Raw genomic sequence first — 226,976 nt, forward strand, 5'->3', positions numbered from 1 at the left:
GGCGCGATCCCGCCTCGCTCGACGCCTCCCCGACGGCGAAGGGAGCGGTGGACAGGTCGCGCAGGATCGCGGCGGCGGCACGGCTCGCAGCCGCTCCGTCCCGCGACAGGACGTCGAGCGAAACGTCGCGGCCGCCGCGACTGTTCAGCATCTCGAAGCGGATGTCCGGGACCGTGCGCAGCCGATCGGCGACGCCATGTGCGATCAGCGCCGCCGTATCTTGCCGATTGTCCTTCGGGTGCAGTGTCACCAGCACGGCGGCTCGCCGGAGTTCCCGAACGCCAAGCGCGTTGACCCCACCCTCGATGAAGACATGCGCGACGTCCTCGATCGCGCCCACGGCTTGCGTGATCTCGGACGCGGCGGCGCGTGTCTCGGCCAGGGTCGAGCCGGGCGGAAGCTCGATCGAGAGCTGGAGCCGTCCGTTGTCCTCGGCAGGCAGGAACTCGGTCGGCAGGCCGGTTGCCGCGCCAACCGATAGGGCAAAGAGCGCGACCGCGAGCGTCACGGTCGCGAGCGGCGTGGCGACGGCCAGCCTTGCGAGATCGCCGTAGAGACGCATGGCGCGTCCGGGCGGACGAGGGGTCGCGTGCCGCAGCCGCATCAGCCGCGCGGCCAGGAGCGGCGTGACGAGACGCGCGACAAGGAGCGAGAAGAAGACCGCGATCGCGACCGTCAGGCCGAACTCGCGGAAATACTGCCCGACCACGCCGCCCATGAAGCCGACCGGCACGAAGACGGCGATGATCGTCGCCGAGATGGCGACGACCGCAAGCCCGATCTCGTCGGACGCGTCGATCGCCGCATCCCAGGCCGACTTGCCCATCGCGCCATGGCGCGCGACGTTCTCGATCTCGACGATGGCGTCGTCGACCAAGATGCCGGCGACCAGCGTTATGCCAAGCAGGCTGATGACGTTCAGTGAGAAGCCGAACAGCAACATGGCGAAGAAGGTCGGGATCGCGGCCAGCGGCAGCGCGACCGCCGCGATCAGCGTTGCACGCCAGTCGCGCAGGAACAGAAACACCACCGCCATGGCGAGAAGCGAGCCTTCCACAAGCGTGCTCATGGCCGCGTGGTAGTTTCCGAGCGTGTAGGTCACGCTGTCGTCGATGAGAGTGAAGGCGAGGCCGGCATGCTCGCTCTCCAGCTCTCCGGTCAGTGTCGCAACGGCCTCGGCGACCGCGTCGTCACTGGCTCCGGGCGCGCGGAACACCGTGAAGCCTATCACCTCGTGCCCGTCCAGGATGGCGAAGCCGGCAGGGTCGGCCTCAGCGTCACGAATGGTCCCGAGGTCCTCCAGCGCGACCGCGGAGCCATCGGCCAGCGTGATCCGGGTCGCCCTCAGCGATCCCAGCGAGTTGATTTCGCCCGATGCCGACAGGGCGCGATCAAGGCCGCCGGCTTCGGTCGTCCCGGCGGCTCGGTTCACGGCAAGCGCGCCGAGCTGCCGGTTGACCTCGGCAACGGTGACGCCGAGCGCGAGAAGACGGTCGGGATCGAGGCGCACCTCGATCTCGCGATCAACGCCGCCGACCCGATCGGTCCGCCCGACACCCGGGAGCGCGCGCAACCTGCGCAGGACCACATCGTCCACGAAGAAGGAGAGGTCCACCGCACTCATCGACCGGTCCGAGACGGCGTAGCGCACCACCGCGCCGTTTTCGACATCGACGCGCTGGATCACGGGTTGGTCGATGGTCGCGGGTAGATCGGGGACGATCGCGGCGACCGCATCGCGCACGTCCGTGACGGCGCGATCCACCGGGATGGCGAGGTCGAAATCGATCGTGGTCACGCTCTCGCCGTCCCGGATCGTCGAACTCAGCTTGTCTATGCCCAGAAGCCGGGCGACGCTGTCTTCGACGCGTCGCGTGATCGCCGCTTCGATCTGCTCCGGGGAGGCGCCGCTGTCGGTGATGGAGACGCTTACCCGCGGCACGTCGATCGTCGGGAAGTAGGATATGGGAAGGCGCAGGAATCCGACGATCCCAAGCCCGAGCAGAACCACGAAAAGGAGAACGGAAGGCAGGGGCCTACGGATCGCCCAGGCGGAGACGTTCACGCTCATCGCTCGCTCGCCATTCGCAGGGTCGCCGGTTCGAAGCCGGTCGGAGACGCAGGGTAGGGCGTCTCGATCGGCGTGACGCGGTCGCCGTCGGCAAGAACGCCTGCGGATTTCAGAACCACGCTGTCGCCGGCCTCGACGCCGCTGAGAACCTGCACGAGGTCGGCCGTCTCGATGCCGGTTCGCACTATCGTTCGGGTGACCGCGCCATTCCGGTAGGTCAGGACCGTACTGGCGCCGCCCTCCGTCTGCATGGCAGAGGTGGGTAGAACAACGCCATTCCCGGTCCCGACTTCGATCTCCCCGCTCGCGAAAGCGCCGATCGGGAGGTCCGTCCCTTGGGGAAGCGTCACGCGGAGGCGACCCAGCCGGCTTCGGGACCCGAGTTCGGGTTGGAGAAGGCGCAGACGTCCCATGATCGCATCCGGGGCGCCGACCGTCCTGACGCTGGCCGTCTGCCCCGCTTGCAGCTTGGCGAACCCGCGCTCCGACACTTCACCGTCGATCTCCAGGAGGCCGTTCTTGATGATCTGAAAGAGCGGTTCGCCGCCTCGTGCGGGAATAGCGCCGATCGATGCGGTGCGCCGCGCGATCTTTCCCCCTGTCGGCGCGCGGATTTTCGTGAAGCCGAGTTCGAGCGCGATACGCCGCGCCTCGGCCTGGGCTAGGCTTTGGTCGGCCTCTGCGCCCGCGAAGCCTTCGCGGGCGGTCGCCAGCGCGGCGTCGGCGCGGCGCAGCGCCGTTTCCTGCGCCTCGAGCGCCCCCTGCGAAAGCAGCCTCTTATCGTGCAACTGCGCGCTTCGACGAAGGTCGGATCGGATCTGGTCAAGCGCGATCTCGGCGTCCTCGACGGCCACTTTCGCCTGCCTGACCGCCGCCGCGGCTCGTGCGAGCTTTGCCGCCGCGCCCGCTTCCTCGACACGCAACATCGTGTCGTCGAGCTCGGCCAAGACATCGCCGGCCCGCACGACGTCGCCCACCTCGGCCCGCACCGTCAGGATACGAAAATCGTCAAGGCGCGAGGAGACGGACACGGTTTCGCCCGCCACCACGCTTCCGGTCAGGCGAACCGTTTCGCGCACCTCGCCTCGTTGCGCCGCCACGACACGTATGGCTGGAGGAGCTTCGCTTGGTTGAGCCAGAGCGGCACCTGACTGAACGACGCCGAGAAGAGCCAGCAGAACCGAGAGGCGGGCGACGCGGGACATGGGGCAGCAGCATCTCGGATCGTGAACGGTTCGGGCAAGCAAGGCGGGCATTGTCGATCTCCCAAGGCGGGGGCTCCCCCGCGGATAGGGGCGGAGAGCAGGTCGATACCGTTCTAGAAGGTCGCTACCGCGCCGCGGGTGTTGAACTGTTGCGTTATGTTAAGCTCGAAGGTTGGGATCGCTTCGCCCCAATCCCGCCCCGTTCGGCAATGAACCGCAACACAACGACACCCGCGCCGACGCGGCGTTGCGGCAGGAAAGTGATGCCGCCGCTTCCGCCCACCATCGGTTTCGCGCGGACGGCGACCCGTTCCTCCCGGAGTTCCCATGTCGCGTTTTGCTTCCAACATCCGTTCCCTGTCCTGTGCTGCCACGGTTCTCCTTCTCGGAAGCGCGCCCGTCGCGATGCCCGCTGCTGCGGCCGATGCGACACTTGCCGAGCGCCTGGCGGAGCCGCCCGTCGAGGACGCGGCGACCACGCCGGTCCGCAATTGGACACTGATCGTTGGCCTTGGCGGCGCGCTCAAGCCCGAGTACGAGGGCGGCAAGGATCTGGAGGTCAGCCCGCTGCCGATCTTCCTGTTCACCTACGGCGACTGGCTGAAGATCGATCCGACGGGCCTCGAACTCGAAGCGTTCGAGGCGAACGGCTTCTCGGTCTCCGCATTGGCAGGCTACGAGTCGGGGCGGGACGAGGACGACGACCCGATCCTGCGCGGTCTCGGCGACATCGACTTCGCCGCGACGCTCGGGGGCAAGGTGGCTTACGAGACCGGCCCGTTCGCAATCTACGCGACGTTGGAGAAGACGCTCGGCGGAAGCGGCGGATTGGTCGGCACCTCTGGCGTATCGCTTACCGCGCCGGTCAGCGAACGGATCATTCTTGGGGCGGACGCGAAGGCGGTGTTCGCCGACGATCGTCACATGCAATCCTATTTCGGCATCGATGCCACGCAATCGGCGCGCTCCGGCTTGCCGGCCTACCAAGCGGAGGCGGGACTCAAACGCATTGATGTGTCCGCCTCCGCCACATATCTGGTGAACGAGCACTGGCTCGTGCGGGGCGAGGCGGGTGCAAAGTTCCTGACGGGCGACGCCGCCGACAGCCCGATCGTCCGCGAGACCGTGCAGCCTAAAGCGTCGCTCATGCTCGGGTACAAATTCTAAGGAAAAGCCCAGCGCGTGCGAATCGACCGATAGCGATCGGCTACGGCTCCCGTATCGTTCTCAGCACGCGATTGCAGGCTGCAAGACGAGCCGGTCGCTCGTCCGGCGCCATCATGGTCGCCCTGGCGGCGTTTCTAGGGGCAAAGCAGGTTTATGGCCATCTAGCCGCCACGGCAGCGATGGGGGGGCGCTCACCGATGTCCGGTTTGGAGCGTATCCATATACCCTTCGATATGTCTTAGTCGGGTTGTTCGCAGAACGGCAGCTTTTCGCTCGATCTCTCTTAAAGCTGCCGGTCCGTTCTCGGCCCGTACGCGCCGTTCATTGAGGCTTTGGGATTACTCGGAAGCGGACATTCGGTCGTTCGATTTCGTACGCCCGCCGGACACGGTGGCGCCGTCCCACGTCGCGTCCTGCCCGTCCCGAACGAAGTCCACGAATGCCCGCAGCGTGGGTGCCATGTGACGTCGGTGCGCAAAGCAGAGGAGGAAGCCTGCGAAGGGCTCAAGGAAGGCGTCCAGAAGGGAGACGAGCTCGCCGCGCTCCACGTAAGCGCGGAACGTGTCCTCTGTGGCGAACGTGATGCCTCGCCTGCCAACGCCGTGCGCAGCATGAAGCGCGGATCGTTGGTGGAGATCCGCGGGTTCAACCGACATCGCCAAAGCCCAGTCTCCCGCACGTCACGCGACATCGTAGCGGATACGGTTGCCTTCGACCTCGTCGAGATGCTCGGCGGCCCATTCGCCGAGTTTGAGGACCGGTTCCGACAAGGAGCGGCCGAGCGGTGTCAACGCGTACTCGACCTGCGGCGGCAGTGTTGGGTGAACCGTTCGGCTGACCATGCCGTCGCGTTCCAGGGCCTTTAGCGTGCGCGTCAGCATCTGCTGCGAGATTCCGCCGATCGTCCTCTTCAACTCGTTGAAGCGACGGGGCTGGCGTCGCAGCACCATGACGATCATGACCGTCCACTTGTCGCCGACGATGCTGAGAATGCCCTTCATGCGTCGACATTGCGTCGAGACGCCGGGGGAGGAAGGCAGATCCATGTGACCAAGTCCTAAAGGTTTGCGTTCTTGGCGGCGCTCGTTAAGTCACATAACTGGCTCAGGTCACAAATCCAGACCTCAGGACGGCCCGATGAAGCTCCTGCACCTCGATTCCAGCATTCAGCGCGAGGCCTCCGCCAGCCGCGCCCTTTCCGCAGCGGTGGTGGAGCGGCTGCGCTCCGACGATGCCGGCCTCGACGTCACCTACCGCGACCTCGCCGGGGAGCCGCTCGCGCATCTCACGCTCGACGCTTTTGCCGGCGCCGAGGCGCAAGCGACGCTGACGGAGTTCCTGGCCTCCGATATCGTGGTGATCGGCGCCGGGCTCTACAACTTCACCATCCCGAGCCAGCTCAAAGCCTGGATCGACCGCATCCTCGTCGCCGGCCAGACCTTTCGCTACGGCGAGACCGGGCCCGAGGGGTTGGTCAAGGGCAAGCGCGTGATCGTCGCCCTGGCCCGCGGCGGCCTCTACGGCGAGGGCTCGCCCTTCGCGTCCTATGAGCATGCCGAGACGCTGCTGCGCGGTACGTTCGGCTTCATCGGCGTCGAACCCGAGTTCATCGTCGCCGAGGGACTGAACTACGGCGCGGACAGACGCAAGGCGGCCATCGAGGCCGCCATGACGAAGATCGGGCAGGTCCACCTGCAGCAACGCGCCGCCTGATCCGCTTCGAAGGAGTAGACCATGACCAAGCAACCGTTCCGCGTCGGCATCGTCGGCCTGCAACCCGGCCGAAGCTGGGCAGCGCGGGCCCATCTGCCCGCGCTACAAGCCCTGCCCGAGGATTTCGAGATCGCCGGCGTCGCCAACACGAGCCGGGCCAGCGCCGAGAGAGCGGTCGCCGAGACAGGACTGCCCCGCGCCTACGACGACGTCGCGGAACTGGTGGGCGACGCGTCGATCGATGTGGTGGCGGTCACCGTAAAGGTACCGCACCATCGCGCGATCGTCGGTGCGGCCTTGGCGGCGGGCAAACACGTCTACTGCGAGTGGCCGCTCGGCAATGGCTTGGCCGAGGCGGAGGAACTCGCCGCGCTCGCGCGGACGGCCGGTGTCGTGGCCGTCACGGGAATACAGGCGCGCCTTGCTCCAGAAGTCCGACAACTCGTGCGACTTGTGGCCGAGGGTTACGTCGGCAAGGTGCTTTCCACGACGATCGTCGCGCGGGGCGGCGGCTGGGGCGGCATGATCGCGAGCCGTTCGACCGACGCCTACCTTCTGGATCGTTCGACCGGTGCGAACATGCTGACGATACCCATAGGGCATACGTTGGCTGCGGTGCATGGCGTGCTGGGCGATGTCGCAGGCGTATCCGCCGTGCTGACGACGCGCCGCGCGACCGCGCTCGCCGCCGATACGGGCGAGACCCTGCCCGTGTCGGCGCCCGACCAAGTGCTGGTCAGCGGTTTGTTGGCCGATGGCAGCCCATTGTCGTTGCATTACAGAGGTGGAATGGCGCGAGACGGCCAGGGTTTTCTGTGGGAGATCAATGGCACCGACGGCGACCTGCGGCTGTCCGCACCCTTCGGTCACCCGCAACTCCTGCCGCTGACGCTGACCGGCGGCCGCGGCGACGACCGCTCGTTCCAACCGATCGACGTGCCCCCCGATCTTCTCGCCGATCTGCCAGCCGACCCGACCTACGGCAACGTCGCCCGCACCTACGCGCTGATGGCCGAGGATATTCGTCAAGGTACGCAGAAGGCGCCGAGCTTCGACGACGCGGTCACGATTCATCGCATCATCGACGCGATCGAACGGTCCTCGGCGGATGGCAGGGCGGTCGACGTTTCGCGGTAGGCGATCGGACGACACGGGCTGTCGAAAGCGTCGCACCGGGCGCCGGGCGACGCCGACCGCAGATCACGATGGCGCAGGAGAGGCATGCGCATCACGGAGACGACCCGATACTGGGCGTCGGAGGGGCAGGCGGACGCGGTGCTCGCGACACGCGTCGAGGTTTCGCGTACGCGTGTCCACCTGGGGCTGGAACCCGGGGGCATCCGCGAGCGCGTCGGGGGTGGGGACGGTCCAGACGTGACATGAGCCGCCACCGTCGCCAGCGAAGCGGATCACGCCGCCGACATGGCGGCGCGTGCGAGCAGCCCCGACCTACCCGCCCTTCAGGGATCAGATGGCAGGTCTCACCTCACGCTTCCAACGGCTTGTGGAACGGGAATTCCCGCACGACAGATTGGACCATTCGGAACGGGCTGACCGAACCTGACTGTTCCGGAGGGCGGACAGGGTGGCAGCCTTTCGGTCGATCCGTCACCAGGGAAATCGTCTGGTTTTCCCAGCACGTGTAGACCCCGGAGGGATCGGTCGGCCCGAACCTCGCGACCCGTACGACCTCGCTCGAACCTTTCTCGAGCGTCGCGGTGCCCAGTTGGTTGTTCAGCGCTGTGTTGGTGAACTCGGGCCAGACGAGGTTCACCTTGATGCCATCCTCCTCGTGCTCGATCATCGTCGACAGGGCGATGATGCCGAAAAGACCCGACCATCCCCCGCCCCCGAGTTTTTGTTAAGTGCTCTTCGCGCCACAGCCGATGGCGAGGGACGACTGTCGGCCCTCAGCCTGCCTTGCGGTCGGCCAGGAGCCCCGCGAACGTTCCCGCCACGATCATCGCCGCGCCGAGCACGGCGCCGCCGGTGACGGGCTCGGACAGGAGGGCGTGGGCCAGGGCGAAGCCGAACAACGGCTCGGTTCCCATCAGGAAGCCGACCCTCGTCGGGCTCGTGCGGCGCACCGCGGCGTTCTGGACGTAGAAGGCCGCGACCGTGCAGAACAGCGACAGGAACGCGACGCGGCCCCAGAAGCCGGCGTCGGCCCGGACCGCCAGGGCGCCGAGGTCCTGCATCACGACAAGGGCAACCAGTGCCATGGCGCCGACCGTGGCGGCTTGCACGGCGGTGAGTGCGACCGACGAGAGCGAACGTGCCGACATCAGCCGCTTGGTGGAGACGACCATGACCGCGCGAAGCGCGGCGGCGAGAAGAATGAGCCCATCCCCCAGCGTCCAGGCCGTCAGGCCGCCGACCAGCAAGCCCACGCCGGCGCAGGCGATCACCGCGCCGCAGACGACGATCGGGGGTGGCAGACGGCGCGAGAGCCCATGGTCCAGGAACGGGGTGAAGAGCGTGCAGAGCGAGATGATGAGGGCCGCGTTCGTCGCGCTCGTCAGCGCAAGGCCCGCGATCTCCGAGATGAAGATCGCCGCCAGGATCGCCCCGAGCACCGCAGCGCGCAGGATGTCGCCCCATCTGGCGGAAGCGAGTTCCCGGCGCGCCGCCAGCCCCATGATGCAGGCTGTGGCGAGGAACCTGTAGAAGATCAGGACGAGGACGGGGGCATAGGCCAGCGCGCTCTTGGTGACGGGGTAGCTCGCGCCCCACACGACCGCGATGGCGAGAACCGCCGCGTCGGCCGGGAGCGTCGACCGCTGCACGGTCCGCGCCATGGTGCCGGATGGATGGGTCATGCTTGCTTTCGCCCTGCGTGCCGCCGGACCCCCTTGATCCTGGCTTCCGATCGGCTTGATAGGGGGCGGTGCCGGAGCGTTATAGAACGAAAGTGCGGACCCGGTCGGGCTGCGCGTAAGCGATTCTAAAGCCGAAACCCTCCTGCGACTTCGATGCGCTGGCCATTGACCCATCGAAAGTCGTCTGACAACAGCGCTGCGATCACAGGACCGACCTCCTCGGGACCGCCGACGCGCCCGAGCGCGGTCTGCGAGGCGATTGCCTTATTTACGTCTGTATTGTCGCGCGTCACCCCACCGCTAAAATCGGTCGCGATGGCGCCGGGCGCGACGACATTCACGCAGATGCCGCGTGGTCCGAGTTCGAGTGCCATGTACCGGGTCAGGGTCTCAACCGCCGACTTGATCGGCCCGTAGATCGCGCGCCCCGGAAAGCTGAACCGGGTGAGACCGGAGGCGACGTTCACGATGCGACCCCCGTCATTCATCAACGGCAGCAACGTCTGAGTAAGAAGGAATGGACCCTTGAAGTGGATGGCGAAGATTTCGTCCAATTCCGCCTCGGTGCCGTTGGCGAGCGTCGCCGTCGAGGAGGTGCCGGCGTTGTTGACCAAATAATCGAACCGTTGAGCGCCCAGTGTCGCAAGAGCCTCACGGACGTCGGCGGCGAACCTGGCGAAGCTATTCGCCTGTCCCACGTCGAGTTGCAGCGCCACCGCCTTTGCGCCCGCTTGCCGAACCAACTCGACCACCTCATTGGCCACAGCGCGCCCGGAATGATAGGTTACGATCGAAGACACGCCGCGCTCGGCTAAGCGAAGCACGGCATCGCGGCCAATACCTCTGCTGCTGCCGGTTACGATGGCGATGGGAGGTGACGACGGCATGGCAATTCTCCGATTGTTCACCCGCAGAGCATAGAAACCCGCCCGAAACGGCGTTAGACAGCTATTTTTGACAACATAATTCTCTCTAGGCGAACAGTGAGCACGGATCGACTGGCCACCTTGGCTCTCTTCGTCCGCATCGTAGAGCGGGGAAGCTTTACTGGAGCGGCGGCGGAGCTCGGTATCTCCCGCCCCACCGCCACTGCCGCCATTCAGGAACTGGAACGGCGGCTCGGCGTGCGCCTACTCCATCGCACGACGCGTCAGGTTCGGCCGACCCGTGAAGGCGAGGCTTATTACCACCGCTGCGTCGCAATCCTGCGGGAGCTGGAGGAGGCCGATCGAACCGCTGCCGGCACGGTGTCAGGGCTGCTTCGCATCGACGTCGCAGGACTGATCGCCCGGACGATGCTGCTCCCGGCACTTCCCGAGTTCCTGTCGCGCCATCCAAATCTCAACATCCATCTGAGCGAGAGCGAGCGGTTCGTAGATCTGGTGCGCGAAGGCGTGGACTGCGTGGTGCGAGCAGGCGAGCTGGCCGACAGCGGCATGGTCGGCCGCACTTTGGGAGCCGTCGAGGAGATCACCTGCGCCAGCCCCGCCTATCTATCCGCGCGGGGCACCCCGGCTTCGCCGGACAATCTGGAAGGCCACCAGATGATCGGCTTCGTTTCCTCCCGGACGGGACAGCCGCTGCCGCTCCAGTTCACGGTGGGAGGTAAGATCGTGGAGATCGCGCTGCCGGCGCGCATCCTCGTCAGCGGTTCGGATACCAGTGCCGCCGCCGCCAGACTGGGCTTCGGGATCGTTCAAGCACCCCGCTACCGTTTTGCCGAGGATCTTGCATCGGGCGCACTGACGGAGATCATGTCGGAATACCCGCCAACGCCTACCCCCATATCCATCCTGTTCCCCGACAGTCGCCATCTCTCGCCGCGGGTGCGCGCTTTTGTGGATTGGGCTGCCGAGATCCTGGCACCTTACCTTTTACGATAGTCAATTATTGTGGGACTCGCTGGTATCGCGAACAGCAGCTTATCCCTAACCTGCATCAGAAGCGGATCGACTCGTTTCCACATAAGTCGGCTCCGATGTTGAAGTTGCGCTAACGTTGGCCGAAGGCAACGAGGTGCAGCGTTCGCTTCCTCCAGCGGGTGGGTGCGCAACGGCCGCCTTCCGGATCTGATGGCGTTCTTTCCGATAGCTGGAGGGGTGGGAAGCGGTCTTTCTGGTTTCACGGGACAACGCGGCGAGCGGCCGTCGCCTTCACGTTCGCAGTTCAGAGTTCCAAGCCCGAACTGCAAGAACCGCTTCGGCGAAGTCGCCGGGAGCTTCCCATGGCAGATTGTGCCCGCACTCGACGACGCGATGCTCGTAGCGTGCCGTGAACATCCCTGCATGGTCGGCAGTGCCACCCGGTTTCAGGGGGTCCTTTGTTCCGTCGATCGTGATGGCGGGAACTGTGATCGGTGGCTTTCGCGCCAGTCGTGCTTCCAACGCGGTCAGCGCGGGATCTCCAGCTGCAAGGCCAAAGTCGAAGCGGTAGGAATGAATGACCACGTCGACGAAATCCGGATTGTCGAACGAGGCGGCCGTTCGCTCGAACGTCGCGTCGTCGAAACTCCATGTGGGCGACCATTGCTTCCAAAGGGTGCGACACAGTTCGCGCCGATGGAGCGCGAGACACTCGCGGCCGCGCTCATGCTGGAACAGATGCTGATACCAGAGGGCCTGCTCCAAGGCGGGCGGGTAAGCGTGGCCGAGCCGTTCGACGTCGATGACGTCGTAGCCGGCATATGAGACGAGACCGGCCACGCGTTCCGGCCAAAGGGCCGACGCCACGCACGATGCGAGGCCGCCCCAATCGTAGCCGGCGAGAAGGGCGCGCTCGATCCCGAGCGCATCCAGGAGACCGACGAGGTCGCGGCCCAGCGCCGATTGCTGGCCACTGCGCATCGCCGCGGCCGACAGGAACCGCGTTGGTCCGAAACCGCGCAGGTATGGCACGATGACCCTTGCCCCGGCGTCTGCCAAGCGCGGCGCAACCTCGTCGTAGGCGTGAACGTCGTATGGAAAGCCGTGCGAGAGTACGACCGGCCAACCGTTGTCCGGACCAAATTCCAGATAGGCGATCCGCAACGTGTCCGTATCGACTTCGCGCATAAGACCTCGCTGGCAGCAGCGTATAAAGAGACGCTTCTGAACGTCAGTTTACGTCAAACTGCCATGATGCCAGAAAAAACCGCAACCGGTCGAAACCCTTCTTTCCGACTTCGGGCCTCAGTTCCCCGAGCACAAGTGGCGAGAATGGGGCGACACCCGTCCGACCGCTTCCGGGCGACCGCTTTCTCCGCGCCGGTCGGACCCACCGGGTGATTTGCTGACGGGCAGCTTTATGACGTGTGTGAGAGATCTAGCCCGTTGAAACGACCGGAGTATCGCGGGTGTCGCCACAAAGTCGCTTCGTTTGGAATACTACTCCGGCTGACCCCGGCATTTTGTGCTGTCAGCCAGATTCCGTATGATGCTCCTGGCGAACAGTCCAGGTGCCTCCAGCATCATCAGGTGTCCAGTGTCCGGAATGTCAGCGTTGGTTGTGGCTTCGCGTGTCAGCCACTCGGGCACGTTCCAACTGCTCCGAGCGCGAGCACCTGCGAGCAGATGAACCGGCAGACCGGAATTAACGAACTTCTTCAGACCATCGAGATAAGCATCTTCGCCTGTCGCCGAGACGACAGCGCGAGCCTGGCTACGCAATGTGGAGATGGGTTGGTTTTCGAGCCACTGGGTCGCTACTTCCAAGGCAAAGGGGGTCGGCTCCACGCCGGCACGGCCGATCCACGCGGCCACGTCAGCGCGAAAACCATCGACCTCTTCTGAGATCTCGAAGAGTTCCTGCGTTGCAATTTTTCGCGACCAAAAGGCGTCGCCCAGTGTGAGGTTGCCCTCAATACTCGTCAGGGATCTCGTCAATTTTGGATGGCGCCCCGCAAATAAGACCGCAATGGCGCCGCCGACCGAGTGACCAACGACATCAACGGGCTCGTCGGAGCGTTCGCGCAGCCAGCCTGCGACGTGGTCAGCTTGCTCAAACAGCTCCCATCCAACCGGGGCTCCGTTTCGGTAAGAGCCGTATCCTATCAAATCAGGTGCGAGAACCGTTGCGTCGCCGAAAGCGGAGAGGATGCCGGGAGCGCTCAGCGATCCGAACAAGCCGTGGATCAGTAGGAATCGGTGCCATCGCGTCCTGTACCGTATTGATCCCCGATGGCCACGAACCTTGTGTCCGCTTTCGGGGAAAGCGCTTCGTGCAGCGTATGGCGTTAATGGGTCGAAAGCGGAATGGCAGCTTTTCGCCCGATCAATCCGAAAGCTGCCGGTCCGTTCTCGACCCGATCAGGCAGACAAACTTGCAGCCGGGGTGGGTGGAAAGCTTACGGTCCGCAGTTGGGAGGGCTGGTGCAAAAGCTGGCGTTCGAGATAGTTGAGAAGACGAACAGCCGCCGCATGAACAGTCAGGTAGAAGAGATGGAAGACGGGCCGGGCCCGCTACCCCGATCGGAGCGGGTTTCGTTCCGGCGTCCGCTGGGTCATCGTGGCCTCGAGACGTTGGCGGCCCACTACGTGCGGCAGACGTTCAAGCCGCATTCCCATCCGCAATACCTGATCGGCGTCATCACCGGCGGCGTGCATTCGGTCTGGTGCCGTGGCGAGCGCCATACGGTCCTGCCGGGAACCCTGATGTCCATGCGGCCCGGCGACGTCCATCACGGCAACGCGGCCGTCGAGGCCGGCTGGGTGCAGCGGATGTTCTACGTCGACGAGGCCACGATGGCGGAGATTCTCGGGGATCGCCGGGGCGCATCGGCCTCCTCGCTCCCCGACTTCGAACGGTGCGACCGCCACGACCCTGTGCTTGCAGCGCGCCTCGAACGCATTCACGACAGCGTCCACGCCTCGCGGCTGACGCTGTCGCGCGACGCGGCGTGGGTCGCCTTCGCGGACGTTGTCGCCATCCTTGCCGGCGGCGCACCAGGCGACGGCGCCCGAAGCGCCTTGCCCGACAATCGCGTCCGGACGCTGGTCGACTTTCTCCATGCCCATGTCGGCGAGGACGTGAGCCTCGACACGCTCTCGCAGCTCGCGGGCCTTCGTCGCCGGCAGACGATCGACCTCTTCAAGCGACAGACCGGACTGCCCCCGCATGCCTACCACATCGGCTTGAAGGTGCGCTTGGTTCAGGACCGACTGCGCGATGGGCACGCGCCCGCCGCCGCCGCGATGGAGGCGGGCTTTTCCGACCAGAGCCATATGGCCCGTCACTTCACGGCTATCGTCGGCATGACGCCGGCGGCCTACGCGCAAGCTGACCGGGTCCGCACTTTCGTTCTATAACGCTCCAGCACCGCCCCCTATCAAGCCGATCGGAAGCCAGGATCAAGGGGGTCCGGCGGCACGCAGGGCGAAAGCAAGCATGACCCATCCATCCGGCACCATGGCGCGGACCGGGCAGCGGTCGACGCTCCCGGCCGACGCGGCGGTCCTCGCCATCGCGGTCGTGTGGGGCGCGAGCTACCCCGTCACCAAGGGCGCGCTGGCCTATGCCCCCGTCCTCGTCCTGATCTTCTACAGGTTCGTCGCCACAGGCTGCATCATGGGGCTGGCGGCGCGCCGGGAACTCGCCTCCGCCAGATGGGGCGACATCCTGCGCGCTGCGGTGCTCGGGACGATCCTGGCGGCGATCTTCATCTCGGAGATCGCGGGCCTTGCGCTGACGAGCGCGACGAACGCGGCCCTCATCATCTCGCTCTGCACGCTCTTCACCCCGTTCCTGGACCATGGGCTCTCGCGCCGTCTGCCACCCCCGATCGTCGTCTGCGGCGCGGTGATCGCCTGCGCCGGCGTGGGCTTGCTGGTCGGCGGCCTGACGGCCTGGACGCTGGGGGATGGGCTCATTCTTCTCGCCGCCGCGCTTCGCGCAGTCATGGTCGTCTCCACCAAGCGGCTGATGTCGGCACGTTCGCTCTGGTCGGTCGCACTCACCGCCGTGCAAGCCGCCACGCACTCGCTGCGACGAACGAAAGCGTCGATCATCTTTAAGGCGACCGGCAACCTGCGAGCGGTGCAAAATCGGATGGCATCCGCGCGCGTCACGGCCGTGATCGGTTTGTCGCCGATGACGTCGATCAGGTGCCGAACGGCGCGAGTGGGCGGCAGCCGCCATTTGTGGACCTGGGCTTCCGACATCTTCAACCGCTTATCCAGCGTTGCCTTTTCGTATTCCGAGACGAGGTCCGACAGCAGGATCAGCGGCTCCTCCGCCGTTCCCATCAGGGCTGAGAACAGCTGCTGATCGTCAGCCGTCCCCGTCTTCGTGGTCGGCTTGTCTTCCAGGCTGGAAGCGATCCTTTCCAGGCGAGCGAAGCGCTCTTCCCGTGATCGCTCCATAAGATCCTTAGCCGGGGCGTAGGCGAAGCCTTCCAGGCGCGCGCGGGCGACGATCGCGCGATAGCGCTCCTGAGCGTCGGGCCCGGCGCTGTGGACGAGGGAGCGCCAAACCGCCCCCTTGTTCAGCACTCTGCTTGATGTCTGGTTATCCCTGTATATTCCCTATGAACAGCGAACCCAGCTTTGGAGAAAGGTTCGCTTATGCCTCCTTTCTCCGCCATAACCGAACGAGAACTTGCTTCCCAACCGACTGCGTGGCAGGTATTTCCCCAGAAAATCGACGTTCCGCGCCAAGGAAAACCCATGATCCGGGGAACAAACCGGGGGACAGTCGCGCAAACATGGCCGCGAAACCAAAGCTCAAATGGCTGACCCTGCGCGAGGGCATCTGGTATTACGAGCGCCGCGTCCCCGACCGCTACAAAAATCTTGATCCCCGCTCGAAGGTGCGGCTCAGTTGCGAGACCTCTGATTTCGGCGAAGCCGTCGCCGCGCGCGAGCGTTTGAATCGCATCGTCGAGGACCATTCCGACTGCCAACGTTTCCAAGGCCCAGCGCTCAAATTCCCTAAGGCAGCGAACAGGGAAACCTAGGCGCTGTTGACATAGTGGGTTCACGGATTGGCTGAGGTCTGATTCAAGGCTGCCTTTTTGGAGGCAGCGTTGGCGCGAGGCGATCTGTCGGACGAGGAATGGGTTATTATAGGCGAGCTTTTGCCGAGCGAGCGAGGTCGCAAGGCTCGTCCCTCGCATGACAACCGCCGTTTCCTCGACGGCATGCTGTTTGTTCTGCGTGCCGGCTGCCCATGGCGCGACATGCACGAGCGCTACGGCAAGTGGAACTCGGTCTATGTCCGGTTCCGGCGTTGGGCCGAACAGGGCGTTTGGGATGCGCTCTTGGAGACGCTGGTCGAGCTCGGGCTGACCGACGACTGGCGGCACATGATCGACTCCACCACAGTTCGCGGCCATTCGCAGGCTGCGGGCGCAAAAGGGGGACCTGTGCGCAGGGCATTGGTCGAAGCCGCGGCGGCTTTACGTCGAAGATCCATGCCCGCGCTGACGGTCGGGGACGCCCTCTTGGCTTTGTGCTGACCGGCGGCGAGGTGTCCGACTACAAAACCGTTTCCGCCCTTCTCGCCATGCCAGTCGGCAAGCCGCGTCTCTTGCTGGCCGACAAAGGTTATGATGGTGACGACGTTCGTCAATCACTGCTGCTCAAGGGCGTCCTGCCGGTGATCCCATCCAAGGCCAACCGCCGGGCGCCCGCAGCTTGCGACTTCAAGCAATACCGGGACCGCAATCGCATCGAGCGCATGTTCAACCGACTGAAGCAGGCACGGCGCATCGCCACACGCTACGATAAAACCGCCAGTTCCTTCCTCGCCTTCCTCTCCCTCGCCGCCTCACGCATGTGGCTGAGCGACTATGTCAACAGGGCCTAGAAAAGGAGATGACACGGGAATCGCCAATTTGAAGACCGCGCCCCATGCTCAGCATTTCCGGCTTCGATCCCGCCGCCGTGACTTTTTAGAATCGTAGAGACGGTCGCAAGGCCGAGACCCGATCCGTTTGCCTTGGTGGTCACGAACGGGTCGAAGATGCGGTCCAGCAGTTCGGGCGCGATGCCGGGGCCGGTGTCGCGTAGCGTGAGGGAAATACACCCTTTGTCTGGTGGGAAGATCGTGATGGTGAGAAGACCATCCGGCTCGCCCATCGCTTCCATCGCGTTGAGAACGAGGTTGAGGAAGGCTTGCACCATCTGGTCGAGATCGACGGTCAGACAGGCGTTCTGAGAGAGGTCCTCGATTTCAAGCCTTATGCCGCGAAGCTCGATCTCGTCCCGACAGATCCCCAGCGCACGTTCCAGAAGTTCGCCGATCGTCACCGTGTGCAGTCGCTGAACGGGGTGGGCGAAGCCGAGAAAGTCCCGAACCAGACGATCAATGCGACGAACCTCGTCGGCGATGTAGCCGAGCCTGCGCTTGTCGGCCTCTGTCAGGTCCGGCTTGCGGCTGATGAGGTCAGCCGTGGTCTTGATGATGCCGAGCGGATTGCGAACCTCATGCGCGAAGCTTGCGGCCGCCACTTCCAGTTCAGCGTAGTGCTCCTGTCGCCGTCGATCCGCGCTGGCCTGGGGATCGCCCCGCATGTCGATCGAAGCGGCGTCGTGGGCAGGGCTTGGCGGGTCGCACGTCTTCTCGCCTAGCGCGGAACTTCGCTTCGGCCCCGTGCCAACGGCTGCAATCGTCATCTCCCTGCACAGTCGCTCGACATGTTGCGCTACCAGAATGGATGCGGAGATGCCAACGAAGATGGCCAAACCCGCGATGTGAAAGAGAAAGGATCGCTCGCTCCACGAATAGGCTGGCGGCTCGAACGACCCAGCAATCAGCGACGCGACCAGCACCGCCGCGAGTATGGCGACGACGCAGGCCGACACGATCGCCGCCGACATGGTCCAATGGAGCGGACCCCGCAGGGAGCCTGGGATCTTGTGGATCGATCTCATGCTCCGCCGCGCCGTAAGGCCCTGCCGCCCGATCAAAGACGGGGCCATGCGTCCGCATCGGGGCTCGCCCACCATTACTGGCGAACCCGGATGATGACCCGCTGGCCAATTCGGAAGGGCGCGTCCTGATCGATCGAAACGACCGACGCGGCCGTGCGAATGTCGTTGCGCTCGCCCCCTGTTGGGCCGCTCGCCTGCATCAGGACCGGCGAGATGCGTTCGATCCGGCCCGGAAAGGCGCGCGCCAGCCTGTCTTCCTCAAGCACCTCGACGGGATTTCCCGGCTCGACGCCTTTCAGGAACTGCTCCGGAATCTCTGCCAGGACAATTTTCCGCCCGTCCGGCAGCAGCACGAACAGGTCCGGCGCCAACTGAGGCGAGACGATCTCTCCGGCCTTCGCACGGCGGCGCACGACGAGACCATCGACCGGCGCGCGCAGGGTGCGAAGCTCGACCTCCCGCTCGGCGCCGTCCCGGCGTTCCTGGGCGATGGTCAGGGCGGAGGCGGCGATGTTCAACTCGATCGCCAGACTTTCTTTCGACGCCAGCACCTCGTCTAAGGCCTGATCCGACACCGCCTTTCCGGCCGCCGCGCGCCGCATTCGATCCACCTCCTTCGACAGGGCCTTCATCTTCAGCCGCAGGAGCGTCTGGTGCTCTTCGGCTTGTCGAACCTCCTGCTTGGCGATCTTGGCCGCCTGCTCCTCCTGCCGGGCGTCGAGAACCGCCAACACGTCCCCAGCTGCCACACGCTGGCCTTCCAGCGCCGGGACGGCGACAAGCAGGCCCTCGCGCGGGGCGCTGATCTTCAGGAGGCCGCCCTCGACATCGACCGTGCCTCGCGCCGCGGCAAGGATCGGGAGTTCGTCGGCCCACGCTCCGTCCTGGTCCTCCATAGCCTTGGGCGAAGCGATGCCGAACCAGAAGGCACACAGCGCCAGGGCGGCCGTTGCGAAGAGGGTGACGATATATCTGCGCAGCGAGATGGGTCTCATCAGTCTAGCCATTCCAGGATTCCATTCCGCATGACGGGGCGGCTGTCGAGACGAAGCCGGCCATCCTCCATCTGGAGAAGCCGGTCAGCCGCGGAGAGAAGGCGCATATCGTGCGAGACGCAGAGCACGGCGGTTCCGGTCTCCTTCGCGGTGCTGCGTAGGATTTCCGCGACGTTGCGACCGTTCTCGCTGTCGAGCGCGCTCGTGGGCTCGTCGGCAAACAGGACGAGCGGCCGCTTCACCACAGCGCGCGCGATCGCCACCCGCTGTTTCTCGCCGCCCGACATCTCGGCCGGGCGCAGGTGCCATCGCTTGGCCAGGCCCACACTTTCGAGCGCGCGCCTTGCCCGCTCCCGCGCCTCGTCTTCCGGGATGTTCATGTGGTCCAGCGGCACCTGCACCTGTTCGAGCGCGTTCAGCGCCGGGAAGAGATTGAAGCCCTGAAAGATGAAGCCGCAGCTCTTCAGTCGGAACGCATCCCGTTCCTCGTCGCTTGCAGACGCGAGATCCAGCGCACCCACATGGACCGATCCGTGATCGGGAAGGGTCATTCCGCTGAGGATCGAGAGCAGCGTGCTCTTCCCGCAGCCGGAGGGGCCGATCATCAGGGTGAACTCCGCTTGGTGGATATCGACGGACACGTCGGCGAGGGCCTGCGTTCGGATGTTCTGGATGCTGAAGGACTTGCCGACATTGCGAGCGCTGATGGCCAGGGTCATCTCGATCACCTCAGAAGACTCGCGGGATCGGCGCTTCGGAGCCGGTGGACAGCCAGAACGCAGGCGACCAGCGCGACCAGGAACACGACAGCGGATGCCGCCGCGATCACGCCGATCCGCAATTGAAACGGCACGCCGTAGACGGCGGCAACGCCGGACAGGGCAAGGCAGAACAGGACGCTCAGCACGAGGCCGAACACGCCGACCCAGACCGCCTGTTCCATGACGATGGCGCGCAACCCGGCAAAGGGAACGCCGAGGGCGCGCAAGGTGGCGTATTGGGGGATCGTCCCCGCCACCGCCGCCATGAGCGTCTGGCTGGTGATGACGGTCCCGATCAACAGGGCAATGGCCGTGGCGAAGACGAACGCGATGCCGGCCCCCGAGTCCATCAGCATGTAGAGAGTGGACATGTCGGCCAGTCGCTCCGCCGGCCATATCTCGAACCGCCGGGGCGAGCCCGCCTCCTGGTTCAACCGTGCCGCGACGGCGGCCGCTTGCCCCCCAGAGTTGAGGTCGAAGAGGAAGTAGGTGGCGCCCCCCTCCGCGGGCAATGTCTGGTCGAGCTGTCGCGCCGTTTCCAGCGAGGTGACCACGTTGACCCCGCCCAGGCCGCGCAGGCCCTCGACGAAGCCGACGACGCGGACGGACCGACCGTTGATCTCGGCAGTCTGGCCCGATCCCGCCGAGAGCTTGGCGCCGTCGGCGCGGTCGAGCAGCACCGTTCCCGGCTCGCTCAGACGGTTCCGCAGCGGTGCCGGTACGATCCTCGCCAGAGCCTCGCCGTCGGGCGCGGTGTCGATGCCTAGCAGCGTCACGCTCACGCCGCCGCCCTGCATCGCGCGCCAGTCGCCGGACCCGAGGAGAAACGGCTCCACATGGGAAATGTCGGCCTGCGCATAGAGCACCGTCGCGGTCTCGGACCGCACGGTTCGCCCGAGCTCGACGCTCTGCGTGCCGGGATAACCAGCCCAGAACCGGGCTTCGGACTGGGTGACATAAAGGGCGTTGGCTCCCACGATGCCGAGCAGAAGCGCGCCCTGCGCCGTCATGAGCACGCCGGAGAACGCCACGGCGACGGCTGCGGGAAGAAACCGGCGCCATTCGTGAAGAAGCGTCTTTCGCGCGATCGAGACCGCCATGGTCAGCCGCCGACCTTGGACATGGCGAGGGTCGGGGTCGGCTCCGGCGTGTCGAACGGGCTGCCGCCCGTGGCCTTGACCACGCGGATCAGCGCCTCTGCCTCGTCCGCGACGGCATCCACGAGTTGCCCGCGCAGATCGAGCCTTGCAAGGCCGCTGGCGACGACGCCCAAGGCGTCGGACAGACCGGCCCGAAGCAGGAGATCGGCCGAGCCCTGTGAGCGCGCGGCGAGCTTATCGGACGCGCGGAGCCGCCGCGTGTTCTCCCGCGCGGCGTCAAGGCCGCGCAGGGCGGACGAGGCCTCGTCGTAGGCGGCGAGCACGGCCTGCTTATAGGACGCGCGCGCTTCCTCGAGTTGGGCCGCGCGGGCTGCCACGACATCCCGGCGTCGTCCCGCGTCGAAAATGGGCAGTTGCACAGACGGGCCACCGAGCAGGCCGAATAGCGACCCGGCGACCGGCGTGCCGAGGCCGATCATGCCGGAAAGATGCAGCTTGGGATAAAGATCGGTGCGGGCCATTCCGAGGTCCGCCCCCGCCTGGAGGACCGCGAGTTCGGCTCGGCGAACGTCCGGTCGCCGGCGCAGGAGATCGGCCGGTCGGCTGCGGATGTCGAATGCCGACGCGACCGGCTGTGGGGCGGGGCGCCAGAGCACGGGGTCGGGAACGGACAGCCCTTGAAGCGTGGCGATCTGCTGGCCGGCGTCCGCGATCGCGGTTTCCAGCTGTTGCCGGGCCTGGCTGGCGGCTGCAACGCGCAGTCGCAGCGTGTCGCCTTCGGCGTGGGTCGCCAGGCCGCTGCGCATTTTCGTGTCGGCCAATGCCTGGCTTTTCGTCAGGAGCGCGATCATCTCGTCCGTGTCTCGCCGATGCCGTTGCAGCGCGCGCAGTCGCGTGTAGGTCGATGCGACTTGCGCCGCGATCGCCAGTCTGGCCGCCTCCAGGTCCGTTGCGGCCATTTCCACGCCGAGGTCCGCCGTCCGCCGCGCCTTCGCGTCCTGGCCGAAAAGGGCGATGTCCCAGCCCATTTCCAGATTGAGCTGCGCCGGGCGTCGAAAGAGGTCGTCCTGCGTGGCCTTGCCGGTTCCCGCGTTCGCCAGTCCCGAAAGACCGGCACTGGGGTCGAAGCCGGAGGCGGCGGAACGCGCGAGCGCGCGGGCGGCCTCCAGCCGGCGCGCCGCCTGTTCGAGCGTCGGATTGTCCCGCGCCGAACGCTCCAGCATCGCATCCAGCGTCGGGTCCGAGAAGGCGCGCCACCACGGCTTTCCGCTTCCGCGGTTGCCCGCGATCGGCGTGGAAGCTTCGCGGTAGGCGAGGGGGAGCGTCGGCGCCACGACCCCGAGATGCAGCCCTTCGGAATGGCAAGCGCCGAGAAACAGGGCGACCGCCAGCAAGACGACGAGTTTGATCCGGTTCCTCATGGCACTTCCTTGGTTTGACTGCGGGCTCGGGTGATTGGCGAGCTCATTTCGCGCGACGGCGCGCCCGAAATCCTTCTCGTTTGCATCGCCAGCAGGGAGGATCGGCCGGAGACAGGGTTCCGCCGATGTATCTGCCGTTTCAGACGGCCCCGATGCAGCCCGCGCCCCTTTCTACCCGACGCATCGGGGCGTCTGGACCGGCGCCCTGTCCAGCATCTCCTAGCAGTCAAGCGCAGCTGATCCGTGCATGTTTGATGGAGATTGCATTGAGGTTCGAGGAGGCAGGCTTCGAGCCATCGACTGACGCTCGATCAGATGGCACCGCAAGCCCAACAGTCTTTCAGCCCGCCCGCACATCCCGGAATCGCCGCCGCCGCGTGTGCTGGCTAGGGAGCCACCACCGACTGACGCAGAGTCTAAGAGGCGTCAGAGGCGATCCGTTGAGGCTCGCAATCGACCGCAGTTGCCTGAGCGGTGGATATGGGTTCTGCAGTTCCCGATCGCCCTGCGGCCCCGCTTTCTCCGCCAGCCAGTGCGATCGAACCGCTGCCGAACCAAAGGGCCGATACGGACATGGGCAAGGTCTGTGTCTATCGCCTTCTTCAGTTGAAGTATGGATCGCGTGCCATGCGACGATAGGCGTCCAGGGAGGGCTTGGAGCTGTCGATCCGCCAATGGCGCTCCTTGTCCGTATCAAACCAGATCATCGCTTTTACCGCCGGAAAGCGGGATCTTAGCGTGGGAACGATCTCGGCGATCCACTTCGCCTTGTCGCCGCCGCGCTCGTCGGAGGCGGTTTCGCCGATCATCACAGGTTTGCCGGTCGCGGCGAGCTTCGCATAGAGATCCTCGAAGACCTCGTAGAAGCTTTCCCATTCCTGATCGGGGTCGGAGGTTCCCCAGTTGTAACCATCGATGCCAACCCAATCGACGTAGCGGTTGCCCGGATAATAACGAAGCGCCTCCGGCTGACCCGGGGAATCGACATTGTTGGGACACCAGACCCATACGACGTTGGTCGCCCCGCGCTCGATGAAGATGTCGTGGATGTGCCGGAACACTTGGACATAGAGCTTTGGGTCGTGGCCACCCCAGCCCTCTTCCTCGTTCATCTCCGCGGCGAAATCGAGAAAGAAGCGGGTTCCGAGAGCCTTGGCCTCGTCCGCGCGTTTTGCGACCATGTCATCGTACATGCCATCGGCGATGTCCTTGAACTCGACGTCGAACGGCTCCCAGTTGATGAGGGGTATGCGCCCTTCCTTTAAATCTTGCCGTGTCGAAGGCGCCGTTGCCCAAGCATCTTCCCAGCTGAAATAGGTCAGGTGGATTTGAGGTCTGCGGCCGATGCGCTTGTCGGTCTGGGCGATCGTTCCGGCGCCGTAGTAATGACCGAGCAACGCGCCCTTGGCAGGCACCAGCGCGACATCGACCTGAGGCGAAGACGAAACCGCGATCGGCACGGCCGCCGGGTTCGCTTCGGCTGACGGGACGATGACACCCGAACCGATGCACGACCACAGGCCGGCCAGGAACAGCGTTCTGAGCATGGAATGGAAGTCCTTCGAGAATTCGAACGGGCGCGTCGTGTCATCTGCCTCGTACCCAACATGCGTGAGTTTCCTTGCGCTTTCGGGTCGTCCGGCCGGGTGGATGTGACCTAGCCGATGGCGAATGACGGAGGGATGAGGCCGTTGTCAGCAAATCTTCAGCTTGGGTCGGCTATGGAAGAACCGATGACGATGGTGCTTTCCAAAAGGGCTTTCGCGCGAGCGGCCCTGCTGTTCTTCGCTTTGACGCTGAGTGTGCATGCGCACGCGCAGGATGGCGGCGACGGCGACGGTGGAGGCGGGCCCAACTCGGAGAGTGACAGCAACGAGAGCGGCAAGGCAGACGAGGGCGCAGAAGACCCCGATGACGGCTCGCCTAGCGAGGAAGACGACGAGGATGCACCCTCACCGCCTGAATCGTCCGGTTTAGCTCGCACGGATGCATCGTCTCGAAAGCAACTGCAGGAATTTGGTCGGGGTGCGGACGGGGCGTTGAAAGCTGTTCAAGCCAACCGCGCTCTGCCGCTCAACGATATCGTGAACGCCGCACGGCATCTCACCCATGGCGACGTGATCGACGCACGGTTGAAACCCGTCACGGGCGGTCTCCAATACGAGCTGAAGGTTCTGGAGGAATCGGGTGCCGTTCGTCGCTACGTCTTCGATGCCCGTTCCGGGCGATTGCTTCAGGTCCATTAGACATGCGCGTGCTCGTTGCCGAGGATGATCGTCGCATCGCTGAGACGCTCGGTGTCGCGCTGTCTGCTGCCGGCTTCGTGGTCGAGCGTGCTGGGGATGGCGAGGACGCGTGGTTTCGCGGCGACAGCGAGACGTTCGATGCGGTGATCCTCGATCTCGGACTGCCGACACTGGACGGGCTGACGATCCTGAAGCGTTGGCGTCGAGGGGGTCGTACCATGCCGGTGCTGATCCTGACGGCGCGCGGACAATGGGACGAGCGGGTCGAGGGGATCGAGGCCGGAGCCGACGACTACGTGGTGAAGCCGTTCCGCATGGAGGAGGTCGTGGCGCGCGTGCGTGCCATCGTCCGCCGGGCAGGAGGTTACGCCTCGTCTCGGATGGAGATCGGCGCCCTCGTCCTGGACACCCGCCTGATGCAGGTGGCGCGTCACGGCGTGCCGGTGCCGCTCACCCCGCAGGAATATCGGTTGCTCGCCTTCATGGCGCATCGGCGCGGTCAGGTCGTCTCGCCTCTCGAGATCACCGAACATCTTTATGGGCAGGATTTCGAGCGTGACTCGAACGCGATCGAGGTTCTGGTCGGTCGGCTGCGAAAGCGTCTGGGCGCGGGCATCATCGTCACGCGTCGGGGCTTCGGCTATCTTCTGGGAAGCGACGAAGCTTGAAACTCAAATCGCTTCGGCTTCGCCTGATTCTGGGTGCCGCGGTCTGGATTGCGGCGGCCCTCCTCGTTGCCGGCGTCGCCATCGGCTTTCTGTTCGCGGCCAGTATCGAGCGCGGGGCACGATCGGACCTCGATGCAACGTTGTCGCGTCTCGTCGCCCTCATCGACCCCGAAGCGACAAGCCGGACGCCCAGACTCGCTGGATCCTTGCCGGATGCTCGCTACGACACGCCGATCAGCGGCGCCTACTGGCAGGTGACCGACACCGGGAACCGCCTGACGCTCCGTTCTCGCTCATTGTGGGATCATGTCCTTCAGCCCAATATGTCCGGTGAAGGTGAAAGCTTCTTCACGGCCACAGGCCCGGACGGACATGCTTTGCTTGCCCTGTCGCGACCGATCCGCTTCGAGACCAAAACTGGCGAGCGGCGATACTTGGCGACCGTCGCACAGGACCGCTCTTTTCTTGACGAGATGATCGCGCGCTTCGGCCGCGAGCTGGCCGTGGCTCTTCTAATTCTAGGCGGCGTTCTCGGTGTTGCCACCACGCTGCAAGTGCAACTCGGCCTTGCTCCGTTGAAACAGCTACGCATCGATGTCGAGAGTGTGCGCAAGGGGGCCGCCGTCTCGGTCGAAGCCGCCTATCCTTCCGAAGTCGTGCCGCTCGTCACGGAGGTGAACGAATTGCTGGCCTCCCAGGATCGGTCGCTGGACTTCGCACGATCGCGTGCAGCGGATCTCGCGCACGGCCTGAAGACGCCGCTCTCCGTGCTCGGCACGATCGCCTACGAGCTCGAAGTCGCCGGTGACCTTCAGCGGTCAGTGCAGGTGTTCGAGCTTGCCGAGGAGATGCGCGATCGGATCGATTATCAGATGCGGCTCGCGCGGCTGCGTCATCGCACCCGCATGCACACCTTCAACGCGTCCGTGAGCGAGGTCGCAGCGCGCACTGCCGCGGTGCTGCGGAAAACTCGTAAGGGCGAGGAGCTCCGCTGGGTCGTCGACGTGGCCGATGACCTGAACGCCGACATAGACAGCAACGATCTCGTTGAACTCGTCGGTGTCGTTCTAGAGAACGCAGTCGAGTGGGCACGTTCGGAGGTGTGCATCCGAGCCCAGGCGATCGGATCGGTGGCCGAGCTGCAGATCTCCGACGATGGCCCGGGCATCGAAGCCGCTGAGATCGCGACGATCGGCATACGCGGCAAGCGTCTTGACGAGACGAAGCCGGGCACCGGTCTCGGCCTTTCCATCGCCCGAGAAATTCTCGCCTTGAACGACGGAACGATCTCATTCGAGAGATCCGCGCAAGGGGGCCTCGCTGCGATTGTCCGTCTGCCCATTGCGCCTTCGAGCGGGTAGACCTGAGTGGTAACCCAAACCCTATAGAGCAGCCCGGACCCTGGCTGTTCGACGGAGCCATCGGGTTCGAGTCCCAATGTCCCGCACTTTTGCCTATGGGCGTCTTACCCATATCTCCGGGTATCTGACGGACATCGAACGATCTCAGCCCTCGAAGCCGGAACACGAAGGCCAAGAGCCGGAACGAACTCTCGTCGATCTTCTCACAAAGGCCCGTGAGTTGGCTGCGTCACTCGATTACGGCATGGTGGGTGCGCTGATCGATGCCACGCTTCTGGAAACCGGCTTCCAGATCGTCGCGCGCCTCTTGGAAGAGGAAAGCTGACACCGTTCGCCTAAGGGCAAACGCAAGACGCCTCCCACTGATCGGCTTCCCTTAAGACCAAAGTGTGCATCTTCAGTCATCTCGACCGACAATAACCGGGTCTACAACGAGACGATCGCCTCGCTACGAAAGGAAGGCCGTTTTGCGCCGACCTGGCAGCACCGACAGGGTGAAATCCCTGAACAATCGTCTCGGGTCAGACCATGGAGAACTGAACCACTTGGTCCGTCCTGGCCAAGCGTTCAAATTTCGCAAAACGGCCCACAATACGATCCGTGAGTTCGAGGTGATGCGGATGTTCTGAAAAGGGCAGTTCCGCTTAAACTTGGACGGCTTAGCCGGCGGATCAGAGGCTCTGTGCATTGGAAGGCTGTTTTAGGTCTGTATTGCCCGAAAGGGGAACAGAACAGGATCATGGCGTCCCAATTTTCTGACCGCAACAGAGCGCTCGCATCTCAACCATTATCTGTGACCAGAACCATTGATTGACATCGAAACTCTGCGAAGTTGTACTGGCCTCTTGGGGAGAGCGGCAATGATGAGGCCAGAGGGAGATGCAGAGGTTTGGCGCGAGGTCGCTCAGATGGAGCGGTCGCGGCTCAAAGCACTGCTGCAAATTTCGCAGGAGACCTGCCGCAACTTAGCATCAGCTCAACAACAACTATCAGAAGTGTTGAGCCGCACACGCGAGCTTGTAGCCATCAGCTGCCGGGAACGGATCTTAAGGCATCAGGTGCCTTGCCAGATCGCGGTGGAGCCGAATAACTTTCTGGATGTGATGGATTCTACGGGTCTATCCGAAGTCGAACTGCCTGCCGTCGTCGATACATTGATCGAACTGTACCAGAACGCTACAGCATTGGGAGATGAGGAGGCGGCAGCTCTGACCGCACGTGCCTTACGTTATATCGGGCATCATCTTGCAAAAGAACTGGGTCCTCGGGAGTCTGGCGTTCTTTTAAATTAACGGACTGGTTTTGGTCTCTCGGAGGTGCGGCATGCGCGATCTGGATCGCATCGAGCTTTTGCGTCGTATCTCTGATGCCCTGAGTATGCCCCCTGACCAGCTAATGCGCTCTTCAGAGGAGGCACACTCAGAACACCCGGCCTTAACTGACCTTCATCGGGTGATTGTCGCCGTCCTCTCTTTGAAAGATCCCCTTAGTCGCCGTCGCGTCATCGAGGAGTTCGAGACATCCGTGCGGGCGGTGGGGCAAGCAACGACATCACAGTGAGAGTGCCGCCGAGACGTCTGCAGGCCGACCGTTCCAGCTGACCTGCAAGAATTCATCGATAAACGCTTGGTCAGATCTTTATCCAAGGCAGAGCATCTTTGTCCTTGGAGCGCTCCATAACGATGCGCATAGTGCCGATCCACTCGATTACCTTGCCAGCGGGATCGCGGATCGGCACCGCACGCGACAGCGTCCCGCCAAGACCGCCATCAGGAAGCTGGATGCGGTGCTCTAGTTCAAACATTTCCCCCGTCTCGACTGCGCCGCGGATCGCCTCCAAGACGAGGATGCGATCTGGCCCTGCTACATAGGCATCAAGCCACCGCGACATAGGCTGATCGGTGCTGGAAACGAAGGCGTTGTCGTTCACGAAAAGAAGCTGGCTCCAGTCGGCGTTCGTCCGATACACCACATCGGCGCTTGCCATGATAAAGGCGCGCAGCCGGGCCTCGCTCTCACGCAGCGCCAGTTCGGTCCGTTTGCGCAAGGAGATGTCGTCGAAGGTGATCACCACTCCCTCCACACGATCGTCAAGCGTTCGATAGAGCCTGACACGTACCATCAACCAACGCCCGTCGCGGCTGCTGACCTCTTCCTCGATCGGCTTCAAATCGCGCAGGACGCACCGCACGTCGCGCTCGAGGCCATCGTAGGCGAGGTGGTGTGTGAAGTCGGTAATGACGCGCCCGACATCCCCTTGCGCGACGTTGAAGAGAGTTGCCACAGGCGGCGTGAACATGCGGATGCGCAGGTTCGTATCGAGAAACAGCGTCCCAATTTCGGAGGAAGCGGTCAGGTTCTGTAAATCGTTGTGGGAAGCAGAGATAACCGACAACTTGTCTTTCAGCTCGGCATTGACGGTCTGCAACTCCTCGTTGATCGAATGGAGCTCCTCCTTGGAGGTCTCCAGCTCCTCGGCGGTAGACCGGTACTCCTCGTTCAGGGACTGCAATTCTTCGTTTGCCGCGCGTAGATCCTGTACCACCGCCTCGTACTCGCGGCGCATTGCCTCGCCACGGTGCTGTGCTTCGCGAAGCTGGTCGAGCACCCGCTGCAGTTCGCCCGGGGGAGCATCGGCGCTCGCATCGTCCTCCGACGTCTCCCATCGATCGTGCTCCAGAAAGCTGACGATCGCGCGCGGTGCGCCGCCGGCAGCCGGAGGAACAGGCGCCACATGGAGTACGACGCCGCGACGAACAGTATCGAACTGGACCCCGATCGAACGTGTCAGCGTGGATTCGCCGTGGTCAAAGGCACGCTCCAATGCGACTTGCAGATCGAGGCTGAGCTCGTGCCTCACGATGTGAAGCAACTTGTTCGTGGACGGCCCACCCGGCATCGCGATGAAGCGTCCAGCTCTCGGCGATAGATGGAGGATCGTATGTTCGGCGTCCACGAGCGCGCTAGGGGGGGCTCTCGCCTCCAATGCTGCCGCGTGCATCGCGCCGAGAAGCTCGGCAGCATCGATCCGCTCCGCAATGGGTCGTGGTGCGGGAGCCGGCGACCGATAGGGTGCGAAGGCAGCCGAAAGCGGAAACGCGACCGAAGCGGCCTGCGGTTGTGAGAGGTAGAGGCGAGCCTCGCGATCCAGTGCGACGAAGAACCCCTGCGTGGTATCGGCGGCCTCGGCCGAGCCAAGAAAGAGGTAGCGGTTCGAGCGCAGGGCGTAGTGGAAGGTCGCGCAGACCTGCTGCTGCAGAGCTCGCTCCATGTAGATCATAACGTTTCGGCAAACCACGAGGTCGAGCCGCACGAAAGGGGGCTCGCGCACGACGCTGTGAAGCGAGAACAGAACAATGTCCCGGATTTCCGGCCCGACACGATAGTGCGTTCCCTCGTTCACAAAGAAGCGACGCAGCCGCTCGGGCGACACCTGAGCCTCGATCGTGTGCGGGTAGCGTCCCTCGCGTGCGGTGGCGAGGGCCCTCTCGTCCACATCGCTCGCAAATACCTGGATGGGTACGTGGACCTGGAGCCGGTCAGCTTCCTCCAGAAGCAGGATGGCAAGGCTGTAGGCCTCCTCGCCCGTAGCGCAGCCCACCACCCATGCCCGCACCTCGCCCGAGTCCCCGATCGCTTCAAGCAGTGGTCGGATGGCACGCCGGCGCAGTGCCTCGAATGCGGATGGGTCGCGAAAGAACATCGTGACCGAGATCAGTAGGTCGGCCAGAAGCTTGTTGGTCTCCTCTGGCGTCTGCTGCAGGAAACTGGCGTAATCCTCGATCTGCAGGATGCGGTGCATCTGCATGCGACGCGCGATGCGTCGTAGGACAGTCGCCCGCTTGTAGTTCGTGAAGTCGTGGCCGGTGCGCTGGCGCAGCAGGAGCAGGATGCGGCGTAGGTCGCCCGCGGCATCCTCACTTGGAATGGCGACCGTCGCCTTGCCGCGTGCGACCTCGGCGATGTGTCCGGCCAAGCGTGCGACCGGGGCAATGAAGTCGGCCGAGCCGGTCGTGATCGCGGCTAAAGGCATGCTGGGGAAGTCAGCCTCACTTGGTTCCTGCACCAGGATTGTGCCGCCAGCCTCCTTCGACGTTCGTACGCCCTGAGCTCCATCCGAACCGCCGCCCGATAGGATTACGGCGATCCCGTCTCCCCGTCCTCGTGCCACCGATCGCAAAAGAAGGTCGATCGGCGCGCGCTGTCCGCGCGGCTCCACGAACGGACGGGCCGCGACATCGTCACCGTCGATCACGAGTTCGCGATCGGGTGCAATGATGTAGACATGGTCGGGTTCGATCCGAAGGGTGTCCACCACCTGCTGCACCGGCATATTCGTGCAAGTGGCGAGGATCTCGGGTAGTGCGCTTGGGTGGTCCGGCGACAGGTGGATTACGACCACATAGGCCAGCCCCAGGTTGTCGGGCAGGTCCCGAAAGAGGTGTTGGAGAGCCACGATGCCGCCTGCGGACGCTCCAACCGCGCAGATCGGGGTCAGAACTATCGGAAGACTAGAAGACGGTTCGTGGTGGTCGTCCATGGCCATACGCACCCCTCAAGGCTTTAGGTTGTCTATGCTTCGCCGCCGCTACTTGCGGCAATGCGATGGATTTTGTGTCCGTCATCCGAGGCATGGATTATAGGCGAGAATGATCCCGTCGCGCAGTCCGGAGATCAATTGGTGGAGCTGACAATGGTCAGGGGCCGTCTCCGTCTCGAGGGTCGCCATGATGTCTTATCCTTGCTCCGGCTCTCGAATGCCCGAAAGCGCGATCCGCACCGGCATCGCCATGCCTGTTCACCTGAACGAAGATTGTCGGCTTTGGGGACGGAAGCATGTCGCATTCGTGCCATGGATGGGTCGTTTTCGGAACGGCAGCTTTCTACTCGAGCAACCCGAAAGCCGCCGGTCCGCTATCGGCCCGTATCTAAAACCGATCGGAAGGCAGCGGAGGGTGGTTTCCTGCCGGTCAGCTTTCGATCGCGAACACCGCGAAAGCCGACATTCGTCGTACGGCAGGAGCGACGTTTCCGACGCCTTGAACTGAAGCAATCGCTCGGGGCAAGCTACCGAGCCCGGAAGTTCAAAGGAAGCTGGACGTTGACGAATCGGCAGATAATCGACCGCACCGAATGGGCCGAGGATGAACGCCTTTGGCAAGGCGAATTCGAGGGCAGCGCCTTCGGCACCGGCCTCTCCGTCATGTTCTTCAGCACCGAAACGCCGGGACGGGGCCCCAAGCCTCGCTCGCACCCTTATGATGAGGTGTTCATCAGGGGGCTGTCCGGGTCGAGAAGCAGGGAGCTGATGTTCCTGAGGACCGCAGGGGTTCCGACAGGGATGATGGCATAGTCCGCGACAGTGCCGGCGTTTCCGTAGGAGGCCCCCGATCCGGGCTCATTCGGCTCGATCAGGACCACTTCATGCCCATCGGAGCGAAGCTGCAGGGCGGTCGTCAGTCCGATCACACCGCCGCCGATGATCGCGATTTCGGTCGATACGTTTTCCATCGAGTTGATCTTGCTCACCGGAGATCACCGCCTTGCCGGTGGCGTGACAAGCATGCGCCAGGTCGCCGGCAATGACCGACCGGAAGTGCATCAACAAGCGATCCAAATCGCGGTGAAAGCCGTTAGATCGGCTTTGCTCCCAAACCTGAACGTCCGCTCCTGAGGAAGGCGAATGCCATTCCAAAGGTCCGCTTGAGGTCGGAAGCGGATTGGCCACCTTCGCGAGTCCAATCGTCACGCCACGAATGGGCTCGGCTGGTTACGCGCCTCCGGTTTTCGGAGCGCCTAGCTTGGGAATTTTCGCGGAACGAGGCTCAGGCTGCCGGTCTGCCTTCGTGGCGAACCAGAGGACATGCTTTGTCCCGCGTCCGCGTCCGGCCTTCACGCGCATCTCCTCCACCTGGAAGCCGGCGCGGCCAAGGCGCGCGGTGAAGGCCGGGTCTGCCCCTTGTGACCAGATGCCAAGGATACCGCCCGGCGTCAGCGCCTGCAGGGAGACGGCAAGGCCCGCCGGCCCATAGAGCCGATCATTGCCGCTTCGCGTCAGGCCGCCCGGCCCGTTGTCGACGTCGAGGAGAATGGCGTCGTAGGCACCGCGTGCCCGGCCGATCGTCTCTGCCACATCTTCCACGGCAATGGCGACGCGGGGATCCGTCAGCGTTTCACCGAAGACATCGGCCATCGGCCCCCGCGCCCAGTCCACGACGCCCGGCACGAGTTCGGCGACGGTGACGCTGGCCTCCGGCGCGAGGTTCGCCAGCGCGGCACGCAGCGTGAAGCCCATGCCGAGGCCACCGATCAGGACGCGCGCAGCTTTGCGTGGGCCGATCCGCTCTGCCGCAATCGTGGCTAGGGCCTCCTCCGAGCCGCTGAGGCGGCTGTTCATCAGCTCGGTGCCGCCGATCATGATGGAATATTCCGAGCCGCGCCGCATGAGACGCAGTTCGCCGCCGCCCGGAACGGGTGCGATTCCGAGCGGCACCCAGGGGATCAACGGCCAGTCCTCTCGGCAAGGGCGCTCGGGCGCTCAGCTTCGGCGACGTGGAGAAGAGCGGTCATAGGCAGGCTCGCTGTGGCATCTCAAGCATTATCCCAGGCAAAACGTATCCGCTTTGCCTGGGATAATGAGGAAAAATCAGAAAACCGAGAAGCATGTCCGGTGAACCCTTCTTCACCGGACATGCTTCTCGGCGCCTCACTGGTAACGCGCCGGCGCAGAGCCCGCGAGGGATTTTGCGATCCTATGGCACGCCCATCGCCGTGGATGTCGGACACCTCAGTGTGCTGCTCGGCGCGACCCTTGCAGCTAGAGCGCTGACGGCGATCTTTCTGTGAAACGGCGACAGTCTCGGACGAGCTTTCAGCGTCGCTTGCCGCGGCCCCCGCCGACCGGACCGCCTGCCGCTCGGGTCTTGGTCCGGTCGTTCTGCGCGTTCTCGTTCTGGAGAAGACGCCAGCGTTCCAGGCGCTGAGGATCGACGGTGCCCTCCGTCACGGCCGCGCGCACCGCGCATCCGGGTTCATGCTCATGGGTGCAGTCGCGGAAGCGGCAGCGGGCCGCAAGTTCCGTGATCTCGGCGAACAGAACGTCCAGCCCGTCGGCGAGGTCGCTGACTTGCAAGGTGCGGATGCCGGGCGTGTCGATGACCCAGCCTCCTCCCAGGATGGGGTGGAGCGAGCGGGCTGTCGTGGTGTGACGCCCCTTGGCGTCCTGTTCGCGGATGGACCCGGTTTCTTGTGGCGGTTCCTCGGTCGCGCCGACCAGCGTGTTCACCAGCGTCGATTTGCCGACGCCCGACGAGCCGACCAGGGCGACCGTTCGCCCGCTCCCGCACCAGCGTGCGAGCGCGGCGACGGACTGTGCCGCCTTGGGGTGGACCACCACCACGTCGAGCCCGCGCTGCAGGGCACGGGCCCCGTCTTCGTAGGACGCGAGGTCCTCGGCCAAATCGGCTTTGGTCAACACGATCACCGGCTCGATGCCGGCTTGATTGGCCCAAGCGAGATACCGCTCGAGCCGCGCCGGACTAAAGTCCAGGTTGCACGATGTCACGATGAGGAGCGTGTCGATGTTCGCCCCGCCCAGCTGAGGGACGACGCTGCCCGAAACGCGACGCTCGATCACGGACCGGCGTTCGAGGCGACGGTGGAGACGCGCCGTAACGGGATCGACAAGAACGAAGTCCCCCACGGCGAAATGGCTGGTGTTGACGTCTGGTCCAAGCACCGGCTCGACTGGCCCATGCGCGGACAGGGCGGTCAGGCGCGAGCGGTGGACCCGAGCGATGCGAGCCGGCTCGAGCCCCGCATCGCCTGACGTGATCTGCTCAGCAAAGAATGCGCTCCAACCCAGCGCGATGAGGGGGTCATGCCCGGCGGATTGCGTCGGCGCGCTCAACGGCCAGCCCAATGCAATAGGACGGGCGCGTTCGAGTCCTGACTGGCGTGGTCACCCTTCGTTGCCATGATGTCTCGTTCCTGTTCGCTCAAGGCTTTTGGGTTCCAACGGGCTTTCCGTACCATCCCCTTCCATATCGTTGCGCGCGGGGTACGGGAACAGCAAACCTGTCCGGGCTTGGCTGTAGGCCCAATCCTGGTTCCGACTTGAACGCCTGTCCGAGACTCTCTGCGGGTTGGCTTGCGCGTGCTCACCGACCAGTTGGCGACCTACTCGGCCGGTACCGCCGGCGTCCAGTTCGGCTCGTTCGCGGAATGGCCGCTTATCGCGCCATGCGCCCGAAAGCTGCCTGTGTGCTTTCGGCCCGCATCTGAAACCGATTGGAAGGCAGGGGAGGGTGGATACCTGCCGTTAGACTTGATCAAGCGCGACGGACGAATGTCACGGACGTTTTGTACAACACGGTCAAAGGAGTGGGAGAGGGCGTGTCATTGTGACTGCGGCTTCTAGGGTTCAAAGTATTCGGAAGTGACATGACCGACCACGTCCATGGAGACCGAGACCGCGTTACGCGTGGAAGTTTCGGCGAGGTCTTCCGCGTCTTCCTGAAGCTTGGCCTAACCTCCTTCGGCGGACCCATCGCCCATCTCGGCTATTTTCGCGCAGAACTCGTTGAACGACGTCGCTGGATCGGCGAGAGCGGCTACGCCGACCTCGTCGCTTTGTGCCAATTCCTGCCCGGTCCCGCCTCGAGCCAAGTCGGCTTCGCGCTTGGGCTGCTGCGTGCGGGCTTCCTTGGAGCACTCGCCGCCTTCCTGGCCTTTACGCTGCCGTCGGCAATCCTGCTCGTCGCCTTTGCGTACGGGGCCGACGTGTTCGGCGGGCCGATCGGGCACGGCGTCATCTCAGGTCTCAAGATCGTCGCCGTCGCAATCGTCGCGCAAGCCGTGTGGGGCATGGCCCGCAGCCTTTGTCCGGACCGGGAACGGGCGACGATTGCGGTGGGCGCCGTCCTGGTGCTTGTGGTCTCGGGAGATGCGCTCGGGCAGATCGCCGCGATCGTCCTTGGCGCCCTCGCCGGTCTTGCCTGGTGCCGTGGAAGCGCGTTGGCGGCCTCCACTCAGCTATCGTTCGGCGTCTCGCGCAAGATCGGTATCGCCTGCCTGATCCTGTTCGCGACCCTGCTCGTAGGGCTACCTCTGTTGGCGTCGGGGGTAGGGTCGCAATCGCTGGTGGTGTTCAGCGCATTCTATCGATCCGGCTCGCTGGTGTTTGGGGGTGGCCACGTGATGCTGCCTCTGCTGGAAGCTGAGACCGTCCGAACGGGCTGGGTCTCCGCCGACGCGTTCCTTGCCGGCTACGGTGCAGCGCAGGCAATGCCGGGCCCGCTGTTCACCTTCGCCGCCTACCTCGGTGCGGTGCTCGGCCCCGCGCCCAACGCCGTCGTCGGCGCCACGATCGCGTTGGTGGCGATCTTCCTTCCCGGTTTTCTGCTGCTGCTCGCGGCGCTGCCGTTCTGGGATGTGCTGCGTGGACGGTCGAAGATGCAGGCGATCATGCGCGGGGTGAACGCCGCGGTCGTCGGAATCCTGGGGGCCGCGCTCTACGATCCGGTTTTCACAAGTGCTGTGGTCGACAGGCGCTCGTTCGCGCTTGCCCTGACCTGTTTCGCACTTCTGATGGTCTGGAATGCGCCGCCTTGGCTGGTCGTTCTGCTCGGTACGCTGGGGGGCATCCTCATCGGCGCACGATAAGACGGGATCAAGAGAACGACTGCTATCGAGCCCCGCGCTGCATCGTCCTGTGACTGTCTCGGGTCGAACGCGGACTGCCAGCTTTTGCTCGATCACACCGAAAGCGGACAGGCCGCTTTCGGCCCGAAACTGAAACCGATCAGAAGGCAGGGGAGGGTGGTTAGGGCCTTTTAGCGCCTGACCCAATCGAGGGCTGAGGGGGTGCAAAGGACGCCCAGGAAACTGGCAGCAGTCTTCTCGTGGCGTGTGGCGACGGCGCGCCATTCCTTCAGCCGAGCCCACAGCCGTTCAACCTTGTTGCGGTTGTTGGTGATCGAGTCTGGGCAGGCGACGGGCGCTTCGTGGCGGAGCGGCGGGATGGCGGGACGAGCGCCCATGTCCCAGATGTGATGGCGGAGGGCATGGCTGGTGGTGCCGCGGTCGGCCACGACCCATTTCGGGACGCCCGGCAGATGGTCCAAGAGCGGAACGGCGTGCGGCTGTTCGTGGGCCTGCACGGGTGCGAGGCTGAACAGGCCCTAGTTCATCCGAGCTCATTCAACGTAGCCAATGTCCCCGATCGAAAGGGCACACCACTTTCAGATGGTGCGTCCTCCATCCACCTCCAGCACCACGCCCGTCACAAACCGCGCGTCGTCCGAGGCGAGATAGAGGCAGGCGCCGGCGATGTCGTCGGGCTCCGAAAGGCGACCAAGCGGGATCGTGGCGATGAACTTCGCGCGGTTCTCCGGCGTGTCGGGCAGGCCCATGAAGCTTTCCAGAAGCGCCGTCGCGCCCATCACCGGCGCCACGGCGTTGACGCGGATGCCGCGCGGAGCGAGCTCGACCGCGAGCGAGCGGCTGAGCATGTTCACCGCGCCCTTGGAGCCGTTGTACCAGGTGAGGCCGGGCCGGGGGCGGATGCCCGCCGTGGACCCGATATTGAGAATGACGCCGCCGCCTTGGGCCGTGAAGGCCGACAGGCTGGCCTGGACCGAATGGTAGATCGACTTCACGTTGATCGCGAAGACGCGGTCGAATTCGTCCTCGCTCACCTCCTCCAGCGGCTTGTTGCGATGGGTCCAGCCGGCATTGTTGACGAGAATGTCGAGCCGGCCGCCATGGTCGACTGCCCTGGCGATGGCGCGGTCGAAATCGGCGCGGCGCGTCACGTCGCCCGCAAGGCTCGTGGCGGCCTCGCCGATCCGCTCGGCCACCCGTCGCCCGCCGGCTTCGTCGAGGTCGAAAATGGTGACGCGGGCCCCCTCGCGCGCGAAGCGCTCGGCAATGGCGGCGCCGAAGCCCGAGGCGGCACCCGTCACCAGCGCCGACTTGCCCTCGAGGCGCCCGCTCATATCGCGGACACGCCGAGCTGCTTGAGAAGGCCGAGATTGTCGAGCAGCGCCCAGTGCTCGACCAGCTTGCCGTCCTTAAACTCGAAAAGGTCGAGGACGCCGATATCGATGGGGCGGCCCGTGGCGGCAAGGCCCATCAGCTCGCCGCCATGCGTGCCCTTGACGCGCAGGCGCACCAGGACTTTCTCGCCCTCCGCGATCACGTCCTCGATCGGCAGTTCCATGTCGGGAATGCCGGGATGCAGCGCGTCGGCCAACTGCTTCACGCCGTCCGGCCCGCGCACCTCGAAAGGCAGTCCGGGGTCGTGGCGGCGGAAGGCGGGGTCGATATGGGTCTGCCACCAGGCCTCGTCCCGGCGCAGGAAGGCGGCGAAATAATCCCGCGCCAGCTGCTTGTTGGTCTCCTGTGTCGCCATGTCGTCCTCCCAGACTGTCGGCATTGCGGATCGTCAGACGTAAGGTTCGCTCGCCGCGAAGGCGGGCCGCGCGGCAACCTGGGCGCGCAGGGTGTCCAGCCGGGGCAGGGGCTCCAGCCAAGGCTCGCCGGCAAAGCGCAGGCGGAGATAGTCGAGCGCCACGATCGCGGTGATCACGGCGATGTCCGGCGTGCCGCCGCCATAGGCCGGCGGATCGGCCTCCAGGGCGCGGAAGCCCTCGACGATGGTGCGGCGGCGGCGCAGGCCGACCCGGTGCTCGCCGAAGTTCGGATCGACCTGCATCCGGTTGGTGACGATGTTGGCCATGGCGTCGATCACGCCCATGGCGCGGCCGGCGAGGCTGATCGTGCGGTCGAGCGGGCCGGCGAGGAGCGAGGGCTCCGGCCGCTTCCGCTCCAGCCACAGAAGGATCAGCAGGCTCTCGGTGATCGGCAGTCCCTCCTCGGTGGCAAGCGTCGGCACGCGCGCCGCCGAGTTGAGTTCCAGGAGTGCCGGCTCGTCGTTCCAAGGGTTGACGATCTCGGTCGCGGAAAGGTCGAAGCCCTTCTCGCCGAGCGCGATGCGGGCGACGCGCGCATAGGGCGAGGTCGTGTTGGTCAGAATGCGCATCAGGCCGCTGCCGCCGTCTTTTTGGTATCGGCCGCTTCCTCGCTGACGGCGCTGTAGCCGAAGCGCGGGAAGTGGACATGCACCGTGCCGCCGCGCTCGCTCTCGTGGCGGATCACCAGTTCGCGCGGATCGGCGGCCACCAGCACGCCGCGGATCGGATCATTGGCGTCGTCGGTGCGGATGGCGACCGTCTCGCCCGCCTCAAGCCCGCTCGGGTCGTCCACGGCCACGCCGCCCGTCGGCTCCGGGTCCGCTTCGCGGGCGATGCGAAGGGCGTCCTCGGCGCTCAAGGGGGAACGCTCGCCATGGCCGAGCGCGCTGACGCGCTCCATCCATTGGAGGATCGCCGGCGTGAAGGGCAGCAACCGGTCGGCCTCCGCGCCGGCGTGGGTGCGCACGAACCAGAGCGTGTGATAGGCGGAGAGATCGGCCGCCGAGGCGCCGGGGCCGAGCAGGAAGGCGCGACCGTCCCGCAGCATGTCGGCGAGATGGGACATCTGCGCGGAGACGCGCTGCCGGTTCACCGACAGATCGCGCACGGAGGCGTCCTTCGAGAAGTCGTGGCGCATGAAGGCGATGCGATCCTCGATGAATTCCGGCGGCACGCCGTCGCCGATGATCGAGGTCGCGATGGAGGCGGCGGGAAGGAAGGTGGTCGTGTCCGCCCACCAGGACAGGATCGCGGCCAGCCCCGCCTGCCCGCCGGGATAGAGCGTCGGCTCGGGAAAGCGGCGCTCCAGCTCGGCGAAGATCAGCGCCGTGTCGCAATAGATGTCGGCGCCGATCTGCAGGACCGGCGAGCGGCGATAGCCGGCGGTCAGCGGCACCGTGTCGGGCCGGGGCGGCCAGATCGGCGTTTCCACCGAGCGCCAGGCGAGGCCCTTGTGGCCGAAGGCAAGGCGCACCTTCTCGCCGAAGGGCGAGAGATCGTAGTGATGCAGGATGGGTTGGTCCATGGCACGTCCCTCCCAGAACGCGGCGACGGTTGACGGGGGCGGGCCGCCTCAGGCGAGGCAGCGCCGGAAGATCTCTTCGGCCTGGGCGACGGTCATCTTGCGCACCGAGGGGCAGGCGATGACCGTGTGGTCGTTGGCGGTCCTGGGGTCGAAGTCGCGCGCCGCGATGCCGGCATAGAGGCCCGGCACGGCGCGCTCGGCCATCTCGCGCACGCGCGCCTCGGGAAGCTGTGCGGGCGTGAAGCGCTGGGGGAAGCCGATGTCGCGGTAAAGGTCGCGGATGGCTTCGGCGCAGGCCTCGATCGTCTCGGTTCGTGTCAGCCCCGCCGTCTCCACCTCCAGCGCTTCGGCCAGCGGCTTTACCTTGTGCGGCAGGACCGCGAGGTTGAAGGCGGTGACATCGGGCAGGAGCACGCCGACGCCGTAGGGGTGGGGCAGGTCGAGATGGCCCTCCAGCGGCAGGGACAGGGCGTGGCCATGGCCGAGCCGGGCATTGCCGCAGGCGATGTTGGCCATGCAGGAGGCCATGAGATTGTCGCCGCGCGCCGCCTCGTCGTCGGAATTGATCGAAGCGCGCAACGAGCCGTATTGCAGGCGCACGGCGGCGATGGCGAGCGCATCGGTGATGGGCGAGCCGATGGCGCTGAAATAGGCCTCCACCGCATGGGTCAGCGCATCCACCGCCGGCAGCGCGGCGACGCGCATGGGCAGCGAGCGCAGCGTCACCGGGTCGAGGATCGCCGCATCGGGAAAGCTCAAGGGGCCGCCGCCGAGCAGCTTCAAGTGTCGCTCCTCGTCCTTGACGATGGTCCATTGCGAGACCTCGGAGCCCGAGCCCGCCGTGGTCGGCACCATGATCATCGGCAGGGCGCGCTTGTCGAACCGGCCGACGCCGGTGCATTCGGCCATGGGCTTATCGTTGGTCGCGACGATGGCGATGCCCTTGCCCGTGCACATCACCGAGCCGCCGCCGATGCAGACGACGCCGTCGATGCCCTCGCGGCGCACCCGCTGCCCCTGCGCGTCGATATGCGAGCAGCGCGCGTCGATGCCGCATTCGTCGAAGCGGGCGACGGCGAGCCCGGCCTCCTCGAGGGCGGCCAGAGCATCGGCATGGAATGGCTGCGTGGAGATGACGGGATCGGAGACGACGAGCACGCGGCGCATCTTCAGATCGCGCGCCAGCTGCCCTATCGTGGCGAGCGAGCCCGGTCCGGCGACGACGCGCGTCGGCATGTAGAACTGGCTGATCAACGACGGTTCCTCCCGAAACGCCGGAGCGACCTCGATCGCTGCTTGCTGGGCTGGCTGAAGAGTGACGCGGCCCGGGGCGGGGCCGCCAATAGGGCTTTTGTCCACCCGCCATCGCGCCCCGCTATGGCGCGGGGACGCTTGGGCGAGCGGCGCTGGCGCCCAACCGCGCGGCGTCAGCCGTGCTTGAGGATCGTGGTGCGCAGGGTCGAGACGTCGTGCAGCGCGGCGAAGCCCTTCTCGCGGCCATGGCCGGACTTCTTCATGCCGCCGAAGGGCAGCTCGATGCCGCCGCCGGCCCCGAAGGCGTTGATATAGACCTGGCCGGCCTTGATGCCGCGCGCCACGCGCATCGCGCGGTTGCCGTCATGCGACCAGACGGCGGCCATCAGGCCGTAATCCGTGCCGTTGGCCAGGCGCACCGCATCCGCCTCGTCCTCGAAGGGTAGGACCGACAGGACCGGGCCGAACACTTCCTTGGTCGCCAGCTCGTTGGCGCGCGGCACCGGCCCGTAGATGCGGGGCGCCACGAAGAAGCCGGCCTCCGGCACGCCCTCGGCCACCTGTCCCGAAGCCAGAACCGGCACGCCGCTTTCCTCGGCGCGGGCGAAGAAGCCCTCGATGCGCGCCTTCTGCGTGGCGTTGATGACGGGTCCGAGATCGCGGTCCATCTCGGGCGTTCCGGCGGTGAGCTTGCCGAAGCGGTCCGCCAGCGCCTCCACCACCTCGTCGTAGCGGCTGCGTTCGACCAGGACGCGCGAGCCCGCCGAGCAGGTCTGGCCGGCATTCTGCACCATGGTCGTGGCGATGGTGCTCGCCGCCGTTTCCAGGTCGGCGTCGCCAAAGAGGACGTGCGGGCTCTTGCCGCCGAGTTCGAGCGTGCAGCCGATGTGGTTTTTGGCCGCCGCGCTCTGGATCAGCGTGCCCACCTCGGGGGAGCCCGTGAAGGAGATGAAGTCGATGTCGCGATGGCCGGACAGCGCCGCGCCGGCCTCCTCGCCAAGGCCCGGCACGATGTTAAGCGCGCCTTCGGGGAAGCCGACCGAGGCCGCGAGTTCGGCAAGGCGCAGCGGCGTCAGGCAGGCGTCCTCGGCGGGTTTCACCACGCAGGCATTGCCCATGGCGAGCGCCGGGCCGACCGTGCGGCCGAACATCTGCGCGGGATAGTTCCAGGGAATGACATGGGCGGTGACGCCGTAGGGCACGCGCTCGGTGGTGACGAAATAGCCGGGCAGGAAGGGAATGGTTTCGCCATGCACCTTGTCGGCAGCGCCGCCGTAGAACTCGAAATAGCGGGCGGTCGCCACCATGTCGGCGCGCGCCTGTTTCATGGGCTTGCCGGTGTCGCGCGCTTCCAGAAGCGCCAGCTCCTCGGCATGGGACTCGATCGCCAGCGCCAGCTTGGACAGAAGCCGGCCGCGTTCGGTGGCCGAGAGCTTGCCCCAGGCGCCGCCTTCGACGGCCCGGCGCGCGGCCTTCACCGCGCGGTCGACATCCTCCGCCCCGCCGGCCGCGATCTCGGCGAAGACCAGCCCTTCCGCCGGCGCCACGACCTCGATCGTGCGACCGCTCGCGGCGGGGTGCCAGCGATTGTCGATGAAGACGCCCTGGGCGGCGCTGCGGGCGGGGGAATGGGCATTCATGGCAGGCGCTCCTCGAATCAAGGGCAGGGGGACACGGGCGCGCCGAACGGCGAGCTTGCCGCTCCAGACTTCTACTTTCGCCGCATCATCCGACGGCAAAGCGTGGCCGCTTTGCCTGGACATGCCTAGCCGTCCTCCACCGGCGCGCCCGCAATGCCGTTGGTATGGGAAGAGATATCCGCCTCGCCGGCCCGCCTCGCCAAGACAAGTTTGCGCTTTCCCGCATAGGCCGGACCTATGGCTCGCGCTTCGGCCCACGGGGAACGAAGAGGGAGAGGGAAGGCCGGCTCAGGCGCTGACGCGCATCTGCGCGCCGCTCCAGGCGCCCGAGCGCACGAGGTCGCGCAGCGTGCGCCGGCAGAGCTTCTCCACCGCTTGGACGGCATGGGAGAGCGGCCGGTCGATCGGCTCCACCAGATGCACCGTGCGCAGGAAGGCCGGCTCGAAGGGCCAGGCGCGCAGCGAGCCCTCCTCGGTCTCGCGCCGGATCGCATGGGCCGGCAGCACGGAATAGCCGAGCCCCTGCTCGACCAGCGACTTGATGGCGCCATAGGCGTCGATCTCGATGGCGGTGGCGAGTTGCACGCCATGGGCCGCCGCGCGCTCCTCCACGAGATCGCGTAACCCGTGGCCGGGGCTCGGCAGGATGAGGGGGAGGTCGGCCAGCCGGGCGACGGGCACGCTGCTGCCGGTCGCCGGCAGGGCGCCGGCATCGGGATCGGCGGCAGGGCCGAACAGATGCAGCGCTTCCGAGAGGAGGCCGATGGACCGCAGGCCGCGATCCTCGACGAAAGCGTAGAGCAAGCCGAGATCGACCCGCCCGAGGCGCAGCCAGTCCAGGACATAGCCGCTCATCGCCTCGGCGATCCGCAGCTTCACCTTGGGCAGTTCCGCCTGGGCGGCGAGGACGAGGGGCACGCCCAGAACCTGCGCGATCGAGGAGGGCAGGCCGAGGCGCACCTCGCCCGCCGGCTCGGCGCCGCTGCCCCGGATCTCGCGCTCGGCCTCCTCGAACTGCGCGACGATGGCGCGGGCGTTGCGCAGAAGAATTTCGCCCGCCTCGGTCGGCTGCACGCCCTGCGGCGTGCGAAACAGGAGCGGCACGCCGAGATCGGCTTCCATGTTGCGGATGTGGAGGCTGAGCGACGGCTGGGCGACGTTGAGCTTCCCGGCCGCGCGCGAGATCGACCCGCTCTCGACGATGGCGACGAAATATCTGAGCTGCCTGACATCCACACGCGATTCCTCCCGGCGCGGAGCCTAGAGGCGGACGGGAATCCTGGATAGGTCTCGTGTCCGATCGGTGAGGATCGGACGGGCGGCCGCCGGGGATGACGTCGCCCCTGCGGCGTCTTGGGCCATCCGCCCGAACGACCGGAGGGCATCGGCGGCTCGGCCGACGGCCCCGAAACGCCGGGCCGATCCGCAGCCGCAAGTGGCTTCGCAGACGCAATCCACCCGCTCTTCCAGGCCGGTCGGTGCGGGCGGCCTGAGAGATCGGCGAGGGGCCCTGGCAGGCCATCGCTGGCTCTCCAGACCGGACGGCCAAAGCCTTGCGACCAATCGATGCGGCGCGGCGTCAGGCCGCGCTATGGAGGGAGCCGGAGGGGGCGAACTCGGCGCGCAGCGCTTCGCTCTGCTGGCCGAGCGCGGGAACGGGGCGGAACGCCGGGGCCTCGCCGTCGAAGCGCGCGCCGGGCGCGAGATAGCGCACCGGGCCGGCGGGCGTCTCCACCGTGACGAAGCGGTTCTGCGGATGGTCGGCGAGGTCCTGCATGGAGCTGACACGGCCATAGGCGATGCGGGCGCGCTCCAGCCGCTCGATCATCTCGGGTCGGTCGGCTTTCGCAAAGGCGCCGGTGACGATGGCGTCGAGCCGCTCTCGGTTGGCGACGCGCCGGCTGTTGTCGGAGAATTGCGGATCGCTCGCCACCTCCGGCGCCAGCAGAACCTCGCGACAGAGATTGGCCCATTCGCGCTCGTTCTGGATGGAGAACAGAACGGCGGCGCCGTCGCGGCAGGCATAGGCCCCATAGGGCGCGATGGTCGGATGGTTCAGACCGGAGCGCGCCGGCTCCTTGCCGCCATAGACATATTGGAGATACGGCACGTTCATCCAGTCGGCGAGCGCATGGAAGAGCGAGACGTCGATATGGCGCCCTTGCCCCGTCCGTTCGCGGCCGAGCAGCGCCTGCAACACGGCCTGGAAGGCCGTCATCCCAGCCGCGATGTCGCAGACCGAGACGCCGACCCGCGCCATGCCCTGCTCGTTGCCGGTGATAGCGGAGAGGCCGCTCTCGGCCTGGACCAGGAGATCATAAGCCTTCAGGTCGCGGTACGGTCCCTCGTCGCCATAGCCGGAGATGGAGCAGGTGACGAGGCGCGGGTTTTGCCGTCGCAGCTCGGCCGGGGCGAAGCCCAGCTTGTCGATGACGCCGGGCGCGAGATTCTGGACGAAGACGTCGGCGCGCTCGATCATGGCGGCGAGGACCGCCTTATCGGCGGGCGCCTTCAAGTCGAGGCAGACGGATTCCTTGCCCCGGTTCAGCCAGACGAAGTAGGCGCTCTCGCCTTTCACCAGATGGTCGTAGCCGCGCGCGAAATCGCCCTCCGGCCGCTCCACTTTGATGACACGCGCGCCGGCATCGGCCAGACGGCTGGACAGATAGGGCGCCGCCACCGCCTGCTCGACCGAGACGACGAGAAGATCCTTGAGATCGGTGTTCACCGACGCCGCTCCCGCAAATGACTGGACAGGGTTCGCATGGCGCCCAGCCTAGCGTCGGCGTTTGTCGCTCCGCCAATAGCGATGTCCTTGCTCGCCCATAGCGCCCTTCTATGGCGCCGCCATAGGCGCGGCCTATGCCCGATAGCGCGAAAGCTTATTTCCATGTTGGAGCCGGTGGACGCACATCGGATGGAAGCATTCCAGACGAGGGGCCGTTCGGGAGGCCCTTGAGGGGAGGGGGAGAGCCATGCCGTCCGCCGTCGAGGCCGCCACCCTGTTTCTCTTCGTGCCGGCCGACCGGCCGGAGCGCTTCGCCAAGGCCTTCGCCGCCGGGGCAGACGCGGTGATCCTCGATCTGGAGGATGCCGTGGCAGCGGACAGGAAAGGGCTCGCCCGTGTGGCGCTGCGCGAGGCGACATCCGCTATCGGGGAGGCGTCCTGCCTGGTGCTCGTGCGCCTCAACGCCGTCGGCTCGCGCGAGCACGAGGCGGATCTGGCGCTCGCCGCAGCCCTGCCGCTTTCTGCCGTGATGCTGGCGAAAAGCGAACGGGTCGAGGAGGTGGCCACGGTCGCGACGGCGACCCGCCACCCCGTCGTCGCCCTGGTGGAAAGCGCGGCTGGCCTTGCCAATGCGCGGGCGCTGGCGCAGGTCAGCGCGCGCCTCGCCTTCGGCTCCTTCGACTTCGCCGCCGATCTCGGCTGTCGTCACACGCGCGAGGCTCTGCTCCTCGCCCGGCTCGAACTGGTGCTGGCCAGCCGGCTCGCCGGCCGCCCGGCGCCGATCGACGGGGTGACGGCCTCGACGCGCGACGAGGCCGAGATCGAGGCCGATGCGGCCCATGCCGCCGCGCTCGGCTTCGCCGGCAAGCTGCTGATCCATCCCGCCCAGATCGCCCCCGCCGCGCGGAGCTTCGCACCGGCGGAAGGCGAGATCGCCTGGGCCGAGCGCGCGATCGCGGCCGGGCAGGGCGGCGGCGCCGTCGCGCTGGACGGGGAGATGGTGGACGCGCCCGTGCTCCTGAGGGCGCAGGCGATCCTGCGCGCGGCGCGACGGATCACGGACAAGGCCACCACGGGAAAGATTTCGGCATGAGCACGAAGGCCCCGATCCGCGAGGCGGATTTCATCTCCTCCGTCGCCGACGCGCTGCAGTATATCGCGGTGTTCCATCCGCCGAGCTTCGTTCAAAGCCTTGCGGAAGCCTATGCGCGGGAAGAGAGCCCGGCGGCGCGCGACGCGATCGGCCAGATCCTGGTCAACTCGCGCATGGCCGCCTTCGGTCGGCGGCCGATCTGCCAGGACACAGGCACGGTGAACGTCTTCGTCAAGCTCGGCATCGGGGCGCGGATCGAGACGGCGCGCCCGCTCGCCGACCTCGTCAACGAAGGCGTCGCCAAGGCCTATACCGACGCCGACAATCCGCTGCGCGCCTCGATCGTCAAGGACCCGCTCTTCGGCCGCAAGAACACGGGCGACAACACGCCCGCCGTTGTGCATGTCGATGTCGTGGCCGGTGACGAGGTCCGCGTCACCGTCGCGGCCAAGGGCGGCGGTTCGGAGAACAAGGCCAAGTTCGCCAATCTCGCGCCGGCCGCCTCGGTCTCGGACTGGGTGGTCCAGACGGTGGAGACGCTGGGCGCCGGCTGGTGCCCGCCGGGGCTGCTCGGCATCGGCGTCGGCGGCACGGCCGAGAAAGCCATGCTCATGGCCAAGGAGTCGCTTCTCGAGCCGATCGACATGGCCGAACTGATCCGGCGCGGCCCAGCCTCATCGCTGGAGGAGATGCGGCTCGACATCTACGAGCGCGTCAACGCGCTCGGCATCGGCGCGCAGGGGCTGGGCGGGTTGACGACGGTGGTGGACGTGAAGATCCGCTCCTATCCCTGCCACGCCGCCTCGAAGCCCGTCGGCCTCATTCCCCAATGCGCCGCCGACCGGCATCTCACCTTCACGCTGGACGGCTCCGGCCCCGCGCGGCTCACCCCGCCCGATCTGTCTCTCTGGCCCGAGATCGACCGGGGCGAGCAGACGGCACAGGCGCGACGCGTCGATCTCGACCGTTTGACGCGCGAGGAGGTGGCCAGTTGGCGGGCCGGCGAGACGCTGCTCCTGTCGGGGCGGATGCTGACCGGCCGGGATGCCGCGCACAAGCGAATGGCCGACATGATCGGGCGCGGCGAGTCGCTGCCGGTCGATCTCAAGGATCGGGCGATCTACTATGTCGGCCCGGTGGACGCAGTGCGCGACGAGGTGGTGGGCCCCGCCGGCCCGACCACGGCCACCCGCATGGACGGCTTCACCGACCTCGTCCTGGACGCCACCGGGCTCCTCGTCATGATCGGCAAGGCCGAGCGCGGGCCAGCCGCGATCGAGTCCATCAAGCGCCACGGCGCGGCCTATCTGATCGCGGTCGGCGGCGCGGCGTATCTCGTCTCCAAAGCGGTCAAGCAGGCCCGCGTCCTCGCGTTTGCCGATCTCGGCATGGAGGCGATCCACGAATTCGTCGTGGAGGACATGCCCGTAACGGTCGCGGTGGACGCGCAGGGGCATTCGATCCACCAAACGGGTCCCTCGCAATGGCGCAAGCCCCGCCTCACTCTCGGCGGTGCCGCAGCTGAACGTGTGACCTGAGAGTTCATCGGCAACCGCCCCTGCGCACAGCTCGAGCTGGCTTCCGTGTTCCCGGAAACGGAAAACCCGCTCCCGTAGATGTCGGAGGTCATGGACCTCAGCAACGAGAAGAACTTCTTCGAAACCCGTGTCATCGAATACCAGAAGGGCGGCGCGATTGCCTGGGACCGACCGGCAGTGCCCGTACGAACGGGGTGAAGGATCGTGATCGCGGCTCTCGTACCCGTTTGTCACATGACGCTTCGCATGCGGACATAAAGATGTCCTTATGTCTTCATTGACAGCATGGTTGCGGACGTGCTGAATGTCGCCTGTCGAGGTTCCCCGTTCCAGACATGGCGATGGGGCTAAGACGGGAAGCCAGTGGTGTCCCTCCGGGGCAGAGTCTGGCGCTGCCCCCGCAACTGTAAGCGGCGAGCGGCGGATCCATCGTGTGTCACTGAGCCTCGCAAGAGGATCGGGAAGGCCGGAACCGTCGCAGCGACCCGTGAGCCAGGAGACCTGCCTCCGACGCGAAACGTTCCTCGGACGGGGGTTCCTCCGGTGGATCGCGCCTGGAGTTCGTGCCCTTGGCCGTTGGCGTCGGGGCGCTCGCCCTTGCGCGTTCTTCCTTCGGCCCTCGCCTGACCAAAGACGGTGGGTCATGACGAACAGCGCCTTCGCATTTACGATCAGCAGCGTTCCGTTCGACGAGGACTATCGTCCCGCCGACCGCACGCGCATCACCACGAACTTCGCCAACCTCGCACGAGGGGAGTGTCGTCGCGAGAACCTGCGAAACACCTTGGCGATGATCGACAACCGCTTCAACTCCCTCATGCATTGGGACAATCCGACGGGAGATCGATACGCGGTCGAGCTTCGGATCGTCACCGCCGACCTGACGGTCGGCCTGCGCGACGGGGCCGAGACCTTCCCGCTGATCGAGATCCTGGCAACCACCGTCGTCGACAGGCGCAGCGGTGAGCGCCACGACGGCATGATCGGCAACAACTTCTCCTCCTATGTCCGCGACTACGACTTCAGCATCCGTTTGGCCGGCCACATCCGCGAGAACCCCGATGGCGGCGCGCCGGACGGGTTCGGCGAGCTGCACGGCAACCTGTTCAAGCGATTCTTGGCCTCTGCCGCCTACCGGGACCGGTTCCCGAAGCCGCCGGTCATCTGCCTCAGCGTGTCCAGCCGAGAGACCTATCGCCGAACCGCAAACGTCCACCCCATCCTCGGGGTGGAATACGGGACTGACCGCCTTTCCAGAACCGACGACTACTTCGCAAGGATGGGGATGCGGGCACGCTATTTCCTGCCGCCGGGCGGCGTCGCGCCCTTGGCCTTCTACCATCTCGGCGACCTGACGGGTGACTATTCCAACGTCGAGCTGGCCAGCACGGTCGCCACGATGGAGACCTTCCAGAAAATCTATCGCCCGGAGATCTACAACGCCAACTCCCCGGCGGCGGAACACTACAGGCCGAGCCTGAGCCGCCAGGACTATTCCCTGACCCGAATTGTCTATGACCGCGACGAGCGCAGCCGGCTGGCCGTCGAGCAGGGCCGTTTTGCCGAACAGCATGTCATTCGGCCGCATGGCGCGCAGCTCGAGCGCTGGTCTGCGACTGCGGGCCTATGAACGGAACGGACACGAAAGGACCACGAGCATGACGATTCTGTTGCCGACGACCACCGCGGGGAGTCTGCCCAAGCCGTCCTGGCTCGCCGAGCCCCGCACCCTCTGGTCGCCCTGGCGGCTCGAAGGCGAGGATCTACTCGCCGGCAAGCGGGACGCCCTGCGTCTTGCCTTGGACGACCAGCGGCAGGCGGGCATCGACATCGTCGGTGACGGCGAACAAACGCGCCAGCATTTCGTCACCACCTTCGTCGAACATCTCGGCGGCGTCGACTTCGAGAAGCGCGAGGTCGTCCGGATTCGCGACCGATACGATGCCAGCGTGCCGACCGTGGTCGGCGCCGTCTCACGCACGAAGCCCGTCTTCGTCGAGGACGCGAAGTACCTGCGCGCGCAGACCGGGCAGCCGATCAAGTGGACGCTGCCCGGTCCGATGACGATGATCGATACGCTCCACGACGCCCACTACAGAAGCCGCGAGAAGCTCGCCTGGGAGTTCGCGCGGATTCTCAACGAGGAAGCGAGGGAGCTCGAGTCCGTCGGCGTCGACATCGTGCAGTTCGACGAGCCTGCGTTCAACGTCTTCTTCGACGAGGCGAACGACTGGGGGATCGCCGCCCTCGATCGGGCCGCCGAGGGCCTCAAGATTGAGACGGCCGTGCATATCTGCTATGGCTACGGCATCAAGGCCAATACCGACTGGAAGAAGACTCTCGGATCGGAGTGGCGGCAGTACGAGAAGACCTTCCCCAACCTCCGGAAGTCCAAGATCGACATCATCTCGCTCGAGTGCCGGAACTCCCGTGTGCCGATGGACCTGATCGAGCTCATTCGAGGAAAGAAGGTGATGGTGGGCGCGATCGATGTCGCGACCGACACGATCGAAACGCCGGACGAGGTCGCGGAAACCCTGCGCGAGGCGCTCCGGTTCGTTGATCCAGACAAGCTCTACCCCGCCACCAACTGCGGCATGGCACCATTGTCCCGCGACGTGGCGCGAGGCAAGTTGAAGGCCTTGGGCGCTGGCGCGGCGATCATCCGTAAAGACCTCGCATCAATGGACTTCGCAGATCGGGGGACTTTGCAGATCGGGCAGACCTATGTCCGCTTTTGAGCATGAGCGTAGAGGCCTGGAACGGCGGTGGTCGGGCGTTTGCGGAATGGCAGCATTCCGCGCGATTGACCCGAAAGCTGCCGGTCCGCTATCGACCCATCCACGGCACAAAAGCGACATGGCTTCTGTCCCCAAAGCGGTCGATCTTCGTTCAGGTGAACAGGCATGGCGATGCCGGTGCGGATCGAGCTTCCCGGCATTCGAGAGCTGGAGCAAGGATGAGATGTCATGGCGAACCCCAAGACGGAGACGGATCCCGACCGCCGCCAACTTCACCAGTTGATCTCGGGGCTACGTGACGGGGTCATCCTTTTGGGCTTGGACCAGCGTGTGCTTTGGGCCAACGACGCCGCCCTGACGATGCACGGCGCCGAGCGCATCGAGGATCTCGGTTGCGACGTCGATGATTATCGCAAGCGCTTCCGGCTGACCTATCGCAACAAGCATCCCGTGCGAGGGACAGGGCTGTCGATCGAGGGTGTTCTTGCTGGCGAGCAGTCGGAACCCATTGTCGTGGAAGTCCGGGTTGACGGAACGCCAGACCAGTCCCGCGTCCACGCCTTGCGCTTCCAGGTCATCACCAAGGATGACGGCGAACCCGACTTCGTCGTCCTGATCGTGGAAGACGAGACCGCGCGTTACGACGCGGAAGACCGGTTCGAGAGCGCCTTCAACGCCAATCCCGCGCCCGCCATGATCTGCCGTATCGCTGACCAGCGCCATGTCCGGGTCAACCGGGGCTTTCTCGACATGACGGGCTTCTCCAAGGACGACGTGATTGGACGCACCGCGACCGAGTTCGATGTCCTCGCGGGATCGCGGGGACGCGACGAGGGGCGACACCTCGATGTCGATCAGACCGTCTGGTGCAATGCGCCTATGAGCGCGTGATTTTGATTCAGGCGATCGACATTGCGGTTCTCGTCGTGGCCAGCGGTCCACAACCGCGCCCACAGGCCGGATATATGACTGCACCGTCCGACGGCGATTGACGCGGCGATCACCTTGCAAACCGAGCCGTCCACATATGCAACAGAGCCCGGCCATCTGCTGGCGGTCCGTTTCGGACCTCGCCAGCTTCTCAATGGGTGCTCCATTCGCAACGGACGCTCTTGAGAGGGAGAGGGTTTTCAGGCTCGTCCTGTCTCAACATTTTGCGAGAAACGCCGTGCGAGGCGATCCAAGTGGAGCAGAGCGACCGGGACGACCACAAGCGTAAGAAGCGTCGAGCTGATCAGTCCTCCGATGATGGCATGAGCCATCGGATCGCGTTGCGCCCCTCCCCCTGAGGACGCTATGGCCAGAGGAACCATTCCGAAGATCATGGCCAGTATCGTCATGATGATCGGCCGGAACCGGACGGTGCCGGCTTTCACCAGAGCGTCCGAGAAGGAAAGCCCGCGCCTGCGTTCGCGGTTGGCGAAGTCCACCAAGAGAATGCCGTTCTTAGTGACGAGCCCCATCAACATGACAAAGCCGATCATGGAGAACATGTTGATCGTGCTGCCGGATACGAGAAGCCCAAACAAGACGCCGACAAGCGACAATGGGAGGGCACACATAATCGCCAGCGGCTGAAGGAAACTCCCGAACTGGGAAGTCAGCACGACATAAATGAACACCACTGCCATGATCAACGCCTTCACAATGTTGACGACCACCTTGCCAAGCGCTTCGTCTTCGCCACCGGCGCGGATGCGATACCCCGGTGGCAAGTTCTGTTTAGCAATCAAGCTGTCGAGCTTCTCCATCGTGTCGTCAGGCGCACCTTCGGACGTATCGACGCTGAGCAGTATCTCTCGGGTCACACCAAGGTGCCGAATTTCGGATGGAGCGATTTGCGAAACAATGTCTGCGACCTGATCCAACCGAACCAGGCGTGACTTGCTCGCGCCGTCCGCTGAAGCGACCGTCATTTCCAAACCAAGCAGGGCGGTCAGACCACTCCGTTTAGCCTCGGGAAGGCGCAAAACGACGTCCGCGACTTTCCCGTCTGGATCGGTCCAACGCGAGACCTCGAAGCCCATGACGAAGGCTGACATCGTTCGAACGATACTCGCTTCGTTCACGCCCATATCGCTCGCCCGTTCCTTCTGTAGGCGGATCGACAAGACGGTTTTCGCGTCATCCATGCTGGAAACGACGTCGACCAAACCAGCGATCTGGCGCATGCCCTGGGTCAGATCCGATGCGATCCGCTGAAGCAGAACCTGATCGCTCCCCAAAATGCTGAGCTGGATCGGAGCAGCTCCTCCCCCGAGACCGGCCTGAATGATCGCGATGCGAACGCCGGAAATCGATGCGAGCCGTTGCCGAACGGGATCGGCGAGGTCGACAGGTGTTCGAGTGCGGCCGCGTCCCGTATCGCGGCTCGAGCCATGTCCCTCTGGGCTGCCGCGCTCTCGACGCGGGCTCCCGTCACGAAGACGTCGTTCTGTGCGGTTTCCAGCTGATCCTGCGTGGCGATGTTCTTGGTTGCGAGCTGCTCCAGCCGACGAAGCGTTTGAAGCGCGCGACGGTTCTCCGCCTGAGCTCCTTCCCATTCCGCTTCGCGTTGCCGGAACTCGGTCTCGAGATCGCTCGTCTCGAACCATACGAGCGTATCGCCGGCTCGGACTGTATCTCCCTCGCGAGCGGACAAGGTTACGATCCGACCCTCGGTCTTGGCGCGCAAGGTCGCCCTCTGGAACGGCTGGATATCACCTACCATGCGCAGCTGCTCCGTTCCCCGCACGGGCGCGATGCTCGTGACCTCGTGTGGGGTCAACTCGTAGATTCCCGCTGCGGTCGCGTTTGCGGCGATCAGCAGCGACCCGGCGACACGTCCATCCGGATGGGCTTGAGGGAACAGCGAATGCAGGCTGATAAGGAGAAGCGCGCCGCGCAGACCCAGTCGTTTCCATCCGATAGCCATGAAGACATCTCCCGCGTATCGCGCTGTCGCGTTCGAAAGCTGAGCGACATGCCGAGAACGAGAGGATGGCTAGGGCCCCTATATTGCGGTGGCATTACCGGTGGAACCGAGCCTGGCATAGTCATGCTGCCGCAATCCTTGCCGGCGACGAAGGGACTACGAAGCAAGGAGAGGAGCGACGATGAGACTGCTACTCGTGGAAGATGAAAGGGAACTGGCGAGCGCGATGTCGGCGGCTCTCTCCAAGCACGGCATCGTCACCGACCACACGACGCATCTGGCCGACGCGCTCGAATTGACTCTCCAGAACATCTACGATGCCATCCTGCTGGATCGCCGGCTTCCGGATGGGGAGGGCCTGTCCTTCATCGCCCGATTCCGGCAATCGGGCTCCGACACGCCCATCATCGTGCTGACGGCCCGCAACGAACCCTTGGAGCGCGTCGAAGGTCTGAACACGGGGGCCGACGACTATCTCGGCAAGCCATTCTTGATCGAGGAGCTCTTGGCACGCCTGCGTGCGGTGCTTCGGCGCCCGCAGGCCTTGGTGGAACCAAGTGTCGTGATCGGCCGGCTAACGATCGACCCATTGAATCTGACCGTCTTTCTGAACGGATCTCCGCTCGACCTTCCTCGCCGCGAGCTGAAGGTTCTCGTGACCCTGGCCAAGCGCCAGGGAAAGACCGTGCTCCGTTCGGCCCTGGAAAGCGCCGTCTACAACTACGAGGAGGAAATTCAGTCCAACGCTCTCGACGCCCATATTTCGCGCCTGCGCAAGCGCCTGGCCGACGCCGAGGCGCAAGCCAGCATTCATACGATCCGGGGCATAGGCTACATCCTGAAGGACGACGCATGAGCACGCGGCGGGATGCGAACGCCTCGCTTTGGTGGCGTTTGAGCTGGCATATCGGAACCTTGATCTTTGCCGTCGTCATGACGGTGATCGTCGGCCTTTGCCTTTATGCGACCTTGGTCCTCTCCCCAAACGAGGGCGTGGAAGACAGAGTAGCGGCCGCAATCTCCGAGGCGATGTACTATGACGGTGAGGGTAATCCTCGCGTAGGCGATGGCAAAGCCTTGCGTGAACTCAAGCAGAACAATGGCAAATTCTGGTATGTTGTCGCGACGACGGATCGGTCATTGGCTCGTTACGGCGCAGTCCCGCCAGTCTATCGCGAACTCGTGCCGCTCGCCCATCTGTTTCATGCCGCTGATATTCGTGGAGCGTCCGGTTCCGACGAGATTGCTTCGGTGAAGACCGTTTCAACTGATTATGGCGAGATCCGTGTCCTGTTCGGCGGCCTTTCGAACAAGGGCTGGCTGCTCCTTTCCATCCTGCAGAGAAGTTGGCCGATCTATGCCTCGCTTCTGGCACTCGCGCTTCCAGCGATCTTCATCGCTGTGCCGATGATCGTGAGGCAGGCGTTAGAGGGGGTTAATGCGGTTGCCTCGCAGGCCTCCAGGATCGATCCGCGACATCATGGAATAAGATTGTCGTCCTCCGATATTCCGGCAGAGATCAAACCCCTGGTGTCGGCGTTCAACCAGGCGCTGGACCGGATCGAAGAGAATGCGGAAAAGCGTCAGCGCTTCCTGATCGATGCTGCGCATGAACTCAGGACGCCGATCGCGATCATGCAGACCCGCATCGAAGGTTTAGCCGACGCGCAGGAGCGGCGCCGCCTGCTGAGCGATGTCGCTCGGCTGGGAGAGACCGCCGAACAGCTTCTCGACTTCGAGCGAAACGACCAGGCGCCCGACATCAACGAGGACGTCGATCTCGTCGAAATGACCAGAATGGTGGTTGCCGATCTGGCCCCGCTGGCGATCGCCGCTGGTTACGAGATCTCGTTCGAGAACGACTCCGCCAGCGTAACGCGCCAAGGCAGCCCGACGGCGCTTCCTCGAGCCATTGCCAACTTGGTCCGCAACGCAATCGACCATGGCGGCGGCTCGGGCATGATTTCCGTGTCCGTATCGAGCAACGGTTGCATCGCGGTGCATGACGAAGGGCCGGGCATTCCCCTCGAGCATCGCAGCCACGTGTTCGAACCCTTCTACCGAGCCGTTCCCAAAAGCCAAGGCGCTGGTCTCGGTCTGAGCCTCGTGAAGCAGATCGTCGAGAACCATAACGGTCGGATCGACCTGGACGGAAGCGGCCGGGGCACATCGGTTCTGTTGTATCTGTAAGATGTTGGAAGCCAAGGATCACCTCACCTCTCGGCGAGGGATCGATGCCGCCCTTTTCAGCCGCTCCAGCCTTCTCAGTCGAGAAGGTTCGGCCTCCAAGGCCGCCTCTCATCGCCCAAGTCTCGACGTTTCCCGTAATGCTCTTGCAATGGAGCCGCCACAGGGTGCCCTCGGAAACACCCCTGGGGACAACTGAAGATGACCACCATCCCGTTCAGCGGCCGGAAAGATTCGCCCTCGAGACATTTCAGGTCTCTTTGTTTAAAGCCGCCGATCATTCTGGCGTCCATGTTGATGCTCACGGCCTGCACTTCGGTTCCCTTGAAACAGGGCGACACTCTGACATCCTACGACAGCCTGGGTCCAAGCAAGGGAATGCTGGGCAAGCGTCGGACCTATGTGGACGGGGCCGGGTTGAAACCATTGGCGACGGCATTGGTCGTTCCGACGTCCTACACGTCGGAAGCCTCGTCTCGCGTTCAATCGGAGGCCGATCGCCGGCTGGTTGCGAACGCTCTCGATCGCGCACTCTGCGTTGCCCTCAGCGATCGCTACCGTATGGTTCCTCCCGGTCAGCCCGCTGACTTGATCGTGCGGTCCGTCATCACCGATATCGTTCCGACCAACAAGACACTGGCCGGCGCTTCAACCGTCGTGTCGCTCGGCACCGACATCGCCGGAGTGCCGGTGCCCGTCCCGCGCATTCCTTTCGGTCTCGGAGGCATCGCAATCGAGGCCGAGGCGATCGATCGTACGGGTGTGCAACGTGCTGCGACGCTCTGGGCTCGTAGGGCGAACTCGCTGACCAGCGACCCTCTCTACTCCGAGGTTGGCGACGCCTACGGTCTGGCCGCGAAGTTCGGCAGCGATTTCTCGCAACTTCTCGTCAAAGGCCGAGAGGGAAAACCGCTCGAGGTGTCGATCCCGTCGCGTCAACGTCTGCAATCGTGGTTCGGCGGAAAGCCCAAATACGCTGCCTGCGAAACGTTCGGTCGGTCGCCAGGTCTAGTTGGCAAGATCGCCTCGAACTTCGGCGCACCGCCTCAGTGGACTGACAGAAAGTCCAAGGTGAACGCACCCGCCACTGCGCGCCCCAGCCGCGAAGTCGCACAGGCTGAATCGCGACGTACGCGCTGATACTCTCACGACGCCCCACTTGGCAGCCCTTTGGACGAACATCAATCGCAGGCCGCTCGGGCAGCGCTGGCGAATATGTGCCCAGAGCCGACCCTGCGGGCATTCGCACCCTGCCCAGTTCCAGGCGTCTTGGGATTATCCTCGCCAATCTGAACAATCGGCCACGCCATGGCCTCCTTTCAGCGAAAGCTCCTTCACCACCGTCCGAAGGTGATGCCTAGCAAGACGGGTTTCTGCAAGGGTCAACAGCCACCATGACATTCCCAAACAAACATGCCCAACGCATAAGCCAGCTGTTGGCTGACATCCGCCACACCCAGCGCCGCCGTAAAGTCCAGTTGCGGGTTCTGGTGATTATGCTGACTCCTCTGTTTCTATATGGATCTTCCGCTTGGGAGGAAGCCAGCCTTCCATATGAGGCCATTCAGGCAATCGGCCTGTTAGCGATCTTCGTCGCGATCATGGGGCGAACCTGGTGTACGCTCTACATCGGCGGACGAAAGATCGAGCATCTTGTGGTGGTCGGCCCTTACTCCCTGTGCCGAAACCCTCTCTACTTGTTCACGTACATTGCCGTGTTCGGAATGGCTGCCCAGTCCGGCAGCATCGTTCTTGCTGCTATTGGTGTCTGCGGGGTCGCCTTTGTGTTCGCCACTGTTGTTCGAGATGAAGAGGCACTCCTCCGCGAAACTCACGGGCAGTCCTACGCGGAGTATGCGGAGCGTACGCCGAGGATCCTTCCGCATCTGTCGCTCTGGAATGATACGGGCTGGATTCAAATTAAGACGCAGCATGTTGTTCGCACGGCTTCGGACGGGTGTCTCTTTCTACTAGCGTGGCCCGCTTTCGAAGCCTTGGAACGTATGCGGCAGAGCGGCCTCTTGGAACCCAGGTTCGGTCTTTATTGAAACGCTGATGCTTATGACAAGGCCAAGCTGCGGGACGACTGAACGGTGGCGATCCATGTTGATCAAAGGTCGGCGACGGGCTTTGTTCGCGACCAGCTTGTGACATCATCCTGACCGCCGTCGAGACGTTTTCACGCTTCTCACCGGCAATTGATCCACGCTTCAGCTCGCGAGGTACGGAGGTCGTTCGAGCGTCGGAGCGCACCTGCAGCGAAAGCAAAATGCCGCTGCTCAGCGGCAGCAGCTGGAGTGGCTGAGATAAGATGGACGGATTTTAGAAGATAGTGTTCCAAACCGGCTCTTCCAACCAACGATCAGGCGCTTGAGCGTGTCATTCGGAGTGCAGATATGGTCTGGTGGCAATCCTGCGGGCCTCGGGCGAGTGGATAGGCTGAGCTATGCCGCCGACCGGCCGTACGGCATGGCATGACATGCCATCAGAAGGGCTTCGCGACGGCCAGAATCGCAATGGCAATGAGCGCCATGAGCACGAAAAGGGGCATGCGATCCGTCATGCGGCGAATTGCGCCAGGTTGCCCGTAAACTGCGCGGCGCAGACGCCCCGCCTGGATGCCGTGCAAGCTGCTAAGCGCTAGCACGATCGCGAGCTTGGCCATCAGCCACCCGCTGGTGAAGAAGGCGCCCTGCACAGCGATGACGATGCCCAGCAGCCAAGTGGCGAACAATGCCGGAGTAGTAACTCGCCTGTCCCATCGCTCGACTGCCTCAAGCGTCGAACCCGTCTCTATACGAAGGCTTGCGATCGCAACCGTCTGAGCCACCAAACCCCCGACGAATATCAGTACAGACGCGACGTGCAGCGCTTTCAACCAAACGTAGTCCATTACCGGACCGACTGGGCCACGAGAGCGCATTCCTTGCGACGGAGCCATCGCTCATTGGCAAAGCTGGCAAACGGGACCAGAGCACCGATCAGCAGGCGAGCAACGTCCGTAGGCCTCCAGCCGCCAGCGGACACGGCGACCGTCAGCGCCCACAGGAAGGCGAGGAACGCCGTTCCGTGGACCGGCCCCACGATCCGCACCGCGATCGGTATGTCGAGCAAGTGCTTCAACGGCACCGCCACGAAAACGAGGCAGATCAAAGTCGACCCTTCGACCAGTGCGAAAAGGCGCAGGCGACGAAGCGCATCCCGATCGAGTTGATGTGAACCACTCACGACCGGACCTCACAACGACGTTGCACCTGCATTCTATCGATCAAGGCCTCCACTGCTATACTTGCACGTATCGCAGCCTTCGGATCAGCCGAGAATCGAGTGGCAGCGTGGTGGGCGAGATAGATGCCGAACAGTTCCCATACGAACTGTTCGGCATCCGAGTCCTGGCTCATCTGCCTCAGGTCGATTGCAGTTCTGGTCTCGGCAACGAACACTTCCCGCCACCGCTGCTCTAGCATGGCGACGCGATCGCGCACCGGCCCAGCAGTGTCGTCCAGCTCGAACACGGCGGCAGCGATCGGGCATCCACCTGGCAGCCCAGCCCGTGCCGGCCAGCCGAACCAGTGCTCAATCATACTGCGCAGTCTCGGAATGCCGGGTTCACTCCCAGCTGCCGCAGCCATGACGGCATCTCCCGCCAGCCTCGCGGCTTCGTCAATGACCGCGATCTCTAGCGCTTCCTTCGAACGAAAATGCGCGAACATTCCGCTCTTCGACAGCCCGGATCCTTCAGCGACCCTACCGATCGTGACGCCCGACAGGCCATAGCGACTTAAATCCTTGACGGCCGTCTCGATCACGCGCGTGCGGGTTGATTCCCCCTTCGCGGGAATGGTTCGTCGTGAACGAGATTGCGAAGGCACCATGCGACATCCACCGAAATCAAAGAGTAGGTCATGATCGACGCAGCCCATACCCGACCACTCAACAAAACGACCGATCGTTCCATTAATGCTGAAGGCAAGTTCATGCAAGGGCTCATGGTGGGCGTGGCCTTTGGTATCGGCAGATGATCCGTCGCAATATCGAAGCCGAATGAGAAGCGGTCGAGAGGCGCCCGTGCGTCTGCTGCCGAGGGGGTCAATCGGTAGCAGCTGGCGGCCACTGGATCGTCCAACCGCCTGATTATCCACGCGATCATATCTTCATTCGGTCTGATGAAACAGCAAGTGTTTGGACGGCTGATCAATACGAATTCGACAATCCGACCATTATGGCTCAATCACTCCATAACAAGTTCCTTGGCAGGAGAGCGGTTAGGGAGATTGGCTATGATCGATGTAAGCAGCCCGAAGGCAACACTGACGCGTTCGACTAAGTCCAGACAAGCAAGCCCGGCCAGCCGTTCGCCATGGTTAGAACCTGCAGATGCAGCCATCCCCGAGTTGCGCCACGGTCTCGTCCCCGTTGGCGACGGCGTTCGCCTGCATTACGTCACATGTGGCGAAGGCGAGCCGGTACTCCTCATCCCAGGTTGGCCACAGAACTGGTACGCATGGCGTTTCGTGATCCCATTGCTTGCGAAAGCGGGCCGCCGGGTCATTGCCGTCGATCCCAGGGGCTTCGGCGACAGTAATAAGCCCGACATTGGATACGAGATAGGCACGGCAGCCCTCGACATCCATCGGCTGATCGTCGGCCTTGAACTGTCTCATGGAAAAGGGATCGACATCGTCTCCCACGACGTGGGCACATGGATCGCCCATGCACATGCCGTCGAGCATCCGGCGGATGTCCGTCGACTTGTCGTCACCGATGCATTCATTCCAGGCGTGTCTCCCGAGCCGCCCGCCGGATTTCCGGACCGGATGCGCAATGTCCGCACTTGGCATTTTGGATTCAACCGCATCGAAGGGCTCGCCGAAGCACTGGTGCATGGCCGTGAGCGTGAGTTCCTGCAGTGGTTCTTCGGACCTTTCAAGTGCACCCGCACTTGGAGTATCGAACCGGCCGCCTTCGAAGAGTACCTTCGGGTCTTCTCAGCTCCTGGAGCCGTGCGGGCCGGGATGAACTACTACCGCGAGGCATTCAGCGCCGAAGGTTTGGCTCGAAGCTCGCAGCGGTGCCGCCAGCGCCTCGACATGCCGATCTTTACTATAGGCGGAGCGGACGCAGACAATGATGGTTTACTGCGCACCATGAGCCAGTTCGCCTCGGACGTGACTGGCGTGGTATACAAAGGGATCGGCCATCATGTTCCCGAGGAATGTCCGGAGGATCTGGTGAACGACGTTCTGGCATTCTGGGAAGCGAGGCCGATACTGGCACGCTGACCTTGGACATGGCGGGAGATCAATGGCACGCCCCCGCAAGTTCGACGAAAACACAGTTCTGGACCGGGCCATGCGCCTGTTCTGGCGCCACGGATACGATGGAACCTCCACCGCCGAATTGCTCGAGGCGATGGAGATGACCAACTCTTCGCTCTACAAGGCGTTCGGCAGCAAAGCGGATCTATTCCGTCGTGTCACCGAGCGCTACCGCGCTGGACCGCTCGCCTTTCGGCAGATGGCGCTGGCCGCATACACGCCTCGAAGCGTGGTGGAAGCGGTCCTGCTAGGCACGGTCGACCTCCTCAGCGGACCCGGCACGCCTCAGGGCTGTCTCGAAGTGACCAGTGGCCTGCCAGCGGCTGATACGGACGCTGGGATTCGTGATTTGTTGATCTCCAATCGTGCCGTTCTGCGCGGATTGCTGGCGGAACGCCTACTGGAAACTATGGAGACCCACGACCTTCCCAACGGCACATCCGCGGAGGCTATGGCGTCACTGGTCGCCACGATAGCGCACGGCTTGGCGACGCAGGCAGCCGATGGCATGGATCGAGCCAACTTGAAACGGATCGTAGCTACCTTCATGGCGACCTGGGATTGAAACGGGGAAGTGCTCGTAGGCCTGTCGGCACAGGCGCATGACCGCGTTTTTGCCGAAAAAGGACCAGAGCGTTTCCCGATCAGTCTGCGTCATAGCCTGCGGCTTTGAAGTCGTCGATGCATTCGCTGGGCGGGAAGGGCGCGACAAACGCGCCGACGGCTTGCCGGAGAGCTTCGACGGTCCGCTCGGCCTTAGCGAGCATCAGGGCCTTGAACTCGGAGAAAGTCAGTTCCCCATAGCCGACGTGGCGGCGGATCAGGTGCGGTCCTCTACGATGTCATAGGAGCAGACGTGGTTGGAGTACTTAGGTCGAAGCCGAACGCAGGATCCGTCGTTCAGCTAAAAGCGAGCACTCTTGGGCTACCTGCCTGGCACCTTCAACCCTTCTTGCTGCCAGATGCGCTCGATGTGCTTCACGTTGCTGTGGAGCGGACATCAGATCGGTAAGCTGGATGTGACCTTCACACGGTCCAGCACCACGATTGTGCGATACGAGCGGACCATCTCGTTGTCGGCGAAGAGGCGCGCCGTACGCGTCTCGTAGTCCTCCATGGAGGGCACGAGAAGGACGAGGATAAAGCCCGCCGTCCCCGTCACGCAGTAGCACTGCTGCACCTCCGGTGCGTCGCGGAAGAACCGCTTCACCGTCGACACGGTAGCCGAGCGGTCGTTGGTAAGCGTCACCTCCACGAGCACGGTGATGGGAAGGCCGACCGCCACCGGATCGACCACGGCGACCGTCCGCCGGATGATCCCGTCTCGCTCCAGCCGGGCGATCCGCCGCTGCACCGCAGGAGCGGAGAGGTTCACTGCCTCGGCGATCTCTCGTTGCGGCCGGGCGGCATCCTCTTGGAGCAGCCGCAGGATGGCCCGGTCCTGTTCGTCGAGCACTTGAGCGGGCATTGCGTCGATCCTCGTTTCTGCGAGCGGAACTTGCGCGTCGGGGGTATCGAATGAGCGCATTCCCCAAGCTGTCGAGCTAGAGTTGCACAGCACGCAGTGGGAGTGGCACCATGGACCTCCGCAAGCCGATCGACGCGAGTGCAGCAGCCTCGATGGTGGTCCTCTGCGCGCTGTGGGGAACCCAACAGGTTGCGATCAAACTGGCAGCGCCCGACATGGCGCCCCTGTTCCAAGTCGGATTGCGGTCCGGCGTCGCTGCGCTTCTCGTGCTCTTCGTCGTGTTCGCCCGGCGTGAGCATCGGGCGATCGGAGGCGAGGCTTGGCGGCCTGGGCTTTTGGCCGGCGTGCTGTTCGGGCTGGAGTTTGTCCTGTTCGCGCAGGGGCTCCTCTTCACCTCCGCCTCGCACATGTCGATCTTTCTCTATACCGCGCCGATCTTCGCTGCGCTCGGTCTGCACTTCAGTCTCGTAGAGGAGCGGCTAGCCCTCGTGCAATGGATTGGGATCGCTGTTGCCTTCGCGGGGATCGTGCTGACGTTCTCCGGACGCGGCGGCGCGACGACGGGAGATACCACCTGGATCGGCGACCTTCTCGGAATCGCCGCTGGCGCCGTCTGGGGCGCGACGACGGTTGTTGTGCGCACGTCCCGTCTGTCCCGGGCTCCGGCCGCCGTCACGCTCTGGTATCAGCTTATGGGCGCCTGCATGTTCGCGCTGGTCTCTGCGCTGGCGCTCGGCGAGACGCAGGCGACCGTCACTGCGACGCTCCTTGCCAGCCTCGCATATCAGACGGTGATCCTCTCGGCGGCCAGCTATCTCGCATGGTTCTCGCTGATGCGCGTCTACCTCGCGTCGCGCCTCGGCGTCCTGTCGCTCATGACGCCGGTCTTCGGAATCGGCTTCGGTATCATCGTTCTCGGCGACGACCTTACTACTGAGTTCGTGGGAGGCACTGCCCTGATCCTCCTTGGCATCGTCCTCGTCAGCGTGCGCGACCTTCTGGTACGACGGATGGAACGATCGCCGGTCACGGCGCTGTCCCGCTAGCGGGTCCGAATCTCGACCTCACGCACCCCCCAGCAATTGATTGAAGGAGCACCCGCGTGAAAGGCTACTGGCTAATCCTGAAGGCTGAGGTATCGGATCAGGAGGCGCAGGCGAAATACAATAGGCTGTGGCGTCCGATCGAGGAGCGGTACGAGGCGCGCATCAATCCGACGAAGGTTCCGCCGCTCTTGGTCGAGGTACGAGACGCTCCGCATGTGATCGTCGTCGAGTTCCCTTCTCCGGAAGCGGCCAAGGCTTGCTACGAGGATTCGGACTATCAGGAAGCCCGTCGGGTGGCGCTGCGCGCGGCGCCTCGCGAACTAATGATCCTCCAAGGCGATCTCGGTTAGGTAACGATGCCTTGGTTGGCGAAGCGCAACCCCGATCAGCCGCACGACCGCATCCCTTAACCCGACCCCAAGCCGGAAACCCTTTTACGCACCATGAATGTCCTGATCGTATACGCTCACCCCGAACCCCGGTCGTTCAACGGTGCCCTGAAAGACAAGGCCACAGACGTCCTGTCCGCCGCCGGGCACGAGGTGACCGTCAGCGACCTCTATGCCATGGGTTTCGATCCGGTAACGGGACCGGACGACTTCATTGGAGAACGCGCCGATCCCGAGTTCCTCTCGATCCCGCGTGAGCAGACCCGCGCCATCGAGACAGAGACGCTGGCGCCCAACATCGTGGCTGAGCAGGAAAAGTTGGCAGCCGCCGATCTCCTGATCCTGCAGTTCCCCGTCTGGTGGTTCGGCATGCCGGCCATCATGAAGGGCTGGGCGGATCGCGTGTTTGCCCGGGGCTTTGCCTACCTGCCGGGACGCAAGTACGACACTGGCATGTTCAAGGGAAAGCTCGCCCTGGTCTCGGCAACCACAGGCACTTCCGCCGACACCTACGCCCCCGATGGCATCGACGGTGACATCCTTTCGGTTTTCTGGCCGATTCACAATGGGCTCTTGCGCTACAGCGGGTTCGACGTCCTGCCGCCGTTCGTCGCCTACATGCCGAGCCGGATGGGGGGCGACGGACGCAACGCGCAACTCGACGCCTACGCCAAACGGCTCGGTGAGATCGAGACAACACCGCGTCTATTCTTCCACCCCACCGAGGACTACGGGCCAAACGAACGCCTGAAGCCCGGTGTCCTCGCCCGCTCGGGCGTGCAGCGGAACGTCTGACAGAGTCCGACTTGTCCGCTTTACCGACGATCTGATCCTGAAGTGGACCGGAAAGAAACCACATCTGTTCGCAGACGCTATCGAACCACGCGTTCGTCGGATCGAGTCGAGAGGTAACGGGCGGGCGTCATGCCCATCGCCTTCTTGAACATGACGATGAAGGCGGTGGGCGACTCGTATCCTAGAAGGCCGGACACATGCTGCACGCTGGCGCCGCTCGCGAGTTCCCGCAGCGCGACGAGGAGGTGGAGCTGGCGCCGCCATCGCCCGAAGCTAAGCCCCGTCTCCTGAACCATGAGCCGCTTGAAGGATCTCTCGCTCATGGCGACATGGTGGGCCCATTCGCCTAACGAGCGCCGATCCGCCGGGGCGGCGGCCATCATCGCGGTCACCAGGGCGATTTTGGGATGCGCGGAGGTGGGGAGCCTCAGACCGCTTCCCGGCATCTGCGCCAACTCGTCGAGAAGCACGCGTGCGAGGCGGGAGAAATGGTCGTCCGCCTCGGTCGCCGCGGGCGCGTCCGCCAAGCGCAGGATCATCTCGCGGACCATCGGCGAGATCGAAAGCGTACAGCAGTTCGGTGGCATGGCCGCCGCGCCGGGTTCTACGAAGAGGTACGCGAGCCGGGCATTGGGGGTGGGGTGGTTGCTGTGCGGTACACCGCCTGGAATCCAAACCCCGCATGTCGGCGGCACGATCCACAGGCCGTCGGCAGCAGTGCAGGTGACGGCGCCATGCAGGGACAGGATGAGCTGGCCCTGCCGATGATGATGGTGTGGCATTTCCGCTTCGTAGTCGGCGAAGTCGAGATGGAAGGCAGTTGCCGGTCGGCCCGATCCGTCCGGCACGACGGCAGCATGACAGGACGTGGTGTATCCACCAAGTTGGCCTAACTTAACGATCATATGGCATTATCGCCAATTCCGTCCGTTCTGCAACTCGATAAGGTCCATCTCGATTGATGGAGAGAGTCATGCGAATTGCTGTTGTCGGTGCCACCGGACGGATCGGTGCGAAGCTCACGCGAACCCTGCTCGAGGCCGGCCATCAGGTCCGGGCCCTGTCGAGAGGCGGTCCGGCCCTCGACGCCTTGGTCGAGATCGGCGCCGAGCCGTTCATCGGGAGCTTCGACGCCGGCACAGGAAAGCTCGAACATTTCTTTCGAGATGCCGACGCTGCGTTCCTCATGGTCAAGACGGACTGGAGCAACATTCATGGCCACTACGCGGAGGTCGGCCTCCGGTTTTTCGATGCGCTGCGCCACTCCCCGGTCAAGCGCGCTGTCAGCCTGACGTCCATGGGGTCGGAGGTCAGGGGAAGTACAGGCCACTTCCAGCCGTTCTATCAACTCGATCAGATCCTCAACCGCCTGGAGGGAACGGATCTCGTGCACCTGCGGGCGGGTTGGTTCATGGAGAACCTGTTCGCCTGGACCGATGCGGTGGCCCGATACGGCCGCATCGCCTGGTCGCTGGAGGCGAACGTGAAGACGCCGTGGGTGGCCACGGGGGACATCGCCCATCTGGCGTTCCACGAACTGACGCACCCCGACGGCGGACATCGCACGGTTCGCGAACTCGGTGAGGACTTCACGATGTCCGAGTTGACCGCCGTCATCGGACGGGAAGTCGGGCGACCGATCGAATACCACTTCGTAGACAGAGGGCAGCGCGAGGTCGAAGCAGAGTACCTCAAACGGTTCGGCACCCCGGAGCAGTGGCTCGACGACACGCAGACGCTGGACGCGTTGAACGACGGACGCGTGCGGTTCCACGACGACCGTCCTCCCTTGCCCACTAAACTGGAGACCTTCGTCAGAGACGTCTGGAAGCCACGCTACCTTGCAGCCGTCGCAGCAGAGCAGACCGACCCGGAAACGTTCTTCACTTGGATCGCACGGCCGCAGCGGGACGCTGGACCGAATGAGCCTCTGGCTCGTTGAGACCCAGGCCCAATCGACAGGTTTCAAGTGACGTGAAATTGGTCGAGAACGCCAACCAGGCGATACGAGCGGATCCTCTCGTTATCGGCAAAGAGCGACGCGGTTCTTGTTCGGCGACGTCCCGGGCTTCGAACTGGCTGTAGCGTAGGTCCGCTGACGATCCAGACTCCTTCATCCGGGCGGAGCCTTCCCGCTTGTTTCGACTGGAAACGGACTATCGGCTTTTCATCCTTCTTCGCCATCTGTCGACCCGGGTGAATCGGGCCGATAGCGGACCGGCGGCTTTCGGGTTGATCGAGTAGAAAGCTGCCGGTCCGAAAACGACCTTTCATCGCCGTTCTCGAGCTTGCTGCTTCGCTTTGGAACCGGACGTTCGCAGCGAGACGCGGGAGCAGCTATGGTTCTTGAGATGATGAGTCCTCGACCCTGGTTGGGAGGGGCACATGAGGGTCGTGTGGACGCTGCGATCCGTAGGTTCGGAACGCTGTCCTTTCGCCGGGTCGAGCGCTTGATGCAGACGGAAGGTATCTGACCCCTTTCGCGCCATTCCTTTGAAATCGGATGCCGCTCGCAAAGCGCGCATTCGACGCCGTCTTCCCGTTCACCTCACCGCAGGAACGTGATCGGCTTGAAGCGGACAGCCGATCGTTGCGACCTCACCATGGGTGCCATTCGCGACGCCAGTAAGGTCGAAGGCACCAGCGTCAGATGGTCTGACCGCCCGAAACCTTAGTGCGTCGGCCATTGACCCAACGGTTTTTGTGCCCGAGGAGGCCGGCAACCATGGGTCCGATATTATTGGGCAAGCCGAGACCGCCGAGTGCCGTAATGTTGATGAAGGCAAAGCTGTGGTGGGGAGCGTCGCGAACCGCAGGGCCAGGGCATTCGGCTTAGATCGCTCCAACACGAGCATGAAGGCTCGGAGAGAGCGGAGATCCCCACAGGCCGTACAGGCCCTATGGGTACCCCGCACCGGCAAGCGCCGGATTCTCTACAATCCGATTGACAAACTTCCCCTTCTTGAGCCGTAATCACTTTAGATGATTGTCAGCAATCATCGATCGCAACCGTGATGACGCGACTCTCCGGTGGCGATCGTGCAACTCTGCAACCATGAAATCTCGGAAGGATCACGCCGGTGGTGACGAAGTTCGGAATAGCTATTCGGCCGATCCTGGCTGCGGGAATGCTGGTGGCCGGCTCCGCCGTCGCAGCGCAGGCGGCCTGTCCGACGGCGCCCGCATCCCTGGTATCCGACGGAACCTTGACGGTCGGCATCCTGCCCGGCGGCCCGCCGATGGGCTTCCTCGACGGCAGTCAGCCGAAGGGCTTTGACATCGATCTCGCCGCGGCCATCGCCGAGAAGATGTGCCTGAAGGTCGCCTACGTCGCGACCCCGTTCGCAGGCATGTTCCCCGCGATGGACTCGAAGAAGTACGACACCATCTCGGCCAGCATCGGTATCACCGACGCGCGCAAGCAGAAGTACGACTTCGTGCCGGTCTTCAAGGGCGGCTTGCGCCTCGTCGTGAACCAGAACGACCCCGTACGCTTCAAGACCGAATCCGACGTGTGCGGCCATGCGGTAGCGCTCGTGGCGGGCTCGACGCAGATGGCGGCGCTGGAGCGCGTGAAGAGCAAATGCCCCGCCGACAAGCCGATGGAGATGAAGGTCTTCACCAACCAGACCGAAGCGCTCAACGAGGTCGCCAAGAAGGCGGTCAGCGCCGCCTACGTGGATTGGCCGCTCGCAGCCTACGTCGTGCAGCAGCGCCCGAACGATTTCGTGGAGGCCAGCCCGGTCCTCAGCGGGAAGGGGCCGAACACCCAGCGCAACCGCAACGGACTGGTCGTGCGCAAGGGCGAAACGCAGATGCACGATGCACTCGCCGCCGCGTTCGACACCGTCCTGGCGGATGGTGAGTACGACGCACTCCTGAAGAAGTGGAACCTCACCGACGGCGACATCCGAGTCGAGAACGACTGAGTCTCGCGGCCTGGAGCCGGCGCAGCCGGCCTGCGTCGCCCTACCCCTCCCGTTCGCCGGACGCCGCCTCCTTCTTCACGACACGATCGGCCAGAGGCCTGATCGACCGACGGTTCGTCGTCGGCCGCTGCGGAGCTTTCCCCATGAATTTCGACGCTGCTTATTTCTGGAGCCTCCTGTTCTCGACGACCTTCGTGGAGCCTGCGCTGACGGTGGTCTGGATCGCGGCGGTCTCCATGGTGATCGGCACCCTGATCGGAACGCTCGGCGGTATCGTCCTGACGTCACCCTTGCCGATCCTGCGCCGGATCGTCAGCGGATACGTCATGACGATCCGGGGCATTCCGGTGCTCGTGCAGATCGTGTTCTGGTACAACGGGCTTCCGGCGCTGACGGGTGGGGCGATCAACCTTCCGGCGGTGGCGGCCGGCATCATCGCGCTCGGCATCAACGAAGGCGCCTATATGTCGGAGATCGTGCGGTCCGGGATTCAGTCCGTGGAACGCGGCCAGCGGGAAGCCTCGCAAGCGCTCAGCCTCGGCTACCGGTCGATGATGACGAAGGTGATCCTGCCCCAAGCGGTGCGGATCGCCATTCCACCCGCAGGCAATCAGGTCATCAACCTCATCAAGAACACTTCGCTCCTGTTCACGATCGCGATTCCCGAAATCTTCGCGACGGGCACCAACCTGTTCAGCATGAACTTCAAGTATTTCGAGGTCATCGCCGTCGTCGCCATCTGGTATCTCGGGCTTGCGCTTCTCTACGGCCTCCTGCAGCGCGCAATGGAGCGGCACTTCAGCCGGGGCCGGGTCGGCCTCTTCTCGGGCAACGCGGCATGAGAGTTCCGATGGCTACGCGCCCCATCCAGCATATCGAGGAAGGCTAGATGGCGCTCAGTACGCTCAAGCGCCAACCCGCCGAGCAACTGGCGGCCGACGCGCTCAAGGAGGAGATTCTGACCGGCGCCTTGAAGCCGGGCGACAGGCTGACGGAGGCAAGCCTCGCCGATCAGTTCGGCGTGTCGCGCGGCACAGTGCGCATCGCGCTCCACCAGTTGAGCTCCGCTGGGCTGGTCGTCTTGACGCCCTACACCGGATGGTCGGTCGCGAGCTTCGAGCCGCACGACCTGTGGGAAATCTACACCTTGCGCGCGGGGCTTGAATCGACGGCGGCCCGGCTGGCGGCGGACCGGTTGGATGCGGCGGGTGCCGCCCGACTGGAGGCGATCGCCAAGGACTTCTTCGCCGCCGCGCTCGGGTCTGCCGACGTCTCGGAGGTGAAGCGCAAGGACTTCGCGTTCCATCGCTGCATCGTCGAGCTTTCCGGCAACGGACGGATCGAGCATCACTACCGACTGGTCGAGCAGCAGGTGCGCATGTTCATCAGTTCAACCTACCGCGCCGATCACGGGACCATCATCGTGGAGCATCACCGGCCGATCGCGGAGGCGATCCTTCGGCGCGACGCCGACCTCGCGGCCAGACTGTGCGAGGAGCACTGCACGAGCGAAGGCGAGCGTCTTCTCCGCCTTCCGGGCATGGAGAAATCGTTATGAGCCAGTTCGCGAACACCGCGACGCCACGGCCGGCTGTTGCGCCAGACGCACGTGAAGGCGTGATCACCCTGCGAGGCGTCAACAAGTCCTACGGCACCAATCACATTCTGAAGGATGTATCGCTGACGGTACGAGGCGGCGAGAAGATCGTCATCTGCGGGCCGTCCGGGTCGGGCAAGTCGACCCTCATCCGCTGCATCAACGGGCTTGAGCGGCACGAAAGCGGCGACATCCATGTCGAAGGCGTCAAGCTGGCCGACAAGACCCTGCGCCACATCCGGCGCGAGGTCGGAATGGTGTTCCAGTCGTTCAATCTCTTTCCGCACCTGACGATCTTGGAAAACTGCATGCTGGCGCCGATGGAGTCGCGCAAGCTCTCCCGCAGGGACGCCGAGGCGCGCAGCCTCGATTATCTCGGCCGCGTCCACATTGCCGAGCAGGCGCACAAGTTTCCCGTGCAGCTTTCCGGTGGCCAGCAGCAGCGGGCCGCCATCGCGCGAGCCCTGTGCATGCAGCCGCGCATCATGCTGTTCGACGAGCCCACCTCGGCGCTCGACCCGGAGATGATCTCCGAGGTTCTCGACACGATGACCGAACTCGCCGCTTCCGGCATGACCATGATGGTCGTCACACACGAGATGGGCTTTGCGCAGAAGATCGCCGACCGCGTCGTTTTCATGGACGCGGGGCGCATCGCCGAGGAAGGCCCGCCGGCGGAAATCTTCCAGACGCCGAAATCGGACCGCCTGTCGCTGTTCCTCCGACGGGTGCTCACGCACTGAGACCAAAGCACGGGGTCTGCCCGGGCGCCGACATCATCCGAAAGACCGGATGCTCCTTCCCTCGACTGAACTCCTCGACCGGCGGCAAGGGAGCGTGCGTACCGATCACGCGACGCCAGCGCGCGCGGTGACGAAGAAAGAGGCTATGCCATGCTTGCAATCGAAACGATGCGCGTCTTTAACATCCGTGGCGGGGGGCTGCATCCCGTCATCGTGGAGCTGAAAACCAAGGACGGCATCACAGGCTACGGCGAAGCCGCCGTCGCCTACGGCCTGGGTGCGAACTCGGTTGCGGGCATGCTCTCGGACCTCGCACCCAAGGTGATCGGTGCGGACGCGACCTACCCCCGCCATTTCTGGCACGAAATCTACGACAACTCTTTCTGGGCGAAGGGCGGCGGCGCCATCGTCTTCGCCGCTCTCAGCGCTATCGACCACGCTCTGTGGGACATCAAGGCGAAGGCGCTCGGCGTACCGGTCTACGACCTGTTCGGCGCCAGGTTCGAGAGCACGATCGAAGTCTATGCCAATGGCTGGAACACCAAGCACGACGACGTTCTGGAGTGGGCGAAGGCAGCCGAACGCCCGCTTTCCGAGGGCTATCGGATCCTGAAGTGCTATCCGCTCGCCACGGAGGCAAAGGGCTCGACGCTGCGCCATGTGCAGCGCCGTCAGCTCAGCGACGAGGCGTTCAAGCGAGCCATCGACCGGGTCAAGACCCTGCGAAAGGTCGTGGGGCCGGATGTGGGGCTGATGCTCGACCTTTCGGGCGGCCTCAACAACGACCAGCTCATCCGCTTCATGGCGGTTTGCGCCGAACTGGACCTCGTTTGGGTGGAGGAGCCTCTCGATCCCTTCGACTTTCAGGGGCTTCGCGACCTGAAGGGGCGCTGGCCGGTTCCCATCGCCGCCGGAGAGCGCATCTACACGCGCAGCGGGTTCCGCAATCTGTTGGAGACGGGCGGCGTGGACATCATCATGCCCGACATCGGCAATTGCGGCGGCATGTTCGAACTCGTGCAGATCGCCGCCATGGCGGAAGCCTACAACGCGCGCGTCTCCGTCCACAACTGCGCCAGCTCGCTCTGCACCGCCATCTCGATGCAGGCGGTGGCGGCGACAGCGATGGCCATGCCGCTCGAGACCTACCCCTATTTTTCCGACGCGAACGACTACGTCCAGGTCCTCAAGAACCCTCCGGAAAAGGCCATCGTCAACGGCAAGCTTGCGCTCCCTACGACGCCCGGCATGGGGGCAGAGATCGACCTCGACGCGATTGCGCCGTTCTGCGCCTTTGATTCGTCTGACAGCTAACCCACCGCCGTTGTGGGCTTCCATCGCAATCGAATTCGAAGCCAGCACGCCGTTCGTAAAGTACGGCGTGCTTGCGGTAGTCATCTGTGCCAATCGCCGGCTCGCAATGCCACAGCACGTGTTGCGCGCTCTACTTCCTCCTTTATCTCTCAAGTCCGGTTTTGCGCTTCTCCTACCGAAAGCAGAACGTCGGGAAACCACTTTTCTTTGCCATCCCCCGACCCGAATGAATTGGCCGAAAGCCGACCGGCGGCTTTCGGAGTGATCGAGCGAAAAGCTGCGATTCCACAAACGACCGTTTGCTGGGCATTTTCAACGCCGAGCGGCATCTCAAACCGGACCTTAGACAAGGGTGCCAAGGATAATCGCCTTCGGGTCATGCAATCCCCAAAAGTGATGGGCCGCGCCATCCCTCGGCTCGAAGGCGGAGCGTGATCTTCGGCACGAACGCCAACAGGATCTCACAGTCTTGATCGCGAGCGCACAACACCTCGCCTGCGACGGGCTCCAGGTCCCCGATCGTCGCGCCGAACCGCACCGTGTAATGCGATGGTCGGCCTTCGACCGATGCCACTTCCTGGGCGAAAGCCGGCGGCGATGTGAACAGCGCGGTCGAGACCATGATCGAAACTAGTGTTGGTCGCAGCAAAGGGGGCCCAGCCTGATCGATTGGTGTCAATCGACATTGCCAAAGAGAAGTGTCCGCTTCCACCAGCATCCATTCCAGAAGAAGACCGACCGCTAACCACCCTCCCATGCCTTCCAGTCGGTTTCAGATACGGGCCGATTGACGCTTCCAACGCGGGCACCGGGGACGGATCGCGGCTGAAATGACCCTTCCAAGACATTCTTGCGCCAGGCACCGAACGCGGAAGCCGACATCACACGCCTGCACCTGGCATCCGGTCCCGGCATGCGTGCTGCAGCAGTGACAGGAACGCGCGCACGGCCGGGTTGGCGCGACGACTGCTCGGCCACAGCGCGGTAATGTCGTCGCGCTCCACAGCATAGTCGGCCAGAACCGGGACCAGTTCGCCGCGGGCGACCCGGGATGCGACGACGAAGGTAGCGGCCATCCCGATGCCCCCACCCGCCACCAACATCGCCACCAGCGCCTCGCTTGCATCCGACGACACGCTCGATGCCGGTGTCAGGTCTCGCGTTCCCTCCGTCGTCTGAAAGCGCCAGCGCAGGACTTGGCCGGTGCTCTGGTAGCGCAGAACCACCGTCTCGTGACCGGCCAATTCGTCGGGATGCTGCGGCGCGCCGCGCGCGGCGAGATAGCTCGGGGAGGCGAAGCAGCAGAGACGATAGGGTGCCAATCGACGCGACAGAAGGCGCGTGTCCGGCAGTTCCCCGATGCGAACGGCGACGTCGATGCCGTCCTCGATAATGTCGACCATCTGGTCGCTGAGCCGCAGATCGACACTCACCTTCGGATGCGCTCGGCGGAAGGCCGGCAACAACGGCGCGATCACGTGAACCCCGATCGGCAAGGACGCCGCGATCCGCAAAGGACCGGACGGTTCCGAGCGCGTCGCTGCCGCGGCCTGCCCGATCTCCTCGGCATCGCGGAGCAAGCTGACGGCCCGCTCATGGAGGGCTTGGCCCTCGCTGGTGAGGCGCAGAGAGCGGGTGGTTCGGGTGAAGAGCGGAACACCGAGCTGCGTTTCCAGCCGCTGGACACTCTTGCTGACCGCCGAGGGGGAAACCGACAGGGATCGGGCTGCCGCCGCGAAGCTGCCGAGCGAGCCGGCCCGTGCAAAGGCTGCCAGCCCGGTCAGTCGCTCGAGTACCATTGGTTCCTTCATGGCACGATTGAACCGCCACGTGACCCGGTAATCAACCCCTCGCGGTCTTGCTACATCCGTCCTTGTTCCACCGTCGAACGGAGACAGTCATGAGCGATACGATGAAGGCGGTCCGCCTCCATGCGTTCGGAGCACCCGAGGTGCTGCGCTACGAGGATGCGCCGAGGCCCGAGCCGGGGCCGGGCGAAATTCTGGTGCGTGTTCACGCCATCGGCCTCAACCCGCCCGACTGGTACCTGCGCGAGGGCTACCGGTCCCTGCCGCCGGAATGGCAGCCCCATCCCGTTTTCCCCTTGATCCTCGGCTCCGATGTCTCAGGCACGGTCGAGCGGCTGGGCACTGGCGTGACGGAGTTCACCGTGGGCGACGAGGTCTACGCGATGGTGCGCTTTCCCGACGACGTGATGGAGGGCGGAAAAGCCTATGCCGAGTTCGTCAGCGTGCCCGTCTCCGATCTGGCGCCCAAGCCCGTCGGGCTCGACCATGCGCAGGCGGCGGCCGCGCCTATGTCGCTTTTGACGGCCTGGCAGTTCCTGATCGATCTCGGGCACGAGGCGCCCAACCCGTTCCAGCCGACCCCGCACCTGCCCCGACCGCTCGCCGGACAGACGGTGCTGGTGAACGGCGCAGGCGGGGGCGTCGGACACCTGGCGGTGCAGTTGGCCCGGTGGAAGGGTGCCCACGTCATCGCCGTCGCGTCGGGCAAAAACGAGACGCTCCTGCTGGAGCTCGGTGCCGATCAGTTCATCGATTACACCCAGGTTGCGGCCGACGACGTCGTTCGCGGCGTGGATATCGTGCTCGATTGCGTCGGCAAGGATGCGCCTCGCTTCCTCAAGGTTCTGAAACCGGGCGGCGCCCTGTTTCAGGTGTTTCCGTTGGGCTTCGAGGGGCAAGACGCGGCGGATCGCCTCGGCATCACGGTTTCGGCGACACAGGTCCGCTCCAGCGGCGCGCAGCTGCGGGACGTCGCTCCGCTTCTGTCCAACGGAACCCTTCGCGTCGTGATCGACAGCCGCTTTCCTCTTGCGCAAGCCCATCGCGCGCACGAGCGCGCCGAGCGGGGCAGCATCCAGGGCAAGATCGTTCTAACGGTCGAGGATGAGGCGACGGACGGTGCCTGACAATGCTGATCGTGACCGCGATAGGTGACACTTGGCACCATTCAGAAAGTCGTCCAGCGCCACTTGCTGAGATGGTGTTCTCGGAATGAGCAATGTGCTTGAATTCCGCCAGTTGTCGGATCCTTGGTTCTTCACGGCCTAGCGATTTGAAGAGCATAGAGAGACATTGGAGGGTCGCGTCGGGTTTGGAATGTGCGGACTTGGAGGCTATCAGCATTACTTGTCCAAAAGCTGCTGGTCCGCTTTCGACCCTGTTATGTCGTCTAGATTGCTCCTGACTTGGATGGAAACCGGAATGACAGCTTTCAGCCGATTGCATCGGATAACCGCCGTTCCCCCTCCGCTCGATGCTCAGCCGCTGGTGAGCTAGTTCGTTGCGGCAATGACGAAGCGTGCGGCGCTGGCATGGCGTAGCGACCCGTCTGATTTGCCAACTCTCGGCAGGTTCGTGTCGCGATTGCGACAGTGTTGCGGCTGCGTCCGGTCATGCCCGCCGTCGTTAACGCCTCGGCCAGCCTTGGCAATAGGTTGCGGTTCATAGAAAGAAAGGCACCGGGACACATGATCCCGATGCCTGTGACGCAGTTCTTTCGACCGTTCGTTTTATTCAACCTTGGTTCCGAACGCTTCCTTCAAGTCCTTCACGGCGAAGTCCTGTGCTCGCTTGGCATCGTCCAGCACGGCGTCCATGCCGAAGAACTCGTGGGTGACGCCCTCGTTGTTCTGGTAGGTCGTCCTAACGCCAGCGGCCGCGAGCTTCTCGGACAGCATCTTGCCTTCCGACATGAGCGGGTCGATCTCGGCGGTGATGACCGTCGCCGGCGGCAGGCCCTTCAGGTCGGCCAACGTGGTCAGGTTCAGCATGGGGCTCTTGGCGTCCTCGGGCTTGCCGAGGGTCTTGTCGACGAACCAGCCCATCGCCCCCTTCGACAGCGGCATGGCGTTCTGGTTGGCAATGTAGGACGGCGTGGTCATATCGGTGCCCGCCACGGGGTAGACAAGCAGCATGTGCAGCGGCGCTTGGACCTTCTGGTCCCGTGCCATGATGGCGACATTGGCAGCAAGATTGCCCCCAGCGCTTTCGCCCGCGACCGCCAGCTTCTTCGGATCACCGCCGAACTCACTGGCATGCTCCGTCACCCATTTGTAGGCTGCGAAGGAGTCCTCGTGCGCCGCCGGGAACTTGTTCTCCGGCGCATGCCGGTATTCCACGCTGGCGACGATGGCGCCGGTCTTCTTGGCCAGCGCCATGGCAGACGACTCGTAGGTGTCGATGTTCGCGATAACCCAGCCGCCGCCGTGATAATAGACGATCACCGGCAACGGACCCGATCCGGCGTCTTCCGGCGTATAGATGCGGATCGGCTGCGTGCCATCCGCGATCGGGTAGGTCATGTCCTTCTTGGACACCTTCATGGCGGCCATCAGGGCCATCGGATCCTTACCCTGATCCTTGAGGACAGCCTTCACGGCATCGGCCGGGGTCGGCTGCGTGCGTGCCTCTTCGACGGTGCGGGACTCGATCGGCTTGACGCCAAGCTCCTGCAACTTCTTGAGCACGAGGGCCATGTCCTCCTGGTCAGCACGCTTCATCGTGCCGCTGTCCGGGCTTTCGGCGACCGACGGCTTGTCCGACATAGCGGCGTCGGCGGCTTTCTCGGCCGTCGCACCCTGCGCCATTGCCAGCGGTGACGTCATCACGACGCCGGCCAGGAGGCCGAGCGCGAGGGCGGATTTGGTGTTGATCGACATCATGGATTGATACTCGCAATCGAGGACGGGAAAAGGACGGTGCGGCGTTAAGCCTTCAACTCGCCCCTGATGCGTTTGCAGATCGCCACGTGCTCCTTGAAGACGGCCAGCATCAGCGACGCCAGATGGCGGCCTTGCTTGACGTCTGGATCGGTGCCGCCCGCCGTGTTGTGAAGAAAGGCGTCCGCGAGATCGCGGAGCTCTTCGTGGTTCTTGAGCTGCAACGCGATGTAGGCTTCGTCGAACGCGCGACCCTTCTCGGCGGTCTTCATCGTCTCGACCACCATCATGGTGTCGCCGTCCATCTTCGGCGCCATCGCACCAAGATCCTTCAGCACCATGTTCACCGTGATCGCTTCGCCGAGCTCGAAGCCGGCGAACTCCATCGTGTTCTTCTGGGTCGCCATGCCGACAGCGATCTGCGACGTCGCGAGCGAAAGCTCAGCCCGCGGAAGAACGCTGCCGTAGAAGTCCAACGGTGCTTTGAGATCCGTCGGCGGGATCATCGGAATGGCAGCAAACGCGCGGCTCGATAGGGTGGCTAGAGCGAGAGGGCTGGCCACGGCGACTGCGAGGCCTGTCAGCATGGATCGTCTGTCGGTGATCATCGGTCCGCTCCTGTTGATCGCTGGGAAGTCGGAAGGGGTGTTGCGTCCGTCATGGCGCCCCCATTTCATCCGACGTCGAAGGCTCAACAGTCGCTTTTCTACCGTGTTCCGCGACTCGCCTCGTTTTGGACGTCCGGCAACAGAATCTGGACGATGGAGCACCATTCGTTGCGGTTCTCGGTGAAAGCTGATCGCGTCAGGCGGGGTTCGACTGATCGACGGGCTCGGGTTCGGCCTCTTCCTGCCCGCCGAAGCGGCGATAGTTCGATGGCGCGACGGCGTACATCGCCTCGAAAGCCCGACTGAAAGCGCTCCTGCTGGCGTAGCCGATCGTGGTGGCGATGACCTTGACAGGAAGGTCGGTGCCTCCGAGCAAGCGGGCCGCGATACGCAGGCGAACCTGCTGCACGAATTCCATCGGACCCTGATGGAAGACGTCCGAGAACCGTTCGGCGAAGGCGGCCCGGCTCATGCCGGATAGCGTTGCCAGGCTTTCCACGGTGAAGGCCGCACCCGGGGTTTCCAGAATGGCGATCACCGCCGGCGCCAATTTGGGTTCTCGAAATGCCGTCATCAGGGGGGATGAGATCGCCTCGGCCGTCAGGTGTTGCCGGAGGAGAAGAATGAGGCACTGCTTCATGAGAACCTCCGTCATCGCCTGGGTTCCGACCCCGGGAGACGCGACCTCAGCAAGCATCAGCTCGAAGGAGGCTTGGAGGATGGCGTTGGCAGCGAAATCTTCGACGATCGGTCCCTGAAACAGCTCGAACAAACCGAGGGCGCCCGTATGGGTGTCCGCGATCTGGCCGCAGACGAGAAGCGTGTCGGGACTGCCATCTCCCGCCGTGAACCTCACGAGCCCGTCAGCATGCAGGGCGCAATGATCCTCGGCGCGAGCCTCCCCAACGAAATCGTCTGCTTCGCCGAGCACATGCCGTTGTCGAGACGGAACGATGATGATGCTGTGCGGGGAGAAGGACTGCCAGGGACCGTCCCCGACTTGTAGGCTTCCGCTTCCCCGCAGGACATAGTGGATCGTGATGGCGTCGAACGGACTGAAATCCAGCCGCCAACCCTGTTGGATTCGGCAGACCGAGAAAGATCGAACCCTGACGGCAAGCGTGACAAGAAGGCGATCGAGGAGATCCGTCTGCATCGTCGCGTACCCCGCTGCTATAGTCCGACCTCTCTTAAGCGCCCTTCAAAGCAGGTTGTTGCAAATGTCGTTGGCTGGACAGAATCAACCCGAGTCTTGGTGATTGGCGACTGTCCACTTGATGCCGGCTGGCCGTGGGAGGCCGACAGTCCACCACAAAGAACTTCGCCGATGCGACGACGGAGCGGCTCGCGGGTTGGAGCAGCGTCGCGTCCGCTTCAAGGTGTTGGGAGAGCGACGTTGAAGGGCAGAGAAGGGTCGAAAGCTGAATGGCGGCTTTTCGCTTGATCACCCCGAAAGCGGACAGGCCGGTATCGGCCCAATGTGGCGTTGCTAACCGCGCGATAGGCTCCTGAATTCTAGGCTTGAGCCAAACCGAACCCGACTTTTGCCGAACGGAGAATAGAGTCAGTTTGAGGCCTGTGAGAAGGACTGTTTTGCTCTCCGAAGTGCGGATTGGCCTGTCCGAAGCGCGGAGCCGTCGGCGTTTGCGCTCGGTCGCAATCCGAAACTCGGAGAGAGGACTAGATGGCGGAGGGAGCGGGATTCGAACCCGCGATACGGTTTCCCGTATACACACTTTCCAGGCGTGCGCCTTCAACCACTCGGCCACCCCTCCGGATCGGACGCACCTACCTCGCGGGAGGCGGCGCTGCGGCGCCTTGGTTAGGGGCGTCTCTGGTCCGATGGGGCGCACTATCATTGGGAGGGGAAGGGTGGCAAGCCCTTTTGCGAGGATCGCGCGATCTATCCGGGCTCGCGCCAGCTTGGCGGCCTCGCTCCTGCCCGCGCCAGAGCCCCTGCGACGCACCGCGCCGCCCGGCCGCCATTGCGAGGGGCGGGAGGCAGCCCCATATTCCGCTTCATCGAGACGCAGCGAGACGGCTGGCGCCCGTGGACCTTGTTGTTGCTGGTGCGACCGGCCGGGGCGACGGGCGCGCGGGTCGCATGACGGGGAGGTCGGGTCCTTGCGGTTTCTTGCCTGGTGCCTGCGCGCGGCGGGGCTTCTCATTCTGGCGGCGGGCGTGGTGCTGGCGGTGGGCGATATCGCGCGCTCGCTTGCGTCGAGCCATGTGCGTCTCATGAGCATTTCCGAAACGCTCGCGGTCGCGGGCTGGAACACGCCGATCGAGAGCCCGCCCTCCGGCTCGGCCTTCACGGGCGGGGATCGCGGCCGGCTCATGACGGAGATCGGCCGGCAACCGGCCTCGGTGGTCCTGGGGATCGCCGGAATTGTCTTTCTCGCCGCCGGGCGCGCGCCACGCGCCGCCCGCTCGGGCGAGCCAACACGAAGGATCTGAGAGATGTTCGGTTTGAACCTTCTGAAGAAGACCAAGCTGCCCGCCGCCGAAGAGGCGCTGCCCGGCCGCTCGACGCCGATCCCGACGGCCGAGACGCATTTCGTCAACGGCGCGCCGCTGAAGGCCCCGTTCGGCGAGGGCGTCGAGACCGCGATCTTCGGCCTCGGCTGCTTCTGGGGCGCGGAGCGCAAGTTCTGGCAGACGCCCGGCGTGGTTTCCACGGCGGTCGGCTATGCCGCCGGCCTGACGCCGAACCCGACCTACGAGGAGGTCTGTTCGGGCCAGACCGGGCACAACGAGGTCGTGCTCGTCGCGTTCGATCCCAAGCGCGTGTCCCACGACGAACTGCTGGCCCTCTTCTTCGAGTCGCACAACCCGACGCAGGGCATGCGCCAGGGCAATGATATCGGCACGCAGTATCGCTCCGGCATCTACGTCACCAGCGAGGCGCAGCGCGAGGCGGCGGAGCGCGCCAAGGCGGCCTATGGGCAGGCTCTCGCCAAGGCCGGCCACCGCGATCCGATCACCACCGAGATTCTGGAGGCGCCGGAATTCTTTTATGCCGAGACCTACCACCAGCAGTATCTCGCCAAGAACCCGCGCGGCTATTGCGGCCTCGGCGGTACGGGCGTGAGCTGCCCGGTAGGATTGAACGCGGTCGCCGCCGAGTAAGGGCGTCCATGCCATTCCTCGGGTCGGAATGAGGTTTCCGACTGGAGGATCGGGACAGCCGACTCGCTGGAGGACATCGTTCCTCACGACCAATGGCGCTGCGTGGCCGGTGGTTGAATCGAAAAAGGCGCGGGGCTCGAAGGCCCTCGCGCCTTTTTTTGGGATATGGCGAGGCAGGGAAGTCGGCCGCAGGGCGCTGCGTTGAGGATATCTCCGCTTTTTTGCTGCGCGCGCCGACGCTTCGTGCCAGTTTCGCAAACTGGAATGAGCCTGGCGGACACAAGCCGGGCCGCGCCGCTCGGGGCCGCTCGCCCCGCCTCCTCAACAGGGACCCGCGACACTCATGAAGTCCATCCTCGCCGGCCTTCTCGCCGCTTGCCTCGCCGCCACGGCCGGCTCCGCCCTCGCTGCGGACCTGAAGCCCGCCGTGATCTTCGACCTCGGCGGCAAGTTCGACAAATCCTTCAACGAGGCCGCCTTCAACGGCGCCGAGCGTTTCAAGAAGGAATCGGGCACCGCCTATCGCGAGTTCGAGATGCAGAACGAGACGCAGCGCGAGCAGGTGCTGCGCCGCTTCGCACGCGACGGCAACTCGCCCATCATCGCCGTCGGCTTCGCCCAGCAGGCGGCGGTGACCAATGTCGCCAAGGAATATCCCAACCTCCAGTTCGCCATCATCGACACGGTGGTGGACCTGCCGAACGTGCGCTCGCTCCTCTTCAAGGAGGAGGAGGGCTCCTATCTCGTCGGCATGCTGGCGGCGATGAAGTCGCAGTCCGGTACGGTCGGCTTCGTCGGCGGCATGGACATTCCGCTGATCCGCAACTTCGCCTGCGGCTACAAGGGCGGCGTTCTGGCGGCCAAGAAGGACGCCAAGTATCTCGAGAACATGACGGGCACCACGGCGAGCGCCTGGAACGACCCCGTGCGCGGCGGCGAACTCGCCCGCTCGCAGATGTCGCAGGGCGCGGACGTGATCTTCCACGCCGCCGGCGGCACCGGCATCGGCGTGCTGCAGGCCGTGGCGGACGGCGGCAAGTTCGGCATCGGCGTCGACTCCAACCAGAACATGCTGCATCCCGGCCATGTCCTCACCTCCATGGTGAAGCGCGTCGACAACGCGGTGTACCAGACCTTCAACGACGCCAAGAACGGCACGTTCAAAGGCGGCACGGTAACGCTCGGCCTGAAGGAAGACGGCGTCGGCTATGCCGTGGACGACAACAACAAGGCGCTGCTGACCCCCGAGATGACGGCCGCCGTGGAAAAGGCCAAGGCCGACATCATCGCCGGCACGGTCAAGGTCCACAACTACAACACGGACAACGCCTGCCCCTATTGATCCCTATGGATTGAAGCGCGGTTCGCGGCCCGGGGCGTCCTGCTCCGGGCCGTTTTTCGTTTGAGCGGTCCGCATCTGGTCAAGCGGGGCCCGCCGGTGCTAGAGGCGCGGCTCGACAGCTGGGAAGGGCAGGCCATGCGCAAGGTGATCTTCGACACCGATCCGGGGCAGGACGACGCGGTGGCGATCCTCGCCGCGCTCGGCTCCCAGCAGGAGATCGAGGTGATCGGCATCTCGGCGGTGGCCGGCAACATTCCGCTGCACCACACCGTCAACAACGCGCTGCGCCTGATCGAACTGGCCGGCCGGCCGGACATTCCCGTCCATGCCGGGGCGGACCGGCCCTTCGCCCACGCTCTGGTGACGGCCGAGCATGTGCATGGCGAGACGGGCCTCGATGGGCCGGACCTGCCGCAGCCCGTGACGCGGGTGCGCGAGGGCCATTCGGTCGATTTCATCATCGACACGGTGCGCCGCCTGCCGGAAAAGACGGTGACGATCGCGGCGCTGGGGCCGCTCACCAACATCGCGCTCGCCTTTCTGAAGGCGCCCGACATCGCCCGGCGGCTGCAGGGCATCGTCCTGATGGGCGGGGCCTATTTCGAGGTCGGCAACGTCACGCCTACCGCCGAGTTCAACATCTATGTCGATCCCGACGCGGCCGGGGTCGTGTTCCGCTCGGGCGCCGAGATCACCGTTCTGCCGCTCGACGTCACCCATGGCATGCATGCGACGCCCGAGCGCATCGAGGCCTTCCGGCGCCTCGGCAACAAGGCGGGCGCGGCGGTGGCCGCCATGCTCAGCTTCTCGGAAACCTACGATCTCAAGAAGTTCGGCTGGGACGGCGCGCCGCTGCATGACCCTTGCGTCACCGCCTATCTCGTGGCGCCCGAGCTGTTCGAGGGACGGCGTGTGAACATCGAGGTGGAAACCGCGAGCGTGCTGACGCGCGGCATGACGGTGGTAGATTACTGGGGCGTCACCGACCGCGCGCCCAACGCTTTCTTCGTGCGGCGCGGCGACGCGGACGGCTTCTTCCGGCTCCTGGTGGAGCGCGTCGCGCGCCTGCCTTGAGCAGGGCGGGCCGTGGGGCGCTTGCGCCCCCTCGGCTCAATAGTGCGGCGGCTTGGTGATCTCGGGCCGGGGCGTCGCCACTTCTTCCAGCGCCAGGAAGCGCTCGGCCAGAACCTTCAGCGTCTTGCGCAGCCGGTCGATCTCGCCGCCCTGGCGCGCCATCTCGGCGGACAGCTCCTCGATCGTCCGGTTCTGGTGGGCGACCTGGATTTCCAGTTCCGTGATGCGCGGGTCGAGGGCGCTCATCGCACGATCCTTTCCAGAATGGCGCGCAGCCCATCCGGCAGCGGCACGGGGCGGCGCGTCTCGGCGCTCACATGCACATGCACGAAAACCCCTTCCGCGGCGGCGATGTCGTCCTCGTTGCGGAACAAGGCGATGTCGTAGGCGATCGAGGAAGAGCCGAGCCGCGCGATGCGAAGGCCCACCGTCACCCGGTCGGGAAAGCCGATCTCGGAAAAATAGCGGCAGCCCGTTTCTGCGACGAAGAGAAGCGTCTCGCCCGGGCTCGTCGGCAGGCCCTGTTGGAGGAGCCAGCTCGTCACCGCCGTGTCGAAGAACGTGTAGTAGGCCGCATTGTTCATGTGGCCATAGGCGTCGTTGTCAGACCAGCGGGTCGAGACCTCGATGAAGGCGGCGAACTCGGCGCGGCTGCGAGGGCGCGGTCGGGGCGGGCTCGGCTCGGAAGGGGACATGGGACTGGCTGGCTCCGGCTTTGAGGGTTCGTGCGGGGAGTGGCCCGCAACGGCTTCGGGTTCAAGCCGTTTTCTGAAGGAGGGCGCGCCCATCGAGTCGGCTGGCAATCGGGCGCGGGCCTCTCTAAACTCGCGCGCAATTGAAATTCGGGATCTCAGGACCGGCATGGCGCCAGCGATCGAACTGATCGGCATTTCCAAGAGCTTCGGCCCCGTGCGGGCCAACCGCGATATCAACATGCGGGTGGAAAAGGGCACGATCCACGGAATCGTCGGCGAGAACGGCGCGGGCAAGTCGACGCTCATGTCGATCCTCTACGGCTTCTATCAGGCCGACGAGGGCGAAATCCGGGTCAACGGCGCAAGCCTGACGATCCCCGATTCGAACGCCGCGATCGCCGCCGGCATCGGCATGGTGCACCAGCACTTCATGCTGGTGGAAAACTTCACGGTCATCGAAAACGTCATGCTGGGCGCCGAGCAGTCGGGCCTTCTGTCCTCCGGCATCCGCCGCGTGCGGGCCGAGCTCCTGCGGCTGGAGCGCGAGCATGGGCTCGCCATCGACCCAGACGCCGTGGTGGAGACGTTGCCCGTCGGCCTCCAGCAGCGGGTGGAAATCCTGAAGGCGCTCTATCGCGGCGCCGAGATCCTGATCCTGGACGAGCCGACCGGCGTGCTCACCCCGGCCGAGGCGGACCAGCTCTTCTCCGTGCTGCGCCACCTCAGGGACGAGGGGAAGACCGTCATCCTCATCACGCACAAGCTGCGCGAGATCCTGGCGGTGACGGACAATGTCTCCGTCATGCGGCGCGGCGAGATCGTGGCGACCGTCAAGACCAAGGAAACGTCGGCCCCGGAGCTCGCCGAGCTCATGGTCGGGCGCCGGGTTCTCCTCCGGGTCGAGAAAGGCGCGGCCGTCCCGCGCGAGCCGCTTCTGGAGGTCACCGACCTCACCGTGCGGGACGGGCGCGGCGTCGCCATGGTGGAGAACGTCTCCTTCCAGATCCGGGCGGGCGAGATCGTCGGCATCGCGGGCGTCGCCGGCAACGGCCAGTCCGAGCTTCTGGAGGCTCTGTCGGGCATCCACGCGGCCGAGCGCGGCACCGTGCGCCTGTGCGGGGAGACGCTGGACCTCAAGCGGGACATGGACCCGGCCATGCTGCGCACGCGCGGCATGGCGCATGTGCCGGAGGACCGGCACCATATGGGCCTCGTCCTGCCTTTCACCGAGGCCGAGAACGCCATTCTCGGCTATCACCGCGACCCCGCCTATGCGAAGGGCCCATTTCTCGACGTCGCCGCCATGCGCGCGGAAGCGCAGGCCAAGATCGCCGCCTACGACATCCGCCCGCCGTCTCCCGATCTCAGGACCGCCAATTTCTCCGGCGGCAACCAGCAGAAGGTCGTGCTGGCGCGCGAGATGGAGCGCGACCCGGCGGTTCTGCTCATCGGCCAGCCGACGCGCGGCGTCGATGTCGGAGCCATCGAGTTCATCCACAAGCGCATCATCGAGATGCGCGACGCCGGCAAGGCGGTTCTTCTCGTCTCGGTCGAGCTGGACGAGATCCGCGCCCTGTCCGACCGCATCCTCGTGATGTGCGCCGGCCGCATCGTCGGCGAGCGCGGCCCCGAAACCTCCGAAGGCGAACTCGGCCTGATGATGGCCGGCGAGACCGTGGCGGAGGCCGCGCAATGAAGGACGCCCGCATCACGCTGGTGACGCTGGGCGTCGCCGATCTCACGCGCTCGTCCCGTTTCTACGAGGCGCTGGGCTGGGCGCGGACGGACCAGGGCAACGAGAGCGTCGTGTTCCTGCAAGGCGAGGGGATCGTGCTCTCCCTGTTCGGGCTGGAGGATCTGGCCAAGGACGCCGATGTTCCGCTGGAGACGCTGCCGCGCTTTCGCGGGGTGACGCTGGCGATCAATCTGGCCGACGAGGCCGAGACCGACCGGTTCTTCGCCCTGGCGCTGGAGGCCGGCGGAACCGCCGTGAAGCCGCCGGAAAAGGTGTTCTGGGGCGGATATTCCGGCTATTTCGCCGATCCCGACGGGCATCTCTGGGAGATCGCCCACAATCCCTACTTCGCGCTCGACGCCGCCGGGCGGCTCGATCTCACCGCCCAGCCGAAGGACCCGGCATGAGCCGACCCTATACCAAGCTTCCCGCCTGGATCGACCATGGCGTCCTTCCGCTCGTCAACGTCGTGGTGGCCTTTCTGGTCGCCGGGCTCGTGGTGCTGGCCGTAGGCGAAAGCCCAGTGGAGGCCGCGCGCCTCATGCTGCGCGGCGCCTTCGGCTATGGCGAGGGCTTCGGCTTCACGCTCTACTACACCACCAACTTCATCCTGACGGGCCTCGCCGTCGCGGTCGCCTTCCATGGCGGCCTGTTCAACATCGGCGGCGAGGGGCAGGCCTATGTCGGGGGCCTCGGCGTCGCGCTGGTGGCGCTCAATTTCGGCTCCATCCTGCCCTGGTGGGTGAACCTGCCGCTTGCCGTCGTGGCGGCCGGCGCCTTCGGCGCGGCGTGGGCCTTCCTGCCCGGCTATCTCCAGGCCAAGCGCGGCAGCCATGTCGTCATCACCACGATCATGTTCAACTTCATCGCCTCGGCGCTGATGGTCTATCTCCTGGTCGGCCCGCTGCGCCCGCTCGGCACGATGCAGCCCGAAACGCGCCAGTTCGATCCGGGCGGGCAATTGCCCAAGCTCGGCGGCCTGTTCGAGAGTCTGGGCATGAGTCTGGGCGGTGCGCCGCTCAACGTCACCTTCTTCGTCGCGCTCCTGGCCGCGCTCTTCGTCTGGGTGCTGATCTGGCGCACGCGGCTCGGCTACGAAATCCGAACGCTGGGCTTCTCGCCCGCCGCCGCCCGCTATGCCGGCATGAAGGAGACGCGGCTCGTCGTCACCATCATGCTGATCTCCGGCGCGCTCGCCGGCATCATGGCGCTGAATTCGGTGATGGGCGACCAGTACCGGCTGCAGTTGAACTTTCCCGCCGGCGCCGGCTTCGTCGGCATTGCCGTGGCGCTCATGGGCCGGGGCCATCCGCTCGGCATCCTGCCGGCGGCCTTGCTCTTCGGCGTGCTCTACCAGGGCGGGGCGGAACTCGCCTTCGACATGCCCACCATCTCGCGCGACATGATCGTCATCATTCAAGGATTGGTGATCCTGTTTGCCGGCGCCTTGGAAAACATGCTGCGGCCCGGCGTCGGCCGGCTCTACGGCTTCGTGCGCCTGCCTCTGACCAAGCCCGTTCCCGCCGAGGAGGCCCGCTGATGGATATGCTCGGCCTTCTCAACCTCCTCGATTCCACCATCCGCCTGTCGACGCCGCTGCTCTTCGCCGCGCTGGCCGGCCTTTATTCCGAGCGCTCGGGCGTCTTCGACATCGGGCTGGAGGGCAAGATGCTGGCGGCGGCCTTTGCCTCCGCCGCCGTCGCCGCGCTTGCCGATTCCGCCTTCGCGGGGCTGGCGGCCGGCGTCGGCGTCGCCATCCTCTTCTCGCTCGTCCATGGACTCGCCTCGATCACCTATCGCGGCAACCAGATCGTCTCGGGCGTGGCGCTGAATTTCATCGCCTCGGGGCTGACCATCATCCTCGGCGCGGCCTGGTTCGGCCAGGGCGGCAACACGCCGACCCTTTCGGCCAACGGGCGCTTTCTCGACATCGCGCTGCCGGGCGCCGACGCCGTGCGCGACGTACCGGTGCTGGGCTTCGTCTATTCCGGCCTCCTGTCGGGCCAGAACCTCCTCGTCTATCTCGCCTTTCTCGCTGTGCCCTTCACCTGGTGGGTGCTCTACCGCACGCGCTTCGGCCTCCGGCTTCGGGCGGTCGGCGAGAATCCGGGCGCGGTGGACACGGCCGGCATTTCCGTCACCTGGCTGCGCTACCGCGCGGTCATCATCTGCGGCGTCTTGACCGGCATGGCCGGAACCTATCTCTCCATCGCCCAGTCCGCTGGCTTTGCCCGCGAGATGACGGCGGGGCGCGGCTATATCGCGCTGGCGGCGCTGATCTTCGCCAATTGGAAGCCGGTGCCGGTGATGCTGGCCTGCCTCCTGTTCGGCTTTCTCGACGCCGCCTCGATCCGCCTCCAGACCACGGCGCTGCCCCTGATCGGCCAGATCCCGCCGCAGTTCGTCCAGGCGCTGCCCTATATCCTGACGGTGATCCTGCTCGCCGGCTTCGTCGGCAAGTCGAGCCCGCCCAAGGCCGGCGGTGTGCCCTACGTGAAAGAGCGCTGACCCATGTCCGAAGACCTGTTTCTCAAGGCGCGCTCGGCCATGCGCAAGTGCCATGCGCCCTATTCCAACTTTCCCGTCGGCGCGGCGCTGCGCACGGAGGACGGGCGCATCTATTCCGGCTGCAATGTCGAGGTGGTGAGCTTTCCCGAGGGCTGGTGCGCCGAGACCACGGCCATCGCCCATATGGTGATGGACGGCGGCGGGCGGATCGCCGAGATCGCCGTGGTGGCAGAGCGGCTGCGCGGCTGCTCGCCTTGCGGCGGCTGCCGCCAGCGCATCGCGGAGTTCGCCAGTTCCGACACGCGCGTCTTCCTGTGCGACGCGGCGGAGGGCGTGATCGAGACCATCCTGATGGGCGATCTCCTGCCCAAGGCCTTCCCGACGGATGCTGTCTCGTGAGCGCGGCGGCGGACGCTCTGCTTCAGCGGCTGGGCGCGCGACGGCCGCGCGTCGCACTCGTGCTCGGCTCCGGCCTCGGCGCCTTGGTGCGCGAGGTCGAGGACGCCGATCACATTCCCTATGGCGAGTTGCCGGGCTTTCCCGTCTCGGCCGTGTCGGGCCATGCGGGCGAGATCGTCTCCGGCCGGCTCGCGGGCGTCGAAATCCTCATCCTGTCCGGCCGCATCCATTACTACGAGGCCGGCAATGCCGCCGCCATGCGCCCGGCGCTGGAGGCGCTGAAGGCGGTCGGCGTCGAAATCCTGGTGCTGACCAACGCGGCCGGTTCGGTAAACCCCGCCATCGCGCCGGGCGAGGTCATGCTGATCGACGATCACATCGCCTTCAGCGGCGCCAATCCCTTGATCGGCGAGCCGACCGATGCACGCTTCGTCGGCATGACGGCAGCCTACGATCGGCCGCTGCGCGAGGCGCTGCTGCGCGGCGCCGACAAGGCCGAAGTGCCGCTGCATCGCGGCGTCTATATGTGGTTCTCCGGCCCCTCGTTCGAGACGCCGGCCGAGATCCGCATGGCGCGGGTGCTGGGGGCGGATGCGGTCGGCATGTCCACCGTGCCCGAAACCATTCTCGGCCGTTTCCTCGGTCTTCGCGTCGTCGCGGCTTCGGTGGTCACCAATTTCGGCGCGGGCATGACCGGGGCCGAACTTAGCCATACCGAGACCAAGGACATGGCGCCGATCGGCGGCGCCAAGCTTGCGCGCATCCTCGCCGAGGCCCTGCCGGAGTTCGCGGCATGAGCGACCGCGCCACCGAGGCCCGCCAGCTGATCGCCTGTCTCGACCTCACCGATCTGAACGAGGATTGCACGTCGGCTGACGTCGAGACGCTGGTCCGGCGCGCAAGCACGCCGGAAGGCGATGTCGCCGCGATCTGCATCTGGCCGCGCTTCGTGGCCGAGGCGCGCGCCATTCTCCCCGCCGGCATCCAGCTCGCGACGGTCGTGAACTTTCCCGGCGGCGGCGAGGATGTGGCGGCGACGATAGAAGAGACACGCAAGGCGGTGGCGGACGGGGCGGACGAGATCGATCTCGTGATCAGCTATCGCCGCGTCGCGGCCGATCCCGGTTTCGTGGAAGCGCAGGTCCGCGCCGTGAAGGAAGCGGCCGGCACGGCGCGGCTCAAGGCGATTCTGGAGACCGGCGAACTGGCCGACCCAGATCTTATTCTTTCGGCCGCCGAGGCGGCGCTCGAGGGCGGGGCGGATTTCCTCAAGACCTCCACCGGCAAGGTGCCGGTCAGCGCGACGCCGGAAGCCGCTGGCATTCTGCTCCAGGCCATCGCCAACGCGGGCGGGCGGGTCGGCTTCAAGCCGTCCGGCGGCATCAGGCGTTTCGAGGACGCCAAGCTTTATCGCGACATGGCGGAGGAAATCTGCGGCCCCGGCTGGGCCACGCCGGATCGCTTCCGCCTCGGCGCCTCCGGCGTGCTGACCGATCTCCTGTGCGTTGCCGGCGCGGCGGCGCGTGGCGCCTCGGCTCCCGGCGGCTACTGATGCAGCTCCCGGCCGAAATCATTCGTCGAAAGCGCGATGGCGGTACCCTGAGCGCGGACGACATCGCGGATTTCGTGCGCGGTGTTGGCGAAGGGGCGATCCCCGACGCGCAGATCGCCGCCTTCTGCATGGCGGTCTTCCTGCGCGGCATGGGCTCGGACGAGACCGTGGCCCTGACGCTCGCCATGCGCGATTCCGGCGAGGTGCTGGACTGGCGCTTCCTCGACCGCCCCGTGGCCGACAAGCATTCCACCGGCGGCGTGGGCGACAATGTCTCGCTCATGCTCGCGCCGATCCTCGCGGCCTGCGGCGCGGCGGTGCCGATGATTTCGGGGCGCGGCCTCGGCCACACCGGCGGCACGCTGGACAAGCTGGAAGCCATTCCCGGCTATACCGTGACGCCGCAAGCCGAGCGGCTGCGCGCCGTGGTGCGCGACACCGGCTGCGCCATCGTCGGGCAGACCGCGCGTCTCGCCCCGGCCGACGGGCGCATCTATGCCGTGCGCGACACCACGGCGACGGTCGAGTCCGTGCCGCTGATCGTCGCCTCGATCCTGTCCAAGAAGCTCGCCGCCGGGCTGGAAAGCCTCGTTCTCGACGTGAAGACCGGCTCGGGCGCCTTCATGGCGGGCGAGGCGGAGGCGCGAGGGCTCGCCCGCGCGCTGGTGGATGTCGCCAAAGGCGCGGGCCTTCGCTGCAGCGCCTTGCTCACCGACATGAGCGAGCCGCTGGCGAGCGAGGCCGGCAATGCGCTGGAGGTGCGCGGGGCCGTCCGCTTCCTTTCGGGCGAGGCGCAGGCGCCCCGCCTTCGCCGCGTGACGCTGGCGCTCTCGGCCGAGGCGCTGGTGCAGGCCGGGCTGGCGGGGGATACGCAGGCTGGAGAGGCGATGGCCCGCCGGGCGCTGGACAGCGGCGCCGCGCTGGAGCGCTTCGCCCGCATGGTGGCCGGGCTCGGCGGCCCCGTGGATTTCGTGGAGCGCATGGACGAGCACCTGCCCCGCGCGCCCGTTCTGCGGCTGGTGCCGGCCCCGGCGGCGGGGATTCTGGCCGAGATCGACACGCGGGCCCTTGGCCTTTGCGTGGTGCGGCTGGGCGGCGGGCGCACGGTGCCGGGCGCGGCGATCGACCCGGCCGTCGGCCTGTCCGATCTCTGTCCGCTCGGCACGGCGCTTTCGCCGGGCGAGCCGTTGGGCTTCGTTCACGCGCGTGACGAGAGCACCGCCGCGCAGGCGATGGCGGACATCACCGCCGCCATTCGTCTGGCCACCGAGGCCCCGGCCGCGCGGGACGTGATTGACACGCTTCGCTGATCGGGTCGGACGCGCGATCGGATGCCCGACCGAGTCTGTGAGCCAGAGCGTTTACCTGCCCCGGCATCCCTACTCCGATGTGCGCTTCATCCTGAAGGTCCAAAGCCTTGCCAGCCGCAAATGAACCCCGAAACTCGGCGCGCGTCCCGACGCGGGCCTTCAGGGTGTCAGCGTCAGCGTGTCGCCGGTCACGGAATAGCTTTTCAGGCGCTTGAGAAAGCTCATGCCGAGAAGCGTCGAGGACAGGGCCTCGCCCTTGAGCACCATGACATCGACGTCGCGCACCTCCACCGATCCGATCGCGATCCGCTTGGCGGTGGCGAGCGCCACGGGAACCCGGCCATTGGCGGTTTCCGAGACGGCGGTGAACTTGTCCGGCGAAACAGTGATGCCGAGCCGGCGGGCGGTGCGTTCGCTCAGCGCAACATAGGTCGCGCCCGTGTCCACCAGCACCGGCTCCACCCGTCCGTCGAAGCGCGCCTCGGCACGGAAATGCCCATCCGGGTCGGCGCGAAGGCGCAGCACGCGACCGTTGGGGACGGGGAGCGAGGCTTCCACCACCTTGGCCGGCGGATCGAGCCGCTCGGCCTCGCTGGCCGCGCTGAGGCTCGCTCGGTAGCGCTCGAAGGCGGAGGGAAAGGCCAGGGCTATGATCGAGGCGAAAACGGCAAAGCCGAGAAGCCGGGTCATGAGCGAAGGTCCTTCCAGAGGCAAGGGGCGCGGTGGACGCAAGCTTGCCGGAGGAGGGTTAGCGAAAGCTTGGCAAGGGAGCGCTTTGCCCCTCAAAGGTCAACGAGACCTTGGCATTTCGTAGACATTTGAAGCGCTGGTTGAGGTCTTTGGGTTTGGTGGCGAAGCGCCGTGCGGAGCGGCGTTCTTCACCTGGGGCAACGAGCGGGGGTAGAGGGCTCTTCGTCAGCATCTTCGCGCCGGCATGGAGCCTAGCGTCGTGGTCCGACCGGCCGCCGCAAGTCGGGACCGCGTTGCCTGAAGGTTCTGCGCTACGCTTCTTCGACCGAAGCCATGCCGCTGCGATGAATAACCCCGTCTTCACACTGAAGGACCCGCTCGCGCGTACCTCTCGTAGCGTCTGACGTTCCGGCTATTCCAGCTTGGCGTCGGGATTATCCTGTTCGCCGCGCCACCCGAAACTCGCGCCTGCGGCCAACTGGTTGGCTCGCCCGGCTGGGGCCGCGTCCTGCGGTCAGGTACGGCCGGTCAGAGCGCTAATGCCTGGAGCCGGGGCCGCTATGATGCCGGTTGCGGTATCCAGGTCTTGGCGCAACCCGGCGCGGCGGCCAATCCTGGCGCAGACCCCGATGGGTCCCGTTCTGGCGGATGTTTCCCCGGTGTCCCTTGAAGCATTCTCAGGCGAAGCGGCGACGCTTCGCCCTGTTGCTGGACCACCTTCTCGCGGCAACCCTCGCGGCTGAGATGGGCCTGCGGAACGGGAGGGAGATGGGATCGCTCCCTTTCCGTGGATCGAAAAGGCCGAGCCCGCATCCGGGGCGCGGTTCTGAAACGGAGCGCCCCGAAGCTCGTCAGCCGGGTCCGCTTCCCCCGCACTCGCCTCGCGGCGCGGGGGAGGGGCGCGGTCACTTCGTGCCGTACATCCGGTCGCCCGCGTCGCCGAGCCCCGGCAGGATGTAGCCCTTCTCGTTCAGCCGCTCGTCGATCGCGGCCGTGAAAACGGGAATGTCGGGATGGGCATCGCGGAAGCGCTTGATGCCCTCGGGCGCGGCCAGGAGGCAGAGGAAGCGGATGTTCTTGGCGCCGCGCTCCTTCAGCTTCTCCATCGCGGCGGTGGCGGAGTTGGCGGTCGCCAGCATCGGGTCCACCACGATGGTGAGGCGGCTCGCGAGGTCTTCCGGCGCCTTGAAGTAGTATTCCACCGGCTCCAGCGTGTCGTGGTCGCGATACATGCCGATATGGGCGACGCGGGCCGCCGGCACGAGATCGAGCATGCCTTCCAGAAGACCGTTGCCGGCGCGCAGGATCGAGGCGAAGACCAGCTTCTTGCCCTCCAGGATCGGGGCGTCCATCTCCTGCATCGGCGTTTCGATGCGCATGGTGGTCAGGTCGAGATCGCGCGTCACCTCGTAGCACAGGAGCGTCGAGATCTCGCGCAGGAGACGGCGGAAGCTGGCCGTGGAGGTCTCCTTCTTGCGCATCAGGGTCAGCTTGTGCTGTACGAGCGGATGGTTGATGACGGTGACGCCGTCCATTCGGAAACCCTCTTTATGCCTGTTCTATCCTGCACTCTGGTCTAGAGGCTGTCATGGACCATGGGCAAGTCTCGTATCGGATCAGCGGGGATCAGCTCGCCCAGGGATGACTTCCCCGATCCGACCCTTCGGGCCGCCCGCCCCAATCCGCCGGAGGGCGTCGCCGGTTTTGCCGGTAGCACCGCTACCGGCTGCACCCGGCTCCTACCCGGCGGATCGGGGCGGGCGGCACAAGACATGCCCATAATCCACGACAGCCTCTAGAGGCTGGAGCCCGGCGCGCCAAGCGCCAGGGCGCGCATCGTCAACAGCTCGGAGAGGCGCTTGCGCACCGGCTCCTCCACGAAAGCGGCCTCGATGGCGTTGCGCGTCAGCGCCAGGCGCTCCGCCGGCTCGAATCCGGCCTCGGCCGCGAAGCGATATTCGGCGGTGAGATCGCTGCCGAAAAAAGGCGGGTCGTCGGAATTCACCGTGAGCCGCAGCCCGGCCTGCCGCAGGCGCGCAAGCGGATGGTTGGCGGCGTCGGGTGCGACGCCGAGCGCGAGATTGGAGAGCGGGCAGACTTCCAGCGTGACGCCCTCCTCGCGCAGCCGGGCGAGCAGCGCCGCATCCTCCACCGCGCGCACGCCATGGCCGATGCGCGAGACGTTCAGCGCGTCCAGCGTTTCCGCGACTGCCGCCGGCCCGGCGAACTCGCCGGCATGGGCGGTGAGGCCGAGCCCGGCCTCGGCGGCGATGCGGAACGCCTTCTCGAAATCGCGCGGCCGGTAAAGACGCTCGTCGCCGGCAAGGCCGAAGCCGGTGACGCCAGGCGCGCGGGCGGCAAAGCGGGCGGCGGCCTCTACGGCGTCCGTCCCGAGATGGCGCACGCCGACCACGAGAAAGCGGCAGACGATGTCGGTCTCCCGCTCCGCCTCGGCCGCGCCGCGCGCCAGGGCGCCGAGATAGGTCTCGGGCGACAGGCCGCTTGCCGCCGCATGGTCGGGCGAAATCGTCAGCTCGCTGTAGATCGCGCCCTGCGCGGCGAGGCCGGTCAGATAGTCGAAGGCGAGGCGGCGATAGTCGTCTTCGGTGCGAAGCAGGGCGGCCGCCCGGTCATAGGCGGCGAGAAAGCCGGAAAATCCCTCCCAGCGATAGGTCGCCTCGTCAGCGAAGCCGCTGAGATCGACGCCCTGGCGCGCAGCCAGTTCGCGGGCGAAGCCGGGCTGCAACGTGCCTTCCACATGGCAATGAAGCTCGGCCAACGGAAAGGGGGCGGCGGGGCGGCCGCGCGCGAAAAGGCTCACAGGAAGCTCCGCCCATGCGGCCCGACGGGCAGGCCGAGATGGGCGGCGACGCTTTCCCCGATGTCGCTGAACGTCTCGCGGCGGCCGAGGGCGCGGGCGGCGATCCCCGGCCCGAAGCCGAGGATCGGTACCTCCTCGCGCGTGTGATCGGTGCCGGGATAGGTCGGGTCGCAGCCATGGTCGGCGGTGAGGATCGCAAGATCCCCGGGGCGCAGCAGGGCTTCCAGCTCCGGCAGGCGGCGATCGAAGGCCTCGAGCGCCGCGGCATAGCCCGGCACGTCGCGCCGATGGCCGAACAGCATGTCGAAATCCACGAAATTGGCGAAGACGAGATCGCCGTCGGCGGCGTCGCGCACCGCGCTCAGCATGGCGTCGAACAGCGCCATGTTGCCGTCTCCCTTGCGCACCTCGCTCATCCCCTGGTGGGCGAAGATGTCGCCGATCTTGCCGATGCCGATCACCCGGCGCCCATCGGCCACGGCGCGGTCGAGGATCGTCGCCTCGGGCGGCGGCACGGAATAGTCGCGCCGGTTCGCCGTGCGGCGGAACGTGGCGCTGCTCTCGCCCGTGAAGGGGCGGGCGATGACGCGGCCGATATTGAGCGGATCGACATGGCGCCGCGCCGCCTCGCAGAGCCCGTAGAGCCGATCCAGGCCGAAATGCCCTTCGTGCGCCGCGATCTGCAGCACGCTGTCGCTGGACGTGTAGAGGATCGGCCGGCCGGTTCGCACGCTCTCCTCGCCCAGCGCCGCGATGATCTCGGTGCCCGAGGCATGGCAATCGCCGAGGATGCCGGGGATGCCGGTGTCATCCACGATCTCGGCGATCAGCTCGGGCGGAAAGCAGGGAATGCTGCGAGGAAAATAGCCCCAGTCGAACCGCACCGGAACGCCCGCGATCTCCCAATGGCCCGACGGCGTGTCCTTGCCCCGGCTGACCTCCGCCGCCCGGCCCCAGATCCCTTCCGGCTCCCCGCCGCGCCCGCGCCCGCGCCCGGCCGCGTGGAACAGGCCGAGCCGCTCCATATGGGGCAGGTCGAGCGGCCCCCCGCGCAGCCCCGGCCGATCCGCCTCGCCCCTCGCCGCAGCCTCCTGGATATGGCCGAACGTGTCGGCGCCTGCATCGCCGAACGCGCCCGCATCCGCCGCGCCGCCGATGCCGAAGGAATCCAGAACGATCAGAACGGCTCGGGTCATGGCACTCTCCTCCGCCGGACTTGTGGCACGCCAAGGCGACTTGCGAAAGCCGATCGACCGGGCAAGCTCTAGCCGCAGTCGCTGCAGGTGATGCCGGCCCCGTTGCTCGTGCCGCGCGGCCAGTAATAGGCCATGTCCTTCATCTCGATCGCGGAGGTGAAGCCGAAGCCGCCGAGCGGGGTGTAGAGATAGCTCGCCTCGGCCACCACGATGGCGGTGGACTTCTGGCCGGCGAGCGAGGCGGGCAGCGTGAAGACCGAGCCCTTAACCCGGGCGGTCGCGCCGTTCACGGCGCGCGACCAGTCCACCGTCGCCTTGCCCTTGTCGTCGATCAGGATCGAGGACAAGGCGATCCGCACCTTGCTTGAGTCGAGCGGCTGCATCAGCGCGCGCGCCACGTCGAGCTCGGCCGAGATCGCGGCCTTCGTGGTGGTGGTGTCCTGCGCGATCAGGTCGGCCGTCGCATTGGCGGTCGCCTGGAGCTTGCGGTTGGCGGTGACGGCGAGCGTCGCGTCCGATGCGCCGATATAGACGATCAGCATCACGGGAACCACCAGCGCGAACTCCACCGCCGCGATGCCGCGCCGGTCGCCGCCGAAGCGCCGGGCGAGCGCGGTCCAGGCCGGGCGCATCAATAGGGCTCCGTGCGGAAGGCCGATACGCTGGCGAGGACGACCTTGCCGTTGGATGTCGACAGGAGTTTCAGGAAGTCGGTCACCGGCGTCCAGGGATAGAAGACGCGCAACGCCATGATGGTCTTGGAGCCGCCGGCCTCGGTTTTGGTGCCATATTGCTGGCTCGCGTCGGGCTGGGACAGATCGACGTCCTGGAACGAGGCGTAGGTGCGCAGGTCGATCGTCAGCTTGTCGCAGGACAGGAACACGCTGACCCTGTCGCAGATCAGCTTGCGAAAGGTCTCGGGTTTCAGATCGTCGGCGTCGAGCTGTCCTGTGCGCACGAGGCGGGAGACCTGTTCCACGCCGCCGTCCAGCGTCAGCTGCGATATGAACAGAAGCCCCGTCTCGATCGTGGCGAAGGTCAGGAACAGGAAGGGGACGGCGAGAATGGCGAATTCCACCGCCGTCGCCCCCGAGCGGTCGCGACGAAAGCGCTGGAGACTCCATCCGCGCCCGCCTCCGCAGCTTCTCGCGCCTCGCCAGCCAGGGGTCGTATCTCTGGTCATGATCGCTCCGGCGCGCTGCCGCATACGCTTGCCCAAGCGGTGAGGGCTTGGCGGGCGGGGCGCTTGTCTTGGCCGAAACGGTAAGGCTACCCGTCTTGCGAAGGCGTTAAGAGGGCTTGGCAAAAGCTTCGGACGGGCAAGGATCGAGCGGATTTCCTTAAGCGCGAGGCGGCTGCGGCCAGGGGGTTTAGATCGACGCGGTCTGGAAGGAGCCTTTAGGCTTACTGGCCGGCGGCGACCATCGACTCGTGGCTTTGGAACTGGCCGAGCGCTTGGCCGAAACTGCTCTGTTCGTCGCCGACGGTCACCTTCGGCTCGCAATGCGGGGAACAGGAATAGGTGGTGCGCGACGCCTGGCGGTAGACGCGCACGGACCGGTCCTCGCGGCTCGTGACGGTGACGTCGTCGTCCAGCACCACTTCGCCGCCGGGATCGAGCACCACGACATTGGTCACGCCATAGGATCGGCCCGTCAGAACCAGCGTCTCGGCATCGTGCACGGTGACATCGACGATCGACGGGTTGCCGATGATGATCGTGCCGGCCGCGCGCGGGATCTTCAGGATGCGCGCGTGATCCACCGCGACGTCGAGGCCGCCCGGCGAAGCGGCCGAGGCGAGCGAGGCGCCGAGCGCCAGGCAGGCGACGATCAGGAAGGATGCGAACCGGCGCATGGCGAGGCGAACTCCAAGGACTCGGGGACTCGACCGGCCCCGATGCGCCATCATCGTGCGATGGAATTAAGGATAAGTTTCCCCAAGTCCTTGGTTGTTTCTTTAGCATGGGGTGCTGAAAGCCAGCTTAACGCCTTGTTAACGATCAATTTTAAGCGAGCCGCAATCGTCGGGGACTAATTTGGAGCGAACCGAACGAGGCCAGCATGACCGGATCGTCGGGATCAGATCGACAACCTGCTGCCTTTAGGAGACCTCCCATGATGAAGCTTCTCGCTCGCTTCCAGAAGAACGAATCGGGCGCCACGGCCATTGAATACGGCCTGCTCGCCGCCCTGATCGGCGTTGCTATCATCGCAGGCGCCGGCTCGCTCGGTGCGACCTTGAACAAGAAGTTCGACTCGATCGCCTCGACCGTTGGCGGCAACACCGCAACGACCGGCGGCGGCGCCGCGAAGTAAGGGCGACGCTCTGGTTGCCTCTGCTTAAGAGATTGGCCCGGTCGGAACTTCCGGCCGGGTCGCATCCGATCGGGTGATTCGATGTTTGAGACGTCCATGCTCGTTCTTTTTTGCGCTTGCATGGCGGCCGCGAGCGTTTTCGATCTCGCTCGGATGATCATTCCGAACCAGCTCATCCTTATCCTGATCGCGGGCTTCTTCGTTCTCGCAGTTTCGGCAAGTTGGCCGGCGTCGCTGATCGGCTTGCATGTGGCGATGGGCGCGATCGTTCTGATGGCTACATTTGCCGCCTTTGCCCTCGGTTGGATGGGGGGAGGGGACGCCAAACTGATCGCGGCCACCGCTCTTTGGTTCGGCCCGACGGCGGAGCTTTGGGACTATATGTTCCTGGCCAGTCTCTTCGGCGGCATTCTGACCCTGATGCTGCTGCTGGCACGGGCTTGCCTCAGCCCCACGACGGGGCATGTCTCGGTGGATCGGCTTCTGACCTCCACGTCCGGCGTTCCCTATGGCGTTGCTCTCGGGGCCGCGGGTCTCGTCGTGGTGTCCCGCTTCCCCCAGATGCAATCGCTGTTCGACCTGGTCTGACGGGAACCGTAGACCTGTTTCCTCCTCGTTAACCATGTCTTGAGAGTTTCCCGCCGATAAAGGTCCAAAGGGCGGCGGATCGCCCGGCCTGATCGGGGAAGCCGCAATGCGTGTGTCGCGTCTGGCGATTTTTGGAGTGGCGGGTGTCGCCGCCGCCGGCGCGGGCCTCCTGGCCATCAACATGGCGGCGCCGCCTCCGCCCGAACCCGTGCTCATCACCGCCCAGCCCGCCGAGCCGCCGATCCGGCTGGTGGATGTTCTGGCCGCCTCGCGCGACATCGCCATGGGCGAGCGCGTCGACGACGCGCTGCAATGGGTGCAGTGGCCCGAAAGCGCCGTCTCCGAAGCGCTGCTGCGCCGCGACCAGAAGCCCAATGCGCTCGAGGAGGCCAAGGGCTCGATCGCCCGGCAGGCCTTCTTCATCGGCGAACCGATCCGCGAAGCCAAGCTCGTGAAGACCGATCGCGGCTTCCTGTCCGCCATCCTACCGGAGGGCAAGCGCGCCATCGCCGTGCAGATCGCCGCCGACACTTCGGCCGGCGGCTTCATCCTGCCCAACGACCATGTCGACGTCATCATGGCGCGCGAGAAGGCCGCGCCCGGAGCCTCGCAGGCCGCCGGCGTGGAAACCACGACGATCCTCAAGAACCTGCGCGTTCTCGCCATCGATCAGACAGTCGAGGAAAAGGACGGCACGCGCGTTGTCGTCGGGTCCACCGCGACGCTGGAGGTCGATCCGCAGCAGGCCGAAGCGCTGACGGCGGCCACCCGCATGACCGACCGTCTGATCCTGTCGCTGCGCTCGCTGGCCGATTCCGTGCCCGGCTCCCCCGGCTATGCCCGCTTCCTTTTGGAGCAGGAGCAGGCTCCCCAAAAGTCTCAGGTCCGCGTGGTGCGCTACGGCAAGACCACCGACGTCACCACGAGGAACTGACGCATGGCGCTCCGTCTTCGCACCGTCCGTACACGCGCGCTCGCAGGGGGGCTGCAGGCCTCGCTGGCGTTTTGGCCGCTCCTGCCGCTGCCGGCCTTAGCCGAAAGCTCGGTGATCGCGGTCAACCGACCGCAGCAGACCATCTCGCTCGGCCTCGACAAGTCCAAGGTCATCGACCTGCCGCGAGACGCCCACGACATCGTCGTTTCCAACCCCGCGGTGGCGGACGCGGTGACGCGCACGGCCCGGCGCATCTACATCTTCGGCAAGCAGATCGGCCAGACCAACATCTTCGTCTTCGACGCGAACGGGCGCGAGATCGCGGTTCTCGACCTCAAGATCGAGCGCGACATCTCCGCGCTCGCCTCCACGATCCGCAAGTACATCCCGTCCGCCGACGTGCGGGCCGAGATGCTGAACGACAACGTGATCCTGACCGGCACGGTGGAAAACGCGCAGGACGCCCAGCGCGCGGTGGATCTCGCCACGATCTTCGTGACCGGCGGCGAGGGCACGACCGGCCAATACATCAAGACCGCGACTTCGGGCGCTTCGGCGGCCGGCGGTGGAGGGGTCGCCATCGGCGGCGTGTCGCAGGCGCAGGAACGCCGGCAGACCAGCCAGATCGTCAACCTCCTCCAGATCCAGGGCGAGGACCAGGTCACGCTGAAGGTGACGGTCGCCGAGGTTCAACGCTCCGTCGTGAAGCAGCTCGGCATCGACGGCGTCGGCGTCGGCTCGCTCGACGGCATCGCGTTCGCGGCCGCGAGCGACAATCCCTTCGGTCTCGGTAAGGCGATTTCGAACGCCGGCGCCAGCGTCTTCAACGGCGGCAACAGCGGCAACGGCATCACGGCCCAGCTGCGCGCCATGGAGCAGGCAGGCGTCATGCGCACGCTAGCGGAGCCGAGCCTAACCGCGATCTCCGGCGAGAGCGCGTCCTTCAAGGTCGGCGGCGAGTTCTCGGTCGCCAGCGGCAAGTCGGAAACGCCGGAAAAGCGCACACCCATTCTCAACAACAACGGCGCGATCGTCGGCTACGACACGACGCCGGCGAACGTCACCTATGACCACAAGGACATCGACTACGGCATCGGGCTCGACTTCACACCGGTGGTTCTTTCGCCGGGGCGCATCAGCCTGAAGATCCGCACGGCGGTCTCCGAGCCCACCTTCGAGTCGCCCTACGCCATTCCGGGCGGCGTCGCGCCGGGCGTCAATCTCGTCGGCATTCGCAAGCGCCTCGCCGACACCACGGTGGAACTGCCCTCGGGCGGCTCGCTGGTGATCGCGGGTCTGGTGCGCGACGAGATGCGGCAGGTTATTTCCGGCTATCCTGGCCTGTCCAAGATCCCGATTCTTGGGACATTGTTCCGCTCGCGCGACTTCCAGCGCTACGAGACCGAACTCGTCGTCATCGTCACGCCCTATCTCGTGCGGCCCGTGGCGCGCCAGCAGCTGGCGCGGCCGGACGACAATCTGAATTTCTCCTCCGACGGCGCCTCCAACTTCCTGGGCCGCGTGAACCGCGTCTATGGCGCCGCCGACACCCGTCTCCCCCCCGGCCGCTACCACGGCAACGTCGGATACATCTACAAATGACCGTGCGCCGCCGCTTCTCCCCCCGCCGTCGCCTCGCGTTGGCCTCGGCCGCCCCACTCCTTATCGGCCTCCTGGCCGGCTGCGCCAACCAGCATATCGAGGTGGGCGCGATCCCCGACGACTATCGCACGCGGCACCCGATCACGGTGCGCGAGGCGACCGAGGATCTGGAACTCTTCGTCGCCTCCTCGGATACGCGCCTGACCCCGGCCGACGAGACGCGGGTGGAAAGCTTCGCCACGCGCTTTCGCGCCTCGCGGGCGACGGTGATCCGGCTGCGCGTGCCGTCCGGCGGGCGTAATGCGGCGGCGGCCCGGCTCGTCGCCGACAATGTCGCCGGGGTTCTGCGCCGACATGGCGTGGCGCGCCAGCGCATCCTGATCGCGCCCTATCCGGCGGGGGGCATCGCCGACGTGCCGCCGCTGCTCCTGTCGTTCAACGCGGTGGTGGCCGAAGTCGAGCCCTGCGGCCGCTGGCCGGAGGACCTCGCCGACACCAGCGAGAACCGCAACTACCACAATTTCGGTTGCGCCTCGCAGAGCAACCTGGCCGCGCAGATCGCCGATCCGCGCGACCTGCTCGGGCCGCGCGGCATGAGCGAGATCGACGCGGAACGCCGCTCCACCGTGGTCGAGAAGTATCGCCGCGGCGAGCGGACCGCATCCGAGGCGCCGCGTCAGGCGTCCGACTACAATTGGTAGGCCGAAAGCGATGATCGATCTTCCTTCCGGCGATTCCCCCTATCGCCTTTCCGACACGGACCTGCGCCAGCGCCTCGACGCGCTGCGCCCGGTCCCGCGCATCAGCATCCAGGCCTTCTGCGAGACCGCCGCCGTGGGCGAGGCGATCGAGGCGGCGGCGGGCGACCGGCGCATGGTGAAGGCGCATGTGCGCGTTCACATGGGCGGCATCCGCGCGGCGGTGGAGCATTACGCCACCGCTCCGACGCCCAATCTCGTGTTTCTCGAATCCACCCTGCGGCCGAACGAGCTTCTGGGCGAGCTGGAATCGCTCGCCGATGTCTGCGATCCCGGCTCCAAGGTGGTGATCGTCGGCCATCACAACGACGTCTCGCTCTACCGCGAGCTGACGCGGCGCGGCGTGTCGGAATACATGCTGGCCCCGGTGCATCTGGCCGACGTGCTCGCCATCGTCTCGCAGCTCTTCATGGCCGAGGGCAGCGATCCGCTCGGCCGCATTCTGGCCTTTGTCGGCGCCAAGGGCGGGGCCGGGGCCTCGACGCTCTGCCATAATGTCGGCTGGACCATGGCCCGGCTCTTCGGCAACGACGTTCTGCTGGCCGATCTCGACTTGCCCTTCGGCACGGCCAATATCGATTTCGACCGCGACCCGCCGCAAGGCGTGGCGGAGGCGGTGTTCTCGGCCGAGCGGCTGGACGAGGTGTTTCTCGACCGGTTGCTCGTGTCCTGCGCTGATCATCTCTCGCTTCTGGCCGCTCCCTCGACGCTCGACCGTGCCTATGACTTCGAGGCGGAGGCCTTTTCGGCGCTGATCGACGCGGCGCAGCGCGGAACGCCCCATGTCGTTCTCGACGTGCCGCATGTCTGGAACGGCTGGACGCGCACGGTCTTGGAGCGGGCGGACGAGGTCGTGCTCGTGGCCGAGCCGGACCTTGCCAACCTTCGCAACGCCAAGAACCTGATGGACACGCTGCGCAAGGCGCGGCCCAACGACCGGCCGCCGCATCTCGTACTGAACCGGGTCGGCGTGCCCAAGCGCCCCGAGATCGCCCCGGCCGAGTTCGCCGAGCCGCTGGGTGTCCAACTCATGGCGCAGATCGCCTTCGACCCGCTGGTGTTCGGCACGGCCGCCAACACCGGCCGCATGCTGGCCGAGCTCGACGGCAAGCACGCCGCCACGCTCGCCTTCAACGAGATGGCGCATGCGCTGACCGGACGGGCCGTGGCCAAGCAGGCGCCGAAACAGACGCTGGGCGGGCTGCGCGCGTTGATGCGCCGGCGCTAGCGCCAAGATTGAATGACAGGCCCGCTCTGGTTCGCCGGCGCGGGCACGGTTCGAGGCGCCGCCATGGCCTCGCAAGGCAAGCGGAAGGAACAGGACGACATGTTCGGCAAGCGTGGAAACGAGACGGGCACGATGGCACGGCAGGCGCCGGCCGCGCCTGCGCTCCCCGCGACGCCGGCCCCGGCACCCGTCTCGCGCGGCGAGGCGGCTCCCCCGCCGCGCGCCGCGCCCGCCAAGGCGGCGCCCGAGGCGCCGGCGCCCGTGCAGGCCGTCCGGGCGCGCTCGGACAGTTATTACGAGACCAAGAGCAAGATCTTCGCCGCGCTGATCGACACGATCGATCTCAGCCAGTTGGCCCGGCTGGAAACCGAGATGGCGCGCGAGGAAATCCGCGACATCGTCAACGACATCATCTCGATCAAGAATTTCGCGATGACGATCGCCGAGCAGGAGGACCTGCTCGCCGACATCTGCAACGATGTTCTCGGCTACGGCCCGCTGGAGCCGCTTCTGGTTCGCGACGACATCGCCGATATCATGGTGAACGGCGCGCGCCAGACCTTCATCGAAGTCGACGGCAAGGTGATCGAGGCGGGGGTGCGCTTCCGCGACAACCAGCAGCTTCTCAACATCTGCCAGCGCATCGTCAGCCAGGTCGGCCGGCGCGTCGACGAATCCTCGCCCATCTGCGACGCGCGCCTGCCGGACGGCTCGCGCGTCAACGTCATCGCGCCGCCGCTCGCCATCGACGGCACGGTGCTGACCATCCGCAAGTTCAAGAAGGACAAGCTGACCCTGCCGCAGCTCGTCGAGTTCGGCGCCATCTCGCCCGAAGGGGCGACCATCCTCGAGATCATCGGCCGCGTGCGCTGCAACGTGGTGATCTCCGGCGGCACGGGCTCGGGCAAGACGACCCTTCTCAACTGCCTGACGCGCTATATCGACGAAGACGAGCGCATCATCACCTGCGAGGACTCGGCCGAGCTCCAGCTCCAGCAGCCCCATGTCGTGCGCCTCGAAACCCGCCCGCCCAATATCGAGGGCGAGGGTGAGATCACCATGCGTGACCTCGTCAAGAACTGCCTGCGCATGCGGCCCGAGCGCATCATCGTCGGCGAAGTGCGCGGACCCGAGGTCTTCGATCTCCTGCAGGCGATGAACACGGGCCATGACGGCTCGATGGGCACGATCCACTCCAACAGCCCGCGCGAATGCCTGAACCGCATGGAATCCATGATCGCCATGGGCGGTTTCTCGCTGCCCTCGCGCACGGTCAAGGAGATCATCGTCGGCTCGGTGGACGTGGTGATCCAGGCCGCGCGCCTTCGCGACGGCTCGCGCCGCATCACCCACATCACCGAAGTCGTGGGCATGGAAGGCGACGTGATCATCACGCAGGACCTCTTCCTCTACGACATCCTGGGCGAGGATTCGCGCGGCCGGCTGGTCGGGCGCCACCGCTCCACCGGCATCGGCCGGCCCGCCTTCTGGGACCGCGCGCGCTACTACAACGAGGAACAGCGACTGGCCCGCGCGCTCGACGCGGCGAATGTGGAAGTGGAGCGCGGGGCGTGATCACGATCCTGTTCGTGGCCCTCGTCGCGCTGTCGACCGGCGCCCTTCTCTACGGCGTGCTTCAGCCTCGCTTCGAAAGCGACAAGGCCGCGCGCTCGCGCTTCGAGCAGTTCTCGGCGTCCGAGAACGATCTGGCCCTGCGCCAGGCGGCGCGCGACCGGATGCAGGAAGTGTCCAAGCGGCGCAAGACGCTGCAGGCGACGCTTCAGGACTTCGAGGAAAAGAACCGCAAGCGCAGCGACAACATGCGCAAGCTCACGCTTGAAGCGCGCATCCGCCAGGCCGGGTTCGACTTCGCGCCGCGCGCCTACTGGCTCGGCTGCGCCGGGATCGGCGTCGTCGCCTTCCTGCTCATGCTGATGCTGACCGGCGCGCTTCTCCTGTCGCTCGGCCTTGCCCTGTCTGCCGGGCTCGGCCTGCCGCACTGGTTTCTGGGTTGGCGCCGCACCCGGCGCCAGCGCAGCTTTTCCGACGAGTTCGCCAATGCGCTCGACGTCATCGTGCGCGGCATCAAGTCCGGCCTGCCGCTGCAGGACACGCTGCGCATGATCGCCTCCGAAACGCCCGATCCCGTGCGTTCGGAATTCGCACGGATCGTCGAGGCGCTGCAGATGGGCGCGCCGCTGACGGAAGCGGTGGGCCGGCTTTACGCCAGCATGCCCATGCCGGAGACGAACTTCTTCGCGATCGTCGTTTCCATCCAGTCCCAGTCGGGCGGCAATCTCGCCGAAGCGCTGAACAACCTGTCGCGCGTGCTGCGCGATCGCAAGAAGATGAAGGGCAAGATCAAGGCCATGTCCATGGAGGCTAAGGCCTCCGCTTATATCATCGGCTCGCTGCCGATCATCGTGGCCGGCCTCGTCTATCTCACCTCGCCCGATTACATTTCCATTCTGTTCACCGACCCCAAGGGCCACATGATCCTGATGGGATCGGGCCTCTGGATGCTGTGCGGCATCCTGGTGATGCGCAAGATGATCAATTTCGACTTCTGAGGTTCGCATGGACGCCGTGTTGCAGATGTTCGGCCTGTCCAGCCATGTGGCGCTCGGCCTTTTCGTGGCCGTCGCCATGTTCGCGACCCTCGTGTCCCTGGTGCTGCCGCTCCTGTCGGGCCAGGAGATGAAGGGGCGCATGAAGGCCGTGGCGCTGGAGCGCGATCAGGTTCGCGCGCGCGAGCGCAGCCGCATGGCCAACGAGCGGGACGGCGGGCGCGTCACCCTGCGCAAGCAGGCGGACCGCTCCTTCGCCGCCAAGGTGGTCGAGGCGCTCGACCTTCGCAAGGCGCTTCTGGACGAGGCCACGATGACGAAGCTGCGCATCGCGGGCTTTCGCACGCATCGCGCGCTGACGCTGTTCCTATTCTGCCGCGTCGCCCTGCCGCTCGTGTTCGGCCTTCTAGCGGCCTTCTACATTTTCGGCCTCGGGATGATGGCCGACCGCGCCTTCTTCATGCGGGTCTTCGTCTGCATCCTGGGCGCCTATGCCGGCTTCTACGCCCCCATTCTCTTCGTCGGCAATGCCGGCAAGAAGCGCGCGCAGTCGATCCGCCGCGCCTGGCCGGACGCGCTCGACGTTCTCCTGATCTGCGTGGAATCGGGCAATTCCATCGAGGCCGCGTTCCGGCGCGTGGCGGACGAGATCGGCATTCAGTCCGTGCCGCTGGCGGAGGAGATGGTGCTGGTCTGCGCCGAACTCTCCTACCTGCCGGACCGCCGGCAGGCCTACGAGAACCTCACCGCGCGCACCGGGCTGGAATCGGTCCGCTCGGTCTGCACGGCCCTCGTCCAGGCCGAGCGGTACGGAACGCCGCTCGGCGTCGCGCTGCGCACGCTGGCGCAGGAAAGCCGCGACCAGCGCATGACGGCGGCCGAGGGCAAGGCCGCCGCGCTGCCGCCCAAGCTCACCGTGCCCATGATGGTGTTCTTCCTGCCGGTGCTCTTCGCCGTCATCATCGGCCCGGCCATCATCAAGGTCATGCCGATGCTGTAGCGGGCGGTGGCGCGCCGTGCTGGCGACGCAGCCGCCAAGCGTCCCGCCGGCAGTTCGCGGGCCGGGAAGGCGAGGCGGGGCGCCCGTCAGCCCCGGCGTTCGCTCTTCAGCTCGCTCCAGGTGTTGCGCTGCGCCAGCATCTGCTTGAGATAGGCGACATTGGCCCGCGCCTCGTCGGGCGAGAGCACATCGGAGGCGATCTTTTCGGCCTCGCCGAAGCGCCCTTGGAGGCCCACCGCCAGCGCCAGGTTCTGGCGAACGCGCGGATCGGCGCCGGGCTTGGAGGCGGCGCGGCTGAGATAGGTCTCGGCGCCTTTCAGGTCGTTCTGGAGAAGCGAGGACATGCCGAGATTGGACAGGATCGACGGCTCGTTTGGCTCCAGCGTCAGCGCCTTCTCGTAGACGATGCGCGCCTTGTCGGGCTGGCCGAGTTGGTCGAGGATCGCGCCTTCCGCCGACAGGAGCCGCCAGTCGGGCTGGTCCGGCGTTTGGGCGCGGCGGATTGTCTCCAGCGCCTTGGGCAGTTCGCCCGCTGCCGCCAGCGCCTTGCCATAGGCGCCGAGCACGTCGCGGTCGTTGGGATGGGCGATCGCCACCTGCTGCATCACCGCCAGCGACTGGTCGTTGCGGCCCGCCGTCTGGAGGGCCGAAGCGTAGGCGAGGCCCACGTCCTTGTTCTTGGGGTCGCGCTCGTAGGACGCGCCATAGATGCGGATCGCGCCGCTCAGCTCTTCCGATGTCATGGAGGAAAGGTCGCGCTTGGGTGGCGCCTCGCCGCGCGGGGCGATCGAGCCCGTGTGCATGCGCGAGGTCTGCGTGCAGCCGCTCGCCGCCAGACCTGCCAGAAGCAGCAGGGCCAGCGCGCCTCGCCTTGCACCCGGCCTCGGGCGGGCGTAGGTCGGCGCGGCGTCCTCGTTTCTGAATCGGCGCATCGGCTTTTCCGTTCCTTCCACCCGCCGCGGGCAGGATGCGGACGGGTCATCTTTCGTTAACCCCTAAGTCCCGACCATTTCGCGGGGCTGACGTTCGCGAGCCTTTCCCATGACCGACCGCCTTCTCTCCTCCTCCGCCAACGCCCTGCCGATCCACGCCGCGCCCGAGGGCGCACTGGAGCAACTGCCTGAAGCCGCGCGCCGCTGGCTGGAGGCGACGGGCTTCAAGGCTGGCGCCGGTTCCGTCGCGCTTCTGCCAGGCGAGGCGGGGCTGGCCGGCGCCGTGCTCGGCCTCGGCGCGCCGGATGGGCAGGGCGAGGCGGAGCGCGCGCTCCTCGCCGGCGCGCTGGCGCAGGCGCTTCCCGAAGGCGACTGGGCGCTGGATGTGGCGGCCGGGCTCGACCCAACGCTCGCCGCGCTCGGCTTCCTGCTCGGCGCCTATCGCTTCGAGCGCTATCTGACCAAGCCCGCCAAGCCCGGCCCTCGCCTCGTGCTGCCGGCCGGAGCGGACGAGAGCGCGGTTCGGCTTCTGGCGTCGAGCGTCCATCTCGTGCGCGACCTCATCAACACGCCCACCAACGACCTCCTGCCGGACGGGATCGAGGCGGCGGCGCGAGAAGTCGCGACGGAGTTCGGCGCGGAAGTGAGCGTGACGCTGGGCGACGCGCTGCTCGAGGCGAACTTCCCGATGATCCACGCGGTCGGCCGCGCGTCCAGCGTCGCGCCGCGCCTGATCGACCTCACCTGGGGGCCGGCCGACGCGCCGCGCGTCACCCTGGTCGGCAAGGGCGTCGCCTTCGACACGGGCGGGCTCGACATCAAGCCGGCCTCCGGCATGCTCCTGATGAAGAAGGATATGGGCGGCGCGGCGAACGTTCTGGGTCTCGCCCGCCTCGTCATGGGCTCCCGGCTCGAGGTCCGGCTGCGCGTGCTCATTCCCGCCGTCGAGAACGCCATTTCGGCAAACAGCTTCCGGCCGGGCGACGTCCTGCGCAGCCGGCTCGGCAAGAGCGTCGAGATCGGCAACACGGACGCGGAAGGGCGCCTGATCCTGGCCGACGCCCTGGCGCTGGCCGACGAGGAATCGCCCGAGATCCTCGTCGACATGGCGACGCTGACGGGCGCGGCGCGTGTGGCGCTCGGACCTGAGCTTCCGCCCTTCTTCACCGACGACGAGTCGCTGGCCGGCGAGATCGCGCTCGCGAGCCAGGCGCTGCACGATCCGCTCTGGCGCCTGCCGCTCTGGAAGCCCTATGCCAAGGCGCTCGCCTCCAAGATCGCCGACACCAACAACGTGACCACGGACGGGTTCGCCGGTTCGGTGACGGCGGCGCTTTTTCTCCAGGGCTTCGTGCGCAATGCCAAGAGCTGGGCGCATTTCGACGTCTACGGCTGGCGGCCCCAGGCGGGCCCGCTCGGGCCGGCGGGCGGCGAGGCGCAGGGCATCCGCGCGCTGGCCCACGTCCTGACGCAGCGCTACGGGCGGTCTTGAATCCGCCCGAAAGTGCCGGAATTTTGGGCGATGCGCGCCGGGCACGAGGCGAATCGGCGCGCCTGAGGGCGCTCATGGGTATCGACATCAAGCCGGCGCAGGCCTTGCGCCTGCTCTATCGCAACGCCATGCTCCAGGCGCACCATCCGGGCTCCGATCTCACCGCCCGGCAGACCGCGATTCTTCTGACCATCTATCTCGACCCGCCGCCCCATACGGTGCGCGGCCTCGCCGAAAAGCTGCAAGTGGCCAAGCCCGTGGTGACGCGGGCGCTCGACTCGATGGGACGCATGAACCTGCTCGAACGCCAGCGCGACCCCAACGACCTGCGCAACGTCCTCGTGCGCCGCACCGTGGAGGGTAGTCTCTTCGTGTCCGAAATGGCGGATCGACTTGTGAGCGAAGCGGGAGCGCTGGGACGATGACCGCCGCGCTCGACCCTCGCCTCCACGCCCACCGGCCCGATCTCGCCGACCGCCGCCTCGAAGGCCGCCTCGAGGCCGCGCGCTTCGTGGAAGGCCAGCCCGCCCATGTCGCCATGCCCGTGGCCGATCTGCGCCGCCGTCCCTCGGCCGACGCGCCGCTGGAAACCCAGGCGCTCTACGGCGAGCGGGTGCGCGTCTTCGAGGACACGATGGAGGGCTGGAGCTGGGCGCAGCTGGAGCGCGACGGCTATGTCGGCTGGATTCCGACGGTGACGCTCGTCGGCGGCGAACCGCCCGAGCCGACGCACCGGGTCTGCGTGCGCCAGACGCTGGTGTTTCCCGGCCCCGACATCAAGCGACCGCCCATGCACGACCTGCCGCTCGGCGCGCGGCTGCGCGTCAAAGGCGAGGCGAGCGACCACAACGCCACCTACGGGCTGATCGATCCGTTCGGCGCCGTCGTGGTGCAACACATGAAGCCGGCGGGCGCGTTCGAGACCGATTTCGCGGGCGTTGCCGAAGGGTTTCTCGGCGTCGCCTATCTCTGGGGCGGCAAGTCGGCGTTGGGGATCGACTGTTCGGGCCTCGTGCAGGTGTCGCTCGACGCCTGCGGCCTCTCGGCCCCGCGCGACACCGACCTTCAGATCGCGCTGGGCGAGGGCGTCGAGACGGACGCGCCGCTCCGGCGCGGCGATCTCGTGTTCTGGCGCGGCCATGTCGGCATCATGCTGGACGGCGCGCGGCTTCTCCATGCCAACGCCCATCACATGATGACGGCGATCGAGCCCCTCGCCGAGGCCGTGTCGCGCATGGAGGCGCGGGGCGTTTCCGTTCTGGCAATCCGCCGCCTGCCGGAGTTCGCAAGCGCCTGACGATGCGTCGCGATGTCAGCGGCAGGTGCGTTCCGCCGCCGATATCGTCGGCGAAGGCTGGCGGCATCCCATACGGTCCGCTTCCGATCGTTGGCAGCATCTCCCGGCCATCGGGCATTGGGAGATGCCGCCCGAGGACTCTCAGTAGCCTGCGCCGCGATCCACCAGATTCTCCAGCGGCTCGCCGCGCCGATGGGCGGCGATCTGGCGCATGATGATCGGGGCCAGCGCTTCCGGCTCGGACGAGGCGGCGGCGTGCGGCGTCACGAAGACGCGGGGATGGCGCCAGAGCGGGCTCTCGGAAGACAGTGGCTCGCGCTCGAACACGTCGAGCGAGGCCTCCATCAGGCGGTTGTCGTTGAGCGCGCGCAGGATGGCCGAATCCACCTGCAGCCCGCCGCGCCCGGCATTGACGAGAACCGGCGTCCCGAGCGGCGTTTCGCGCTTGAGCCGCGACAGGAAGGCGTCGTCGATCAGCCCGCGCGTGTCCGCCGTCAGCGGCAGGAGCACGACCAGGATGTCGCTCGACGCCAGAATCCGGCCGAGCCCGTCCTCGCCATGGAAGGTCTCCACGCCCTCGACGCGCTTCTCGCGCCGGCTCCAGCCCGCCACTTGGAAGCCGAGGCCGCGCAGCTTCTGGGCCGCGTCCCGCCCGAGTTCGCCAAGGCCCAGAATGCCGATCCTGATTTCGCCCGCCGCCGGCTGGCGCCGCTCGTTCCAGAGCCGCGCCGCCTGCTGCGCGCGGTACACCATGCCGCGCCGGTGATGGTCGAGCACCCGCCACACGACATATTCGCTCATGCGCGCGGTCAGATCCTCGGCCACGATGCGCACGATCGGCACGTTCGGCACCGTGCGGTCGGCCAGGATGTGATCGACCCCGGCGCCGAGCGAGAACACGGCTTCGAGGTTCGGCAGGCCTTCCAGAACGCCCGGCGGCTGCTTCCAGACCACTGCATAGCGGATCGAGGGATCGCCGGCCTGCGCCGGGCGCAGGATGATCGTCTCGCCGGGCGCGGCCGCCAGCATGGCGTCGTGCCAGCGGGTCGGGTCGAAGCCGGTGACGGAAAGAAGGATGCTCATGGAACACTCGTCGCGGTCGGAAAGAAGAGAGGCGAGACGCTTGGAACTTCGGACAATAGCGGCGGCCAGAGGATGAGCGAGGAATTTTTCTCGCTCACGAGGCACGAAGCGCAGCGGATGCGAGGGCGCATCGGTAAGGCATTCGCAACGAGGTGAGCGGAGAAAAGCCCCGGCCAGCCGACCCCGGTGGGTTTGCCCGGGTTCTAAGCCGCGTCCTGCAGAAGCTGCGCCCGGGCGCGGCCATGGCGGGCGAACCAGTGCGCGGCGGTGATGAGGAAGCCGTTCTCGACCGAGCCGGAGTCCACCGCCTCGATTAGGGCGTCCACCGGCGCACGAACGGCGATGATGTCCTCCTGCTCGTCCAGCTTGCCGCCGCGCCCGTTCAGCGCGCCGGCATCCACCAGCGCCAGGAAGTAGGTCGCGACCTCGTCGCATAGGCCGGGGGAGGAGAGGGCGGTGAAGCAGGGGGCGATAGCGGAGGCGACGAGACCCGTCTCCTCCTCCAGCTCGCGCCGCGCGGCCAGAAGCGGCGCCTCGCCCGCGTCCACCAGCCCGGCGGGCAGTTCCAGCGCCGCCGCCTTGCCCGAGGTCATGGCCGCGCCGATGCGGAACTGGCGGATCACCACGATCTCGTCGCGCGCGGGGTCGTAGGGAATGACGATCGCGGCATGGCCCGAGCGCAGGAACTCGCGCCGGGCGGTCAGCCACGCGTCGCGCCCCAACGGCGCATGGCGCACGGTGACGGAATCCAGCGGGCGAAACCCGTCGCAGAGCCGCTCCTCACGCTCCACGGTGAAGTCCAGATGCTGGTCTTCCAGCCGCTGCCGATAGGGATCGCTCATTCAGAAACCTCTTGGGCGCCCGCCGCCTCGATGCGAAAGGCCGCCGCCATCAGCGCCTTGGTGTAGTCGGTCTTCGGCCGCTCGAAGATTTCTTCGGAGGAGCCATGCTCCACCACCTGCCCGCCGCGCATCACGATCACCTCGTTGGCGAGCGCGCGCACGACCTTGAGGTCGTGGCTGATGAAGAGATAGGCGAGATCGTGCTTGCGCTGGAGATCGCGCAGAAGATCCACGACCTGCGCCTGCACGCTCATGTCGAGCGCCGAGGTGGGCTCGTCCAGCATCACGAAGCGCGGCTGAAGCACCATGGCGCGGGCGATCGCGATGCGCTGGCGCTGGCCGCCGGAGAATTCATGCGGGTAGCGAAAGCGCGTCGCCGGGTCGAGCCCGACCTCGTTGAGGGCGGAGACGACGCGCGCGTCGCGCTGCTCGGCAGACAGCGCCGGCTGATGCACGCGCAGCCCTTCGGCGATGATGTCGCCCACCGCCATGCGCGGCGAGAGCGAGCCGAACGGGTCCTGGAACACGATCTGGATGCGGTCGCGCAGGGGACGCATGGCCTTGAACGGGCGCTGGTCGATCCGCTCGCCGTCGAAGCGGATCTGGCCCTTGCTCGAGATCATGCGGCACAGCGCGAGGCCCAGCGTCGTCTTGCCCGACCCCGATTCGCCGACGACGCCGACCGTCTGCCCGGCGCGCACGGTGATGTCGATCCCGTCCACCGCCTTCACATGATCGGTGATCTTGCGGAACAGGCCGGTGCGCACGGGGAACCAGACCTTCACGTCTTGGCCTTGCATGACGACGGGTGCGTTGGCGTTGGCGGCCGGCGGGCGGCCCTTGGGCTCGGCCGCCAGGAGATGCCTAGTGTAGGGGTGCTGCGGATTGCTGAAGATCTCGGCGGTCGGCCCCGTCTCGACGATCTCGCCCTTGGTCATGACGCAGACCCGGTCCGCGATGCGACGCACGATGCCGAGATCGTGCGTGATGAAGAGCAGCCCCATCTGCCGCTCTTCCTGAAGCTTTTTCAGGAGTTCCAGGATCTGCGCCTGGACCGTGACGTCGAGCGCGGTGGTGGGCTCGTCGGCGATCAGCAGATCGGGCTCGTTGGCCAGCGCCATGGCGATCATGACGCGCTGGCGCTGGCCGCCCGAAAGCTGATGGGGATAGGCGCCGAGCCGCTTTTCCGGCTCGCGGATGCCGACCTGATGCAGGAGCTCCAGCGTGCGCTCGCGCGTCGCGCGGTCCGACAGGCCCTGGTGGACCTTCATCACCTCGCCGATCTGCCGCTCGATACTGTGCAGCGGATTCAGCGAGGACATGGGCTCTTGGAAGATCATCGAGATCTTGTTGCCGCGCACCGCGCGCAGCGCCGCGTCCGGCGCGCGGATCAGGTCCTCGCCGCCGAACAGCACCTCGCCGCCGGGATGGCTGGCGGCGGGATACGGCAGGAGCTTCAGGATCGACAGGGCCGAGACGGACTTGCCCGAGCCGGACTCGCCGACCAGCGCCACCGTCTCCCCCTTGGCGATGGTGAAGGAGACGCCCTTCACCGCAAGGCTCGTCGCCCCGCCCTGCGAGAAGGCGACCTGAAGCCCGCGCACGTCGAGAAGCGGGGCGGCGGCGGATGCGGCAAGTGTCAAGGGGCTCTCCTCAGGCCGGACGGGCGTTCAACGGGCCGGCCGGCGTCGCGGTCTCGTCGCGGTGTGCCGAGCCGTGCGCGCCAGGGGCGGAGTCGTGGTCGTGATGGTCGTGGCTGCAGCCCGGCCCGTGCACATGGGCCGGCACGTGTTCGTGAGCATGCCCATGGTCGTGACGGCCACCCTGATCGTGTCCTTGATCCTGCGAATGATCGTGGTCATGGTCATGGTCATGGTCATGGTCATGGTCATGGTCATGATCGTGCGCCTGCGCGTCGGTGCAGCCAAGCGCGCCGTCGGCGCAGATGTCGCCCTCGACCTCGACCGTCGCGTGGCCAATGGCGAACTCCTCGCGCAGCGTCACCTTGATGGCGCGCACGACGCCTGGCCCGTCCGCGCCCGGCGCCAGCCGCGCGTGAAGCGTCGCGGCGCGGCGCTTCGGGGTAATCATCCAGACATGAACGTGATGAACATCCGCCAGACCCTCGACCCGGCCCGTCAGTCTGCCGGCGATGCCGGCTCCATCGACGCCTGCCGGCGCGCCTTCGAGAAGGACATGCCCGGATTCGCGCACCAGTCGCCAAGCATTGGTGAGGATCAGGAGGCAGACCAGCACCGAGAGGATCGGGTCGATCGGCGTCCAGCCCGTGCGCCAGATGACCAGCGAGGCGACGATGGCAGCGACGGAGCCGAGGAGATCGCCCATCACGTGCAAGAGCGCGCCGCGCAGGTTCAGATCCTCCTTGTCGCCGCCATGCAGGACGAAGAAGGCGGCGATGTTGACGAGAAGGCCGCCCACCGCCACCGCGAACATCGGCCCAGCCAGGATGGGCACGGGGTCCGACAGGCGCCGCCAGGCCTCGAACAGGATGATGCCGGTGATGCCGAAAAGGACGAGACCGTTGGAATAGGCGACGAGGATCTGGAACCGGTCGTAGCCGAAGGAGCGGCGCGCATCGGCCGGGCGGCGCGCCATGCGGATGGCGAGGAAGGCCAGCGCCAACCCGGCGAAGTCCACCAGCATGTGCCCGGCGTCGGCAAGCAGCGCCAGCGAGTTCGAGATCAGCCCGCCCGCCACTTCGGCCAGCATGAAGAGGCCGGTCAGCCCCGCCGCGATCGCCAGCCGGCGCTCGCTCGCATGGGCGGCGTGGTCGTGCCCCTCGCCATGGGCGTGCCCGCCGGCATGGGCGTGCGAGCCGTGGGAATGGTCGTGGTGATGCGCGCTCATGGCAGTTGCAGCCTTTTCGCAGCCTCGAGAATGGAGAGCCGTTCGATAGGCCCCTTGTCGCGCAGACGCTTGTCGTTCGAAACCAGAATCTCGCAGCCTGCCAGACGGGCCGTCGCCAGATGGATCATGTCCGGCAGCTTCGCCCCGATCTCGGCCCGCAGCCGGGCGCTCTCGCGTAGCACCGCGCGGTCGACCGGCAGCGTTTCCACCAGCCCGTCCGCCGCGAGAAGATCCTCGTAGATGCAAAGGAGATCGGATGATGCCTCGGCGAAAGGCTTGGTCAGCACCTCCGCCAGCGTGAGTTCGCTCGTCACGAAGCGGCGCCCCTCACCGGTGAGACGGCGCACGAGACGCAGGAAGTCCGCATGCGGGCCTTCCACGGATTCGATCAGGATATTGGCGTCGAGATAGACCGCAGCCACGGCCGTCAGTCCCACTCGTCTCGAAGCGCACGCACGCGCGCGACGGCCTCCTCGGTGGTGACGGGCCGTGCGTTGGCGCTCTGATAGGCGTCGATCCGCCGGAACAGATCGGACCAGCGATCCGACGCCTCTTCCACCGTCACCGTCACCCGGTGCCCCGGCTCGATCCCGCCGCGCAGTTCCTCGGGCAGGTTCTCGACGGGATAGTCCTCTATCACGATCCGCTTGTGTTCGCCCATCTTACGTCACCGGAAGCTCTTGCGGGGGTCGAAGGCGTCGCGCACCGCCTCGCCGATGAAGACGAGCAGCGACAGCATCAGAGAGAGGACGACGAAGCCGGAAATGCCGAGCCAGGGGGCCTGGAGATTGTTGCGCCCCTGCGCCAGAAGCTCGCCCAGCGAGGGCGAGCCGGGCGGCAAGCCGAAGCCGAGGAAGTCGAGCGAGGTCAGCGTCGTGATCGAGCCGTTCAGGATGAAGGGCAGGAAGGTCAGCGTCGCCACCATGGCGTTGGGAAGGAGGTGGCGGCCCATGATGGTCCAGTCGCCGACGCCGAGCGCGCGCGCCGCGTTCACATATTCGAAGTTGCGCGCGCGCAGGAACTCGGCGCGCACCACGCCCACGAACGAGACCCAGGAGAAGAGCAGCATGATGCCCAGCAGAATCCAGAAGCCCGGCGGCAGGATCGCGGCGACGATCAAGAGCAGATAGAGAACCGGGATCGAACTCCAGATCTCGATGAAGCGCTGGAAGAGAAGATCGACCCAGCCGCCGAAATAGCCCTGCACCGCGCCGGCGAAGACGCCGATCACGGCCGAGGCGGCGGTCAGGATCAGGCCGAACAGGACAGAGACGCGGAAACCGTAGATCAGCCGGGCGAGAACGTCGCGCGCCTGATCGTCCGTGCCGAGCCAATTCCAGTTGCCGATCGTGCAGTTGGGATCACTGACACCGCCGGGGTAACGGGCGCAACGCTCCTCCTTCGAGAAGGTCCAGGACGGCGGCGAGGGGGCGGGAACCGGGATCTCGTTGTTGACGCTGGCATAGGAATAACGGATCGGCGGCCAGACCATCCAGCCATTGGCCGCGATCTCCTCCTGAATGAAGGGGTCGCGGTAGTTGGTGACGGGCAGGAAGCCGCCGAAGACCTCTTCCGGATAGTCCTTGAAGATCGGCGCGTAGTACTCGCCCTTGTAGGAGATCAGCACCGGCCGGTCGTTGGCGACGAACTCGGCGCCGAGCGTCACCACGAAGAGCACGAGGAAGATCCAGAGCGACCACCAGCCGCGCCGATGGCCCTTGAAGTTCTGCCAGCGGCGTTGGTTCAAAGGCGAAAGGCGCGGTGGGCGCAGCGTCTCCATCGGCGGCGCCATCTGCGCCAGAGCGCCGGAATCGGCCTTGGCGTCCTCGGCCTTGATCGTCTCGGGCGGGCGGCCCTGCAAGCTGACCATGGATCAGACCTCCCGCCGCTCGAAATCGATGCGCGGATCGATCCAGGTATAGGTGAGGTCGGAGATCAGCGTGGTCAGGAGGCCCATCAGCGAGAAGATGTAGAGCGTGGCGAAGACCACGGGATAGTCGCGCTTGTAGATGCTCTCGAAGGAAAGAAGCCCCAGCCCGTCCAGCGAGAAGATGGTCTCGATCAGGAGCGAGCCGGAGAAGAAGGCCGAGATGAAGGCGCCGGGAAAACCGGCGACGATGATGAGCATCGCGTTGCGGAAGACATGGCCGTAAAGCACGCGCCGCTCGCTGAGGCCCTTGGCCCGCGCGGTGGTGACATATTGCTTGCGGATCTCGTCCAGGAACGAGTTCTTGGTGAGCAGCGTCGTGGTGGCGAAGGCCGAAAGCGCCAGGGCGATGAGCGGCAGCGTCAGGTGCCAGAAATAGTCCACGATCCGATCCGGCCAGGAAAGCTGGGCCCAATTGTCGGAGGTGAGGCCCCGCAGCGGGAACCAGTCCAGAAACGAGCCGCCGGCAAAGAGAACGATCAAGAGAACCGCGAAGAGGAAGCCGGGGATCGCATAGGCGACGATGATGACGGCGCTGGTCCAGGTGTCGAAGCGCGAGCCCTCCTTCAGCGCCTTGCGGATGCCGAGCGGGATCGAGATGACGTAGGACAGAAGCGTGATCCACAGGCCGAGCGAGATCGACACCGGCAGTTTCTGGACGATCAGGTCGATGACCGTCGCGTTGGAGAAGAAGCTCGTTCCGAAGTCGAAGCGGGCATAGTTCCAGATCATCTCGCCGAAGCGGACATAGGCCGGCTTGTCGAAGCCGAACTGCACCTCCAGCCGCTTGATGAATTCGGGGTCGAGCCCCTGCGCGCCGCGATAGCCCGACGTGTCGCCGCTCTGGGCCGCCAGATCGCCGCCCCCGCCGCCCAGCCGGTCGGCCGCGCCGCCGCCCTGGCCCTGCAGCCCGGCGATGACCTGTTCCACCGGCCCGCCCGGCGCGAACTGGATGACAATGAAGGAAACGGCCATGATCCCGAACAGGGTCGGAATCATGAGAGCCAGACGTCGAAGGATATAGGCGGCCATTCACCGGTTCCAAAGGGGGGCGGTCATGCGAGGGGGAGGGCGGCGGGCGTCGCCGCTCAAGCGCGCCCCGCCGCCTTCGCCTTGGATTCGTCGTACCACCAGAGGCGTTCCACCGGAAACCCGTAATCGGGCTTCTCGTCCCGAAAGCCGAACATGTCCCACCAGGCGATGTTGTGGCCGGGCGAGCCGATATTAGGCAGCCAGTCGAGCCGCCAGCGCAGCACCCGGTCGAGCGCGCGCATGGCGGTGACGAGATCGGCGCGGCTCTTGGCCTCGCCGATCCTGTCGATCAAGGCGTCCACCGCCGGGCTCGCCGTGCCGGGATAGTTGTAGGAGCCGTTCCGCTCGCGCGCCGCCGAGCCGAAGAACAGGCCCATGCCCTCGCGCGTCGGCGTGCCATTGAACGAGAAGGCGCCGAGGATCATGTCGAAGTCGAAGCGGTTCTGCCGGTCCTGATATTGCGCGGCGTCCACCAGACGCATCGATGCGTCGATGCCGAGAAGCTTCATGTTCTCGATCATCTTGCCGTAGACGCGGGCCTGCTCGGGGTCGTTGATGAGGAATTCCAGCCGGAACACCGTGCCTTTCGCGTCCACCAGCTGCGAGCCCTTGCGTGTCCAGCCGGCGGCCTGAAGCAGCGTCGAGGCCTCGCGCAGGAGCCGCCGGTCGGTCCCCGACCCGTCCGAGACCGGCTGGCGCCAGACTTCGCCGAAGACTTCCGCTGGCAGGTCGGCGCGCAGCGGCTCCAGAAGCGCCAGCTCCTCGGGCGAGGGGGCACCCGTCGCCACGAAGTCGGAGTTCTCGAAGGGCGACTGCGAATGGACGCGCAGCCCGTAGAGAAGATTGGCGTTGGTCCATTCGAAGTCGAAGCAGAGATTGATGGCGCGCCGCACCCGCGCGTCCACGAACTGCTGGCGCCGCTGGTTCAGCGCCCAGCACTGGAAGCGCGGCCATTTCTCGCCCGGGATCTGCGCCTTCTTCACGCGCCCGGCGCGAAGGGCAGGGAAGTCGTATTCCGTTGCCCAGGCCCGCGTCGTGAACTCCTCGCGGAACGTCGAGTCGCCTTTCTTGAAGGCCTCCAGTGCGGCCTGCCGGTCGCGGAAGAACTCGACGCGGATCGTCTGGAAATGGTCGAGCCCGCGCGAGAAGGGCATGTCCTTGGCCCAATGGTCCGCTCGCTTCTCGTATTCGATGAAGCGCCCCGCGATGTAGCGGCCGACCTTATAGGGACCCGAGCCCGGGATCTCGGTAAAGCCGCCCTCGGTGAAGCGGCGGTCCTTGAAGAAGCTCTCGGGAACGATCGGGATCGACAGGGCCTGAAGCGCGGTCGGCAGCGTCTGGCGCCCGGTGAAGCGGATCGCGACCGTGCGCTCGCCCTCCGCCGTCACCTCGGCCACTTCCGCCAGCGCGATGGCAAGGCTCGGATGCCCCTCGGCCTTCATCGTGCGATAAGAGAAGGCGACGTCCCCGGCCAGCACGGGCGCCCCGGTGGAAAAACGCGCCTCCGGCCGAAGCTCGAAGCGGAACGTGTTGCCGTCCGCCGAGACCGAGACGCTTTCCGCCAGATGGCAGTAGATCGCGTCCGGCTCGTCTAGGGTGGAGAGCATCAGCCCTTCATAAAGCAGCTCGATACGCGGCGGCGCGTTGCCCTGCAGGATGAAGGTGTTGAACGTGTCGAACGTGTCGGGCGCCTGATTGAGGACCCAGTTCGGCACGGTGAACACGAAGCGCCCACCCTCCGGCGCTTCCGGGCTGGCATAGTCGAACCGCTCGTAGCCGGCGGGATATTTCACATCGCCGAAGGCCGAAAGCCCATGCAGCTTGGTGTCCGGGGGGCTGGCGGCGAAAAGGCGGCCGGGCGCGCTCGCGAGCGCCGCCCCGGCGAGCGCCAGCTTGCCGAAGTCCCGGCGCGACAGGATGCGGAAGCTCTCCGTCACGGCGTGACCGGGGGCTGCGCGGGGGGGATGGCGGGCGGCGCGGCCGGATCGGCCTTCTCCGCCGCCGCCGCGTCGGCCGGCGTGTTGACGGGCACCTCGCCCTTCACCCACCAAGAGAACGGGTCGATCCCGGCATAGGCCGGCTGCTTCTCGGGCATGCCGAACTTGTTCCAGTAGGACAGCCACGTCTGGGTCCGCGTCCATTGCGGCACGACATACCAGTTCCAGAGCATGACCCGGTCGAGCGCGCGCGTCGCGGCGACCAGAGACGCACGGTCCGGGGCGAAGACGATATCGTCGATCAGCTTGTCCACCACGGGGCTCTTGACGCCGGCATAGTTGCGGCTGCCCGGACTGTCGGCCGCAGCCGAACCCCAGAAGTCGCGCTGCTCGTTGCCCGGCGAGACGGACTGCGGATAGTAGGCCATTCCGACGGATTCGAAGTCGAAATTGCGCATCCGATCGATATATTGCGCACCGTCCACGATGCGAACATTGGTGCGGATACCCAACCGTTCGAGTTGTCTGGCATAGGGTTCGAGGACCCGGGTGTCGCTGGGGTCGTCTCCCAGAAACTCGATGGTGAAGGGCTTGCCGGCGGCATCCACCAAGGTCGTGCCCTCCGTTCGATAGCCGGCCTCGCGCAGAAGGGCGAGCGCCTCGCGCAGATGGTCTCGGGTCGCGGCGGGCGTGTCGTAGACCGGGAGCTTGAACTCCTGCGTGAAGACCTCGTCCGGGATCTGGCCCCGCAGCGGTTCCAGATATTTCAGCTCCCCTTCGCTGGGCAGACCCGTCGCCGCCAACTCGCTGTTGAACCAGTAGCTGCTGATCCGCTCGTTCAGGCCGAAGAAGATGTTGCGGTTCATATCCTCGAAGTTGAACGCGAGCGTCAGGGCTTTTCGCACGCGCGGGTCGGAGAATTTCGGCAGCCGGTTGTTGAGAACATAGGCCTGCATCGATTTGACCTGATGGTCTTCGAGCGTCTTCTTGACGACCCGGCCATCAACGGCAGCCGGGAAATTATAGCCGTTGGTCCAGCGCTGCGAGCTGTTCTCGATCCGCCAGTCGTCCAGTCCGCCCTTCTTGAAGGCTTCCCAACTCGCGTTCGAATCGCGGATATAGACATATCGGATACGGTCGAAATTGTAGCGCCCGACATTGACGGGATGGTCGGCGGCCCAGGCATCGGGAACGCGCTCCCATTCGATGGAGTCGCCGGGGCGCCACGAGGCGATCTTGTAGGGGCCGGACCCAAGCGGCGGTTCCAGCGTCGGCTGGGTGATGTCGCGCGCCTTTCCGTTGGCATCGGTTCCCGTCCACCAGTGCTTGGGGAGGACGACGAGATCGCCCATGATGTTGGGAAGCTCCCGGTTCCCGGCCTGGTCGAAGGTGAAGGTGACTTCGTTCTCGCCGGTCTGCTCGGCCTTGACGACGTTGTGATAGTAGCTCGTCCATTGCGGATGCAGCGACCGCAGCGTTTCGAAGCTCCAGAGCACGTCCTCGACGGTGATGGGCTGCCCGTCATGCCATTTCGCACGCTTGTCGAGCCGGAACGTCGCGGACGAATAATCGGGCGCGAAGCGCATGGCTTCGGCGATCATCCCATGCGAGGTCGCGCCTTCGTCGGGCGATTGCGAGGTCAGCGTGTCGTAGATCAGGCCGCCACCGAAGCCGCCGGGGCCGTTTGCCATGCCGGCCGCCGGGGTGCCACGGACGATGAACGGGTTGAAGCTGTCATAGGTGCCGGGCGCGACCTGATTGAGCACGCCGCCCTTCGGCGCATCCGGGTTCACATAGTCGTAGTGCTTGAAGTCGCTCGCGTATTTGGACGGTCCAACCAGCGAGGACCACGTCTTCCATTCGCCTTCCTGGGCCGCCGGTGCGGCGGCGGTGCCGGCTTGTTCCGCCTGCGTGGGCGCCCCTTGCGCGAAGCTGGGCAGCGCGGTGCCGGCGAGAAGCGCGGACGCGAGAAGGAGGGAGGCGGCGCGGGATGCGATCGGCAAGACGAACTCCAGATGGGAGGGGCACGGACAAGGCCGAGACGGCCCAGCCCGTACAGACGGCGGGATCAATATGGCCATCCTCGGGCGGGAGGCGCTTCATACGGCAAAGTGTAATCTTCGCAGCGCTCGTGTCCATGCCCGCAGGTTTTGGCGGCGCGGCGTAGCGGCGGTCTTGCAGCGGCCGGTACGAGGGCCGCTTCCATCACGCGGGGCGAACTGTCGCAGCGGGCGCCGGCTTCCGCGCAAAGCCACCATGAGAAGCAGTTAAGCGTTGCCACAACACGAAAAGGCCGGGCGTTGCCGCCCGGCCTTTTCGGTGTCAGTCGGCTGCGATCACTGCGCCGGGGCAGGGGCCGCCGGGGCAGCGGGGGCGGGCGCTGCCGGTGCGTCGGGCAGCGGAGCCGGCGGGGCCGGAGCGTTGCCGGGGTTCTGCGCCTCGGCCGGGGTCGGCGCCTGCGGCGGTGCCGAGGTCGCGTTGCCGCCGGTCACAGGCACGGCGCCCGATGGCGGGGTGGTCGGCGTCGCGCCCGTGGTGGCGTCGGTCGTGCCGGCGCCCTGTGGCTGCGTCACCGGATCGTTGCCCACCGTGCCGGTGTTTGTGGTGGTGGCCGGATTGGTCGGGGCCGGCGCGGCGGCGTCGCCCTCGGCCGGGGCCTCGGCGGCCGCCTCGCTCGCGCCGGCATCGGGCGCGGGCGGGGGAACCGGGCTGTCGGCCAGCGTTCCGAGATAGGCCAGGAGATCGGCCCGCTCCTGGTCCTTCGGCAGGCCGGCAAAGCCCATGGCCGTGCCGGAAATGTACTGCTTGGGGCCGTGCAGGAAGTGGTTCAGGTGATCCCAGTCCCAGGCGACGGTCTTGCCCTTGGAGAACTCGGTCATCGCCGCGGAATAGGAGAAGCCTTCGTGCGCGGCCATGGGCCGGTTCACGATGCCCCAGAGGTCGGGACCGACCTTGTTGGGGCCGCCCTTCTCGCCGCTATGGCAGGCCTGGCAGCGCTTGAACACGGCCGCGCCCGCCTCGGCGTTGGCGGTCTGCATGATCTTGCCGACCGGCGTCACCTCGTTGGCAGCCGGCGCCGCGCCGCCGCTAGCGGTCGGCTCGGCGGCGGTGATGGCGAATCCCGGCTTTTCCGGCGCTTCGGAATGGAAGATGGCTTCGGCCAGAAGGCTGCCGCCGAACAGAACGAACACGGAGCCCAGAATGGCGCCGAAGATCTTATTGGCCTCGAATGAATCCATGTTGCTGGGCGGCTCCCTCTCCAACCGGCCCGGCGACCGGCGAACACTGCGGACACGTCGTGTCGGATGCCGCAACCCCAGCCGCTTCGCAGCTGTTGCCCCGGCCTCCGTAATCTCATTTCCGTTTCGGGCGGGAAAAGAGAGTTTCTCCTTTCCCTCGAAACGCATCGGGGCTTTTGCCGTGTGACGGCACCCCCTATAAGCCCCCTGGCGTGTCTTTCGATAGCTCGGGAGGCCGGCTGGTTCGCCCTCTCGCGCCAGCCTTCGGTCCCCCAGCTTTCCAAAGGCACGCAAAGTCTGGAAGCGTTCTGACATTCCGTCCGGAATGGATCAAGCGCCCACCTGTCACAGCTCCGTACTATCTCGCGCATTCGGGCGCGAGATGGCGCGCATTCGGGCCGGAATCCTTGTCATGTCCACACTCGTCCTCATTCCCGCGCGCCTTGCCTCGACGCGCCTGCCCAACAAGCCACTGGCCGACATCGCCGGCGCGCCGATGATCGTGCGCGTGGCGGAGCGGGCGCGCGACGCCGCGATCGGCCGCGTCGTGGTGGCGACCGACAGCGCGGAGGTGCTGCGCGCGGTGGAGGCGGCGGGCTTCGAGGCGGTGATGACGCGCGCCGACCACCCGTCCGGCTCGGACCGCATCTTCGAGGCCTTGCGGGCGATCGACCCGGTCGGCGAGGTGGACGTGATCGTCAACCTGCAAGGGGATCTGCCGACCATCGAGCCGGACACGGTGCGCGCCGTGCTGAAGCCCTTCGAGAACCCGGCCTGCGATATCGCGACCGTCGTGGTGGAGATCGCGACCGAGGCCGACGCGAAGGATCCCAATGTCGTGAAGCTGATCGGCACGCCGAACGGCGACCGCCGGCTGAACGCGCTCTATTTCACCCGTGCCACCGCCCCGACGGGCGAGGGTCCGCTGTTCCACCATGTCGGCATCTATGCCTATCGCCGCGCCGCGCTGGAGCGCTTCGTGGCGCTGCCGCCTTCGCCGCTGGAGATGCGCGAGCGGCTGGAGCAGCTGCGCGCGCTGGAAGCGGGGATGCGGATCGACGCCGAGATCGTCGATGCCGTGCCGCTCGGCGTCGACACGGCCTATCAGCTGGAGGAAGCGCGCCGCGCCTTCCGGCCGCCCACGCGCACCGGGCGCATCGCCTTCCAGGGCGAGCGCGGCGCCAATTCCGACATGGCCTGCCAGACCATGTATCCCGGGCTCGAGCCCTTGCCCTGCCCGAGCTTCGAGGACGCCTTCGCCGCCGTGCAGAACGGCGCGGCCGATCTCGCCATGATCCCGATCGAGAACACGCTGGCGGGGCGCGTCGCCGACGTTCACCATCTCCTGCCCGCCTCGGGCCTGCATATCGTCGGCGAGTTCTTCCTGCCGATCCGTTTTCAGCTCATGGCCAAGCGCGGCACGAAGCTCTCGGAGATTTCCGAGGTGCACAGCCATGTCCATGCGCTCGGCCAGTGCCGGGGCATCATCCGGCGCAATGGCTGGAAGCCGGTGGTTTCGGGCGACACGGCCGGCGCCGCGCGCATCGTCTCGGAAATGGAGGAGCGCAACGTCGCCGCCCTCGCGCCGCGTCTGGCGGCCGAGCTCTACGGGCTCGACATCCTGGCCGAGAATGTCGAGGACGCCGAGCACAACGCCACGCGCTTCGTCGTTCTCACACGCAAGGAGGCGGGCAAGGCGCTCTGGGCCGCCAACAACGGCCAGCGCGTGGTGACGACCTTCGTGTTCGAAGTGCGCAACGTCGCGGCCGCGCTCTACAAGGCGCTGGGCGGCTTTGCCACCAACGGCGTCAACATGACCAAGCTCGAAAGCTACCAGCTGGAAGGCAAGTTCGTGGCGACGCAGTTCTATGCCGATATCGAGGGCCACCCGGAGGATGTCGGCGTCGCCCACGCGCTGGAGGAACTGGCCTTCTTCTCCAAGCGCCTCGCCATTCTCGGCGTCTACCCGGCGGCGGCCAACCGGCCCGACATTCCAGCGCCCGCTATCGGCGAATAGGCAAGGGCGGCTTCGGCCGCCGCTTTCGTCATCCAAGAGTCTGTTTGGAAACTCGGCGGCGGAGGGCCGGCGAGGGACTTTTGGGTGTCGCGAGACGCCAACCGCAGTCGATGCCGGCGGCATCGGCGAGGATTGGCAACGAAGCGACAGCGAAAAAGACCCGTTGGACCGACCCGGCCGAGTTTCCAAACAGACTCTAAGGTCCAGACAGCAAAAAGCCCCGCTCGGCGGGGCTTTCGTCATTTGAAACCTTGGAGGCTTCGAAGGTCGCGCGCGCTTAGCGGCCTACGCGGACCATGCGCTCGATGTCGCCGCGCAGAACGCCGATGTCGCTCAGCATGCGGTCGTCCATGCGGGCGAGCTCGGCAACGGTGCGGCGGTGCGAGCGGAAATTGCGGAGGCGGGAGGCGATGTCGGTGATCATCGGATTGTTCCAGTGGGTTCGTTCGTTGACCCTGATATACGCCTCCGACCTGCCTTCTAGGAGAGCAAACTCTGCACGCCAGTTGTGCAGCCTGCGCATGGCATGACCAGTTCGCTCTTCATCTTCGGTTAAGCTTCTGCCTCAAATGGCGGCAATCGCACTCTCTTTGCCTTCGCAAAAGGCACGGATCAGATGGTGCGCGATGGCGAACGGCGCTGGCAGCGTGATGCCCTCCTCGTGCCGCTCCTCCAGCATGGCCCGCACCGCCTCGCGGCTGAACCAGCGGCAGTCCTCCAGTTCCAGCCCGTCGAAATGGATCTCCCGCGTCAGCGCATGGGCCATGCAGCCGATCATCAGCGAGCCAGGAAAGGGCCAGGGTTGGGACGAGTGGTAGGCGACCGCGCCGACCATGAGCCCGGCCTCCTCGAAGGTCTCGCGCCGCACCGCGTCCTCGATCGTCTCGCCCGCCTCGATGAAGCCGGCGAGGCAGGACCACATCTTCTCGGGAAAATGCGGCTGGCGCCCGAGCAGGCAGTTCCCCGCCCCGTCATGCACCAGCATGATCGACACCGGGTCGGTGCGCGGAAAGATCATGTGGTCGCAGGCCGTGCAGCGCCGCCGAAAGCCTGCCGAATCGGAGACGGTGGGCGAGCCGCAACGCCCACAGAAGCGCGCCGAGCCGTGCCAGTTCAGGAGATGGGCGGCCTGGGCCAACTGGCCTTCGGTGTCCGCGTCGAGCGCGGCCCGCATGGCGAGTGCGCGCAGATCGAGCATGGGCAGGCCGCCCAGCCTTCGCTCCACGCCTTCGCCCTCAAGGCCGAGCGCGGCGATCCGCTCCGCTCCCAGTCGGGCGGCAAGGCGGGGTTGGCCCTCTGCCGTGTGGCCGAGCAGGATCTCGATCTCGGTCTCTCCGAGGATCGCCCGGGCGGCGGGCAGGTCGAACAGCGCATCCACCGCCTCGCCCGCCGCGCGCGCCAGCCAGAGCCCGTCCGCCTGGATGTAAAGGCCGGCGTCTTCGTGCGCGAGCGCCTCTTCAAGCGTCGCCTCGCCCCTCGTTTCCCCGTCGCGGACGAGGCGGTTGCCGGCAAAGCCGAGGCGAATGGGCTGATCTGTCATGACAGGCTTTCTTGCAGGCGGGCGACGGTCGCCTCGGCCTCGAACGGGGAATAGGCTTGGCGCGAGCCGAACCCCCAGACGGGGGCGGGCCAGTTCGCATCGCCCGAGGAGCGCGCGACGACATGGAGATGGAACTGCCGCACCACATTGCCGAGGGTGGCGATGTTCATCTTTTCGGCGCCGGCAAGCGTCTTTAGCGCCTGCGCCACGCGGCAGGCCTCGGCGTCGAGCTGATGCCGGTCGGCTTCATCGAGGTCGAAAAGCTCGGTGATGCCCGGGCGGCGCGGCACGAGGATGGCCCAGGGCCAGCGCCGGTCGTTCATTAGGAGAAGCTGGGACAAGGGCAGGTCGAGGACAGGAAACGTGTCGGCGCGAAGGCGCGCGTCGAGTTCGTGATCGGATGCGGCTTGCATTCGGCTGAATTCTCCACGATATGAGCGGCGGGAGGTTGGTGGTGGACGAGCCGCTCGCCAACCGGGTCAGGTCCGGAAGGAAGCAGCCCAGGTGAATCCGGCGCGGGTCATCGTGCCAGCCTCCCACCCTTTTCCTCGCCCTTTTTCAGCGCTGCGCCAAGCCTCGACCGGGGCGGGGGTTTTCGGCTCGCGCGTTTTGGAGCCTGGGACGAAGCCGGCTGGCGTCCTTTCCCCGCTCACATCGTCGCTAATGCCGAGCCGCACTGCCGGCATCGCTCAAGCCTCGCGCCTCGTGATCGGGCAAAACACCTAGCCCGCATGTCCTGTCCTGAGGTCTAGTAGACGTAGAGCGCCGCGTCGATGACGCCGGACTGCTGTAGGTGCTCGATCGTCTCGAAGGCGGGAATGGCGGCGAAGAAGAACAGGCCGTCTCCGAGCGTGCGATACAGCCGGTGCGGCGTCACGGTCAGCGTGTTGTCGTCTCGAAACAGGCGGGGGTCGGGCAGGAAGCGCGGCACGCGCGCGCAATAGGCGAGATAGGGCGCGCCGAACAGCGCCGCGAGATGCTGCTCTTCGCGCCGGATCACCACGGAAAAGGCGAGCCAGGTCAGAAGCGCGAAGGCGAGCGCCATGAGGAGGCTGCCGGTCTGCGCCCCCATGCCGGCCGCGGCGATCGCTGAAAAGACGTAGAGCGGATTGCGCGACATGGAGTAGGGGCCGACATCGACGATCTCGCGCGCCTTGCGCCCGCCGATATAGAGCGTGCACCAGAGCCGGCCCAGAATCCCGATCGCGATCAGCGCCGCGCCGGCCATCTCGATCGTGAAGTGATTCGCCTCGCCCCAGACCGGCCGGATGAAGAGAAGCGGCGCAAGGCTCGCCGCCAGCCCCAGTGCCAGCATGAGGCGGCGAAGCTTCTGGAACCGGGACAGGGTCATGGAGCGGGCCTCTTCTGGGTGCCGGCCCAATGGGCGGCAAAGGGGAGCGGCAGGGGGCAATGGGCGATCGTATTCGTTCCTCCTCCAGTCTGAGCGGAAGGCGGCGACTTTGCGGCGCGGTGCCGCACCATCCCCGGATTTGCCGGCTTCGCTTTTTCGTGGGCTGGGCTCTTTGAACGCCGGGCTTTCCGAAAGCCTGCTTGCCGATCGGCCCACATCCGGCCAAAAGCCGCTCGGGACGGCCCGGGGCGGGTTCCAATCGACGCCCGTTCCTTTAGTGTCCGGGCGCAAGGCGCATCTAGACGAGACGGCATGGCTGAGAGCACGCACGACCAGGGTGAGACGGGACGCTCCACGGGCTCCTATCGCGTGCTTGCGCGCAAGTACCGGCCGCGCTCCTTCGACGACCTGATCGGCCAGGAGCCGATGGTGCGCACGCTGACCAACGCCTTCGAGGCGAACCGCATCGCCCAGGCCTGGATGCTGACGGGCGTGCGCGGCGTCGGCAAGACCACCACGGCCCGCATCCTGGCCCGCGCCCTGAACTACGAGACCGCAACGGTCCACCAGCCGACCATCCACATGATCGAGCCGGGCGTCCACGATCAGGCCATCATGGAAGGCCGGCATGTCGACGTGGTGGAGATGGATGCCGCCTCCCACACCGGCATCGACGACATTCGCGAGATCATCGCCCAGGTGCGCTACCGCCCCGTTTCGGCGCGCTACAAGGTCTATATCATCGACGAGGTGCACATGCTCTCGACGCAGGCCTTCAACGGCCTGCTGAAGACGCTGGAAGAGCCGCCCGAGCATGTGAAGTTCGTCTTCGCCACGACCGAGATCCGCAAGGTTCCCATCACCGTCCTGTCGCGCTGCCAGCGCTTCGACCTGCGCCGCGTCGACCCCGCCACGATGATGGCGCATCTCAATCGCGTGCTCGGCGCCGAGAAGGTGGAGGCCGAGGAGCCCGCGCTGCGGCTGATCGCCCGCGCCTCGGAAGGCTCGGTGCGCGACGCGCTGTCGCTTACCGATCAGGCCATCGCCCATGGCGCGGGCCATGTCTCGGCCGCCACCGTGCGCGACATGCTGGGTCTCGCCGACCGCGCCCGCGTCGTGGATCTGTTCGAACTTCTGATGAAGGGCGACGGCGCGGCCGCGCTGCGCGAGTTTTCCGAGCAGTATCAGGCCGGGGCCGATCCGGTCGTGGTGCTGACGGATCTCGCCGATTTCACCCATCTCGTCACCTCGCTGCGCTTCGTGCCGGAAACGGCGGGCGACGCCTCGCTTTCGCCCGACGAGGTGGAGCGCGGGCGCGACTTCGCCGCGCGCCTCTCCGTGCGCACCCTGTCGGAAGTCTGGCAGATGCTGCTCAAGGCGATCGAGGAGGCGCGCGCCGCCGCCTCGCCGCGCCAGGCCGCCGAGATGGCGCTGATTCGCATCGCCCATGCCGCCGACCTGCCCTCGCCGGACGAGCTCCTGAAGCTCCTGCGCGAAGGCGGCGACCAGCTCGCCCGCATCGGCGCTTCGGTCGGTTCCGCCGGTGCGGGGGCGCGTTCCAATAATGGGGGGCCGAACGGCGGCTCGCCCAATGCCGGCTCGCCGAATGGCGGCGGCACGACAGATGCCCGCGCTTCTTCGCCCTCGGGCGGCGAGGGGCCGGGTGCCCCCGCGCCCGTCATGCAGCTGCGCACCATTCCCGGCGGGGGCCAGTCGCTGGCCGCGCGCATGGCCGCGCCCGCGCCGGACGCGCAGCCCGCCCGCTTCGGCGCGGCGGAGCCGGTGGCGCCCGAGGCCATGCCGGCCTCCCTGCGCGATCTCGAAAAGCTCGCGACCGAGAAGCGCGATTCGCTGATGAAGGCGCGCATTCGGCGCTATCTGCGCCTCGTGCGCATCGAGCCGGGGCGGCTGGAATTCTGCCCGGCCGACGGCGCGCCGGTGACGCTCGCGGCCGATCTGCAGAAGCGCCTCTTCGACTGGACCGGAGTGCGCTGGTCGATCAGCGTGGCGCCGGGCGGCGGCGAGACGCTGGAGGAAATCGAGGCCGCGCGGCGCGCGGCGCTGATCCGCGAGGCCGAGGCCGACCCGGATGTCGCGGCGATCCTGGCCGCCATGCCGGGCGCCAAGGTGCTCGAGGTGCGCCTGCGCGGCGAGCCCGAGCCGGAAGCCACGCGGGAACCTGCGGAGCCCACGGAGGCTTTCCTCGCCGATGACGGTCTGCCCGAGCAGTACGATGTCGGCGAGCCCGACCTTGGCATGGGCGGGCCGGATGACGACATGGAGTTCGACGCCTCGCTCGATCCGAGCGAAGCCGAAGACGACGACTGACCGAGACCGCCGGACACCGGCGACCAACCCAGCCAAGGAGCGCAGCCCGGCATGAAAGATCTCATGGGCATGATGAAACAGGCCAAGGCCATGCAGGAGAAGATGGGCAATCTGCAGGCCGAGATCGCCGAGGCGAGTGCCACGGGCCAGGCCGGCGGCGGCGTCGTGTCGGTGACGCTGAAGGGCTCGGGCGAGCTGGAGTCGCTGAACCTCGACCCCTCGCTCCTCAAGGCCGACGAGAAGGACATTCTGGAAGACCTGATCGTCGCCGCCCATGCCGACGCCAAGCGCAAGCTCGACGCCCTGATCCAGGAAAAGACGCAGGCCCTCACCGCCGGCCTGCCGCTGCCCCCCGGCCTCAAGCTGCCCTTCTAGTCCTTCGCCCAAGGCCTGCCTGGGCGGCCCCGCGCGGCCGCCCGCTCCTCGTTTCGACGACCCCTTCCCGAAAGCAGACGTCCGCATGGCCAAGTCCATCGCCGGTCCGGAGATCGAGCGGCTGATCCAGCTTCTCGCCAAGCTTCCCGGCCTCGGCCCCCGCTCGGCGCGCCGGGCCGCGCTGCACCTCGTGAAACGGCGCGAGCAATTGCTTCGCCCGCTCGGCGCCGCCATGGCGGAAGCGGCCGAGGAGGTGAAGATCTGTTCCAATTGCGGCAATATCGACTCGCGCGACCCTTGCACGATCTGCACCGACCCCGCACGCGACCGCTCCACCGTGGTGGTGGTGGAGGACGTGTCGGACCTTTGGGCGCTGGAGCGGGCCAAGGCGCTGAACGCCAGCTACCACGTGCTCGGCGGCGTCCTGTCGCCGCTGGAAGGCGTCGGGCCGGACGATCTCACCATCCGCCGCCTGGTGGAGCGCGTCGCCGAGGGCGGCATCTCGGAGATCGTCATCGCAGTGAACGCCACCGTCGAGGGCCAGACCACGGCCCATTACATCATCGACCAGCTCGACGGGTTCGAGGTCTCGGTGACGCGCCTCGCCCATGGCGTCCCCGTCGGCGGCGAGCTCGACTATCTCGACGAGGGCACGCTCTCGGCGGCGATGCGCTCGCGAACGAAGATCTAGCCGGCTGCCCGCCGCGCGTCCGCGTCGGCGCGCAGCCGGTCGCCGCCAGTCATGAAGGGGCCGGTCGGGGCGCGTTCGGGCGCGAAGCCGGCAAGGCCGCCGGGGCGATCCAGATTGACGTAGATCCCCTCGACCCCGCCTTTGGCGTGATAGGCCTCGTGCCAGAAGCCGCACGTCTGCGCGTCGCGCGAGAAATCGCGCCACCAGAGCGAATGCGGCGTCGCGCGCGTGAAGCGCTCCAGACTCTCGGGGTCGCGCCAATATTGACGAATGCCGACATGGTTCCAGCTATAAAGGAACTGCTGGTCCCAGAGCAGCCCTTCCGGTGGCTGGTCGCGCAGGCTTCGCAGCCCGCGCCCGATGCGCATCAGCGCCGGCACGCCGCGCCAGCCCCGCACCTGAAACCCCAGAAGCACGAGAACAAGATCGGGATGGGCCGAAAGGTCCACCGTCTGGCGATACGGTTTGGCTTGCATGACGATGCCCTCGCTGTTTACATCGTAAACGTAACGCGGAATGTGTACGGTGTAAACAGGCATGGCCACCGAAGACGGATCTTTGCGCGAGCGGCTGATCGCGGTGGCGGTCCAGGCGCTGGAGCGTGGCGAGAGCGATGTCAGCCTGCGTGCGTTGGCGCGCGAGGCCGGTGTCTCGGCCATGGCGCCCTACCGGCATTTCACCGACAAGGCCGCGCTGATGGGAGCCGTCGCCGGCCATGGCTTCGAGCAGCTTCGCGCCGCCGTTCTCGAAGCCGACGCGGAGGCGGAGGGCAGCGCGGCCGTGGTGGCGCAGGGGCTTGCCTATTACCGGTTCGCGCAGGCCCATCCGGCGCTGTTTCGCCTGATGTTCTCGGGCGCCTGCGACACGCCGAGCCCAAGCGGCGAGACGGCCTATGGCGTGCTCGCCGCCCGCGTCGCGACGCTGACCGACGATCCCGACGCCGTGCTCGCCTGCTGGGCCCTGGTGCATGGGCTGGCGGTGCTGGCGCTCGACCGCCAGGGGGCGCCGGGCGCGGGAGTGACCGGTGATCCCGCAAGCGTGCTGCGCCTTCTGGCGGACCGGCTCGCGAAGGCGTGAACCCGACCGCCACGAGATCGGCGCAAGCTTGGCACAAGGAGCCTTCCGGCAGGAGTGGGACTTGCCTCGGGGGATTTTCGGACATGATGAAGCGCCTTGCGACCCTCCTCGTCGCCTTCGCGGCCCTTGCGAGCCCGGCGGCGGCCGCCTCCAAGCCGGAGATCGAAGCCGGTTTCCGCCGCTTCCTCGACACGGAAATCTGGCCGGAAGCGCGGGCGGGCGGCGTTTCGCGGCCGGTCTTCGACGCCGCCTTTCGCGGCGTGAAGCCCAATCTCACCCTGCCCGACCTGCAATTGCCCGGCGAGAAGCCGAAGGTGGAGGAGGTGAACCGGCAGGCCGAGTTCCAGAGCCCCGCCGGCTATTTCAACGAGCAAAAGATCGCCGGCGTGGTGCAGAAAGGCCGGGCGCTGCTCCAGACCCATGCCGCGCTTCTCAAGCGCATCGAGGCCGAAACGGGCGTGCCGGGGCCGATCGTGCTCGCCGTCTGGGGTCGCGAGTCCGGCTATGGCGCGGCGAAGATTCCCTACAACGCCTTCGAGGTGCTGAGCACCAAGGCCTATCTCTCGCGCCGCAAGGACATGTTCCGAGCCGAGCTGATCGCCGCGCTGCAGATCGTCCAGGAAGGGCATCTTACCGTCGCCGACATGAAATCCTCCTGGGCCGGCGCGCTCGGCCAGCCGCAGTTCATGCCGTCCAAGTTCCGCGCCCTTGCGGTGGACGAGGATGGCGACGGCCGCCCCGACATCTGGCGCTCGGTGCCCGACACGCTGGCCTCGATCGCCCATTATCTCCAGAAGAGCGGCTGGCAGCGGGGCCGGCCCTGGGGCTACGAGGCGAGCTTCCCCGCCGGCGTTTCCTGCACCGGCGAGGGGCCGGACCGGCCGCGCCCGATCGCGGATTTCGCCAAGGCCGGCGTCGCGCGCGCCGCCGGGCGGCCCTTCCCAGCAGCGGAGCTTGCGCGCCCCGGCCATCTCCTGATGCCGGCGGGCCGCGCCGGGCCGGGCTTCGTCGCGACGCCCAATTTCTACGTCATCAAGGAATACAACAATTCCGATCTCTACGCCCTGTTCATCGGCCATGTCGCCGACCGGATCGCCGGCGGCGGCGCCTTTGCCGGGCGCTGGCCGGGCGCCTCCGGCCTGACGCGCGGCGACGTCTCGCGCCTGCAGGAGCGTCTTCAGCGCGCAGGCTACGATGTCGGCGGAACGGACGGGCTCGCCGGCTTCAAGACGCGCCGCTCCATCGGCGAGGCGGAGGAAAAGCTCGGCCTGCCCGCCACCTGCTGGCCGACGCCGGCCCTCGCCAAGCGGCTCGGATGACGCGTCTTCGGCTGAAAAGCGGTCGCGGCTAAGCCTGCTTCTTTAACCCCGCTGCCCTAGCTCCTTGGCAACGCCAGAAAGGAGCCGAGACCCATGCCCGCCGCGCCCGAGGAAAGCACCGTCTTGAAGCGATCCATCGCGATGACGCTGCTCGTCGGGGCGACGGGGGTCGTCTTCGGCATTCTCTCGGGCTCGCTGTCCATCGCCTTCGACGGCGTCTTCTCCGTGGTGGACGCGTCGATGACCGGCATGGCGCTGCTCGTCACGCAGCTCATCGCGCGCGACACCAGTCGGCGCTTCCAGATGGGCTTCTGGCATTTCGAGCCCATGGTGCTCGCCTTCAACGGCGGGCTCCTTTCGCTCCTGTCCTTCTACGCCTTCGTCAACGCGGTGGGCACGATCCTCGACGGCGGCCGGGCGCTCGAATTCGGCTGGGCCATCGTCTACAGCTTCTTCGTGGTCGTGGTCTGCGTCGTCATGGCGCTTTATGGGCGGCGCGCCAACCGCGTGATCGGCTCCTCCTTCATCGCGCTGGACGTCAAGGGCTGGACTATGTCCGCCGCGATCACCGCCGCCCTGCTTGGCGCCTTCATCGTCGCCTTCGCACTGGAGGGCACGGCCTATGCGCATTGGACGCCCTATGTCGATCCGGCGATCCTCGCCGTCCTGACGCTCTGCCTCATTCCCATGCCGTTGCGGACGGTGGTGCAGGCCGTGCACGACATCCTGCTGCTCGCCCCGGCCGATCTCGACGCCCTGGCGCGGCGCGTGGCGGACGAGACCGTCCAGCGCCACGGCTTCCTGCGCGCCCACACCTATGTCTCCAAGGCCGGACGCTCGCGCATGGTGGAGATCCATTTCGTCGTCCCCAGGGACCGGATGTTCGGCACGATCGACGCCTTCGACGCGGTGCGCGAGGAAGTCGGCGCGGCCATCGGCGGCGCCGGCCCGGACCGTTGGCTGACCTTGGCGTTCACGGGTGACGAGAAATGGGCGGTTTGATCGGGCGGGCCGGGCTTCGATCCATCGATAAGAGCTTGGGCGATGGATCGGCTTTCTCCGAAGGGGCGTTTGATAGCGTCCTGAGTTTCAGTGCATCCGTTAACGACTCTTAATTTCGACAAGCTATAGGATGGCGTCGAGCGTGATAACGGAGGGGTATCGTTGAACCGTTTCGATCGCGACCGTTTGATCGAGCGCGTCAAGATTGCTGCCGGAGCTATTGCTATAGGCGGCGGGGCAAGTTTCGCCGTCTTCGAACTCTACGGAGCTTGGAGCTACGGGACGATCCGAGCACGCAGGCAGGGGATCGTGTCGATGCACGAAAACCCTGATGCCTTTTGGTTCTCCGTTGGTGTCTACGTGTTCTTTTTGGCTATGGTTTTGGCGGGAGCCGCCTTCATGGCCTGGGTGCGGAGCGGAGTGAAGCCGCCGAGAGCTCCGAGACCGCCCATGTTGGACCAAACCAAAATCGGTAAATTCGACCCGTAAAGCACATCGCCCATGCTCTTGGGCTTTGGTGGCGAGGTCCAATTTCGCAAAGCCCTTCCCGCAAGGTAATGGGCAGCTAGCGACCTTGGGGTTTTATGAGCAGGCTTGTTACCTGCAAGCCCATGCAAAGCCTCCGCCCATCTTACAAAAAGGCCCCCGGATCGCTCCGGGGGCTTTGTCGGATGCCGCCGATCTCAGGCTATGCGCCCGCCGCCTTGCCTGGTGATGGCGACCACCGAGGGGCGGGTCGGCATGTCGGGCTGGAAGTCGGGCCAGCGGGTGGAGAGGTCCTCGTAATAGGACAGACGGCCGAAGCCTTCCCAATCCTCCCCGCCGTCGCCGGGATGCTGCACGGCGACGAAGGCGGTCTGCATGTCGGGCAGGAGCAGGGGGCCGCACATTTCCGCGCCCACCGGCACGCGGAAGAAGAGCTTCGAGGTGCCGCGCGCCGCGCCTTCCGTCTCCACCGCCCAGAGCCCGTCCGTGCGGCCGGTGCCCTTGGGCGAGTTGCCATCTGTGGAGACCCAGAGCCGGCCCTCCGTGTCGACCGAGCAATTGTCCGGCATGCCGAACCAGCCGTTCTTCGTGGTCTCCGAGGAGAAGGTGGCGCCGACCTCGGCGACGCTGGGGTCGCCGCATTTCAAGAGCACTTCCCAGCGGCCCTTGGCGGCGGCGAAGTCGCCGCCCTCTTCATGGATCTCGATAATGTGGCCGAAGGCGTTCTTGGCGCGCGGGTTGGCGGCGTCGACCTGCTCTTCCTTGCGCCGCGTGTTGTTGGTCAGCATGACGTAGACACGGCCGTTCGTGGCGTTCGGCTCCACGTCCTCCGGCCGGTCCATGGGCGTCGCGCCGAGAAGATCGGCGGCGCGGCGCGTCTCGATCAACACGTCGGCCTGGGTTTCGAAGCCGTTCTCGGCGGTGAGCTTGCCTTGGCCTTGGACCAGCGGCAGCCATTCCATCGTGCCGTCCTCGCCGAACTTGGCGACGAAGAGCGTGCCCTCGTCGAGAAGGCGCATATTGGCGGCGCGGTCGCCCTCGACGAAGCGATCCTTGGTCACGAACTTGTAGACATAGTCGAAGCGCTCGTCGTCACCGAGATAGAAGACGACCCGCCCATCCTTCGAGACGATGGATTCGGCGCCCTCGTGCTTGAAGCGGCCGAGCGCGGTGCGCTTCTTGGGCACCGAGTTCGGGTCCATGACGTCGACCTCGACCACCCAGCCGAAGCGGTTCGGCTCGTTGGGCGCCTTGGACACGTCGAAGCGCTCGTGAAAGCGCCCCCACTGATAGGTGCCCTCGGGAATGCCCATGCGCTTGTAGTTGGCGGCCTCGCGGTGGCCCTCCGGCAGCTTGCCGGTGAAGTAGCCGTGGATGTTCTCCTCGGCCATGATGTAGGTGCCCCAGGGCGTGACGCCGCCGGCGCAATTGTTGATCGTGCCGAAGACGCGGCGCCCGCTCGGGTCTGCTGCGGTCTGGAGGCGGAGGTGCCCGGCGGCGGGGCCGGTCAGTTCCATCTCGGTTCCGGCGGTGATGCGGCGGTTGAGCGCGCCGTCCCGCACCACCTGCCACTTGCCCTCCACCTTGCGGATTTCGACCACCGTGCCGCCATGGGCGGCCATCTCGATGTCGACGCGCGTCCGATCGGCGTCCTTGATAGCGAGAATCGGGATCTTCTTTTCCGGGTTCTTTTCGTCCGCCTTCTCGCTCAAGCTGACGATGCCGGGGAACATCAGATGCTCGTTCGTGTATTCGTGGTTCACTACCAGCAGCCCGTGCTCGGACGAGCCGTTCAGCGGAATGAAGCCGACATAGTCGTTGTTGTAGCCGAACTGGCGGGCCTGGGCCTCCGGCGTCTGGTTGCGCGGGTCGAAGGCGGACGAGTCGGCAAAGAGCGGGTCGCCCCAGCGCAGCAGCACGTCGGCGTCGTAGCCGCTGGCGACATGATGCGTCTCGTCCACCCCGGCCTCGACCTCGGTGAAGTCGAAGCGCGAAGCCGGGCCTTCGGCCTTGGCGTCGCCCGCGCTCAGGAGCGCCACCGGGCCGAGCGTCGCCGCGATGGCGGTCGTGGCCAGCGCGCCGCGCAGCAGGTCGCGGCGCGAGAAGCGGGCGGTGATGATCTCGCCCATGGTGCGGTTTGCGGTGGGGTTCAGACCTTCGCCATCGGCATCCTCGAGCCGGCTGGTGGGAAAGGCGGCGTGGCGGGGCAGGGCGTGCTCGGTCATCTCGGGTCCTTCGCGCTAGTCTGGAACGGTTCCAGCGCGCCCTAGGAGGCCGAGATAACAGGCCCATGACACAAAGCACGCGAGGCTTAACAAAGCCCGGCGCCGCCGCGTCAACTCAGGAAAAGGTGATGCGAACGCGATCGGGCGTGATCGCTTCCTTGGCGCCGGATCCCGATTTCAGGCCCGTCCGCCAGCCTTCGCGAGGCCGGCGGATGGGGGAGAAGGGAAGAGCTACCAGAGCAACTCGACATGCGGGCGCCCGTCAGAAGTCTTCTCCAGCGTGCGGCCGGTCCGGTCGACGCGGCAGGAGACGCGCTGGCGGAAGGCGGAAAAGCTCTCGAAGGTCACGACGTCCACCGGCTGGTCGAAGCGAAGAACGAGGCGGAACCGATCGGCCTCGCCGGGCAGCGCCTCGATGCCGAGGATGGATGCCTCGAAGGGCTGGCCGAGATAGAAGCCGCGCACGCGCGCTCCGACCCGGTAGGGATCGAACGCGCCGCGATTGCCGACGCGGGCGTGAAGCGTGTTCCAGTCGCGATAGCCATATTGCGCGGCGACGAGTTCGAGCGCCCGCGAATGGGTCAGGCTTTCGCCACCGCGCGACAGAGCGGCGCGCAGGCGCTTGGCCTGATCCTTCAAGCCTTCGAGCGCGGGAAGGGGTGCAAGATGAGTCATAGCGGTCTCCACTCTCGGCATGTCTTCGAGGCGAGGGGAGTCCGCGTTGCCGCTCGCGACATGCCTGAACAGGAATGACCGATAAGCCGAGATCGAAGAGAGCTTCACCAAGGTGTCGAAACGCCTGCGGACGGCCGGGGCTCTCTGCCCGTGGCCGTCCTTATACAGCGAATTTGCGGTGTTGGGTAGCGGGCGCTTACTTCGTCCCGAGGCAGAGGACGGGGTAGATCGACTCCTGCACCTTGGCCGTCGCGTCCGGCACGCTTTCCAGTGCCGCCTTGGCGTCAGCCGTCTCGAAGGCGACATGGTGCTGCGTCAGGAAGCGAGCGGCTGCGTCCGGGCGAATGGCGAAGTTGATGGACTGCGGAATATCGCCCGTCAGATCGGCCACGGCCACGGCGTTCAGCTTGGCGGTGACGACGCCAACGACCCGGCCGGCGAGGTCGATCAGCGGGCCGCCCGAATTGCCGGGCTGCACGGGCGCCGAAATCTGCAGGTAGTTCGCGTCGTTCATCAGGCCCATGAGCGAGGAGATGTTGCCACGCGTCACGTTGAGGCTGTCGGCCAGGATCGAGCGCAGCGGGAAGCCTAGCGCCAAAATGTCCTCGCCCAGGCGCGGCTTGCTGGAGATGATCGGCAGCGGCTGGCCGAGCGCGGCATCTACCTTCACCAGCGCGAGATCGTGGTCTTCGTCCACGATCACTTGGCTCGCGGCGCCGAGATCGCCGACCAGAACGGTCTTGCAGCTCTTGGCGACATGGGCGTTGGTAAGAAGCCACCCGTCCTTGGACACGACGAAGCCGGTGCCCGAGGAGTCGAAACCGGGGGCGGCCAGCGCCGGACCCTGCGGCTGCGGCGCCGGCTCGTGTTCGCCGAAAGCGACGCCCTCGGCGCGGCCCGAGCGGAACAGCTTGGCCATGGGGCCGATATCGTTGGCGCGCGGCTCGCCGGAGAAGGGGTCGAACGTGTTCTCGGCGACCACGGTGTAGGGCTTCACGTCGCCGTCATGCGCCTTGTCCCACGCCACGGAGAAGCCGCGCAGATCGCCGTCCCGACCCGAAAAGCGGATTAGGAAGGAGCGCCCGTCTTCCTGGCCGCGAATCGTGAAGGCGTCGCCGGCCAGCGACGAGGAGGAAACGGTTTTGTTCTCGGCTTGCGTGGACAGGACGTTGAAGACGCCTTCCAGCGAATAACCTTCGTCGTGGAAGCGAACGGTCTCGATCTCCACACCGCTGTCGGCCGAGCGCCAGATCGAGCCGACCTCGGTCTCACCGGCGGGCGAGACGAGCGCGCCGGGCAGACCGAAGCGCACGCCGGTGCGGTCGTCGCGCACGAGATGGAAGCCCAGCGCGTCGCGCGCCTTGTCGCTTTCCGCGATCACCTTCTTGAGGAAGGCATCGGTCATCACGCCGTCGGCGGAAAAGCCGTTGCGGGCTTGAAAATCGCGGATGGCGCGCAATGTCTGGGGTCCGACACGGCCGTCGAACGTGCCGACATAATCGCCCGTCCAGGCAAGGCGCGTCTGGAGGCCAATGCGGAAGGCGGCATCGGTGTTGTCGTTGTAGGCCGAGGCAAGATCGGTGCTGGCGAAGGCGGGAGAAACGGCCATCGGAAGCGCCACCGGCGACGCGCACAGTACGAGACCTGCCAGAACTGCCTTCAACATCCCGCGCATGGCGTGTGTCCCCGAATTCCCAATCTTGTGGAAAACGCGGCGAAGCCGTTTTCGATCCCGCCACGTTAGCAGATTGTCAAGAATTGACTGTCGGAATTTTCGGCGAGGTTTCTGATTCGTCTCGAAAATTCGTCGACTTGAATCGATCTTGCTGAAGACCCAATGGCATCGCCTCTCAGCTCGGAGCGAAGCGTTCGGGCTCGCTCGGTTCCAGTTCCAGCCCGGCGATCCGCTCGCCCCGCCGCACCAGCTTCTCCGTCGAGACCAGGATCTGGTCGACATCCCGACCGGTCTGGTGGAAGTGGGTCTTGAGCGCGGCGACGCGGGCGTCGAGTCGTTGCAGATCTTCCGCCAGAAGCATGACTTCCTTCTGAATGCGCCCCGCTTCCTGACGCATTCTCTGGTCCTTCAACAGCGCTTTTACCACCTCGATCGAGAGCATCAGGAGCGAGGGGGAGACGATCACCACGCGGACCCGGTGGGCTCGGCGGATGATGTCCTCGAAATGCTCGTTCAACTCGGCGAAGACCGATTCGGATGGCACGAAGAGGAAGGCCGTGTCCTGCGTCTCGCCCGGCAGGAGATACTTCTCCGACACCGCCTTGATGTGAACGTCCATATCGCGGCGCAGGCGCGTGGCGGCGGCGTCGCGCGCCTCGTCGCTCGGGGCCTCGCGAAAGGCGTTCCAGGATTCCAGCGGAAACTTCGCGTCGATCACCAGCCCCGGCGCACCGTTCGGCATGGGGATCACGCAGTCCGGCCGCTTGCCGTTGGAGAGTGTCGCCTGGAAGGAGTAGCTGCCGCGCGGCAGCGAATCCATGACGATCGCCTCCATCCGCGCTTGCCCGAAGGCGCCGCGCGCCTGCTTGTTGGCGAGGATGTCCTGCAGCCGCACGACCTCGCCAGCCAGCCCCCGGATTTCGCCCTGCGCCCGGTCGATCACCGCCAGCCGCTCCGACAGGCGCGACAGGGTCTCGCCAGTCTGTATCTGCGCCTCGGCCAGTGTGCGCCCGACCCGGTGGCCCATCCCGTCCAGCCGCTCGGCCACGGTGTGGGCCAGCTCGGCCTGCCGCGCGCCCAGCATCTCGCCCATGGAATGAAGCCGCCCCGCCAGCTCGGCCTGCGCCCGTAGAATGGCCTCGGCACCCTCGCCAGGCGCTTCGTCCGCGCCGCCGAGACGCCGAACGAGGCGCCAGAGAAAGATCAGCGCGGCCAGGGCGAGCAGCACTTCGCCGACGCTTACCGGCCGCTGGCCGAGCGCGAAAAGCGGACTGTCGAGAAGGCTGGCGATCTGCACGAAGCTCATGACGGCGAGCCTATCCGATTCGCCTGAAAGCCACCAGATCAAAACGGGAACATCGCCGGGTCAGTTGACCGTTCTCGCGCCTGCGTTTACCTGACGCGCATGACCGTCAAGCCCCTTGTCATCCTGCCCGATCCGATCCTTCGCCGCGTGTCCGAACCGGTGGCCCGCATCGACGATGGCGTGCGCCGTTTCGCCGACGACATGCTGGAAACCATGTACGACGCGCCGGGCATCGGCCTTGCCGCCATCCAGGTGGGCGAGCCGCTGCGCATGCTGGTGATCGACCTCGCCAAGGAAGACGAGGAGAAGGCGCCGCAGGTCTTCCTCAACCCGGAGATCCTCGCCTCCTCGGACGAGCGCTCGGTCTATGAGGAAGGCTGCCTCTCGATCCCCGACTACTATGCCGAGGTCGAGCGCCCCGCGACGGTGCGCGTTCGCTATCTCGACCTGTCGGGCGAGACCAAGGAGATCGAGGCGGAGGGGCTGCTCGCCACCTGCCTCCAGCACGAGTTGGACCATCTGAACGGCGTCCTCTTCATCGACCATATTTCCAAGCTGAAGCGGGACATGGTGATCCGCAAGTTCACCAAGGCCGCCAAGAAGCCGCTTTGAGACGGCCCGGCGCAGCCGCCGCTCGCCGAACGGTTCGCTCGAGGCCTTCCACCGCCGCAGACCCCGAAAGGGCGAGATCATGACGCTTCGCGTCGTCTTCATGGGCACGCCGGCCTTCTCGGTGCCGACGCTGCGCGCGCTGGCCGAGGCCGGGCACGACATCCCCGCCGTCTACTCGCAGCCGCCGCGCCCGGCGGGCCGGCGAGGCCTCGCGCCGACGCCCTCGCCCATTGCGCTGGAGGCCGAGCGGCTGGGCATCGAGGTGCGCACACCCGCCTCGCTGAAGGGCGCGGAAGAGCAAGCCGCCTTCGCCGCCGTCAACGCGGATGTCGCGGTGGTGGTGGCCTACGGACTTCTCCTGCCGCCCGCGATCCTGGACGCCCCGCGTCTCGGCGCCTTGAATGGCCATGGCTCGCTCCTGCCGCGCTGGCGCGGCGCGGCGCCCATCCAGCGCGCGATCGAGGCGGGCGATGCCGAGACCGGCATGATGGTGATGCGCATGGAAGCCGGCCTCGACACCGGCCCGGTGGCGCTCACCGACACGCTCACCATCGGCGCGCGAGAAACGGCGGGCGAGCTGCACGACCGGCTGTCCCTCTCCTCCGCCGCGCTGATGGTGCGGGCGCTGGACGCGCTGGAAGCGGGAACGATTCGCTTCGAGCCACAGGATGAGATCGCCGCGCGCACCGGGCGCGAGGTGCTTTACGCCCGCAAGATCGAGAAGAGCGAGGCTGAGATCGACTGGACTCGAGGCTCCGGCGAGATCGCCCGGCGCATCAACGCCTTTTCGCCGTTTCCCGGCGCCTGGACCACGCTCGCCGGCGAGCGGTTGAAACTCCTGCGCGCGGAAAGCGCCGAGGGCTCGGGCGCGCCCGGCACGGCGCTGGACGACCGGCTTCTCGTGGCGGCGGGGGAGAGGGCGGTGCGCCTTCTCGACGTGCAGCGGGCGGGCGGCAAGGCGGGGCCGGCGGAACTTTTCCTGCGCGGCGCGAGCGTTCCCGCCGGCACGCGGCTGGGATAGGTCATGCCCCGCTACAAGCTGACCATCGAATATGACGGCACGGCCTATTGCGGCTGGCAGCGGCAGAAGAACGGGATGTCGGTTCAGGAGACGATCGAGATCGCGCTCCAGGCCTTCTGCGGCGAGGACGTGACACTGTTCGGCGCGGGGCGCACCGACGCCGGGGTCCACGCCACGGGCCAGGTTGCCCATGTCGACATCCCCAAGCTCTGGCGAACCGACACAGTGCGCGACGCGCTGAACGCGCGGCTGCGCGAGGAAGGGGGCGTCGCCATCCTCTCGGCCGAGCTGGTGCCGGAGACGTTCGATGCGCGCTTCTCCGCCCGCAAGCGGCATTATCTCTACCGGATCCTGAACCGCCGCCCGCCGCCGAGCATCCTCAAGGGGCAGGTCTGGTGGTGCTGGAAGCGGCTGGATGTCGAGGCCATGGACCGCGCCGCCAAGCGCCTGCTCGGCACGCACGACTTCAACACGTTCCGCTCGGTGAACTGCCAGGCCAAGAGCCCGGTGCGCACGCTGGAGCGGCTGGACGTGGTGCGGGGGCCCGGCGAGGAGGTGCATATTCACGCCTCGGCGCAGTCCTTCCTGCACAACCAGATCCGCTCCTTCGCCGGCTCGCTGAAGCTCGTCGGCGAGCATCGCTGGAGCGAGGCCGATCTCGTGGCCGCACTGGAATCGCGCGACCGCAAGCGCTGCGGCCCGGTCGCCCCGCCGGACGGGCTTTACCTCACCCGGGTGGACTATGCCGCACTCGATCTTTCGAGTGCCGCACTCGAGACATCCAGCGCTCCGCCCTCAGGCGAGGGTAACGCCGAAGAGATCGGAGACGGCGGCGTAGGAGAGGAGTGAGACGAAGACCATCATCGTGACGATGGCGACCGAGAGCGGCAGTTCCGTCACGGTTGCGTTGGCGACGAGCCGCACAGTGAGCACGATCGAGGCGATCGCCACGAAAAGGCCGATCAGCGCCGTCACGTCGCTCGACCCCGCGAGAAGCAGGAGGACGAAGAAGGGCGAGAAGATCCAGGCCAGGAGCGCCCCGCCCCAGTTCGTCGCCACCACCAGCGGCACCATCTTGCGCGAGAAGCCGAGCGGGCGCGCGAACGAAGCCAGAAGCAGGATCGGCAGGAGCCAGGCGGTCACATCCGCCAGCGCATGGGCGCCGTAGATCGCCAGCCGCCCCGGATGGGGCGAAAAGGGCGGGCGCTCTACCGTCTCGTATTCCAGCCAGGCCAGAACGGTCGGCGGCAGGGCGACGACGAGCGCGGCGAAGGAGCGCCAGAACCCGTCGGCGCTGAGATCGAGAAGGGCCAGCCCATCGCGCCGCCCGGCCATGAGTCGTGCAGCTCCCGTGAAGTAGCGCACGATCTCGGCCAGACTCGGCATGAAATCAGGACTGGGCGGCGAACCAGCGGGTGACGAAGGTCTCATAGATAGCCGTCAACGTTTCGAGGTCGGAAAGAGCCACGCATTCATTGGCCATATGCATCGTACGGCCGACAAGCCCGAATTCCACCACCGGGCAATGGTTCTTGATGAAACGGGCGTCCGACGTGCCGCCCGAGGTGGAGAGTTCGGGCACCCGGCCCGTCACCGCCTCGACCGAGGCCGAAAGCGCCTCCACCAGCGGCCCGGGCGAGGTGACGAACACGTCCGACACCGGCGTGCGCCAGATCACCTCGTAGAGGTCCGCCGCCTTGCCCTCCGCGCCCGAGGCCGCGAGCCCCGCTTCGATCCGCCGCAGCACTTCGGCCCGCAGCGAGTCCGGCGTCCAGCGGTCGTTGAAGCGGATGTTGAAGCGAAGCTCGACGCGCGCCGGAATGACGTTGCTCGCCGGATTGCCCGTGTCGACCGTGGTGACTTCGAAATTGGACGGCTGGAAGCGCTCGGTGCCCGCGTCCAGCGGGGTATCCAGAAGGGCGGCCAGCACTGGCGCGAGGCGCCGCGTCGGATTGTCGGCGAGATGGGGATAGGCGACATGGCCCTGCCGCCCGAGAAGCGTGACGACGCCCGTGAGCGAGCCGCGTCGGCCGATCTTGATCATGTCCCCCAGCGCCTCCGGATTGGTCGGCTCGCCCAAGAGGCAGGCGTCGAACCGGTGGCCCCGTGCCTCGGCATAATCGAGGAGCTTCACCGTGCCGTTGATGGCCGGCCCCTCCTCGTCGCCGGTGACGAGAAGGGAGATTCGCCCGGGTGGAATGGCACCTTTTGATTCGAGTCGGGCGAGCGCGGCGAGGAAACAGGCGATTCCGCCCTTCATATCCACAGCGCCCCGGCCATAAAGTTCGCCATTTTTCACCTCGCCCGAAAAAGGCGGAAGCGACCAATCGGCCTCTGATCCGGGAGGCACGACGTCCGTGTGGCCGGCAAAGCACAGATGCGGTCCGGCCTGCCCAAGCGTCGCCAGAAGGTTCTCGATCGCGGGTGTTCCCGGCTCCTCGAAGATCGGGCGTTCCGCGTGGAATCCCAATGGCTTCAGGAGGGATTCCACCAATCCCAGAGCGCCCGCGTCGGCGGGCGTCACGGAGGCGCAGCGGATCAGCCGGACGAGGATGTCGGCGGGGTCGAGCGAGGGGGCGAGGGGCAGCGTGTCCATGCCTTCGTGATAGCGCGCGACGCGCCGCTTCGCCACCGAACTTGTCCACAGGCTGGATTTGTCGTTTTTTGGGACTGGTGCTTTTTGGTCACGTTGCGGTAACCTTCGTGAACGGTTCGTAACCTTCGATCCAGGCCTGCCACGTTTCGGCCGGGTTTGGGCCTGAATGCGAACCGAGCGAAACAGCTTTGGGGGTTCCTGCATGACGCATCAACGGGCCGATGGAGCCCGGACCGCGCCTTCGCGTTCCGGCCGTATGGTTTCGGTGGCCAGCCTGGCCCTCCTCGCACCTTTGATGCTTTCGGCCTGCGTGTCCGATGGCGACAAGCTCAGCGGCACAGCCGACATTTCCCCCACCAAGACGGCGGCCCGGACGGGCGTCGTGGAAGTGGCCGGCAACGACAAGGGCCCGACCCGGATCGTCGCCCCCTCCACCAAGCCCGATGCCAAGACGGCCGCCGCGGACTCCAAGGGCGGGCGCGTGGTCGCCACCAAGGTGGCGCAAGCGCAGCCGGCGCCCGCCGCGCCGTCCCTCGGCAGCCGGGCCTATGGCACCGCCGTCGCCGCCAAGAACAGCGTCGTGGCCGGCGCGGCCAGGGTCGGGGCGGGCGCCGTAGCCGTAGCCTCCGTGTCCGCCGCCACGATCCAGAACGTCGCGCAGGCCGCCAAGGATTCGATCACGGGCGATCCGAAGATCGATCGGATGATCGCCGCCGCCGCCGACGAGAACGCCATTCCGCGCGAACTGGCCTATGCCGTGGTGCGCGTCGAGAGCCATTACAATCCGCGCGCCAAGGGCGCCGGCGTCTATGGCCTGTCGCAGATCAAGCCGGCCACGGCCCGGGGCCTCGGCTTCTCCGGCCCCGCCGAGGCGCTGCTCGATCCCGAGACCAACCTTCGCTACGGCATGCGCTATCTCAAGGGCGCCTACGAGGAAGGCAATGGCGACGTCTGCCAGACGGCCATGAAGTACAAGGGCGGCCACCGCACCACGGTGATGTCGAAATCCGCCAGCGTCTACTGCTCCAACGTCAAGCGTCACATGGCCGAGATCCGCTCGCGCAAGACGCCGGCCATGTCCGATACCGCCACGCTCGTCGCCGCCGTGGAGCCGACGGTCCGCAAGGGCATCGTGGCCCGCACCGTCGCCGCCAAGCCGGCCGAAGCGCGTGGGCAGGCCGAGACGCTCAAGACGCATGCCGCCAAGGCCGAGGCGCCTGCCGCGCTGACCGCCGCCGCCCATTCCGCCGAGGCCACCGAGGTGGCGAGCGCCGCCGCAGCCCTGGCGCCTGCCGCGAGCGCGCCGGCCAACGGCGCCGCCGCAGCGATCGCCGCGCCGGTTCCCGCGCCGCGCCCGATCATTCGCCTTGCCGAAAACCGCATCGCCCCGCTGATCGGCCCCTCGCGCAACGAGGCGGGCGTGCCCGTCGGCGGCCGCGTCGTCCACCGCTCGCAGCCCGAGATCGACCGCGACCGTTTCGGTGGCGCCTTCGACGCCTCCACGCCGGCCGCTTCAACTGCGCCTGCCAGCAACGGCGGCCTTGGCTACAACTGATCCGCTTCCACCATTCGTCATGAAAAAGGCCGGGTCTTCGACCCGGCCTTTTTCATGACGAATGGTGGAAGTTCTGGCGTCAGGTGGAAGCTTGACCCTTCTTGAATCCCAGCGCGATCGTCAGCAGAAGCCCGCAGGTGAAAGTTACCCCTATCACGATGCCATGGGCCGCTTTCGGCGGATCGATCACCCAAGGCAGTGTCAAACCCAAGACGGGCGGCGGAACGATCAAAAGGAACCGCAGAACGGACCCATCGACATCTCGAAGCCTCTTGGCGGCCAAAGCATATGCCGGGGTCATCATCAGGACCCAGCAGCACACCCAGGCGATCTGAACGGGAAGAGCGTAAGGCTGCGGGATCGGCAGGGAGCTTTCGGTCATCCAGAGATGGACCGGGGGAACGCCTTTGGCGGCCTGATCGGTGTACGCGAGGACAAAGGGGCGAGAGGGGCAATGAGACACGTCGTCAAGGCGAACACCGCCACGACGTGCGTACAGGTGCCGAGCCACCAGAGTTGCCGTGGGATCGTGCCTCGAAAAGAGAAGAAAAGATCGCGTGTTCTCATGCCCGGTCGCACTCCACTGAGTCGGGCAAATTCTACCGCTCCGCGAAGTCGCGAATAAGATAGCCAGGCAAGGAAATTCAACGAGCGGCGGCCGAGGCAGCCCGGCCGCCGCCGTTGAAGATCAGGCGCGAAGCAGGTCGTTGATCGAAGTCTTGGAGCGGGTGCGCTCGTCCACGCGCTTGACGATCACCGCACAGTAGAGCGCCGGGCCGGGCTCGCCATTGCCCATCGGCTTGCCGGGCAGCGAGCCGGCGACCACGACGGAATAGGGCGGCACTTCGCCATAGGTGATCGCGCCGGTCTCGCGGTCCACGATCTTGGTGGACTGGCCGATGAAGACGCCCATGCCGAGCACCGAGCCCTCGCGCACGATGCAGCCTTCCACGACTTCCGAGCGGGCGCCGATGAAGCAATTGTCCTCGATGATGGTCGGCCCGGCCTGCAGCGGCTCCAGAACGCCGCCGATGCCGACGCCCCCCGAAAGATGCACATGCGCGCCGATCTGCGCGCAGGAGCCGACGGTCGCCCAGGTGTCCACCATCGTGCCCTCGCCGACCGAGGCGCCGAGATTGACGAAGCTCGGCATCAGGATGGCGTTGCGGCCGATATGGGCCGAGCGGCGCACGATGGCGCCCGGCACGGCGCGAAAGCCCGCCTCGCGAAAACGGTTCTCGCCCCAGCCGTCGAACTTCGAGGGCACCTTGTCCCACCACTTGGCCTCGCCAGGGCCGTTCGAGACGAGTTCCATGTCGTTGAGGCGGAACGACAGGAGCACCGCCTTCTTCAGCCACTGATGCACGGTCCAGCTGCCGTCGGCCGAACGCGTCGCGACCTTGAGCGCGCCGCGGTCCAGCCCGTCGAGGGCCTGATCGACGGCCTCGCGGACCTCCCCGCCCGTCTGTGCGTTGATGGAGTCCCGGTTGTCGAAGGCGGTTTCGACGATCTGTTCGAGCGCTGCGTGGTCGGTCATCCCGGTGTCCTCTTGCGACGGCCTGAAAGCTTGGGGCATGACGCTTCCTCTAGGGGAAGCCTCTGGGACAATCAACGCGAAGGAGCGGTGCGCGTGGTGGCTGAGACCGACAAGGACCTTCTCTCCGGCGGCGAGGGCGAAGAGGCCTTCACGCCTTTTCCGAGTTCCGGCGAGGACCGGGCACGCCAGACGGCCAAGCCCCGCACGCCCCAGACGCTTTCGCCGACCTATCGGCTGGCCTATGACGACCCCGACTTCCTCGCCTCCGAGCCGATGCGCGGCGTGCGGCTGCAGCTGGAGCTGATGAAGCCGGACATGGCGCTGGCGGAGGCCGGCATCCTGTCGACGGTCGTTCTATTCGGCGGCGCGCGCATCCCCGAGCCGGGGCACGAGCCCTGGGCGGCGCGCAACGAGGGGCAGGCCGAACGCCTGCGCGCCAACAGCCACTATTACGAGGAGGCGCGGCGCTTCGCGCAGCTCGCCTCGCAGCATTCGGCCAATTCCTCCGGCGGCAAGGAATTCGTGATCGTCACCGGCGGCGGGCCGGGCGTCATGGAAGCGGGCAATCGCGGCGCGGCCGATGTCGGCGCGGTGTCGATCGCCCTCAACATCACGCTGCCGCACGAGCAGGCGCCCAATCCCTATGCGACGCCCGAGCTCTGCTTCAACTTCCATTATTTCGCGATCCGCAAGATGCATTTCCTTCTGCGGGCCAAGGCCATGGCGATCTTCCCCGGCGGCTTCGGGACCCTGGACGAGCTGTTCGAGGCGCTGACGCTGATTCAGACACGGCGCATGGCACGCATCCCGGTGGTCCTGTTCGGCAAGGAGTTCTGGCACCGCGTCGTGGATTTCGACTTCCTGGCCGAGGAAGGCACCATCGCGCCGGACGATCTCGGCCTCCTCAACTTCGTGGACACGGCCGAAGAGGGATGGGAGATCATTCGCCGCGCCTACGAGTTCTGAGCCCGGAGCGGAACTCGCCTTCGCGCCGTCCGTTTCAGCCCCAAGCCAATCACAACTGGGGAGGAGATGTGCCATGGGCGATCTCGACACGGATTCCGCCATGATGCGGCGGCAGCAGGGCCAGGACGTATCCGAGACGCTGGCGGAGGACGAGACGGGGGGCAAGGCGTCGCCGACCGATCTCGACCCCGAAAGCCGGGCGGCGCGCGAGGCGTCCAAGGCCGGCCAAGCCGTTTATGCCAACGAGCAGATGGACGCGATCTTCAATTCCAACAAGCGCGCCGGCGAGGGCCAAGCCGAAACCAATATGATGGAAGACCGCGCGACCGACGGCGCGGCCTCGCTCGTGCGCCCGGACCGGTCCGTTCTCGGCTCGTAGCGCCATTCGATTCCATGAAAACGGCCGGGGCAGGTGCTCCGGCCGTTTCTGTATTCGGTGCTAAGCCGTGCGGATCGAACGCAGGAAGGTCGTAAGATTGTCGGTGACGAAATCGATATGCTCGCCCTCGCGCCCTTCGTGCTCCCAGGCATCGCCGATCGCCGTCTCGAAATTCTCCGGCACGATGAGGACGGTGCGCATGCCCAGCGCCTTCGGCACTTCCAGATTGCGGGCGAGATCCTCGAACATGGCGGCATGGGCCGTGTCCACCCGGTGCAGCGCCATGAACTTGTCGTAGGTCACGGCGGCGGGCTTGGGAACGAGACCTGCGGCCACGATGTCGAACACGTCCTCGAAATGCTCGAAGATGCCGAGCTGGCGCGCCGTGCGCTCGGCATGGCCCCGGTCGCCATTGGTAAAGATGAACTTGCGGCCCGGCAGCGCGGCGATCTCGGCGCCGAGCTCGGGGTCCGGCGACAGCCAGGAATAGTCGATATTGTGGACATAGCGCAGGAAGGCGTCGGGATCGATGTCGTGGACCGACATCAGCCCGCGCAGCGTCGTGCCGTATTCGCGGTAGTAGCGCTTCTGCACGTCCTTCGCCTCGTCCGGGGCGACGCCCAGAAGCTCGCCCACGAAGCTCGTCATCCGCTCGTCGATCTGGCGAAACAGATCGGTGCGGCGGGGGTAGAGCGTGTTGTCGAGGTCGAAGACCCATGTGTGGACATGGGAAAAGTCCTGCGGCGTGGCGTCGGCGGTGCGGAGGATCGTGGTTTGCTCGTTCATCGCTTCTTTCCGCATGCCGGCGCTGCGGCGTCAATCCTGCGCAAGAGCGCATGCACCCTCAGGTTCAATAGACGATCGTGGCGCGCAGCAGCGTCGCGTTGACCCTGTCGCCTTCGTCCGGGCCGGCGGTCACCTCGGTATAGGTGTGGCTCGCGGTGAAGCGCAGCACATCGGTCGGATACCAGTTGAGGATCGCGGTGCCGGCGATCTCGGCGCCCCCGTCCTCGGCGTCGGTCAGGTCCAGCCCGTCCAGCCGCGCGCCGATCTCGAAGGCGCCAATGCCGCCCTTCGACACGGAATGGGCCGGCTTCACCCGCTCGAACTGGCCTTCCTTCGCCTCATAGACGCGGTGGTCGTCGGTCAGGAACAGGAGCGCGGAGAGATAGCCGCCATGCAGGGTCGCTTCGCCGCCGTCGCGCGCCTCGACGCGGCTCACCGTGTATTCGCTCTGGAGCGTGAAGCGGCCGAGCGTCGCGGCCAGCTCCGCGTTCGCCGACAGGAGCTTGGCCGAGCCCGTGAAGTCGCCGGTGGAGATGGGCGAGGCGGCGACGAGATCGGTGCCTGTGCCGCCGGAGAAGGAAAGCGGCTCCTGCCGGTCGAAGCCGCCGGCAAGGCCAAGACCGAGATGCACCGCGTCCTCGCCCTCCATCCAGGGCGCATAGGTGGCGCGGGCGCCGAGCGTCACGCCATCGTCGAAGGGCTGGGCGTTGATGTCGCCGCCGAATACGCCGGCCTGAAAGCTCCAGCGATCGCCCCCCATCAGCGCCACGACGCCCACCGCGTCGGCCAGTTGCAGCGTCGAGTTTAGCCCGTCCTCGGCGAAGGTGGCCGAGCGGCTGCCCATGATGTTCTGCAGCGAGAAGGGCACGTCCTGATAACCGGCCTGAACGGTCAGGGCCTCGGAAATCTTGTAGTTGAGATAGGCGTAGGTGACGGCTTCCTCTTCCCAATTGGCGAAGTCGAGCGTCAGCCGGCCGCCGAAATCGTCATAGGCGAAGTCGGCATAGAGACGCCCGCGCCGGACCTCGCCATTGCGCCGGTCTTCCGGAGCGACGAGATCGTCCGGCGAGGAGGAGGCCCAGCCGCCGTCGAACTGCACGTAGGGCGACAGGCGGAGGTAGCGATCCTGCGTGCCGATCTCGGGCGCGGTTTCCAGGCGCTCGGCCAGCGAGGCCTCGCCGCGCTCCCCGGCCGAGGCGGTGGCGACAATCGGCGGAAGGGGGAGGGCCAGGCAGGCGAGAACCAGGGCAGCGCGCGACATGATCGTCTTCCTTCGCATGGAGGAAAACTCGTGGCAGCGGGACGCGTCACATGCCAGTGCCGCCAGGCCACAGGGCGGCGGCAAAGCCGGTGAGCGCGCCCGAACGAAAAGGCCCGGCGCCTTGGGAGCGCCGGGCCTTGGATCCAGGCGGGAGAACGGCTCGGCTCAGGCGAACTCGCCCCGGCGCGGCGTCGCCATGAGCGCGATCGCCGTGATGACGGCTGCGGCCGAAAGGTAGTAGCCGACAGCCGCGAGGCCGTGGTCGGTGGCAAGGCGCGTCGCGAGATAGGGGGCCAGCGAGGCGCCGACGATGCCGCCGAAATTAAAGGTCAGCGAAGCGCCGGTGTAGCGCACCGCCGTCGGGAAGAGATCCGACAGCGCCGTGCCGAGCGGGCCGTAGGTCATGCCCATCAGCGCGAAGCCGACGATCTGGAAGGCGATGACGCTGCCGACCGTCCCCGCGCCGAAGAGCGGGTGGAACAGGAAGCCGAACAGGCCGATGCCGAGCGTCGCGAGGAGGAGGGTCGTGCGCGAGCCGATCCTGTCCGCCATCACCGCCGAAACGGGAATGGCGAGGCCGAAGAAGACGACGCCGAGCATCTGGATCGGCAGGAAGCTGGAGCGGCTGTAGCCCAGCGCCGACGTGCCCCAGGACAGGACGAAGGTCGTCATCAGGTAGAACAGGACGAAGGTGGCGAGCGCGGCGAAGGTGCCGGCCAGAAGCCGGCCCTTGTGCTCGGCGAAAACCGAGAGCAGCGGAACCTTGACCCGCTCGTGCCGCTCCACAGCCTTCTGGAAAGCCGGCGTCTCGTGGATCTTCAGGCGGACCCAGAGGCCGACGAACACCAGAAGCGCCGAGGCGATGAAGGGAATGCGCCAGCCGAACTGGAAGAACTGCTCGTCGGTCAGCACGTCCGACAGGATCAGGAACGAGCCCGTGGCGCAGATGAAGCCGATCGGCGCGCCGAGTTGCGGGAACATGCCGTACCAGGCGCGCTTGCCGGGAGGGGCGTTCTCAGTGGCGAGCAGCACCGCGCCGCCCCATTCGCCGCCGAGCCCGAGGCCCTGGCCGAGGCGGCAGAGCGCCAGGAGCAGCGGCGCGAGGACGCCGGCGGAGGCATAGGTCGGAAGCAGGCCGATCGCCACAGTGGACAGGCCCATGGTCATGAGCGCGGCGACGAGCGTCGCCTTGCGCCCGACCCGATCCCCGAAATGGCCGAAGATCGCCGCGCCGATGGGGCGGGCGAAGAAGGCGATGGCGAAGGTGGCGAAGCTCTGCAGCGTCGCGGAGGTCGCGTCGGACCCCGGGAAGAAGAGCTTGGGAAATACGAGAACCGCCGCCGTCGCGTAGATGTAGAAATCGAAGAATTCGATCGTGGTGCCGATGAGGCTGGCGAACAGGACGCGCGCGCGAGAATTGGCGGGTGCGCCCTCGGAAGGGGAAGCGGGAACGGCGGACAAGGCACGGGCTTTCAGTGGGACCAGGAAGCGTAACGCAGGGTACGCGTTGCGGGAGTAACTGACGTTACGCCCGCTTGCAAGCCGAAACACCAAGCCAGACTTGCAAAACATCGGAGCGGCGGCTCTGCCCCCGACAAACGAACGGCCGAACCGACGCGAGGTCGATCCGGCCGAAATCTCTATCTAGCTGGGAAGGGACGAGGGTCAGGGCACGAGAAGCGTGCCGGCCCCGTGCTCGGTCAGGAGCTCCAGCAGCACGGCATGGAGCACCTTGCCGTTCAGGATCACGACACCCTCGACGCCGCGATCCAGCGCCTCGATGCAGGTCTCAACCTTGGGGATCATGCCGCCCGAGATCGTGCCGTCCTTGATCAGGGCGCGCGCCTCGCCGACCGAGAGTTCCTTGATGAGCTGGCCGTTCTTGTCGAGAACGCCCGGCACGTCGGTCAGGAACAGGAGCCGCGCGGCCTTCACCGCGCCGGCGATGGCGCCGGCGAACGTGTCGGCGTTGATGTTGTAGGTCGAGCCGTCGCGGCCTGGCGCCACCGGCGCGATCACGGGGATCATCTCGGAGCGGGCGAGAAGGTCGAGCAGCGTGCGATCGACCTCCACCGGCTCGCCGACGAAGCCGAGATCGAGAACGCGCTCGATGTTGGAGTCGGGATCGACGACCGTCTTCGTGGCCTTCTCGGCGAAGACCATGTTGCCGTCCTTGCCGCACAGGCCGATCGCCCATTCGCCTTCGGCGTTGATGAGCGCGACGATCTCCTTGTTGATGGAGCCGGCCAGAACCATCTCGACGATCTCGACCGTGCGCTGGTCGGTGACGCGAAGCCCGTGCTCAAAGCGCGATTCGATGCCCATCTTCTCGAGCATGCGGCCGATCTGCGGCCCGCCGCCATGCACGACGATGGGGTTTATGCCGGACTGCTTGAGCAGGGCGATGTCGCGGGCGAAGGCGCGGCCGAGCTTGGCGTCGCCCATGGCATGGCCGCCATATTTCACCACGACCGTCTTGTTCTCGTAGGCCTGCATGTAGGGCAGCGCCTCGGCAAGGACGCTGGCCTGGTTCTGGGGCTGATCGGACATGGCAACTCCTTAGCCTGCAAGGGCCTGACATTCGGCCGCTTCCTAGCTCAGGACCGCGCCCGAACAAAGGGCAGAGCGTTGCCGCATTGCAAAAAACCTCGGCCGGGGCTTCGTCCGGCCAAGGTCGCCGACAAGGCGCAGCTCAGGCCTCAACGCGGCTCTGCGCGCTGGCCTTGGCGATGGCCTTGTCGAGATCGCTCATGTCGTAAGGCTTCAGGAGCAGCGCGGTGTTGGCGGCGAAGCTCTCGATCCCCGGCACGTGCCGATCGCCCGTGGCGAAGACGATGCCGATGCGTGGGCGGGAGGCCACCGCGCGCCGGGCGAGATCGGGGCCGGACATGCCGGGCAGGTTCACGTCCGTCACGAGCACGTCCACCGGCGCGGTTTCGAGGGCGACCAGCGCGTCCTCCGCGCTGCCCGCTTCCACCACGACATGGCCGAGATCCTTCATCATGTCGGCCGTGTTCATGCGGATCAGCGCGTCGTCCTCCACGAAGAGCACGGTGCAGGGCTTGAAGTGGCGCGGGCCGGGCTGCTCGGCCGGGCCTTGCGAGGACACGGCACCGGGGGCGGAGGCGCGCTGGACGAGCGGCTCCCCGGCGAGCGCGGGGCTGGCGATGTCGGGCCGGCGCTGGTTCTTCTGGGCGCGGTTGGCCAGGACGTGGCGGAACTTCCGCGCCAGCGCTTCCCGCGTATAGGGCTTGGACAGAAGCTCGACGCCCGAGTCCAGCCGCCCGCCATGCACGATGGAGTTCTCGGTGTAGCCGGAGGTGAAGAGAACCGCGAGATCGGGCAAGCGCTCCTTGGCCTTGCGGGCCAGTTCCGGGCTCTTCAGCTTGCCGGGCATCACGACGTCGGTGAACAGGATGTCGAGCGGGATGCCGCTTTCCACGACGTTCAGCGCCGACTGCGCATCCACGGCCTTCAGCACGCGGTAGCCGAGATCGGTCAGCATCTCCACCACGGTGGCGCGAACCTCGTCGTCGTCCTCCACCACGAGAACGGTTTCCGTACCGCCCGAGATCGGGCCGGTGTCGATCGCGACCTCGACATCCTCGGCCTGTTCGGCGCGGGGCAGATAGAGCTTGATCGTGGTGCCGTGGTCGACCTCGGAATAGATCTTCACGTGGCCGCCGGACTGCTTGACGAAGCCGTAGACCATGGAAAGGCCAAGGCCGGAGCCCTTGCCCTCGGCCTTGGTGGAGAAGAAGGGCTCGAAGACCTTCTCGATGATGTCGGCGCTCATGCCGCAGCCGGTGTCGCTCACCGCCAGCATGACATATTGGCCCGGCGTCACCTCGGCATGGGTGCGGGCATAGGTGTCGTCCAGCGAGGCGTTGCCGAGTTCGATCGTCAGCTTGCCCTGGCCCTCCATCGCGTCGCGCGCGTTGATGGCCAGATTCAGGAGCGCGTTCTCGATCTGCGTCGGATCGATGAACGTGTTCCACAAGCCGCCGCCCACCACGGTCTCGATCTCGATCCCTTCGCCCAGCGCCCGGCGCAGCATGTCGTCCATGCCGCGCACGAAGCGCGTCACGTTGACGACCTTGGGCTCCAGCGCCTGCCGGCGGCCGAAGGCGAGAAGCTGCGAGGCGAGCTTGGAGCCACGCGCCACGCCCGCCAGCGCGTTGCCGATACGCCGTTCGGCCCGCTCGTTGCCGGTGAGATCGCGCAGGAGAAGCTGAAGATTGCCGGACACGACCTGAAGCAGGTTGTTGAAGTCGTGCGCCACGCCGCCGGTGAGCTTGCCGATCGTTTCCAGCTTCTGCGACTGGGCGAGCGCCACCTGCGCCTGCCGGCGCTCCTCCAGCGCCTCGATCACGCGGCTTTCCAGCGTCTCGTTCAACTGGCGAAGCTGCTCCTCGGCGCGCTGGCGGTGGCGCACCTGCCGCTCCAGCATCTCGGCGTGCTCGCGCAGCGAATCCTCGTAGGCGCGCACGTCCTCGACATCGGTGTGGACGCCGACCCATTCGCGCAGCGTGCCCTTCTCGTCGAAGGTCGGCACGGCGCGCACGGCGAAGCGGCGATAGTCCCCGCCCGCCACGAGGACGCGGTGCTCGTGAACGAAGGTCTGTCCGCTGTCCACCGCCTCCTGCCAGGCCGCGATGGAGGCCGGCACGTCTTCGGGATGCACGGCCTTGGACCAGCCGAAGCCCTGATAGTCGGCATAGGTCTGGCCGGTCAGGCGACCCCAGCCGGGCTGCTCGCCGACCATGCGCCCGTCGGCGCTGTTGGTCCAGATCGTGCCGTGGATGGCGTCCATCGCCGCGCGGAAGCGCTGGTTGGAACGGAAGGTCTCGCGCTCGGCGACGACCCGGTCGGTCTTTTCCAGAACCGTGCAGAGCACGCCGCCGATGCCGCCGTCCTGGTTTCGGATGGGCGTGTAGAACAGGTCGAAATACACGTCCTCCGGCTCGCCGTGGCGGCGCAGCTGCAAGACCTGATCGGTGTAGGACTGGATCTCGCCCCGGAAGCCGGCCTCCAGGACGCGGCTGTTCCAATCCCAGATTTCGGGCCACACCTCGGCCACGCGCCCGCCGAAGGCGCGAGGATGATAGCCGCCGGCGACCTCGATATAGGGATCGTTGTAGATCATCACATGATCCGGCCCCCACATAAGGACCTTGGCCACCGGCGAATCCACCACCGTGTCCACGGCCATGGTCAGCCGCTCGGGCCAGCTCTCGCGCGGACCGAGCGAGGTGGTCGACCAGTCGAACCCTTCCAGCAGGCGTCGCGTTTCCGTCTCGTAGGGAACGGCGCGGCTCGTGACGGGATCGGCCATGGAAGAGGCTTCCTTCATGTGGGATCAACGGCAAGTCGAATGGCCATCTGGAATGGCGTTAAAATGTGACGATCACAAGCCGTTTGAAGACACAAGGGCGGACAAACTATCTGTCCGCCCTCCGATTTTATTGCTCGCGGCCCCTTAGGCCAGAAGCCCGCGCGCGGCGAGATTGCGCATCAGGGCCGCAAGGCCGAAGCGCCAGGGCGGCGCCTTGTCGGTGTGGGTCACGGTGTTGGTGAGCGTGCCGAGGCGCGGCGAGCCGATGCTGACGCGGTCTCCCAGCTTGTGCGTGAAGCCCTTTCCTGGGGCGTCGCGATCCTCCACCGGGGCGAACAGCGTGCCGAGAAACAGCATCATCCCGTCGGGATATTGGTGATGGGGGCCGAGCGCCTGGGCGACGAGATCGGCCGGGTCGCGGCTGATCTCGCGCATGGAGGAGAAGCCCTCCATGCGGTATCCGTCGCCCGCGCCCTCGACGGTCAGCGTCAGTTCGGCGGCGCGCACGTCGTCCAGCGTGAAGCCGGCGTCGAACAGGCGGATGAAGGGGCCGATCGAGCAGGAGGCGTTGTTGTCCTTGGCCTTGCCCAGAAGCAGCGCCGAGCGCCCTTCGACATCGCGCAGGTTCACGTCGTTGCCGAGCGTCGCGCCCCGGATTTGCCCAAGAGAATTGACCGCGAGCACCACTTCCGGCTCGGGATTGTTCCATTCGGAGGAGGGCAGGATGCCGACCTCGGCGCCGTGGCCGACGCTGGCGAGCACGGGCGCCTTGGTGAAGACCTCGGCGTCCGGCCCGATGCCGACCTCGAGATATTGCGACCAGTATCCGCGCTCCTGCAGGATGCGCTTCACCTCGGCCGACTTTGGCGAACCCGGCACGACGTCGGCCAGCGCACCGCCGATCACCGAGCCGATCTCGCCGCGAATGGCGTTGGCCTGTGCGAAGTCGCCCTTGGCGCGCTCCTCGATCACGCGCTCCACCATGGAGCGGGCGAAGGTGACGCCGCAGGCCTTCACGGCCTGAAGATCGCAAGGCGCGAGCAGAACGGGGCCGTCGCCGCCGGATTCGCTTGCCGCCAGAACCTCGGCGAGGTTCCAGGACCGGCCGCCCTCTGCCCCGCGCAGCCGGGCGGCCGGGTCGGCCTCTTCCAGAAGCTGCGAAACGGTCGGCGCTGCGGCGGACACGTCCACCAGCCGATCTCCCCTGACATGGACCACGGCCGGGCCGCCGATCTCGGGGTCGAACAGGCGGCCGACCAGAAGGGCGTCGCCGGCATCCACCGGCAGGGGAGAAGAAGGGCTCATCGATCACTCTCGTCTGCTGCGCCGCGGTTGCGCCTCCCTCCCGGAATCGCTTGGCCAGCGGCGGGAAACAGGGGAACGACGGATCGCGCCCGAGCGCAAGCGAAAGCCATGCTGCGCTGCGGCATCGCCCGCCGGTTTCCCTCCCGGCGATCTCTGCTACTTCCCTCGGCTGAGAGCCGCGCGGGCGGAGATGTTGGGAGAGTTGGCCGATGACGTCTGGATTGTTCGACCTGTCCGGGCGGCTGGCGCTCGTCACCGGCTCCAGCAAGGGGATCGGCCTCGCGCTCGCCCAAGGTCTGGCCGAGCACGGGGCGCGCATCCTGCTCAACGGGCGGGACGCGGCTCGGTTGGCCGAGGCGCGGGACGGTCTGGCCTCCGCCGGCATTGAGGCGGAAACGCTTGCCTTCGACGTGTCGGACCCCGCCGCCGTGGAGGCGGGCTTTGCCGAGTTGGAGCAGCGCTTCGGCGCGCTGGACATTCTCGTCAACAACGCCGGAATGCAGCACCGCGCGCCTTTGGACGAGTTCCCCGTGGAACGCTGGAGCGAGATGTTCCGCGTCAATGTCGACTCGGCCTTTCTGTCGGCCCGCGCGGCGGCGCGGGGCATGATCGCTCGCGGGCGCGGCAAGATCATCAACATCGCCTCGGTGCAGAGCGAACTCGCCCGGCCCGGCATCGCCCCCTACACGGCCACCAAGGGCGCCATTCGCCAGCTGACGCGCGGCATGGCGGCGGACTGGGCGCGCCACGGGCTGCAATGCAACGCCATCGCGCCCGGCTATTTCGAGACGGAGCTGAACCGGGCGCTGGTGGAGGACGCCGAATTCAGCGCTTGGCTCGCCAAGCGCACGCCGGCCGGGCGCTGGGGCCGGGTGGAAGAGTTGGTCGGCGCGGCGGTGTTCCTCGCCTCCGACGCCGCCTCCTTCGTCAACGGCCACACGCTCTATGTCGACGGGGGCATAACCACGTCGCTTTGACGCGACTCCCAGGCGCGGCGTCGCCTCGCCTGGGAGCGCGGGGCAAGTCAGGAGGCGATGCTCTTTTCGCCGTCCAGCCGACCTTCGCGAAGACCCTTGGCGAGGCCGATGTCGGTCGGCAGCAGGGGCAGAAGGCAGGCCTGGAGCGCGTGGTAGAGATCGGGCTTGCCGGCGAAGGGCTCCGGCTTGGGGCGGTTGTCGGGGCCGAGCTGCGGGTGCCAGCCGCCATGGCGGCGGTCGATCAGGTAAAGCGCCGAGAAGTCCCAGATGCGGCGATACCAGTCTTCGTAGAAGGCCTCGCCCGTCACGCCGCGAAGGGCCGCCGCCGCCGCGATGCCCTCGCAGGCCGGCCACCAGTAGCGGTCCGCGATGCGCGCCTGCCCGTCCCAGCCGAGCGTATAGTAGAAGCCGCCGCGCTCGCCGTCCCACCCGTCGGCCACGGCCTGCGCGAAGAGGGAGCGGGCGGATTCCAGCATCCAGTCGCTCGCGCGCCCTTCCAGCTCCCAGAGCTGTACCAGAAGCCGCGCCCATTCCAGCCAATGGCCGGGCGTCGTGCCGAAGGGGCGGAAGATCGGGTTGCCGTCATAGGCGCGGTCGACCTGCCAGTCCGTCGTGAAATGCTCCGGCAGGTGCCAGCCGTTGGCGCGGGCATGGCGATTGACCACGAGATCGGCGATGCGATGCGCCTTCTCCAGATAGGCCCGCTCGCCCGTCGCCTCGAAGGCGGCCATCAGGGCCTCCGTCAGGTGCATGTTGGAGTTCTGGCCGCGATAGGTGTCGAAAGGCCGCCAGTCGCGCGTGAACTCCTCGGCGGAGGCGCCGTGCGCCTCTTCCCAGAAGCGCGTGTCGAGAATCTCCGTCACGTCGGCGAGCAGCCGGCCGGCGTCGGGATGGCCGGCCAGCAGCGCGCTGGAGGCGGCGAGCAGCACGAAGGCATGGCCATAGGCCTGCTTCTTGTCGTCCACGAAGCCGGACGGGCCGAAGCTCCAGGCGTAGCCGCCATGCTGGGCGTCGCGATGGCGCTCCCACAGGGCGCGCATGCCGTGATCGACGATCGCATCGGCGCCGGGCCGGCCCTGAAGGCTGGCCAGCGCGAAGCAATGCACGAGGCGGGTCGTGGTGTGGAGTTCGGTGGTGCCGTCGCTGGCCAGCGGTCGCCCGTCGGTGTCGGGCACCGCGATGGAGCCGGAGGGGCCGAGGCTCGCCGCCTCGAAAAAGCGGAACAGGTCGTCCGCCTCGCGCAGGAGCCATTGCCGATGCGCCCCCCGCATCACCCAAGGCTTCACCGAATCGTGATTGTTCGCCATCGCTCGCTCTCCCCCTTCTCGCGCCCCACATCCCTTGAGCGCCTGCGTTTCCCTCCGCTAGCGAAGCCCGGCGCGGAAGGCCAGAGCGACGTTTGGCAGACCCTCGTTTTGCCGATCCGGCGCGTTCCGATCCATGCAGGAATAGAAGGTATTGCATGGCAGCCATGCGAAACCGAGCTTGCTCAATTGCGCCGCAACATGGTTATGTGGCGTTGCATTGTTTCCTCCCAGATACCTTGCATTCTTAGCCCACTCGGTCCTCCCCCGAGTGGGCTTTTTCTTTTTCCGTGGATGAAGCGGATTTCCCTGTCCCTGGAAACACCTCGCGCACCGACCTTCGCTATCGTCGGCTCGAACCGGCATCTTAGCATCGCGCAAGCGCCGGCCACTGCGAGTGGGGGAGGGGTTTATGCGGATCGAGACCTTGGTGACGATCTTCGTCCATGGCACGGCCTTGGCCATGCTTCTGGCGGCAGGTTGGGTGGGGCTGGCGCTGTTTCTGCCCTGACGTTTTTCCCACGTACCGCAGGGAAGTCCGGCTCGAAGCGGGCCTCAGAGTCGCGAGCCGGCGGCGACGGAAGCAAGGCGAGTTTGGGAAATCCTAACCTCAACATTTCGCAGCTGCGAAATGAATGTTTCCCACTGGCCTTTCCTTAACCCGTTTCGGCGACTCCTGGCCTTGCATTTCGAGGGCACACAACGCGTCACAGGAGTATCGAGATATGCGTATGACGGTTGGCAGGAAGCTTTTCCTGCTCATGGCCTTCGCGATCGCCATCGCCATCGGCTATGCCGGTGTTCAGCTCTGGACCTTGCGCGATCAGCTCTGGGCCGATCGGGCCGACCTTCTCAAGGCGCAGATCGACGCCTCGCTCTCGACCATGGCCTCGCTTCAGGCCCGTGTGGATGCCGGCGAGCTGACCGTCGAGGAAGCGCAGAAGACAGCGCGCGCCGTTCTGCGGCCCATCCGCTTCGGCGGCGACAATTATCTCGTCAGCTTCGACTCCAAGGGCATCCGCACGATCTTCCCCAAGGCCGAGCAGGAAGGCGAAAGCGGCTGGGAGCGGCGCGACGGGAACGGCGTGTACCTCAACCAAGAGATGATCCGGCGCGGCATGGAAGGCGGCGGCTACACCAGCTATTCCACCAAGCGGCTCGGCGGCACGGAAGACGTGCCGAAATACGCCTATTCCGCCTATTTCAAGCCTTGGGACTGGGTCATTGCCACGGGCGTCTATGTCGACGACATCCAGGTCGTTCTGCGCCAGCGTATGATCGAGGCGGCCTGCTGGCTGGCGGGCATGGCGCTTCTGATGGCGATCGGCGGCTTTCTCGTCACGCGCAACATCACGCGTCGCCTGTCCGGTTCGGTCGCGGTGGCCGAGGCGATCGGCCGAGGCGACCTGTCGCAGCGGATCGAGCCCAAGGGCTCGGACGAGATCGGCGATCTCCAGCGCGCCATGACGGCGATGAACGCCAAGCTGCGCGAGATCGTGGGCGAGGTGTCCAGTTCGGCCGCCATGGTGGCCACGGGCTCCGGCCAGTCGGCCGCCACGGCCGAGTCCCTTTCCTCCGGCTCCACCGAGCAGGCGGCGGCCAGCGAGGAATCGTCCGCCGCCGTGGAGCAGATGACGGCCAACATCCGCCAGACCGCCGACAACGCCGCCACCACGGAGAAGATCGCGGCCCAGGCGGCGCGCCATGCCGCCGAAAGCGGCGCGGCCGTGGTTCAGTCCACCGAGGCGATGCGCAGCATCGCCGAGAAGATCGCCGTGGTGCAGGAGATCGCGCGCCAGACAGACTTGCTTGCGCTCAACGCGGCGATCGAGGCCGCGCGCGCCGGGCAGCATGGCAAGGGCTTTGCCGTGGTGGCCTCCGAGGTCCGCAAACTTGCCGAGCGCAGCCAGATCGCCGCCGCCGAGATCGGCACCTTGTCCACGTCCACGCTGGTGGTCGCCGAAGGCGCGCAGGTGAAGCTCGCCGCGCTGCTGCCCGATATCCAGCGCACGGCCGAGCTCGTCCTGGAGATTTCGGCCGCTTGCCGCGAGCAGTCGATCGGCGCCGAGCAGATCAACCAGGCGATCACGCAGCTCGATCAAGTCACGCAGTCCACCGCCAGCGCGGCGACGCAGATGGCGGCGACCTCCGAACAGCTCTCGGGCGAGGCACGGCGCCTGGCCGAGCGGGCCTCGTTCTTCAAGCTCGGCGAAATCCGCTCCGCTGCGTCGACCGCCCCCGCCGCGCCAGCCTCCGCGAAGGTGGCACCCGCTCCGGTCAAGGCCCAGCCGGCTCCCGGTCCGCGCGCCGCCAAGCCGCAGCCCGCCCCGGCGCCTCGCTCGAATGCACCATCCGGCTTCGATCTCGATCTGGAGGACGGCGGCTTCGAGCGGCTCAGCGCCTGAGAGGCCATGACTTGAATAAAAAGGCCGGCTCGCGAGAGCCGGCCTTTTTTGTTTCAGCTTTGGAGATGCTCGCGCACGAGGGGCATGACGCGGGTGCCATAGAGTTCGATGCAGCGGAGCAGCGCCTCGTGGGGCAGGGGGCCGGCGCTGTATTTCAGCTGGAAGCGCGACAGGCCGAGCTTCTTGACCGTTCGGGCGATCTTTGCGGCGACGGTTTCCGGCGAGCCGACATAAAGCGAGCCGCGCTCGATCTCGCGCTCAAAGCTCGTCTTTTCCAGAGGCGGCCAGCCGCGCTCGGAGCCGATCTGATCGTGCATCCGCTTGTAGTCGGGCCAGAAGGTTTCGCGCGCCGCCTCGTCCGTTTCTCCGACGAAGCCGGGCGAATGGACGCCGATCGGCTGCACCGGGCGGTTGAACTCGGCCGCGGCCCGCGCGGATAGATCGACATAGGGGCGGAAGCGCGCGGGATCGCCGCCGATGATGGCGAGCAGCATGGGCATGTCGTAGCGCGCCGCGCGCACCACCGATTCCGGGCTGCCGCCGACGCCGATCCAAGTGCGCAGCGGCTGGCTCTCCGGCGGCGGAAAGACGCTCTGCTGCGTGAGCGGCGGGCGGATCGAGCCCTGCCATGTCACCGGCCCGCCGGAGCGCAGCGCCGCGAACAGATCCAGCTTCTCCTCGAACAGCGTCTCGTATTGCCGGAGGTCGAAGCCGAACAGGGGGAAGGATTCGGTGAAGGAGCCGCGCCCTAGGATCACCTCGGCCCGGCCGCCCGAAAGCCCGTCGAGGGTGGAGAAGCGCTGAAACACGCGGATCGGATCGTCGGAGCTCAGCACCGTGACCGCCGAGCCCAGGCGGATGCGCGTCGTGCGCGCGGCGATGGCAGCCAGGACCACGTCCGGCGCTGACACGGCGAAGTCGACGCGGTGATGCTCGCCGACGCCAAAGAAATCGACGCCCACGCTATCGGCCAGCACGCCCTGTTCCACGACCTCGCGCAGGACGGCGGCATGGGGGCGCAGCGCGCCGTCCGGGCCGCGCGTCACGTCGCCGAACGTATCGAGCCCGAATTCGAGGGACCCGAAGTCGATGGAAGAGGTCATGGGAAAGCTCCGCGAACCAGACCGCAAGGGGAGCTATCGGGACATCTGCTGGGCTGAAGGCTCGGCGCGCGATCCTTAGCAAAGGTGCAAGGGTCGGCGGAAGTCTCGCGTGGCAGCGTCGTCGACAGGCTCGGACCGGCCTATCGGCCTCGGCCCGAGCGGAGCCAGTCTATGCGGGCTCCGGTCTCGGCTGTCGAGCAGGGATGGGTGAAAGCACCGTCACCCGGCCGCCGCGAAACGGGCGCGGCGGGTTGGTCGCGTCAGGATCAGAAGGCGCTGCGGTTGCGGTTGTAGCGACCGCGATCGATTTCGCGCTGACGGCTTTCGAGATCGACCAGCGAAGTGGCTTCGTTGAGATAGGCGGCTTCGCGCTCGCTGTCGCGGATGGGGCGAAGGGCCTCGCGAAGGCGTGTGGTGAACTTCATGGCAGTGATCCAATCGGCTGAGGAATTAGCCATAAGATACGCTTGCCAAGTTCATGCTGCAATGCAGCAGGCCGCATAAGAGCCATGCCCCAAGCGCACGGCCCGTTAAAGACCACAAGGAGATCGTAACGCTTTCGCAGGGCTTGTGGCGAAACAGCGGCAAGCGGGTCTGCATTGGATGCATGGCAATTCATCGAATTGCCCGTTCTTTCAGCTCTGGCGCCCCAGCGGTTGGCGCGACGATCCGACGAGAAGACCATCGCAAACGAAAAAGGGCCGGTTCGAAAACCGGCCCTCGTGTCGGGATGGTAAAGGCGGCTCGGTATCTATTCCGCCGCCGGCTGAAGCGCGCCGCCGCCCTTGTTCTCGTTGCCGCTCTTGCGACCGCCGAACTCCGTTACCCGCTTCCAGTCCGGCGTGGCGTCGAGATCGGGCGCCAGCGAGGGGGCGGGGTGGGCGTGATGGTGGCCGGCATGGGCGGGAGCGCCTTCCGAACCCTCGGCCTGGTTGGGCTTCAGGAGCTTGCCGAAGAGCCGGCCCGTGACGCGGCTGAGATCGTCCATCAGCGTGTAGAGCGAGGGGATGAAGATCAGCGACAGGACGGTGGAGACAAGCAGGCCGCCGATCACCGCGATCGCCATGGGCGCGCGGAACTCGCCGCCTTCGCCCGACGCCATCGCCGCCGGCATCATGCCCGCCGCCATGGCGATCGTGGTCATGATGATCGGCCGGGCGCGCTTGCGACCCGCGTCGATGATCGCGTCGCGCTGGTTCATGCCGTGCTTCTCCTGCTCGACCGCGAAGTCGACCAGCATGATCGTGTTCTTGGTGACGATGCCCATCAGCATCAGGATGCCGATGACCACGGGCATGGAGATGGCGTTGTGCGTGAGCCACAGCGCGCCCACCACGCCGCCGATCGACAAGGGCAGGGCGGCGAGGATCGTGATCGGCACGAAGACGCTGCCGAACAGGAGGATTAGCACCACCAGCACCATCATGATGCCGGCGCCCATGGCCGAGGCGAAGCCGGCGAAGACCTCGCCCTGGATCTCGGCGTCGCCGACCTGCTGGAGGCGCACGCCGGGCGGCAGGTTGCGAACCGCCTCGCTCTGCGCGATCCAGGCCGAGCCTTCGCCGATCTCGTGGCCCGGCGCCATGGCGGTGCCGACCTTGGCCAGCCGCTCGCGGTCGTAGCGATCGATGGTCGAGGGGCCCTGGCCGAAGCCGATATCGGCGATGGCGTCGAGCGGCACGGTGCCGCCCTTGGCCGTTTGGACGCGCAGCGACTGGACGGAGCCCAGATCCTGGCGCGCCGTCTCGCTGATCTGCACGCGGATCGGAACCTGCCGCGTGCCGACATTGAACTTGGCGAGGTTGGCGTCCGCATCGCCGATCGTGGCGACGCGCACGGTCTGCGAGATGGCCTCGGGCGCGATGCCGAGATCGGCCGCCTGGTCGAGGCGCGGATGGATGCGAAGCTCGGGCCGCGCGAAGGACATCATGGCCGACGGGTTGGCGAAGATCGGCTCGCGCCGCATCTCGCTTTCCAGCCGCGCCGCCGCCTCGCTCACCGCCTCGCCGTCGCTGCCGAGGAGGCCGACGGACAGTTCGCGCTCGCCCCGGTCGTTGACGAAATAGGAGCGAAGATCGGGGATGGCGGCGAGCTTGGCGGCGATCACGGGCTCCAGCTGCGCCTGGGAGCGATAACGCTCGAACTTGCGCACGAGATTGATCGTCAGCGCGGCGCGGCGCACCTCCAGCGTGCCGGTGGGCGAGGAACCGCCGATCGACAGGACGGAGCGCACTTCGGGCAGTTCGCGGATGCTGGCGGCCGCCCGGTCCACCGCGCGGCGGGTGGAGTCCAGCGTCGTGCCGGGCGGCAGCTCGACCGAGACCACGATGCGCGAGGCGTCTTCCTTCGGGATGAAGCCCGTCGGCAGATATTTCGTGGCGTCCATCGACAGGAAGAACAGGCCGACTCCCACCGCCAGCGTCAGCCAGCGCCAGCGCACGGTGAAGCCTAGGAAGCCGGTATAGGCCCGCATCAGCGTGCCGTCCCGCTGCTCGGCGGGGTGCGGGCGGTTGAGGAAGGCGAGAAGCAAGGCGGCCACCGCCGCGCCGATGGCGATGCGCATGGACCACGCGCCGGCCTGGTCCCAGGTCACCATGGGGGCGTGCAGGCGCAGCCAGTCGAGCGCGCCGTTGCGGCCGGCCGTATCCGGCAGGGCGGCAAGCGCGAAGACGGCGCCGATGGCAAGGCCCGCCAGTGGCGCGAGGCCGAGGACGTAGCGGCGCAGAAGACGGCCGAAGCCCGGCCCTTCGTGCCGCTGCGGGCGGAAGAAATAGGCCGCCAGCATGGGCGTGATCAGGCGCGCGACGAGCAACGAGAAGAACACCGCCACCGCGACCGTCAGGCCGAACTGCTTGAAATACTGGCCGGCGACGCCGCCCATGAAGGAGACCGGCGCGAAGACCGCCATGATGGTGAGCGTGATGGCGATCACGGCGAGGCCGATCTCGTCCGCCGCTTCCATCGAAGCTTTGTAGGGCGGCTTGCCCATGGCCATGTGGCGCTCGATGTTCTCGATCTCGACGATCGCGTCGTCCACCAGGATGCCGGTGACGAGCGTGATGGCGAGAAGGCTGACGAGGTTCAGCGAGAAGCCCATCATGCTCATCGCCGCGAAGGTCGGGATCGCGGCGAGCGGCAGCGTAATGGCTGCGACCGCCGTGGCGCGCCAGTCTCGCAGGAACAGAAGCACCACGACGACGGCCAGGAAGGCGCCTTCGCCGAGCGTCTCCATGGCGGATTCGAAATTGCCGTAGGTGTAGGTCACGCTGTCGTCGATGCGCGTGAAGCCGACCTGCGGATGCGCCTTGGCGAGCTCGGCGATGCGCGTGGCGGCAAGGCCGGCGACCGTTGTGTCGCTCGCCCCCTTGGAGCGGTAGATCGAGAAGGCGACCACGGGCTGCCCGTCGAGCCGGGCGAAGGAGCGGGGCTCCTGCACCGTGTCGGTCACCGTGCCGAGCTCGGACAAACGCACCTGACGCCCACCCGAGAGGGCAATGCGCGTGTCGGCCAGGGCCTGCACGGTGCCGGCCTGGGACAGGGTGCGGATCGCCTGTTCTTGGCCGCCGAACTCGCCGCGCCCGCCCGACAGGTCGACATTGGTGGCGCGCAGCTGCGCGTTCACGTCGGCCGCCGTGATGCCGAGCGCGCCGAGACGATCGGGATCGAGGCGCACCTGCACCTCGCGCTGGACGCCGCCCATGCGCTCGACGCGGCCGACGCCCTTGATGCCCTGGAGGGCGCGAACCACCGTGTCGTCCACGAACCAGGACAGCTGCTCGGGCGTCATGCCCGGCGAGGACGCGGCATAGGTGACGATCGACTGGTTCTCGACCTCGATGCGCTGGACGATCGGCTCCTCGATCGTGCGGGGCAGGTTGCCCCGGATCTTGGCGATCGCGTCCTTCACGTCGTTCAAGGCGCGGTCGGTGTTGATCTCCAGGCGGAACTCGGCCGCCGTCACGGACTGGCCGTCCGTCACGGTGGAGGTGATGTGCTTGATGCCCGAGACGCCGGCGACGGCGTCCTCCACCAGCTTGGTCACCTGGGTTTCGAGTTCGGCCGGAGCCGAGCCCGATTCCGTCACGGTGACGGAAATCACCGGCACGTCGATATTGGGAAATCGGGTGATCGGCAGGTTCAGGAAGCTGACGACGCCGAAGGCCACCAGCACCACGAAGAGGAGGATGGGCGGAACCGGATTGCGGATCGCCCAGGCGGAGATGTTCCAGTTCATCGCGTCACCTCCGCCGTTTCCAGCGTCTCGGCGGCGACCGGGGTCACCTTGTCGCCATCGCGCACGAAGGTGCCGGCCACCGCCACCACGGTTTCGCCGGCCTGGAGGCCGGAGCGAATTTCCACCACGTTGCCGGCGCCAAGACCGGTCTTGACGCTGCGCGTCTGCACCGTGCCGTCCACCACGACCTGGACGAAATCGCCCTTCGGCCCGGTGTTGACGGCGGTGCGTGGCACGGCGACGCCATTGGTGCGCGCGGTTTCCACCACGGCGCGGGCGAAGGCGCCGACCCGAAGGCCCGCCTCGCGCGGCAGGGCGATGCGCACGCGGCCGAGGCGCGAGGCCTGGTCGACGCGCGGCGAGACGAGGCGCACCTCGCCCGTCACCTCAGCGCCGCCGGCGGCGGTGATTTTAGCCGGCTCGCCCTTGCGCAGCTGGCCGAGTGCTGTTTCCGACACGTCGGCGTCGAGTTCGATCAGCCCGTCGCGCGCCATCTCGAACAAGCCGCCGCCGGCCGCCGAGACGATCTGCCCAAGCTGGGCCACGCGGCGCAGCACCAGCCCGTCGGTCGGCGCCTTGATCTCGGCCTTGGCGCGGCGCAGCTCCAGCTCGGCCCGCTCGGCGCGGGTGGCGGCAAGATCCGCTTCGGCCAGCGCCACGCTTTGGCGGGCCGAGGCCAGGCGCGCGGCGGCGCCGGCGGCGGCGGAGACCTTGGTGTCGAGCACATCCTGGCCGACGATGCCCTTCTCGCTGAGCGCGCGGGCGCGCTTAAGCGAGGCCTCGGCCTCGACCAGGGTCGGCTCGGCCTCGCCGATCAGGGCGTTGGCCTGCGTGATCGCCGCCTCGGCGCGCGCCACCTGCGAAGCCGAGCGGGCAAGGTTGACCTCCACGACGTCGGTTTCCAGCCGGGCGAGAACCTGCCCCGCCTTCACCTCGTCGCCCTCGTCCACCAGGAGTTCGCGAACCCGCAAGCCGTCGACGTCGGCGCCGACCGTCACGGTCTCGCGCGGGGTCAGCGTGCCCGTCACCGTGACGGTCGCGACGATCTCGCGCGCCTCGGCCGGCAGGACGGAAATGTTGGGCGGCGCGGGCGCTGCGACGGGCGCGGGCTCGGCCGCCAGGGCCGGCGCGAAAGGCGCTGCGAGGGCGACCGACGCGGCAAGCGCGAGCGAAAGACATTTCAGCATGGGAAAACTCCGCAAGCGGGCGGGGCGAGGCAAGGAAGGGGCGAAAGAATTCGTCATGCCTGGCTCGCTCCGAGCAGGCTCGCGATCATGCGATGGAGATAGGGGCGAAGGGTCTCGAGCGGTCGCTCCGGCTCCAGCCGAAGCCGCATGACGAGCCCGTCGCCGATGCTCATGAGAAGGGTCAGCGCGAGTTCGAGATCGAGATCGCCGGGGATCTCGCCCTGGTCCTGCGCGCCTTTCAGCGCCTGGCGGATGCGACTGCGCGCTTCGTCCTCGACCATTTGGAAGCGAGCGCCGACGGCGGTGTTGCGAAGGGATTCCGAGCAGATCTCGACGATCAGGTTGCCGGTCTCGGGATCGCAGGCGCCGGTGAGATAGGCGAGAGCGGCCTCGGTGATCCGATCCACGACCGGGCCGGGTCCTTCCAGGCCCGCAAGGCAGGCGCCGGCCGCGACGCGCTCCTCCTCGGCGATGGCCTCGATGATCGCGTCCTTGGACGGGTAGTAGCGATAAAGCGCGCCCGGGCTCATCTTCGCCTCGGCGCAGATCTCGCTCATCGAGGCGCGGTGAAAGCCGGAGCGCGAAAAGCAAATGCGGGCCGCGCCCAGGATATGATCCTTGCGCGTCGGTGCGGCGGCGAGATCGTCCTGCGGAGGCACGGCGGAAAGAGTGGACATGACGATCCGGTTCAAGCTGAGAGCGAACGATCGTTCTCATAACAAGATGCGGCGCGACAGTCCAGCGTCGATCAATTATCGGTGATTCTAAGATCAGGCGTCCAGGTTGTTGCCCGAATCGCCATTGGCCGGCGAGCCGACGGGAGCTGGAACGCGAAACGCATCAAGCACGGCTCGCATCCTCTGACTCTGAACGAGCAAGGCCGTGATCGCGGACTGGTGGAGGCTCGTGGCGGCCAGGAGAAGATGCAGCGCGGGCTGGTCGTGCCCAGGCGCGAAAGGCGGCGGTCGGCTCAGCGGCGGGTCGATGACACCGTCTTCCACGCGCGCGTCATCGCGTGAGCCCCGCGAGGAGGCTCCGACGATGCGGACGGAAGGGAAGCGCAGGATGTTCATCGCACGTTGGACAATAGGAAGGGGCTGATCGGAACAATAGCATCCGACACTTAAGAAAGTGGCGACGACCGGATAAGGCAGGCCGCGTGGTTTCTTGGCCTGGATTCTCTGACAAAGCGTGAAGGCCGGCGCCTTTCCGCTCGCAATCGGCTGCCGGGGCTTGACTTTTCGGCTCCTGTTGGGATTAAAGACCCCATTCTTGCGACCGTTCCGTCCGCAAACCGCCGACCATGCCCCTCGCTCGCCGAGCCGCATGGAGGTCCCCATCCGCCAGCGAGATTCGCCCGCGGATGCGTTCCGCTTTGGCGTTGCGGCTTGGAAAGGGCGTTTTGGGTTCCCATTCTTGCCTCAGCGCAAGAACCAGGACTTGAAGGACACGGATGTTCGAATCGCTCCAGGACCGCCTCGGGTCCATCCTGAACGGCCTCACCGGCCGCGGCGCCCTGTCGGACTCCGACGTGGCGGCCGCGCTGCGCGAGGTGCGCAGGGCGCTTCTGGAAGCCGACGTCTCGCTGGAAGTGGTGCGCTCCTTCACCGACCGGGTGCGCGAGAAAGCCGTGGGCGCCGAGATCGTCAAGTCGATCAAGCCCGGCCAGATGGTGGTCAAGATCGTCCATGACGAGCTGGTCGCCACGCTGGGCTCCGATCAGGTGGCGATCGACCTGAACGCCCCCGCGCCGGTCACGATCATGATGGTCGGCCTCCAAGGCTCGGGCAAGACCACCACCACGGGCAAGATCGGCAAGCGGCTGACGGAGCGCCAGAAGAAGCGCGTCCTCATGGCCTCGCTCGACACGCGCCGCCCCGCCGCGCAGGAGCAGTTGCGCGTGCTCGGCGAGCAGACGGGCGTCGCCACGCTGCCGATCATCGCGGGCCAGGACCCGGTCGAGATCGCCGCGCGCGCCTCCCAGGCCGCCCGGCTCGGCGGCTACGACGTCCTGATCCTCGACACGGCCGGCCGCACGCATATCGACGAGCCGCTGATGGCGGAGATGGCCGAGATCAAGGCCAGGACCGCGCCCCACGAAATCCTTCTTGTGGCCGATTCGCTGACCGGCCAGGACGCGGTGAATCTCGCCCGCTCCTTCGACGAGCGCGTCGGCATTTCCGGCATCGTGCTGACCCGCGTCGACGGCGACGGGCGCGGCGGCGCCGCGCTGTCCATGCGCGCCGTCACCGGCAAGCCGATCAAGCTGATCGGCACCGGCGAGAAGATGGACGCGCTGGAGGATTTCCATCCCGCGCGCATCGCCGACCGCATTCTCGGCATGGGCGACATCGTCTCGCTGGTCGAGCGCGCCGCCGAGAACATCGACGCGGACAAGGCCGCGGCGATGGCCAAGAAGATGCAGTCAGGCAAGTTCGACCTGAACGATCTGGCCGACCAGATCGGGCAGATGCAGAAGCTCGGCGGCATGGGCGGCGTCATGGGCATGATGCCCGGCATGGCCAAGATGAAGGACCAGATCGCCTCGGCCGGCCTCGACGACAAGCTCCTTAAGCGCCAGCTCGCGATCATCTCGTCCATGACGCAGTGGGAGCGCGCCAATCCCGACCTCCTCAAGCATTCGCGCAAGAAGCGGATCGCGGCGGGCTCGGGCACGGACGCGGCCGACATCAACAAGCTGCTCAAGATGCACCGCCAGATGGCGGACATGATGAAGGCGATGGGCGGCAAGGGCGGCAAGGGCGCCGGCATCATGGGCAAGCTCATGGGCGGCCTTGGCGCCAAGATGGGCCTGCCCGGGGGCCTCGGCGCCGGCGGCATGCCGGACCTGTCCAAGATGGACCCCAAGCAGCTCGAAGAGATGGCCAAGTCGCTCCAGAAGGGCGGCCTTGGCGGAATGGGCGGGCTGCCCGGCGGCCTGCCTCCCGGCCTCGGCGGGCTCCCCGGCCTGCCCGGCGGCCTTCCCAAGCTTCCCGGCCTGCCGGGCAAGAAGAGATAGGAACCGGCCTTCCGGTTTCTCGACCACGACACCTCTGACAAACGAACCCACGGCGACGCCAAAAAGACGCCGGGACTTAAGAAGACAAGGATAGACCCATGCCCCTGAAGATGCGCCTCGCCCGTGCCGGCTCCAAGAAGCGCCCCTACTACCACATCGTCGTCGCCGACGCCCGCTCGCCGCGCGATGGCCGCTTCGTCGAGAATATCGGCTCCTGGAACCCGATGCTGCCGAAGGACGCTGAGCGCGTCACGCTCAAGGAAGACCGCGTCAAGCATTGGCTGAGCGAAGGCGCCCAGCCGACCGATCGCGTGCTGCGCTTCCTCGATAAGGCCGGCATCGTGAACCGCCCGGCTCGCGAGAACCTCACCAAGGGCCTGCCCGGCAAGAAGGCGCAGGAGCGCGAGGCTGAGCGCAAGCAGCGCGAGGAAGACGCTCGCGCTGCCGCCGAGAAGGCCGCTGCCGAGCAGGCGGAAGGCTCGGCCGAATAAGGCTGCTGGCCTCGAACGCCGCTTAAGGCTTGTTCGAACGGAGCTTTTAAGCTTTTGTGATAGTAAGGTGGCGCGCCGGTCTTTCCGGCGCGCCATTTTTGTGTCGCCGTCCGGCCCCTTCGCGAAGGTCTGTGTGCATGAAGCGTGAGCCCACGACACCCGAATCTGCCCTCGGCCCCGCATCGACCGCCGCTTCCGCCGATCTCTTTCCCATCTTCCAGCTCACACCCGTTCCGCTCTGGCTGGAGGATTGGAGCGGCATCCGCCGCTTGGTGGACCAATGGCGCAAGGACGGGATGACGGACCCCGCCGCCTTTCTCGCCGCCGATCCCGCCCGCGTCCGCGCCTCGATGGAGGCGATCCGCATCATTGAGGTGAACGCCGCGACGCTGCGCCTGTTCGAGGCGCGCGACACGGCCGAACTCGTCGGACGCCTCGCGGACGTGTTCCAGGGCGCGATGGTGGAAAGCCACCGCGAGGAGATCGTTCAGATCGCTGGTGGAGCCGCGGAGTTTAGCAGCCAGGCGGTCAACCACACGCTGTCCGGCCGGCGGCTCGACATCCAGCTCAAGGGCCGCATCCTGCCGGGCTACGAGGCGAGCTGGGAGCGCGTCCTGATCGCGACCGAGGATGTCACAGAGCGCGAACGCGCCCGCCGGGGTCTGGCCGAGAGCGAGGCCTATGCGATGGGCCTGTTCGAGAATTCGCCGGTCTCGCTCTGGGTGGAGGATTTCTCCGCGATCCGCGAGCTTCTGGAAGACGTGCGTGCCACGGGCGTCGCGGACTTCCGCATCTTTCTGGATGTGCATCCGGAGTTCATCACGCGCTGCATGAGCGAGATCCGCGTCGTAGCCGTCAACCGCCAGACGCTCGGCACCTTCCGGGCCGACCGGTTCGAAACGCTCCTGTCGCGGCTCGGCGACGTGTTTCGCGACCAGATGGTCCACCCGTTCAAGGAGCAACTGGTGGACCTCTGGAACAGCCGCCTGTTCCAGAGCCGTGAGGTCGTGAACTATTCGCTGGACGGGGAGGAAATGCATTTCGTCATGCAGTTCAGCGTCCTGCCCGGCCACGAGGCGGACTGGTCGCTTGTCCAGATCGCGCTGACCGACATCACCGCGCGCAAGAAGGCGGAGGCCTATCTCGAATATCTCGGCAAGCACGACGTCCTGACCAAGCTCTACAATCGCTCCTTCTACAATGACGAGCTGAACCGGATCGAGCGGCGCAAGACCGAGACCTTCAGCGTGCTGGTGGCCGATCTCAACGGGTTGAAGAGCTTGAACGATCAGCTCGGCCATGCGGCCGGCGACACGCTGCTGCGCCGCGCGGGCGAGGTTCTGGCCGAAGCCGTGCGTGCGCCCTGGACGGCGGCGCGCATCGGGGGCGACGAGTTCACCGTGCTCATGCCGGGCGCGACGCTCGCCGAGGCGACCTCGCTCATGAACTCCATCACCGAGCTTTGCGAGGTGAACAACCAGTTCTATCCTGGCGCCGACCTGTCGCTCGCCATGGGCGTCGCCACTTTGCTGCCGGGCGAGCGGCTGGAAGACCTGATGCGGCGGGCCGACCTCCTGATGTACGAGGTCAAGCGGCGCTTCTACGAGACCTCTGGCGCAGACCGGCGCGGCCTGCCGCTCTGACGCCTCTTAGGCACGGGAGTTGACGGCGCCGCCTCACGCCGTCAAACACGCCACGCGTTTCGCGACGTGCCGAAGCCTCGCCCGAACCAAAAGCGCCCTCGCTCGCCGAGCGAAAAACTCCAATCCGCCTTCGCGGAGCGCCCGACCCCGGCCGCCCCCGAAAGGCCCAATCTGCCGAGTCCGCCCGCCGTGTCCGATCCCAAAGCGCCGACCGACCCCGTTCTTCTTGGCATCGTAGGGGGTGCGCATGGCATTCGCGGCGAGGTGCGGGTGAAGTCCTTTACCGAGGACCCTGAGGATCTCGGCGCCTATGGGCCGCTCTTCGACGCGCAGGGCAAGCGCTACACCGTGCGGTCGGCGCGGGTGCAGAAGAACGTCGTGGTGGCCCGCATCGCCGAGGTGACGGATCGAAACGCCGCCGAGCGCCTGAACGGCACGGAGCTTTTCGTGGATCGCTCCGTCCTGCCCGCCGAGGGCGAGGACGAGTTCTACCAGTCCGACCTTGTCGGCCTCGTGGCGCGGCTGACCGACGGGACGGTGATCGGCGAGGTCGTGGCCTTTCACGACTTCGGCGCCGGCGACATTCTGGAGATCGCGCCCGAAAACGGCACCAGCGTCATGATTCCCTTCACCGAGGTGGCCGTGCCGGAGGTCGATCTCGACCTCGGCTTCCTTCTGGTGGAGCCGGTGGCGGCTGGCCTGTCCGGCGCGGTGGAAGTGCGCGAAGGCGACGAGGACGACGACGCGGACGAGAGCGAGAACGAGAGCGGGGGCGAGACGGGCAGGGACGGCGGAGCCTGATTTCCCGCCGCGCCGCCGCCTGAGGCGCGTTGCCATCGGCGGCCGAGCGCATTATCGCTGGCGGCGCAGTCACCCTGCGGAAGGAGCCACCCATCATGATTATCCTGTCGGGCACGCTGAAGGCCACCGACGAACGCCTGGACGCGCTGGCCTCGGCCATGCGCACGGTGCTTGAGGAAACGCGCCGCGAAGCGGGCTGCATCGTCTACTCCTTCGCGCGAGACGTGCTGGAGCCGGGCCTCCTGCGCATCTACGAGGAATGGGAAAGCCGCGAGCTGCTGGCCGCCCACGTCAAGACCGCCCATGTCGCGGCTTGGCACAAGGCGCTGGCGGAGGCCGGCGGCGCCGAGGCGAATCTCCACCTGATCGAAGTCTCGTCGGTCGAGGATTTCGGCTGAGCCCATGGGTTTCCGCGCGTCCGTCCTCACGCTCTATCCCGAGATGTTTCCCGGGCCGCTCGGCACCTCGCTGGCCGGCCGGGCGCTGGAGCGGGGCGACTGGACGCTGGAGACGAGCTTCATCCGCGAGTTCGGCGAGGGCCGGCATCGTCTGGTGGACGACACGCCTGCCGGCGGCTCGCCCGGCATGGTGCTGCGGGCCGACGTGTTGGCCCGCGCCATCGACCAGGCGAGTCCAGCCGGCGACACGCGGCCGCGCCTTCTCATGAGCCCGCGCGGCCGCCCGCTCACGCAGGACGCCGTGCGCGAGCTGGCCGGCGGGGAGGGGGCGGTGATCGTCTGCGGCCGGTTCGAGGGCGTGGACGAGCGCGTCATCGAAGGGCGGAACCTGCGCGAAGTCTCGATCGGAGACTATATCCTGTCCGGCGGCGAGATGGCGGCGCTGGTGCTGCTCGACGCCGTGGTGCGTCTCCTGCCCGGTGTGATGGGCAACAGCCGATCGGGCGAAACCGAAAGCTTCGAGAACGGACTGCTGGAGCATCCCCACTACACGCGCCCAGCCGTGTGGGAAGGGCGCGAAATCCCCGCCGTCCTCACCTCCGGCGATCATGGCGCGGTGGAGCGCTGGCGACAGGCCGAGGCCGAGCGCCTGACGCGCGAACGCCGACCCGATCTCTGGCAGCGGCTCGCCCGTCAGGACCGCTGAGAGGCGGTTCGACAAGCCGTCGGTCCGATCGGCTTTTCAGCCCGCGCCCCAAGGTGAGACATGGCGCTTGGTCATCCTTTCCCGCGCCCTTGCATCACTCGGGTTTGATGCTTCGCTAACGTCGAAACGTCATTCGTCACCCTTACGCCGCCAAGTGGTCGGCCAGTCTCCGAGCACGGCGCCGACGTCGGGATTCCTTCGGTCATTCGGCTGGGTCGATCCCGTCCGATTCGCTCTGCAAGTTTCGCCGTCGTGCCAAAGCGCGCCGGGTCGTATCGTTCGTCCACTGATCCTGTTTGGAAATGGGATCGGGTCGACTGGCTTCTCCGCGTCGAGGGAGCCTACGCGCCTCGACGCAAAGCAATGCCAAGCCTGACGTGCGGCGGAGACTCGGCCTGTCTGGTCCCGGTCGCTGACGCCCTGCCTATCCGCCATGACACCTTTCGAACTCCGCATTCGGCAGGCCTTGGGGCGTCCCCGCCACCACCCCTCCGATCGAGCGTTCAGCAGTTCGGAACCGTGTTCGCGCGCTGCCCACGTCCGACGCTGCGCGTGTCGCAGCCGCCGTTCCGCTGGCCTTGGCCGAAAATGCCGTTTTCGCGGTAGCGGCCGGTGCGCGGCGCCAGCGTTCCGTCGCTGCCCTGTCGCAGGGTGCGTGAGGACGGGCGCGGCGGTGTGCCTTGCGCCGTCGTGCGGCGTTCGATCTGGCGACAAGCGGCATCGTTGCCTTCGCATTGGCGCACGGTCTGCGCGAGCGCCGCTTCGGGAATCAGCAGCGCGAGACAGCCGAAGACCGGCAGCCAGCGTCGAAAGCGCATCGTCATCAGGTCGTCTCCACCATCCGGCCTCGCGCGCGCCATGCCGCGCGGCGCAGGCCGGGAGGAGCAGCATAGACCGCTTCGAAGCCGGGGACAAAATCCGCCCGGGCAGGTTGGCCGAAGCTATCCCTCACGCCTCTCAAGCGGCTCGAACTCCTCGCTTATTGCCCGTTCGCGAGGCCCCAGTCGGGGTTCTTTGCCGCAAGCCCGCTGCCCGTCCGACGCTTGCGCGCGAGGCCTACGCGGGTGCAAGACAGGAAGCTTCCATCCAAGAGCGAAAGGGCGGGCCTTTCTTGTTCGAGACCCTTCGCGTCTTCGGGGCGTCCGCGGCCGGCGCGATGGCCCTGCGCCTGATCCTGTTGATCCTCGTGATCGGCGGGGCGCTGTTTCTCCTGCCGGTCTGGCAGCGGGAAGGGGAGGAGCCAAGCGCGATGCCGACGGTGCGCCAGCCCGTGCTTCTGCCTGTTGCGCCTCCGCCGCCGCAGGCCAAGCCGCGCCCGGCTCTCAGTCCCGATCAGGCCCGGCGCTGGTTTCGCCCGCTGGCCCTGGGGGAGGCGCGCTTCGCCTTTCAGCCCAAGCACGGCGTCGCGCCGGCCGATCTCTGCGCGCGCTTGTTGCAGACCGGCTGGGCGCGGGACCGCGCGGGCGCGGCACCGGGCGGCGAGCGGGAGGAATGCGCGCTGACTCGCGTCTATCCCAAGCCCGCCGGCGGCCAAGCGACGCGCCTCTTCGCGCTGGCGCGCGGCGCGCGGGGCATGGAGGACGCGGCTCTCGACATCCGCGTGAAGATCAATCTCTACGACGAAGGCGCGGCGGAGGCGGCGGGGCGCGACGTGTCGGCCGCCCTGGTGGCGCTTCTGGACGCGGCGGGGCTCGCGCCGGGAGCCACGACGCTGTCCGCACTCGCCCGGTTCGAGCCCTTCGAGGCGCAGGCTGGCGGGGCGAAGATCGGCTTGAAGACGGAGCGCGCGGACATCCGGCGCTTCAATCTCACCATCCTCCTGCCGCGCCCCTTCGAAGGAGGCGCGACGGATCGGTTCGACCCGCATGCCGCCATGCCGAAAGGCTATCCACCCGCCGGCTTGGCGTCGGCCGGTATGGGTGAGGGGGGGCAGCCGTAGTGATGGCCTCGCGGTGCGGCCGGCGGCGTTCTGCCGCCGGCGCTAAGGGTTCGGGGCCTGAACCGACCCCTTGACTGAGGCCGCCTCAGACGGCGTTGCGGCGGGACAGGCGCTCTTCCCAGGCGAGGGCGTCGGCGACGATGCGGTCGAGATCGTCGAAGCGCGGCTCCCAGCCGAAGCGCGCGCGCGCCAGACCCGCATCGGCGACGATCGAGGTCGCGTCGCCCGGCCGGCGGCCGGACATGCGGACCTCGAACTCGCGCCCGACGACCCGGCGTACCGTGTCGAGCACCTCCAGCACGGAATAGCCGTGGCCATAGCCGCAATTGGCGATTATCGACCCGCCGCCGGCCCGGAGATAGCGCAGCGCCTGCGCATGGGCGTCCGCGAGATCGCTGACATGGATATAGTCGCGCACGCAGGTGCCATCCGGCGTGTCGTAGTCGGTGCCGAACACGTCGATATGGCTCCGCTTGCCGAGCGCGGTCTCGCTCGCGACCTTGATGAGATGCGTCGCGCCCTTGGTGGACTGGCCGGTGCGCCCCTTGGGATCGGCGCCCGCCACGTTGAAGTAGCGCAGCGCCGCGAAGGTCAGCGGGTGGGCCGCCGCCGTGTCGCGCAGCATAAGCTCCGTCATCCATTTCGACGTGCCATAGGGGGATTCGGGTGCGGGCGGCTGGGTTTCCTGCACCGGCATCTGGCGGGGCGAGCCGTAGACGGCGGCGGTGGAGGAGAAGATGAAGTTCTTCACCCCGCAGCGCACCGCGCTCTCGATCAGCGCGCGGCTGGCGACCGTGTTGTTGAGATAGTAGCCAAGCGGGTCCGAGACCGATTCCGGCACCACGATCGAGCCGGCGAAATGGATGATCTCGCTGACCCCGAACTCCTTGAGGACGCGCTCCACGAAGGGCTGGTCGTTGATGTCGCCGACCTGCAGCCGCGCCTCGGGCGGCACGGCCCAGTCGAAGCCCGTCGACAGGCGATCGATCACCACCACGTCCTCGCCGGAATCGACGAGGTTCCAGACCATGTGGCTGCCGATATAGCCGGCACCGCCGGTAACAAGAACCGTCATGCTACTCTTTCCGCCTTTTCCCGTGGGGCCATGCCCCGGTGGCCGCCACTATGCCGATATAGTGCAGCGCGGCAAGATACGGGAAAGCAGGATGGGAGGCAGACGGGGACGCGCGGTGGCCTTGAGAGACAGGCCCTCAGGTTTCGCGGAAGGCCCGGCTGAAACTGTCTTCCAGCGGCTTCAGGAGATATTCCAGGAAGGTGCGCTCGCCCGTCTTGATATAGGTCTCGACCGGCATGCCGGGGTAGATCTGTGCGAGATCCACGCCCGGCGGCAGCCGTTCGGCCAGCCGCAGGCGGGCGATGTAGTAGGGCTGGTCCGTGCGCGGATCGACGATGCGGTCGGGCGAGACGAAGGTCACCGTCGCGTCGACGCTCGGCGTCAGCCGGTTGAGCGCGGGAAAGCGCAGCTCGGCCGGCTGGTTGGTGTGGACCTGATCGATGTCCTGCGGCGTCAGCCGCGCTTCCACGATCATGCTTTCGCCGGTCGGCAGAATCTCCGCCATGGGCTGGCCGGGCGAGACCACCGCGCCGCGCGCGTTGTAGTTCAGCTTCACCACGATTCCGGCGCTGGGCGAGCGCACGGTGACGCGTTCCAAGACGGTTTCGGCGGCCTGAAGCTGCTCGTCGATATCGGCGATGCGCGCCCGCGCCTCGTTGAGGTCGGAGGCCGCCGTCTCGACGCGCTTGCTCTGGAGGCGCGCGATCTGCTCGCGCCGCTCCTCCATCTGCGTGCGGGCGGCCAGAACGCTGGCGCCGAACTCGCCGATCTGGCCGGTGAGCTGCGCCTGTGACAGGAGAAAGTCGGTGTATTCGCGCCGGTTGGCGAGGCCTCGGTCGAGCAGGCTCTTGCGGCGCTTCAGCTCGTCCTTGACCACGGCGAGCTGTTCCTGCGCGGCGACCTTCTGGTCCCCCAGGCCCCGGATCTGCTCTTCCAGCGCGGCGATCTGCTGCTGGATGATCGCCATTTCGCGGCGGTGCCCTTCCAGCTTGGTGGTGAACTCCTTCACCTGCTCGTCCAGCACCTTGGCCAGCGCCGGGTCCTCAGGGCGCACCTGCAGCGCGTCGGGGAAGACGAGAGCCCGCTCGCCGTCGCGCTCGGCCGCCAGCCGCGCGGCGCGTGCTTCCAGCGCGAAAAGCTGGTTGCGCAGCCGGTTGCGCTGCGCCGCCGCGCCCGTGGAGTCCATCCGGTAGAGCGCCTGGTTGGAGTCGATCCGGTCCCCCTCGCGCACCAGGATGTCGGAAATGATGCCGCCTTCCAGATGCTGGATCTGAAGATTGCGCCCGGCGGCGGCGACATAGCCATGGGCGATCGCCGCGCCGGACAACGGCGCCGTGGTGGCCCAGATGCCGAACCCGAGGAGAAAGGCGCCGGAGGTGAGCAGGCCGACCAGCGTCATGGTGCGCGAATTGGTCGGCACGCCGTCGGTCCAGCTCGGCCGGATGGCGAGCGCTTCGCTTGGGCCCGCGGGGCGGGGGATCAGGGCGTCCTGGCTCATCGCGCTGCTCCTTGGGCCCCGGCGGCGGGCTGCTGGCCTTGACCGAACTGGCCCTTGACCACGAGATTTTCGAGCTTGCGGCGGGCCTGCGCCTCGCGCTGCTCCTCCTCCGCCTTCCGGCGAGCGGCCTGGCGGGCATAGACGTCGGCCTTCGGCCCGACATCCTCGATGATCCCGTCGCGCAGGATCATGATGCTGTCGGCGAGATCGGCGACGTTGCGCCGCTGCGTGACGAGCAGCACCGTCACCCCGTCCTGGCGCGCGTTGCGCAGCGCCCGTTCGAGCGCGACGTCGCCCTCGTTGTCGAGATGGGCGTTGGGCTCGTCCAGAAGCAGGAGGCGCGGACCGCCGAAAAAGGCGCGCGCGAGGCCCACACGCTGGCGCTGGCCGCCCGAAAGCTGGTGCCCGGCGGGGCCGAGCGGCGTGTCGTAGCCCTTGGGCAGGCGCTGGATCAGCTCGTGGACCTGCGCCTTCTGGGCGGCCTCGACGATCTCGGCATCGGTAGCGGCGGGATCGAAGCGGGCGATGTTCTGCGCCACCGTTCCCGGCAGCATCTCCACATCCTGCGCGAGATAGCCGATGCGCCGGCCGAGCTGTTCGGAATCCCAGTTGCGGATGTCGGCGCCGTCGACCCGGACCGAGCCGGACTGGATCGGCATGGCGCCGACCAGCGTGCGCACCAGCGTCGACTTGCCGGCGCCCGACGGGCCGACGAGCACCATGCAGCTTCCCGCCGGGACCTGCGCGGAGACGCGCTTGATCAGCGGTTCGGCGGAGGCGCCGTTCGGCGCCATGACCACGAGCTGGTGCATCGACAGCGTGCCGGCGGGGTCGGGCAGTTCGGTCGCCTTGGGCCGAAGCGGCGCGCTGGCGAGCGCCTTTTGCAGGCGATCCCATGCCTTGCGCGCGTCCACCAGCTGCTTCCAGCCGGCGATCACCTGGTCGATCGGCTGCAGGCCGCGACCCGAGATGAGCGAGGAGGCGAAGATCATGCCGCCGGAGATTTCACGCTGCAGCACGAGATAGCCGCCGGTGCCAAGGATCGCGATTTGAAGCCCCAGGCGGAAGGCCTTGGAGGCGCCGGCGAACCAGGCGTTGACGCGGTTCATCCGGTCCTGCGCCGCTAGCGAACGCGCTTCCGAGGCGCCCCAGGCGTCGATCGTGTTGCCCATCATGCCCATGGCGCGAATGCTCTCGGCATTGCGCACGAAGCTCTGGGCCGACAGCATGGCGGCCATGGAATGCTCGCTGGCCGCGCTCGCCGCGCGGGCCGTGGCCTGCTGGTTCAGAAAGGCCAGAAGCGCCAGAACGGCCGCGCCGCCGAGCGTCAGGAAGAACAGCACCGGGTGGAGAAACCAGAGAAGCCCGATGAAGAGCGGGGCGAAGGGCAGGTCGAGATAAGCGAAGATCGCCCGCCCGCCGATGAAGCTGCGCACGGTCTGGAGATCGCGCAGCGGCTGCGTGTCGCCCACGGAGGCGCGCGAGCCGCTCATGGCGGCGATCATCGCGTCGTTGGCTGCGGCGACCTCGATCTGCGCGCCGATGCGGCTGGCGATGGCGTTGCGCACCGCGTCGAGCACGCCCATCAGAAGAAGGGCGGCGGCGGCGAGAATCGAGATGTAGATCAAGGTGTCGACCGAGCCGGACGACAGGACGCGGTCATAGACCTGCAGCATGTAGACGGGCTGAGTCAGCAAAAGCATGTTCACCACGAAGGTGAACCCCATCAGCCCGGCCAGTCCGGCCCAGACGACGCCGCGCACGCGCTCGATCGCATTCATGGAAGACACGTCCCGCCCTGCCCGAAGCCCATGCCTAAGGTCAGTTAACCCATTAAGCGGCAAGGCTGTTTTTGTTGTCTTAAAGGCTGGCGGCGACGCGGAACAAGGTTGCCAGTGGCTTAACGCGGACAGATGGCGTCGCCCGCGCGAAACTCATGCCTCTTTACCGCAAAAAGCACAAGCTGGGTGCGGAATGGATTCCACGGTTGCGCTGCAGTGCCCACTCCAGCACAAAGGGCCCTATCTCGAGACCGGACGCGGGCCGGCGATCATCACCCGGAAGGAAAAGACATGAGCGCCTTCGACGTGCATCCCATCATCATTGCGGGCGGCGCGGGAACACGCCTTTGGCCGGTCTCCCGCGACACCATGCCCAAGCAGTTCGTGCCTTTGCTCGGTGACGGTCGCACGACCTTCGAGGAAACGATGCTGCGCGTCGTCGGCCCGCGCTTCGCCAAGCCGGTCGTGGTCACGCATTCCGACTTCCGCTTCACCGTGGCCGAGCAACTCGCCCGCAACGGCATCGACGCCGACATCGTGCTCGAGCCCGAGCGCCGCGATTCCGCACTCGCCGTCGCCGTCGGCGCGGTGATCGCCAGCCGCCGGGACCCCGACGCGCTCTGCCTCGTGCTGGCCGCCGACCATGTGATCACCGACGGCGAAGCCTTCACGCGCGACTGCCTGACCGCCGCAGAGGCGGCGCGCGAGGGGCGCATCATGATGCTCGGCATCCATCCGAGCTGGCCCGCGACGGGCTATGGCTACATCGCGCCCGGCGCGCCGCTCGGCGGCAACGGCCGCCTGTTCGAGGTTGCCCGCTTCGCCGAGAAGCCCAATGCCGAGACGGCCGAGCGCTACATCACCGAGGGTTATAGCTGGAACAGCGGCAACTTCCTGTTCCCCGCCTCGCTGATGATCGCCGAACTGACGGCCAACGCGCCAGAGACGCTGAAGGCGGCCGAGGAGTCGGTGGACGGCGCGCAGCGCGATCTCGACTTCCTGCGGCTCGACGCCGCCCGCTTCGCCAGCGCGCCGCGCATCTCGATCGACTATGCCGTGATGGAGAAGACCACGCGCGCCGGCGTGCTCCAGGCCTCGTTCGGCTGGTCCGACGTCGGCTCGTGGGACGCGCTCTACGACATCAAGACGGCGGATGCCGACCGCAACGTGCTGGAAGGGCCGGTCTCGGTTCTCGGCACCACGGGCAGCTTCGTGCGCTCCGACGAGGTGCTGACCACCGTGGTCGGCCTCGACAACGTCGTCGTCGTCTCGACGCCGGACGCGGTTCTGGTGGCCGCCAAGGACCGGGCGGGCGACGTCAAATCGCTGGTCGCACAGCTGCATGGCGAGGGCCGGCCCGAGGCCGGGCAGCACCACAAGATCCACCGTCCCTGGGGCTGGTACCAGCGCATCGACATCGGCGAGCGCTTCCAGGTCAAGCATATCTGCGTGAAGCCGGGCGGCATCCTCAGCCTTCAGCGCCACTACCACCGCGCCGAGCATTGGGTCGTCGTGCGCGGCACCGCCGAGGTGACGGTGGACGGCACGGTGAAGCTGTTCCACGAGAACGAGGCCGCCTATCTGCCGATCGGCTGCACCCATCGCCTGCACAATCCCGGCAAGATCGACCTGAAGCTCATCGAAGTGCAGGTCGGCTCCTATACCGGCGAGGACGACATCGTGCGCATCGAGGACATCTACGCCCGCAACTGAGCGGGCTGGACCCCTTGGCGCAAAAGCAAAGGGCCTCCCTCGGGAGGCCCTTTTTCGTATCGGGTGCCTGTTCGTCGGGGCGGGGTCAGAGCGCGCGCGCGGCGCGCTCCAGCCCGTCCGCCACCAGGGCCTTGGCGGCCTCCGGCGTTTCGGCCTCGGCATAGCAGCGCAGCTCCGGCGCGTTGCCGGAGGCGCGGAAATGCATCGTGTTGCCGTTCGCGAGCGTGACATGCACACCGTCCAGCCGGTTCACCGCGCCGGGCGCGCCGAGCCCTTCGAAGAAGCTGGAACGGAACGTCTCGTCGTCCGCGAGGCGCGCGAGGAACGCGCCGCTCTTCTCGCTCGGCACGTTCTGGAGCCGGTGCGAGGCGGCGGGCTTCGCGCCGATGCGCTCCACCAGCGCGGAGAGCGGCACGCCTTCCCGGCGGCTCGCAACCAGCGCGCAAAGAAGCGGCAGCAGCGCATCGCGCGTCGGCAGGGCCGGGATGCGCCGCCCGTCCACCTCGGCATCCGTGCCCTGGATGAAGCCGCCATTGGCCTCGAAACCGGCGACGCCCTTGCGCCCTTCGGCGAGGGCCTGCTCGATGCCGGCGATCACATAGGGCGAGCCGACGCGGGTGCGCAGCACCTTGTCCACCAGCCCCGAGCCTTCCAGCGCGGAGCCGGAGGTGACGGGCGTCACGATCGTGTCGAAGCCGAGATAGCCCGAAGCGATCAGGCCGAGAACGTCGCCCCGGATCACCTCGCCGCGCTCGTCCGCCATCAAGGGGCGGTCGGCGTCGCCGTCGGTGGAGAGGATCGCGTCGTATCCGTCCCGCCCGGCCTCACCGAGGATCGCGAGGTCTTCGGGCCGGTGTGCCTCGGTGTCCACCGGAATGAAGCTGTCGGCGCGCCCGAAGGGCACGGCCTCGCCGCCCAGCGCCTCGACCGCCTCGGCCAGAAGATCGCGCGCCACGGAACTGTGCTGATAGATGCCGATGCGCGCGCCGCGCAGCGCCTCGGTGCCGAACGCGTCCACCGCACGCCAGAGATAGAGCGCTCGCGCTTCCGACGTGGGCAGGCTGGCCGGCGGCGTCAGGCTTTCGGGCGCGACGGGGCCGATCGCTTCGAAGGCGGCGAGAATGTCGGCCTCGTCCTCCTTGGTGATCTCGCCCTTCAGCCCGTAGAACTTCAGCCCGTTGCGGTCCTCGGGGATATGGCTGCCGGTCACCATCACGGCGGGCAGGCCGAGACGGGCCGCTTCCAGCGCGAGGGCCGGCGTCGGCACGGCGCCGGCGTCGATCGGCTCGAAGCCCGCGTCGCGCGCGGCCGCTGCCGCAAGGCCAGCGATCTCGGGGCTGCTGGCGCGCAGGTCGCGGCCGATCAGGAGGCTCTTCGGCGCGCCGCGCTCGCTCATCACCCGTAGGAAAGCGAGCGTGTAGCGATAGCTCGGCTCGCCGAGGAGATCGGTGACGAGACCGCGCAAGCCGCTGGTTCCGAACTTCAAGCTCATGAAGACCTGTCCTGCCGTTGGTTGGGGAAAGAATGCGGGGGCCGAAGCGCCCGTGCCGGGGGGGCGCGGGTCTGCGCCGTCAGCGCTCGCCGGGCGGAGGGAGCGGCGGCTCGTCGATCGGCTGGTAGGTGATGAAGAAGATCCAGATGCCGTAGGCCCCGATGCCGGCCGAGATCAGCGCCCAGGTCTGGCTGCCGGCATAAAGCTCGACGCCCGCCCAAAGGAAGCAGACGGCCACCACGAGGACGCGCCGCCAGAGCGGACGAAAGAAGGGATGGTGCTGGTCCTTCATGGCAGGCCTTTCGCCCAAGTCCCGGGATCGGCCGCTCTTATAGCCGATCGCACGGGAAACACGACCGGCTTTCGCGCGGCGAACACGCCGAAGTTCCCTGTTCGCTCAGCCCTCCGTCCGGAAGCGGACGGAGGGCGCGGGGAGATTAGGTCGTGCGGCCGAGCGAGGGGGCGGGCCGGGGCTCGGCGGCGGGCCGCAGGGAAGGGGTGGCCGGTTTGGCGTCTAGCTTGGCCGGCCCCTCGCGCTTGGCCGGCCCCTCGCGCTTGGCGGGCGCGCTCGCTCCGCGCCACCATTCCAGGAACAGCGCCAGCGCGAAATGCATCGCGAGGCCGATCGCGATCAGCGTCGTGTCGAACAGGAAGGCGGGTTCGCGGTCGAGGCGCAGCGCCTGCGCCAGGATCGACAGGATCGTGCCCGTGGCGAAGATCGGCAGCGAATGGCGCCCGACGAGGCAGAGCGGATTGTTCGCTCCGATCCGGCGGAACACCGAGCCATAGGGCGCGTGGACGAAGACATAGACCAGCGCGGCCAAATGCAGAAGGCGCGGCAGTGTCACGAAGGTCTTGTCGAAGCCCGTCATCAGGAACGGGCCGGGCACCATGGCGGACCAGTGCCAGAGCTGGAACTCCACGAACAGGAAGGACAGGAAGAGATAGACCAGTGCAATCGTGTAGAGCGCCGGATTGTAGGCGACGAGCGCGCGGCCGCCGGCCTTGGCGAGACCCGCCGCAAGACCGATGGCGAAGATCAGCTGCCAGGCGAAGGGATTGAACTGCCAGCCGCCGGGATTGGGGTGGTTGGGCAGGTTGAAGCCGGTCGTGCCCGCGATGGCCCAGAGCGTGGCCGAGACGATCAGCAGGCCGTAGAGCCCGACGCGGCGCGCGATGGCGAGCATGGCCGGAAGCATCAGAAGGATGACGCAGTACATCGGCAGGATGTTGAGATAGGCGAGTTGGTGCATCAGGCTCGCGACGCCCGCCAGCGTCTCGATCGGCTGGGTCATGAAGTAGCCGATGCCGAGCTGCATGAGATAGCGCCCGTCGCCCGTGCCCATCGCCGCGAAGGCGAAGATCGAGACGGTGATCATCGTCAGCGTGATGTGGACGAGGTAGAGCGTGCCCGCCCGGCGCAGAGCTTTGACACTCGCGACCAGCGCAGAACCTTGCAGGAAGGGCCGGCCATAGGCGAAGGCGGAGGCGAAGCCCGCCAGGAAGACGAAAAGCTCGGCCGAGTCGGAAAAGCCGTAATTGCGCGAGGTCAGGTGTTCCCACATCACGCCGGGCACGTGATTGACGAAGATCGTCAGAAGGGCGAAGCCACGAAAGAAATCGACGCGATTGTCGCGCGCCGAGCCCGGCGCGCCAACCCTGGCGGATGTCATGGTCAGTCGATCCACTCCTTGCGCGTTCGCGAATGCGGGTTCGCCCGGTCCGGCCGAACGGTCGCCGACGGGCAGCGCGGCCGGATGGTCCTGCCGGTGCCCATGGGCATCCCGCAGCGCTATCCGTCCGCTCCCCGGCGAACCGTCATGGCCGAGCCCGGTCGAGACCGCGCAGGCGAACTTAGGGCCGACCCTTTCCGAGGGACGGCGCGTTCCTGCTCCCGACCGAGGGAGGTTCCACTCGATAAGAGAGATTTAGGACTAGAGCCCGCCGCCTGAACCCCTGCTGAACGTCTTTTCCGCCCCGAATGGGAGGCGGCCAAGCATTCGGCGGCGCGGAAGGGCAAGGAGGCTAGCGTTGACAGGGCTCGAATGGGTGGCCATCCGCCCCGACGCAGAAGGCCGGCTACGCGCGAGCGTAACCGGCCTTGCGAGACGACGACGTGGCGCGATGGGCGCGATCAGGCCGACACGAGCGTGGCGGGTCCTTGCGAGGGTGCCGCATCCTTGGGGGCGGGGAGATCGCGCCCGATGCTTTCGTCGGTGAGGCGGCGACGCCACTTCTCCGAGGCGCGGATCACGGGCTCGGGGTCGAGCTCGAAGGGCGTTGCGAAGACGCCGGACCGGCGCACCGCGTCGCCCAGCGCCGGGTTGCCGGTGAGCGAGATGAAGACCGGCGCGATCAGAAGTGGGATCGCGATCGGGCAGACCCAGAAGAACAGTTCGAACGCGTAGAAGAAGGTCAGGAACAGGAGGATCGCGCCGGCGATCACCATCCACCAGGAGGCCTGGAAGGCGGTCTTGAGCGGCAGGCCCTCGTCGTCGCGGTCGGTGGACGGCCAGCCGCTGTCGAGGCCGAGCAGGATTTCCGTCACCGCCTTGGACTGGAACATCATCATGATCGGCGCGAGCGCGCTGGTCAGCACCAGCTCGACGCCGCCGCCGATCAGCGTGGTGAGCGTACCGCCGAAGGCGGTGGAGCGGCGCGTGAAGGCGGTGTAGCAGGCGATCAGCGTCTTGGGCAGCAGCAGCAGCAGCACGATGCCGAGCAGGAGCAGCAGCGCCTTGCCGGTTTCGGGCTGCGGAAAGACCGGGAAGAGCGAGTCGGCCGGGAAGTAGTTGGGCGCCGGGCTCAGAATCGGGTCGAGCAGGCTGACCACAAGGAACAGCAGCCAGATCGGCGAGGCCGCATAGGCCATGATGCCGGAGATCATCGATACCCGGCTCCAGAGCCGGACATTGGGCGCGGGCACAAGGCGGCCGTGCTGCAGGTTGCCCTGGCACCAGCGCCGGTCGCGCTTGGCGTATTCGATCAGATTGGTCGGCGCTTCCTCGAACGAGCCCTGGAGATCGGGATCGACGCGCACCTTGAAGCCCGAGCGCGCCAGAAGCGCGGCTTCCACGAAGTCGTGGGACAGGATGTGGCCGCCGAAGGGCGGCTTGCCCGACAGGTTCGGCAGGCCGCAATGATCGGCGAAGGCACGGGTGCGGATAATGGCGTTGTGGCCCCAGAACGGCCCTTCGCGCCCTTGGAGCGAGGCGATGCCGCGCGAGAAGACTGGCGAGTAGAGCCCGGCCGAGAACTGCAGCGCGCGGCCGAAAATGGTGCGCCGGCCGATGATGAGCGGCTGGGTCTGCAGCAGCGCCAGCTCGGGATCGGCGTCCATGCGCGCGACCATTTCAAGCATGGTCTCGGGCCGCATCAGCGAGTCGGCATCGAGGATCAGCATGTAGTCGTAGGCGCCGCCGCAATTGGTGACGAAGTCGGCGATGTTGCCGGCCTTGCGGCCGACGTTCTTCTTGCGGTTGCGATAATAGAGATGGCCGCCGGCCTCCAGCGCAGCGGCGACCGAGAAGGTCGCGCGCCGCTCGGCCGCCACGGCCTCGGCTTTGGTGGAGTCGCTGAGGATGTGGACGTCGAAATGGTCGAGCCGGCGGATCGCCTGCAGGCCCTCGATCATGGCGGCGACGCGCGCCAGAACGGCGTCGGCGTCCTCGTTGTAGACCGGCATGAGAATGGCGGTGCGGCTTTGCGAGCGGCGCCCGTCGGGCGCGGCTGTCCAGCGCCGGCCGCGCCGGGAGAAGATGCCGACCACCGCCGTGTTGAAACCCCAGGCGAGCCAGAGGCAGCACACGATCAGGAGCAGCACCTGCACCACATGCAGCCAGGTCGTGCCGTTCGCGGTGATGACCACGGCGAAGAGCACGCCCGCCACCACGGCGAGGAGAAGCGCGAAGAGCGCGAAGAACAGTCTACCCAATACGATCACGGATGCGCTCGCTCACAAGGATGTTTCGCGGGACGGGGACACCATCATTAGACCTTGACGGAATCATGGGAGCCAGGCCGGCCCGGCTTTGCTGCCCCGCCGATAGCACATCGGGCGAGGCCGCGCTGCGGCAACGAGGACGGCGGCCCGGGAGGCCGCCGCTGGATCGTCTAATGGCCTTCGCCGACGCCGTGCGTCAGGTGCTCGCGCAGGATCGGGCGCACCGGCATGGCGAGCGGCGAGCGAGGCTGGGGCAGAACCAGCTTGCGCAGGAAGGCGAGCGCCTTGCGCTTGCCCAGGCGCGCGGCCTCGATCACAACCTGCGGCTCCGGCCCGGTTCGCCCGTCGAAGGCGAGCCGCTCGGCGATCGCGGCCAGGACCTCCTCCTCCGACAGGTCCGGCCGGTTCACGAGATAGCCCACGGGCCGCGAATCGAAGAAGCGATCGGCCTCCGCCGTGTTGGTGCGCACCGAGAGCGTCGTGTCGCGGCCGATCACGGGCGTCCCGTCCATTGATAGAGCCACGTCTCGGAGATGATGCGCTGGTTGAAGGAGAGCTTGGCGCGCAACTCCACCGGGCTGGCGTTCAGCTTCTCCAGCTCGATCGACAGGCGCCAGCCGCCGCCCGGCAGGCGGGAGATGCCGCTATGCACGAGACGCGCGCCGTCCGGCACGTCGATGATCGGCACGACGATCGCGTCGCCCGGCAGGTTCTCGGCCGTGCCGCCGGCGAAGTTGATCTCGAAGCGGCGAAGGCCGGTGTCGGACGTGTCGGCCGCGTTGCCGCCGACGCCCGCGAAGGTTCCCGCCACGCTCGCCACATGGCTGCGCATCTCGTCGAGATAGCCCCAGTGCATGCGGTAGCGGAACTCGTATTGCGAGCCGGCCTTGGGCCGCTCCTCGGGAACCCAGAAGGCGACGATATTGTCGTTGGCCTCCGAATCGGTCGGGATTTCGACCAGCTGGATGATGCCCCGGCCCCAGTCTCCCAGCGGCTCGATCAGGAGCGAGGGGCGCATTTCGTAATGGGCCTGGACGTCCTCGTAATGCGAGAACTCGCGGTCGCGCTGCAGGAGGCCGAACATCTTGGGCGAGGTCTCGGCGAAGTAGGAGAGCGCGAGATCGTCCGGGTTCTTGAGTGGGCGCCACAGGCGCTCGCCGTTCGGGCGCTGGATGAACAGGCCGTCGCTGTCGTGGACCTCGGGGCGGAAATCCTCGCGCGTGGCGTGGTCGTTCTCGCCGAAATAATACATCGAGGTCAGCGGCGCGACGCCCAGCCGCTCCACCTCGCCGCGGAAGAACAGGCGCGCCGTCACGTCGATGACGGTCTGCGGGCCCGGCTTCAGCAGGAAGGCGTAGGCGCCGGTCAGGCTCGGCCCTTCCAGCTCGGCGAAGATCTGGACGGTTTCGTCGGCCGGCTGCGGCTTCACGATGTAGAAGGCGGTGAAGCGCGGGAATTCCTCGGCCGTCGTGGTCGCCGTGTTGATGGCGAGGCCGCGCGCCGAAAGGCCGTAGCGATTGTTCATGCCGAGCGCGCGGAAATAGGACGCGCCGAGGAAGGACACGAGCTCGTCGTAGAGATCGGGCCGGTCGAGCGGATAGTTGAGGCGGAAGCCGGCGACGCCGGGAAGCTGGATGTTCTGGAAGACCGACGGATCGAGCGGCGCGAGGAACTCGAAATTGGCGCCCGAGAAGACCTGCGGCTGGAAATGCGCGCCGTCGCCCACGTAGATGCGAGTGATGGCCTTGTAGAGGAAGCCCGGGAAATAGGCCTGCATCTGGAAGTTCAGCGGCTCGTTCGCCCAGACCGTCTGGTCGCGGCGATAGAGGATGCGCCGGTAATGGTCGTAGTCGAGATCCGTGATCGGCTGCGGCAGTTCGTTCGGCGGCTCCTGATAGGGCTGGGCCGCGCGGTTGCGCAGCGCCGCCGACAGGGCGTCGAAGGAGAAGGCATTGAGATCGACCGTCGTGGGCGGGGCGGCGGGCTGCGCGGGCGCGGCCTGCTGCGGTGCGGCAGGAGCCGGCTGCGGCTGCGGGTCCTGAGCTCGGGCCTCGGCCCAAAGCAGGGTGAACACACTGCCCAAGCCGTATTTCAACGCCGTGCGTCGGGAAAGATGCGAGGGTCTCGTCACGGGAATGGCGATCTTCTTCTCGTTGAGGGCGCGCGCGTTTGAGCATATGCGAAAAGGCTTGAATAGCCTAGCTTTCGCTCAACTCGCCAACAAGGTCACCAGCTTTAGCCGGCCACACGCGGCAGGATTTCCGCTTGCCGCTCGCCGCCGATGGGACGACGTGCCGCAACCCTGCCCGCTGACCCCAGCTTTTGGGCGGAAATGAGGACCGCCCCCGCGAACCGGACCCTCGCCCCGCACCCCCGCGCGCCGAACTCGCGCCTCTAGCGAAGCCGGCGCAGGCGCGCGCTCAGGAGATGGTCGACCTGCTGGAGCGAGGCGAGAAGCCCTTGGCGCTCGGGTCCTTCCATGGAATTGCCCAGTTCGGTCTCGAGCCGCATCCAGAGCGTGCGCACGCGCTGCTTGGCCGCTTCCCCGGCCGGCGTCAGCGTCACCATGGTCCGCCGGGCGTCGCGGCTGTTGGACTCGCGCAGGACGAGGCTCTTCTCGATCAGGCGATCGAGCATCTTGGAAACCGTGGAGGGGCGAACGGCCAGCTGTTCGGCCAGGGCCGAGACGCTGACGGACTCGCCCGGCGTCAGACGAACCAGAAGCTGGTCCTGGCCCGGATGCAGATCGATCTGCGCCAGGAGAAGGGCGAGAAAGGCGCGCGTCGACTTGGAGATCGACAGGAGCGCCGTGACCAGTTGCGCTTCGTCGTCCACCGCATTCGAAGGAGGGGAAGAGACCATCGTGTCCGGCACGCCTTGGCCCCGCAAACTGATACGCTCGTTCATGCGAAACGATATGCAAGAAGCCCTGACGTTTCGCATTTAAGTAATTATAAGCTGGCTGACGACCGAGGCGATAAAGTGGCCTTGTTTGATCGAGCGTTCAGCCCCATGGGCCGCTGTGGGGCTTCAAGCCTTTGAGACGTCTCGAAAAATCCGCAAAAACGCGGTCAAGTCCCTTGATCCGACGCGGGATCGACCCGTTTCCGACCAATCAATGTCCTGAAATTGGCCAGTATCCGGCTGCCCTGCGGGGTTAGGACCGATTCGGGATGGAACTGGATTCCCCATGTCGGATGGCCGAGATGTCGCAGGGCCATGATCTCGCCCTCCGGCGACCACGCGACCGCGCGAAGGCTCCGCTCCATCTCCGCCGTCGAGCGCACGATCAACGAATGGTAGCGCCCGGCCTCCATCGGATCGGGCAAGCCGGCAAACAGGGCGTCGCCCTCGTGGCGAAGCGGCGAGGCCATGCCGTGCATCGGGCGCAGGGCCGGGCCGACCACGCCGCCGAAGGCCGCGCCGATCACCTGATGCCCCAGGCACACGCCGAGCATCGGCACACGCCCGGAGAAGGCGTGGACGCAGGCGAGGCTGACGCCGGCTTCCGCCGGGCCGCAGGGGCCGGGAGACAGGACGATGGCATCGGGCGCCAGCGCCTCGATCTCGCCGAGCGTGATGCGGTCGCTGCGCACGCTTCGGACGCGAAGGTCGAGGCGTTCGAGATAGCGCGCGAGATTGGCGGCGAAGCTGTCGTAATTGTCGAGAAGCAGGATCACGACGGGCTCCCGTCCCCCGGCTCGATGGTTGACCCGGCTGCATAGGCGGCGAAGGCGTCGAGAATGCGCTGGGCCTTGGTCGCGGTTTCCCGGAACTCCGCTTCGCCTTCGGACAGGATCGTCACGCCCCCGCCCGCACCGAAGCGCGCCCGCCCGGCTTCGAACTCCACGGTGCGGATGGCGATCGACAGATCGGCCGCTCCGTCGAAGCCGAGATGGGCGATGGCGCCGCAATAAAGGTCGCGCCTGCGCCCTTCCAGTTCGGTGATGATATCGCAGGCGCGGATCTTGGGCGCGCCGGTGATGGAGCCGCCGGGAAAGCTGGCCCGCAGGAGCGATCCGATCCCCTCCTCGGGGCGCAGCCGGGCGCGAACCTCGGACACGAGATGGTGGACGCCGGCAAAGCTCTCCAGCGCGCAGAGCGAGGGAACCTCGACGCTGTCGGGCTCCGCCACGCGCGACAGGTCGTTGCGCAGGAGATCGACGATCATGACGTTCTCGGCCCGGTCCTTGGCGGAGGCGAGCAACGCGCTCGCCGCCTGCGCGTCCTCTTCGGGATCGGCCATCCGCCGCGCGGTGCCCTTGATGGGCCGCGTTTCCACATCGCGGCCACGAAGGCGCAGGAACAGCTCGGGCGAGGCCGAGGCGACCACCCGGTCCTCCATGTCGAGATAAGCCGCGAAGGGCGCGGGGTTCACCTGGCGCAGTACGCGGTAGAAGCCGAACGGATCGAAGCCCTCCGGCAGATCGGCCTCGAAGCGGCGCGCGACATTGGCCTGATAGATGTCGCCGGCGCGGATGAAGTCCCGCACCCGCTCCACCATCGCGGCATAGGTCTCCACCGTGCGATCGGAGCGCCAGACAAGGGCCTGCGCTGGCGCGGCCGGGTCCGGCGGGGGAGGCGTCGAGAGAGCTTTGCGGAACTCACCGATCCGCCGCCGCGCCTGCGCCTCGCGCAAGGCGAGCGGCGAGGCGGCGTTGAGATGAGAGGAAAAGCCGCTGGAGACGATCTCGGCGCGGCCTGTCTCGTGGTCGAAGACGAGGGCGGTATCGTAGAGGCCGAGCGCGATCAGGGGCCTTGCGGGCTCGAAGTCCGGCGTCCGGCGCAGCTCCTCAGTGAAATGGCTGGCCTCGTAGCTGATGAAGCCGGCGAGGCCGGGGCCGAGACGGGTCTTGTCGTCCCCCTCCGCGCGGTAGCGCGCCAGCACCTGGTCGATGGCCGCGAAGGGGCAGCCGGAGAACCGCTCCGTGCCGAGGCTTGCGCCCTCGAGCGATGCGGTGAAGCCGGCAAAGGGCGCGGCCAGAACGGCCGAGCGCCGCCCGTTCGGCCCGCCGGGCGCGGCGCTGTCGAGAAAGGCGAGGCGGCCGAGCGGGCGCAGGCGCCGGGCGGCCTCCGCCGCATCGCATCCCTCGAACGCTTCGCGCCACATGCCGGCCTGTTCCCCCTGCTCGTTGCCGCTCGCCCGCCTGCCCGAACGGCGGCGGGCTCAGCGTCTCGCCTCCCGATAGAATCTGGCGGCCGGCCTGTCGATCCGAAAGCCGACCTGCGAACCAGCGTCGCCGCCTCTCAGTCTTCGATCAGGAAGATGTGCAGCGTCGCGGGGCCGTGGACGCCGATCACCAGACTGCCCTCGATGTCGGTCGTGCCGCTCGGGCCGGTGACGATCACGAGATTGCGGCTGCGGGCGAGGTCGAAGCGGGCGAAGGCCTCTTCCAGATGCGGCACGATGTCGGACACGCGCAGCGCGACGAGGTGATGCAGCGGCATGAACGCGTCGAGGATCGCCATATCCGCGCCGGAGCGGATCACGAGGCTCGCGGTTTCCGCGATGGCGCATTCGGCCATCGACAGGGCGACGCGATCGTCCACCTCATGCGACAGCGCGGCGCCGCTGTCCGCCCACGAGAGGTTTTGCAGGGCGGGGAGCGGCTGGAGCTTCAGCGCCGGCTCGCGGCCTCGCCGCGCCAGATGCGCCGCCACAGCGCCGGGCAGGGCCGCCAAGCCGGCGACGCGTTCCGACGAGGCGCCGGGCGGCAGCCGTGTCACCGCCGCTTCGAACAGCGAAACGAGATCGCCTTCGGGCAGGCGCGGGCGCACGCGCTCCGGCTCGGCCAGCAGCACGTCGGCCTCGGCCTGGATCGCGGCAGCGGACTTGGCTGGGCCGAGCGCCCGGCCGATCGCCGAGAAGATGGCCTCCCGCGCGCTCATCGCTGCGCCGCCTTCTGCCGCGCGGCTTCGGCCTGTAGAAAGGTCGGGCCGGCGGGAGGCACCGGCATGTCGCGATGGCGCGTCCAGGCGCCGCCGACCAGCGGCAGCGAGGCGATGCGCCCGCGCGCGCCGCCCATGAGATGCAGCGCCCGCGCGGCAAGGCTCGTGGCCGGCCGGTAAAGCCGGGGATGCGTCGCCAGCCAGCGCCAGAGGCCGAGCCCGGCGCGCATGGTGCGCGGCTCCAGCCCTTCGCGCCAACTCGCCGTGCGCCAGCCCTTGAGCAGGGTCGGCAGCGGAATGTCCACCGGGCAGACCTCGCGGCAGCGCCCGTTCAGCGTGCAAGCATGGGCGAGGTCGCGCGTCTTGTGGGTCAGCCCGTCGAAGATCGGCGTCAGCACCGCGCCCATCGGGCCGGGATAGGTGCCGCCATAGGCGTGGCCGCCGATCTGGTTGAAGACGGGGCAATGGTTCATACAGGCGCCGCAGCGGATGCAGCGCAGCATGGCGCGCATCTCCTCGCCCGCCAGCATGCGCGTGCGCCCGTTGTCGACGAGCACGATGTGGAACTCCTCCGGCCCGTCGAGATCGCCCGCGCGCTTGGGGCCGGTGTGGAAGGTCGTGTACTGCGTCAGCGCCGCGCCCGTGGCCGAGCGCACGAGAAGCCGCAGCATCATCGCGGCATGGGCGGCGGAAGGAACGAGCTTTTCGATGCCGGCCGTCGCGATGTGGATGCGGGGCGGCGTCGTGGTCATCTCGGCATTGCCCTCGTTCGTCACGGTGCAGACGCTGCCCGTGTCGGCGATAAGGAAATTGGCGCCGGAAATGCCGATATCGGCGTCGAGAAAGCGCTGGCGCAGGTGCCGGCGGGCGGAGGCCGCCATGGCCTCCGCCGTTTCCTCCCGGTGCGGGTCGGCATGGGCGGCGCGGAACAGCTCGGAAATCTGCTCGCGCGTCTTGTGCATGGCGGGCCAGATGATGTGGCTCGGCCGCTCGCCGGCGAGCTGCACGATATGCTCGGCGAGGTCGGTCTCGACCCGCTCGATGCCGGCCTCTTCCAAGGCGTGCGGCAGGCCGATCTCTTCGCCCAGCATGGACTTGGAGCGCGTCACGCTTTTCGCGCCCGCCTTGCGGCAGATGTCCACGACGATGCGGCAGGCCTTGTCCGACGTTTCGGCATAATGAATTACCGCGCCGCTGGCGCGGGCATTGCGCTCGAACTCGGCGAGGTAATGACCGAGGTTCTGAACCACGTGATCCTTGATCGCCTTGCCGCGCTCGCGCGCCACCGCGAAGTCCGGCCATTGGCCGACGATTGCGGCGCGCTTGGTGCGCGCTGTGCCGGTGGTGCGGTCGATCGCCGTCTTCAGCCAGCGATCGCCCAGCGCGCCGTCGGCCCGGGCGAGGAAGTCCGGCATGGCTTCGGAAGCGGACGCGGGCGCGCTCACGGCTTTTCTCCGATCGCGGGGCCGCCAAGCCGCCCGGCCACGGCCTCCACCGTGTGGAAGATGCGCACGGCCGAGCCGCGCCGTTGCAGCTTGCCGGCCATGTTCATGAGGCAGCCGAGATCGCCGCCGAGCAGGATCGCGGCGCCCGTGGATTCCACGGCCTCGGCCTTTTCCTCCACCACCGCATTGGCGATGGCGGGATATTTCACGCAGAACGTGCCGCCGAAACCGCAGCAGACATTGCTGCCCGGCAGGGGCACGAGGTCGAGCCCCTCGGCGCTTTCGAGCAGGCGGCGCGGCTGGTCGTGCACGCCGAGCTCGCGAAGGCCCGAGCAGGTGTCGTGATAGGTCGCCTTGGCGTCAAAGCGCGTCCGAGCGGGCTGGAAATCCATGACATCCACGAGAAAGCTGGTGATCTCGTGGGTGCGCGCGGCAAGGTCTTCCGCCCGGCGCAGCCAGACGGGGTCGTCCCGGAACGTGTGGGTGTAGTCGTGGCGGATCGTGCCTGCGCAGGAGCCGGACGGCGCCACCACATAGGCATAGCCCTCCAGCGCCTCGATCTGGTGGCGCGCCATGGCACGCCCGCCCATCTCGTCTCCGGAATTGAACGCCGGCTGGCCGCAGCAGGTCTGCGCCAGCGGCACGTCCACCTCGCAGCCCGCCGCCACCAGAAGATCGCGCGTCGCCTCGGCGATGCCGGGCCGCATGACGTTGACGAGGCAGGTGACGAAGAGGGCGACGCGGGGCCGCTCGGGTTTGGATCGCTCTCCCATGGCGGCCTCCTTGCCGTCTTGGCTTGTGCCCCACCTTTGCGACGGCGCGCGCGCGGGCGCAAGGCGGCGTATCGCGGCGGGGAAGGGTGCCCGCGAAGGCGCTTGGCAGCGTCGAAGACTCGTGCTTAACTTTTCCTCAATCCGAACGGAGGCCTAGAAAATGTACGTAGTCCGTATCGATTGCGAAGATGCCCGCAAGTTCCAGGTCTTCACGAAGCTGCGTGACGCGCGCGTCTTCGCGCGGGAAGCCGGCGAAGGCGAGGGCGTGGAAGATGCGCCCGTCATTTTCGAGGTGCCCGGCACGGAGGACGCCGAGATCGCCGTGATGGCGGTGCGCGACGGGATGGGGCTTCCCGTGATCGAGCCCGAGCCGGACGCAGCGGTGATTCTGGCCTCCATGGGGCTGGGCACGGGGCTGCGGATCTAAGAATCAGGGAAAAAGCCTGTCGGGGTCGGCGGGCCAGGTCTTTCGCGCGCTCATATCAGAGCGAAGGCTTGGCGTTGCTCTCTCACATGACTCGAGCTTCGCTCCTTGCGAACCGGCGATAATCCCTTGGCCCATCCTGCGTCCGCAGGTCTTGGCCCGGCTTCTAGCGCGCAATCGCGAAGCCGAGCAGCAGGAGGATTTCGCAAATCTGCTGCGCGGCGCCCAGCGTGTCGCCCGTCGTGCCGCCGAGGCGGCGCAGGAGAAAGGCGCGAAACAGGCAGAGGCCACCGACGCCGAGGAGCGCCGGCAGCACCGCGCCCGCGACGCCGCCGATGGCCGCGCCGGCAAAGGCCGCGATCGCCCACGCGGCGAAGGCGGCCCACCGGCCCGCCCTTCGGCTCGGTGCCTCCATGCGGCTCGACAGGCCGCCTGGCCGGGCCGACGGCAGGCTCGACCAGACCCAGGCCATGGCCCCCCGGCTGGCGCCGGCGGCCGCGATCAGCGCCAGGGCGGCGAGCGAGGGCGCGTGGCCGGCGAGATCGCCGAGCAGCACGGCGCGGGCGGCCACGCTGCCGATCAGCGCCAGCGCGCCATAGGTGCCGATTCGGCTGTCCTTCATGATCTCCAGCGCGCGCTCGCGCGGGGCATGGCCGAACAGGCCATCCGCCGTGTCGGCAAGCCCGTCTTCGTGCAGCGCGCCCGTTAGCGCGATCAGACACAGAAGGGCGAGCAGCGCAGCGGCGAGCGGCTGCAGGCCCAGGGCCGCAAGGCTCAAGAGCAGGAGGGCCGGGGGCAGGGCAATGATAAGACCGACAAGGGCGAAGGCCGAGGCGTCGGCCCCCAGCGGCGGAGGGCTGCCGTCGAAGACGCGCGCGGGGGCCGGCAGGCGCGTCAGAAAGGCGCTCGCGCGCCAGAAGCGTCCCCAAAGCTGATCCATCGGCTTCCATCCCCCTTGCTCGACGCTTGCCCCGTGAACCCTGGCGCCGGGGCGGGCGCGCCGTCTTTCGTCCTACCGTGCGAAGCGTTGCGGCTCGGCGGGAATGCCCTTCCGACGAGCGTCCCGTTTGCGCGCGGCCGGCTTCTTCCTTAAGGAGCTTCGCGTCGATCCGAAACGGGGCGCGGCGCCGGCCAAAGGCGCGGTTCGGCCCGGACGATCCGCCCGCGCGCCTTTGGCCGGCGGCTTCGCCTCGGTTCGACGCCGGCAGCGGACGGTCCGTTCCGCCCGGCCCGCATCGTTTCGAGGAACCGCTTTCCATGTCCGCCACCGGCCTGCCCTTCGACGATATCCGCGCGCTGATCGCCCAGATGCCGGGACCCGACATCCGCGCCCGCCACGATGCGCGCCACCGGCAGGAGGAACTGACCAAGCCCTCCGGCAGCCTCGGCCGGCTGGAGGACATCGCGGAATGGATGGCGGCGTGGCAGGGCCGCGCGCCGACCGTCAACCGGCCGGTGGTCGCCGTCTTCGCCGCCAATCACGGCATTGCCGCCAAGGGCGTCTCGGCCTTTCCGCCGAGCGTGACGCAGGCGATGGTGGAGAATTTTGCGGCCGGGGGCGCGGCGATCAACCAGATCTGCGCCACCTTCGACCTCGGCCTCAAGGTCTTCGATCTCGCGCTTGACTATCCCACCAACGACATTTCGGAGGAGCCGGCGCTCAGCGAGAAGGACTGCGCGGCGACCATGGCCTTCGGCATGGAATGCCTCGCCGACCAGCCCGATCTTCTCTGCATCGGCGAAATGGGCATCGGCAACACGGCGGTCGCCGCCGCGCTCTTCGCGGCACTTCTGGGCGGCGAAGCGGCGGACTGGGTCGGGCCGGGCACGGGGCAGGACGCGGCCGGCATGGCGCACAAGCGCGCCGTGGTGCAGCAGGCGATCGATCTGCACCGCGCGCATTTCGGCAATCCGCTGGAAGTGCTGCGCCGGCTGGGCGGGCGCGAGATCGCGGCGATGAGCGGCGCGATCCTGGGCGCCCGGCTGCAGCGCGTGCCGGTGATCGTGGACGGGTTCGTCGCGACGGCGGCGGCCGCCGTGCTTCATGCGCTGGACCCGACCGCGCTCGACCATTGCCTGTTCGGCCATGTCTCGGCCGAGCCCGGCCACCAGGCGGCCCTGGCGCGGATGGGCAAGGTGCCGCTCCTGGCGCTCGGCATGCGCCTTGGCGAGGGCACGGGCGCGGCGCTGGCGGGCGCCATGGTGAAGGCCGCCATCGCCTGCCACAACGGCATGGCGACTTTCGCGCAGGCCGGCGTGCCCAATCGCGACTGAACGACGAAAGGCGGAGCCGCCCGGCTCCGCCCCTTTTGGCATGGGCTCCGGCTTCAGCCGAAGACGTGATGGTCGGTCAGGTCCTTCACCGTCTCGTTGAGGAAGGTCACCTTGTCGCCGCCGTCGAAGAAGACCACGACCGAGCTGCCGGACTGCACCATCGCCGGCAGCTGGCCGTGATGGCCATAAGCCGACCAGTCGACCCGGTCCTCAGCCGCGTTGAAGTCGGTGATCGTGTCCGCGCCGCCGCCGGGGCCGAAGACGAAGAGATCGCGCCCCGAGCCGCCGGTCAACCAGTCGTTGCCGCCGCCGCCCCGGATCGTGTCGTCGCCGGCCTTGCCGTCGATGATGTCGTTGCCCGCGCCGCCGGTGAGAACGTTGCCGACCGCGTTTCCGTAGAGCGAGGCGGCCGTGTCGCCGGCCGTGCCCCGAACGGCCGAGCCGGTCAGGATCAACTGCTCGACATTGGCGGGCAGGGTGATGTCGATGCTGGAGATCACCGTGTCGCGCCCTTCGCCGGGCCGCTCGATGACGAGGTCGAGCGGATTGTCGACATAGTAGATGTCGTCGCCCGTGCCGCCGATCATCGTGTCCGCGCCGGCCTTGCCGTCCAGCTGGTCGTTTCCGCCGCCGCCGATCAGGATGTTGTCCAACGCGTTGCCGTGCAGGACATTGTCGAGATCGTTGCCGGTGGCGCGCAGGGCGCTGCCGGTGAGGACAAGCTTCTCGACATTGTCGGGCAGCGTGTAGTCCACGGAGGAGTTGATGCAGTCGGAGCCTTCGCCCGCCGCTTCCACGACCCTGTCGCCGGCATTGTCGACATAATAGGTGTCGTTGCCCGTGCCGCCGGCCATCGTGTCCGCGCCCGCCCCGCCGTCCAGCACGTCGTTTCCGGCGCCGCCCCACAGGGTGTTGTTCATGGCGTTGCCAAGAAGCGTGTTGTCCAGCGCGTTGCCGGTGCCCCGCAGGGCGCTGCCGGTCAGCGTCAGATTCTCGACATTGTCGGGCAGGATGTAGTCGATCGAGGCGGCGACGGTGTCGCGCCCTTCGCCGGGCTTCTCGACCACGAGATCGCCCGCATTGTCGACGTCGTAATAGTCGTCGCCCGTGCCGCCGATCATCGTGTCGGCGCCGCCCTGGCCCATCAGCGTGTCGTTGCCGGCGCCGCCGATCAGCGTGTTGGCTTCCGCGTTGCCGAACATGCGGTTGGCCTCGTCGTTGCCCACCACCTTTAGCGCGCCCGACAGGAGGACGACGTTCTCGACATTGTCGGGCAGCGTGTAGTCCACCGAGGTGTGGACCGTGTCCGTGCCGCCGCCGGCCTTTTCCAGGATCGTGTCGCCCGAATGGGTCACGACAAACGTGTCGTCGCGCGCGGTGCCGACAAGCGCCTGGAATGCGGGCTTGGCCGGCGTGGCGACCAGCGAGTTCGTCGGCACCGAGGCGAGCGGGCTGTTGGCCAAGCTATAGGCGCGGATATAGTCCACCTTGAGGTCCGCGCCGTTGAAGGTCGAGGCATCCGCCGTCTTGTCGATGGCCAGATTCACCAGCATGTACATCGGCCCGTGCATGTCGGCCGGCGTCGCGACGGACTTCACCGCCGTTCCGTCGAGATACCAGGTCACCTGGCTGGCCGTCCAAAGCACGCCGTAGGTGTGGTAACCCGTGGTGAGATCGGGCGTGAAGATCGTGCTGGAAAGCTGGTTGTCCTTGCCGGTCGAATGGTCGTGGGTCGTCGCGGTCCACAGATCCGTGCCGTGGCTTTCCATGACGTCGAGCTCGGAGCCGCTCTTGCTCGTGGTGTAGAGCCAGAAGGCGGGCCAGACGCCCTGTCCGGCGGGCACGTCCATGCGCGCTTCGAAATAGCCGTAGGTCTGGGCGAAGCTGTCGCGCGTGGTCAGGAGGCCCGACGTGTACTGGTAGCCGTAGAGCGCGCCGAGCTTTGCGTCCGGCGTCTTGTCGGCATGGATGGTGAGAACGCCGTCCTTGACCTTGAACGGGTCGATCGAGACGGACTTGCCGTATTTGTCGACCATGGAGGTGTCGACATAAAGCTGCTTCTCGCTGTTGGCGGGAAGCGTGCGGGCGGCGACGCCGTTGCGATCTCCGCCCCAGCCATAGTCGGTGCGCCAGGTGCCGCCGTTCTGGCCGTTCGACAGGTTGAGGCTGTTGAAATCCTCGTTGAAGGTCTGCTTGAACTGCGAAGTGTCGAGCTTCAGATGAAAATTGTCGGCGCTGAAATCGGCGACCTTCGTGTCGAGGATCTTCACGGAATCGGTGGCCGACATCTTCAGGACGACATCGTTGCCGACCTGCGTCATCGCCGCCTTTACCTGCGAGAAGCTGGTGAAATCGTAGCCGCTGAGGCGGATCGTGTCCGGCAGGATGGAGGGGCTGGAGGTCTTGCCGGGGTGGAAGTCGGTGATGACGTCGTAGCCAGACTTGGCGCTGAAGTCGAAGATGTCGCCGCCACCGCCGCCGGTCAGCACGTCGTTGCCGGCGCCGCCATTGATGATCTGGCTCTTGGCGTTGCCGACGATGTAGTTGGCGAGCGAATTGCCGAAGACGCCGTCGGCATAGCCGACGAAGGCATTCTCGACATGGTCGGGCATCACGAAGCTGCCGCTGAGATAGACTGAGTCGATGCCGCCGCCGGCCTTCTCGACGATCTTGGTTCCGGTCTGGACCTGATAGTAACGGTCGTCGCCGTTGCCGCCGATCAGCGTGTAGTTGCCGACGCCGACAGTAAACCCGTCGTTCTCGTCCGTTCCCGTCGCCGTGCCGTTCACCAGCTTCGAGCTGGTATAGGCATTGCCGGCTTTGACATAACCGCCGCTGAGCTTGACGGGGTTCCCGAAGAAATCCTGAAGCGCCATGTTGCATCCCTCTGAGCTTGGAAGGATGCTACGCGGGGAGTCCTAACTCCTCTGGGTTATGTCATTTATGATTTTAACGACTTGGGCTCTTGCGGGAAATCAGGCAAGCAAAGCAAATGGATCGTTCGGATCGCGCGAAGATATAGTTCAAATCCGAGCCAATCCTGCTCTCACGCCTTGGGACCCAAGGCCTTGCCGAACAGATCCGCGATGGCGAGTCCGCCGCTTCGGCTGAGATGGTTGTCGTCGGCATAGAGCGGGGTCGCGTCCAGCAGCATAGGGCAGCCGCGCTCGGGCGAGCAGAGCCGCGCGCCGACATCCACGATGCGGAACGGATGGGCGCGCGCCACCTCCGCCAAGGCCTGGCGCAGCGGCGCCTGCCGGGCCTCGTGCAGGGAGAGCGGCAGGCTCGTTTCCGAGGGACGGCCGAACAGCGCGTGGAACATCAAGGCGCGCGGAACGTCGAAACGCTGCTCCGGCACGAAGGCGAGGAGCGTGACGTCGAGCGGCCTCAGCGCCTCCACCATGCGCGCGAGGCCGCGGCGAAACACGGCGGCGTTTTCCGCGTAGCCCGGTGCGGGCGAGGCGTCGTCGGTGATGAACCAGCCCTCGCCCCTAAGCTGGCCGAAGCGGTTGCCGAGGAGGGCGCTGGTCCAGCGCGCGGTGACAATGGCCTGCCCGAGTTCGGGATGGCTCTTCACGAAGGCGAGCGCGGCGTCCACGAAATCGCGGCATTCCAGATTGCTCTGCCGAACGCCCACCAGCGGAAAGCAGCCGCTATGAACGAGGGCATAGCCCTTGCGCCCGGCCCGGCGCGCGGCCTCGTCCATGGCCGGCATTTCGGCGTCGGCGAAACTGTCCCCGATGAAGACGAAGCTCGGCGCCTGGGCGCCGGGATCGCCGATCAGGCAGGCCTCGCCGGCCCGGAGGCGATCGATCGCGATCCGGTCGCATTCGCCGCGGCGCGGGTTGGTGTCGAGAGCTGCGGCGGCATAGCTGCGGGCCGGTTCGTGAAAGCGCCCGGTGAAGCCGCCGGTGACATGGGTGGCGAGGGTGAAGGCCAGCGTCAGCGCGCCGAGGCCAGCAGTCGCCCAGAACAGGCGCCGTTGCTGGCCGGGCCAGGCATGTCGGAAAGGCTGCTCGATGAAGCGCCAGGAGAGAAACGCGAGAACGCCCGTGGCGCCGAGCGCGAGCGCGCCCTCCGTCGGGGTCAGCTCACGCATCAGCACGTAGCGCGCGCCGACCAGAACCGGCCAGTGCCAGAGATAGAGCGAGTAGGACACGAGCCCGACGAAGACGAGGGGTTTCAGCGACAGGAGAGCGCTGATCCGGTTGTCCCCGTGCCGGCCGGCCTGGAGCAGCAGCGCGGCGCCGAGGCAGGGCGGCAGGGCGCTTTCGCCCGGAAACAGCATTCCGTCGTGATACAGAACGAGCGATCCGAGGATCAGGAGAAGGCCGGCGAGGCCGCAAAACTCGGCCCCGCCGCGCGTCGCGGGCGCGCGGGGCCAGAGCGCGACCAGCGTGCCGGCGAGGATCTCCCAGAAGCGCGAGAAGGGCAGATAGAAGGCCAGCGAAGCGTTGACGCGCACCAGCCAGACCGACAGGGCCAATGACAGGAGGAACCCCGCCAGCACGAAGGCGAGCCGGCGCGCGGCCGAAACACGGCCCATCAGCACCGCCGCCAACGGGAACAGGACGTAATACTGCTCCTCCACCGCCAGCGACCATGTGTGCAGGAGCGGCGCGGTCTCGCTGGAGGGATCGAAATAGTCGCCCTTCAGATAGAAATAGAGATTGGACAGGAATCCCGCCGTCGCGGCCATGCTCTTGCCCATGATCTTGTAATCCATGGGTGTGGCAAAGAGCGCGAAGACGAGGGCGGTCGCGCCCATGACGGCGGCGAGCGCGGGCACGATGCGCCGGATGCGGCGCTCGTAGAAGCGCGCGATCGAGAAGTCGCCCGCATCCACCTCGCGAAAGATGATGCGCGAGATCAGGAAGCCGGAAATGACGAAGAAGATGTCGACGCCGACGAAGCCGCCCGGCAGCATCGCCGCGTGAAACAGAAGCACCGAGAGAACGGCGATCGCGCGCAGCCCGTCGATGTCGGCGCGGTAGGGCTGTGGGGCTCGGTGAGAGGCGCTGGACCGGGGTGCGGACGGGGCGCCTGGCCCCGCCTCGGCGGTGGGCGCAAGACCATGTGCAAGTGTCGAGACGATCTTACCTTGCACTGCGGTATGCCTGTCATGCGTCCGGGTTTTCCTGACATACATCCTCTAGAGGATTGGACAAGATGCTAGAACCGCAGGGTTGTTCTCAAATAGAGAAAATAAAACCCCCGGTCGAAAACAGGATAGGGCAGGTGTGCCGTCAGATATTGCAGCGCGAGGCTTGCGACGAAAGGGCAGCGTTGGCCGGGAGCGTGGCCGCCAACTCACGCCCGTCGATGCCCTCGCCGGCAGCCGCTGCGCGCCCATGCCGCAGACCTCAGACCGAAAGAACCTTCACGCCCTCGCTCGCCAGGCGCGCCACGCTGAGCTTGCCGCCCCGGCAGGCGTTCGTGTCGACGCCGATCCGATAGCGCGACAGGAAGGGCAGCTTGGTCGGCGTGTGGCCGTGGATCACCGTGCGCTCGAACGGCGGGCCGTCGTGTTCGAGGAAGGGCCCGCGCACCCACATCAGGTCCTCGTCGCTCTGCGCCTCCAGGGGCACGCCCGGTCGCGCCCCGGCATGGCAGAAGAAATAGCGCGGCGTGGACAGGACGACGGGAAGTCGTTTCAGAAAGGCGAGATGGCTATGCGGGATCTCCTGCGCGAAGCGCAGCATGATGTCGGACAGGGCGCGGCGGCGGTTGCCGGCCAGGTGCTGGAGATCGTAGCCGTAGGAGAACAGCGTTTCCGTGCCGCCGAACTCCAGCCACCATTCGGGGTCGACCGAACCCTCCACGAAGCGCAGCAGCATGTCGTCGTGGTTGCCGCGCAGGCAGACGCGGCGAAAGCCCTCGGGCGGCGGGGCAATGAGATGATCCAGCACGCCAGCGCTGTTCGGCCCCCGGTCGACATAGTCGCCCAGCATGACGATGAGCTTCAGGCCGGGCGTGCGCTTGCCGTCGGCCACGATCCGCTTTTCCAGCTGCTGCAGCTTGTCGAGGCAGCCATGCACGTCGCCGATCGCATAGATCAGGGTCGGCTCGCCCGGCAGCGCGAGCCGGGGAAGAGGCTCGCGCCCAGGTTCGCTGCGCGAAGGCTTGGCGCGTCCGTTCGAAAGCGCAAGCAGCCGCTTGCTGAACCAGTTCACCATCCTCCGCTTCACCGTTCTTGCCAAATCGCTGTTTCCCTCATGCGGGCCTCGTTATAGGGAAGAGCGGCGGACCGTGCGACGGGTTTGAGGCTAGAGCTTGTTATGAACCGAGGACGCACCCCCGCTGGGGGCAGCCAAGTCCGGCACGGCTCCAGCCTCAGGGTGTCCAGCGTTTCGCAGGCACCGAACCGACCGGACAGGCAACGCCGCGCGGCCCGATACGCTCCCCGAAATCGCCACTGGTTGGGAGAGGTCTGGGGACCGTTGTGCGGCTTTTCAGAGCAGGTTGCGCGGCTCCGTCGCAAACCGGAGCGGAGCTCAATGCACACGAGGCGGATGCGATGGCCGGCTTGATCGGCGCCCGGCTCGACCCGCGTCGGCTGGGGCGCCTCGCGTTCTGTTTGGTGCTGGCGGCCGGCTTCGTTTGGAAGGCGGCCGCGACGCCTATTCCGGCTCTTTTGTCGGCGCTCGCCTTCGCGCTTCTGGCGTCAGCTGCGACGTTCTGCCGGCCGGCCGGCGGGGCGGGCCGCCTGTTCGACCGCGCGCTTCTAATCGGCGGCGCTCTAGCCCTCTTCGCGCTGTTTCAGGCGTTTCGCGTCGAGGGAAATCCCTTGGCCCATCCCGTCTGGAGCGAGGCCTCACCCTTTCTCGGCGCGTTGCCCGGCGCCATCTCCGTCGCGCCCTACGCGACGCTTCAGGCCATGCCGACCGCGCTCGCGCCCTTTCTCGCCTTCGCCGCGACGCTCGCCTTTTTCCACGACGATCGCTCGGCGACGCGGCTGCTGCGCCTTCTGGCGCTGCTCGGCGGAGCCTTCGCGGCCTTCGGCCTCGTGCAGGTCACGCTCGCGCCCGGCAGCCTGCTCCTGTTCGAGAAGCAGCATTATCTCGACAGTCTCACCGGCTTCTGGGTGAACCGAAACGCGGCCGGCGCGCTGCTGGGCGTCGCCAGCCTTGCCGCGCTCGCCTGGCTGGTGGACGCGGTGAAGGGGCTCGATCTCAGCCCGCGAACGCGGCTCCTGCCGGAGGACGGCGCCTTTTCGATTTCGCCCGACCGGCTGCTGCCGGCGGGGATTCTGGTGCTCTGCGTGCTCGCGCTGTTTCTCAGCAAATCGCGCGGAGCGCTGATGGCGACGGTCGGCGCCTATGCCGTGGTTCTGCCGCTGATCCTGCATGATCTCGGCAGCCGGCGCGGCACGGGCCATCGTGATGGGCCGGCGGATCGGCCGAGCCGCGTCCGGCGCTTCCTGCTCGCCGCCGCGTCCGGTCTGCTTCTGGTCGGGCTCGTGGTCGGCCTGTTCGGCGGCCTGTCCAGCGCGCGCCTCGCGCAAGAGGGCGTGGACGACGGACGCCTATGCTTCTACCGCGCGGCGCTGGAGGCCATTCGCGATCGCCCCGCGTTCGGGTTCGGTCTCGGCACGTTCGACTGGGTCTTCCCCGCCTATCGGCAGGCCGACTGCGCGGCGCTGCCGGTCAGCGTGTCGCGGGCGCACAATGTCTATCTGGAAGCGCTGGTGGATCTCGGCCTGCCGTTCCTGCTCCTCGCCTTTTGTCTGGTCGGCGCGCTTCTCCATATGCTGCTTGCGGGATACCGCGCCCGCATCCGCCGCCGGCATGTGCCGATCGTCGGGCTGGGCGTGGTGATCCTTCTGGCGCTGCACGGCCTCGTGGACTTCTCGCTGCAAGTGCCCGGCATGGCGCTGTATGCCGCCGCCTTTTTGGGCGCGGTGGGCACGATCGGCTCCCGGCGCGCCGCCGGGCGGGGCGCAAGGCGAGAGGCGGCGCGCGCGAGCGCCGCTCAGCCCGCCGTTTGAAGAAAGCGCACGGGCTTTCGCGGCGAAGGGGGCAGGGGGTGGCGCGCGTCGAAGCCGCAGGCTTCCACGGGAAGCGCCGGCGCCTCGGCGGCCCGCGCCAGAAGCTCGGTGACCTGAGCCTGTTCGAGCTTGGCCGCGCGGGCCAGAAGGGGCTCTCGCCGATCCAGGGGGACGGCGCTGAGCACGCCCACAAGTCCAACCCGCGTCTCCGGCCGGTCGAGCGCGGCGAGAAGCGCGAGGCTGTCGTCCGGCGCGCCGCCGGCCAGGAAGCGGCAGAGATCAACCCGCAGGAGCGGATCGGCGAGCTGCTCCGGTAGATCGGGGCTTTGGGCTAGCGACACCCAGCGCAGCGCCATGGCTGCGCCCTCATAGGGGGTCTGGCGCGCCGACAGGCGCATCATCGCGCCGTAGCGCACCGGCTCGAACGCGGCCAGGAACTCCAGCGAGGCAAGGCGCGCCCAGGTCTGGCCGTCCAGCGGCGCGCAGGCGAGCGAGGCGCGCGCGGCCGCGTCCGCTGCCTCGAAGCGCTGGAGGCGCGTGTCGAGATCGACCCCGTCCGCCACGTCGCGCTCGAGCAGGAACAAGGCGGCACTGAGCCGGGCGCGCAGCGGGCGCTCGGCGCAGCCGGAGCCGGCGGGCGAGGCCGCTTCCAGAACCGCACGCGAGGTGGGCGCGATGCGGGGCAGGGCGCGCGCCGCCTCCAGCGCCTCGGCCGTGCGCGTCAGCGGCAGAGCCGAAATCTCCGCCCGGAGAAAGCCGAGCGAGAGCGCGCCGACTACGGCCGCGAGCGCCAGCGCGATCAGGCTCGGGCGTCGCCGCGCTAGGCGCTGGCTCGGCGAGGACGGGCCGGGCTCCCGGCGGTCTTCGGTGCCGGCCGATCGGGGCGAACGCTCCCTTGGCATCGAGCGGCGCTCTGTCCGTCAGTTCCGGTAATAGGCGTCGTAGCGCGAGGAATAGTACTCCGACGAGCCATAGGCGCGATAGAGCTTCATCCTGCTGCTGTCGGACTTGGTTAGGACGATGCCGAGGCACTTGGCGGCGACCGTCGGATTGTTGCGCAGGATGCTGCGCACGACATGGCGCGCCGTGCGGCCCCATTCCACCACGAAGACGAAGGCGTCGACCCGGTGCGCGAAGGCCTTGGCGTCCACGATGGCGCCGAGCGGCGGCAGGTCCACCAGCACATAGTCGAAATGGGCGCGGGCTTCCTTCATCAGGGCGCCCATGCTGGCCGAGCTTAGAAGCTCGCTGGAATGCGAGATGCGCTGCTTCATCACGGCGGGCAGCACGGCTAGCCGGCCCGAGGCGTCCCACAGGAGATGCGGCGCGGCGTCGCCGCGCCCGTCGAGAATGGTTTCCACGAGGCCCGTTTCGGGCCGGGTGGCGAGGCTGCGGGTGAGGCCGGGATTGCGCAGATCGCCGTCGATCAGGATCGTGCGCCGATCCTGCGAGGACAGGAGAACGGCAAGGTTGGAGGAGGTCGTGGACTTGCCCTCGGAGGGAAGGCACGACACGATTCCGATTACCTTGGAGCGCTCGTCCGGCAGGCTGACATCGGCGGCGATGCGCACGTTGCGCAGCGTTTCGGCGAAGGAGGACATGGGGTGGTCGCGCGTGTGCGCGGCTATCGCCCCCGGCGCCCAGAGAACGCCGCCCGCGGCCAACGCGCCGGCTTCCGAGACCTGTCGCGGATTGGGCTTGACCAGCGGCAGGTAGCCCAGGAACTCGAGGCCCGTCTCGCGGATGACCTGATCGCCGACGCGGAAGAAGCGATCGCGATACTCGCGCCAGGCGCCCGCCGCCGTTCCGGCGCCGATGCCGAGGAAGGTGAAGAAGGCCAGCATCAGCGGCTTCTTGGGCGCGCTCGCCTTCTGCGGCACCTCGGCCCGGGTGATGATCCGCGCCTGCGTCACCGGGAAGGACTGCTGCTGGATCGTTTCCTGGTAGCGCTGGAGGAAGGTCTCGTAGAGCGTCTTGAAGGCCTGCGACTGGCGCTCCAACTCGCGCAGGCGCACCTGAGTGGTGTTGGCGTCGGCGTTCACCGCCAGGGACTGCGTGAGGTTGGCTTCGAGCGACTGCTCGCGCGCCAGCGCCACCTTGTAGGCGTTGCCGTAGCTTTCCGAGATGCGGCCAAGCTCGGCGAAGATCAGCCGCTCGTAATCCTTCATCTGGTCGCGCAGGCGCACCGCCTGCACGTGGTTGGCGCCGAGCTTGGCGCTGATATCGGCCTCGCGGCGCGAGGCCGAGAGATATTGCTCGCGCAGGCTGTTGATCGTGGTGCTGACCAGCGCGTCGTTCACCACCGCGTCGGTCCGCCCGCTTTCCATCAGGCCGCGAATCTGGTCGTAGCGCGCCTTGGCCTCGGCGGTTTCGGCCTTGGCCGTCACCAGCTGCGAGCTGACGCCGGTCAGCTGCTGCTCGCTGACGAGCTGGCCGTTGCTGGCGATCAGGTTGTTGTCGGTGCGGAACTTCTCGACCGCGAGATCGGCGTCGTAGGACTGGCGCTGCAACTCGGCGATGCGGTCCTGCAGCCAGTTGCCGGCCCGGCGCGTCGCGTCGTACTTCGCCTCCAACTGGTCGTCGAGATAGGCGTCGGCATAGCCCTGCGCGATCTGCTGGGCGAGAACCGGCGTTCCCGCCTTGTATTGCAGGTTCAGCACATAGGTGCGCCCGACGCGCTCGACCTCGACATTGCGCACGAGGCGCGAGGCGGCCTCGGCGATCCGCTCCTCGTCCGAGCTCGGGTCGATCTCGGGCGACCAGAACAGGCTCGGCAGGAAGGTCACGAGGCTCTTCACCGCCCCGGTGATGCGCCCGATGACGGAAGGGGAGGCCTTCATGAAGGCCTCGTTCTCGGCGAGATGCAGCCGCTTGGCCACGCTTTCCGCCAGATGGGTCGACTTCAGAAGCTCGACCTGGCTCAGCATCTGCGCCTCGTCCTGAAGGATCGCGGTCGGCTCGCTGAACTGGTCCGTCAGGCGCGGCGCGCCCTTGTCGATGAAAATGTCGGCGGAGGCGGTGTAGACGGGAACGGCGGTCAGGATATAGGCGACGCCGAGAAGCAGACCGCCCAGCGCACAGGCGATGACGAGCTTGTATTGCCGGCGAACGGCCGAGAGAATCCGCTCGAAATCGATCAATCCACCCAACTGGTGATCGTCCGCCGCCTCGGACGATCGAACGTCGGGGGCACGGGTCTCGGGGAAATGCAGCACGGGGCGATCCTGTTCGAAACGGACGGGGCCGATCCTACCCCGTTCCGGCGCATTCGCACATGCAATAAAGTTTAAATTATGTAGGTTTCGCGTTCCGCGGGCCGCCATTCAACAGGTTTGGCCGGCTATGGATCGAAGCTGCTGGCGGGTTGCGCGAGGCGACACGGCACTTTGCCTCGGCATCTCGGCCAAGGGATTGTTGCGATGCAGCGATAACCTGGGGTGGCGGGGCGATCGGGTCGCGCCGACCCTCAGCTCGACGGGCTGGCGTCCCGGTTTTCGGTGACGGGCGGCAGCGTCGTCGGGGCGGTGGTGATGTTGGTCGTGTTGGTGGTGTTGTTGATCGTCGTCGTGCCGGCGGGCGCGCCGAGAAGAACGAAGCTCGTGCCGCCGGACCCCGAGCCTTCGGTGAAGGACAGCGAGGTCGAGGGGCGCGAGGCGCTGGAGCCGGCGTCCGTGTTGGCCACCGTGCTGTTGCTGCCGGCGCCGTTGGAGGTGCCCGCCGCGCCGCCGCCCGAAAGCGAGCCCGCGCCGCCACCGGCGCCGCCGCCGGCCGCGCCACCACCCCCGCCGCCACCGCCCGCCGCGCCGAGCGCGGCCGTGGCGGGCTGGGCCAGGGCGGTGGTGAAGGCCGCGATCAGCGCCGGGTTGGCGGAGGCTGCGACGGTTTCCTGAATGAAGGCGGCATAGGACGGGGCGATGGACTGTCCGGCCTGCGCGGCGCGGGCGAGCCCGGCGCCGATCGCGGCGCGCTGCGACGGCGACAGGCCATCCCCGGTGGACAGCGTCAGAAGCGCCGGCAGCGCCTCGGCCGAGGAGGCCGCGAGGCGGCGCACTTGGTTGGCCATGGCCGCGCCGCCCTCGGGATAGGTCGAGAGCATCTGCGCGGGATTGTCGAGAAACGCCCGCAGTTCGATGTCGCCGACCCGGCCGGGGCCGGTGAGATAGGCGGCCGGCGGCGTCGCGCCGCTATTGGGCGCGAGCGCGGCGACTTCCTGCGGCGCCGGGCTGCCTGCCGGGGCGCCGGTGGGCGGCGCGGCCTCGGCGGTGGGGCTGACATTGGCCTGCGGCTCGGCTGTCGTTGATGCTGCCTGGGAGGGCGCTGCCTGGGAGGGCGATCCCTCGGAGGGCGATCCTTGAGTGGGCACGGGCGACGAGGCAGCGGGCGATGCGGGCGCGCCTGCGTCCTGCGCCAGCGCCGCGAGGTTGAGGCCGAGCGTCAGGGAAAGGGCTGCCGAGGCGGACAGGAGAAGGGAGCGGGTCATGACGGCATTCGTCCTATGGAGGCGGAATGCCTCGGCGCGGAATCGATTGGCCCGGACGCCGGCGAGACGTTCCGGGCCGCTGATGCGCTAGGGCCTCAGCGCAGGGTTCTCTCGGCGTTGCGAACCAGCACGGCGTCGGTCGCCGGGCCGGCGACGCCGGACGTCACCGTGTTCACGACCGCGAGGAACTTCGTCACCTCGGCCGAGTCGGAGTTCGAGATATAGAGAATGTCCTTGTCGCGCATCCCGAATTTCTGCGCGAGGAACAATCCGTCAGGCTTGCGCAGGTTCAGGCGGAAGATCACCGGGAACTGCCCGTCGCCGCCCTTGGTGACGCCGGTCTGAACGCCCATGCGCGCCAGGGTCTGCGCGTCCACGAGACGATACAGGAAGACCTGGGCGGGGTCCGCGCGGCTGTCGAGCAGGCCGCCGACCTTGCCGATGGCCTCGGCCAGCGTGAGGTTCGACTCGTCGAAATCCACGCGCCCCGACAGACCCGAAGCGCCGAAGGCCAGGAATGTGCGACGCTCGCGGTTCACGTAGACCACATCGCCTGGATACAGGAAGATGTTCTCGCGCGGGTTGGACAAAAGCTCCTCGAAGGGCACCGTCGCCGTGGTGCTGCCGCGCTGGAGCGTGACGTAGCTTTCGCGGCCCGGCGCGCTGAGGCCCCCGGCCCCGGAGATCGCGTCCAGCACCCGCTCGCCGTTCGGATTGATCTCGATCTTGGCCGCCCCGTTCACATCGCCCAGAACGGAAATCTGGCTGGACCGGCTTTGCACGAGGTTGATGACGACCTGCGGCTCGATGGCGCGGTCGGCGAGGCGCTGCTCGATATCGGCGCGAATCTCTTCCGGCAGGCGGCCGGCGGCACGGATCGCCCCGGCATAGGGCACGTTGATCTGGCCGCGCGTGTCGACCGTCTGGTTCGGCAGGGTGATGAAGTTGCCCGGGCGGCTGCCCGCGTCGGCGGGAATGAACAAGCCGCCGGCGGCCGACTCGAACAAGGTGATCGACACCACGTCGCCCACGCCCAGCGGCAGGCTCGGCGGCCCCTTGCGGCTCGGGCCGAAACCCGTGCTCAGCGTCTTGTTGGCTTCCAGCGGGAAGAAGCCCAGGACGTTGGCGGTGAGATCCACCAGCGCATAGGGGGTCTGCTCGGTCTTCTGGGCGGCGAGGTACACGGAAGCCTGCCGCTCGATCGCCTGATCGTCCGGCCCGGAGCGCGGCAACGTCGAGCAGCCCGACAAGGCGAGCAAGGCTGACGCAACGCTCGCGAAATAGGCTTTGCCGTAAGACCGCATACAAAACCTCTCATCCCGTCCGACGGCTTGCTGCCGTGCATCACGGTGCTTGGACCCGCTTCTTGCTTCGCGGAAGAACCGCGCCGCAGCGCCAGAACGCCCCTCCCGGCGAGGCTTGCGGGCTCGCCGTGGTAAAGGGCCGCTTAACGCGGCGTCATTTTTCTTCGGACTCAGATACCTAAAAAAGCCGGGTCAAGCGAATCTTCTCGCGATTTCGGGTGAAGAACCCTGTGGGTGATGTCGCACCGCAACAGAATTTAGGGTTCCGGGCAACTTCGCGGAGGTCGAAAAGCGGCCTTCTTATCCCCGATCTTTCCCCGATTTATCCCCCTCGCGCGCCGCGCCCCTACTCATGGGCCTCCCAACTCGGAGGTCCAATGCGAGCGTTTATCGAGAACTTTCCCTTCAGCTCCAATCGGCCAGCGCTGGCGCCCGTCTTTCCCGACTATGTGGAGGAGGTGAAGCTCAGCGCCGACACCTCGACCCTCGTTCCGCTTCCCGACGGAGCGCGCTTCGCGCTCTTCTCGTTCGACGGTCATGTGCGGGTGCGCCTCGGCACGAAGACCACGAGCCTGTCCGATCCGCGCACCACCAGCGACGGCTCGGGCGCGGAGTGGAATCCGGCGGCGCGCCGCATTCCCGAATTCCTGCCCGACGGCGTCACGCGCCCGACGCATCTATGCCTTCGCGCGCCGGCCGCGACGGTCGGCTCGGTGTCGTTCTACGCATGAATGCGCTGTTCCGCTCTCCCGTCAGCGCCCGCCCGTTCGGGGCGGGGCTCCTGTCACGCGCGCCGCGCCTCGTCTCCGCCCGGCTGCCCGACATGGCGTCCGGTCTTCCTTCCTTTACGTCCTATGGTTTCGGCTCGGCCAACCATCTGGAGGAGGCCGACCAGCGCGGGCTCCTCTTTCCCGCTGGCGCCTCGGCCCTGCCGCTGGTGACGGAGGACTGGTTTCAGGGCTTCTTCTTCGGCGTCGATGAAATGCTGCGCCAGCAGGCGGTGAACTTCGTTCTAGCCGCCAAGGGCGCATCAGGCAGCAGCGACGTATCGCGCATCACGCTGCGCGGCGGCTTCGAGGCTGGCGGCCTCACGCCGCTCAGCGTCCTGGTTTCGGCGCAGAATGCCATCACGCGGGGCTGGGGTACGGGCCTCAATCGCAGCGCCAGCCTGGAGCGCGGCGCCGACTATCTCCTGGTCTACGGCCAGAAGGGCAACCTGCCGTTTCAATGCGTCGTGCGCGTGTCCGCCGACGGCGAGGCCGCGCCGGACCTGACCTCGCTTCAGGTCGGCACGCCCAACGATGGGCCGAGCTCCTGGCGCTATCTCGACCGCAACAGCACGCAGCCGGCCTGGACGGCGGCCGGGTCCTACGAGTTCCTGTCCGGGCTCGGCGGCATCGTGGATATCGCAGACGGCGGCAATCGCTTCGCGGCCGGCGGCACGGTGGCGGGCTTCTTCAATGTTTGGGGCTCGTTTCCCTTCCAGAGTGGGCTGCCCGACGGGGCCACCCTGTTGGAGCTGGCTGGCGGCACGCTGGACCCGGCGGGCCTCGCCGCGCGCCTGCCCGGCACGCTGCGCTTCGCTGCCGATCTGAAGGGGCCGGGCGATGTCGCGGCCGACCCGCGCGGCGCGGTGACGCAAGCCATGGTGGAGACGGGCAAGGCCCCGCTGGCTCCGCCCTATGCCGCCGCGCCGCTGCGCCGGCCGCCCGCGCTGCGCCTGCGCCCGTTCGGCGACCGGTTCGTTCTGCCGCTGCGCGACGCGACGCGGATCGGCACCGTGCCGTTCAGCGGCACCTATGCGGGGGAGGCGCCGGCGGACGGGTTCGAGGTGCGGCTGTTGCGCGCCGACACGGGCGCCGAGCTCGTCGGCTGGACCGCGCTGAATGCCGAGATCGACAAGACGGCGCGCCGCTTTTCCGGCACGCTCAAGGACGTTCCCGCCGCCATCGCCTTTCGCCGCGAGATCCGGCGCAAGGGCCAGCCGTCGAACGTGGTGAACGGGGGCGACCGGCTCGCCATCGGCCTCGTTCTGGTGGATATCGGCCAGTCGCAGCTGGCCTATCAGGGCTATGCGATGGACGACACGGTGGGCGGCGGGGGCGGGCGCCAGCTGGCGCCGACGCTGGACCCGAACCTCTTCTTCTCGATTCTCAAGCAGCCCTCCTCGTTGCATGGGCAGGCGCAGGGCTTCGGCGGCCCCAAGGGCTCGGTCGCGCTGTTTCAGCCCTACAAGGCGGACCAGCACGGCGACGGCAACATCGTCACCTTCGAGGCGATCCGTCGTCTTGCCGGCCTGCCGGTGATGATCGTCGACACCGCCGTGCCCGGCTCCCATCCCAATGGCTGGAGCTTCGACCGCAAGCGCTTTGCCTATGCCACCCTGTTCACCCCGGACGGTGCCGCCACGGCGTTCACCTTCACGCCCACGGCCGCCGGCCTGTCGGGCGAGGGCTTCAACCCGGCGCCGGCCGTGGTGCCCGGCTCCTTCGCGATCCGCGTCGGCACGATCGATATCGTGGACGACGGTGCGGGCAATCTGACGGGCAGCGGCGTGACGGCCGGGACGATCGACTATGCGACGGGCAAGGTGTCGAACCTCACCTTCGCGGCGGCGCCCGCCAGCGGAACCGCCGTCTCGGGCTCGTTCCGCTTTTTCGCCACCGCGCCCGAAACCAGCCAGACCATCGCGGCCGGTCGCTGGTCGCTCTGGGGCGAAGAGGGTATGCCGCTCGACCGAACCAACCGGACCGGGCGCCTTCAGGTGCATCTGGCGCGACTTCGCGGCGTCGCCCCCTCGCTCTATCGGATGTACTGGTACACCTCGATGGAAAGCGCGGCCGGCAACGCCGGCTTCCCTGCGGTGATGGATCGGTTCAAGGCGCGGCTCGACGCGCTTTATCCGCAAGGCGCCGACACGCCCTGGGGCCTCGCCTTTCCCGGCCGCTCCGCCTCCGCAGAGGAGCGCCTTACCTACCGGCCGATGGCGCTACGCCAGCGGCAATGGGCGGCGGCGCGCGCTTTCGTGCGCTCACTCGGCGACACGCTCGACCTGGAACTGGCCAACAACACCGGCCCGCACCCGTCCGCGCGGATCGGCAGCCGGACGCTGGGAGAGCGGCTCGGCGTCGGCTGCGCCGCGCTCTTCACGCCGGGGCTTGGCGCCGAAGGGCCGGTTCTGCGCTCGGCGCGCTTTACCGACAGCAGCCGGCAGGCGATCGAGCTGCGCTTCGATCTGGCCACTGGGCGCGCGCTGGCGAGTGCCGACGGCAGCACCTCCGGCCTTGCCGGCTTTCGCGTCGCGCCCCCGGTCGGCGGCTCGGTGCAGGTCGGTTCGGGCTGGCTGGAGACCGGCTTCTCGGCCGCGATCTCGGGCGCGGACCGCATCACGCTGACGGCGTCTGGCTCGCCCTTCGTCGCCGGCCAGCGGGTCGCCTTCGGCAACGGCTCGCCGATCTTCACCGGCAGCGGCGCGACGCAGGAGGCGGTCGACAACGCGACGCTTCTCAAGATGCCCGGCGACGACGACCGCTTCTTCGCCGGCATCGACAAGTTCGAGCGCAGCGGACGGCGCGGCAATCTCCTGCGCCCGTTCGATGACGTGACCGTCGCCGAAGCCTGAAGCTCAAGGAGGAGGGCTCCGGCCCTCCTTCCGCCCTCGGGCAGCGGCGCGCGCGGCCGGCCGCCCATGCCTGGCATTTGCGGAAAATGCGCCACAAATGCCCGCCGAATTCAACTCAAAAAAAGCCTGCTTTCGCGGCAAATTCGGAGAAAATCATCTTCGGCTTGTCGATGATGTATTGTCGATGCGGACGGATATACATCCAAAAATGCGGTTTTAATAAAATGCAAAGGTGCGGTTGAACCCTCTGTCGGGAGGCGGCGTGGTGCCATTGGGCAAAGAACAGCGGAAGGAGTCCCGCCTGTGTCCCGAGCCTCGTTCCTCACCTTGACGGGTGCGCTTCTCCTGTCCATCGCCGCGTTTCCCGGCGAGGTTTCGGCCGTGGAGGGCAAGGCGACGCGCGCCTCCCACGTGCCGGCCGGCGCCGGCGCGCTGGCGCCCTTTCCCTATATCCAGTTCTGCCTCGCCAATGCGGGCGACTGCGCGACCGCCAGCGGCGTCGCGGTGATCGACTGGACGCCCGCCAACCGGGCGCTTCTGACCAACACCAATCTTGCGGTGAACCGGCGCATCAAGCCGGTGCGGGACGCGGTGGACATCTGGCGCGCCGATGTCGCGCAGGGGGACTGCAACGACTACGCACTGACCAAGCGACGCGCACTCCTGCAAAAAGGCCTGCCCCCCGGCGCGCTGCGCATGGCGGTGGCCACCACGGCGGAGGGCGAGTGGCACGCGGTGCTGGTGGTCGCCACCACGGCGGGCGACATGGTTCTCGACAATCGCTTCGGCCAGTTGAAACGCTGGAACGAGACCGATCTTCATTGGTCGAAGATCGCCTCTGCGGAGGACCCGCGCGTCTGGCGCGCCGTGTCGCGCTGACGCCGGCCGGCGTCAGGCGCCCGTGCTGGGGCTGGCCTCGGCCGGCACGCGCGCCTTGATGGCGGCAATGGCGGCGCGACGCTTCTCGATCGGGATCGGGTTGGTGGACTGGATCAGCATGGCGACATGCTGGGGCTCGACGGTGGCCACGATCGCCTCGATATCCACCGTTTCCTCCGGCGACCAGACGGAATTGTAGAGCTTGCGATCGGCCGCCGCATGGCCGCTTGGCTCGGCCAGCCCTTCGGCCACGAACTCGCCGTAGAGAATGTATTCCGACACGGTGCGCGCCTTGGTCAGCGCGCGCTGCCAGGTCTGGCCGGTGACGGTTTCCACGCGGGCGAGCAGCGCTTCGAGCACCGGGCGGCGCCAGATGATAAGCACGCCGATATAGTTGAAGGCTTCCTCGGCCTTGGGCTTGGTGACGCCCAGCAGGCGATGGGCGGTCGCGCGCCAGCCGCGATGCGTGTCGAGATCGCGGCCCTGCACATGGCGCTGGAGATGCAGCGCGTCGCCCAGGCGCAGCATGTCGAAGGTGAAGGGGCGGAACAGATGCACGTCGCTGTCGGCGAAGATGAAGATGTCGGCCTTCGAGAACTCGGCGGCCGAAAGCTTCACGATCTGCTGCACCAGCCAACCGCTGATGCGCCCGGCGCCTCGCAGGTAATATTGCTCCCGCAGCCGGCGCGACTTGCCGAAGGGCAGGGGAATGCGGGTCGGCAGCGGCAGACGGTGAATGCCGTGGCGATGCAGGATGCTTTCCGGCGTCAGGATGCGCCGGTTGGGCCCGGCCAGCGGCGCAAACAGCGCCTCGTCGCGCTTGGGAACGATCAGGATATGCTCGTGGTCGAAGCGGACGAACTCGTCGACGCTCCGGCAGAGATCGCGCGCCAGTTCGAAATCGTTGCGATAGGACGGCGTGATGATGGCAACGCGCGGATTCGTCATGGCGGACGGACTTTCGCTGGAACGGGCAGGGGGCTGGGTCACCGCGGCGCGGCTCGCTCGGTGATCGCGCCCTCGTAGACGCGGCGGGTGGCAAGGCCGATCTCGGCCCAGCTTTCGCCGGTGCCGGCTGGCCGGGGAGGGGGGCGCCTGAGAAAGGCGTCGGCGAGCGCCGAACTCAAGCTCTCGATGTCTTCGGGCGGAACCAGCGTTCCGCCTTCGCCCTCGAGGATGTCCTGCGCGAAGATGCCGACGCGGCTCGCCACCATCCATTTGCCGAGGGGTTTGAGAAGGAAATAAACGCCACTGGCGTCGATCTGGCGATAGGGAAACACGAAGCCGTCGGCCTCGTGGAAGAGATCGGCCATGGCCTGCGTGTCGAGCCGGCCGAGGCGCAGCTCGAGCGAGGCGCCGAGCCCCAGCGTCTCGGCGCGCGCGGTGATCGGCGCCATGTCCATCATCGCAGCTCCGGCCACAATCACCCGCCCCTTCGCGCGCAACGCCGGATCGAGCCGCCCCAGCGCCTCCACCAAGAGGTCGAGCCCCTTGTAGGGCTTGATCTGGCCGAACAGGACGAGCGTGAAACGGGGATCGCGCGCCCTCGCGAGCGCGGCCGCGCCCGGCTGGGCTTTCAGGGCGAGAGGCCCGTGAGGGATGACGTGGATTTTCTCGGCCGAAAGTCCGCGCTCCAGAAGATTGCCTCGTGCCGCCTCGGTGTGGACGATCAGCCTGTCCGCTACTCGCAGCGGCAGGTCGAAGCCCTTGTTCTGCAGGAAGGAAATGCGCTCGCCGTTGAACGGCACGGTGTCGTGGACGGTCATCACCACGGGGCAGCGCCGGCGCAGCGCCAGGATCGCCGCCGCGTCGAAGGCCGGCAGGACGGCCCATTGCAGGTGAAGCACGTCCGGCCGCTCCCGCCCGGCACGGCGCAGCAGCGCGGCCAAATCTGCCAAATGCGACACGCCCTTGGCCAGCGCGCGTAGCTTGGCGCGGGCGGGCGCGATGCGCTCGACGCGGCGGTAGAAGGCCGGCTCGCATTCGGCGGGGTCGAGTTCGGCTTCCTCCCCGGCGCGCAAGGGGCGCGTCAGCCAGCGCGGGCGAACGCCCGCCTGCCGGAGGCCGCCGGAAAGACCGGCATCATAGGCCGGCGTGAAGAGCGAAGGGTCGAGAAGCAGGGCGTCGAGCGAAGGCGCGCCGGTGGGCGCGTCCCTCATGCCGTCTTCGCCAGGGTTTTCGCGTCGTCGGGTTGCCAGCGCTCCTCGCGCGTCTTGATCAGCCCGGTGTAGAAGCCGCAGGCCCAGGCCGCGTGCATGACGCCCGCCACGGGCCCGGCCAGAAGGCCGCAAAGCGAGCGGTGCTTCCACATGATCTGCAGCGAGGTCGCCGCCAGCGCCGCGAGATAGACCAGCGGCAGGAGCAGCCATTCGGCGCGGAAAGGCGAGGCGAGAAGGCAGGCAAAGCAAAGCGCCAGGAAACTCGGCACCGCGAACTGGCGCGGACGCAGCGAGGTCGGGTGCCGGCGCACGGTGCGCGAGCGGCCCTTGCCGTAGTTGAAATATTGCCGCCAGAGGCGGTGGAAACTATCGCGTGGGTGATATTCCAGCCGAATGCGACCGTCGAGATAGATCGTGCCGCCGAGCGCCCGCAGCCGGCAGTCGAACTCGGCGTCCTCGTTGTGTGTGAAGCTTTCGTCGTAGCCGCCGACGCGCCGGAACAGGTCGAGCGAGATCAGCGCGTGGTGGCCGTGATCGACGAAGCCGCTCCTGCGCCCGCCGCGATGGGCCGATCCGCCCGAGCCGACGAGGCTATCCGACACCCAGGCGACGGCCTTCTGGAAGCGCGTGCAGCCGATCGAATCCATCGGCACCACGACGGAACTGGCGGCGGTCTGGGCTTGCGTTCGCAGGAGGCGGCGCAGGAAATCACGGGGGTAGTTCGCATGGGCGTCGCAGCGAACCAGCCAGCGCGCGCCCTCGCCATGAAGGGCGACCGCGAGGTTCACGCCAGCGCTCTGAATGCGCCGACTGTTGCATTCCAGAAACACGAAAGGGTGCTGCCGGGCGTAGGCGCGAACGAGCTCGGTGGTCCCGTCGGTACTGCCGCCATCCACCACGCAGACACGCAGGTCATATCCTTTGGGGGGATTGCGGGTCAGCCGCTCGAGGACGCCGATGATGGTGTTGGCTTCGTTCAGGGCCGGTATCGCAAGCAGAATCGCTTCGCGAGCCGGCGGCGTGCCGTCGTTCATCGGATGTTGCTCCGGCGTGGAAATTCGTTAGGGCGACAGGCCCGATCAGCCCTTCGGCAGCGAGCAGTGGAACCTCAAGCGTTGCACACCATGAGCTGTCTCAATTTTGCTTCACCCAAACTATGTAGGATATAAGATAAAAGTCAACCGTTTGCCGTTGCGCCGCAGCAATGTCATGAACAGGGCCAAGAACCGGCGGTTTTGCCCCGCCGAATGCGCGATGGGCGCGGCGGGGCGCTTCTCGCTCCAAGGGTATGATGGCGCATGAAGATCAGCATGTTTCCGGGAAACATGGCCCGGAACGACTACGTCACCCTGGTTCGCCAGGGCTTGGCGGAAAGCGGTGTCGAGGCGGCGGATTTCCGGTTGCTGCGCGACGGGCTCATGGGCCGCGAGATCGCCGCGGTCCACGTCCAGATGCTGGAGGTGCTGTTTCACCGCCGGCCCTATCGCTATGTCGACGAACTGGCCCTTGGCTGGCTGAAGATCTTCACGCGGGGCATGGAGCGGCTGCGCGCGCGCGGTGGACATTTCGTGTGGACGGCGCACAATGTCGTGCCGCACGATCGGCTGACGGATCGCTTTCCAAAGGCCTGGCGCCATTGGCGCGAGGAAACGACGCCGCTGGTGGACCGGGTCGTGGCGCTCAGCGCCGACTCCATTCCGCAGGTGCAGGCCGCCTGGCCGAGCCTTGCTCAGGCGCGGTTCGACGTCATTCCGCACCCGCATTATCGCAGCATCTACACCAGCCGGCGCCCGCGCGCCGAGCAGCGCCGCCAGCTCGGCCTGCCGGAAGACGCGCTGGTGCTGGGCTCCATCGGCACGGTGCGCCCTTACAAGGGGCTGATCGAGCTGATCGAGATCGCGCGGCGCGTCTTGCTGCCCGAGCACCGTCTCCTGATCGCCGGCCATTGCTACGACGAGGTGCTGGACGGGCAGATCCGCGCCGCGATCGGGGGTGACGAGCGCATCGTCTACGCGCCCAAGCCCTTGGAAAACGACGAATACGCCTCGATCCTCGGCTGCGTCGACATCAACGTTCTGAACTACCGCAACATCCTGAACTCGGGCAGCGTCTTCGCCTCGCTGTCGCTCGACGTGCCGGTGATCGCGCCCAATCTCGGCAGCATCGCCGCCCTTGCGCGCGAGATCGGGCCGCCCTGGGTGCGGGTCTTCGACGACACGGTCGAGGAGCCGATCCGCGCCTTGATTCACGAGGGCGCGCTCTCGCCCGGCGCATCGGTGGATCTGTCGGCCTACGACCCCGCCCGGGTCGGCGCCCTGCACGCGCAGACCTATCGCTGATGGCCTCCCCGCCTCCTGCAACGGAATCGCCCATGAACGCCCCGTCTTCCACCGCCTCGGCTCGAAGCGGGCTCGCCGTCGGCCTGTGCACCTACAAGCGCCTCGACTCCCTCCTGCGTCTGCTCGACCACATCGCGGAGAGCGCCAAGGCGCTGCCCGAGCGCCCGACGATCATCGTGGTCGACAATGACGGGCAGGACCCGGCCGTGGGGCTCGCCATGGGCGCCTTCGCCAGCCGCACGGGGCTGGACCTGCGCTATCGCATCGAGGCCCATCCCGGCATTTCGGCCGCGCGCAACGCCGTGTTCGACGAGGCGGAAAAGCTGCGCGTGCGCTTCGTGGCGATGATCGACGACGACGAATGGCCCTCGCCCGACTGGCTCGCCGCGCTCCTGCGCCGGCAGGCGGAGGAGGGGGCGGCCGTGGTCGGCGGGCCGGTGCGCCCCGTCTTTCCCGAAGACGCCGCGCGTCTTGAGCGCTACGCCCGCTACTGGTCGGTGCAGAAGCAGTTTCTCGAAGGCAAGCCCTTCGTCTTCTGCACCTGCAATTTCCTGATCGACCTCGATGCCGCCGGCTCCGTTCCGCGCCCCTTCTTCGACGAGGCCTTCGGCCTCAGCGGCGGCGGCGACACGGTGTTCTTCCGCCGCCTCTTCTATGCCGGCTTGCCCATGGCGTGGTCTGAGGAGGCCTTCGTCTACGAGGAGGTGCCGCCTTCGCGCGCTTCGCTCAAATGGATGCGCCAGCGCCGCTTCCGCGTCGGCAATCATGCCGTGCGCTGGGAAAGCCTCGATGCCGGACCCCGGCGCTCGCTGGCCAAGACGCTGGGGCTCACCGCGCGCCTCGCGATCTATCCGCTGCTGCGGCGCGAGCCCGAATCGCCGTTTCTCGGCTGGCTCTTGGAGATGGACAAGGTGCGTGGGCGCTTCAAGGCGCATCTGGGGGGCGTCTTCGTGGAATACGCGCGGCCGAAGCCCGCAGACGCTGCCGCTGCCAAGCCGGGCGGCCCGCCTGCCCACGAGAACGACCATGCCTGCGGCTGAGGGGCAAGCGCGATGCGGGCGCTGAAGCAGCGGCTCGGCCCGCTGGCGGCGCAGCTGGAAAAGCGCTTCCGCCTTCTGACCTTCGCCGGCACGCTGCTTCCCACGGTGTCGGCGCTCGGCGTGCAACTCGTCGCCTTCGCGCTGACGGCGCGCAGCCTGGGGCTGGAGCCGTTCGGCGTCTACACCGCGCTTCTGGCGGTTTCGGTGCTCAGCGTCGAGCTGGTGGGTCTGGGCGGGGCGGATCTTCTGGTGCGCGGCGTCGCGCATGAGCCGGCGCGCTTTCCCGCCCTGTTCGGAAATCTTCTGATCCTGACCGTGCTGACGCTGCCGCCGGTTGTGCTGGGCGGCGTCTTCGTGGCGCGCGATCTCATGGGCACGCCGCTCGGGTTCCTACCGGTCGCGCTGGTGATCGGCGGCGAGATCCTGGTCGGCCGAGCGGCGGCCTCGCTGGAGCTCATCATGGTGGCCCATCGGCACACCGTGCGCGCCGGCGCCATCCGCTTCGCCACGGCCTCGATCCGGCTGCTGACGGCGGCGGTCTTCTTTCTCGCGCTCGGGCGCTCCGATCTCGGCGGCTGGATCTGGGCGGCGTTCATCCAGTCCGTGGCGACGACGCTGGTCTATGTCGCGCTCGCCATCGGCCTTTATGGCCGGCCGAAACCGGTGCTGCTGACCGCCGACCTGAAGGCGGGCTTCGCCTTTTGCGTCAACCAGGCCTCGCGCTCCTCGCAGGGGAGCCTCGACCGGATCGTGCTCAGCCGCTTCGCGGACGCGGCCAGCGTCGGCATCTACGGCGCGGCGTCTCGGGTTCTGGCGCTCGGCCTGTTTCCGATCCAGGTCGTCACGCGAATGACCTATCCCAACTTCTTCGTGCACGGCAAAGGCGGCATCCGGGCCAGCCGGCGCTACGCCCTGCGCGTCATGCCGGTAATGCTTCTGGTGGGGCTCGCCGCCAGCGCCGCCGTGGCGCTGGCCGGCTGGTTCGCGCCCGATGTCCTGGGGCGAGATTTCGAGAGCATGGTCGGCATCACTGCCGCGCTCGGCCTCAGCCTGCCGCTGATCGCCATTCAATATCCCGCCGCCGACGCGCTGACGGGGGCGGGGCGACAGGGACTGCGCGCCATTCTCTCGGTGATCGCCGCCTTCGGCTTCGGTATCGTCATGGCGCTCGGCGCGCGGTTGGACGGGATCGAAGGGCTCGTGATCGCCTTTCTCGCGAGCCACGCCCTGTTCGCGCTGGCGCTTTGGACGGCGGCGTTCGTGGCGCAGGACAAGCCGGCGAAGCGGGCCGAAACCGCCGTGGTCTCCGAAGCGGACGCCGCTTCGGCTTGACCGACTCTCGGCTGGATGGGCCATCGGCCCTCAAAATGCCAATCGAGCGGAAGACAGGTTCGCCGTCTTCCGCTCGATTCGCGAATGCACCGATTTTTAACAGGCGGCCTTCGAGGCCATCGGGAGGGGGAAGGCGATCAGGCCGCCTTTCCGTCCTCTTCTTCCTCGAAGGTCACGGCGACATCGGCGTTGGCGGACAGGCGCACCTTGTCGCCCTCGACCTCGGCCACGAGGCCGCCCGAGATGAAGTGGTGATGGCCTTCGTGATGGCCCTCGCCGCTGTCCTTCTTGGTCAGCTTGATGCGATCGCCCACGACGCGGTCGACCGTGCCCACATGCACGCCGTCCGCGCCGATCACTTCCATATGTTCCTTGATCCGATCGAGCATAGCTTCTTTCCCTGCGGTTGGATCAGGGAAACGCGCCAGGCGCGATCGGGATGCA

General features: G+C 66.7%; 205 protein-coding genes, 1 tRNA gene, 1 other RNA gene, 7 pseudogenes and 1 riboswitch (1 of these 215 cut by a window edge). Of the genes and pseudogenes, 97 read left to right on the forward strand and 117 right to left on the reverse strand.

Annotated features, from left to right (window positions below):
* Together M673_RS03875 and M673_RS03880 are read right to left on the reverse strand one after the other, a co-directional pair.
* Window positions 1–2,071: the 5' portion of an efflux RND transporter permease subunit gene (locus M673_RS03875; protein ID WP_082639156.1), read on the reverse strand. 1,019 nt of this gene lie to the left of the window's left edge; only the first 2,071 of its 3,090 coding nucleotides appear in the window; the start codon lies at window positions 2,069–2,071; its stop codon lies beyond the left edge, outside the window.
* Window positions 2,068–3,327, reverse strand: a complete 1,260-nt coding sequence (locus tag M673_RS03880) for an efflux RND transporter periplasmic adaptor subunit (RefSeq protein ID WP_082639157.1) — start codon at window positions 3,325–3,327, stop codon at window positions 2,068–2,070. Before M673_RS03880 ends, M673_RS03875 begins: the two co-directional genes overlap by 4 nt.
* Before the next feature lie 276 nt (window positions 3,328–3,603).
* Between M673_RS03880 and M673_RS03885 the strand changes: the two genes are divergently transcribed.
* The gene (locus M673_RS03885; RefSeq protein ID WP_061973725.1) at window positions 3,604–4,443 is read left to right on the forward strand and encodes a MipA/OmpV family protein; all 840 of its coding nucleotides are present in this window, start codon (window positions 3,604–3,606) and stop codon (window positions 4,441–4,443) included.
* 338 nt (window positions 4,444–4,781) lie between these two features.
* Here M673_RS03885 and M673_RS03890 read toward each other — a convergent pair whose 3' ends face one another.
* Both M673_RS03890 and M673_RS03895 read right to left on the reverse strand, forming a co-directional pair.
* Window positions 4,782–5,099, reverse strand: coding sequence for a hypothetical protein (locus tag M673_RS03890; protein WP_061973727.1), 318 nt, complete (start codon window positions 5,097–5,099; stop codon window positions 4,782–4,784).
* Between the two features lie 24 nt (window positions 5,100–5,123).
* Window positions 5,124–5,489, reverse strand: coding sequence for a winged helix-turn-helix transcriptional regulator (locus M673_RS03895; RefSeq protein ID WP_061973729.1), 366 nt, complete (start codon window positions 5,487–5,489; stop codon window positions 5,124–5,126).
* 91 nt (window positions 5,490–5,580) lie between these two features.
* On the opposite strand from M673_RS03895, the gene M673_RS03900 reads away from it, so the two are divergent.
* Both M673_RS03900 and M673_RS03905 read left to right on the forward strand, forming a co-directional pair.
* Entirely contained in the window at window positions 5,581–6,156 is a 576-nt protein-coding gene (locus M673_RS03900; protein ID WP_061973731.1) for an FMN-dependent NADH-azoreductase, read from the forward strand.
* A gap of 21 nt (window positions 6,157–6,177) precedes the next feature.
* On the forward strand, window positions 6,178–7,293 hold the full coding sequence (locus tag M673_RS03905) for a Gfo/Idh/MocA family protein (protein ID WP_061973732.1): 1,116 nt from the start codon (window positions 6,178–6,180) through the stop codon (window positions 7,291–7,293).
* A gap of 349 nt (window positions 7,294–7,642) precedes the next feature.
* On the opposite strand, the gene M673_RS24510 is transcribed toward M673_RS03905, so the two are convergent.
* From M673_RS24510 to M673_RS03920, 3 genes are all read right to left on the reverse strand, one after another.
* Window positions 7,643–7,960: a hypothetical protein gene (locus M673_RS24510; protein WP_061973734.1), complete on the reverse strand. Its 318-nt coding sequence runs from the start codon at window positions 7,958–7,960 to the stop codon at window positions 7,643–7,645.
* 106 nt (window positions 7,961–8,066) lie between these two features.
* Window positions 8,067–8,975 carry a DMT family transporter gene (locus M673_RS03915; protein WP_061973736.1) on the reverse strand — a complete coding sequence of 303 codons (909 nt, stop codon included), beginning with the start codon at window positions 8,973–8,975 and terminating at the stop codon, window positions 8,067–8,069.
* Window positions 8,976–9,100: 125 nt separating this feature from the next.
* Complete coding sequence (locus M673_RS03920) at window positions 9,101–9,862, reverse strand: SDR family NAD(P)-dependent oxidoreductase (RefSeq protein ID WP_061973738.1); 762 nt, start codon at window positions 9,860–9,862, stop codon at window positions 9,101–9,103.
* A gap of 120 nt (window positions 9,863–9,982) precedes the next feature.
* On the opposite strand from M673_RS03920, the gene M673_RS03925 reads away from it, so the two are divergent.
* The gene (locus tag M673_RS03925; protein ID WP_244493251.1) at window positions 9,983–10,858 is read left to right on the forward strand and encodes a LysR family transcriptional regulator; all 876 of its coding nucleotides are present in this window, start codon (window positions 9,983–9,985) and stop codon (window positions 10,856–10,858) included.
* Window positions 10,859–11,128: 270 nt separating this feature from the next.
* Here the strand turns inward: M673_RS03925 and M673_RS03930 are convergent, their stop codons facing one another.
* Together M673_RS03930 and M673_RS23505 are read right to left on the reverse strand one after the other, a co-directional pair.
* Window positions 11,129–12,025 carry an alpha/beta fold hydrolase gene (locus M673_RS03930; protein WP_061973742.1) on the reverse strand — a complete coding sequence of 299 codons (897 nt, stop codon included), beginning with the start codon at window positions 12,023–12,025 and terminating at the stop codon, window positions 11,129–11,131.
* A 312-nt stretch (window positions 12,026–12,337) separates the two neighbouring features.
* Window positions 12,338–13,228, reverse strand: a complete 891-nt coding sequence (locus M673_RS23505) for an alpha/beta fold hydrolase (protein WP_082639158.1) — start codon at window positions 13,226–13,228, stop codon at window positions 12,338–12,340.
* Here M673_RS23505 and M673_RS03940 point away from each other — a divergent pair.
* From M673_RS03940 to M673_RS24030, 4 genes and pseudogenes are all read left to right on the forward strand, one after another.
* Window positions 13,205–14,257, forward strand: a complete 1,053-nt coding sequence (locus M673_RS03940) for an AraC family transcriptional regulator (protein WP_244510305.1) — start codon at window positions 13,205–13,207, stop codon at window positions 14,255–14,257. The two genes, M673_RS23505 and M673_RS03940, sit on opposite strands and share 24 nt — an antisense overlap.
* A gap of 79 nt (window positions 14,258–14,336) precedes the next feature.
* Complete coding sequence (locus M673_RS03945; RefSeq protein ID WP_061973747.1) at window positions 14,337–15,215, forward strand: DMT family transporter; 879 nt, start codon at window positions 14,337–14,339, stop codon at window positions 15,213–15,215.
* Between the two features lie 436 nt (window positions 15,216–15,651).
* Window positions 15,652–15,903, forward strand: a complete 252-nt coding sequence (locus M673_RS03950) for a hypothetical protein (RefSeq protein ID WP_061973749.1) — start codon at window positions 15,652–15,654, stop codon at window positions 15,901–15,903.
* Window positions 15,904–16,023: 120 nt separating this feature from the next.
* Window positions 16,024–16,754: pseudogene (locus M673_RS24030) on the forward strand (IS5 family transposase).
* Here the strand turns inward: M673_RS24030 and M673_RS03965 are convergent.
* The 6 genes from M673_RS03965 to M673_RS03990 all read right to left on the reverse strand — a co-directional run bounded on the left by M673_RS03965 (window position 16,751) and on the right by M673_RS03990 (window position 23,645).
* Window positions 16,751–17,767: a two-component system sensor histidine kinase NtrB gene (locus M673_RS03965; protein ID WP_061973753.1), complete on the reverse strand. Its 1,017-nt coding sequence runs from the start codon at window positions 17,765–17,767 to the stop codon at window positions 16,751–16,753. The pseudogene M673_RS24030 and the gene M673_RS03965 sit on opposite strands and share 4 nt — an antisense overlap.
* A gap of 128 nt (window positions 17,768–17,895) precedes the next feature.
* On the reverse strand, window positions 17,896–18,816 hold the full coding sequence (locus tag M673_RS03970) for an HlyD family secretion protein (RefSeq protein ID WP_061973755.1): 921 nt from the start codon (window positions 18,814–18,816) through the stop codon (window positions 17,896–17,898).
* A complete protein-coding gene (locus M673_RS03975; RefSeq protein ID WP_061977652.1) occupies window positions 18,816–19,535 on the reverse strand; it encodes an ABC transporter ATP-binding protein in 720 nt (239 codons plus the stop codon). Before M673_RS03975 ends, M673_RS03970 begins: the two co-directional genes overlap by 1 nt.
* A 5-nt stretch (window positions 19,536–19,540) precedes the next feature.
* Window positions 19,541–20,677 carry an ABC transporter permease gene (locus tag M673_RS03980; RefSeq protein ID WP_061973757.1) on the reverse strand — a complete coding sequence of 379 codons (1,137 nt, stop codon included), beginning with the start codon at window positions 20,675–20,677 and terminating at the stop codon, window positions 19,541–19,543.
* Between the two features lie 2 nt (window positions 20,678–20,679).
* On the reverse strand, window positions 20,680–22,098 hold the full coding sequence (locus M673_RS03985; RefSeq protein WP_061973759.1) for a TolC family protein: 1,419 nt from the start codon (window positions 22,096–22,098) through the stop codon (window positions 20,680–20,682).
* Window positions 22,099–22,700: 602 nt separating this feature from the next.
* Window positions 22,701–23,645, reverse strand: coding sequence for a glycoside hydrolase family 26 protein (locus M673_RS03990; protein ID WP_082639160.1), 945 nt, complete (start codon window positions 23,643–23,645; stop codon window positions 22,701–22,703).
* A 186-nt stretch (window positions 23,646–23,831) separates the two neighbouring features.
* Here M673_RS03990 and M673_RS03995 point away from each other — a divergent pair, with 186 nt between their 5' ends.
* From M673_RS03995 to M673_RS24040, 6 genes are all read left to right on the forward strand, one after another.
* Window positions 23,832–24,344, forward strand: a complete 513-nt coding sequence (locus tag M673_RS03995) for a PepSY domain-containing protein (RefSeq protein WP_061973761.1) — start codon at window positions 23,832–23,834, stop codon at window positions 24,342–24,344.
* A gap of 2 nt (window positions 24,345–24,346) precedes the next feature.
* Window positions 24,347–25,012, forward strand: coding sequence for a response regulator transcription factor (locus tag M673_RS04000; RefSeq protein WP_061973763.1), 666 nt, complete (start codon window positions 24,347–24,349; stop codon window positions 25,010–25,012).
* Complete coding sequence (locus M673_RS04005) at window positions 25,009–26,373, forward strand: ATP-binding protein (protein ID WP_061973765.1); 1,365 nt, start codon at window positions 25,009–25,011, stop codon at window positions 26,371–26,373. Before M673_RS04000 ends, M673_RS04005 begins: the two co-directional genes overlap by 4 nt.
* Window positions 26,374–26,867: 494 nt before the next feature.
* Complete coding sequence (locus M673_RS25200) at window positions 26,868–27,002, forward strand: DDE-type integrase/transposase/recombinase (protein ID WP_443111186.1); 135 nt, start codon at window positions 26,868–26,870, stop codon at window positions 27,000–27,002.
* Between the two features lie 279 nt (window positions 27,003–27,281).
* Complete coding sequence (locus M673_RS24035) at window positions 27,282–27,665, forward strand: hypothetical protein (protein ID WP_148639966.1); 384 nt, start codon at window positions 27,282–27,284, stop codon at window positions 27,663–27,665.
* A gap of 31 nt (window positions 27,666–27,696) precedes the next feature.
* Entirely contained in the window at window positions 27,697–27,933 is a 237-nt protein-coding gene (locus M673_RS24040; protein ID WP_148639967.1) for a hypothetical protein, read from the forward strand.
* A gap of 70 nt (window positions 27,934–28,003) precedes the next feature.
* Here the strand turns inward: M673_RS24040 and M673_RS04010 are convergent, their stop codons facing one another.
* From M673_RS04010 to M673_RS04020, 3 genes and pseudogenes are all read right to left on the reverse strand, one after another.
* Window positions 28,004–30,919 (reverse strand): chemotaxis protein CheB, encoded by a 2,916-nt coding sequence (locus tag M673_RS04010; RefSeq protein ID WP_061973767.1) that lies wholly within the window; start codon window positions 30,917–30,919, stop codon window positions 28,004–28,006.
* A gap of 728 nt (window positions 30,920–31,647) precedes the next feature.
* Window positions 31,648–31,884: pseudogene (locus M673_RS04015) on the reverse strand (FAD-dependent oxidoreductase); the annotation flags it as partial.
* Between the two features lie 259 nt (window positions 31,885–32,143).
* Window positions 32,144–32,878 (reverse strand): spermidine synthase, encoded by a 735-nt coding sequence (locus tag M673_RS04020; RefSeq protein WP_061973771.1) that lies wholly within the window; start codon window positions 32,876–32,878, stop codon window positions 32,144–32,146.
* 158 nt (window positions 32,879–33,036) lie between these two features.
* Between M673_RS04020 and M673_RS24045 the strand changes: the two genes are divergently transcribed.
* Window positions 33,037–33,219 (forward strand): hypothetical protein, encoded by a 183-nt coding sequence (locus M673_RS24045; protein WP_148639968.1) that lies wholly within the window; start codon window positions 33,037–33,039, stop codon window positions 33,217–33,219.
* Between the two features lie 25 nt (window positions 33,220–33,244).
* Here M673_RS24045 and rsgA read toward each other — a convergent pair whose 3' ends face one another.
* Window positions 33,245–34,282: a ribosome small subunit-dependent GTPase A gene (rsgA, locus tag M673_RS04025; RefSeq protein WP_061973773.1), complete on the reverse strand. Its 1,038-nt coding sequence runs from the start codon at window positions 34,280–34,282 to the stop codon at window positions 33,245–33,247.
* Window positions 34,283–34,815: 533 nt separating this feature from the next.
* On the opposite strand from rsgA, the gene chrA reads away from it, so the two are divergent.
* A complete protein-coding gene (gene chrA, locus M673_RS04030) occupies window positions 34,816–36,036 on the forward strand; it encodes a chromate efflux transporter (protein ID WP_061973775.1) in 1,221 nt (406 codons plus the stop codon).
* 170 nt (window positions 36,037–36,206) lie between these two features.
* Here the strand turns inward: chrA and M673_RS04035 are convergent.
* The 9 genes and pseudogenes from M673_RS04035 to M673_RS04075 all read right to left on the reverse strand — a co-directional run.
* Window positions 36,207–36,548, reverse strand: a pseudogene (locus M673_RS04035) (transposase); the annotation flags it as partial.
* Window positions 36,549–36,614: 66 nt separating this feature from the next.
* The gene (locus M673_RS04040) at window positions 36,615–37,370 is read right to left on the reverse strand and encodes a glucose 1-dehydrogenase (protein WP_061973779.1); all 756 of its coding nucleotides are present in this window, start codon (window positions 37,368–37,370) and stop codon (window positions 36,615–36,617) included.
* Window positions 37,367–37,786: an ester cyclase gene (locus M673_RS04045; protein ID WP_061973781.1), complete on the reverse strand. Its 420-nt coding sequence runs from the start codon at window positions 37,784–37,786 to the stop codon at window positions 37,367–37,369. The genes M673_RS04040 and M673_RS04045 overlap by 4 nt, the downstream gene beginning before the upstream one ends.
* 33 nt (window positions 37,787–37,819) lie before the next feature.
* Complete coding sequence (locus tag M673_RS04050) at window positions 37,820–38,416, reverse strand: glutathione S-transferase family protein (RefSeq protein ID WP_061973783.1); 597 nt, start codon at window positions 38,414–38,416, stop codon at window positions 37,820–37,822.
* Window positions 38,416–39,372 (reverse strand): glutathione S-transferase family protein, encoded by a 957-nt coding sequence (locus tag M673_RS04055; RefSeq protein ID WP_061973785.1) that lies wholly within the window; start codon window positions 39,370–39,372, stop codon window positions 38,416–38,418. Before M673_RS04055 ends, M673_RS04050 begins: the two co-directional genes overlap by 1 nt.
* Window positions 39,373–39,420: 48 nt before the next feature.
* The gene (locus tag M673_RS04060) at window positions 39,421–40,626 is read right to left on the reverse strand and encodes an iron-containing alcohol dehydrogenase (protein WP_061973787.1); all 1,206 of its coding nucleotides are present in this window, start codon (window positions 40,624–40,626) and stop codon (window positions 39,421–39,423) included.
* A gap of 173 nt (window positions 40,627–40,799) precedes the next feature.
* Entirely contained in the window at window positions 40,800–42,266 is a 1,467-nt protein-coding gene (locus tag M673_RS04065) for an aldehyde dehydrogenase family protein (RefSeq protein WP_061973789.1), read from the reverse strand.
* Window positions 42,267–42,554: 288 nt separating this feature from the next.
* Window positions 42,555–43,502, reverse strand: coding sequence for a LysR family transcriptional regulator (locus tag M673_RS04070; protein WP_061973791.1), 948 nt, complete (start codon window positions 43,500–43,502; stop codon window positions 42,555–42,557).
* A gap of 343 nt (window positions 43,503–43,845) precedes the next feature.
* Window positions 43,846–44,994, reverse strand: coding sequence for a CaiB/BaiF CoA transferase family protein (locus tag M673_RS04075; protein ID WP_061973793.1), 1,149 nt, complete (start codon window positions 44,992–44,994; stop codon window positions 43,846–43,848).
* 247 nt (window positions 44,995–45,241) lie between these two features.
* Here M673_RS04075 and M673_RS04080 point away from each other — a divergent pair, with 247 nt between their 5' ends.
* The 6 genes and pseudogenes from M673_RS04080 (at window position 45,242) to M673_RS04100 (ending at window position 51,257) form a co-directional block, all read left to right on the forward strand.
* Window positions 45,242–46,087, forward strand: a complete 846-nt coding sequence (locus tag M673_RS04080) for an HpcH/HpaI aldolase/citrate lyase family protein (protein ID WP_061973795.1) — start codon at window positions 45,242–45,244, stop codon at window positions 46,085–46,087.
* Window positions 46,084–47,625 (forward strand): fumarate hydratase, encoded by a 1,542-nt coding sequence (locus M673_RS04085; RefSeq protein WP_061973797.1) that lies wholly within the window; start codon window positions 46,084–46,086, stop codon window positions 47,623–47,625. Before M673_RS04080 ends, M673_RS04085 begins: the two co-directional genes overlap by 4 nt.
* Window positions 47,626–47,628: 3 nt before the next feature.
* Window positions 47,629–47,823, forward strand: a pseudogene (locus tag M673_RS23510) (hypothetical protein); the annotation flags it as partial.
* A gap of 102 nt (window positions 47,824–47,925) precedes the next feature.
* Window positions 47,926–48,148, forward strand: a riboswitch (cobalamin riboswitch).
* A 120-nt stretch (window positions 48,149–48,268) separates the two neighbouring features.
* Complete coding sequence (locus tag M673_RS04090; RefSeq protein ID WP_061973799.1) at window positions 48,269–49,255, forward strand: putative oxygenase MesX; 987 nt, start codon at window positions 48,269–48,271, stop codon at window positions 49,253–49,255.
* A gap of 28 nt (window positions 49,256–49,283) precedes the next feature.
* Entirely contained in the window at window positions 49,284–50,366 is a 1,083-nt protein-coding gene (locus M673_RS04095; protein ID WP_061973801.1) for a methionine synthase, read from the forward strand.
* A gap of 228 nt (window positions 50,367–50,594) precedes the next feature.
* Window positions 50,595–51,257, forward strand: a complete 663-nt coding sequence (locus tag M673_RS04100; protein ID WP_061973803.1) for a PAS domain-containing protein — start codon at window positions 50,595–50,597, stop codon at window positions 51,255–51,257.
* Between the two features lie 239 nt (window positions 51,258–51,496).
* Here the strand turns inward: M673_RS04100 and M673_RS04105 are convergent, their stop codons facing one another.
* Window positions 51,497–52,591, reverse strand: a complete 1,095-nt coding sequence (locus M673_RS04105) for an efflux RND transporter permease subunit (protein WP_244493096.1) — start codon at window positions 52,589–52,591, stop codon at window positions 51,497–51,499.
* Window positions 52,546–53,280 carry an efflux RND transporter periplasmic adaptor subunit gene (locus tag M673_RS04110; RefSeq protein WP_061973807.1) on the reverse strand — a complete coding sequence of 245 codons (735 nt, stop codon included), beginning with the start codon at window positions 53,278–53,280 and terminating at the stop codon, window positions 52,546–52,548. The genes M673_RS04105 and M673_RS04110 overlap by 46 nt, the downstream gene beginning before the upstream one ends.
* A gap of 181 nt (window positions 53,281–53,461) precedes the next feature.
* Between M673_RS04110 and M673_RS04115 the strand changes: the two genes are divergently transcribed.
* The 4 genes from M673_RS04115 (at window position 53,462) to M673_RS04130 (ending at window position 57,515) form a co-directional block, all read left to right on the forward strand.
* Window positions 53,462–54,136, forward strand: coding sequence for a response regulator transcription factor (locus M673_RS04115; protein WP_061973808.1), 675 nt, complete (start codon window positions 53,462–53,464; stop codon window positions 54,134–54,136).
* Window positions 54,133–55,470 (forward strand): sensor histidine kinase, encoded by a 1,338-nt coding sequence (locus M673_RS04120; protein WP_061973810.1) that lies wholly within the window; start codon window positions 54,133–54,135, stop codon window positions 55,468–55,470. Before M673_RS04115 ends, M673_RS04120 begins: the two co-directional genes overlap by 4 nt.
* Before the next feature lie 198 nt (window positions 55,471–55,668).
* Entirely contained in the window at window positions 55,669–56,607 is a 939-nt protein-coding gene (locus tag M673_RS04125) for a DUF3313 domain-containing protein (RefSeq protein WP_061973813.1), read from the forward strand.
* A gap of 254 nt (window positions 56,608–56,861) precedes the next feature.
* The gene (locus M673_RS04130; RefSeq protein WP_061973815.1) at window positions 56,862–57,515 is read left to right on the forward strand and encodes a methyltransferase family protein; all 654 of its coding nucleotides are present in this window, start codon (window positions 56,862–56,864) and stop codon (window positions 57,513–57,515) included.
* Between the two features lie 437 nt (window positions 57,516–57,952).
* Here M673_RS04130 and M673_RS04135 read toward each other — a convergent pair whose 3' ends face one another.
* The 3 genes from M673_RS04135 to M673_RS04145 are packed head-to-tail and all read right to left on the reverse strand — an operon-like array spanning window position 57,953 to window position 59,450.
* On the reverse strand, window positions 57,953–58,345 hold the full coding sequence (locus tag M673_RS04135; RefSeq protein ID WP_187301294.1) for a CopD family protein: 393 nt from the start codon (window positions 58,343–58,345) through the stop codon (window positions 57,953–57,955).
* A 14-nt stretch (window positions 58,346–58,359) separates the two neighbouring features.
* On the reverse strand, window positions 58,360–58,695 hold the full coding sequence (locus M673_RS04140; protein ID WP_061973819.1) for a DUF3817 domain-containing protein: 336 nt from the start codon (window positions 58,693–58,695) through the stop codon (window positions 58,360–58,362).
* On the reverse strand, window positions 58,692–59,450 hold the full coding sequence (locus tag M673_RS04145) for a TetR/AcrR family transcriptional regulator (protein ID WP_148639969.1): 759 nt from the start codon (window positions 59,448–59,450) through the stop codon (window positions 58,692–58,694). Before M673_RS04145 ends, M673_RS04140 begins: the two co-directional genes overlap by 4 nt.
* A gap of 297 nt (window positions 59,451–59,747) precedes the next feature.
* On the opposite strand from M673_RS04145, the gene M673_RS04150 reads away from it, so the two are divergent.
* Both M673_RS04150 and M673_RS04155 read left to right on the forward strand, forming a co-directional pair.
* The gene (locus tag M673_RS04150; RefSeq protein WP_082639163.1) at window positions 59,748–60,749 is read left to right on the forward strand and encodes an alpha/beta fold hydrolase; all 1,002 of its coding nucleotides are present in this window, start codon (window positions 59,748–59,750) and stop codon (window positions 60,747–60,749) included.
* Between the two features lie 22 nt (window positions 60,750–60,771).
* A complete protein-coding gene (locus M673_RS04155; protein WP_061973824.1) occupies window positions 60,772–61,350 on the forward strand; it encodes a TetR/AcrR family transcriptional regulator in 579 nt (192 codons plus the stop codon).
* 79 nt (window positions 61,351–61,429) lie between these two features.
* Here the strand turns inward: M673_RS04155 and M673_RS25205 are convergent.
* The 3 genes and pseudogenes from M673_RS25205 to M673_RS04165 form a co-directional block, all read right to left on the reverse strand.
* Window positions 61,430–61,567, reverse strand: a pseudogene (locus M673_RS25205) (IS630 family transposase); the annotation flags it as partial.
* 41 nt (window positions 61,568–61,608) lie between these two features.
* Window positions 61,609–61,770: pseudogene (locus M673_RS24055) on the reverse strand (IS3 family transposase); the annotation flags it as partial.
* A 15-nt stretch (window positions 61,771–61,785) separates the two neighbouring features.
* Entirely contained in the window at window positions 61,786–62,253 is a 468-nt protein-coding gene (locus tag M673_RS04165) for an Lrp/AsnC family transcriptional regulator (RefSeq protein ID WP_061977655.1), read from the reverse strand.
* A 110-nt stretch (window positions 62,254–62,363) separates the two neighbouring features.
* Between M673_RS04165 and M673_RS04170 the strand changes: the two genes are divergently transcribed.
* The 3 genes from M673_RS04170 to M673_RS04180 all read left to right on the forward strand — a co-directional run bounded on the left by M673_RS04170 (window position 62,364) and on the right by M673_RS04180 (window position 64,483).
* Window positions 62,364–63,299 (forward strand): DMT family transporter, encoded by a 936-nt coding sequence (locus M673_RS04170; protein WP_061973827.1) that lies wholly within the window; start codon window positions 62,364–62,366, stop codon window positions 63,297–63,299.
* A gap of 56 nt (window positions 63,300–63,355) precedes the next feature.
* Window positions 63,356–63,649, forward strand: a complete 294-nt coding sequence (locus tag M673_RS04175) for a DUF1330 domain-containing protein (protein WP_061973829.1) — start codon at window positions 63,356–63,358, stop codon at window positions 63,647–63,649.
* 93 nt (window positions 63,650–63,742) lie between these two features.
* On the forward strand, window positions 63,743–64,483 hold the full coding sequence (locus M673_RS04180; protein ID WP_061973831.1) for an NAD(P)H-dependent oxidoreductase: 741 nt from the start codon (window positions 63,743–63,745) through the stop codon (window positions 64,481–64,483).
* Between the two features lie 77 nt (window positions 64,484–64,560).
* Here M673_RS04180 and M673_RS04185 read toward each other — a convergent pair whose 3' ends face one another.
* Window positions 64,561–65,388, reverse strand: coding sequence for an AraC family transcriptional regulator (locus tag M673_RS04185; protein WP_061973833.1), 828 nt, complete (start codon window positions 65,386–65,388; stop codon window positions 64,561–64,563).
* Between the two features lie 68 nt (window positions 65,389–65,456).
* Here M673_RS04185 and M673_RS04190 point away from each other — a divergent pair, with 68 nt between their 5' ends.
* From M673_RS04190 to M673_RS04215, 6 genes are all read left to right on the forward strand, one after another.
* Window positions 65,457–66,425 (forward strand): NmrA family NAD(P)-binding protein, encoded by a 969-nt coding sequence (locus M673_RS04190; protein ID WP_061973835.1) that lies wholly within the window; start codon window positions 65,457–65,459, stop codon window positions 66,423–66,425.
* A 1,186-nt stretch (window positions 66,426–67,611) separates the two neighbouring features.
* On the forward strand, window positions 67,612–68,412 hold the full coding sequence (locus M673_RS04195; RefSeq protein ID WP_061973837.1) for an ABC transporter substrate-binding protein: 801 nt from the start codon (window positions 67,612–67,614) through the stop codon (window positions 68,410–68,412).
* Window positions 68,413–68,555: 143 nt separating this feature from the next.
* Window positions 68,556–69,254: an amino acid ABC transporter permease gene (locus M673_RS04200; RefSeq protein ID WP_061973839.1), complete on the forward strand. Its 699-nt coding sequence runs from the start codon at window positions 68,556–68,558 to the stop codon at window positions 69,252–69,254.
* A gap of 47 nt (window positions 69,255–69,301) precedes the next feature.
* On the forward strand, window positions 69,302–69,970 hold the full coding sequence (locus tag M673_RS04205) for a GntR family transcriptional regulator (protein WP_061973841.1): 669 nt from the start codon (window positions 69,302–69,304) through the stop codon (window positions 69,968–69,970).
* A complete protein-coding gene (locus M673_RS04210; RefSeq protein WP_061973842.1) occupies window positions 69,967–70,752 on the forward strand; it encodes an amino acid ABC transporter ATP-binding protein in 786 nt (261 codons plus the stop codon). The genes M673_RS04205 and M673_RS04210 overlap by 4 nt, the downstream gene beginning before the upstream one ends.
* A gap of 150 nt (window positions 70,753–70,902) precedes the next feature.
* The gene (locus tag M673_RS04215; RefSeq protein ID WP_061973844.1) at window positions 70,903–72,066 is read left to right on the forward strand and encodes a mandelate racemase/muconate lactonizing enzyme family protein; all 1,164 of its coding nucleotides are present in this window, start codon (window positions 70,903–70,905) and stop codon (window positions 72,064–72,066) included.
* A gap of 881 nt (window positions 72,067–72,947) precedes the next feature.
* Here the strand turns inward: M673_RS04215 and M673_RS04220 are convergent.
* On the reverse strand, window positions 72,948–73,877 hold the full coding sequence (locus M673_RS04220) for a LysR family transcriptional regulator (protein ID WP_061973846.1): 930 nt from the start codon (window positions 73,875–73,877) through the stop codon (window positions 72,948–72,950).
* 89 nt (window positions 73,878–73,966) lie between these two features.
* Here M673_RS04220 and M673_RS04225 point away from each other — a divergent pair, with 89 nt between their 5' ends.
* Window positions 73,967–75,001: an NADP-dependent oxidoreductase gene (locus M673_RS04225; protein ID WP_061973848.1), complete on the forward strand. Its 1,035-nt coding sequence runs from the start codon at window positions 73,967–73,969 to the stop codon at window positions 74,999–75,001.
* Window positions 75,002–75,604: 603 nt separating this feature from the next.
* Here the strand turns inward: M673_RS04225 and M673_RS04230 are convergent.
* The 4 genes from M673_RS04230 to M673_RS04245 form a co-directional block, all read right to left on the reverse strand.
* Window positions 75,605–76,756 (reverse strand): alpha/beta hydrolase fold domain-containing protein, encoded by a 1,152-nt coding sequence (locus M673_RS04230; protein WP_202814305.1) that lies wholly within the window; start codon window positions 76,754–76,756, stop codon window positions 75,605–75,607.
* Between the two features lie 44 nt (window positions 76,757–76,800).
* Window positions 76,801–77,340, reverse strand: coding sequence for a DUF4142 domain-containing protein (locus tag M673_RS23520; protein WP_187301295.1), 540 nt, complete (start codon window positions 77,338–77,340; stop codon window positions 76,801–76,803).
* Window positions 77,341–77,557: 217 nt separating this feature from the next.
* On the reverse strand, window positions 77,558–78,517 hold the full coding sequence (locus M673_RS04240; RefSeq protein ID WP_061973852.1) for an AraC family transcriptional regulator: 960 nt from the start codon (window positions 78,515–78,517) through the stop codon (window positions 77,558–77,560).
* Between the two features lie 529 nt (window positions 78,518–79,046).
* A tRNA-Ser gene (locus M673_RS04245) sits at window positions 79,047–79,136 on the reverse strand.
* 349 nt (window positions 79,137–79,485) lie between these two features.
* Here M673_RS04245 and M673_RS04250 point away from each other — a divergent pair.
* From M673_RS04250 to M673_RS04265, 4 genes are all read left to right on the forward strand, one after another.
* On the forward strand, window positions 79,486–79,818 hold the full coding sequence (locus M673_RS04250; protein WP_061973854.1) for a hypothetical protein: 333 nt from the start codon (window positions 79,486–79,488) through the stop codon (window positions 79,816–79,818).
* Between the two features lie 3 nt (window positions 79,819–79,821).
* On the forward strand, window positions 79,822–80,490 hold the full coding sequence (gene msrA / locus M673_RS04255) for a peptide-methionine (S)-S-oxide reductase MsrA (RefSeq protein WP_061973856.1): 669 nt from the start codon (window positions 79,822–79,824) through the stop codon (window positions 80,488–80,490).
* Between the two features lie 343 nt (window positions 80,491–80,833).
* On the forward strand, window positions 80,834–81,832 hold the full coding sequence (locus M673_RS04260; protein WP_061973857.1) for a BMP family lipoprotein: 999 nt from the start codon (window positions 80,834–80,836) through the stop codon (window positions 81,830–81,832).
* 135 nt (window positions 81,833–81,967) lie between these two features.
* Window positions 81,968–82,906: a nucleoside hydrolase gene (locus tag M673_RS04265; RefSeq protein WP_061973859.1), complete on the forward strand. Its 939-nt coding sequence runs from the start codon at window positions 81,968–81,970 to the stop codon at window positions 82,904–82,906.
* Between the two features lie 36 nt (window positions 82,907–82,942).
* Here the strand turns inward: M673_RS04265 and M673_RS04270 are convergent, their stop codons facing one another.
* Together M673_RS04270 and M673_RS04275 are read right to left on the reverse strand one after the other, a co-directional pair.
* Entirely contained in the window at window positions 82,943–83,152 is a 210-nt protein-coding gene (locus M673_RS04270) for a SlyX family protein (RefSeq protein WP_061973862.1), read from the reverse strand.
* Window positions 83,149–83,601: an acyl-CoA thioesterase gene (locus M673_RS04275; RefSeq protein ID WP_061973864.1), complete on the reverse strand. Its 453-nt coding sequence runs from the start codon at window positions 83,599–83,601 to the stop codon at window positions 83,149–83,151. Before M673_RS04275 ends, M673_RS04270 begins: the two co-directional genes overlap by 4 nt.
* A gap of 166 nt (window positions 83,602–83,767) precedes the next feature.
* On the opposite strand from M673_RS04275, the gene M673_RS04280 reads away from it, so the two are divergent.
* Genes M673_RS04280 through deoA form a run of 8 tightly spaced genes read left to right on the forward strand, consistent with a single transcriptional unit; the run spans window position 83,768 to window position 91,105 of the window.
* Window positions 83,768–85,297, forward strand: a complete 1,530-nt coding sequence (locus M673_RS04280) for an ABC transporter ATP-binding protein (RefSeq protein WP_061973865.1) — start codon at window positions 83,768–83,770, stop codon at window positions 85,295–85,297.
* The gene (locus tag M673_RS04285) at window positions 85,294–85,743 is read left to right on the forward strand and encodes a VOC family protein (RefSeq protein WP_061973867.1); all 450 of its coding nucleotides are present in this window, start codon (window positions 85,294–85,296) and stop codon (window positions 85,741–85,743) included. Before M673_RS04280 ends, M673_RS04285 begins: the two co-directional genes overlap by 4 nt.
* Window positions 85,740–86,876: an ABC transporter permease gene (locus M673_RS04290; protein ID WP_061973869.1), complete on the forward strand. Its 1,137-nt coding sequence runs from the start codon at window positions 85,740–85,742 to the stop codon at window positions 86,874–86,876. Before M673_RS04285 ends, M673_RS04290 begins: the two co-directional genes overlap by 4 nt.
* The gene (locus M673_RS04295; RefSeq protein WP_061973871.1) at window positions 86,876–87,844 is read left to right on the forward strand and encodes an ABC transporter permease; all 969 of its coding nucleotides are present in this window, start codon (window positions 86,876–86,878) and stop codon (window positions 87,842–87,844) included. Before M673_RS04290 ends, M673_RS04295 begins: the two co-directional genes overlap by 1 nt.
* Window positions 87,845–87,847: 3 nt before the next feature.
* Complete coding sequence (locus M673_RS04300) at window positions 87,848–88,243, forward strand: cytidine deaminase (protein WP_061973872.1); 396 nt, start codon at window positions 87,848–87,850, stop codon at window positions 88,241–88,243.
* Window positions 88,240–89,040 carry a purine-nucleoside phosphorylase gene (locus M673_RS04305; RefSeq protein WP_061973874.1) on the forward strand — a complete coding sequence of 267 codons (801 nt, stop codon included), beginning with the start codon at window positions 88,240–88,242 and terminating at the stop codon, window positions 89,038–89,040. Before M673_RS04300 ends, M673_RS04305 begins: the two co-directional genes overlap by 4 nt.
* Complete coding sequence (gene deoC / locus M673_RS04310; RefSeq protein ID WP_061973876.1) at window positions 89,037–89,795, forward strand: deoxyribose-phosphate aldolase; 759 nt, start codon at window positions 89,037–89,039, stop codon at window positions 89,793–89,795. Before M673_RS04305 ends, deoC begins: the two co-directional genes overlap by 4 nt.
* Window positions 89,795–91,105 carry a thymidine phosphorylase gene (deoA, locus tag M673_RS04315; protein WP_061977657.1) on the forward strand — a complete coding sequence of 437 codons (1,311 nt, stop codon included), beginning with the start codon at window positions 89,795–89,797 and terminating at the stop codon, window positions 91,103–91,105. Before deoC ends, deoA begins: the two co-directional genes overlap by 1 nt.
* 159 nt (window positions 91,106–91,264) lie before the next feature.
* On the opposite strand, the gene M673_RS04320 is transcribed toward deoA, so the two are convergent.
* From M673_RS04320 to M673_RS04350, 7 genes are all read right to left on the reverse strand, one after another.
* Window positions 91,265–91,795, reverse strand: coding sequence for a retropepsin-like aspartic protease family protein (locus M673_RS04320; protein WP_061973878.1), 531 nt, complete (start codon window positions 91,793–91,795; stop codon window positions 91,265–91,267).
* A gap of 905 nt (window positions 91,796–92,700) precedes the next feature.
* Window positions 92,701–93,330: a uracil phosphoribosyltransferase gene (gene upp, locus M673_RS04325; RefSeq protein WP_061973880.1), complete on the reverse strand. Its 630-nt coding sequence runs from the start codon at window positions 93,328–93,330 to the stop codon at window positions 92,701–92,703.
* 260 nt (window positions 93,331–93,590) lie between these two features.
* On the reverse strand, window positions 93,591–94,616 hold the full coding sequence (add, locus tag M673_RS04330; protein ID WP_061973882.1) for an adenosine deaminase: 1,026 nt from the start codon (window positions 94,614–94,616) through the stop codon (window positions 93,591–93,593).
* Window positions 94,613–95,812 (reverse strand): phosphopentomutase, encoded by a 1,200-nt coding sequence (locus tag M673_RS04335; RefSeq protein ID WP_061973884.1) that lies wholly within the window; start codon window positions 95,810–95,812, stop codon window positions 94,613–94,615. Before M673_RS04335 ends, add begins: the two co-directional genes overlap by 4 nt.
* Window positions 95,813–95,880: 68 nt before the next feature.
* Complete coding sequence (locus M673_RS04340) at window positions 95,881–96,444, reverse strand: TadE/TadG family type IV pilus assembly protein (protein WP_061973886.1); 564 nt, start codon at window positions 96,442–96,444, stop codon at window positions 95,881–95,883.
* The gene (locus tag M673_RS04345; RefSeq protein WP_061973888.1) at window positions 96,444–96,890 is read right to left on the reverse strand and encodes a TadE/TadG family type IV pilus assembly protein; all 447 of its coding nucleotides are present in this window, start codon (window positions 96,888–96,890) and stop codon (window positions 96,444–96,446) included. The genes M673_RS04340 and M673_RS04345 overlap by 1 nt, the downstream gene beginning before the upstream one ends.
* Window positions 96,891–97,216: 326 nt before the next feature.
* Complete coding sequence (locus M673_RS04350; RefSeq protein ID WP_061973890.1) at window positions 97,217–97,669, reverse strand: pilus assembly protein N-terminal domain-containing protein; 453 nt, start codon at window positions 97,667–97,669, stop codon at window positions 97,217–97,219.
* A gap of 206 nt (window positions 97,670–97,875) precedes the next feature.
* Between M673_RS04350 and M673_RS04355 the strand changes: the two genes are divergently transcribed.
* The 9 genes from M673_RS04355 to M673_RS04395 all read left to right on the forward strand — a co-directional run bounded on the left by M673_RS04355 (window position 97,876) and on the right by M673_RS04395 (window position 106,807).
* Window positions 97,876–98,130 (forward strand): Flp family type IVb pilin, encoded by a 255-nt coding sequence (locus tag M673_RS04355; protein WP_374755549.1) that lies wholly within the window; start codon window positions 97,876–97,878, stop codon window positions 98,128–98,130.
* Between the two features lie 96 nt (window positions 98,131–98,226).
* Window positions 98,227–98,718 carry an A24 family peptidase gene (locus M673_RS04360; protein WP_244493094.1) on the forward strand — a complete coding sequence of 164 codons (492 nt, stop codon included), beginning with the start codon at window positions 98,227–98,229 and terminating at the stop codon, window positions 98,716–98,718.
* Between the two features lie 106 nt (window positions 98,719–98,824).
* Entirely contained in the window at window positions 98,825–99,652 is an 828-nt protein-coding gene (gene cpaB / locus M673_RS04365; RefSeq protein ID WP_061973896.1) for a Flp pilus assembly protein CpaB, read from the forward strand.
* Window positions 99,653–99,655: 3 nt separating this feature from the next.
* Complete coding sequence (locus M673_RS04370; RefSeq protein WP_061973897.1) at window positions 99,656–101,254, forward strand: type II and III secretion system protein family protein; 1,599 nt, start codon at window positions 99,656–99,658, stop codon at window positions 101,252–101,254.
* Window positions 101,251–101,955 carry a CpaD family pilus assembly protein gene (locus M673_RS04375; protein ID WP_061973899.1) on the forward strand — a complete coding sequence of 235 codons (705 nt, stop codon included), beginning with the start codon at window positions 101,251–101,253 and terminating at the stop codon, window positions 101,953–101,955. The genes M673_RS04370 and M673_RS04375 overlap by 4 nt, the downstream gene beginning before the upstream one ends.
* 10 nt (window positions 101,956–101,965) lie before the next feature.
* Entirely contained in the window at window positions 101,966–103,240 is a 1,275-nt protein-coding gene (locus tag M673_RS04380) for an AAA family ATPase (protein ID WP_061973901.1), read from the forward strand.
* A 99-nt stretch (window positions 103,241–103,339) separates the two neighbouring features.
* The gene (locus M673_RS04385; RefSeq protein WP_061977658.1) at window positions 103,340–104,815 is read left to right on the forward strand and encodes a CpaF family protein; all 1,476 of its coding nucleotides are present in this window, start codon (window positions 103,340–103,342) and stop codon (window positions 104,813–104,815) included.
* Complete coding sequence (locus M673_RS04390; protein ID WP_061973903.1) at window positions 104,812–105,810, forward strand: type II secretion system F family protein; 999 nt, start codon at window positions 104,812–104,814, stop codon at window positions 105,808–105,810. Before M673_RS04385 ends, M673_RS04390 begins: the two co-directional genes overlap by 4 nt.
* Window positions 105,811–105,817: 7 nt before the next feature.
* The gene (locus M673_RS04395) at window positions 105,818–106,807 is read left to right on the forward strand and encodes a type II secretion system F family protein (RefSeq protein WP_061973905.1); all 990 of its coding nucleotides are present in this window, start codon (window positions 105,818–105,820) and stop codon (window positions 106,805–106,807) included.
* Between the two features lie 86 nt (window positions 106,808–106,893).
* Here the strand turns inward: M673_RS04395 and M673_RS04400 are convergent, their stop codons facing one another.
* Window positions 106,894–107,739, reverse strand: a complete 846-nt coding sequence (locus M673_RS04400) for a tetratricopeptide repeat protein (RefSeq protein ID WP_061973907.1) — start codon at window positions 107,737–107,739, stop codon at window positions 106,894–106,896.
* A 109-nt stretch (window positions 107,740–107,848) separates the two neighbouring features.
* On the opposite strand from M673_RS04400, the gene M673_RS04405 reads away from it, so the two are divergent.
* The 3 genes from M673_RS04405 (at window position 107,849) to M673_RS04415 (ending at window position 110,528) form a co-directional block, all read left to right on the forward strand.
* A complete protein-coding gene (locus M673_RS04405; RefSeq protein WP_061973909.1) occupies window positions 107,849–109,231 on the forward strand; it encodes a leucyl aminopeptidase family protein in 1,383 nt (460 codons plus the stop codon).
* A 74-nt stretch (window positions 109,232–109,305) separates the two neighbouring features.
* Window positions 109,306–109,656: a MarR family transcriptional regulator gene (locus M673_RS04410; RefSeq protein ID WP_061977659.1), complete on the forward strand. Its 351-nt coding sequence runs from the start codon at window positions 109,306–109,308 to the stop codon at window positions 109,654–109,656.
* Entirely contained in the window at window positions 109,653–110,528 is an 876-nt protein-coding gene (locus tag M673_RS04415) for a C40 family peptidase (RefSeq protein ID WP_061973911.1), read from the forward strand. Before M673_RS04410 ends, M673_RS04415 begins: the two co-directional genes overlap by 4 nt.
* Window positions 110,529–110,669: 141 nt before the next feature.
* Here the strand turns inward: M673_RS04415 and M673_RS04420 are convergent, their stop codons facing one another.
* The 11 genes from M673_RS04420 to M673_RS04470 form a co-directional block, all read right to left on the reverse strand.
* Window positions 110,670–111,611 (reverse strand): 2-hydroxyacid dehydrogenase, encoded by a 942-nt coding sequence (locus M673_RS04420; protein WP_061973914.1) that lies wholly within the window; start codon window positions 111,609–111,611, stop codon window positions 110,670–110,672.
* Window positions 111,612–111,814: 203 nt separating this feature from the next.
* The gene (locus tag M673_RS04425; RefSeq protein ID WP_061973916.1) at window positions 111,815–112,453 is read right to left on the reverse strand and encodes an NUDIX domain-containing protein; all 639 of its coding nucleotides are present in this window, start codon (window positions 112,451–112,453) and stop codon (window positions 111,815–111,817) included.
* On the reverse strand, window positions 112,450–114,096 hold the full coding sequence (locus tag M673_RS04430; RefSeq protein ID WP_061973918.1) for an ABC transporter ATP-binding protein: 1,647 nt from the start codon (window positions 114,094–114,096) through the stop codon (window positions 112,450–112,452). The genes M673_RS04425 and M673_RS04430 overlap by 4 nt, the downstream gene beginning before the upstream one ends.
* Window positions 114,097–114,106: 10 nt before the next feature.
* Window positions 114,107–115,321, reverse strand: a complete 1,215-nt coding sequence (locus M673_RS04435; RefSeq protein ID WP_061973919.1) for a cation diffusion facilitator family transporter — start codon at window positions 115,319–115,321, stop codon at window positions 114,107–114,109.
* Complete coding sequence (locus tag M673_RS04440; protein ID WP_187301296.1) at window positions 115,318–115,743, reverse strand: type II toxin-antitoxin system VapC family toxin; 426 nt, start codon at window positions 115,741–115,743, stop codon at window positions 115,318–115,320. Before M673_RS04440 ends, M673_RS04435 begins: the two co-directional genes overlap by 4 nt.
* A 5-nt stretch (window positions 115,744–115,748) precedes the next feature.
* The gene (locus M673_RS04445; protein WP_061973923.1) at window positions 115,749–115,982 is read right to left on the reverse strand and encodes a hypothetical protein; all 234 of its coding nucleotides are present in this window, start codon (window positions 115,980–115,982) and stop codon (window positions 115,749–115,751) included.
* Between the two features lie 6 nt (window positions 115,983–115,988).
* Window positions 115,989–117,113, reverse strand: coding sequence for an ABC transporter permease (locus M673_RS04450; RefSeq protein ID WP_061977660.1), 1,125 nt, complete (start codon window positions 117,111–117,113; stop codon window positions 115,989–115,991).
* Window positions 117,114–117,194: 81 nt separating this feature from the next.
* Complete coding sequence (locus M673_RS04455; RefSeq protein ID WP_061973925.1) at window positions 117,195–118,280, reverse strand: microcin C ABC transporter permease YejB; 1,086 nt, start codon at window positions 118,278–118,280, stop codon at window positions 117,195–117,197.
* A 56-nt stretch (window positions 118,281–118,336) separates the two neighbouring features.
* Window positions 118,337–120,217: an extracellular solute-binding protein gene (locus M673_RS04460; protein WP_061973928.1), complete on the reverse strand. Its 1,881-nt coding sequence runs from the start codon at window positions 120,215–120,217 to the stop codon at window positions 118,337–118,339.
* Entirely contained in the window at window positions 120,214–122,157 is a 1,944-nt protein-coding gene (locus M673_RS04465) for an extracellular solute-binding protein (protein ID WP_061977661.1), read from the reverse strand. The genes M673_RS04460 and M673_RS04465 overlap by 4 nt, the downstream gene beginning before the upstream one ends.
* A 396-nt stretch (window positions 122,158–122,553) precedes the next feature.
* The gene (locus M673_RS04470) at window positions 122,554–123,456 is read right to left on the reverse strand and encodes a c-type cytochrome (RefSeq protein WP_061973930.1); all 903 of its coding nucleotides are present in this window, start codon (window positions 123,454–123,456) and stop codon (window positions 122,554–122,556) included.
* A 412-nt stretch (window positions 123,457–123,868) separates the two neighbouring features.
* On the opposite strand from M673_RS04470, the pseudogene M673_RS24855 reads away from it, so the two are divergent.
* A pseudogene (locus M673_RS24855) lies at window positions 123,869–124,579 on the forward strand (3-deoxy-manno-octulosonate cytidylyltransferase); the annotation flags it as partial.
* The gene (locus M673_RS24785; RefSeq protein WP_274534675.1) at window positions 124,565–125,473 is read left to right on the forward strand and encodes a prephenate dehydratase; all 909 of its coding nucleotides are present in this window, start codon (window positions 124,565–124,567) and stop codon (window positions 125,471–125,473) included. The pseudogene M673_RS24855 and the gene M673_RS24785, both read left to right, overlap by 15 nt.
* A 277-nt stretch (window positions 125,474–125,750) precedes the next feature.
* On the opposite strand, the gene M673_RS24060 is transcribed toward M673_RS24785, so the two are convergent.
* The 3 genes from M673_RS24060 to M673_RS04485 form a co-directional block, all read right to left on the reverse strand.
* Window positions 125,751–125,897 carry a DUF1127 domain-containing protein gene (locus M673_RS24060; protein ID WP_148639972.1) on the reverse strand — a complete coding sequence of 49 codons (147 nt, stop codon included), beginning with the start codon at window positions 125,895–125,897 and terminating at the stop codon, window positions 125,751–125,753.
* 141 nt (window positions 125,898–126,038) lie between these two features.
* The gene (gene nudC / locus M673_RS04480; protein ID WP_061973932.1) at window positions 126,039–127,013 is read right to left on the reverse strand and encodes an NAD(+) diphosphatase; all 975 of its coding nucleotides are present in this window, start codon (window positions 127,011–127,013) and stop codon (window positions 126,039–126,041) included.
* Window positions 127,010–127,426: an HIT family protein gene (locus M673_RS04485; RefSeq protein WP_061973933.1), complete on the reverse strand. Its 417-nt coding sequence runs from the start codon at window positions 127,424–127,426 to the stop codon at window positions 127,010–127,012. The genes nudC and M673_RS04485 overlap by 4 nt, the downstream gene beginning before the upstream one ends.
* Before the next feature lie 30 nt (window positions 127,427–127,456).
* Between M673_RS04485 and ffs the strand changes: the two genes are divergently transcribed.
* Window positions 127,457–127,553: signal recognition particle sRNA small type (ffs, locus tag M673_RS04490), an RNA gene on the forward strand.
* A gap of 208 nt (window positions 127,554–127,761) precedes the next feature.
* Here the strand turns inward: ffs and M673_RS04495 are convergent.
* On the reverse strand, window positions 127,762–128,364 hold the full coding sequence (locus M673_RS04495; protein WP_061973935.1) for a methyltransferase family protein: 603 nt from the start codon (window positions 128,362–128,364) through the stop codon (window positions 127,762–127,764).
* A 312-nt stretch (window positions 128,365–128,676) separates the two neighbouring features.
* Between M673_RS04495 and M673_RS04500 the strand changes: the two genes are divergently transcribed.
* The 3 genes from M673_RS04500 to recR all read left to right on the forward strand — a co-directional run bounded on the left by M673_RS04500 (window position 128,677) and on the right by recR (window position 131,758).
* Window positions 128,677–130,692: a DNA polymerase III subunit gamma/tau gene (locus M673_RS04500; protein WP_061973937.1), complete on the forward strand. Its 2,016-nt coding sequence runs from the start codon at window positions 128,677–128,679 to the stop codon at window positions 130,690–130,692.
* 51 nt (window positions 130,693–130,743) lie between these two features.
* Window positions 130,744–131,067 carry a YbaB/EbfC family nucleoid-associated protein gene (locus tag M673_RS04505; RefSeq protein ID WP_061973939.1) on the forward strand — a complete coding sequence of 108 codons (324 nt, stop codon included), beginning with the start codon at window positions 130,744–130,746 and terminating at the stop codon, window positions 131,065–131,067.
* Window positions 131,068–131,152: 85 nt separating this feature from the next.
* Window positions 131,153–131,758, forward strand: coding sequence for a recombination mediator RecR (recR, locus tag M673_RS04510; protein WP_061973941.1), 606 nt, complete (start codon window positions 131,153–131,155; stop codon window positions 131,756–131,758).
* On the opposite strand, the gene M673_RS04515 is transcribed toward recR, so the two are convergent.
* Window positions 131,755–132,234: a phenylacetaldoxime dehydratase family protein gene (locus M673_RS04515; RefSeq protein ID WP_061973943.1), complete on the reverse strand. Its 480-nt coding sequence runs from the start codon at window positions 132,232–132,234 to the stop codon at window positions 131,755–131,757. The two genes, recR and M673_RS04515, sit on opposite strands and share 4 nt — an antisense overlap.
* 61 nt (window positions 132,235–132,295) lie before the next feature.
* Here M673_RS04515 and M673_RS04520 point away from each other — a divergent pair, with 61 nt between their 5' ends.
* The 4 genes from M673_RS04520 (at window position 132,296) to M673_RS04535 (ending at window position 135,645) form a co-directional block, all read left to right on the forward strand.
* Window positions 132,296–132,835, forward strand: coding sequence for a TetR/AcrR family transcriptional regulator (locus M673_RS04520; RefSeq protein ID WP_082639169.1), 540 nt, complete (start codon window positions 132,296–132,298; stop codon window positions 132,833–132,835).
* 83 nt (window positions 132,836–132,918) lie between these two features.
* A complete protein-coding gene (locus tag M673_RS04525) occupies window positions 132,919–134,154 on the forward strand; it encodes a lytic murein transglycosylase (RefSeq protein ID WP_061973947.1) in 1,236 nt (411 codons plus the stop codon).
* Window positions 134,155–134,247: 93 nt separating this feature from the next.
* Window positions 134,248–135,156 (forward strand): cation diffusion facilitator family transporter, encoded by a 909-nt coding sequence (locus M673_RS04530; RefSeq protein WP_061973949.1) that lies wholly within the window; start codon window positions 134,248–134,250, stop codon window positions 135,154–135,156.
* A gap of 162 nt (window positions 135,157–135,318) precedes the next feature.
* Window positions 135,319–135,645, forward strand: coding sequence for a hypothetical protein (locus tag M673_RS04535; RefSeq protein WP_061973951.1), 327 nt, complete (start codon window positions 135,319–135,321; stop codon window positions 135,643–135,645).
* Between the two features lie 194 nt (window positions 135,646–135,839).
* Here M673_RS04535 and M673_RS04540 read toward each other — a convergent pair whose 3' ends face one another.
* From M673_RS04540 to M673_RS04555, 4 genes are all read right to left on the reverse strand, one after another.
* Window positions 135,840–137,867: a PhoX family protein gene (locus tag M673_RS04540; protein ID WP_061973953.1), complete on the reverse strand. Its 2,028-nt coding sequence runs from the start codon at window positions 137,865–137,867 to the stop codon at window positions 135,840–135,842.
* Window positions 137,868–138,098: 231 nt separating this feature from the next.
* Window positions 138,099–138,542 (reverse strand): glyoxalase superfamily protein, encoded by a 444-nt coding sequence (locus M673_RS04545; protein WP_061973955.1) that lies wholly within the window; start codon window positions 138,540–138,542, stop codon window positions 138,099–138,101.
* A 196-nt stretch (window positions 138,543–138,738) separates the two neighbouring features.
* Window positions 138,739–140,151 carry a serine protease gene (locus M673_RS04550; protein ID WP_244493092.1) on the reverse strand — a complete coding sequence of 471 codons (1,413 nt, stop codon included), beginning with the start codon at window positions 140,149–140,151 and terminating at the stop codon, window positions 138,739–138,741.
* A 241-nt stretch (window positions 140,152–140,392) separates the two neighbouring features.
* The gene (locus M673_RS04555; RefSeq protein WP_148639973.1) at window positions 140,393–141,523 is read right to left on the reverse strand and encodes a DNA recombination protein RmuC; all 1,131 of its coding nucleotides are present in this window, start codon (window positions 141,521–141,523) and stop codon (window positions 140,393–140,395) included.
* Window positions 141,524–141,622: 99 nt separating this feature from the next.
* On the opposite strand from M673_RS04555, the gene def reads away from it, so the two are divergent.
* From def to truA, 3 genes are all read left to right on the forward strand, one after another.
* Window positions 141,623–142,135: a peptide deformylase gene (gene def, locus M673_RS04560; RefSeq protein ID WP_061973959.1), complete on the forward strand. Its 513-nt coding sequence runs from the start codon at window positions 141,623–141,625 to the stop codon at window positions 142,133–142,135.
* Window positions 142,136–142,214: 79 nt separating this feature from the next.
* On the forward strand, window positions 142,215–143,156 hold the full coding sequence (gene fmt, locus M673_RS04565) for a methionyl-tRNA formyltransferase (RefSeq protein ID WP_061973961.1): 942 nt from the start codon (window positions 142,215–142,217) through the stop codon (window positions 143,154–143,156).
* Window positions 143,157–143,159: 3 nt separating this feature from the next.
* The gene (gene truA, locus M673_RS04570; protein WP_061973963.1) at window positions 143,160–144,005 is read left to right on the forward strand and encodes a tRNA pseudouridine(38-40) synthase TruA; all 846 of its coding nucleotides are present in this window, start codon (window positions 143,160–143,162) and stop codon (window positions 144,003–144,005) included.
* On the opposite strand, the gene M673_RS04575 is transcribed toward truA, so the two are convergent.
* Together M673_RS04575 and dapE are read right to left on the reverse strand one after the other, a co-directional pair.
* Window positions 143,952–144,542, reverse strand: coding sequence for a hypothetical protein (locus M673_RS04575; protein WP_061973965.1), 591 nt, complete (start codon window positions 144,540–144,542; stop codon window positions 143,952–143,954). The genes truA and M673_RS04575 overlap by 54 nt on opposite strands.
* 4 nt (window positions 144,543–144,546) lie before the next feature.
* Window positions 144,547–145,752 (reverse strand): succinyl-diaminopimelate desuccinylase, encoded by a 1,206-nt coding sequence (dapE, locus tag M673_RS04580; RefSeq protein ID WP_061977664.1) that lies wholly within the window; start codon window positions 145,750–145,752, stop codon window positions 144,547–144,549.
* A 202-nt stretch (window positions 145,753–145,954) separates the two neighbouring features.
* Here dapE and M673_RS04585 point away from each other — a divergent pair, with 202 nt between their 5' ends.
* A complete protein-coding gene (locus M673_RS04585; RefSeq protein ID WP_187301298.1) occupies window positions 145,955–147,307 on the forward strand; it encodes a lytic transglycosylase domain-containing protein in 1,353 nt (450 codons plus the stop codon).
* 79 nt (window positions 147,308–147,386) lie between these two features.
* Here M673_RS04585 and M673_RS04590 read toward each other — a convergent pair whose 3' ends face one another.
* A complete protein-coding gene (locus M673_RS04590) occupies window positions 147,387–147,689 on the reverse strand; it encodes a hypothetical protein (protein WP_061973969.1) in 303 nt (100 codons plus the stop codon).
* Between the two features lie 306 nt (window positions 147,690–147,995).
* On the reverse strand, window positions 147,996–148,844 hold the full coding sequence (gene dapD / locus M673_RS04595) for a 2,3,4,5-tetrahydropyridine-2,6-dicarboxylate N-succinyltransferase (RefSeq protein ID WP_061973970.1): 849 nt from the start codon (window positions 148,842–148,844) through the stop codon (window positions 147,996–147,998).
* A 93-nt stretch (window positions 148,845–148,937) separates the two neighbouring features.
* Here dapD and M673_RS04600 point away from each other — a divergent pair, with 93 nt between their 5' ends.
* The gene (locus M673_RS04600; RefSeq protein WP_148639974.1) at window positions 148,938–149,810 is read left to right on the forward strand and encodes an LOG family protein; all 873 of its coding nucleotides are present in this window, start codon (window positions 148,938–148,940) and stop codon (window positions 149,808–149,810) included.
* 73 nt (window positions 149,811–149,883) lie between these two features.
* Window positions 149,884–150,189 (forward strand): hypothetical protein, encoded by a 306-nt coding sequence (locus M673_RS04605; RefSeq protein WP_061973973.1) that lies wholly within the window; start codon window positions 149,884–149,886, stop codon window positions 150,187–150,189.
* A gap of 60 nt (window positions 150,190–150,249) precedes the next feature.
* On the opposite strand, the gene M673_RS04610 is transcribed toward M673_RS04605, so the two are convergent.
* The 6 genes from M673_RS04610 to M673_RS04635 all read right to left on the reverse strand — a co-directional run bounded on the left by M673_RS04610 (window position 150,250) and on the right by M673_RS04635 (window position 158,876).
* The gene (locus M673_RS04610) at window positions 150,250–150,990 is read right to left on the reverse strand and encodes a pyrimidine 5'-nucleotidase (protein ID WP_374755548.1); all 741 of its coding nucleotides are present in this window, start codon (window positions 150,988–150,990) and stop codon (window positions 150,250–150,252) included.
* Window positions 150,991–151,039: 49 nt separating this feature from the next.
* Window positions 151,040–152,236, reverse strand: coding sequence for an OprO/OprP family phosphate-selective porin (locus tag M673_RS04615; protein WP_061973977.1), 1,197 nt, complete (start codon window positions 152,234–152,236; stop codon window positions 151,040–151,042).
* Window positions 152,237–152,401: 165 nt separating this feature from the next.
* The gene (locus M673_RS04620; protein WP_061973979.1) at window positions 152,402–153,697 is read right to left on the reverse strand and encodes an MFS transporter; all 1,296 of its coding nucleotides are present in this window, start codon (window positions 153,695–153,697) and stop codon (window positions 152,402–152,404) included.
* A gap of 204 nt (window positions 153,698–153,901) precedes the next feature.
* Window positions 153,902–154,786 (reverse strand): acetylglutamate kinase, encoded by an 885-nt coding sequence (argB, locus tag M673_RS04625; RefSeq protein WP_061973981.1) that lies wholly within the window; start codon window positions 154,784–154,786, stop codon window positions 153,902–153,904.
* Between the two features lie 142 nt (window positions 154,787–154,928).
* A complete protein-coding gene (locus M673_RS04630) occupies window positions 154,929–157,571 on the reverse strand; it encodes a response regulator (protein WP_061973983.1) in 2,643 nt (880 codons plus the stop codon).
* A 144-nt stretch (window positions 157,572–157,715) separates the two neighbouring features.
* On the reverse strand, window positions 157,716–158,876 hold the full coding sequence (locus M673_RS04635; protein WP_061973985.1) for a fumarylacetoacetate hydrolase family protein: 1,161 nt from the start codon (window positions 158,874–158,876) through the stop codon (window positions 157,716–157,718).
* A 209-nt stretch (window positions 158,877–159,085) separates the two neighbouring features.
* Between M673_RS04635 and M673_RS04640 the strand changes: the two genes are divergently transcribed.
* Window positions 159,086–159,853, forward strand: coding sequence for an SDR family oxidoreductase (locus tag M673_RS04640; protein WP_061973987.1), 768 nt, complete (start codon window positions 159,086–159,088; stop codon window positions 159,851–159,853).
* Between the two features lie 47 nt (window positions 159,854–159,900).
* Here M673_RS04640 and M673_RS04645 read toward each other — a convergent pair whose 3' ends face one another.
* Complete coding sequence (locus tag M673_RS04645; RefSeq protein ID WP_061973989.1) at window positions 159,901–161,160, reverse strand: AGE family epimerase/isomerase; 1,260 nt, start codon at window positions 161,158–161,160, stop codon at window positions 159,901–159,903.
* A gap of 722 nt (window positions 161,161–161,882) precedes the next feature.
* Here M673_RS04645 and M673_RS04650 point away from each other — a divergent pair.
* Window positions 161,883–163,562 carry a methyl-accepting chemotaxis protein gene (locus M673_RS04650; protein ID WP_244493091.1) on the forward strand — a complete coding sequence of 560 codons (1,680 nt, stop codon included), beginning with the start codon at window positions 161,883–161,885 and terminating at the stop codon, window positions 163,560–163,562.
* Between the two features lie 53 nt (window positions 163,563–163,615).
* Here M673_RS04650 and M673_RS04655 read toward each other — a convergent pair whose 3' ends face one another.
* The 6 genes from M673_RS04655 to M673_RS04675 form a co-directional block, all read right to left on the reverse strand.
* On the reverse strand, window positions 163,616–164,665 hold the full coding sequence (locus M673_RS04655; RefSeq protein WP_061973992.1) for an LLM class flavin-dependent oxidoreductase: 1,050 nt from the start codon (window positions 164,663–164,665) through the stop codon (window positions 163,616–163,618).
* Window positions 164,666–164,931: 266 nt separating this feature from the next.
* Window positions 164,932–165,090: a DUF3563 family protein gene (locus M673_RS23535; RefSeq protein ID WP_148639975.1), complete on the reverse strand. Its 159-nt coding sequence runs from the start codon at window positions 165,088–165,090 to the stop codon at window positions 164,932–164,934.
* Window positions 165,091–165,416: 326 nt separating this feature from the next.
* Window positions 165,417–168,899, reverse strand: coding sequence for an efflux RND transporter permease subunit (locus tag M673_RS04660; RefSeq protein ID WP_061973994.1), 3,483 nt, complete (start codon window positions 168,897–168,899; stop codon window positions 165,417–165,419).
* Window positions 168,896–170,086 carry an efflux RND transporter periplasmic adaptor subunit gene (locus M673_RS04665; RefSeq protein ID WP_061973996.1) on the reverse strand — a complete coding sequence of 397 codons (1,191 nt, stop codon included), beginning with the start codon at window positions 170,084–170,086 and terminating at the stop codon, window positions 168,896–168,898. The genes M673_RS04660 and M673_RS04665 overlap by 4 nt, the downstream gene beginning before the upstream one ends.
* A 53-nt stretch (window positions 170,087–170,139) precedes the next feature.
* Window positions 170,140–170,763 carry a TetR/AcrR family transcriptional regulator gene (locus M673_RS04670; RefSeq protein ID WP_061977666.1) on the reverse strand — a complete coding sequence of 208 codons (624 nt, stop codon included), beginning with the start codon at window positions 170,761–170,763 and terminating at the stop codon, window positions 170,140–170,142.
* 93 nt (window positions 170,764–170,856) lie between these two features.
* A complete protein-coding gene (locus tag M673_RS04675) occupies window positions 170,857–171,087 on the reverse strand; it encodes a hypothetical protein (protein ID WP_148639976.1) in 231 nt (76 codons plus the stop codon).
* 452 nt (window positions 171,088–171,539) lie between these two features.
* Here M673_RS04675 and ffh point away from each other — a divergent pair, with 452 nt between their 5' ends.
* From ffh to trmD, 6 genes are all read left to right on the forward strand, one after another.
* Window positions 171,540–173,105, forward strand: coding sequence for a signal recognition particle protein (gene ffh, locus M673_RS04680; RefSeq protein WP_061974000.1), 1,566 nt, complete (start codon window positions 171,540–171,542; stop codon window positions 173,103–173,105).
* Between the two features lie 98 nt (window positions 173,106–173,203).
* On the forward strand, window positions 173,204–173,596 hold the full coding sequence (gene rpsP / locus M673_RS04685) for a 30S ribosomal protein S16 (RefSeq protein WP_061974002.1): 393 nt from the start codon (window positions 173,204–173,206) through the stop codon (window positions 173,594–173,596).
* A 137-nt stretch (window positions 173,597–173,733) separates the two neighbouring features.
* A complete protein-coding gene (locus M673_RS04690; protein ID WP_061974004.1) occupies window positions 173,734–175,239 on the forward strand; it encodes a sensor domain-containing diguanylate cyclase in 1,506 nt (501 codons plus the stop codon).
* Between the two features lie 189 nt (window positions 175,240–175,428).
* The gene (gene rimM, locus M673_RS04695) at window positions 175,429–176,040 is read left to right on the forward strand and encodes a ribosome maturation factor RimM (RefSeq protein WP_061974005.1); all 612 of its coding nucleotides are present in this window, start codon (window positions 175,429–175,431) and stop codon (window positions 176,038–176,040) included.
* Between the two features lie 95 nt (window positions 176,041–176,135).
* The gene (locus M673_RS04700; RefSeq protein ID WP_061974007.1) at window positions 176,136–176,438 is read left to right on the forward strand and encodes a putative quinol monooxygenase; all 303 of its coding nucleotides are present in this window, start codon (window positions 176,136–176,138) and stop codon (window positions 176,436–176,438) included.
* A gap of 4 nt (window positions 176,439–176,442) precedes the next feature.
* The gene (gene trmD, locus M673_RS04705; RefSeq protein ID WP_061974009.1) at window positions 176,443–177,144 is read left to right on the forward strand and encodes a tRNA (guanosine(37)-N1)-methyltransferase TrmD; all 702 of its coding nucleotides are present in this window, start codon (window positions 176,443–176,445) and stop codon (window positions 177,142–177,144) included.
* Window positions 177,145–177,647: 503 nt separating this feature from the next.
* On the opposite strand, the gene M673_RS04710 is transcribed toward trmD, so the two are convergent.
* A complete protein-coding gene (locus tag M673_RS04710) occupies window positions 177,648–177,968 on the reverse strand; it encodes a hypothetical protein (protein WP_061974011.1) in 321 nt (106 codons plus the stop codon).
* 287 nt (window positions 177,969–178,255) lie between these two features.
* Here M673_RS04710 and M673_RS04715 point away from each other — a divergent pair, with 287 nt between their 5' ends.
* Window positions 178,256–179,083: a DUF6030 family protein gene (locus tag M673_RS04715; protein WP_061974013.1), complete on the forward strand. Its 828-nt coding sequence runs from the start codon at window positions 178,256–178,258 to the stop codon at window positions 179,081–179,083.
* Window positions 179,084–179,168: 85 nt separating this feature from the next.
* Here the strand turns inward: M673_RS04715 and galE are convergent, their stop codons facing one another.
* From galE to M673_RS04730, 3 genes are all read right to left on the reverse strand, one after another.
* Window positions 179,169–180,158 (reverse strand): UDP-glucose 4-epimerase GalE, encoded by a 990-nt coding sequence (gene galE / locus M673_RS04720; protein WP_061974015.1) that lies wholly within the window; start codon window positions 180,156–180,158, stop codon window positions 179,169–179,171.
* 136 nt (window positions 180,159–180,294) lie between these two features.
* A complete protein-coding gene (locus M673_RS04725) occupies window positions 180,295–181,656 on the reverse strand; it encodes an HlyD family type I secretion periplasmic adaptor subunit (RefSeq protein WP_061974018.1) in 1,362 nt (453 codons plus the stop codon).
* Window positions 181,653–183,437: a type I secretion system permease/ATPase gene (locus M673_RS04730; protein ID WP_061974020.1), complete on the reverse strand. Its 1,785-nt coding sequence runs from the start codon at window positions 183,435–183,437 to the stop codon at window positions 181,653–181,655. The genes M673_RS04725 and M673_RS04730 overlap by 4 nt, the downstream gene beginning before the upstream one ends.
* Before the next feature lie 291 nt (window positions 183,438–183,728).
* Between M673_RS04730 and M673_RS04735 the strand changes: the two genes are divergently transcribed.
* A complete protein-coding gene (locus M673_RS04735; RefSeq protein WP_061974022.1) occupies window positions 183,729–185,150 on the forward strand; it encodes a mannose-1-phosphate guanylyltransferase/mannose-6-phosphate isomerase in 1,422 nt (473 codons plus the stop codon).
* 85 nt (window positions 185,151–185,235) lie between these two features.
* Here M673_RS04735 and M673_RS04740 read toward each other — a convergent pair whose 3' ends face one another.
* The 12 genes from M673_RS04740 to M673_RS04795 all read right to left on the reverse strand — a co-directional run bounded on the left by M673_RS04740 (window position 185,236) and on the right by M673_RS04795 (window position 198,692).
* Window positions 185,236–186,642: a phosphomannomutase gene (locus tag M673_RS04740; RefSeq protein WP_061974024.1), complete on the reverse strand. Its 1,407-nt coding sequence runs from the start codon at window positions 186,640–186,642 to the stop codon at window positions 185,236–185,238.
* Between the two features lie 79 nt (window positions 186,643–186,721).
* Window positions 186,722–186,934 carry a hypothetical protein gene (locus tag M673_RS04745; RefSeq protein WP_061974026.1) on the reverse strand — a complete coding sequence of 71 codons (213 nt, stop codon included), beginning with the start codon at window positions 186,932–186,934 and terminating at the stop codon, window positions 186,722–186,724.
* Window positions 186,935–187,079: 145 nt separating this feature from the next.
* Window positions 187,080–188,315 (reverse strand): OpgC family protein, encoded by a 1,236-nt coding sequence (locus M673_RS04750; RefSeq protein ID WP_244493090.1) that lies wholly within the window; start codon window positions 188,313–188,315, stop codon window positions 187,080–187,082.
* A gap of 461 nt (window positions 188,316–188,776) precedes the next feature.
* Window positions 188,777–190,585: a glucans biosynthesis glucosyltransferase MdoH gene (gene mdoH, locus M673_RS04755; RefSeq protein WP_244493089.1), complete on the reverse strand. Its 1,809-nt coding sequence runs from the start codon at window positions 190,583–190,585 to the stop codon at window positions 188,777–188,779.
* Window positions 190,586–190,755: 170 nt separating this feature from the next.
* The gene (locus tag M673_RS04760; protein WP_061974029.1) at window positions 190,756–191,097 is read right to left on the reverse strand and encodes a hypothetical protein; all 342 of its coding nucleotides are present in this window, start codon (window positions 191,095–191,097) and stop codon (window positions 190,756–190,758) included.
* On the reverse strand, window positions 191,079–192,716 hold the full coding sequence (locus tag M673_RS04765) for a glucan biosynthesis protein (RefSeq protein ID WP_244493088.1): 1,638 nt from the start codon (window positions 192,714–192,716) through the stop codon (window positions 191,079–191,081). Before M673_RS04765 ends, M673_RS04760 begins: the two co-directional genes overlap by 19 nt.
* 263 nt (window positions 192,717–192,979) lie before the next feature.
* Window positions 192,980–193,492 carry a MarR family winged helix-turn-helix transcriptional regulator gene (locus M673_RS04770; protein WP_244493087.1) on the reverse strand — a complete coding sequence of 171 codons (513 nt, stop codon included), beginning with the start codon at window positions 193,490–193,492 and terminating at the stop codon, window positions 192,980–192,982.
* Between the two features lie 164 nt (window positions 193,493–193,656).
* Complete coding sequence (locus M673_RS04775) at window positions 193,657–194,265, reverse strand: anthranilate synthase component II (protein WP_061974033.1); 609 nt, start codon at window positions 194,263–194,265, stop codon at window positions 193,657–193,659.
* A complete protein-coding gene (gene pabB, locus M673_RS04780; RefSeq protein WP_061974035.1) occupies window positions 194,262–195,695 on the reverse strand; it encodes an aminodeoxychorismate synthase component I in 1,434 nt (477 codons plus the stop codon). Before pabB ends, M673_RS04775 begins: the two co-directional genes overlap by 4 nt.
* A gap of 137 nt (window positions 195,696–195,832) precedes the next feature.
* On the reverse strand, window positions 195,833–196,474 hold the full coding sequence (locus M673_RS04785; RefSeq protein WP_061974037.1) for a LutC/YkgG family protein: 642 nt from the start codon (window positions 196,472–196,474) through the stop codon (window positions 195,833–195,835).
* Window positions 196,471–197,889 carry a LutB/LldF family L-lactate oxidation iron-sulfur protein gene (locus M673_RS04790; protein ID WP_061977668.1) on the reverse strand — a complete coding sequence of 473 codons (1,419 nt, stop codon included), beginning with the start codon at window positions 197,887–197,889 and terminating at the stop codon, window positions 196,471–196,473. The genes M673_RS04785 and M673_RS04790 overlap by 4 nt, the downstream gene beginning before the upstream one ends.
* 26 nt (window positions 197,890–197,915) lie before the next feature.
* Window positions 197,916–198,692 carry a (Fe-S)-binding protein gene (locus M673_RS04795; protein WP_061974039.1) on the reverse strand — a complete coding sequence of 259 codons (777 nt, stop codon included), beginning with the start codon at window positions 198,690–198,692 and terminating at the stop codon, window positions 197,916–197,918.
* Window positions 198,693–198,852: 160 nt separating this feature from the next.
* On the opposite strand from M673_RS04795, the gene M673_RS04800 reads away from it, so the two are divergent.
* Window positions 198,853–199,119 carry a hypothetical protein gene (locus M673_RS04800; RefSeq protein ID WP_061974041.1) on the forward strand — a complete coding sequence of 89 codons (267 nt, stop codon included), beginning with the start codon at window positions 198,853–198,855 and terminating at the stop codon, window positions 199,117–199,119.
* 163 nt (window positions 199,120–199,282) lie between these two features.
* Here the strand turns inward: M673_RS04800 and cobS are convergent, their stop codons facing one another.
* A complete protein-coding gene (gene cobS, locus M673_RS04805; RefSeq protein ID WP_061974043.1) occupies window positions 199,283–200,056 on the reverse strand; it encodes an adenosylcobinamide-GDP ribazoletransferase in 774 nt (257 codons plus the stop codon).
* Between the two features lie 317 nt (window positions 200,057–200,373).
* On the opposite strand from cobS, the gene cobT reads away from it, so the two are divergent.
* The gene (cobT, locus tag M673_RS04810; protein ID WP_061974044.1) at window positions 200,374–201,390 is read left to right on the forward strand and encodes a nicotinate-nucleotide--dimethylbenzimidazole phosphoribosyltransferase; all 1,017 of its coding nucleotides are present in this window, start codon (window positions 200,374–200,376) and stop codon (window positions 201,388–201,390) included.
* Between the two features lie 53 nt (window positions 201,391–201,443).
* Here the strand turns inward: cobT and M673_RS04815 are convergent, their stop codons facing one another.
* From M673_RS04815 to M673_RS04825, 3 genes are all read right to left on the reverse strand, one after another.
* Window positions 201,444–204,266, reverse strand: a complete 2,823-nt coding sequence (locus M673_RS04815; protein WP_061974046.1) for a family 16 glycosylhydrolase — start codon at window positions 204,264–204,266, stop codon at window positions 201,444–201,446.
* Window positions 204,267–204,436: 170 nt separating this feature from the next.
* Window positions 204,437–206,497: an acyltransferase family protein gene (locus M673_RS04820; protein ID WP_187301299.1), complete on the reverse strand. Its 2,061-nt coding sequence runs from the start codon at window positions 206,495–206,497 to the stop codon at window positions 204,437–204,439.
* A 256-nt stretch (window positions 206,498–206,753) separates the two neighbouring features.
* A complete protein-coding gene (locus M673_RS04825; RefSeq protein ID WP_061974049.1) occupies window positions 206,754–207,566 on the reverse strand; it encodes a metallophosphoesterase family protein in 813 nt (270 codons plus the stop codon).
* 341 nt (window positions 207,567–207,907) lie between these two features.
* On the opposite strand from M673_RS04825, the gene M673_RS04830 reads away from it, so the two are divergent.
* The gene (locus M673_RS04830) at window positions 207,908–209,377 is read left to right on the forward strand and encodes an O-antigen ligase family protein (RefSeq protein WP_061974051.1); all 1,470 of its coding nucleotides are present in this window, start codon (window positions 207,908–207,910) and stop codon (window positions 209,375–209,377) included.
* On the opposite strand, the gene M673_RS04835 is transcribed toward M673_RS04830, so the two are convergent.
* The 4 genes from M673_RS04835 to M673_RS04850 all read right to left on the reverse strand — a co-directional run bounded on the left by M673_RS04835 (window position 209,362) and on the right by M673_RS04850 (window position 215,161).
* A complete protein-coding gene (locus tag M673_RS04835) occupies window positions 209,362–210,279 on the reverse strand; it encodes a hypothetical protein (protein ID WP_061974053.1) in 918 nt (305 codons plus the stop codon). The two genes, M673_RS04830 and M673_RS04835, sit on opposite strands and share 16 nt — an antisense overlap.
* Window positions 210,280–210,297: 18 nt before the next feature.
* Window positions 210,298–212,592 carry a polysaccharide biosynthesis tyrosine autokinase gene (locus tag M673_RS04840; protein WP_187301300.1) on the reverse strand — a complete coding sequence of 765 codons (2,295 nt, stop codon included), beginning with the start codon at window positions 212,590–212,592 and terminating at the stop codon, window positions 210,298–210,300.
* Between the two features lie 251 nt (window positions 212,593–212,843).
* Window positions 212,844–213,857 (reverse strand): hypothetical protein, encoded by a 1,014-nt coding sequence (locus tag M673_RS24515; RefSeq protein WP_061974057.1) that lies wholly within the window; start codon window positions 213,855–213,857, stop codon window positions 212,844–212,846.
* 95 nt (window positions 213,858–213,952) lie between these two features.
* Entirely contained in the window at window positions 213,953–215,161 is a 1,209-nt protein-coding gene (locus M673_RS04850) for a polysaccharide biosynthesis/export family protein (RefSeq protein WP_061974059.1), read from the reverse strand.
* Between the two features lie 377 nt (window positions 215,162–215,538).
* On the opposite strand from M673_RS04850, the gene M673_RS04855 reads away from it, so the two are divergent.
* The 3 genes from M673_RS04855 (at window position 215,539) to M673_RS04865 (ending at window position 219,662) form a co-directional block, all read left to right on the forward strand.
* Window positions 215,539–215,892: a hypothetical protein gene (locus M673_RS04855; protein WP_061974061.1), complete on the forward strand. Its 354-nt coding sequence runs from the start codon at window positions 215,539–215,541 to the stop codon at window positions 215,890–215,892.
* The gene (locus M673_RS04860) at window positions 215,889–218,783 is read left to right on the forward strand and encodes a hypothetical protein (RefSeq protein ID WP_062215129.1); all 2,895 of its coding nucleotides are present in this window, start codon (window positions 215,889–215,891) and stop codon (window positions 218,781–218,783) included. The genes M673_RS04855 and M673_RS04860 overlap by 4 nt, the downstream gene beginning before the upstream one ends.
* 303 nt (window positions 218,784–219,086) lie before the next feature.
* Window positions 219,087–219,662 (forward strand): transglutaminase-like cysteine peptidase, encoded by a 576-nt coding sequence (locus M673_RS04865; RefSeq protein WP_061974065.1) that lies wholly within the window; start codon window positions 219,087–219,089, stop codon window positions 219,660–219,662.
* A gap of 12 nt (window positions 219,663–219,674) precedes the next feature.
* On the opposite strand, the gene M673_RS04870 is transcribed toward M673_RS04865, so the two are convergent.
* Genes M673_RS04870 through M673_RS04880 form a run of 3 tightly spaced genes read right to left on the reverse strand, consistent with a single transcriptional unit; the run spans window position 219,675 to window position 222,855 of the window.
* Window positions 219,675–220,610, reverse strand: coding sequence for a DUF6492 family protein (locus M673_RS04870; RefSeq protein WP_061974067.1), 936 nt, complete (start codon window positions 220,608–220,610; stop codon window positions 219,675–219,677).
* A gap of 38 nt (window positions 220,611–220,648) precedes the next feature.
* Entirely contained in the window at window positions 220,649–221,821 is a 1,173-nt protein-coding gene (locus tag M673_RS04875) for a glycosyltransferase (RefSeq protein ID WP_061974069.1), read from the reverse strand.
* Window positions 221,818–222,855, reverse strand: a complete 1,038-nt coding sequence (locus M673_RS04880; RefSeq protein ID WP_061974071.1) for a glycosyltransferase family 2 protein — start codon at window positions 222,853–222,855, stop codon at window positions 221,818–221,820. Before M673_RS04880 ends, M673_RS04875 begins: the two co-directional genes overlap by 4 nt.
* A 264-nt stretch (window positions 222,856–223,119) precedes the next feature.
* Between M673_RS04880 and M673_RS04885 the strand changes: the two genes are divergently transcribed.
* From M673_RS04885 to M673_RS04895, 3 genes are read left to right on the forward strand one after another with little or no spacing between them, the layout of a single operon-like run.
* A complete protein-coding gene (locus M673_RS04885; RefSeq protein WP_061974073.1) occupies window positions 223,120–224,160 on the forward strand; it encodes a glycosyltransferase in 1,041 nt (346 codons plus the stop codon).
* Between the two features lie 32 nt (window positions 224,161–224,192).
* A complete protein-coding gene (locus tag M673_RS04890; protein WP_061974075.1) occupies window positions 224,193–225,200 on the forward strand; it encodes a glycosyltransferase in 1,008 nt (335 codons plus the stop codon).
* A gap of 12 nt (window positions 225,201–225,212) precedes the next feature.
* Window positions 225,213–226,532, forward strand: coding sequence for a lipopolysaccharide biosynthesis protein (locus M673_RS04895; RefSeq protein WP_061974077.1), 1,320 nt, complete (start codon window positions 225,213–225,215; stop codon window positions 226,530–226,532).
* Between the two features lie 137 nt (window positions 226,533–226,669).
* On the opposite strand, the gene M673_RS04900 is transcribed toward M673_RS04895, so the two are convergent.
* A complete protein-coding gene (locus M673_RS04900) occupies window positions 226,670–226,921 on the reverse strand; it encodes a DUF2171 domain-containing protein (RefSeq protein WP_061974080.1) in 252 nt (83 codons plus the stop codon).
* Window positions 226,922–226,976: the final 55 nt, after the last annotated feature.

Origin of the sequence: Aureimonas sp. AU20, assembly GCF_001442755.1 — a bacterium.
Taxonomy (GTDB): domain Bacteria; phylum Pseudomonadota; class Alphaproteobacteria; order Rhizobiales; family Rhizobiaceae; genus Aureimonas.

Bases quoted from the DNA above. Each gene is read 5' to 3' on its own strand.
- M673_RS04090 (WP_061973799.1), top strand. From the start codon at position 48,269: ATGACGAACAGCGCCTTCGCATTTACGATCAGCAGCGTTCCGTTCGAC.
- M673_RS04450 (WP_061977660.1), bottom strand. From the start codon at position 117,113: ATGGCGCCGCCGATGGAGACGCTGCGCCCACCGCGCCTTTCGCCTTTG.
- M673_RS04795 (WP_061974039.1), bottom strand. From the start codon at position 198,692: ATGGGAGAGCGATCCAAACCCGAGCGGCCCCGCGTCGCCCTCTTCGTC.
- M673_RS04690 (WP_061974004.1), top strand. From the start codon at position 173,734: ATGAAGCGTGAGCCCACGACACCCGAATCTGCCCTCGGCCCCGCATCG.
- M673_RS04630 (WP_061973983.1), bottom strand. From the start codon at position 157,571: ATGGCCGATCCCGTCACGAGCCGCGCCGTTCCCTACGAGACGGAAACG.
- M673_RS04660 (WP_061973994.1), bottom strand. From the start codon at position 168,899: ATGAACTGGAACATCTCCGCCTGGGCGATCCGCAATCCGGTTCCGCCC.
- M673_RS04550 (WP_244493092.1), bottom strand. From the start codon at position 140,151: ATGGCCGTTTCTCCCGCCTTCGCCAGCACCGATCTTGCCTCGGCCTAC.
- M673_RS24515 (WP_061974057.1), bottom strand. From the start codon at position 213,857: ATGACCCGCTCCCTTCTCCTGTCCGCCTCGGCAGCCCTTTCCCTGACG.
- M673_RS04125 (WP_061973813.1), top strand. From the start codon at position 55,669: ATGACCACCATCCCGTTCAGCGGCCGGAAAGATTCGCCCTCGAGACAT.
- M673_RS04870 (WP_061974067.1), bottom strand. From the start codon at position 220,610: ATGACGAATCCGCGCGTTGCCATCATCACGCCGTCCTATCGCAACGAT.
- def (WP_061973959.1), top strand. From the start codon at position 141,623: ATGACCGTCAAGCCCCTTGTCATCCTGCCCGATCCGATCCTTCGCCGC.
- M673_RS04725 (WP_061974018.1), bottom strand. From the start codon at position 181,656: ATGAGCCAGGACGCCCTGATCCCCCGCCCCGCGGGCCCAAGCGAAGCG.
- M673_RS04230 (WP_202814305.1), bottom strand. From the start codon at position 76,756: ATGATGTCGATCAACACCAAATCCGCCCTCGCGCTCGGCCTCCTGGCC.
- M673_RS04080 (WP_061973795.1), top strand. From the start codon at position 45,242: ATGCCGTCCGCCGTCGAGGCCGCCACCCTGTTTCTCTTCGTGCCGGCC.
- M673_RS04260 (WP_061973857.1), top strand. From the start codon at position 80,834: ATGAAGTCCATCCTCGCCGGCCTTCTCGCCGCTTGCCTCGCCGCCACG.
- M673_RS04150 (WP_082639163.1), top strand. From the start codon at position 59,748: ATGATCGATGTAAGCAGCCCGAAGGCAACACTGACGCGTTCGACTAAG.
- M673_RS03905 (WP_061973732.1), top strand. From the start codon at position 6,178: ATGACCAAGCAACCGTTCCGCGTCGGCATCGTCGGCCTGCAACCCGGC.
- M673_RS04635 (WP_061973985.1), bottom strand. From the start codon at position 158,876: ATGAGCCCTTCTTCTCCCCTGCCGGTGGATGCCGGCGACGCCCTTCTG.
- deoC (WP_061973876.1), top strand. From the start codon at position 89,037: ATGAGCGACCGCGCCACCGAGGCCCGCCAGCTGATCGCCTGTCTCGAC.
- M673_RS04455 (WP_061973925.1), bottom strand. From the start codon at position 118,280: ATGGCCGCCTATATCCTTCGACGTCTGGCTCTCATGATTCCGACCCTG.
- M673_RS03915 (WP_061973736.1), bottom strand. From the start codon at position 8,975: ATGACCCATCCATCCGGCACCATGGCGCGGACCGTGCAGCGGTCGACG.
- M673_RS03970 (WP_061973755.1), bottom strand. From the start codon at position 18,816: ATGAGACCCATCTCGCTGCGCAGATATATCGTCACCCTCTTCGCAACG.
- M673_RS03890 (WP_061973727.1), bottom strand. From the start codon at position 5,099: ATGTCGGTTGAACCCGCGGATCTCCACCAACGATCCGCGCTTCATGCT.
- M673_RS03885 (WP_061973725.1), top strand. From the start codon at position 3,604: ATGTCGCGTTTTGCTTCCAACATCCGTTCCCTGTCCTGTGCTGCCACG.
- M673_RS04195 (WP_061973837.1), top strand. From the start codon at position 67,612: ATGCTGGTGGCCGGCTCCGCCGTCGCAGCGCAGGCGGCCTGTCCGACG.
- M673_RS04405 (WP_061973909.1), top strand. From the start codon at position 107,849: ATGACCGACCGCCTTCTCTCCTCCTCCGCCAACGCCCTGCCGATCCAC.
- M673_RS24060 (WP_148639972.1), bottom strand. From the start codon at position 125,897: ATGATCACCGACATCGCCTCCCGCCTCCGCAATTTCCGCTCGCACCGC.
- M673_RS04835 (WP_061974053.1), bottom strand. From the start codon at position 210,279: ATGCCAAGGGAGCGTTCGCCCCGATCGGCCGGCACCGAAGACCGCCGG.
- M673_RS24040 (WP_148639967.1), top strand. From the start codon at position 27,697: ATGCGCGATCTGGATCGCATCGAGCTTTTGCGTCGTATCTCTGATGCC.
- M673_RS04860 (WP_062215129.1), top strand. From the start codon at position 215,889: ATGAATGCGCTGTTCCGCTCTCCCGTCAGCGCCCGCCCGTTCGGGGCG.
- M673_RS23535 (WP_148639975.1), bottom strand. From the start codon at position 165,090: ATGAAGTTCACCACACGCCTTCGCGAGGCCCTTCGCCCCATCCGCGAC.
- M673_RS04270 (WP_061973862.1), bottom strand. From the start codon at position 83,152: ATGAGCGCCCTCGACCCGCGCATCACGGAACTGGAAATCCAGGTCGCC.
- M673_RS04115 (WP_061973808.1), top strand. From the start codon at position 53,462: ATGAGACTGCTACTCGTGGAAGATGAAAGGGAACTGGCGAGCGCGATG.
- M673_RS04445 (WP_061973923.1), bottom strand. From the start codon at position 115,982: ATGGGCGAACACAAGCGGATCGTGATAGAGGACTATCCCGTCGAGAAC.
- M673_RS04540 (WP_061973953.1), bottom strand. From the start codon at position 137,867: ATGACCGAGCACGCCCTGCCCCGCCACGCCGCCTTTCCCACCAGCCGG.
- M673_RS24045 (WP_148639968.1), top strand. From the start codon at position 33,037: ATGTCCGGTGAACCCTTCTTCACCGGACATGCTTCTCGGCGCCTCACT.
- M673_RS04495 (WP_061973935.1), bottom strand. From the start codon at position 128,364: ATGACCCTGTCCCGGTTCCAGAAGCTTCGCCGCCTCATGCTGGCACTG.
- trmD (WP_061974009.1), top strand. From the start codon at position 176,443: ATGGGTTTCCGCGCGTCCGTCCTCACGCTCTATCCCGAGATGTTTCCC.
- dapE (WP_061977664.1), bottom strand. From the start codon at position 145,752: ATGGACACGCTGCCCCTCGCCCCCTCGCTCGACCCCGCCGACATCCTC.
- M673_RS04525 (WP_061973947.1), top strand. From the start codon at position 132,919: ATGATGAAGCGCCTTGCGACCCTCCTCGTCGCCTTCGCGGCCCTTGCG.
- M673_RS04750 (WP_244493090.1), bottom strand. From the start codon at position 188,315: ATGACATCCGCCAGGGTTGGCGCGCCGGGCTCGGCGCGCGACAATCGC.
- M673_RS04830 (WP_061974051.1), top strand. From the start codon at position 207,908: ATGGCCGGCTTGATCGGCGCCCGGCTCGACCCGCGTCGGCTGGGGCGC.
- M673_RS04900 (WP_061974080.1), bottom strand. From the start codon at position 226,921: ATGCTCGATCGGATCAAGGAACATATGGAAGTGATCGGCGCGGACGGC.
- M673_RS03985 (WP_061973759.1), bottom strand. From the start codon at position 22,098: ATGAGGAACCGGATCAAACTCGTCGTCTTGCTGGCGGTCGCCCTGTTT.
- M673_RS04280 (WP_061973865.1), top strand. From the start codon at position 83,768: ATGGCGCCAGCGATCGAACTGATCGGCATTTCCAAGAGCTTCGGCCCC.
- M673_RS04295 (WP_061973871.1), top strand. From the start codon at position 86,876: ATGGATATGCTCGGCCTTCTCAACCTCCTCGATTCCACCATCCGCCTG.
- M673_RS04050 (WP_061973783.1), bottom strand. From the start codon at position 38,416: ATGCGCATTCTGACCAACACGACCTCGCCCTATGCGCGCGTCGCCCGC.
- M673_RS04285 (WP_061973867.1), top strand. From the start codon at position 85,294: ATGAAGGACGCCCGCATCACGCTGGTGACGCTGGGCGTCGCCGATCTC.
- ffh (WP_061974000.1), top strand. From the start codon at position 171,540: ATGTTCGAATCGCTCCAGGACCGCCTCGGGTCCATCCTGAACGGCCTC.
- M673_RS04470 (WP_061973930.1), bottom strand. From the start codon at position 123,456: ATGGATTCATTCGAGGCCAATAAGATCTTCGGCGCCATTCTGGGCTCC.
- M673_RS04290 (WP_061973869.1), top strand. From the start codon at position 85,740: ATGAGCCGACCCTATACCAAGCTTCCCGCCTGGATCGACCATGGCGTC.
- M673_RS04375 (WP_061973899.1), top strand. From the start codon at position 101,251: ATGACCGTGCGCCGCCGCTTCTCCCCCCGCCGTCGCCTCGCGTTGGCC.
- M673_RS04240 (WP_061973852.1), bottom strand. From the start codon at position 78,517: ATGCAGACGGATCTCCTCGATCGCCTTCTTGTCACGCTTGCCGTCAGG.
- M673_RS04895 (WP_061974077.1), top strand. From the start codon at position 225,213: ATGCGGGCGCTGAAGCAGCGGCTCGGCCCGCTGGCGGCGCAGCTGGAA.
- M673_RS04355 (WP_374755549.1), top strand. From the start codon at position 97,876: ATGACCGGATCGTCGGGATCAGATCGACAACCTGCTGCCTTTAGGAGA.
- argB (WP_061973981.1), bottom strand. From the start codon at position 154,786: ATGTCCGATCAGCCCCAGAACCAGGCCAGCGTCCTTGCCGAGGCGCTG.
- dapD (WP_061973970.1), bottom strand. From the start codon at position 148,844: ATGACCGACCACGCAGCGCTCGAACAGATCGTCGAAACCGCCTTCGAC.
- M673_RS04530 (WP_061973949.1), top strand. From the start codon at position 134,248: ATGCCCGCCGCGCCCGAGGAAAGCACCGTCTTGAAGCGATCCATCGCG.
- M673_RS04745 (WP_061974026.1), bottom strand. From the start codon at position 186,934: ATGAAGGACCAGCACCATCCCTTCTTTCGTCCGCTCTGGCGGCGCGTC.
- M673_RS23520 (WP_187301295.1), bottom strand. From the start codon at position 77,340: ATGCTGACAGGCCTCGCAGTCGCCGTGGCCAGCCCTCTCGCTCTAGCC.
- M673_RS04120 (WP_061973810.1), top strand. From the start codon at position 54,133: ATGAGCACGCGGCGGGATGCGAACGCCTCGCTTTGGTGGCGTTTGAGC.
- M673_RS04410 (WP_061977659.1), top strand. From the start codon at position 109,306: ATGGGTATCGACATCAAGCCGGCGCAGGCCTTGCGCCTGCTCTATCGC.
- M673_RS04665 (WP_061973996.1), bottom strand. From the start codon at position 170,086: ATGCTGAAATGTCTTTCGCTCGCGCTTGCCGCGTCGGTCGCCCTCGCA.
- M673_RS04740 (WP_061974024.1), bottom strand. From the start codon at position 186,642: ATGAGCTTGAAGTTCGGAACCAGCGGCTTGCGCGGTCTCGTCACCGAT.
- M673_RS04095 (WP_061973801.1), top strand. From the start codon at position 49,284: ATGACGATTCTGTTGCCGACGACCACCGCGGGGAGTCTGCCCAAGCCG.
- M673_RS04370 (WP_061973897.1), top strand. From the start codon at position 99,656: ATGGCGCTCCGTCTTCGCACCGTCCGTACACGCGCGCTCGCAGGGGGG.
- M673_RS03990 (WP_082639160.1), bottom strand. From the start codon at position 23,645: ATGCTCAGAACGCTGTTCCTGGCCGGCCTGTGGTCGTGCATCGGTTCG.
- M673_RS04335 (WP_061973884.1), bottom strand. From the start codon at position 95,812: ATGACCCGAGCCGTTCTGATCGTTCTGGATTCCTTCGGCATCGGCGGC.
- M673_RS03900 (WP_061973731.1), top strand. From the start codon at position 5,581: ATGAAGCTCCTGCACCTCGATTCCAGCATTCAGCGCGAGGCCTCCGCC.
- M673_RS04425 (WP_061973916.1), bottom strand. From the start codon at position 112,453: ATGAGCGATCCCTATCGGCAGCGGCTGGAAGACCAGCATCTGGACTTC.
- M673_RS04575 (WP_061973965.1), bottom strand. From the start codon at position 144,542: ATGCCGAGTCTGGCCGAGATCGTGCGCTACTTCACGGGAGCTGCACGA.
- M673_RS04220 (WP_061973846.1), bottom strand. From the start codon at position 73,877: ATGAAGGAACCAATGGTACTCGAGCGACTGACCGGGCTGGCAGCCTTT.
- deoA (WP_061977657.1), top strand. From the start codon at position 89,795: ATGCAGCTCCCGGCCGAAATCATTCGTCGAAAGCGCGATGGCGGTACC.
- M673_RS04215 (WP_061973844.1), top strand. From the start codon at position 70,903: ATGCTTGCAATCGAAACGATGCGCGTCTTTAACATCCGTGGCGGGGGG.
- M673_RS04275 (WP_061973864.1), bottom strand. From the start codon at position 83,601: ATGTCCCCTTCCGAGCCGAGCCCGCCCCGACCGCGCCCTCGCAGCCGC.
- M673_RS04700 (WP_061974007.1), top strand. From the start codon at position 176,136: ATGATTATCCTGTCGGGCACGCTGAAGGCCACCGACGAACGCCTGGAC.
- M673_RS04855 (WP_061974061.1), top strand. From the start codon at position 215,539: ATGCGAGCGTTTATCGAGAACTTTCCCTTCAGCTCCAATCGGCCAGCG.
- nudC (WP_061973932.1), bottom strand. From the start codon at position 127,013: ATGACAGATCAGCCCATTCGCCTCGGCTTTGCCGGCAACCGCCTCGTC.
- M673_RS04875 (WP_061974069.1), bottom strand. From the start codon at position 221,821: ATGAGGGACGCGCCCACCGGCGCGCCTTCGCTCGACGCCCTGCTTCTC.
- M673_RS04730 (WP_061974020.1), bottom strand. From the start codon at position 183,437: ATGAATGCGATCGAGCGCGTGCGCGGCGTCGTCTGGGCCGGACTGGCC.
- cobT (WP_061974044.1), top strand. From the start codon at position 200,374: ATGTCCGCCACCGGCCTGCCCTTCGACGATATCCGCGCGCTGATCGCC.
- M673_RS04585 (WP_187301298.1), top strand. From the start codon at position 145,955: ATGACGCATCAACGGGCCGATGGAGCCCGGACCGCGCCTTCGCGTTCC.
- M673_RS04040 (WP_061973779.1), bottom strand. From the start codon at position 37,370: ATGAGCGGGCGCCTCGAGGGCAAGTCGGCGCTGGTGACGGGTGCCGCC.
- fmt (WP_061973961.1), top strand. From the start codon at position 142,215: ATGACGCTTCGCGTCGTCTTCATGGGCACGCCGGCCTTCTCGGTGCCG.
- M673_RS04605 (WP_061973973.1), top strand. From the start codon at position 149,884: ATGGGCGATCTCGACACGGATTCCGCCATGATGCGGCGGCAGCAGGGC.
- M673_RS04800 (WP_061974041.1), top strand. From the start codon at position 198,853: ATGTACGTAGTCCGTATCGATTGCGAAGATGCCCGCAAGTTCCAGGTC.
- M673_RS04880 (WP_061974071.1), bottom strand. From the start codon at position 222,855: ATGAACGACGGCACGCCGCCGGCTCGCGAAGCGATTCTGCTTGCGATA.
- M673_RS04890 (WP_061974075.1), top strand. From the start codon at position 224,193: ATGAACGCCCCGTCTTCCACCGCCTCGGCTCGAAGCGGGCTCGCCGTC.
- M673_RS03940 (WP_244510305.1), top strand. From the start codon at position 13,205: ATGGCAGCTTTTCGCCCGATCAATCCGAAAGCTGCCGGTCCGTTCTCG.
- M673_RS04380 (WP_061973901.1), top strand. From the start codon at position 101,966: ATGATCGATCTTCCTTCCGGCGATTCCCCCTATCGCCTTTCCGACACG.
- M673_RS04515 (WP_061973943.1), bottom strand. From the start codon at position 132,234: ATGCAAGCCAAACCGTATCGCCAGACGGTGGACCTTTCGGCCCATCCC.
- M673_RS03965 (WP_061973753.1), bottom strand. From the start codon at position 17,767: ATGTCGGCGGCGATCGTGTCGGCCTGCGTCGTCGCCATACTCGCGGCG.
- M673_RS04655 (WP_061973992.1), bottom strand. From the start codon at position 164,665: ATGACCTCTTCCATCGACTTCGGGTCCCTCGAATTCGGGCTCGATACG.
- rpsP (WP_061974002.1), top strand. From the start codon at position 173,204: ATGCCCCTGAAGATGCGCCTCGCCCGTGCCGGCTCCAAGAAGCGCCCC.
- M673_RS04360 (WP_244493094.1), top strand. From the start codon at position 98,227: ATGCTCGTTCTTTTTTGCGCTTGCATGGCGGCCGCGAGCGTTTTCGAT.
- M673_RS04340 (WP_061973886.1), bottom strand. From the start codon at position 96,444: ATGCGCCCGGCCTGGACCGCGCTCGCCCGGCGCTTCGGCGGCGACCGG.
- M673_RS03950 (WP_061973749.1), top strand. From the start codon at position 15,652: ATGGCCGCGAAACCAAAGCTCAAATGGCTGACCCTGCGCGAGGGCATC.
- M673_RS04350 (WP_061973890.1), bottom strand. From the start codon at position 97,669: ATGCGCCGGTTCGCATCCTTCCTGATCGTCGCCTGCCTGGCGCTCGGC.
- M673_RS04785 (WP_061974037.1), bottom strand. From the start codon at position 196,474: ATGAGCGCGCGGGAGGCCATCTTCTCGGCGATCGGCCGGGCGCTCGGC.
- truA (WP_061973963.1), top strand. From the start codon at position 143,160: ATGCCCCGCTACAAGCTGACCATCGAATATGACGGCACGGCCTATTGC.
- pabB (WP_061974035.1), bottom strand. From the start codon at position 195,695: ATGTGGCGCGAAGCGTTCGAGGGATGCGATGCGGCGGAGGCCGCCCGG.
- M673_RS04610 (WP_374755548.1), bottom strand. From the start codon at position 150,990: ATGCGGAAAGAAGCGATGAACGAGCAAACCACGATCCTCCGCACCGCC.
- M673_RS04010 (WP_061973767.1), bottom strand. From the start codon at position 30,919: ATGGCCATGGACGACCACCACGAACCGTCTTCTAGTCTTCCGATAGTT.
- M673_RS04165 (WP_061977655.1), bottom strand. From the start codon at position 62,253: ATGCCCGCTCAAGTGCTCGACGAACAGGACCGGGCCATCCTGCGGCTG.
- M673_RS04850 (WP_061974059.1), bottom strand. From the start codon at position 215,161: ATGCGGTCTTACGGCAAAGCCTATTTCGCGAGCGTTGCGTCAGCCTTG.
- M673_RS04555 (WP_148639973.1), bottom strand. From the start codon at position 141,523: ATGAGCTTCGTGCAGATCGCCAGCCTTCTCGACAGTCCGCTTTTCGCG.
- M673_RS04435 (WP_061973919.1), bottom strand. From the start codon at position 115,321: ATGAGCGCGCATCACCACGACCATTCCCACGGCTCGCACGCCCATGCC.
- M673_RS04210 (WP_061973842.1), top strand. From the start codon at position 69,967: ATGAGCCAGTTCGCGAACACCGCGACGCCACGGCCGGCTGTTGCGCCA.
- M673_RS04640 (WP_061973987.1), top strand. From the start codon at position 159,086: ATGACGTCTGGATTGTTCGACCTGTCCGGGCGGCTGGCGCTCGTCACC.
- M673_RS04180 (WP_061973831.1), top strand. From the start codon at position 63,743: ATGAATGTCCTGATCGTATACGCTCACCCCGAACCCCGGTCGTTCAAC.
- cpaB (WP_061973896.1), top strand. From the start codon at position 98,825: ATGCGTGTGTCGCGTCTGGCGATTTTTGGAGTGGCGGGTGTCGCCGCC.
- M673_RS03945 (WP_061973747.1), top strand. From the start codon at position 14,337: ATGACCCATCCATCCGGCACCATGGCGCGGACCGGGCAGCGGTCGACG.
- M673_RS04815 (WP_061974046.1), bottom strand. From the start codon at position 204,266: ATGGCGCTTCAGGATTTCTTCGGGAACCCCGTCAAGCTCAGCGGCGGT.
- M673_RS04190 (WP_061973835.1), top strand. From the start codon at position 65,457: ATGCGAATTGCTGTTGTCGGTGCCACCGGACGGATCGGTGCGAAGCTC.
- chrA (WP_061973775.1), top strand. From the start codon at position 34,816: ATGACCGACCACGTCCATGGAGACCGAGACCGCGTTACGCGTGGAAGT.
- M673_RS04055 (WP_061973785.1), bottom strand. From the start codon at position 39,372: ATGGACCAACCCATCCTGCATCACTACGATCTCTCGCCCTTCGGCGAG.
- M673_RS04770 (WP_244493087.1), bottom strand. From the start codon at position 193,492: ATGAACGAGCGTATCAGTTTGCGGGGCCAAGGCGTGCCGGACACGATG.
- M673_RS04400 (WP_061973907.1), bottom strand. From the start codon at position 107,739: ATGCGCCGATTCAGAAACGAGGACGCCGCGCCGACCTACGCCCGCCCG.
- M673_RS04225 (WP_061973848.1), top strand. From the start codon at position 73,967: ATGAGCGATACGATGAAGGCGGTCCGCCTCCATGCGTTCGGAGCACCC.
- M673_RS04670 (WP_061977666.1), bottom strand. From the start codon at position 170,763: ATGTCCACTCTTTCCGCCGTGCCTCCGCAGGACGATCTCGCCGCCGCA.
- M673_RS03930 (WP_061973742.1), bottom strand. From the start codon at position 12,025: ATGCGCGAAGTCGATACGGACACGTTGCGGATCGCCTATCTGGAATTT.
- M673_RS04045 (WP_061973781.1), bottom strand. From the start codon at position 37,786: ATGGCGACACAGGAGACCAACAAGCAGCTGGCGCGGGATTATTTCGCC.
- galE (WP_061974015.1), bottom strand. From the start codon at position 180,158: ATGACGGTTCTTGTTACCGGCGGTGCCGGCTATATCGGCAGCCACATG.
- M673_RS04205 (WP_061973841.1), top strand. From the start codon at position 69,302: ATGGCGCTCAGTACGCTCAAGCGCCAACCCGCCGAGCAACTGGCGGCC.
- M673_RS03975 (WP_061977652.1), bottom strand. From the start codon at position 19,535: ATGACCCTGGCCATCAGCGCTCGCAATGTCGGCAAGTCCTTCAGCATC.
- M673_RS04735 (WP_061974022.1), top strand. From the start codon at position 183,729: ATGAGCGCCTTCGACGTGCATCCCATCATCATTGCGGGCGGCGCGGGA.
- M673_RS04485 (WP_061973933.1), bottom strand. From the start codon at position 127,426: ATGCAAGCCGCATCCGATCACGAACTCGACGCGCGCCTTCGCGCCGAC.
- M673_RS04085 (WP_061973797.1), top strand. From the start codon at position 46,084: ATGAGCACGAAGGCCCCGATCCGCGAGGCGGATTTCATCTCCTCCGTC.
- M673_RS04265 (WP_061973859.1), top strand. From the start codon at position 81,968: ATGCGCAAGGTGATCTTCGACACCGATCCGGGGCAGGACGACGCGGTG.
- M673_RS04320 (WP_061973878.1), bottom strand. From the start codon at position 91,795: ATGACCCGGCTTCTCGGCTTTGCCGTTTTCGCCTCGATCATAGCCCTG.
- M673_RS04790 (WP_061977668.1), bottom strand. From the start codon at position 197,889: ATGCCGGACTTCCTCGCCCGGGCCGACGGCGCGCTGGGCGATCGCTGG.
- M673_RS04760 (WP_061974029.1), bottom strand. From the start codon at position 191,097: ATGGACGGGACGCCCGTGATCGGCCGCGACACGACGCTCTCGGTGCGC.
- M673_RS04645 (WP_061973989.1), bottom strand. From the start codon at position 161,160: ATGGCGAACAATCACGATTCGGTGAAGCCTTGGGTGATGCGGGGGGCG.
- M673_RS04500 (WP_061973937.1), top strand. From the start codon at position 128,677: ATGGCTGAGAGCACGCACGACCAGGGTGAGACGGGACGCTCCACGGGC.
- M673_RS04885 (WP_061974073.1), top strand. From the start codon at position 223,120: ATGAAGATCAGCATGTTTCCGGGAAACATGGCCCGGAACGACTACGTC.
- M673_RS04825 (WP_061974049.1), bottom strand. From the start codon at position 207,566: ATGGTGAACTGGTTCAGCAAGCGGCTGCTTGCGCTTTCGAACGGACGC.
- M673_RS24035 (WP_148639966.1), top strand. From the start codon at position 27,282: ATGGAGCGGTCGCGGCTCAAAGCACTGCTGCAAATTTCGCAGGAGACC.
- M673_RS04590 (WP_061973969.1), bottom strand. From the start codon at position 147,689: ATGACCGAAAGCTCCCTGCCGATCCCGCAGCCTTACGCTCTTCCCGTT.
- M673_RS04650 (WP_244493091.1), top strand. From the start codon at position 161,883: ATGCGTATGACGGTTGGCAGGAAGCTTTTCCTGCTCATGGCCTTCGCG.
- M673_RS24510 (WP_061973734.1), bottom strand. From the start codon at position 7,960: ATGATCGAGCACGAGGAGGATGGCATCAAGGTGAACCTCGTCTGGCCC.
- M673_RS04185 (WP_061973833.1), bottom strand. From the start codon at position 65,388: ATGATCGTTAAGTTAGGCCAACTTGGTGGATACACCACGTCCTGTCAT.
- M673_RS04615 (WP_061973977.1), bottom strand. From the start codon at position 152,236: ATGTCGCGCGCTGCCCTGGTTCTCGCCTGCCTGGCCCTCCCCCTTCCG.
- M673_RS04065 (WP_061973789.1), bottom strand. From the start codon at position 42,266: ATGAATGCCCATTCCCCCGCCCGCAGCGCCGCCCAGGGCGTCTTCATC.
- M673_RS04110 (WP_061973807.1), bottom strand. From the start codon at position 53,280: ATGGCTATCGGATGGAAACGACTGGGTCTGCGCGGCGCGCTTCTCCTT.
- M673_RS04155 (WP_061973824.1), top strand. From the start codon at position 60,772: ATGGCACGCCCCCGCAAGTTCGACGAAAACACAGTTCTGGACCGGGCC.
- cobS (WP_061974043.1), bottom strand. From the start codon at position 200,056: ATGGATCAGCTTTGGGGACGCTTCTGGCGCGCGAGCGCCTTTCTGACG.
- M673_RS03995 (WP_061973761.1), top strand. From the start codon at position 23,832: ATGACGATGGTGCTTTCCAAAAGGGCTTTCGCGCGAGCGGCCCTGCTG.
- M673_RS04130 (WP_061973815.1), top strand. From the start codon at position 56,862: ATGACATTCCCAAACAAACATGCCCAACGCATAAGCCAGCTGTTGGCT.
- M673_RS03980 (WP_061973757.1), bottom strand. From the start codon at position 20,677: ATGGCGGTCTCGATCGCGCGAAAGACGCTTCTTCACGAATGGCGCCGG.
- M673_RS04520 (WP_082639169.1), top strand. From the start codon at position 132,296: ATGGCCACCGAAGACGGATCTTTGCGCGAGCGGCTGATCGCGGTGGCG.
- M673_RS04000 (WP_061973763.1), top strand. From the start codon at position 24,347: ATGCGCGTGCTCGTTGCCGAGGATGATCGTCGCATCGCTGAGACGCTC.
- M673_RS03895 (WP_061973729.1), bottom strand. From the start codon at position 5,489: ATGGATCTGCCTTCCTCCCCCGGCGTCTCGACGCAATGTCGACGCATG.
- M673_RS04385 (WP_061977658.1), top strand. From the start codon at position 103,340: ATGTTCGGCAAGCGTGGAAACGAGACGGGCACGATGGCACGGCAGGCG.
- recR (WP_061973941.1), top strand. From the start codon at position 131,153: ATGGCCAAGTCCATCGCCGGTCCGGAGATCGAGCGGCTGATCCAGCTT.
- M673_RS04505 (WP_061973939.1), top strand. From the start codon at position 130,744: ATGAAAGATCTCATGGGCATGATGAAACAGGCCAAGGCCATGCAGGAG.
- M673_RS04200 (WP_061973839.1), top strand. From the start codon at position 68,556: ATGAATTTCGACGCTGCTTATTTCTGGAGCCTCCTGTTCTCGACGACC.
- M673_RS04710 (WP_061974011.1), bottom strand. From the start codon at position 177,968: ATGACGATGCGCTTTCGACGCTGGCTGCCGGTCTTCGGCTGTCTCGCG.
- M673_RS04100 (WP_061973803.1), top strand. From the start codon at position 50,595: ATGGCGAACCCCAAGACGGAGACGGATCCCGACCGCCGCCAACTTCAC.
- M673_RS04420 (WP_061973914.1), bottom strand. From the start codon at position 111,611: ATGAGCATCCTTCTTTCCGTCACCGGCTTCGACCCGACCCGCTGGCAC.
- msrA (WP_061973856.1), top strand. From the start codon at position 79,822: ATGTTCGGTTTGAACCTTCTGAAGAAGACCAAGCTGCCCGCCGCCGAA.
- M673_RS04170 (WP_061973827.1), top strand. From the start codon at position 62,364: ATGGACCTCCGCAAGCCGATCGACGCGAGTGCAGCAGCCTCGATGGTG.
- M673_RS04395 (WP_061973905.1), top strand. From the start codon at position 105,818: ATGGACGCCGTGTTGCAGATGTTCGGCCTGTCCAGCCATGTGGCGCTC.
- M673_RS04415 (WP_061973911.1), top strand. From the start codon at position 109,653: ATGACCGCCGCGCTCGACCCTCGCCTCCACGCCCACCGGCCCGATCTC.
- M673_RS04300 (WP_061973872.1), top strand. From the start codon at position 87,848: ATGTCCGAAGACCTGTTTCTCAAGGCGCGCTCGGCCATGCGCAAGTGC.
- M673_RS03880 (WP_082639157.1), bottom strand. From the start codon at position 3,327: ATGCCCGCCTTGCTTGCCCGAACCGTTCACGATCCGAGATGCTGCTGC.
- M673_RS03920 (WP_061973738.1), bottom strand. From the start codon at position 9,862: ATGCCGTCGTCACCTCCCATCGCCATCGTAACCGGCAGCAGCAGAGGT.
- upp (WP_061973880.1), bottom strand. From the start codon at position 93,330: ATGGACGGCGTCACCGTCATCAACCATCCGCTCGTACAGCACAAGCTG.
- M673_RS04545 (WP_061973955.1), bottom strand. From the start codon at position 138,542: ATGACTCATCTTGCACCCCTTCCCGCGCTCGAAGGCTTGAAGGATCAG.